General features: G+C 45.4%; 189 protein-coding genes, 1 rRNA gene and 2 riboswitches (1 of these 192 cut by a window edge). Of the genes, 96 read left to right on the forward strand and 94 right to left on the reverse strand.

The annotated features are described in order from the left end of the window. The 3 genes from rrf to fusA form a co-directional block, all read left to right on the forward strand. Positions 1 to 77, forward strand: a 5S ribosomal RNA gene (gene rrf / locus HGO26_RS22535); the annotation flags it as partial. A 697-nt stretch (positions 78 to 774) separates the two neighbouring features. Continuing rightward, positions 775 to 2229, forward strand: a complete 1455-nt coding sequence (locus HGO26_RS00005) for a diguanylate cyclase (protein WP_168822464.1) — start codon at positions 775 to 777, stop codon at positions 2227 to 2229. Positions 2230 to 2669: 440 nt separating this feature from the next. Then, positions 2670 to 4763, forward strand: coding sequence for an elongation factor G (gene fusA / locus HGO26_RS00010; protein ID WP_105251504.1), 2094 nt, complete (start codon positions 2670 to 2672; stop codon positions 4761 to 4763). Positions 4764 to 4915: 152 nt separating this feature from the next. On the opposite strand, the gene HGO26_RS00015 is transcribed toward fusA, so the two are convergent. Then, positions 4916 to 5803 (reverse strand): LysR family transcriptional regulator, encoded by an 888-nt coding sequence (locus HGO26_RS00015; protein ID WP_168822466.1) that lies wholly within the window; start codon positions 5801 to 5803, stop codon positions 4916 to 4918. 93 nt (positions 5804 to 5896) lie between these two features. Here HGO26_RS00015 and HGO26_RS00020 point away from each other — a divergent pair, with 93 nt between their 5' ends. Further along, entirely contained in the window at positions 5897 to 6049 is a 153-nt protein-coding gene (locus HGO26_RS00020; protein WP_081729124.1) for a hypothetical protein, read from the forward strand. Positions 6050 to 6317: 268 nt separating this feature from the next. Here the strand turns inward: HGO26_RS00020 and napB are convergent, their stop codons facing one another. The 11 genes from napB to HGO26_RS00075 form a co-directional block, all read right to left on the reverse strand. Next, positions 6318 to 6749: a nitrate reductase cytochrome c-type subunit NapB gene (gene napB, locus HGO26_RS00025; protein WP_113939717.1), complete on the reverse strand. Its 432-nt coding sequence runs from the start codon at positions 6747 to 6749 to the stop codon at positions 6318 to 6320. After that, on the reverse strand, positions 6746 to 9241 hold the full coding sequence (gene napA, locus HGO26_RS00030; protein WP_168822468.1) for a nitrate reductase catalytic subunit NapA: 2496 nt from the start codon (positions 9239 to 9241) through the stop codon (positions 6746 to 6748). Before napA ends, napB begins: the two co-directional genes overlap by 4 nt. Beyond that, positions 9238 to 9507 (reverse strand): chaperone NapD, encoded by a 270-nt coding sequence (locus HGO26_RS00035; protein WP_168822470.1) that lies wholly within the window; start codon positions 9505 to 9507, stop codon positions 9238 to 9240. The genes napA and HGO26_RS00035 overlap by 4 nt, the downstream gene beginning before the upstream one ends. Positions 9508 to 9760: 253 nt before the next feature. Beyond that, complete coding sequence (locus HGO26_RS00040) at positions 9761 to 11404, reverse strand: DUF7305 domain-containing protein (RefSeq protein WP_168822472.1); 1644 nt, start codon at positions 11402 to 11404, stop codon at positions 9761 to 9763. A gap of 18 nt (positions 11405 to 11422) precedes the next feature. Then, the gene (locus HGO26_RS00045; protein WP_168822474.1) at positions 11423 to 11992 is read right to left on the reverse strand and encodes a PilW family protein; all 570 of its coding nucleotides are present in this window, start codon (positions 11990 to 11992) and stop codon (positions 11423 to 11425) included. A 2-nt stretch (positions 11993 to 11994) separates the two neighbouring features. Beyond that, complete coding sequence (locus tag HGO26_RS00050) at positions 11995 to 12405, reverse strand: prepilin-type cleavage/methylation domain-containing protein (RefSeq protein ID WP_168822476.1); 411 nt, start codon at positions 12403 to 12405, stop codon at positions 11995 to 11997. Beyond that, positions 12402 to 12839, reverse strand: coding sequence for a GspH/FimT family pseudopilin (locus HGO26_RS00055; protein ID WP_168822478.1), 438 nt, complete (start codon positions 12837 to 12839; stop codon positions 12402 to 12404). The genes HGO26_RS00050 and HGO26_RS00055 overlap by 4 nt, the downstream gene beginning before the upstream one ends. Continuing rightward, positions 12840 to 13220 carry a type IV pilin protein gene (locus HGO26_RS00060; RefSeq protein ID WP_168822480.1) on the reverse strand — a complete coding sequence of 127 codons (381 nt, stop codon included), beginning with the start codon at positions 13218 to 13220 and terminating at the stop codon, positions 12840 to 12842. A gap of 317 nt (positions 13221 to 13537) precedes the next feature. Further along, positions 13538 to 14731 carry a lipocalin-like domain-containing protein gene (locus tag HGO26_RS00065; RefSeq protein WP_211085776.1) on the reverse strand — a complete coding sequence of 398 codons (1194 nt, stop codon included), beginning with the start codon at positions 14729 to 14731 and terminating at the stop codon, positions 13538 to 13540. Beyond that, the gene (locus HGO26_RS00070; protein ID WP_168822484.1) at positions 14731 to 17340 is read right to left on the reverse strand and encodes an ABC transporter permease; all 2610 of its coding nucleotides are present in this window, start codon (positions 17338 to 17340) and stop codon (positions 14731 to 14733) included. Before HGO26_RS00070 ends, HGO26_RS00065 begins: the two co-directional genes overlap by 1 nt. Continuing rightward, positions 17330 to 18004 carry an ABC transporter ATP-binding protein gene (locus HGO26_RS00075; RefSeq protein ID WP_168822486.1) on the reverse strand — a complete coding sequence of 225 codons (675 nt, stop codon included), beginning with the start codon at positions 18002 to 18004 and terminating at the stop codon, positions 17330 to 17332. The genes HGO26_RS00070 and HGO26_RS00075 overlap by 11 nt, the downstream gene beginning before the upstream one ends. 446 nt (positions 18005 to 18450) lie before the next feature. Continuing rightward, a riboswitch (glycine riboswitch) is annotated at positions 18451 to 18580 on the forward strand. Between the two features lie 250 nt (positions 18581 to 18830). On the opposite strand from HGO26_RS00075, the gene HGO26_RS00080 reads away from it, so the two are divergent. From HGO26_RS00080 to HGO26_RS00090, 3 genes are all read left to right on the forward strand, one after another. Continuing rightward, positions 18831 to 20189, forward strand: coding sequence for an alanine/glycine:cation symporter family protein (locus tag HGO26_RS00080; protein WP_105251512.1), 1359 nt, complete (start codon positions 18831 to 18833; stop codon positions 20187 to 20189). Positions 20190 to 20319: 130 nt separating this feature from the next. Beyond that, entirely contained in the window at positions 20320 to 25653 is a 5334-nt protein-coding gene (locus tag HGO26_RS00085) for a PAS domain S-box protein (protein WP_168822488.1), read from the forward strand. A gap of 48 nt (positions 25654 to 25701) precedes the next feature. Beyond that, positions 25702 to 26718 carry a response regulator gene (locus HGO26_RS00090; RefSeq protein ID WP_028759378.1) on the forward strand — a complete coding sequence of 339 codons (1017 nt, stop codon included), beginning with the start codon at positions 25702 to 25704 and terminating at the stop codon, positions 26716 to 26718. Between the two features lie 88 nt (positions 26719 to 26806). Here HGO26_RS00090 and ygfZ read toward each other — a convergent pair whose 3' ends face one another. Next, positions 26807 to 27769, reverse strand: coding sequence for a tRNA-modifying protein YgfZ (ygfZ, locus tag HGO26_RS00095; RefSeq protein WP_168822490.1), 963 nt, complete (start codon positions 27767 to 27769; stop codon positions 26807 to 26809). A 154-nt stretch (positions 27770 to 27923) separates the two neighbouring features. After that, on the reverse strand, positions 27924 to 29153 hold the full coding sequence (serA, locus tag HGO26_RS00100; protein WP_105251515.1) for a phosphoglycerate dehydrogenase: 1230 nt from the start codon (positions 29151 to 29153) through the stop codon (positions 27924 to 27926). A 154-nt stretch (positions 29154 to 29307) separates the two neighbouring features. Between serA and HGO26_RS00105 the strand changes: the two genes are divergently transcribed. Together HGO26_RS00105 and HGO26_RS00110 are read left to right on the forward strand one after the other, a co-directional pair. After that, on the forward strand, positions 29308 to 29916 hold the full coding sequence (locus HGO26_RS00105) for a DUF2238 domain-containing protein (protein ID WP_168822493.1): 609 nt from the start codon (positions 29308 to 29310) through the stop codon (positions 29914 to 29916). Between the two features lie 394 nt (positions 29917 to 30310). Continuing rightward, on the forward strand, positions 30311 to 30976 hold the full coding sequence (locus tag HGO26_RS00110) for a helix-turn-helix transcriptional regulator (RefSeq protein WP_014611267.1): 666 nt from the start codon (positions 30311 to 30313) through the stop codon (positions 30974 to 30976). Positions 30977 to 31160: 184 nt separating this feature from the next. Here HGO26_RS00110 and HGO26_RS00115 read toward each other — a convergent pair whose 3' ends face one another. From HGO26_RS00115 to sfsA, 10 genes are all read right to left on the reverse strand, one after another. Then, positions 31161 to 32666 (reverse strand): curlin, encoded by a 1506-nt coding sequence (locus HGO26_RS00115; protein ID WP_168822495.1) that lies wholly within the window; start codon positions 32664 to 32666, stop codon positions 31161 to 31163. A gap of 14 nt (positions 32667 to 32680) precedes the next feature. Then, entirely contained in the window at positions 32681 to 33100 is a 420-nt protein-coding gene (locus HGO26_RS00120) for a curlin (protein WP_105251518.1), read from the reverse strand. A 553-nt stretch (positions 33101 to 33653) separates the two neighbouring features. Next, on the reverse strand, positions 33654 to 34181 hold the full coding sequence (locus HGO26_RS00125) for a DUF4124 domain-containing protein (RefSeq protein ID WP_168822497.1): 528 nt from the start codon (positions 34179 to 34181) through the stop codon (positions 33654 to 33656). Between the two features lie 389 nt (positions 34182 to 34570). Then, positions 34571 to 35416: a pantoate--beta-alanine ligase gene (gene panC / locus HGO26_RS00130; RefSeq protein WP_168822499.1), complete on the reverse strand. Its 846-nt coding sequence runs from the start codon at positions 35414 to 35416 to the stop codon at positions 34571 to 34573. 24 nt (positions 35417 to 35440) lie between these two features. Further along, positions 35441 to 36238 carry a 3-methyl-2-oxobutanoate hydroxymethyltransferase gene (gene panB / locus HGO26_RS00135; RefSeq protein ID WP_028761774.1) on the reverse strand — a complete coding sequence of 266 codons (798 nt, stop codon included), beginning with the start codon at positions 36236 to 36238 and terminating at the stop codon, positions 35441 to 35443. Positions 36239 to 36294: 56 nt separating this feature from the next. Next, positions 36295 to 36783, reverse strand: a complete 489-nt coding sequence (folK, locus tag HGO26_RS00140; RefSeq protein WP_168822501.1) for a 2-amino-4-hydroxy-6-hydroxymethyldihydropteridine diphosphokinase — start codon at positions 36781 to 36783, stop codon at positions 36295 to 36297. Continuing rightward, positions 36783 to 38324 carry a polynucleotide adenylyltransferase PcnB gene (locus tag HGO26_RS00145; RefSeq protein WP_168822503.1) on the reverse strand — a complete coding sequence of 514 codons (1542 nt, stop codon included), beginning with the start codon at positions 38322 to 38324 and terminating at the stop codon, positions 36783 to 36785. The genes folK and HGO26_RS00145 overlap by 1 nt, the downstream gene beginning before the upstream one ends. Positions 38325 to 38343: 19 nt before the next feature. Further along, on the reverse strand, positions 38344 to 39258 hold the full coding sequence (gluQRS, locus tag HGO26_RS00150; RefSeq protein ID WP_168822505.1) for a tRNA glutamyl-Q(34) synthetase GluQRS: 915 nt from the start codon (positions 39256 to 39258) through the stop codon (positions 38344 to 38346). A gap of 169 nt (positions 39259 to 39427) precedes the next feature. Next, a complete protein-coding gene (gene dksA / locus HGO26_RS00155) occupies positions 39428 to 39871 on the reverse strand; it encodes an RNA polymerase-binding protein DksA (protein ID WP_006082967.1) in 444 nt (147 codons plus the stop codon). A 163-nt stretch (positions 39872 to 40034) separates the two neighbouring features. Next, on the reverse strand, positions 40035 to 40739 hold the full coding sequence (gene sfsA / locus HGO26_RS00160; RefSeq protein ID WP_168822507.1) for a DNA/RNA nuclease SfsA: 705 nt from the start codon (positions 40737 to 40739) through the stop codon (positions 40035 to 40037). A 201-nt stretch (positions 40740 to 40940) separates the two neighbouring features. Here sfsA and pepB point away from each other — a divergent pair, with 201 nt between their 5' ends. After that, positions 40941 to 42233 carry an aminopeptidase PepB gene (pepB, locus tag HGO26_RS00165; RefSeq protein ID WP_168822509.1) on the forward strand — a complete coding sequence of 431 codons (1293 nt, stop codon included), beginning with the start codon at positions 40941 to 40943 and terminating at the stop codon, positions 42231 to 42233. Between the two features lie 178 nt (positions 42234 to 42411). Then, positions 42412 to 42921, forward strand: a complete 510-nt coding sequence (locus HGO26_RS00170; protein ID WP_168822511.1) for a GNAT family N-acetyltransferase — start codon at positions 42412 to 42414, stop codon at positions 42919 to 42921. Positions 42922 to 43713: 792 nt separating this feature from the next. Here the strand turns inward: HGO26_RS00170 and HGO26_RS00175 are convergent. The 3 genes from HGO26_RS00175 to HGO26_RS00185 all read right to left on the reverse strand — a co-directional run bounded on the left by HGO26_RS00175 (position 43714) and on the right by HGO26_RS00185 (position 45964). Beyond that, a complete protein-coding gene (locus HGO26_RS00175) occupies positions 43714 to 44601 on the reverse strand; it encodes a phosphoribulokinase (RefSeq protein ID WP_011847692.1) in 888 nt (295 codons plus the stop codon). A 90-nt stretch (positions 44602 to 44691) separates the two neighbouring features. Then, positions 44692 to 44937: a YheU family protein gene (locus HGO26_RS00180; protein ID WP_168822513.1), complete on the reverse strand. Its 246-nt coding sequence runs from the start codon at positions 44935 to 44937 to the stop codon at positions 44692 to 44694. Then, entirely contained in the window at positions 44921 to 45964 is a 1044-nt protein-coding gene (locus HGO26_RS00185; protein ID WP_168822515.1) for a hydrolase, read from the reverse strand. Before HGO26_RS00185 ends, HGO26_RS00180 begins: the two co-directional genes overlap by 17 nt. A gap of 188 nt (positions 45965 to 46152) precedes the next feature. Between HGO26_RS00185 and HGO26_RS00190 the strand changes: the two genes are divergently transcribed. The 3 genes from HGO26_RS00190 (at position 46153) to HGO26_RS00200 (ending at position 48786) form a co-directional block, all read left to right on the forward strand. Beyond that, positions 46153 to 46659, forward strand: coding sequence for a TAT leader-containing periplasmic protein (locus HGO26_RS00190; RefSeq protein WP_105251529.1), 507 nt, complete (start codon positions 46153 to 46155; stop codon positions 46657 to 46659). Between the two features lie 69 nt (positions 46660 to 46728). Next, complete coding sequence (locus tag HGO26_RS00195) at positions 46729 to 48324, forward strand: GMC family oxidoreductase (protein WP_168822517.1); 1596 nt, start codon at positions 46729 to 46731, stop codon at positions 48322 to 48324. A 51-nt stretch (positions 48325 to 48375) separates the two neighbouring features. Next, on the forward strand, positions 48376 to 48786 hold the full coding sequence (locus HGO26_RS00200; RefSeq protein WP_168822519.1) for a GFA family protein: 411 nt from the start codon (positions 48376 to 48378) through the stop codon (positions 48784 to 48786). Positions 48787 to 48854: 68 nt separating this feature from the next. Here HGO26_RS00200 and HGO26_RS00205 read toward each other — a convergent pair whose 3' ends face one another. Continuing rightward, on the reverse strand, positions 48855 to 49316 hold the full coding sequence (locus HGO26_RS00205; protein WP_168822521.1) for a TIGR02444 family protein: 462 nt from the start codon (positions 49314 to 49316) through the stop codon (positions 48855 to 48857). Positions 49317 to 49370: 54 nt separating this feature from the next. Beyond that, positions 49371 to 51284 (reverse strand): ABC transporter ATP-binding protein, encoded by a 1914-nt coding sequence (locus tag HGO26_RS00210; protein WP_168822523.1) that lies wholly within the window; start codon positions 51282 to 51284, stop codon positions 49371 to 49373. A 253-nt stretch (positions 51285 to 51537) separates the two neighbouring features. Between HGO26_RS00210 and HGO26_RS00215 the strand changes: the two genes are divergently transcribed. The 7 genes from HGO26_RS00215 to HGO26_RS00240 all read left to right on the forward strand — a co-directional run bounded on the left by HGO26_RS00215 (position 51538) and on the right by HGO26_RS00240 (position 58035). After that, entirely contained in the window at positions 51538 to 51741 is a 204-nt protein-coding gene (locus HGO26_RS00215; protein ID WP_012088350.1) for a YheV family putative zinc ribbon protein, read from the forward strand. Between the two features lie 87 nt (positions 51742 to 51828). Next, positions 51829 to 51954, forward strand: coding sequence for a hypothetical protein (locus HGO26_RS22430; protein ID WP_282097965.1), 126 nt, complete (start codon positions 51829 to 51831; stop codon positions 51952 to 51954). Between the two features lie 191 nt (positions 51955 to 52145). Next, positions 52146 to 52664, forward strand: a complete 519-nt coding sequence (locus HGO26_RS00220; RefSeq protein ID WP_168822525.1) for a hypothetical protein — start codon at positions 52146 to 52148, stop codon at positions 52662 to 52664. A gap of 214 nt (positions 52665 to 52878) precedes the next feature. Beyond that, the gene (locus HGO26_RS00225) at positions 52879 to 53664 is read left to right on the forward strand and encodes a hypothetical protein (RefSeq protein ID WP_168822527.1); all 786 of its coding nucleotides are present in this window, start codon (positions 52879 to 52881) and stop codon (positions 53662 to 53664) included. 417 nt (positions 53665 to 54081) lie between these two features. Further along, the gene (locus tag HGO26_RS00230; RefSeq protein ID WP_168822529.1) at positions 54082 to 54969 is read left to right on the forward strand and encodes a pirin family protein; all 888 of its coding nucleotides are present in this window, start codon (positions 54082 to 54084) and stop codon (positions 54967 to 54969) included. Between the two features lie 327 nt (positions 54970 to 55296). After that, positions 55297 to 56673, forward strand: coding sequence for an ATP-dependent RNA helicase DbpA (gene dbpA / locus HGO26_RS00235; protein WP_168823046.1), 1377 nt, complete (start codon positions 55297 to 55299; stop codon positions 56671 to 56673). A gap of 288 nt (positions 56674 to 56961) precedes the next feature. Continuing rightward, a complete protein-coding gene (locus HGO26_RS00240; RefSeq protein WP_168822531.1) occupies positions 56962 to 58035 on the forward strand; it encodes a hypothetical protein in 1074 nt (357 codons plus the stop codon). 196 nt (positions 58036 to 58231) lie between these two features. Here the strand turns inward: HGO26_RS00240 and HGO26_RS00245 are convergent, their stop codons facing one another. Continuing rightward, positions 58232 to 59776 carry a DEAD/DEAH box helicase gene (locus tag HGO26_RS00245; protein WP_168822533.1) on the reverse strand — a complete coding sequence of 515 codons (1545 nt, stop codon included), beginning with the start codon at positions 59774 to 59776 and terminating at the stop codon, positions 58232 to 58234. A gap of 633 nt (positions 59777 to 60409) precedes the next feature. Here HGO26_RS00245 and HGO26_RS00250 point away from each other — a divergent pair. After that, the gene (locus tag HGO26_RS00250) at positions 60410 to 61456 is read left to right on the forward strand and encodes a DUF3626 domain-containing protein (protein WP_168822536.1); all 1047 of its coding nucleotides are present in this window, start codon (positions 60410 to 60412) and stop codon (positions 61454 to 61456) included. Between the two features lie 134 nt (positions 61457 to 61590). Here the strand turns inward: HGO26_RS00250 and HGO26_RS00255 are convergent, their stop codons facing one another. Continuing rightward, positions 61591 to 62109: a type II secretion system protein gene (locus HGO26_RS00255; protein WP_105251541.1), complete on the reverse strand. Its 519-nt coding sequence runs from the start codon at positions 62107 to 62109 to the stop codon at positions 61591 to 61593. Positions 62110 to 62388: 279 nt separating this feature from the next. Here HGO26_RS00255 and cydD point away from each other — a divergent pair, with 279 nt between their 5' ends. The 3 genes from cydD (at position 62389) to cyaB (ending at position 66765) form a co-directional block, all read left to right on the forward strand. Further along, a complete protein-coding gene (gene cydD / locus HGO26_RS00260) occupies positions 62389 to 64338 on the forward strand; it encodes a heme ABC transporter permease/ATP-binding protein CydD (RefSeq protein ID WP_168822538.1) in 1950 nt (649 codons plus the stop codon). Next, on the forward strand, positions 64335 to 66086 hold the full coding sequence (gene cydC / locus HGO26_RS00265) for a heme ABC transporter ATP-binding protein/permease CydC (RefSeq protein WP_168822540.1): 1752 nt from the start codon (positions 64335 to 64337) through the stop codon (positions 66084 to 66086). The genes cydD and cydC overlap by 4 nt, the downstream gene beginning before the upstream one ends. Before the next feature lie 91 nt (positions 66087 to 66177). Beyond that, positions 66178 to 66765 carry a class IV adenylate cyclase gene (cyaB, locus tag HGO26_RS00270; RefSeq protein WP_168822542.1) on the forward strand — a complete coding sequence of 196 codons (588 nt, stop codon included), beginning with the start codon at positions 66178 to 66180 and terminating at the stop codon, positions 66763 to 66765. Between the two features lie 318 nt (positions 66766 to 67083). Here cyaB and HGO26_RS00275 read toward each other — a convergent pair whose 3' ends face one another. Together HGO26_RS00275 and HGO26_RS00280 are read right to left on the reverse strand one after the other, a co-directional pair. Next, a complete protein-coding gene (locus HGO26_RS00275; RefSeq protein ID WP_006082937.1) occupies positions 67084 to 67260 on the reverse strand; it encodes a helix-turn-helix domain-containing protein in 177 nt (58 codons plus the stop codon). Positions 67261 to 67353: 93 nt separating this feature from the next. Then, positions 67354 to 68097: a DUF599 domain-containing protein gene (locus HGO26_RS00280; RefSeq protein ID WP_131524297.1), complete on the reverse strand. Its 744-nt coding sequence runs from the start codon at positions 68095 to 68097 to the stop codon at positions 67354 to 67356. 348 nt (positions 68098 to 68445) lie between these two features. On the opposite strand from HGO26_RS00280, the gene HGO26_RS00285 reads away from it, so the two are divergent. Genes HGO26_RS00285 through HGO26_RS00295 form a run of 3 tightly spaced genes read left to right on the forward strand, consistent with a single transcriptional unit; the run spans position 68446 to position 72483 of the window. Continuing rightward, positions 68446 to 69999 carry an OmpA family protein gene (locus HGO26_RS00285; RefSeq protein ID WP_168822544.1) on the forward strand — a complete coding sequence of 518 codons (1554 nt, stop codon included), beginning with the start codon at positions 68446 to 68448 and terminating at the stop codon, positions 69997 to 69999. Positions 70000 to 70021: 22 nt separating this feature from the next. Continuing rightward, positions 70022 to 71632 (forward strand): flotillin family protein, encoded by a 1611-nt coding sequence (locus tag HGO26_RS00290; protein ID WP_168822546.1) that lies wholly within the window; start codon positions 70022 to 70024, stop codon positions 71630 to 71632. Beyond that, positions 71629 to 72483 carry a hypothetical protein gene (locus HGO26_RS00295; RefSeq protein ID WP_168822548.1) on the forward strand — a complete coding sequence of 285 codons (855 nt, stop codon included), beginning with the start codon at positions 71629 to 71631 and terminating at the stop codon, positions 72481 to 72483. Before HGO26_RS00290 ends, HGO26_RS00295 begins: the two co-directional genes overlap by 4 nt. A gap of 144 nt (positions 72484 to 72627) precedes the next feature. On the opposite strand, the gene putA is transcribed toward HGO26_RS00295, so the two are convergent. The 4 genes from putA to HGO26_RS00315 all read right to left on the reverse strand — a co-directional run bounded on the left by putA (position 72628) and on the right by HGO26_RS00315 (position 78851). Next, entirely contained in the window at positions 72628 to 75822 is a 3195-nt protein-coding gene (gene putA / locus HGO26_RS00300; protein WP_211085777.1) for a bifunctional proline dehydrogenase/L-glutamate gamma-semialdehyde dehydrogenase PutA, read from the reverse strand. 256 nt (positions 75823 to 76078) lie between these two features. Further along, positions 76079 to 76630, reverse strand: coding sequence for a TIGR04211 family SH3 domain-containing protein (locus tag HGO26_RS00305; RefSeq protein WP_113939030.1), 552 nt, complete (start codon positions 76628 to 76630; stop codon positions 76079 to 76081). Between the two features lie 224 nt (positions 76631 to 76854). After that, positions 76855 to 78144 carry an inorganic phosphate transporter gene (locus HGO26_RS00310; RefSeq protein WP_211085778.1) on the reverse strand — a complete coding sequence of 430 codons (1290 nt, stop codon included), beginning with the start codon at positions 78142 to 78144 and terminating at the stop codon, positions 76855 to 76857. Between the two features lie 26 nt (positions 78145 to 78170). Continuing rightward, positions 78171 to 78851: a TIGR00153 family protein gene (locus HGO26_RS00315; protein WP_105251552.1), complete on the reverse strand. Its 681-nt coding sequence runs from the start codon at positions 78849 to 78851 to the stop codon at positions 78171 to 78173. Between the two features lie 231 nt (positions 78852 to 79082). Here HGO26_RS00315 and HGO26_RS00320 point away from each other — a divergent pair, with 231 nt between their 5' ends. Beyond that, on the forward strand, positions 79083 to 80579 hold the full coding sequence (locus tag HGO26_RS00320; RefSeq protein ID WP_168822558.1) for a CYTH domain-containing protein: 1497 nt from the start codon (positions 79083 to 79085) through the stop codon (positions 80577 to 80579). An 84-nt stretch (positions 80580 to 80663) separates the two neighbouring features. Here the strand turns inward: HGO26_RS00320 and HGO26_RS00325 are convergent, their stop codons facing one another. The 8 genes from HGO26_RS00325 to HGO26_RS00360 form a co-directional block, all read right to left on the reverse strand. Continuing rightward, the gene (locus HGO26_RS00325) at positions 80664 to 81488 is read right to left on the reverse strand and encodes an ion transporter (RefSeq protein ID WP_168822560.1); all 825 of its coding nucleotides are present in this window, start codon (positions 81486 to 81488) and stop codon (positions 80664 to 80666) included. Positions 81489 to 81643: 155 nt separating this feature from the next. Further along, a complete protein-coding gene (locus tag HGO26_RS00330) occupies positions 81644 to 81973 on the reverse strand; it encodes a hypothetical protein (RefSeq protein ID WP_028761837.1) in 330 nt (109 codons plus the stop codon). A 101-nt stretch (positions 81974 to 82074) separates the two neighbouring features. Next, a complete protein-coding gene (locus HGO26_RS00335) occupies positions 82075 to 82728 on the reverse strand; it encodes a hypothetical protein (RefSeq protein ID WP_028761836.1) in 654 nt (217 codons plus the stop codon). A gap of 165 nt (positions 82729 to 82893) precedes the next feature. After that, positions 82894 to 83583 (reverse strand): PspA/IM30 family protein, encoded by a 690-nt coding sequence (locus HGO26_RS00340; protein WP_028761835.1) that lies wholly within the window; start codon positions 83581 to 83583, stop codon positions 82894 to 82896. Positions 83584 to 83594: 11 nt separating this feature from the next. Further along, positions 83595 to 84008: a YjfI family protein gene (locus tag HGO26_RS00345; protein WP_105251554.1), complete on the reverse strand. Its 414-nt coding sequence runs from the start codon at positions 84006 to 84008 to the stop codon at positions 83595 to 83597. A 78-nt stretch (positions 84009 to 84086) separates the two neighbouring features. Continuing rightward, the gene (locus HGO26_RS00350; RefSeq protein WP_168822562.1) at positions 84087 to 85811 is read right to left on the reverse strand and encodes a polyamine aminopropyltransferase; all 1725 of its coding nucleotides are present in this window, start codon (positions 85809 to 85811) and stop codon (positions 84087 to 84089) included. A gap of 4 nt (positions 85812 to 85815) precedes the next feature. Next, positions 85816 to 86715 (reverse strand): DUF350 domain-containing protein, encoded by a 900-nt coding sequence (locus HGO26_RS00355; protein WP_113939026.1) that lies wholly within the window; start codon positions 86713 to 86715, stop codon positions 85816 to 85818. A 13-nt stretch (positions 86716 to 86728) separates the two neighbouring features. After that, positions 86729 to 87700 (reverse strand): hypothetical protein, encoded by a 972-nt coding sequence (locus HGO26_RS00360; RefSeq protein ID WP_168822564.1) that lies wholly within the window; start codon positions 87698 to 87700, stop codon positions 86729 to 86731. 238 nt (positions 87701 to 87938) lie between these two features. Between HGO26_RS00360 and glnE the strand changes: the two genes are divergently transcribed. Both glnE and HGO26_RS00370 read left to right on the forward strand, forming a co-directional pair. Next, entirely contained in the window at positions 87939 to 90794 is a 2856-nt protein-coding gene (gene glnE / locus HGO26_RS00365) for a bifunctional [glutamate--ammonia ligase]-adenylyl-L-tyrosine phosphorylase/[glutamate--ammonia-ligase] adenylyltransferase (RefSeq protein ID WP_168822565.1), read from the forward strand. 104 nt (positions 90795 to 90898) lie between these two features. Beyond that, on the forward strand, positions 90899 to 91870 hold the full coding sequence (locus HGO26_RS00370) for a GGDEF domain-containing protein (protein ID WP_168822567.1): 972 nt from the start codon (positions 90899 to 90901) through the stop codon (positions 91868 to 91870). Between the two features lie 76 nt (positions 91871 to 91946). Here HGO26_RS00370 and HGO26_RS00375 read toward each other — a convergent pair whose 3' ends face one another. After that, complete coding sequence (locus tag HGO26_RS00375) at positions 91947 to 92906, reverse strand: sodium-dependent bicarbonate transport family permease (protein WP_168822569.1); 960 nt, start codon at positions 92904 to 92906, stop codon at positions 91947 to 91949. Positions 92907 to 93044: 138 nt separating this feature from the next. Here HGO26_RS00375 and HGO26_RS00380 point away from each other — a divergent pair, with 138 nt between their 5' ends. After that, the gene (locus tag HGO26_RS00380; protein WP_168822570.1) at positions 93045 to 94043 is read left to right on the forward strand and encodes a LysR family transcriptional regulator; all 999 of its coding nucleotides are present in this window, start codon (positions 93045 to 93047) and stop codon (positions 94041 to 94043) included. Positions 94044 to 94166: 123 nt separating this feature from the next. On the opposite strand, the gene HGO26_RS00385 is transcribed toward HGO26_RS00380, so the two are convergent. Together HGO26_RS00385 and zapE are read right to left on the reverse strand one after the other, a co-directional pair. Then, a complete protein-coding gene (locus HGO26_RS00385) occupies positions 94167 to 95792 on the reverse strand; it encodes a methyl-accepting chemotaxis protein (protein ID WP_168822572.1) in 1626 nt (541 codons plus the stop codon). 582 nt (positions 95793 to 96374) lie between these two features. Beyond that, positions 96375 to 97661, reverse strand: coding sequence for a cell division protein ZapE (gene zapE, locus HGO26_RS00390; RefSeq protein ID WP_168822574.1), 1287 nt, complete (start codon positions 97659 to 97661; stop codon positions 96375 to 96377). Between the two features lie 281 nt (positions 97662 to 97942). Between zapE and HGO26_RS00395 the strand changes: the two genes are divergently transcribed. After that, entirely contained in the window at positions 97943 to 98740 is a 798-nt protein-coding gene (locus tag HGO26_RS00395; RefSeq protein WP_168823050.1) for a bactofilin family protein, read from the forward strand. 44 nt (positions 98741 to 98784) lie between these two features. Here HGO26_RS00395 and HGO26_RS00400 read toward each other — a convergent pair whose 3' ends face one another. Next, positions 98785 to 100350, reverse strand: a complete 1566-nt coding sequence (locus HGO26_RS00400; protein ID WP_168822576.1) for a M16 family metallopeptidase — start codon at positions 100348 to 100350, stop codon at positions 98785 to 98787. Next, positions 100347 to 101765, reverse strand: coding sequence for a M16 family metallopeptidase (locus tag HGO26_RS00405; RefSeq protein WP_168822578.1), 1419 nt, complete (start codon positions 101763 to 101765; stop codon positions 100347 to 100349). Before HGO26_RS00405 ends, HGO26_RS00400 begins: the two co-directional genes overlap by 4 nt. 216 nt (positions 101766 to 101981) lie before the next feature. Here HGO26_RS00405 and HGO26_RS00410 point away from each other — a divergent pair, with 216 nt between their 5' ends. Beyond that, on the forward strand, positions 101982 to 102809 hold the full coding sequence (locus HGO26_RS00410; protein ID WP_105251567.1) for an N-acetyl-ornithine deacetylase: 828 nt from the start codon (positions 101982 to 101984) through the stop codon (positions 102807 to 102809). A gap of 92 nt (positions 102810 to 102901) precedes the next feature. Here HGO26_RS00410 and HGO26_RS00415 read toward each other — a convergent pair whose 3' ends face one another. Then, positions 102902 to 103816 (reverse strand): L,D-transpeptidase family protein, encoded by a 915-nt coding sequence (locus HGO26_RS00415; RefSeq protein WP_168822579.1) that lies wholly within the window; start codon positions 103814 to 103816, stop codon positions 102902 to 102904. A gap of 875 nt (positions 103817 to 104691) precedes the next feature. Between HGO26_RS00415 and HGO26_RS00420 the strand changes: the two genes are divergently transcribed. Next, positions 104692 to 106422, forward strand: coding sequence for a potassium/proton antiporter (locus HGO26_RS00420; protein ID WP_105251569.1), 1731 nt, complete (start codon positions 104692 to 104694; stop codon positions 106420 to 106422). 91 nt (positions 106423 to 106513) lie between these two features. On the opposite strand, the gene HGO26_RS00425 is transcribed toward HGO26_RS00420, so the two are convergent. After that, on the reverse strand, positions 106514 to 107440 hold the full coding sequence (locus HGO26_RS00425) for an LpxL/LpxP family Kdo(2)-lipid IV(A) lauroyl/palmitoleoyl acyltransferase (RefSeq protein WP_168822581.1): 927 nt from the start codon (positions 107438 to 107440) through the stop codon (positions 106514 to 106516). A gap of 103 nt (positions 107441 to 107543) precedes the next feature. Between HGO26_RS00425 and hldE the strand changes: the two genes are divergently transcribed. The 4 genes from hldE to HGO26_RS00445 all read left to right on the forward strand — a co-directional run bounded on the left by hldE (position 107544) and on the right by HGO26_RS00445 (position 111182). Continuing rightward, complete coding sequence (hldE, locus tag HGO26_RS00430; RefSeq protein ID WP_028761811.1) at positions 107544 to 108974, forward strand: bifunctional D-glycero-beta-D-manno-heptose-7-phosphate kinase/D-glycero-beta-D-manno-heptose 1-phosphate adenylyltransferase HldE; 1431 nt, start codon at positions 107544 to 107546, stop codon at positions 108972 to 108974. Further along, positions 108971 to 109798 (forward strand): hypothetical protein, encoded by an 828-nt coding sequence (locus HGO26_RS00435; protein ID WP_168822583.1) that lies wholly within the window; start codon positions 108971 to 108973, stop codon positions 109796 to 109798. Before hldE ends, HGO26_RS00435 begins: the two co-directional genes overlap by 4 nt. Positions 109799 to 109949: 151 nt before the next feature. After that, positions 109950 to 110429 carry a TetR family transcriptional regulator gene (locus HGO26_RS00440; protein WP_006082899.1) on the forward strand — a complete coding sequence of 160 codons (480 nt, stop codon included), beginning with the start codon at positions 109950 to 109952 and terminating at the stop codon, positions 110427 to 110429. Between the two features lie 168 nt (positions 110430 to 110597). Next, positions 110598 to 111182, forward strand: a complete 585-nt coding sequence (locus HGO26_RS00445; RefSeq protein WP_168822585.1) for a hypothetical protein — start codon at positions 110598 to 110600, stop codon at positions 111180 to 111182. 197 nt (positions 111183 to 111379) lie between these two features. Here HGO26_RS00445 and HGO26_RS00450 read toward each other — a convergent pair whose 3' ends face one another. The 3 genes from HGO26_RS00450 to HGO26_RS00460 form a co-directional block, all read right to left on the reverse strand. Beyond that, complete coding sequence (locus HGO26_RS00450; protein WP_168822587.1) at positions 111380 to 111760, reverse strand: hypothetical protein; 381 nt, start codon at positions 111758 to 111760, stop codon at positions 111380 to 111382. A gap of 221 nt (positions 111761 to 111981) precedes the next feature. Then, a complete protein-coding gene (gene pntB, locus HGO26_RS00455) occupies positions 111982 to 113466 on the reverse strand; it encodes a Re/Si-specific NAD(P)(+) transhydrogenase subunit beta (protein ID WP_105251576.1) in 1485 nt (494 codons plus the stop codon). An 11-nt stretch (positions 113467 to 113477) separates the two neighbouring features. Beyond that, positions 113478 to 115004 carry a Re/Si-specific NAD(P)(+) transhydrogenase subunit alpha gene (locus HGO26_RS00460; RefSeq protein WP_105251577.1) on the reverse strand — a complete coding sequence of 509 codons (1527 nt, stop codon included), beginning with the start codon at positions 115002 to 115004 and terminating at the stop codon, positions 113478 to 113480. Between the two features lie 419 nt (positions 115005 to 115423). Here HGO26_RS00460 and HGO26_RS00465 point away from each other — a divergent pair, with 419 nt between their 5' ends. From HGO26_RS00465 to HGO26_RS00490, 5 genes are all read left to right on the forward strand, one after another. Then, positions 115424 to 117223 (forward strand): assimilatory sulfite reductase (NADPH) flavoprotein subunit, encoded by a 1800-nt coding sequence (locus HGO26_RS00465; RefSeq protein ID WP_168822589.1) that lies wholly within the window; start codon positions 115424 to 115426, stop codon positions 117221 to 117223. A 99-nt stretch (positions 117224 to 117322) separates the two neighbouring features. Then, entirely contained in the window at positions 117323 to 119020 is a 1698-nt protein-coding gene (gene cysI, locus HGO26_RS00470) for an assimilatory sulfite reductase (NADPH) hemoprotein subunit (RefSeq protein WP_168822599.1), read from the forward strand. Continuing rightward, positions 119013 to 119795, forward strand: coding sequence for a phosphoadenylyl-sulfate reductase (locus HGO26_RS00475; protein ID WP_168822601.1), 783 nt, complete (start codon positions 119013 to 119015; stop codon positions 119793 to 119795). Before cysI ends, HGO26_RS00475 begins: the two co-directional genes overlap by 8 nt. 764 nt (positions 119796 to 120559) lie before the next feature. Beyond that, entirely contained in the window at positions 120560 to 121345 is a 786-nt protein-coding gene (mtgA, locus tag HGO26_RS00485) for a monofunctional biosynthetic peptidoglycan transglycosylase (RefSeq protein WP_168822603.1), read from the forward strand. A 402-nt stretch (positions 121346 to 121747) separates the two neighbouring features. Next, positions 121748 to 123484 carry a hypothetical protein gene (locus HGO26_RS00490; protein WP_168822605.1) on the forward strand — a complete coding sequence of 579 codons (1737 nt, stop codon included), beginning with the start codon at positions 121748 to 121750 and terminating at the stop codon, positions 123482 to 123484. A gap of 61 nt (positions 123485 to 123545) precedes the next feature. Here HGO26_RS00490 and HGO26_RS00495 read toward each other — a convergent pair whose 3' ends face one another. Continuing rightward, positions 123546 to 125102, reverse strand: coding sequence for a S41 family peptidase (locus HGO26_RS00495; RefSeq protein ID WP_168822607.1), 1557 nt, complete (start codon positions 125100 to 125102; stop codon positions 123546 to 123548). Positions 125103 to 125335: 233 nt separating this feature from the next. Next, the gene (locus HGO26_RS00500) at positions 125336 to 126220 is read right to left on the reverse strand and encodes a phospholipase A (RefSeq protein ID WP_113939007.1); all 885 of its coding nucleotides are present in this window, start codon (positions 126218 to 126220) and stop codon (positions 125336 to 125338) included. A gap of 442 nt (positions 126221 to 126662) precedes the next feature. Between HGO26_RS00500 and cobA the strand changes: the two genes are divergently transcribed. The 5 genes from cobA (at position 126663) to cysC (ending at position 132440) form a co-directional block, all read left to right on the forward strand. Further along, positions 126663 to 127505, forward strand: a complete 843-nt coding sequence (cobA, locus tag HGO26_RS00505; protein ID WP_168822609.1) for a uroporphyrinogen-III C-methyltransferase — start codon at positions 126663 to 126665, stop codon at positions 127503 to 127505. Positions 127506 to 127596: 91 nt separating this feature from the next. After that, positions 127597 to 128505 (forward strand): sulfate adenylyltransferase subunit CysD, encoded by a 909-nt coding sequence (cysD, locus tag HGO26_RS00510; RefSeq protein ID WP_168822611.1) that lies wholly within the window; start codon positions 127597 to 127599, stop codon positions 128503 to 128505. Positions 128506 to 128587: 82 nt separating this feature from the next. Continuing rightward, complete coding sequence (cysN, locus tag HGO26_RS00515) at positions 128588 to 130030, forward strand: sulfate adenylyltransferase subunit CysN (protein WP_168823052.1); 1443 nt, start codon at positions 128588 to 128590, stop codon at positions 130028 to 130030. A gap of 3 nt (positions 130031 to 130033) precedes the next feature. Continuing rightward, positions 130034 to 131758, forward strand: coding sequence for an SLC13 family permease (locus HGO26_RS00520; protein WP_168822613.1), 1725 nt, complete (start codon positions 130034 to 130036; stop codon positions 131756 to 131758). 64 nt (positions 131759 to 131822) lie between these two features. Further along, a complete protein-coding gene (gene cysC / locus HGO26_RS00525) occupies positions 131823 to 132440 on the forward strand; it encodes an adenylyl-sulfate kinase (RefSeq protein WP_105251589.1) in 618 nt (205 codons plus the stop codon). Positions 132441 to 132542: 102 nt separating this feature from the next. Here the strand turns inward: cysC and HGO26_RS00530 are convergent, their stop codons facing one another. Both HGO26_RS00530 and HGO26_RS00535 read right to left on the reverse strand, forming a co-directional pair. Further along, positions 132543 to 133382 carry a TIGR03899 family protein gene (locus HGO26_RS00530; protein WP_028761753.1) on the reverse strand — a complete coding sequence of 280 codons (840 nt, stop codon included), beginning with the start codon at positions 133380 to 133382 and terminating at the stop codon, positions 132543 to 132545. 144 nt (positions 133383 to 133526) lie between these two features. Continuing rightward, on the reverse strand, positions 133527 to 134735 hold the full coding sequence (locus tag HGO26_RS00535) for an MFS transporter (RefSeq protein ID WP_168822615.1): 1209 nt from the start codon (positions 134733 to 134735) through the stop codon (positions 133527 to 133529). Positions 134736 to 135211: 476 nt separating this feature from the next. Here HGO26_RS00535 and hemG point away from each other — a divergent pair, with 476 nt between their 5' ends. Together hemG and HGO26_RS00545 are read left to right on the forward strand one after the other, a co-directional pair. Next, positions 135212 to 135733 carry a menaquinone-dependent protoporphyrinogen IX dehydrogenase gene (gene hemG / locus HGO26_RS00540; RefSeq protein ID WP_028761755.1) on the forward strand — a complete coding sequence of 174 codons (522 nt, stop codon included), beginning with the start codon at positions 135212 to 135214 and terminating at the stop codon, positions 135731 to 135733. Between the two features lie 107 nt (positions 135734 to 135840). Next, positions 135841 to 136365: a cytochrome b/b6 domain-containing protein gene (locus HGO26_RS00545; protein WP_168823054.1), complete on the forward strand. Its 525-nt coding sequence runs from the start codon at positions 135841 to 135843 to the stop codon at positions 136363 to 136365. 109 nt (positions 136366 to 136474) lie between these two features. On the opposite strand, the gene HGO26_RS00550 is transcribed toward HGO26_RS00545, so the two are convergent. From HGO26_RS00550 to nfsB, 3 genes are all read right to left on the reverse strand, one after another. Continuing rightward, a complete protein-coding gene (locus tag HGO26_RS00550; protein ID WP_168822617.1) occupies positions 136475 to 137230 on the reverse strand; it encodes a DsbA family protein in 756 nt (251 codons plus the stop codon). Between the two features lie 312 nt (positions 137231 to 137542). Then, positions 137543 to 138187, reverse strand: coding sequence for a DNA-J related domain-containing protein (locus HGO26_RS00555; RefSeq protein WP_131524261.1), 645 nt, complete (start codon positions 138185 to 138187; stop codon positions 137543 to 137545). A 333-nt stretch (positions 138188 to 138520) separates the two neighbouring features. After that, the gene (gene nfsB, locus HGO26_RS00560) at positions 138521 to 139174 is read right to left on the reverse strand and encodes an oxygen-insensitive NAD(P)H nitroreductase (protein WP_028761757.1); all 654 of its coding nucleotides are present in this window, start codon (positions 139172 to 139174) and stop codon (positions 138521 to 138523) included. Between the two features lie 474 nt (positions 139175 to 139648). Between nfsB and HGO26_RS00565 the strand changes: the two genes are divergently transcribed. Together HGO26_RS00565 and HGO26_RS00570 are read left to right on the forward strand one after the other, a co-directional pair. Further along, positions 139649 to 140512 carry a winged helix-turn-helix domain-containing protein gene (locus tag HGO26_RS00565; protein ID WP_168822620.1) on the forward strand — a complete coding sequence of 288 codons (864 nt, stop codon included), beginning with the start codon at positions 139649 to 139651 and terminating at the stop codon, positions 140510 to 140512. Continuing rightward, entirely contained in the window at positions 140512 to 141057 is a 546-nt protein-coding gene (locus HGO26_RS00570; protein ID WP_168822622.1) for a hypothetical protein, read from the forward strand. Before HGO26_RS00565 ends, HGO26_RS00570 begins: the two co-directional genes overlap by 1 nt. Positions 141058 to 141206: 149 nt before the next feature. Here the strand turns inward: HGO26_RS00570 and HGO26_RS00575 are convergent, their stop codons facing one another. The 4 genes from HGO26_RS00575 to HGO26_RS00590 form a co-directional block, all read right to left on the reverse strand. Continuing rightward, entirely contained in the window at positions 141207 to 142808 is a 1602-nt protein-coding gene (locus HGO26_RS00575) for an EAL domain-containing protein (RefSeq protein WP_168822624.1), read from the reverse strand. 274 nt (positions 142809 to 143082) lie between these two features. Continuing rightward, entirely contained in the window at positions 143083 to 144471 is a 1389-nt protein-coding gene (locus tag HGO26_RS00580; protein ID WP_168822626.1) for a response regulator, read from the reverse strand. Beyond that, entirely contained in the window at positions 144461 to 145243 is a 783-nt protein-coding gene (locus tag HGO26_RS00585; protein ID WP_168822628.1) for a GGDEF domain-containing protein, read from the reverse strand. Before HGO26_RS00585 ends, HGO26_RS00580 begins: the two co-directional genes overlap by 11 nt. Positions 145244 to 145299: 56 nt before the next feature. Beyond that, positions 145300 to 145938 (reverse strand): PDC sensor domain-containing protein, encoded by a 639-nt coding sequence (locus HGO26_RS00590; RefSeq protein WP_168822630.1) that lies wholly within the window; start codon positions 145936 to 145938, stop codon positions 145300 to 145302. Between the two features lie 1446 nt (positions 145939 to 147384). Between HGO26_RS00590 and HGO26_RS00600 the strand changes: the two genes are divergently transcribed. Further along, complete coding sequence (locus HGO26_RS00600; protein ID WP_168822632.1) at positions 147385 to 148122, forward strand: hypothetical protein; 738 nt, start codon at positions 147385 to 147387, stop codon at positions 148120 to 148122. 487 nt (positions 148123 to 148609) lie between these two features. On the opposite strand, the gene HGO26_RS00605 is transcribed toward HGO26_RS00600, so the two are convergent. The 3 genes from HGO26_RS00605 to HGO26_RS00615 are packed head-to-tail and all read right to left on the reverse strand — an operon-like array spanning position 148610 to position 150750. Next, entirely contained in the window at positions 148610 to 149335 is a 726-nt protein-coding gene (locus HGO26_RS00605; protein WP_168822634.1) for an ATP-binding cassette domain-containing protein, read from the reverse strand. Further along, positions 149328 to 150008: an amino acid ABC transporter permease gene (locus HGO26_RS00610; protein WP_006085903.1), complete on the reverse strand. Its 681-nt coding sequence runs from the start codon at positions 150006 to 150008 to the stop codon at positions 149328 to 149330. Before HGO26_RS00610 ends, HGO26_RS00605 begins: the two co-directional genes overlap by 8 nt. 7 nt (positions 150009 to 150015) lie before the next feature. After that, a complete protein-coding gene (locus HGO26_RS00615; protein WP_011847627.1) occupies positions 150016 to 150750 on the reverse strand; it encodes a basic amino acid ABC transporter substrate-binding protein in 735 nt (244 codons plus the stop codon). Positions 150751 to 151183: 433 nt separating this feature from the next. Here HGO26_RS00615 and HGO26_RS00620 point away from each other — a divergent pair, with 433 nt between their 5' ends. Beyond that, positions 151184 to 152002: a hypothetical protein gene (locus tag HGO26_RS00620; RefSeq protein ID WP_425596648.1), complete on the forward strand. Its 819-nt coding sequence runs from the start codon at positions 151184 to 151186 to the stop codon at positions 152000 to 152002. 8 nt (positions 152003 to 152010) lie between these two features. On the opposite strand, the gene HGO26_RS00625 is transcribed toward HGO26_RS00620, so the two are convergent. Continuing rightward, on the reverse strand, positions 152011 to 152901 hold the full coding sequence (locus HGO26_RS00625) for a LysR family transcriptional regulator (RefSeq protein WP_028761648.1): 891 nt from the start codon (positions 152899 to 152901) through the stop codon (positions 152011 to 152013). 122 nt (positions 152902 to 153023) lie between these two features. Here HGO26_RS00625 and HGO26_RS00630 point away from each other — a divergent pair, with 122 nt between their 5' ends. From HGO26_RS00630 to HGO26_RS00650, 5 genes are all read left to right on the forward strand, one after another. After that, entirely contained in the window at positions 153024 to 153458 is a 435-nt protein-coding gene (locus HGO26_RS00630; protein WP_028761649.1) for a CidA/LrgA family protein, read from the forward strand. 2 nt (positions 153459 to 153460) lie between these two features. Further along, complete coding sequence (locus HGO26_RS00635; RefSeq protein WP_168823056.1) at positions 153461 to 154180, forward strand: LrgB family protein; 720 nt, start codon at positions 153461 to 153463, stop codon at positions 154178 to 154180. Between the two features lie 175 nt (positions 154181 to 154355). Then, positions 154356 to 154847, forward strand: a complete 492-nt coding sequence (locus HGO26_RS00640) for a GNAT family N-acetyltransferase (protein WP_028761651.1) — start codon at positions 154356 to 154358, stop codon at positions 154845 to 154847. A gap of 396 nt (positions 154848 to 155243) precedes the next feature. Beyond that, the gene (pbpG, locus tag HGO26_RS00645; protein WP_105251600.1) at positions 155244 to 156212 is read left to right on the forward strand and encodes a D-alanyl-D-alanine endopeptidase; all 969 of its coding nucleotides are present in this window, start codon (positions 155244 to 155246) and stop codon (positions 156210 to 156212) included. A gap of 164 nt (positions 156213 to 156376) precedes the next feature. After that, entirely contained in the window at positions 156377 to 157282 is a 906-nt protein-coding gene (locus HGO26_RS00650) for a hypothetical protein (protein WP_247651436.1), read from the forward strand. A gap of 29 nt (positions 157283 to 157311) precedes the next feature. Here the strand turns inward: HGO26_RS00650 and HGO26_RS00655 are convergent, their stop codons facing one another. From HGO26_RS00655 to HGO26_RS00680, 6 genes are all read right to left on the reverse strand, one after another. Continuing rightward, positions 157312 to 158409: a calcium:cation antiporter gene (locus tag HGO26_RS00655; RefSeq protein WP_168822638.1), complete on the reverse strand. Its 1098-nt coding sequence runs from the start codon at positions 158407 to 158409 to the stop codon at positions 157312 to 157314. A gap of 142 nt (positions 158410 to 158551) precedes the next feature. Next, on the reverse strand, positions 158552 to 160864 hold the full coding sequence (locus tag HGO26_RS00660; protein WP_168822640.1) for a toxin-antitoxin system YwqK family antitoxin: 2313 nt from the start codon (positions 160862 to 160864) through the stop codon (positions 158552 to 158554). A 159-nt stretch (positions 160865 to 161023) separates the two neighbouring features. Further along, on the reverse strand, positions 161024 to 162754 hold the full coding sequence (locus HGO26_RS00665) for a toxin-antitoxin system YwqK family antitoxin (protein WP_168822642.1): 1731 nt from the start codon (positions 162752 to 162754) through the stop codon (positions 161024 to 161026). A 12-nt stretch (positions 162755 to 162766) separates the two neighbouring features. Further along, positions 162767 to 165064, reverse strand: coding sequence for a hypothetical protein (locus HGO26_RS00670; protein WP_168822644.1), 2298 nt, complete (start codon positions 165062 to 165064; stop codon positions 162767 to 162769). Positions 165065 to 165269: 205 nt separating this feature from the next. Further along, positions 165270 to 166478, reverse strand: a complete 1209-nt coding sequence (locus HGO26_RS00675) for a NupC/NupG family nucleoside CNT transporter (protein ID WP_105251603.1) — start codon at positions 166476 to 166478, stop codon at positions 165270 to 165272. Positions 166479 to 166787: 309 nt separating this feature from the next. Further along, complete coding sequence (locus tag HGO26_RS00680) at positions 166788 to 167735, reverse strand: LysR family transcriptional regulator (RefSeq protein ID WP_028761657.1); 948 nt, start codon at positions 167733 to 167735, stop codon at positions 166788 to 166790. Positions 167736 to 167960: 225 nt separating this feature from the next. Here HGO26_RS00680 and HGO26_RS00685 point away from each other — a divergent pair, with 225 nt between their 5' ends. Next, positions 167961 to 168941 carry a dienelactone hydrolase family protein gene (locus tag HGO26_RS00685; RefSeq protein WP_168822646.1) on the forward strand — a complete coding sequence of 327 codons (981 nt, stop codon included), beginning with the start codon at positions 167961 to 167963 and terminating at the stop codon, positions 168939 to 168941. A 107-nt stretch (positions 168942 to 169048) separates the two neighbouring features. Here the strand turns inward: HGO26_RS00685 and HGO26_RS00690 are convergent, their stop codons facing one another. Genes HGO26_RS00690 through HGO26_RS00700 form a run of 3 tightly spaced genes read right to left on the reverse strand, consistent with a single transcriptional unit; the run spans position 169049 to position 173765 of the window. Next, on the reverse strand, positions 169049 to 170338 hold the full coding sequence (locus tag HGO26_RS00690) for a cytochrome c (RefSeq protein WP_168822648.1): 1290 nt from the start codon (positions 170336 to 170338) through the stop codon (positions 169049 to 169051). Then, a complete protein-coding gene (locus HGO26_RS00695; RefSeq protein ID WP_006082848.1) occupies positions 170338 to 170871 on the reverse strand; it encodes a (2Fe-2S)-binding protein in 534 nt (177 codons plus the stop codon). The genes HGO26_RS00690 and HGO26_RS00695 overlap by 1 nt, the downstream gene beginning before the upstream one ends. Next, a complete protein-coding gene (locus tag HGO26_RS00700; protein WP_168822650.1) occupies positions 170868 to 173765 on the reverse strand; it encodes a xanthine dehydrogenase family protein molybdopterin-binding subunit in 2898 nt (965 codons plus the stop codon). Before HGO26_RS00700 ends, HGO26_RS00695 begins: the two co-directional genes overlap by 4 nt. A gap of 1209 nt (positions 173766 to 174974) precedes the next feature. Between HGO26_RS00700 and HGO26_RS00705 the strand changes: the two genes are divergently transcribed. From HGO26_RS00705 to HGO26_RS00720, 4 genes are all read left to right on the forward strand, one after another. Continuing rightward, the gene (locus HGO26_RS00705; protein WP_063883774.1) at positions 174975 to 175505 is read left to right on the forward strand and encodes a HEPN domain-containing protein; all 531 of its coding nucleotides are present in this window, start codon (positions 174975 to 174977) and stop codon (positions 175503 to 175505) included. Between the two features lie 20 nt (positions 175506 to 175525). Continuing rightward, entirely contained in the window at positions 175526 to 175945 is a 420-nt protein-coding gene (locus tag HGO26_RS00710) for a hypothetical protein (protein WP_168822652.1), read from the forward strand. Positions 175946 to 176028: 83 nt separating this feature from the next. After that, a complete protein-coding gene (locus tag HGO26_RS00715; RefSeq protein WP_168822655.1) occupies positions 176029 to 177036 on the forward strand; it encodes a hypothetical protein in 1008 nt (335 codons plus the stop codon). Then, on the forward strand, positions 177036 to 178433 hold the full coding sequence (locus HGO26_RS00720) for a hypothetical protein (RefSeq protein WP_168822657.1): 1398 nt from the start codon (positions 177036 to 177038) through the stop codon (positions 178431 to 178433). Before HGO26_RS00715 ends, HGO26_RS00720 begins: the two co-directional genes overlap by 1 nt. A 366-nt stretch (positions 178434 to 178799) precedes the next feature. On the opposite strand, the gene metH is transcribed toward HGO26_RS00720, so the two are convergent. After that, complete coding sequence (metH, locus tag HGO26_RS00725; protein ID WP_168822665.1) at positions 178800 to 182534, reverse strand: methionine synthase; 3735 nt, start codon at positions 182532 to 182534, stop codon at positions 178800 to 178802. Between the two features lie 269 nt (positions 182535 to 182803). Here metH and HGO26_RS00730 point away from each other — a divergent pair, with 269 nt between their 5' ends. From HGO26_RS00730 to HGO26_RS00775, 10 genes are all read left to right on the forward strand, one after another. Continuing rightward, complete coding sequence (locus tag HGO26_RS00730; RefSeq protein ID WP_168822668.1) at positions 182804 to 183529, forward strand: histidine phosphatase family protein; 726 nt, start codon at positions 182804 to 182806, stop codon at positions 183527 to 183529. 221 nt (positions 183530 to 183750) lie between these two features. Beyond that, positions 183751 to 183950, forward strand: a riboswitch (cobalamin riboswitch). 99 nt (positions 183951 to 184049) lie between these two features. Then, positions 184050 to 184931 carry an ATP-binding cassette domain-containing protein gene (locus tag HGO26_RS00735; protein ID WP_168822669.1) on the forward strand — a complete coding sequence of 294 codons (882 nt, stop codon included), beginning with the start codon at positions 184050 to 184052 and terminating at the stop codon, positions 184929 to 184931. Next, entirely contained in the window at positions 184928 to 186058 is a 1131-nt protein-coding gene (locus tag HGO26_RS00740; protein ID WP_105251612.1) for a FecCD family ABC transporter permease, read from the forward strand. The genes HGO26_RS00735 and HGO26_RS00740 overlap by 4 nt, the downstream gene beginning before the upstream one ends. 189 nt (positions 186059 to 186247) lie before the next feature. After that, positions 186248 to 187330, forward strand: a complete 1083-nt coding sequence (cobT, locus tag HGO26_RS00745) for a nicotinate-nucleotide--dimethylbenzimidazole phosphoribosyltransferase (protein ID WP_168822671.1) — start codon at positions 186248 to 186250, stop codon at positions 187328 to 187330. Between the two features lie 105 nt (positions 187331 to 187435). Then, positions 187436 to 188224, forward strand: a complete 789-nt coding sequence (locus HGO26_RS00750) for an adenosylcobinamide-GDP ribazoletransferase (protein WP_028759425.1) — start codon at positions 187436 to 187438, stop codon at positions 188222 to 188224. Next, positions 188221 to 188847 (forward strand): bifunctional adenosylcobinamide kinase/adenosylcobinamide-phosphate guanylyltransferase, encoded by a 627-nt coding sequence (gene cobU / locus HGO26_RS00755; RefSeq protein WP_168822674.1) that lies wholly within the window; start codon positions 188221 to 188223, stop codon positions 188845 to 188847. Before HGO26_RS00750 ends, cobU begins: the two co-directional genes overlap by 4 nt. Before the next feature lie 104 nt (positions 188848 to 188951). Then, on the forward strand, positions 188952 to 190586 hold the full coding sequence (locus HGO26_RS00760) for a cobyric acid synthase (RefSeq protein ID WP_168822676.1): 1635 nt from the start codon (positions 188952 to 188954) through the stop codon (positions 190584 to 190586). A gap of 44 nt (positions 190587 to 190630) precedes the next feature. Continuing rightward, a complete protein-coding gene (gene cobO, locus HGO26_RS00765; RefSeq protein ID WP_113941149.1) occupies positions 190631 to 191254 on the forward strand; it encodes a cob(I)yrinic acid a,c-diamide adenosyltransferase in 624 nt (207 codons plus the stop codon). Positions 191255 to 191439: 185 nt separating this feature from the next. Continuing rightward, the gene (locus HGO26_RS00770; RefSeq protein WP_168822678.1) at positions 191440 to 192474 is read left to right on the forward strand and encodes a DUF2235 domain-containing protein; all 1035 of its coding nucleotides are present in this window, start codon (positions 191440 to 191442) and stop codon (positions 192472 to 192474) included. Positions 192475 to 192550: 76 nt separating this feature from the next. Continuing rightward, complete coding sequence (locus HGO26_RS00775) at positions 192551 to 193378, forward strand: cobalamin-binding protein (RefSeq protein ID WP_113941151.1); 828 nt, start codon at positions 192551 to 192553, stop codon at positions 193376 to 193378. Between the two features lie 62 nt (positions 193379 to 193440). Here the strand turns inward: HGO26_RS00775 and HGO26_RS00780 are convergent, their stop codons facing one another. Beyond that, positions 193441 to 194832 (reverse strand): NAD-dependent succinate-semialdehyde dehydrogenase, encoded by a 1392-nt coding sequence (locus HGO26_RS00780; protein WP_168822680.1) that lies wholly within the window; start codon positions 194830 to 194832, stop codon positions 193441 to 193443. A 224-nt stretch (positions 194833 to 195056) separates the two neighbouring features. Next, positions 195057 to 196175: a glycerol dehydrogenase gene (locus HGO26_RS00785; protein WP_168822682.1), complete on the reverse strand. Its 1119-nt coding sequence runs from the start codon at positions 196173 to 196175 to the stop codon at positions 195057 to 195059. A gap of 471 nt (positions 196176 to 196646) precedes the next feature. On the opposite strand from HGO26_RS00785, the gene HGO26_RS00790 reads away from it, so the two are divergent. From HGO26_RS00790 to HGO26_RS00800, 3 genes are all read left to right on the forward strand, one after another. Further along, on the forward strand, positions 196647 to 197162 hold the full coding sequence (locus tag HGO26_RS00790; RefSeq protein WP_105251620.1) for a P-loop nucleotide/nucleoside kinase family protein: 516 nt from the start codon (positions 196647 to 196649) through the stop codon (positions 197160 to 197162). 29 nt (positions 197163 to 197191) lie between these two features. Continuing rightward, complete coding sequence (locus tag HGO26_RS00795) at positions 197192 to 197587, forward strand: GNAT family N-acetyltransferase (protein WP_168822685.1); 396 nt, start codon at positions 197192 to 197194, stop codon at positions 197585 to 197587. Between the two features lie 92 nt (positions 197588 to 197679). Then, a complete protein-coding gene (locus tag HGO26_RS00800; protein WP_113941155.1) occupies positions 197680 to 198063 on the forward strand; it encodes an MAPEG family protein in 384 nt (127 codons plus the stop codon). A gap of 9 nt (positions 198064 to 198072) precedes the next feature. On the opposite strand, the gene pdxR is transcribed toward HGO26_RS00800, so the two are convergent. Beyond that, a complete protein-coding gene (gene pdxR / locus HGO26_RS00805; protein ID WP_168822687.1) occupies positions 198073 to 199536 on the reverse strand; it encodes a MocR-like pyridoxine biosynthesis transcription factor PdxR in 1464 nt (487 codons plus the stop codon). A gap of 117 nt (positions 199537 to 199653) precedes the next feature. On the opposite strand from pdxR, the gene HGO26_RS00810 reads away from it, so the two are divergent. Further along, positions 199654 to 200112: a GNAT family N-acetyltransferase gene (locus tag HGO26_RS00810; protein WP_168822689.1), complete on the forward strand. Its 459-nt coding sequence runs from the start codon at positions 199654 to 199656 to the stop codon at positions 200110 to 200112. Between the two features lie 128 nt (positions 200113 to 200240). On the opposite strand, the gene HGO26_RS00815 is transcribed toward HGO26_RS00810, so the two are convergent. Further along, positions 200241 to 201308, reverse strand: coding sequence for a tartrate dehydrogenase (locus tag HGO26_RS00815; RefSeq protein WP_168822691.1), 1068 nt, complete (start codon positions 201306 to 201308; stop codon positions 200241 to 200243). A gap of 96 nt (positions 201309 to 201404) precedes the next feature. On the opposite strand from HGO26_RS00815, the gene HGO26_RS00820 reads away from it, so the two are divergent. Together HGO26_RS00820 and HGO26_RS00825 are read left to right on the forward strand one after the other, a co-directional pair. Beyond that, entirely contained in the window at positions 201405 to 202319 is a 915-nt protein-coding gene (locus HGO26_RS00820) for a LysR substrate-binding domain-containing protein (RefSeq protein ID WP_168822693.1), read from the forward strand. A 264-nt stretch (positions 202320 to 202583) separates the two neighbouring features. Then, positions 202584 to 203726 (forward strand): glucosaminidase domain-containing protein, encoded by a 1143-nt coding sequence (locus HGO26_RS00825; protein WP_247651437.1) that lies wholly within the window; start codon positions 202584 to 202586, stop codon positions 203724 to 203726. 203 nt (positions 203727 to 203929) lie between these two features. Here HGO26_RS00825 and HGO26_RS00830 read toward each other — a convergent pair whose 3' ends face one another. From HGO26_RS00830 to HGO26_RS00855, 5 genes are all read right to left on the reverse strand, one after another. Beyond that, positions 203930 to 205984 carry a toxin-antitoxin system YwqK family antitoxin gene (locus HGO26_RS00830; protein WP_168822694.1) on the reverse strand — a complete coding sequence of 685 codons (2055 nt, stop codon included), beginning with the start codon at positions 205982 to 205984 and terminating at the stop codon, positions 203930 to 203932. A 504-nt stretch (positions 205985 to 206488) separates the two neighbouring features. Then, positions 206489 to 207037 (reverse strand): glutamate racemase, encoded by a 549-nt coding sequence (locus HGO26_RS00835; RefSeq protein WP_247651438.1) that lies wholly within the window; start codon positions 207035 to 207037, stop codon positions 206489 to 206491. A gap of 843 nt (positions 207038 to 207880) precedes the next feature. After that, a complete protein-coding gene (locus HGO26_RS00840; protein ID WP_168822695.1) occupies positions 207881 to 208837 on the reverse strand; it encodes an FRG domain-containing protein in 957 nt (318 codons plus the stop codon). 736 nt (positions 208838 to 209573) lie between these two features. After that, positions 209574 to 210026 carry a hypothetical protein gene (locus tag HGO26_RS00850; RefSeq protein WP_028761683.1) on the reverse strand — a complete coding sequence of 151 codons (453 nt, stop codon included), beginning with the start codon at positions 210024 to 210026 and terminating at the stop codon, positions 209574 to 209576. A 299-nt stretch (positions 210027 to 210325) separates the two neighbouring features. Further along, complete coding sequence (locus tag HGO26_RS00855; protein ID WP_168822696.1) at positions 210326 to 211249, reverse strand: LysR family transcriptional regulator; 924 nt, start codon at positions 211247 to 211249, stop codon at positions 210326 to 210328. 118 nt (positions 211250 to 211367) lie between these two features. Here HGO26_RS00855 and HGO26_RS00860 point away from each other — a divergent pair, with 118 nt between their 5' ends. Further along, the gene (locus tag HGO26_RS00860; protein WP_168822697.1) at positions 211368 to 212057 is read left to right on the forward strand and encodes an SDR family oxidoreductase; all 690 of its coding nucleotides are present in this window, start codon (positions 211368 to 211370) and stop codon (positions 212055 to 212057) included. A 98-nt stretch (positions 212058 to 212155) separates the two neighbouring features. Then, complete coding sequence (locus tag HGO26_RS00865) at positions 212156 to 213343, forward strand: MFS transporter (RefSeq protein ID WP_168822698.1); 1188 nt, start codon at positions 212156 to 212158, stop codon at positions 213341 to 213343. Between the two features lie 383 nt (positions 213344 to 213726). Here HGO26_RS00865 and HGO26_RS00870 read toward each other — a convergent pair whose 3' ends face one another. Then, a complete protein-coding gene (locus HGO26_RS00870) occupies positions 213727 to 214773 on the reverse strand; it encodes a hypothetical protein (protein ID WP_168822699.1) in 1047 nt (348 codons plus the stop codon). A 131-nt stretch (positions 214774 to 214904) separates the two neighbouring features. After that, positions 214905 to 215936 (reverse strand): dihydroorotase, encoded by a 1032-nt coding sequence (pyrC, locus tag HGO26_RS00875; protein ID WP_168822700.1) that lies wholly within the window; start codon positions 215934 to 215936, stop codon positions 214905 to 214907. A gap of 355 nt (positions 215937 to 216291) precedes the next feature. On the opposite strand from pyrC, the gene HGO26_RS00880 reads away from it, so the two are divergent. From HGO26_RS00880 to HGO26_RS00925, 10 genes are all read left to right on the forward strand, one after another. Beyond that, positions 216292 to 217554, forward strand: a complete 1263-nt coding sequence (locus HGO26_RS00880; RefSeq protein ID WP_131523180.1) for an efflux RND transporter periplasmic adaptor subunit — start codon at positions 216292 to 216294, stop codon at positions 217552 to 217554. Positions 217555 to 217663: 109 nt separating this feature from the next. Next, entirely contained in the window at positions 217664 to 217927 is a 264-nt protein-coding gene (locus HGO26_RS00885; protein WP_028761690.1) for a hypothetical protein, read from the forward strand. 85 nt (positions 217928 to 218012) lie between these two features. Continuing rightward, the gene (locus HGO26_RS00890) at positions 218013 to 218762 is read left to right on the forward strand and encodes an ABC transporter ATP-binding protein (RefSeq protein ID WP_028761691.1); all 750 of its coding nucleotides are present in this window, start codon (positions 218013 to 218015) and stop codon (positions 218760 to 218762) included. Positions 218763 to 218773: 11 nt separating this feature from the next. Then, on the forward strand, positions 218774 to 220084 hold the full coding sequence (locus tag HGO26_RS00895; RefSeq protein WP_113941170.1) for an ABC transporter permease: 1311 nt from the start codon (positions 218774 to 218776) through the stop codon (positions 220082 to 220084). A 10-nt stretch (positions 220085 to 220094) separates the two neighbouring features. Next, positions 220095 to 221294 carry an FtsX-like permease family protein gene (locus tag HGO26_RS00900; protein ID WP_168822702.1) on the forward strand — a complete coding sequence of 400 codons (1200 nt, stop codon included), beginning with the start codon at positions 220095 to 220097 and terminating at the stop codon, positions 221292 to 221294. A 123-nt stretch (positions 221295 to 221417) separates the two neighbouring features. Next, the gene (locus HGO26_RS00905) at positions 221418 to 222896 is read left to right on the forward strand and encodes a sigma-54-dependent transcriptional regulator (protein ID WP_168822704.1); all 1479 of its coding nucleotides are present in this window, start codon (positions 221418 to 221420) and stop codon (positions 222894 to 222896) included. A 71-nt stretch (positions 222897 to 222967) separates the two neighbouring features. Next, positions 222968 to 224656 carry an ATP-binding protein gene (locus HGO26_RS00910; RefSeq protein WP_168822706.1) on the forward strand — a complete coding sequence of 563 codons (1689 nt, stop codon included), beginning with the start codon at positions 222968 to 222970 and terminating at the stop codon, positions 224654 to 224656. Positions 224657 to 224954: 298 nt separating this feature from the next. Further along, complete coding sequence (locus HGO26_RS00915; protein WP_131523186.1) at positions 224955 to 225365, forward strand: curli production assembly/transport protein CsgE; 411 nt, start codon at positions 224955 to 224957, stop codon at positions 225363 to 225365. A 10-nt stretch (positions 225366 to 225375) separates the two neighbouring features. Continuing rightward, on the forward strand, positions 225376 to 225771 hold the full coding sequence (locus HGO26_RS00920; RefSeq protein ID WP_106649655.1) for a curli assembly protein CsgF: 396 nt from the start codon (positions 225376 to 225378) through the stop codon (positions 225769 to 225771). After that, a complete protein-coding gene (locus tag HGO26_RS00925) occupies positions 225771 to 226577 on the forward strand; it encodes a CsgG/HfaB family protein (RefSeq protein ID WP_105251644.1) in 807 nt (268 codons plus the stop codon). The genes HGO26_RS00920 and HGO26_RS00925 overlap by 1 nt, the downstream gene beginning before the upstream one ends. Positions 226578 to 226724: 147 nt before the next feature. Here HGO26_RS00925 and HGO26_RS00930 read toward each other — a convergent pair whose 3' ends face one another. Then, positions 226725 to 227330 (reverse strand): TetR/AcrR family transcriptional regulator, encoded by a 606-nt coding sequence (locus HGO26_RS00930; RefSeq protein ID WP_168822708.1) that lies wholly within the window; start codon positions 227328 to 227330, stop codon positions 226725 to 226727. A gap of 17 nt (positions 227331 to 227347) precedes the next feature. Continuing rightward, the gene (locus tag HGO26_RS00935) at positions 227348 to 228772 is read right to left on the reverse strand and encodes a coniferyl aldehyde dehydrogenase (protein WP_168822710.1); all 1425 of its coding nucleotides are present in this window, start codon (positions 228770 to 228772) and stop codon (positions 227348 to 227350) included. Between the two features lie 226 nt (positions 228773 to 228998). Here HGO26_RS00935 and HGO26_RS00940 point away from each other — a divergent pair, with 226 nt between their 5' ends. From HGO26_RS00940 to HGO26_RS00950, 3 genes are all read left to right on the forward strand, one after another. Then, positions 228999 to 229382, forward strand: coding sequence for a SpoIIAA family protein (locus tag HGO26_RS00940; protein WP_028761699.1), 384 nt, complete (start codon positions 228999 to 229001; stop codon positions 229380 to 229382). A 108-nt stretch (positions 229383 to 229490) separates the two neighbouring features. Then, positions 229491 to 229922 carry a universal stress protein gene (locus HGO26_RS00945; RefSeq protein WP_028761700.1) on the forward strand — a complete coding sequence of 144 codons (432 nt, stop codon included), beginning with the start codon at positions 229491 to 229493 and terminating at the stop codon, positions 229920 to 229922. Positions 229923 to 230093: 171 nt separating this feature from the next. Continuing rightward, on the forward strand, positions 230094 to 230531 hold the full coding sequence (locus HGO26_RS00950; RefSeq protein ID WP_028761701.1) for a universal stress protein: 438 nt from the start codon (positions 230094 to 230096) through the stop codon (positions 230529 to 230531). Between the two features lie 15 nt (positions 230532 to 230546). Here the strand turns inward: HGO26_RS00950 and HGO26_RS00955 are convergent, their stop codons facing one another. Further along, positions 230547 to 230686, reverse strand: the 3' portion of a protein-coding gene (locus HGO26_RS00955) for a substrate-binding periplasmic protein (protein WP_168822712.1). 718 nt of this gene lie beyond the right edge of the window; the window shows 140 of its 858 coding nt (coding positions 719-858); its start codon lies off the right edge, out of view; it ends in the stop codon at positions 230547 to 230549.

A 230686-nucleotide genomic window follows, 5' to 3' on the forward strand; every position in this document is an offset into this window, starting at 1 on the left:
CCGAACTCAGAAGTGAAACGCAAACGCGCCGATGGTAGTGTGGGGTCTCCCCATGTGAGAGTAGGTCATCGCCAAGCGCCTAATTATCTCATTGAGATGTAACGAAGCCAGCTGAATAAGCTGGCTTTTTTGCGTCCGCAATTTGTTAAATCCAGCCTAGTGTCTATTTAATTAGTCAGTTTTCCTCCTATTTTCTCTCGATAATCCCTTTTTTACCTTCCACGATACGAATAATTTGCACCATTTGGCTTTATATCAATTCTATTAATATCCGCGACAACTGTTCTATCAGATTCAGTTCCGGAGAATAAGGCTGCAGTTTTATCTCAGATTATAAAATCTTCTGCCATCTTTGTTTGATGCCACCCGCACAGTCCATCATGATCGCGGTATAGCGGCCAAAGAACGTAGCTGTAGAAGTTAAGGCTCCTATAAGCGCAGTTTGCAAAAGGCGCTATGATGGCTTTGGATGGCGAGTAAGGGTGGTTATTTAGGATAGCCCTGATGATGAAACAAGCGATAAATATTGGCTTTTTAAAATGTGATACCAAACTCAGACGGAGTGAATTTAGGACTGAGTGAACTTAGCAACGTTCTTTCCCATCAACTGATCACCTTATGAAGATAAGTTTTGCTGATGTACGAAGGCGTTAAGACACAATGGACAAACGAGCGTTTCGTATAAGCAATGATGGGAATTGGTATTGTGTGGTTTTCACGTATACACTTTTTTTACATTCCCCATCTAGCATCAGCTTTTAGGTTGACATTTCAATGGAATTGCGTGGCTTATTGAGGTTATTGTCGCTATTGCTGTGTATGCCATTACTGGTGAATGCTGATCGTTTCATGGTGTCTAGTGCTAAACTTGCGGATCAAGATGTTAGCGCCAAGTCTGCTGTGATAGTCCGTTATTGCGTTGATCCTGATTGGTTGCCCTATGAAGGAATACGAGAAGGTAAGCATCTGGGGATTTCATCGGACTATATTCGTCATGTTGAGTCACATTCTTCCCTTAAGTTTCAGCTAGTGCCGACATCTTCTTGGACCGAAACTTTATCTTTTTTGCAAAGTGGTCAGTGCGATTTAACCCCTATGTTGAATAAAACGCTAATACGCGAGACTTATCTGCACTTCAGTGATGTCTATTTCCGCTCACCCAATGTGCTCGTTTCACTTAAAGAACAGCCTTTTCTGCAAGGATTGGAGAATATCAATACGCGTATTTTAGCCGTGCCAAAAGGTTATCGTTTAGCGGAGTATATTCAGCATTATTATCCTCAGATAGAAATGCTTACTGTTGCCAGTGAACCTGCGGGATTGCAGTCGGTTCTGGATAAACGTGCAGATCTGTTTGTTGGGTCAATGTTTTCGGTTAACGCTTACATTCAACAAATGGGATTTGATCATTTAAAAATTGCGGGTTGGGGCGGGCCGGAAGATGAGTTACGGATGGGGGTCGCTTATGGTCAAGAGTCATTGTTACCTGTGATAAATAAAGCCTTAAACACTGTGAGTGAGCAAGAGCGGATCACGATTTATCAGAAGTGGAATAATGTGACTGTGATAGATGAGACTAACTATTCGCTTGTGTATCAAATTATCTGCGCGACGTGTCTGTTGCTCCTAATATTGGGGGCGAAAACTTACTTTATGAGTCAATATAATCGAAGATTAACCGATAAGAATAAACAGTTGGAAACTTTACGCGAACAGCTTGAAGCGTCAAATGCCGAACTCGAATTTTTATCTACCCACGACCCCTTAACTAAATTGTATAACCGACATTACTTTAATCGCTTTTTTATTAATAACGAGCAGCATGATAAATCTGCTGGGGCAGGCATGTGCCTTGTAATGATTGATATCGACTACTTTAAAGAGATTAATGACACGCTAGGGCATAACGTCGGTGATCGGATCCTTGAGCAAGTGTCACAGGTATTACAGCACTGTGTGCGTGATTCTGATGTGGTCGCACGTTGGGGGGGCGAAGAATTTGTGATCCTCTGCCAACAGTCATCATTGCCATTAGTTGAAAGCTTGTGTGTGCGGATTGCGCAGAGGATTAACAATTATCAATTTACTGACAATGTTCACTTAACTTGTAGTTTTGGTGTCGCTAAGCTCGCAGAAAACGAACCTATACAATTGTGTTTTGAGCGGGCAGATCGAGCCCTTTATCGTGCTAAAGCACAAGGGCGTAATCAAATGTGCATCGACACGTAAGGGTTTACTCAAGACTGATTTGTGGTTATTTGGCTAAAAGACTGCGATTGAAGTGAGTCGCGGATGTGATCTCTATTTTGAAGATAGGTATAACATGATTGTTCTAGCATCCATGCTTGCAGGTTAATGTTTGATGTTTGTACTGACGATATGATAGAAATCCCTTAAAAATCGTCTTATTCCATTAAAAGGAGGTTTATTTAACGGTTTTTATTGATTGAGTGAAAAATAAGCTAAAGTGTTTTACTTATCTGTTTTAGTTCGTGTTTATGGCTATTTACCTAAATTATTACGCGACTTTATCGTGAAAAAGTACTCTAGCCATTTGCGCCGAGCAGGGTTCCAATTTACAATATGCGCCTAAAATAATCTGATGTGCGGTGTGTCGGTGTTTGTCGCATACTCCGTCTACTTCTTAAACTACTCATTAAAGTTGAATCATGACCGAATTATCCAAATACAGAAACATTGGTATCTTCGCTCACGTTGACGCGGGTAAAACCACGACCACCGAGCGTATCCTTAAGCTAACCGGTAAAATCCATAAAATCGGTGAAGTTCACGATGGTGAATCTACCACTGACTTCATGGTACAGGAAGCTGAGCGCGGTATTACTATTCAGTCCGCTGCTGTAAGTTGCTTCTGGAAAGATCACCGTTTCAACGTTATCGACACCCCAGGACACGTTGACTTCACCGTTGAAGTTTATCGTTCTCTGAAAGTGCTTGATGGCGGTATCGGTGTATTCTGTGGTTCAGGCGGTGTTGAGCCTCAATCAGAAACTAACTGGCGCTATGCGAACGAATCTGAAGTTGCGCGTATTATCTTCGTAAACAAGTTAGACCGTATGGGTGCTGACTTCTTACGCGTTGTTAAGCAAACTAAAGACGTATTAGCTGCAACTCCACTGGTTATGGTTCTGCCAATCGGTGTTGAAGACGAATTCACTGGTGTTGTTGACCTATTAACTCGTAAAGCATACGTGTGGGATGACTCTGGTATTCCAGAAAACTTCGAAGTATTAGACGTTCCTGCTGATATGGTTGACATGGTTGAAGAATACCGTGAAATGCTGATCGAAACTGCAGTTGAACAGGACGATGCAGTGATGGAAGCGTACATGGAAGGCGAAGAGCCATCTATCGAAGACATCAAGCGTTGTATTCGTACTGGTACTCGCAAACTGGCATTCTTCCCAACATACTGTGGTTCTGCGTTCAAGAACAAAGGTATGCAACTGGTTCTTGATGCTGTTGTTGATTATTTACCAGCACCAGACGAAGTTGATCCACAACCATTGACTGACGAAGAAGGCAACGAAACTGGCGAATTCGCTATCGTTTCTGCTGATGAGCCATTAAAAGCGTTAGCGTTCAAAATCATGGATGACCGTTTCGGTGCCCTGACTTTCGTACGTATCTATTCAGGCCGTCTGAAGAAGGGTGATACCATCCTGAACAGCGCGACTGGCAAAACTGAACGTATCGGCCGTATGTGTGAAATGTACGCTGATGACCGTATTGAAATTGAATCAGCTCAAGCTGGCGATATTATCGCTATCGTGGGTATGAAGAACGTTCAAACTGGTCACACTTTATGTGACGTGAAACACCCTGTTACCTTAGAAGCTATGGTGTTCCCAGAGCCAGTTATCTCTATCGCAGTAGCGCCAAAAGATAAAGGCGGTTCTGAGAAAATGGGTATCGCTATCGGTAAGATGATCGCTGAAGATCCATCATTCCGCGTAGAAACTGACGAAGATTCAGGTGAAACCATCCTTAAAGGTATGGGCGAACTTCACTTAGATATCAAAGTAGACATTCTGAAGCGTACTTATGGCGTTGAATTGATCGTAGGTGAGCCACAAGTTGCTTACCGTGAAACCATTACTCAAATGGTTGAAGATCAATACACTCACAAGAAACAATCAGGTGGTTCTGGTCAATTCGGTAAGATCGAATATATCATCCGCCCAGGTGAGCCAAACACTGGTTTCGTGTTCAAATCTTCAGTAGTTGGTGGTAGCGTTCCGAAGGAATTCTGGCCAGCAGTTGAGAAAGGTTTCGCGAGCATGATGAACACAGGTACTATCGCTGGCTTCCCAGTGTTAGACGTTGAGTTCGAATTAACTGACGGTGCATTCCACGCAGTTGACTCATCAGCAATCGCGTTCGAAATCGCTGCTAAAGGCGCTTTCCGTCAGTCTATCGCTAAAGCTAAACCACAACTTCTTGAGCCAATCATGAAAGTTGACGTGTTCAGCCCAGATGACAACGTGGGTGATGTGATCGGTGACTTAAACCGTCGTCGCGGCATGATCAAAGACCAAGTTGCTGGTGTAACAGGTGTTCGCGTTAAAGCTGACGTACCGTTATCAGAAATGTTCGGTTATATCGGTACTTTACGTACAATGACTTCTGGTCGTGGTCAGTTCTCTATGGAGTTCTCACACTACAGCCAATGTCCAGCTAGCGTAGCTGAGAAAGTTGTTGCTCAAGTTAAAGAACGTAAGGCTGCTGAAGCTAAGAAGTAATTCTTAACTTACCTTAGCTAATAAAAACCGCTGTCGGCCCCTAGGCTCGCAGCGGTTTTTTTATGGGAGAGATCCAACTGTAATCACCCGCTACGGCTGACGAAGTTTCGTATCTCGTTGTTTAAAATAATATTAGTTCTCGCTTTATTTTCTCAGCCTTCAGTTTTTTGTTTACTCAATTCGAGCAAGGCCTTGGCTGCCGGTGTTAAAGGTAAACTTTGGCGCCAAATAAGCGCCAGATCCCATGTCATTGCGGGCTGCATAGGTTTAAAGACCAGTTTACTGGTGCTTAATCGATTGCAGATAGGCTCAGGTAAAATAGCGACGCCCATATCGGCTTCGACCATGGCGGCAAGGAAATCCCACTGACCGCTGCGAAAGGCAATATTGAGTTGAACACCTGCTTTGCGACTGAGGCGATTAATCAGTTTAGCAAGGGAGAAGTCTTCGTTGTAGAGGATAAAAGGATAGGGTTGGAAGTCCTGCCATTTTAAGTGGTCTTTCTCGGCTAAGGGATGTCCTTCAGGCAGGCATGCGAGTAAAGGGTACTTAGTCAGGGGTTGGTTGACGAGTTCTGTCTCATGGGTCGTGGGTAGCGCGGTAAAGGCGATATCGAGACTGTTATTGAGCAATGCTTGTTCGCAGCCGAATCCACCGTACTCATACATGTGTAGTTCAACCCCCGGATAACGCTTACGATAGCTAGTGAGCAAACCAATAATAAGACTGCTCATCATAGGACATACACCCAGTCGCAACCGCCCCGATTTGAGACCGCTAAGGTTACTCATGTCCTCCTGCAATCTATGCCATTGGCCGAGGATTTCCCGTGCACTGTGCTCAAAGAGCTGACCAGCTTGAGTTAACTCAACCTTTTGGTTATTCCGGATCAGCAAGGTTTCACCAAGGCTTTCTTCAAGTCTCTGGATTATTTTGCTTAGTGTCGGCTGGGTGATAAAACATTTCTGCGCGGCGCGGGTAAAGTTTTCAGTTTCCACTAAGGTCAGAAAACACTGTAAGGTCTTGATTGGGATGTTCATGCTCAAATGGAATCCATATTATGGAATTTATTCATTTTACTAATGATAGCCTAAGTATTACTTTGACCTTGTTAACAAAACAGGGGAATACCGATGAAATCAAGTTCAAGTCTGTGGGTAGGTGCTTTGTGGCAGGCGGCTATGCCTGTGGCAAAAGATGTGCAAAACGCTAAAGCGGCGCAAGTAACTAAAACGGCTCCAGCGGGTGATTTGCATAAAGCAAAACAACAAGTAAACCCAGCCTAGGCTGGGTTTTTACTTTTCTGTGTTTTAGATTCTGCTCTTATTTTCATTTCCCTCTATTCTCACTTTGCCTTTTTAACTTCTGCTCAATCCCTTCCTTGGTGAAAGTACTGTTCAGCAACGGACGCTGAACCAGCGATAGACGTTTAGTCTTATATTTACTTGAATACTTATTACTGGCTCTAAGCTAACTCATTAGGATTGGATGCTTAAATAGCAAAAAAGCCACCCTAATCAATTCGAGTGGCTTGGCTTTGCAGGGGATGGAGATTTACTTGCCGGAGAACTGATTCTCGACGAGTGGTTGCTTGTTTTCGGCCTGAGCGACATGGCATTGAGTACAGGCATAGTTATGCCCGTTCACTGTGCCTTTATCATCAATCACGTGGGACTTAGCTACTGGCGTGGCTTTCATGCGTTTTGCCTTGTCCCAACTATGGCAGCTTAAACAGCCATTTTTATCTAAGGTGATCTTGTAATCGTCCTTATGTGGGATGAGCGGGGGTTGTTCGCTAAAACTGCGCTCAATGGCGGTGCCGCGACTAGGATAAATCGCCATGGCATCGGCTGGGCGAATGTCGGTGATCGCCATGTTTCCTGCGAGGGATTGAATATTAACTGGTGCTACGTTGGTGTCGGTTTGCTGACCTGAACAGCCGGTAATGGCGACGAGTAACGCAGTTAAGGTGAGTATTTTTCTCATTGGTTATTCTCCGCCTTGAAGACTTTCACTGGGCATTTTTTAAAGTCAGTTTCTTTTGACAGGGGATCGGTTGCATCCAATATCAGTTTGTTGACTAACTGGCGCGCATCGAAGAAAGGCATAAATACTACGCCGCGTGGCGGTTTGTTACGGCCTTTGGTTTCAACTCGGGTTTTCACTTCACCGCGCGGTGAGGCCACTATGACTTCGTCACCACGTTGTACGCCGCGAGCTTTCGCATCTTCTGGATGCATGAAAATTTGCGCGTCGGGGTAGGCACGGTAAAGCTCTGGTACGCGGGCTGTCATCGAGCCTGTGTGCCAATGCTCCAGCACGCGGCCAGTCGACATCCATAAATCGTATTCTTCATTCGGCTCTTCGGCGGCGGGCTCATAGGGCAGGGCGAAAATCACCGCTTTGCCATCTGGCTTGCCATAGAATTTAAAGCCTTCACCCGCTTTGACATAAGGATCGCTCCCCTCAACGAAACGACGCAGAGTTTCTTTGCCATTAACGACTGGCCAGCGTAGGCCGCGGGTTTCATGGTAACGGTCAAAGTCGGCTAAATCATGGCCATGGCCACGACCGAAAGCTGCATATTCTTCGAAAATACCTTTTTGCAGGTAGAAACCGAAGTGTTCGCTCTCATCGTTTAATTCGGCTTTGCAATCGGAAGTTGGGAACTTGTCGATCACGCCATTGGCAAATAACACTTCATATAAGGTTTTATCCGCGTATTCCGGTTGTTTGGCTATCAGTTCGGCTGGCCAGACTTCGGAGACTTTGAATCGTTTCGAAAATTCGACTAGTTGCCACAGATCTGAGGTTGCGCCTTCTGGAGCTTTTACTTGTTGATGCCACATATGAGTACGGCGCTCGGCGTTGCCGTAAGCTCCTTCTTTCTCGACCCACATTGCCGTTGGCAAAATTAAATCTGCCGCCATGGCTGTGATGGTTGGGTAGGGATCTGAAACTACGATAAAGTTTTCTGGATTACGGAAACCTGGATAGATTTCATCGTTGATGTTGGGGCCTGCCTGCATATTATTGGTACACATTGTCCAGTAGCAGTTGAGCTTGCCATCTTTGAGCATACGGCTCTGGAGTACGGCATGGTAGCCAGGTTTGGCGGGAATGGTCCCTTCTGGCACTTGCCATAGCTTTTCGGTAATGGCGCGGTGCTTGTCGTTAGTGACTTCCATATCGGCGGGTAAACGGTGGGCGAAAGTACCGACTTCACGTGCAGTACCGCAAGCCGAAGGTTGACCTGTTAATGAGAAAGGACTGTTACCCGGTGTGGCAATTTTGCCCGTGAGCAAATGGATGTTGTAAAGCATGTTGTTCGCCCACACGCCGCGAACGTGTTGGTTAATGCCCATGGTCCACAGACTCATGACTTTAACGTTAGGGTCGGCATAGGCTTTGGCTAAAATCTCCAGCTTCTCTGGCTCGACGCCACTCATCTTGGCGGCATATTCCAGCGTATAAGTGCTGACAAACTTGGCATACTCGTCAAAGCTAATGGGCGTGGATTTACCATTGCCTGGATTTTTGGCTTTTTTCTCTAATGGATGTTCTGGACGCAGGCCATAGCCGATATCATCTACCCCAAGGGCAAACTTAGTGTGTTTGGTAACAAAGTCGGTATTAACGGCTTTATTTTCAATAATGTAATTGGCGATATAGTTGAGGATCACTAAGTCCGACTGTGGGCGGAACACCATAGGGTTATCGGCCAAATCGAAGCTGCGATTCTCAAAGGTTGACAGCACATGCACTCGGCACGTTGGACTGCTTAAACGTCTATCGGATATTCGTGCCCACAGAATTGGGTGCATCTCCGCCATGTTTGCGCCCCAGAGCACAAACTGATCGGCGGCTTCTAAATCGTCATAACAACCCATGGGTTCATCGATACCGAAGGTGCGCATAAAGCCGCCTACGGCTGAGGCCATGCAGTGGCGCGCATTAGGATCTATATTGTTGGTAAGGAAGCCTGCTTTATGAAGTTTAGAGGCGGCATAACCTTCCCAAATAGTCCATTGGCCGGAGCCAAACATACCCACTGACGTCGGACCTTTGGTGGTGAGACTGTGTTTCCATTTCGCCGCCATAGTATCGAAGGCCACATCCCAGCTGACTGGGGTGAATTCACCTTCTTTATGATATTTGCCGTCTTTCATCCGCAGCAATGGCGTGGTTAATCTGTCCTTGCCGTACATGATTTTTGATAGGAAATAACCTTTAATACAGTTAAGGCCACGGTTGACAGGACTTTCAGGATCCCCCTTAGTGGCGACCACTTTGCCCGCTTGGGTGCCCACTAATACGCTACACCCCACACCGCAGAAACGGCAGGGAGCTTTATCCCACTTGATACTGTCAGCTTGTTCGGCGGCTTCGACCATCTTAATGGGAAGTGTGACGCCAACGGCCGTTGCAGCGGCAACCGCTGCGTTGGCCTTGAGAAACTCGCGGCGGCTTATGCTCATAATATTTCCTCACTCTCTTGTACTAAGGGTTCTACTTGGTGGTAAATCAAGCTGGCAGATAACACGCCGGACAGGGCATTGATGGCTTCAATATTGTCAAGAATCGCTCTTTGGCTACTCCCTTCTAGGGTGACAACCAATTTTCCTTCGGGTGTAATTGCATGAATATCGGTACCCACTAATGCGAGGATATTGGCTTCAACCTGCTGTAAGGCTTTAGGCGTGGCATGCACCACAAGGCTGGTGACGTGGTATTCCTGACTCATATGGGATGACCTGTAGTAGCGTAAACTCGGTTACTTAAGATTAAAAAGGAGGGTAACCGAGTGCTGATACTGGCGAGTCTAGACCTGATAAAAAATGTGGGTATACCTCACAAGAGGTATTGAAAGCGATAGTCGATCCGGATCAAAGTTTTGCGAGTGATCTAACTCCCAGTTTGATATTTAAGCTTTGAGATTATTGTAGATGAGAGGCTTTGTACTTGGCCGTATATGGGATACGGCCAATGGAGCAGGATTATAAGTATTGCCAACCTTTAAGCACTATCGCAGGCGGAATAGCATTTTCACTGCCCAAATCGGCTTCGCCTAGGGCATTGTCATAATGGATCTTGCCATTGCCCGTGGCGGTGATGGATTTACCTCTTACTGAGCCGAAGATTTCGGGACCACCGGGCAGATTGACTTTGGATTTAGGCGCATAAAGCGCGGCGTAAATCGGTACGCTTCCACTGACAGTCACATCTTTATTTGAACCCGAATAAATCGCTAACGGCGGTTTATTGCTGCTGGTTAGGGTTTGGCTTTTAATGCTATTACCGTTATTGGTGCCTGCCGTAAAGGAAATCTCACCATTCACAAATAGCGTTAGGCTTGAGCCTGGGGCGATATTTAGTTGGTTTGCGCCACTCATTTTAAAGTCACCATTGATTATCAGTGTGACATCCCCACCGCTGATGTTTAATACACCATCGCTACTCATGACTAAACTGTCGAGATTAAATACTGGGGTTTCAGAACCGAAGATATTCTCTGAACTTGAGGACAGGGCCGGAAACGCATTACTGTTACCTGAACTCGCAGTCGAGCCCGTTGGGGAAATGGTTACATTCTGGGTTGATGCAATTGTTCTTACGCCATTGTTGGGCATTTTAAACCCTCCCATTACGGCACCAATATCTAATGGATCACAGGACTTAGTGGGAACGGGAGATACATTGGGTGCTAGATTCACCGTTTGGCCAATGCTGCTATTTTGATGAAAGGTGCCATCGCCGCCATATTGAAGTGTCCCATTCACTTTGGCACCGGGAGCTGTTGATGCATTCTGATTGGCTTGCACTGAGCCTTCAACAGTCCCACTGTTCTTTAGCTCAAAATTATGACCTGCTGCGATATTTCCCCCGACAGTTCCTGTGCCTACGATGACATCTTTATTGCTTTGAATATTCCCCATTAAGGAAGATGAGCCTGTTAACGTAACATTTCCCGTCGCACTGACATCGCCGTAAATCGGTGAATTGCCCGACAGCGTCACATCAGCATTTGGTTCAACCGTTGTCACATTGCCTTTACCATGCTTATTGAGTTGGCTGCTGCCTTGAGCATTGTTGAAGCTATCGCCGTAGGCGCCTTTACGTGAGTCGTAACCATCGATTGTGCTACTGCCGGTAAGATTGAGGCTCTCGCAGGAAACGATGGCATCGTTAAAAATATTATTTCCCTTTGCGCCCTTTAGGGCAAAGAGAGCATTGAGTTTCGCTTGACCTTCTAAGTGTTGTCCAGTGCTGTTGACGCTGAGTTCGGCGCTCAGGGTCACGGCTTTTGTTAACGCATAGGCACTGCCGTCGATGCTGCCTGAGGCACTCTTTGGCAGGCTGTCATTTAAAGAGGCTGCCGTGCTTTGGGGCACTTTAATTAAAGTCGCTTTGAGGGTGTTATAGCTTTCATACATGCCTTGTTCGGCGGTGAGTTGTGCATTGACTTGCTTATGGAAGTTCCCGCTCAGCCGCTCTTGTACTAAGTTATCTCGCAGTGATGTCACGACCAACAAACTGGCTAATAGGCTGAAGACTAAGACGATAAGTAACACTGCCCCCTTTTGCTTATTGATACTGCCGCGAAGTGGCGAAGCGTAAGCAAATGAACGTTCCGTGTGCATGTCTGTGCTTCCTCGTGCCTATGGCACTTGTTGTGAATTAATGGCTTGTTGCCAAAGAGGTTTACGCAGTGCGATCTGTAAGCTAATACCCTGATCATATTGGGTCGGTAAAGCTAAGGGTTTCAAATTAATACTGACGAGTTCACCAGTTTGAGAGAAGTGAGCCGCTTCTAGCCCAGTGAGAAGCGTTTGTGCGCCATCACCATCGTCGCAGGATAAGTTAGGTGCTAAAAAGCTAAAGGTTTCGGTGTAATCAGCGGTTTTACTTTGGCCTAAACAGCTAATACTCGGTTGGCTTGCGGAGGCATGCGTGCTTAGGACGAGTTCGTTAGCCGATACAAGGGCGACATTATCCGCCTGTTTGATGCTTTTACTGAGTGTTAGCGTGGCGTACCTTAAGGCGTCAGCGGCATTTTCTAGACGTTTACTTTCCTCAACAGTAGTCTTAAGTGGCGCAAAGAAATTGATCACAGCGATCATGATGATTAGCCCTAATACCATGGCAATCATCAGTTCGGATAAGCTAAACCCCGTTTGTCTTGAGGTGAGTTTAATGTGTCTCCGTTGAGTGCGATGAGCTGAAATCACAGTTAAACCTTACACAGATGCGGAAAGCTGGCGTTAAGACTGACGCTATTATTGGTATCGACTCGACCATCTTGCCAAGTCACAGTAATTGCCATGTTGTCTTGATAAGTGGCGGGTAATACTAAGTCAAAGCCTGCGGGGAAATCTTGGCTTAAACTGGCTCTAAAATTGATATCTTCGAAGCGTGCGGGTTGCTTTTGCACTTCGCATAACCTTGGCCAAATCTGTTCAATGACATTTTGCGCTTGCACTGTGGCAACTGTGTATTGAAAGCTATTGGTGGCGTGTTGTAGCGATGATAACTGTGCTTTCGCCAGTGCAAGCAATGAGGTGACTGATACCACGAGTGAGACTAAAACTTCTGTCATGGTAAAGCCAAGGTGCGTTTTACCTATGTGATTGAAGGCTTTCATGCACAATCCTCACTTTGAAGTTGACTTTGGCCGCTCGGTAAAATGCATAAATTCATGTTTTCACCTTGACTGTTCGCCAATGAAATACTGGTTTTGGCGGTATTGCCTGTGGCACTGATGCTGATGCTAGTCAGTCCTGTTACATCAATTCCATGTGTCGGAGGCGTAAATACCTTCAATTCGTTATCGTCGCTATCTTTAATGACCCAAAGACCCGTTTCTGTTGCCGTGAGAGTAATTAAAGTACTGCGTTTTACCGCTTCACTGCGGGCAAATTTATAGCTAGAGGCCAATTCATTCGCAGCGGCTGTTAGCTGTTCACGTGCCATAACGTCGCGGTACGAAGGGAGGGCTAAGCTGCCTAAAATACCGATAATCGCGACGGTAACCATAAGCTCAACTAAGGTAAATCCTTGATTCCACGTGCTCGACATTTAATTTGTCCAACAATTGGCAGCGGGAGTTCGAACACCTTTCTGATTAATGCTTAAGGTGCCACAGCTATCCGATTGGCGGCTGGTTGGGACTGCCGAGAGGGAGAAACTTAACTTGTCGTCCGCCGGTGTGTAGCTAAAGGTGTAATAAGGACTGTTGGTTAAGGTTTGCGCAGTAGGATACTTACCTTGACGGGAATAATTGCGCTCTAGTGCTTGCACGCTCGTCATCAGATATTGCTGGGCATCGAAACGACGACCTTGCTTTAGGTATTCGGAAAAAGAAGGGATAGCGATAGCAGCGAGAATGCCAATAACTGCAACGACGATCATGAGTTCAATTAAGGTAAAACCTTTCTCTATGCGGATGATAGAACTCATTCACAACTCCATTTGTGTCGGTTGATGCGCATTGCAGTCACTCATAAACGTGAGAGTTAAACTGTTATTTGTACGTTATGACAGCGTTGTCATTTAAATTTATGATACTGTATTTGGGTTGACTTTAAAATGCAACAATTGGTTGATTATTAGTCTTGAACTCGATCGCAAATAGGGTGTTATTGTGGGCTTGGTCACGTATTGCGTGTTGCTATGTCTTTATACAACAGCAGCTTAAGATCATTCTCTGAATAACTATCTTGTTATGTTACTTCGCGCTGACTTAGCATTTCTGGTTATAAGAACTATGTTTGGGCTCAATAGCCCGTTAGCTCCATATAACCCGTACCTGTATGGCTGCCAGAGAGATGCACTGGGCCTTCCCAGTAGGGCGTTGATAATGGCATAGCGCTATTGGGATTGAGCGGGGTGATAGTGAGATCGATATTTTCGCTGGGGATTTTGACTTGCCAGCTAACGGGATAGTCGCCATTGACTGTGTGTTGCCATTTAAGAGGCGTCATCTGAATGTCATTGGGATTGTCAGTGGAATTGATGTTGCGCCCAGTGCCATCGGCAAACATTCTTCTGGCGCTATAAAATGCTGAGATAGGTGCATTCTTTGCGGACTCTGCCGGAGACTGATCCCGTAGCTGAAACAACATCAGCGTCGAGCCATCATTTAACCTGAGCGCGAACCAATCCCAGCCCTGTTGCGTTTTAGTGAGGAATTGCGAGCTCCATTCCCTGTCGAGCCAACCTTGGCCTGTGACTTGCTCCACTTTGCCATTGCGGTTGATTTCACCTGAAATTTCAATAAAGGGTTGGCTGTAATAGTAAGAGGCTACTTGGCCGTCGCGGCTTTTAAGGCTATAGCCGTTAACGCCTTGGTATTGCAGTGGCGCTTGGCTATTAAGCTGAAGTCGATAGCTAAAATCAGAATTCTCCACCGTTAAGGTCGCGGGAAAGAGTGCATTGGTTTCGCTCTGCCAGTGCCAGTTATCGAGGCGGATTTGATAAGGATCTAATTTCACCTCGGCAAACTCGCTATGGCGGCGCGACCACTTTTCGTGAGCCAGATGAGTTTGACTCGAGGTTAATGCGCTGTGGGCCAAGTAAAGCTGCTGAGTCTCCCACGTGGATTCATTTTTGGGCGTTGCATCTGTTACTTGCAGAGTTGTTTCTTGCGGAGCAGGGGGTTTAAGGGCGACTCTAAACTGAGTCCACTGAGCGCCGAGTTGCTCACCTGTTTCTGTCGTTAAATTCGCGGTCAGATACCACCATTCCTGGCGAAAGCCATTGTGCGCCAAGTGATCCCGCGGAAATTCAAATCTATAGCCGGGAACAACAGGCGTAAAAGCTAAATCATCTTGATTAGTAGAGGTTTTCCCCACCACATTGGCCATGGATTTGGACTGAGTGTTTTGCGTCGATGGCGTTTTATCACAGCCGCCGATAAGCATTAACCCAACTACTGCCCATACAATACTGTTTAGATTGAGTGTTTTCATCACAGTGTCTCCTGTTGCAGACTGGCGACCAGTGGTTTGCGGGTTTGCCAATACAGCGGTAAGAGTACGGCTAAGGTGCAGGTGGTTAAGGCAATCAGTATTGCATGGCCGTAAGCTTGCCAATCCCAAATCATTTTTATCGTCCAGCCAAAGGCTTGCAAGGTGATCTTATTAATAAGCAGGTAACCTAATAGCGCGCCCGTTGGCATAGCGAGCAGGCAAGTGATCAGCACCACAATCAGCATCTGCATAAACACCATGCCGCGCAGAGCATTACGACTGACGCCGAGGGAATACAGCCGTGCCAGTGGCGCTTGCCTTGCCTGAGTCAACATTAAGCAGGCACTAAAGAGGCCAATCGCGGCGACAATCAAGGTTAAACTATTCAGCACTAAGGTAATGGAAAAAGTGCGTTTAAACATAGCGATAGCTTGGGTTTTAATCTTAGTTTGGCTGTAGATTTGTGCTTGGGATAAACCTAACTCAGTCGCCAGTTGGACTTGTAGTTGATCAAGCTGCGCTTCACTTATCCTACTGCCTTGCTCTTTACCGTGAAAACTCGCCGCTAAACTGACTGGCAGTACAGGTAACTGGGCCCGTTGCCAAAGTGGCTGGCTGATAATGACCTCGTTTCGGGTATTGCCGTGGTCATAATAAATGCCGCCAATAATGGCTTTGCTGTTTCCTGTTTTCTCGAGCACATCCAATGACACAGTATCACCAAGCTGTAATTGGTATTTGATGGCAAGAGGTTCGCTCACCAATACAACGGGTGCATTAAAGTAGGATTGCCACAATGTGGGCAGGCTTTCTTTAAGCGCACTGGTGTGCCGAGTCGAAAATTCATCGCGGCTGAGTAGGCTCACCGGAATCGTCTGCTCGCTCGGATTATCCGTCGAAACTGGCAGTGAAAGCAGGGCTTCAATTTGCCACTGCTGATAAAGACCGCTGACTCTAGGATCGTGCATCAATTGGGTTTGAATCGTGTCGATACGCTGGCTCGGTGGGCGGATATAGAGATCGGCATGCAAGCGAGTTTCTAGCCAAGTTCGCAGGGTTTGCTCGAAGCTTCCAACGAGGGTGTTCATTGACACATTGGCACTGAGCGCCAGTAAGATCGCCATCATAGCTAGGGAAAGCGGTGCAATAAGCTCACGGGTTTCGGCGAGTAGATATTGCCATAATCCAGGACGTGCCAAGGGCATTAACGCACTGACGCCCCAATGCAATAATTGTGGCAACAATAAGGGAATAGCAATAGCGACGATACCGAGCAACACTAAGCTGATGTTATAGCTTTGGCTGAAGGGAAACAGCAGAGCCGCTAAGGTCAATAAGCCACAGGCTAAGGCAAATTGAATGCTATGGGTTTTGCGGTGTGCCTGCATTTGCTGATAACGATTCGCCCCTTGTGCAAGCGCTTGGCGCGTAAGATCTAAATACAAGGGCAAGCAAGCTGCAAGCGCGGCAATTAAGGTGAGGACAATTGCCTCAAAAAGCCAAGTCCATTGCCAAATACCGGGGAGCAAGTGGGCGCCATACATTTGCTCTAAGGTCATGGCGACCATAGGTTGCAGCCAGTGGCTGAGTTGCAAACCACTGATAAAGCCCAGACTTGAGCCTATGACAACTAACAAAATTAATTCGAACATCAGTGCCGTCATCAAGGCGCGGCGCTCTATTCCCTGTTGTAATAACTGTACTAACAGTTTTTGCCGTTTCATTAGGCTGTAGCGCACACCGTTGTAGGCGATAAAGAGGCCGACAACGAAGGCTAACATGCTCATAGCATTAAGATTAAGATGAAAACTGCGGGTCAGCGCTATCAGCGCTTGACCTTGATCTTGCTGGCTAAAGCTGGCCTTTTGCGGCGTAATCCCTAAAGCGTCGAGTTGGGATTTTAGTTTAGGTAGGTTTTCTCGCTCACTGAACATGGCGATATAGCTCAATCTGCCTTGCATGTTTAGTAATCGCTGGGCGAGGGACATATCGGCCAATATGGCGCTGCCGAGACCAAAACTGTCATCAATTGCAATGACATCTAAGGTGCTATTTTCTAAAACAAGTTTACCTTCTGGTGCCACTTTGGCTGCTAGGCTGCGGCTCATGATTACTGTGGCTGCGCCGCTGAGGAGATCGGCAAGCGGTAAGTCATTCATCTGTGGTGAGGTGGCTGATTGTGTGTCAGTCGAGGCGTTACTTCTCGATTTTTGTAGTGTTAATGCAGCGATCAAATCGCTGCCTTCCAGTTGCCAGAACTGACCGTTTTTACCGGAGATTTTGCCACTCACGACAGCGAGACTCTGACTTAATCCGGCTCGTCTCAAGGCGAAATAGACGGATTCATCTAAAGTGTTTTGTCCAAGGGGCGGAGTGAGTAGCACATCGGCGCGTTGACTCAGTAACTCAGTCGCCTCGCTATAGCTGCGCACGGCATTGTCGTTGGTTGCCTTGACTCCAATGAGCAGAGTCACAGCTAAGGCGATACCGAGCAGAATGGCACCTGCTTGTATGGGCGCATGGCGATAATGGGCGATAAAAACCTTTAGGCTGAGCCACGTCAGCCTAAGCCCCGAGGGAGTCGCCTTAGTGAGCAGTTTATTGTTCATAGATAGCGACTGCACCTTGGGATAAATGCCAACGTTTTTGCATGAAGGCGGCGCATTCTTCGCTGTGGGTGACCATCAAGATACTAGTTTGGCTTTCCCGTGCCAGTTCACACAGTAGTGCCATCACTTGTTTGCCTGACACATCATCTAAGTTACCCGTAGGTTCGTCGGCCAGTAGCAAGGTCGGTTTATGGGCTAAGGCGCGGGCGATGGCGACGCGTTGTTGTTGACCGCCTGACAGGGCTTCAACTTGGCGGTGAAGTAATGGCAAGAGCCCTAGTTTTTCAACCAGATAGTCACACCAAGGCGACCATGGCTGCGCGGTTAAACTTAAGGAGAAGGCGATATTGTCTTTCACGTTGAGTGGCGTGAGTAAGTTAAATTGCTGAAACACGACACCTAAGGAATTACGTCTGAAACGGCTCCAATCTTTGTCTTGCCAAGTTGAGGTGGACGCTTGTTCTAGCAAGATTTCACCCGAGTCTGGCGTTTCAAAGCCGGCAATCAGGTTGAGTAAGGTGCTTTTGCCGCTGCCGCTGGGACCTGTAAGCGCCACGGTTTCACCTCTGTGGATTTGTAGATTGACCGCTTGCAGCACTTGATGATATTGCTCACCATCGCGAAAGCCTTTGGTGACTTGGTTAAGCTTAGCGACGTCGGCCATTGAGCAACTCCTTTATATCCATTGGCGGCGGGTGTGGTAGCAGTGTTTCAAACTGCGGCTGCAACTTACTTAGTGGCCGCAATTTAGCATTGCCATTCTATGTTCAAGGTAAAGCATTTTCTATTCAGATAGATACTGATTTTTCTTGTAATAGGATCATCCACGGAGTAACAAAACATAAATCGTCATTTGGTGTAAAAATAGTCAACTGGATTAAATCCTCCGCGAACTGTGAGCAAACGGCTTGAGCTGACGCCGCATTTGTTGCATTCTGTGCGTCCTGTTAGCTTGGGAGTAAATCTCAATCTAGCAATCCGTTCGGATGAAGGTAGCAGGAGAGTGGGGAATTGACCCCACACCGACGAGGCAACTTTGGTTTTACAGAAGCGAGTCTTCTTATGAAAACAAAGCACTCTTTCAGGTGCCGATAGGCGTGGACTGTTACTGGACGAGCCTCTGGAGAGACTACCAGTTGCACTCATTGTGCAATCAGGTGGCGCCGAAGGCGAAAGTGTCGTGGTGTTATTGTATAACCTGCGACGCGAAACGCTCAGGCAAAAGGACAGAGGAGAGGATGACTGCACAGTCCCTGTCGTTTGTCGTCGTGGGCTATTTTTACTCTTTTGCTTGAGATGGAGCACTTTTGCTCTTATTGAAAGCACTCGTGTAGAGCTCTCGCTTGCTACGCTTTTAGCGTTCAGCTTAGGCGATTCTCGGCCGAGATTAGGTCAAAATAGCTCGCTATAGCGTCCGACTGCGGCGCGTCACAGCCATTTCTTTTCCTCCTCCGTTTATTAATTTTGTTGTTTAATATTCGAGGAATATCATGAGTTTTCAAGCTTTACTTGCCAGTATTAATGGCATCGTCTGGGGCCCAATTACCCTTTGTTTGCTAGTGGGTACAGGGGTTTACCTCACTGTACGTCTCAAGCTTATCCAAGTATTTCGTCTGCCGATGGCGATGGGATTGTTGTTTAAACCTGCCAAAGGTCATGGGGATTTATCTTCCTTTGCCGCGCTTTGTACTGCGCTGTCCGCCACTATCGGTACCGGTAATATTGTCGGCGTGGCGACGGCAATAAAAATGGGCGGGCCAGGGGCGTTATTTTGGATGTGGCTGGCGGCATTTTTTGGCATGGCGACAAAATATGCTGAATGTATGTTGGCGGTAAAGTACCGTACCACCGATGCTCGTGGGCAGATTGCGGGTGGCCCTATGTATTATATCGAGCGCGGCCTTGGTCTACCTTGGATGGCGAAATTGTTCGCTCTCTTTGGGGTTGGTGTGGCCTTTTTCGGTATCGGTACTTTTGCACAGGTTAACGCCATCAGCGATGCGCTGACGATTGCCTTTGAGGTGCCGACTTGGTTGACTGCGACTGTGTTGACTGTGTTAGTTGCCGCAGTCACTTTGGGTGGCGTAAAGCGCATTTCAAATGTGGCGCAAAAACTTGTGCCTGCGATGTCGATTGGTTATGTGTTGGCCTGCGTGTGGATCTTAGTCGGTTTCTCCGAGCAGATTTTACCCGCCTTAGCTTTAGTGATTGAATCTGCCTTTACGCCACTCTCAGCTGCGGGGGGATTTTTAGGGGCGACAGTCGCGCAGGCGATTCAAATCGGTATTGCCCGCGGTGTGTTCTCGAACGAATCTGGATTAGGTAGTGCACCCATTGCCGCCGCTGCCGCTAAGACCAATGAACCCGTTGAGCAAGGTCTCGTCAGCATGACGGGTACTTTCTTCGATACCATTATCATTTGCACTATGACGGGGTTAGTGCTGATCATCACTGGGGTATGGAGTGGTGAGACGGCAGGTGCCGCGATGACGAGTGCTGCTTTTGCTCTGGGAGGTTCAGCGCTTGTGGGTCAGTATTTGGTGACGATTGCGCTAGTGTGTTTTGCGTTTACCACGATTTTGGGCTGGCATTATTATGGTGAACGCTGTTGGTATTACTTAGTCGGTGAGCGCGGGTTACGCATGTATCAAGTGGTGTTTTTGGTACTGATTGCGGGTGGTGCTTTTATCAAACTTGATGTGATTTGGTTGTTGGCCGATACGGTTAATGGTTTGATGGCTATCCCTAACTTGATCGCCATTGTGGGCTTGAGGCATATCATTATCGCCGAAACCCAAAGCTATTTTGCTCGTATCTTACCTAATCAAACCTTAGAGACGGCTTATTAGTGTTTTTAAAACAATAAATTACTTCACATTATTTTAACTTTGACATTGTCGCCACTAAATTCTTCGTTTACTTTATAAGTGCTATTTTTAAATGCAGTGCTTATAAAATCGGGGGCTTTAGGGCGACACCATGGAAAAAAGTAAACTTCGTACTTTTCGCAGTAGGATTTTATCCCACATAGCCTTGCCTCTCATTTTAATTATGGCGAGTGTCTATGGTGTAAACGCTTGGTTTAGTTATATCTCCTCAGAGAATCGGCTTTACCATAGCCTGACACAAGAGGCGAGTCATTCGGCTTCTCGTCTGCAGTTTCTGCTCGAGCATGCGGAGGCCAACACCCAAGGTCTTGCTGATTTTATTGGTTTTTTGTCAAGTAAAGAAGACATGAATGACACTGAGAGTGTTAAAAGTGTCTTGATGAATCGAGTCAAACGTAATCCTGATTTTTTTGGCTCCGCAGTCGCATTTAAACCGAACACCTTTCCTAATCGCAAGCTCTTTTCTCCCTATGTTTACCGCGACACCAGTGGCAGCGACGATCTCCATTATCTCGATATTGGCGCTGAAGGCTACGACTATACCGATGGCACTTGGGATTGGTGGAGCAAGGCTATCAATCAAGCGAACGGTTATTGGTCAAAGGCATACTTTGATGAGGGGGCGGGGAATATTCTGATGGTGACCTATTCGGCTCCTTTTGGTGCGGTAGGTAATTATTTTGGGGTTGCGACGGTTGATTTAGCCTTAGATGGATTGCCAAAACAATTGGGGATTGCACCAAATCGTCTGGTGGTTTTAGACGACCAAGGGCGGCTTATTTATCATATAGATAAAGAAAAAGTGCTGGCAACGACTTCAGCCCAGTGGCTCGATAAGAATAAAGATAAAAATGCCGATTTTTGGACGCTACAGGATAAAAGGCTTGATGGTCAAGCAAGGTTTGTTGATAACCAAGATGTTGTTTATCTTGCGAGTATTGCGACTGTCCCTCAATTAAAGTGGCGTGTGATTGTATTCGCGCCAGAACAAGATTTATTCAACTCCCTACTTGATGATCTAGCATCTATTATCCTCAATTTAAGTTTATTAACCCTCTTATTATTGCTGACTTGTTATCTGGCGGCGAAACGATTAACTCGGCCGTTAGAGCTACTCGAGTCGGGTATCTTGTCCTTTGGACAGGGTAAAGCTCAGCAGCTCATTGTACCTAAAGGTGCCGTGAGTGAAATAGTGACGCTGAGTACTACCTTCAATCAAATGGCGGAATTACTCGCAGAACGTGAACAAGCCATTCTTGATTCCCGTGGCAACCGCTTTGCGCGCCTAATTGATGGTATGAGCGATAAATCTTTCTACTGTTCCCTCGAACCCAATGGTCAACTCGCCCAGGTTAGTGAGGGGGTAACTAAGGTGTTGGGGATTACCCCTGATTTGCTCAAGCGCAAATATCAAAGGCTCTTCTCGGCTAATCCCCTCAATGAGAAGAACTGGGAATATACCGATTTAGCCTTAAAGGGCCAAAATGTGCCTTCGCACCAAGTGGAAATGCTGGATGAAAAAGGGCATTTAAGAAGACTCGATGTGTTTATGCAGCCGTTATTATCAGATACGGGTGAATTAATGTCTGTGGAGATGTTATTTACCGATGTTACTGAGCAGTTTTCAGCGGCAGTCTGGTCAAATGCCGTACTAGAAGCCGCTCCAGAGGCCATGCTCATCGTCGACGAATTGGGGAAAATCGTCTTTACTAACAGTCGCTGTCAGCAGCTCTTTGGATACGAAACGGGCGCTATGTTGGGTTTGCAGGTTGAGGCGTTATTGCCGCAAGAGTTAGGAAACGGGCATGTACTTGAGCGGCAAACATTCCTGCGCGAAGGCCGCGATAGAGGCATGGCAAATGCCCGTCATGTACGGGCGTTAAAAGCCGATGGTAATGAATTTATTGCGGAAATAGCGCTGAGTATTCTTCCCCCTGCCTTTGATGGACAAAGGCAAGTGGCGGCTTCAATACGCGATATGACACAAAAACTGGCCGTTGAGCAGAAGATCCGTGATAGCGAACAGCGTTTTCGTGGCTTAGTGACTAATATTCCCGGCGCCGTTTATCGGACTCGCATCGGGGATGTATGGTTCATGGAATATATCAGTGACAATATTGCTGAGATTACGGGTTATGCAGCGAGTCAGTTTATTGAAAATCGCCAACGTACCTTTGCTTCGCTGATTTTAGAGGAGGACAGGCCTACATGTCATTTGCATATTGATAGAGCGCTCGCGCAGCAAGAAACCTTTGAAGTGGAATATCGTATTCGCCACCGCGATGGCAGTATTCGCTGGGTACATGAGAAAGGTAAGGCAAGTTATACCGAAGAGGGCGTTCCACTTTGGTTCGACGGCAGTATTGATGACATCACAGAGAGTAAGCTTGCTATAGGACAGCTAGAGGCTTCGCGTCTGCAATTGACCAATATTACAGAGTCTATTCCTTGTACCGTGTACCAATTGTTATGGCACTCGCCTACTGATCGCAGATTTACCTTTCTCTCTGGTGCGGCAATGAAAATGCTGGGGCTGCATCGCGATGATCTAATTAGTAATTTTGACACCATAGCTGAGCGGATTTTTGATGACGAAAGGCCGGATGTCGTGCAGGCACTTTCAGGTAAGAGTGAAGATAGGTTTCAATGGATCCGCGAGTTTCGTTATCGCCATCCCAATGGCAGCATTCGTTGGATGGAGGCGGGTGCGAGCGGCCATGTAGAAGAAGATGGCGCCATTACTTGGAATGGGTATGTAATGGACATCACCCAACGCAAGAGCATAGAACAAGAGTTAGCCCTCAGTGAAGCGCACTTTAAGGCACTGTTCGATGGTGCGACCATTGGTATCGTCAATGTGGATGTTAAAGGCGTTATCTTAGATTGTAATGACCAATTCTGTGCCGATATGGCGCGGTCACGGGAGAGTTTACGCAATACCGCAATTTTTGAGGTCCTTAGCGCGCAAGATAAGCTTATTGCCAAGGCGCAATTTAAGGAATTGGTCGGTGGCAAAATTGACCATTATCGTGGCGAGAGAAGCTTTATTCGTCCTTCTGGTGCGCCTTTATGGATGACGGTCAATGTGTCGGCACTGTTAGATGCCCAAGGACAATTTGAATCGGCTGTGATCAGCATGGTCGATATGACAGAGCTTAAATTGCTCTCCGATGAACTGTTACTTGCCAAAGAGCAAGCCGATGCCGCCAGTAAAGCCAAAGGTGACTTCTTGGCGAATATGTCCCACGAAATACGCACCCCAATGAATGCCATTATCGGCATGTCCCAGCTGTGCTTACAGACCGAATTAGATAAAAAACAGAAGAATTATGTGGAGAAGATTGAGCGGGCATCGCAGTCTTTACTGTCTATTATCAATGACATTTTGGATTTCTCTAAGATTGAAGCGGGTAAGCTCGACATAGATTCAGTGCCATTTCAGCTCGATACTATGCTGGAAGATCTCAGCGATATGTTTTCTGAGAAAGCCGCCCACAAGCAGATTGAATTGTTATTTGCAGTCGCCCCTAACGTGCCGCGTTATTTATATGGTGATTCGCTACGCTTAGGCCAAGTGTTGATTAACTTGATGAATAACGCCATTAAGTTCACCGAGCGGGGTGAAGTATTACTGTCGTTAAATCTTGTTGAACAGCAAGATGATGATGTCGTGCTGCGTTTTAGCGTGCGTGACAGCGGCATAGGCTTAACTGAGCAGCAGCAAGCAAAATTATTTAAATCCTTTACCCAAGCGGATACTTCAACCACCCGTAAATACGGTGGTACAGGCTTAGGCTTGGCTATTTGTAAGCAACTCGTTGAACTCATGGGGGGCCATATTGGTGTCGAAAGTCAATTTGGTCATGGCAGCACCTTCTATTTCACCGTGAAGTTACAAATTTCCGAGGGGCAAAAATTAGTGCTTGAGCAAGAGCTTGAGGGCATGTCTGTGCTGGTGGTAGATGATAACGCGACCGCCAGAGACATAATGCGTACAACGCTCGAAAGTATGGGTTTTAGAGTCGATACGGTTCGTTCAGGTGAAGAAGCAATAAGCCGCTGCTTACTGCAGACCTATGAAGTGGCATTAATCGATTGGAAAATGCCCAATATGGACGGGTTAGAAACCGCCCGTCAGATCCAACTACAGGCTAAGTCTCAGCCTAAGATCTTGATGGTATCCGCCCATGCTAATCATGAATTTATCACTCAAATTGAGCAATTAGCACTGGCGGGGTACATCAGTAAACCCATCAGCGCCTCACGCATGCTCGATGGCATAATGAATGCGATTGGCCGTGAAGGCATATTGCCAGTCAGACGCCGCACTGAAGAGCTGGCTCCGCAGTTATTATTACCACTTCAAGGGAAGCGTATCTTATTAGTGGAAGATAACGAGATGAATCTTGAAGTCGCCAGCGAGTTTTTAGAGCAAGTGGGGATTATTTTATCCATAGCGACCAATGGCCAAATCGCCTTAGATAAGCTATCCCAACAGCATTTCGATCTAGTGTTAATGGACTGCCAAATGCCGGTGATGGATGGTTATCAAGCCACTAAAGCGATAAGGAAAAGGCCTGAGTTGGCAAATTTACCTGTCGTTGCTATGACTGCGAATGCGATGGCTGGTGATAGAGATATGTGTCTTCGGGCTGGGATGAATGACCATATTGCCAAGCCCATAGAAGTGAATGTGCTTTATCAAACCCTATTGAAATACCTCGGATCTTCTTCTGGAATTTCTGCAGCGATAAGGGCAGAAGCCTCAACTCAGTTAACTTCGTCCAGCGCACAGGGTGAAGTCAGCAATGGCGCTGATCAAACGGTATTGCTCAAGTGGCCAGAACACCCTGAGTTGGATATCGATAGAGGTTTGCAACTGGTACAGCATTCGACGCGTCTTTATCAACGAATCTTTGATCGTTTCGTGAGCAGTCAACGTAATGTCGTGGAGCAGGTTCGCAAAGCCATCGCGGCGAATCAAGTCGAAGATGCCGTGCGTATCGCCCACACCCTTAAAGGCTTAGCGGGCAATTTAAGTTCGGCAAAATTGGTGGAATTAGCGCGTTTGCTTGAGTTGCATTTAACAGAGAAAGCGCCCTATGAAGATGAATTAGTTCAAATTCAACCGCTAGTGGCCTCTATCTGCGATGCGATTGAACAGGCTAAGCCTGTGATAGTGAATCAAGCCGAGCCCCAAGCGGTGGACTTGCTATCAGATGAGGACTTGAGAGCCGCATTACGGGTCTTACGTCAGAATCTAGATGAAGCCGATGCCAGTGCTGTGGCAAAAATTGATGCGTTAAAGCCGAAGGTGAGTAGTGCAATGTGGCAAACATTAAGCCCCGCTTTATCTATGATTAACCAGTATCAGTTTGATGAGGCAATCGACTTAATTGACGATGTGATTTCACAGTTAGGATAGAAAGCGGTAGCGCGAATTTATAATGCGTGACATTGAGTGGAGTTGTTAATGGAAAAAGCAACAATATTAGTCGTCGATGACACACCTGAGAATATCGATATTTTGATCGGTATTCTAGGTGATGATTACAAAGTCAAAGTGGCGATCGATGGGCCAAGGGCATTAGCGTTAGTGACAAAATCGCGGCCTGACTTGATTCTACTCGATGTCATGATGCCAGGTATGAATGGCTATGAAGTCTGCAAGCTGCTAAAGCAAGAGCCGCTGACCAGTCATATTCCGGTGATCTTCGTGACCGCCTTATCTGAAATTGCTGATGAAGCCCAAGGTTTTGCATTGGGCGCGGTGGATTACATTACTAAACCTGTAAGTGCGCCTGTCGTTAAAGCGCGGGTTAAAACGCATCTTGCGCTCTATGATCAAAAACGTCTACTCGAACAACAAGTTAAAGTTCGTACTCACGAATTAGAAGAAACCCGCTTCGAGATTATCCGTCGTCTTGGTCGTGCCGCTGAATACAAAGACAACGAGACAGGTCTACATGTTGTGCGCATGAGCCATTACGCCCGCATATTAGCGATAAAGCTCGGCTTACCGACGACCTTTTGTGACTTGATTTTTAATGCGGCGCCTATGCACGATATTGGTAAAATCGGTACGCCCGATGCTGTGCTGAAAAAGCCAGGGAAACTTGATGCGCAGGAATGGGAAATTATGCAGCAGCACGCTGCCATAGGTGCAGAAATTATTGGTGAACATAGCGATCCGTTATTGCAAATGGCCCGTCGTATCGCCTTAACTCACCATGAGAAGTGGGATGGTTCAGGTTACCCCAATGGCTTGGTTGGCGAAGAAATCCCCCTTGAAGGGCGTATCACCGCGATTGCGGATGTGTTCGATGCGCTGACTTCGCAACGGCCTTATAAGCAGGCTTGGACGATTGAAGCGACTATGGAGCTATTTGAAAATCAAGCGGGAAAACATTTCGATCCTAAGCTGGTGGAGGAGTTCAAGCAAATCCTGCCAGAAGCAATTGCCATTCGAGATACTTATTTAGAAAATTGATGCTCGAAGTGCATTGACTAAGATAAAGGCGCCATTGGCGCCTTTATTCTGCTTCAATATTTTATACTAATCATATTAAATCAAAGTATTACGCTTCATCTAATGAGTAGGGCAGTGCTTGGATCGTTAAATGTGATTGTTCATCGTCGGCAAAACGCAGCTGAGTATCATTAGCCGTGTCATTAGGAAGTACGGCGGTTAACAAGACTTGATTGCCACGCTGCACAAACTCAATGATTTGGCCACCACGGCGAAAACTGTCTTCCATCGCGATTTCGAGGCCTGATGCTAGGGTGATTTGAAGACTAGTGTGACCGCGCAAAATATACAGGGCGCGTTTATTACCACCGCGATATTTCATGCGCGCTATGGTTTCTTGCCCCATGTAACAGCCCTTATTGAAGCTGATACCGTTAACCGCTTGTAGATTACACATCTGCGGTACGTACTGGCTGGCATGGCTGGCGGCAAGGTTGGGGTAACCTGCTGCAATCTCTAACGCTTGCCATGCACTGGCGTCAAATACACTCAGTTCCGATTGCGCAACTAAAGCTGCTGCGGCATCTGGTGTTAATACTAAAATAAAACGTTCAGCGTCTTTTAAAATCGCACCATTTTCAATGAGTGTGAGCTCTTGCTGAATGTCACCAAAATGTTTGTTCACGAATTGGCTTGCCTGTTCACCGGCAACCCCGAGCAGAGTCCACTCAGCGGATGCATTGCTTAGGGTGGCTTTACTAAAAACGGCATATTTTTGTAACTGGGGTAAATCGACTTCGATGGCATCCTTTGGCATCAACATAAAGAGTGCATCTTGAATGGCAAAGGTTCTGAAACTGGCCAGCATTTTACCTTTAGGATCGCAATGCGCGCCCCAGCGCCATTGATCTGTGGCCAATGAGCTGATATCTGTGGTCACTTGGCCATGGATAAAACTGCGGCCTTGTTCTCCAACGACTTTGATGAGGCCCAAATGAGATAAGTTGGCAAGCATAAGTGGAGGCAAGGTAGCGTCCAGATCCCAATGGGGCGTAGAAACTGAAATAGTCATAGCGAGATCCTGAAAATAAAGACGATGTGAGAGGCTAGATTGTAACGGAATTCCAGTTGGCTCAAAAGCATAAGGCGCACATATCTGTGAATGATCTGTGCGCCTTATTATGTGTGCTTTAGTCGATAGGCTTAAAGCGAGTGGAGTTTAAAGTTTAAAACAGCACGCGGGTACGCAATGTACCTTCAATGGCTTTGAGTTCAACTAAGGCTTCTTCCGCTTGAGTTGTGTCGACTTCCATCACGACATAACCAATTTCTGCGGTGGTCTGCAAATATTGGGCGGCGATGTTGATGCCTTTTTCCGAGAAGGCTTGGTTAATCTTGATCAACACGCCCGGACGGTTTTGGTGAATATGCAGCAATCGCGAGGTGCCTTTATGGGTTGGTAATGACACTTCAGGGAAGTTAACTGCAGAAACGGTTGAGCCGTTGTCTGAGTATTTAGCGAGCTTACCTGCGACTTCGATACCAATGTTTTCTTGTGCTTCGGCCGTGCTACCGCCGACATGCGGCGTGAGTAGAACATTGTCTAAACCGCGTAGGGGACTGATAAATTCATCGTCATTCGATTGTGGTTCAACGGGGAACACATCGATTGCGGCACCAGCGAGGTGACGTTCTTTTAACGCAACGGTTAAAGCTTCAATATCGACTACAGTACCGCGTGATGCGTTGATAAAGATGCTGCCCTTTTTCATTGCTGCAAACTCGGCAGCGCCTATCATGTCTTTTGTTTGTGGAGTTTCAGGGACATGTAAGCTTACTACATCAGCTTGTGCTAATAGGAGTTCTAACGAATGGACTTGTTGTGCGTTACCTAGTGGCAGTTTGTCTTCGATATCGAAGAACACGACACGCATACCTAAGGTTTCCGCCAGAATGCCAAGCTGAGTACCAATATGGCCGTAACCAATCACACCTAAGGTTTTACCACGCACTTCATAGCTGCCCGCTGCGGTTTTCATCCAGCCGCCACGGTGAGCGATAGCGTTGCGTTCAGGGATACCCCGCATCAACATAATGATTTCGCCAATCACGAGTTCTGCAACACTGCGCGTGTTTGAGAAGGGGGCGTTAAATACTGGGATACCAAGGGATTCGGCGGTGGCAAGGTCAACTTGGTTGGTTCCAATACAGAAACATCCAATCGCGATTAACTTCTCGGCACGTTTCAGCACCTCAGCAGTTAATTGGGTACGCGAACGAAGTCCCACAAAATGCGCATCTTTAATGGACTCAAGTAAGGCTTCATCGCTTAAGGAAGCTTTGTGGTATTCGATATTGGTGTATCCCGCACGTTCAAATACATCGACCGCAGATTGGTGGACGCCTTCCAACAGCAGGATCTTGATCTTATCCTTGTCCAGCGAATGTTTCGCCATGATATGGGTACCCTCTAATTAATAGAAATGTTTCTTATGATATGCTCACAACCTTCACCCACCAAAGTAGCACTTTTTTTGCTCAGTGTGGAGGGCTAGATGGCTAAAGTTAATATTCTAAATTTAGAACAATATCGCATAAGAGGAAGAAACATTGAATAACAAAATCGCATGGTGCGGTATTTACCTCTCAGTTTTGGTGTGGTCGGCGATAAAACCCGCAGATCCTTTCACGTGGTGGCTCGAAGCCTTGCCTGCATTGATTGCTGTACCGATTTTATTCTTTACTCGCAAACGTTTTCCACTGACACCTTTAGTGTATTTTCTCGTCTTAATACACTGCTGTGTGTTGTTTGTAGGCGCTCATTATACTTACGCTGAAGTGCCGTTATTCGACATGATTGCCGATTGGATGGGTTCAGAACGTAATAATTACGATAAAGTAGGTCATTTTGCGCAAGGTTTTATCCCAGCCATGCTCGCCCGTGAAATTATGTTGCGTAATCAAGCTGTCAAACCTGGGGCTTGGTGCGCGTTTCTTGCCACTTGTTTTGTGCTCGCTTTTTCGGCGTTTTATGAACTGATCGAATGGTGGGTTGCCGTGGCAACTGGCGAAGGGGCTGAAGCCTTTTTAGGTACTCAAGGCTATGTATGGGATACCCAATCTGACATGTTTCTTGCCCTCATTGGTGCAATTGTCGCGTTAGCTTTACTGTCTCGTTTTCAAGATAAACAAATCGCGAGACTCAAGCAGAGGATTTAGCGGCTAAAAGTGGGTGATGCTCTCTGTTCGAGTTGTAAGACTTTCTTCTCTGAAATATATGGTGTGAGTGTGATGACATTGAGTTGTCATACTTTAGTGTTGTTATTGTGTTTTCTTTGTGTTGCAACTTTGGATTGATAACGTCATAGTTGGAAAGTATTAGGTGCTGGGCGTTGGCCAAGTAAAACGGTATTTTTGACTGTTATTCCATTTTATTGTGGTGAGTTAGTCGAACCTACTAGCATTAAACAGGGAATAGTACATTTGGGTGATGTTTTTCAATCGTTAACTAGTCAGAATTAACTAGGTTAATGGAATGTTGAAAAATCTAACTAAAAAGACGAGTCAAACATACCATTTTGCAATAGAGAATACTTTTCAGGGAGGAGAGTCATTGAGCACAATTAATGAATTGGTTTTTTTACACCAAATGGCCGCGCCATGTCATTTAGCGTTACTCGCTGAATCCATTGGTTTGAAAACGCGTATAGTAAAGCATGCGGCTGAACTGGATTTAGACAAGAGTCGCCGTAGTTTTTATCTGATCACCCAAAAAGGTTCAGCATTAGATAACAAAGGGATACCTCTGTTAGCTTCGCGATTAGTGTCACATTTTCCTGTGGCGCTGTATCAAGTTGAGCGTGACTCCTTAGACCAAGAATCTGCAATGTTACTCGGCATTCGAGGTATTTTATTTGCCGATCAACGTATGGATCTGATGTTAACGGGTTTACGTAAAATGGTGGCAGAGGAACTTTGGTACGATAGAACTTTACTAAGCAAAATGTTCCGCCGTGTTGTACAAAAGTTAGAAGGTAATAATGAAATGCCCTCTGATACTGTAGCTATGCTGCAGATGCTGACATCCCGTGAACGCACTATCATTCAATTCGTATCGAGTGGTGCGAGAAATAAAGAAATCGCTCATAGGTTATGTATCAGCGAACATACAGTGAAGGCACATATTTCTTCTATTTTCCGCAAGACCCAGTCTCGTAATCGGGTTGAGCTTTTACGTTGGGCGCAAACCTATCAAACTCACTTTGAGCTGTGCAGTTAGTCAGTTAAAGATATTGGTCGTTAGCTTTTCGCTGTGAGTGGTTAATGTTAATGATTACTAGCATATCAACATAGAAAAGCGGGAATGTTTATTTAAACATTCCCGCTTTTTGTTTAACACCCTTTTTATAAACCACCACCAAAGAGTTTAGCTGTGGTGGTTTAACAGTATTGACTAGTATTGACTAGTATTGCACTACAGTGGCAACGTTCATATTGCCTGATTGGTTCACGTTGATGCTGTTGTTAGTGCCCGCTTGAGAACCTAACACTAAGTTGTCATTACCCGTTTGAGTGATTGACAGGCTGTTATTGTCACCGCTAACGCCAAATGAATTTGAAGCAAATGAAGTGTCGTTATCGCCGCCTACCCAGTTACCGTTACCTGATTGAGTAATTTGCGCGGTGTTTTCATCACCTTCAATAATCAGGTCAATAACGTTAAGATCGCCACTTTGAAGTGCGCTGACATCGGCATTGTTGTTGCCAGCAACAGAAATCAATGTTTCGTTCTCAGCGCCATCTTGCTCAACATCAACTTCGTTATCGCTACCCACGGCATCTACATAAGCAAAGTTCTCATCGCCTTCTTGGCTAACTTCAATACTGTTATCTTCACCATCAGCGAAGGCAATGATTTCGTTGTTATCGCCTTTAGAGGATAAATCGAAGTCATTATCTGTACCGTATGCACCAAAGGTTGCGAAGTTCGCATCGCCTTTTTGTTTCAAGTCAACGTCGTTGCTATCGCCCCATACTTGGAACTCTGCACCGTTGACATCGCCTTTTTGAGTGATAGTAATATCGTTATCATCACCTTGGATATCGGCCACTAAAGTATCACCGATAGTGTTGCCGCTGCCATTTTGGGTAATATCGACACTGTTGTCATCACCCGTAGTCATAGCAAGATAAGCCGTGTTGCCGGTACCTTTTTGATCCATTGAAATATCGTTTTTGCTGCCCGCCAGTGCGTAAACGAAGCCTACATGGTTATCACCCTTTTGGACCATGTCTACTTTGTTGTTGTCGCCTGCAATACCCTTAGCCGCGCCAAAGTTGTTGTTACCCGCTTGATTAACAGAAACGTCGTTGTTGTTACCCACGTTAGCGGTTAAGTCGAGAGCGATTAAACCCGCTTGGTTGTTGTCACCGATTTGTGTGATTTTACCGTCGTTGTTGCTGCCTTCAACGCGAAAAACTGCAAAGTTAGCATCGCCTTCTTGCTCAACAAACACGCTGTTTTCAGCGCCAGTGATTTCAACTTGGCTTTCGTTGACTTCGCCTAATTGGTTAACGAATACAGTGTTATCGTTGCCAGTAACATCGCTACTGCTTTGGTTAAAGAAACCATCTTGCGACACATTTACATTGTTGTTGTCACCTACAACATTTGCACTTGCCACATGCCAGTCAACTTGTTGCGTTATTTGGACCTTGTTATCATCACCCGTTGAATTAATAGCCGCTTCATGCCACACACCGTCTTGGATGACGGTTGCGGTTTGATCTGTACCTGTTTGCACAACCGCAGCAGCGTTAAGGCCACCCGTTTGTGAGACTAAAGTGTCTTGGGCTTGGCCTGACTGTACTACGCTAATTTCGCTCACTGTACTGGCAGCAAAAGCTTGACCGCTTAAACCTGTTGCAATGGCCAAAGCAATAAGTGATTTTTTAGCTTGTGATTTCATGTGACGCTCCCTGTTTAATATTGAGTTATTGAGATTGCAGCACCGTCCGCAATCTGTTGAATCGAAAAGTTGCCGCTTCCTAGTTGGTTCAGTTGCACGAGATTGTCATTGCCAATTTGTGTCACTGAAGCCGTATTTTGACTGCCGACTTGCAGTAGTTGGACTTCATTGTTTGAACCAATCTGTGTGATTAGCGCATCGTTATCATTGCCCACTTGTGTTACATCGGCCTTGTTATCGCTGCCTGACTGGAACAGTAATCCTTGGTTGGCAGTGCCTTGTTGAACCAGCTCGATAAGGTTATCGCGACCGGAACGTTCCAGTAATGCCTGAAGGGTTACGGGTAACTCGTTGACATTCAGCTCTTGTGCTGAAGTCATACAACTACAGAGCAAGATCAGCGGCACCAAAAAGCGTATAGAGGTATTTGGCACGGGTGACTCCTTGCATCAAATATCTTGGGCTGCTTAAAGCAACTTGCATCCCAAATTCAGACCTGAAGATACGAGTCCCGTTAATATGTCGCAATTGGCCAAACGGGTATTTATTCTAGAAAGGATTAACGGAAGGTAAATGATGGCTGTATTAATATCGTATTGATTAAATAGATTTTATATGTTTATTGACGTGTTTTTATTTAAGGGGTCTAGTCTAGTTGTCCTAGTAGTTAAGTCGTATTTGTTGTGAAGAGAGTATTTAATTTTTAAACAATGCAATAACAAGTGAAGGGAAATACATCGACTATCGCGTTCGCATTTTCTTGATAAAAAAGCACGCGTTTGTGCCAGCGAGAAACTGCTGAGGAGTTTAATTAACTGTAGCAACCTATGTCATTTACCCTGTTTGTAACAACAGGCTTCTTGTCCTTGCAGTAATGAATCCTAGGTTAAACAAAGGGACATTGCTGTGAGCGGAAGATTAACCATTATTATGATTAAATTCCTTAATGAGGTCGAGAGAAGATTAATACTACTGTTTTATGCGAGATCAGTGCTTTTCTGGTTTTTTTAACTCTTCATGGAATGCTTCGGTACTGATTTGGCTTTTACGGTCTTCCAGTTGTTGCATCGCACTGTTATTACTCACAGTTAACGCATTGAAGCGAGTATTGATATCGTCCATTTCGTTAATGTATTCAGGATCGGTTTTCTCTTTATTTTGCCAATAACGCTTACGTTCTAATTTCTGCAATTCACTGGCGCGCAGAATTTCAAAATAGCTATTTTCCTGCTTAAGACGATATATCTCGCCGTCGAGTAACTGCAACAATTTTTCTTTAGAAATGGTTCGGCTATTCAGTAGAGTGTGTAAAGGATCGACAGGAATGTCCCTTTTATCAGAGTCTACTTCAGTCGTTATCCCTAACTGGTATTCGATTTTATGTTGGCTAAATTCCTGCGGACAAGCGGTTTGGCTAAAGACAATTTTGTCATCTTTACGGCATTTATAAATAGTATTTGCCTGTATTGCAGTGGGCAAAATAACACAAATTAGGGTGAGTATCAGTCTTGCCATGAGGCCACAAATCCTTTGTACACTTGCATAGCTATTATGATTTAATTGTTTGATTAAGCATGATAAATAATGATTATGACGTTTACATTATTATGCCTTTATAACCGTTTTTATTAGGCTTAACCGGCTGTTAAGCCCAATAAATTAAAGGATTAGCCATGCATCATTAGAAGGTCAAATTCACTCGTCAATGTCTGCCGCTAATCATTTACCTTAAATTAACATCTGCATCATACTATGGCGTAAATTTAGGGATAAAACCAGTTTTTTGACGCTTCAAATTTTTGGCGCTGAGATTGATTCTAAAGAAGAAAATCGCTTCTGGTCGATCATTAGGTAAATAAAAAGGAGCGACTGCTCCTTTTTATTTATTGATAACGCTTAAGAGATTAGCGATCGAACCTTAAGTTATCGATAAGTCGCGCTTTACCTATATAGGCGGCGGCCAAAATGACTAAGGTTTGGTCTTGGCTCTGCGCTTTTTCAAGCGTGTGAGCATGACGAATTTCCAGATAATCCGGCGTAAAGCCCGCCGCCATTAAACTGATTTTCGCTTGCTCGGTGACAGCATCAACACTCTGACCTTGTTTGATCCCTGCAGCCATAGCATCTATTGCCTGTTTTAACGCTGGTGCCGCGGCTTTTTCTGCGGCAGTGAGATAACCATTGCGCGAACTCATGGCTAAACCTGAGTCCTCACGTATGGTATCAACACCGATAATCTCAATCGGTAATGACAAGTCTTCAACCATAGTTTCAATGACTAATAGCTGTTGATAGTCTTTATTGCCAAAGAGTGCCACATCGGGCTGTACTATGTTGAATAGTTTACAGACGATTGTCGCAACGCCACGAAAATGCCCCGGACGGCTAGCGCCGCAGAGCAGATCTGAAATACCTGGCACTTCAACATAGGTTTGTTGCGCTAAGCCCTTGGGATACATCACGGCTGGCGTTGGGGTAAACAGCAACTCAGCGCCAGCGGCGGTGAGGGCTTCGCTGTCGGCGGCGAGTGTGCGTGGGTAGGCATCGAGATCTTCGTTCTGACCAAATTGCATTGGATTGACGAAAATCGATACCACCACATGATCACAACGTTTAGCCGCTTCTTTCACTAAGGTGATGTGTCCCCGATGGAGATTGCCCATGGTCGGCACGAAGGCGACAGTTTCGCCCTTGGCACGCCATGCACGCACTTGAGTGCGAATATCATCAATATGGGCGCTAGTGATCATTGAGCCTTACCTTGCATAAATCTGTTATTTGTTAAAAGTGTGTTCTTCGCCAGGAAAGGTTCCTTGGGCAACTTCGTCGATATAAGCACGTACCGCAGAACGAATTTCACCGGTTTGTTTTAGGTAGTTTTTCGAGAAACGTGGAATGTAACCACTTGAAATACCTAACACATCATGCATCACCAATATTTGGCCGTCGGTCGATGCGCCTGCGCCAATCCCAATGACAGGAATCGTTAAGGCTTGAGTGATCGCCGCTGCGAGTGGTGCCGGAATGCATTCCACTACGAGTAGTTGAGCCCCTGCGGCTTCTAAAGCCTTAGCTTCGTCGAGGATGCGCTGGGCATTTTCGGCATCGCGGCCTTGCACTTTAAAACCACCAAACACATGAACCGACTGAGGCGTTAAGCCTAAGTGGGCACATACAGGAATACCGCGTTCGGTGAGCTTAGTGACGGTTTCGAGTAACCAGTGGCCGCCTTCGACTTTGACCATGTTCGCGCCAGCTTGCATTAACTCAGTGGCGTTGACCATGGCTTGTTCTGGCGTGGCGTAACTCATAAAGGGCATATCGGCGATCAGCAGCGCACGTTCGATACCGCGACGAACACAGCGAGTATGGTAAGCGATTTCTGCTGTAGTGACGGGCAGGGTATCGTCATGGCCTTGGAGAACCATTCCCAAAGAATCGCCGACCAGCAGCACATCGACACCTTCGCTATCGAACGCGCTGGCAAAACTGGCATCATAGGCTGTCAGTGCCGTGAATTTTCTACCTTCCTGTTTGTATTTCAACAGGGTTGAGCTAGTAATTTTAGACATATGGATGATCTTCAAACCAAATAGAAGTGGTGTTATAAGCTAACTGAGGACGGACTTCAATGATCAATGCCCAGTTGTTGTAACTCGGCCAACATTTTTGTATCGATAAGACTGTCGATGGCAGTGTTGCAAGGCAGAATCAGATCCGGTGCAATTGCGGCTAAAGGCACGAGCACAAAGCTGCGCGTTTTCATGCCGTAGTGGGGCACTTTGAGTCTAGGAATGTCAATGTTCTCATTACCATACAAGAGTAAATCGAGATCTAAGGTTCTCGGCCCCCAACGCTCTAGGCGGACTCGTCCTTGCGTGTTTTCAATATGCTGCAGTGCATCGAGTAAGGCTAATGGCATGAGATCAGTATCGAAACTCGCCACCGCGTTAATATAATCGGGTTGCACGACATCGCCCATGGGCGTCGAATGGTAATAGGGAGAAACGACGAGACTATTGCCTAAGGCTAAGGCGGACAATGCCATCACGGCATTGTCCAATTGCGCCTTGGGATCTTCAAGATTTGCGCCTAATGCGACGTAGACGCGGGGCATTATTCAGCCGTTTTAACTTTAGGTGTGCCACTCGCTTTAGGTGCGCTCGTCGGCGCTGAACCATCGGCATTCGGTGCACGAGGACGGCGACGACGTTGGGTGGCATTACGGTTGCGGTTTGGCGATTTACTGCCGCTACGTGCTATAGCTAAACGTTCTGTTTCATCGGCTTCGACAAATTGTTGCCACCAAGCGGCACTTTTAGCGACATTACCCGCTTCGACTTCGCCCCTGAGTAAGAGTAAATCGTATGCGGCTCTAAACTTAGGATGCTCCATCAGTTTAAAGGCGCGGGTGCCTTGGCTACGATCAAAGCGTAACTGCAACTGCCAAATGTCTTTTGCCGGCGTACTAAAACGGCGCGGAATACTAATGGTTTGGCATTGCTGCTCCATCACATCGCCCATGGCGGCAAAGAAGGCATCGTATAACGTCAGGCCACTTTCAACCGCGATATCTTCGGCGCGTTGACGCAGTGGATACCAGAGAAGCGCAGCATAGAAGAATGAAGGTGTGACCGGCTTATCTTCGTTAACTCTTTGATCTGTGCTCTTCATGATGGCTTGCACCATTTTCATGGTCGTACCTTTAGGATCATCTTTCAGCAGTGCTGCCACTTGCGGAAACAGCGGTACGAATAGCTTGTATTCTTGCATCAGTTCGAAGTTGGCTAAGGCTTTACCTGCAAAGAAGAGTTTTAACACTTCTTCGTACATACGCGCTGCCGGAATATCTTTGAGCAGCGGCGCTAATTGTTTAATCGGCGCGGCTGTCACGGTTTCGATACCCATGTTGAGTTTAGTGGCGAAACGCACTGCCCTTAACATACGCACCGGATCTTCACGGTAACGGGTTTCTGGATCGCCAATGAGTCTCAGTGTGCCCGCTTTGAGATCGGCCATACCGCCGCCATAGCTGCGAATCGAGTAATCGCTGATATCGTAATAGAGGGCATTGACGGTAAAGTCGCGGCGCTCGGCATCTTCATCGATTTCGCCATAGACGTTATCGCGCAGCAAACGCCCTTCGGCATTGGCTTTAGAGACTTTCTCATTACTCTCGCCGTGGTGACCACGGAAGGTTGCGACTTCAATCACATCGCGGCCGAAAACAATGTGCGCTAAGCGGAAACGGCGACCGACAACACGGCAATTACGGAATAATTTTTTGATTTCTTCCGGTGTTGCATTGGTCACTATGTCGAAATCTTTCGGTTCAATCCCTAAGAGTAAATCGCGTACACCGCCGCCGACTAAATAGGCTTTAAAGCCAGATTTATTCAGTCTGTATAATACCTTAAGGGCATTCTCGCTGATTTGTTTGCGCGAGATGGTATGGGCATCTCTTGGTACTAACTCTAAACTCAAAGCACCGGAACTTTGTTCAGGTGTTGTTGGTTCAATCTGAGCTGGAGTCGGAGCGGTCGTTTTAGGCGCGTCTTCAAATAGCTGTTTGCAGAATTGGCTGATACGGCGAAAAATGGGACACCTCGAAATATGATCTGTTATTTGATTAAAAATCTGGCGGCTATCATATACCAAATGCGGCCTAATGAGTATATCAGGGCTCGATCAGTATCTCAGATTGTTGCGGTATAGTGGATAATTGAAACTGATCCACGGCTTGAGCGAGCATTTGCGCCACAGAGCCGCGGGTTTCGACGGGGGGTTGGCCTAAAAATGTCAGTGCCGCATTGAGGCTCGCCTGTGGATTAAGTGTATCAATTGCCTGTGCATGATTCTGTTTTGAGAGCTTAAAGCCTTTACTTATGCAGGCGAGTGGCAAGTGCAGCCATTGCGGTGTGGCTAAACCAAAGCTTTGATACAAACTCAGTTGGCGACAACTGGCCTCGATTAAGTCGCAGCCTCGCACCACTTCGGTGATCCCTTGATAAGCATCGTCGAGTACCACGGCCAATTGATAGGCGTACAGACCATCACTGCGTTTGATGATGAAATCCTCTGCGGCAAAATGGCTATCAACGCAAATATGGCCCATTAGATTATCATCAAATTCTTGCACTTGCGCCGTGTTGACGATTCGCACCGCACCCGACCTAACAAGATTTGCAGACTGGGTTTGTGGCAATCGGTGGCAGCGGCCATCGTAGACGCCGCCCATGGCTTGAATTTGCTTGCGACTACATTGGCAGAAATAGGCTTTATCTTGGGCGAGTAGCGAGTCAATTTGCGCTTGATAAGCCGCTGTGCGCTGGCTTTGATACAGAGGCACATCATCCCACTCCAATCCATAGGCTTCTAAGGTGCGTAAGATATCATCGGCGGCACCTTTGACTTCCCGCGGTGGGTCTATATCTTCGATGCGGATCAGCCATTTACCCTGTTGCGAGCGGGCGCGCAGATAGCTGCCAAGGGCGGCGATAAGCGAGCCAAAGTGCAAGGCACCCGAAGGCGAAGGCGCAAAGCGGCCGACATAGGGCTGGCTGGATAAATCGGAATGTAATGGCTTTGACATAACAACTAGATGGCGTTTTAAAGTCGCGACGATAAAAGTGGATGTATTTTAGAGGGATGCCAAGAGAAAAGCGAATCGGGGTAAATTGGAGTTAGCTTGGCTTAAGCTCGTCGAGTTTACGAGTTGCTAGAAACAAATAGGCGGGGAAATCCCCGCCCAGTATGCTTGATTAACCAGCCATTTGTTTCTCTTTGATCTCTGCAAGCGTTTTACAGTCGATGCATTGATCGGCTGTTGGACGCGCTTCGAGACGGCGGATGCCGATTTCGATACCGCAAGAATCACAGAAGCCGAAATCGTCTTCTTCAATTTTTTGCAGTGTTTTTTCGATTTTTTTGATCAGCTTACGTTCTCTATCGCGAGCACGAAGTTCGAGGCTGAACTCTTCTTCTTGTGCTGCACGGTCAACAGGATCGGGAAAGTTTGCGGCTTCGTCCTGCATGTGGCTAAGAGTACGGTCGACCTCTTCACGCAACTGATTGCGCCAAGCTTCAAGAATTGTCTTGAAGTGACCCAGTTGCTTAGCGTTCATATACTCCTCACCCGGCTTTTCCTGGTAAGGATTTACACCTGCGATAGCGAGTACGCCAAGTTTTTTGGTGCCTTCAGGCATAACGCATCTCCTGTAATCATTTGCGTTTGTAGGGCGTCCTTAAGAACGGCCGCTATCTATAGCAGAATCTTCACATCGAGGCAAACTTTTCATTCTGCTTTGATTGAATTTTTTGACTATGTTCGCTAATTCAAATGAAATCAAATTTAACTCAGCCTTAACATCATACTCGTACATCGCAGGCTTGGGCTAGGTGAATCTCTGTAGGGGAGATTTTACAGCGATAGGCTAGCACTTCAACGCCGGCTAACACAGCCATTTTCAGTAACTTAGCATATTCAGGGTCGATATGTGCTGCGGGGGCAACACTGAATATTTCACTATGCTGCACCACAAATAGCAATACGGCTCTATGGCCTTGGCTCACCATGTGCATCAATTCACGTAAATGTTTTTGACCGCGTAGGCTTACAGCATCGGGAAAATAACCTTGGCCATCTTCGAGCAAAGTACAACTTTTGACTTCTATATAACAGGCGGGTTTTTGAGCACCCTGTAGCAGGATATCGATGCGACTATTTTCATCACCGTATTTAACTTCACGGCTGAGGCTATCATAACCCTTGAGTTCCTTGATGATACCTTTATTGATGGCTTCTTCGGCTAAGGTGTTCGCCTGACCCGAGTGGATACCGATTAAGCCTGCATCTGGCGTGGTCATCAGTTCCCATGTATGGGCGTACTTACGTTTAGGGTTATCAGAGGTAGAAAACCATACTGTTTCACCGGGATACAGGCAATTACGCATAGAACCCGTATTGGGGCAATGTAGGGTGATCTCACTGCCGTCGCTTAACTGCACATCGGCCAGAAAACGTTTATAGCGGCGCAGTAAAATGCCCTGTTGTAGTGGCGGTGTAAATTCCATAGGTAGACCTATCTCGGCTGTTCTAGGTCGCAAAGCCTAGCAAATTTCGCAAATGTTTACAGATTTTACCTGAGTAACTTCAGCCAATCGCTTTGCGTCATCGCCTGCTAGCAGTAAACTGCCGCCATAAAGTTTGTTCTGATTGCTGATTGATTGTTCTGATTAATTATTCTAAAACGAATCGAAAAATAAGGATCCCTAATGAGTGAACTAAAAGTAACTGAATTGATGAAAGTGCAATTAACCAAAGAAGCACCCGCCGCGCACTGGGGCAAGGCTGATGTGACTTATACTGCCGACGGTGCGCAAATTCATTTAGCGGGTGGCGATGAGCTGCGTCAAATTCAAATGGCGGCCCGTAAACTGCGCAATCAAGGTATTAGCTGTGTGGAATTAGCTGGGCAGTTTTGGGACCTCAATAGCCAGTGGGTGTTTGCCCAAGGTTTCGCGACGGCAAAACCAGGCTATCAAATCCATTGGTGTGGTGATGAGTCTGTGCAAGCAGAATTGCAACGTCGACTCGATGTGGCAACCTTTGCCCGTCAACTCATCAACGATACGCCTGAAAACCTGTCGCCAGTGAAGCTTGCCCAACAAGCGGCAAAATGGTTGGCTGACGTTGGTGGCGACAAGGTGAGTTATCGGATTATCGAAGGCGAAGCGCTGCTTGAAGAACAGTGGATTGGTATCCATGCCGTTGGTCGCGGCAGTGAGCGTCCACCGGCAATGTTAGAGTTAGACTTCAACCCATTAGCCGCCGATGCACCCGTGTCTGTGGCGCTTGTGGGTAAAGGGATTACCTTTGATTCTGGCGGCTACAGCATCAAAGCTTCTGAAGGCATGTTAGGCATGAAATGCGATATGGGCGGCGCGGCGACTGTGACTGCTGCACTTGGTTTAGCGATCAAGTCTGGCCTCAACAAACGCGTTAAACTCTTCTTATGCTGCGCTGAAAACTTGATCAGCGGCCGCGCCTATAAGTTAGGTGATATTTTGACCTACAAAAATGGTGTAACAGTTGAAGTGGTGAACACGGATGCGGAAGGACGTCTAGTGTTGGCCGATGGCCTACAAGCTGCTTCTGCTACAGGCGCACCTTTTATTATCGATGCAGCGACCCTTACAGGCGCCGCTGTGATGGCGGTGGGTTCTAACTACAACGCGATTTTCTCGCCACAGACGGATGTGTTGCAACTGGCCCAGCAAAAAGCCACGAGTGTTGCCGAGCGTGTATGGCCGCTGCCGCTGGATCCTTGGCACAAAGAAATGTGTCCATCTGCCTATGCTGACACAGCCAACAGCCGCGCAATGAAAGGCGGCGGTGCCGGTGGGGCTTCTAATGCGGCTGGTTTCCTATGGCGCTTTGTTTCACCTGAAGCTAAATGGTTACACGTTGATTTAGCGGGCGCTTTTGAAGATTCTGCTTCTGCTATGTGGGGCGCGGGTGCAACGACCCACGGCGTATTGACCATTAGTGAATTGATCAAAGGCTAAACCTAGCGCTAAGACTAAGTCAGATATGTTAGCTAAGATCCATTAAGGTTCTGTAGCTTTGATTAAACCGCCTACGGGCGGTTTTTTATTGGTTGAAAGATTAGAACACTCGGTTTACTTGGCGTTTTAGCGGCTTCATGGCATGTTATGGCTGAGCAATTTTTAATTGGAAAACATGATGATAACTATACGAAAAGCGACGAAACCGGATGCTCAGGCCTGCTGGGATATCCGCAATGCAGCCATCAATAAAGGCTGCGCCGGATTTTATGATGTGGGCGATCTGATTATTTGGACCGAAGGCGAACTGACCGAGCAATTTAGTCGTATCGTCGATGCACATTTTTATGTGGCAGAGTTGTCCTCTGACGAGTTGGCGCTTAAGACTGTGGTTGGCACTGCTATGTTGGATGAACCCTATGCCCAGTTAGAAGCCTTGTTTGTTTCCCCCGATGCTATGGGGTTAGGAGTTGGTAAAGTGCTGCTGCAATTTATTGAAACTATGGCTTTTAATCAGGGGATTGCCCAGCTCAGATTAGAATCAACTTTAAATGCGGTGGATTTCTATCGCCACTGTGGTTTTGGTGGTGAGGGTTTAGAGGAGGAATCTATCTACTGTTCGCCCAGAGGAATAGCCTTAGAGTGTATGGTGATGTATAAAAATCTAGGGCGGTCTTTGGCCTGCTAGGGCGCAGTAAAAAACGCTGCTGCTAGAATCTAGGGCGTTGCTTTGCAACTGCTAGAACGCCGCGTTGCGGCTACGGATAACGGCACGCAGCAAACTGCTACAGAACGTCACTTTTTGACTTACGATTTATGCAACGGACTTTGCTCTTACGGTGAGCGCAGCGTTCTGTGAGTGAGTTTACGAATGTTCTATTTTCCTAGAATCTAAAGCCTAGAACCTATTTTCTGAGATGTTGTTGACATACTCAAGGAAATCGACAGATCAAGTATGGATGTGGAATTAACTTTGAAGATTTAGAGTTTAAGATAAGGTTGCTGACATATTCGAGGGAATCAACAGATCAAGCATAGATGTGGAATTCATTCTTCATAAAAGGTTGCTGACATACTCAAGGAAATCAACAGATCAAGTATGGATGTGGAATTAACTCTGAAGACTTAAAGTTACGTTAAAAGGTTGCTGACATACTCAAGGGAATCAAGAGATCAAGCATAGATGTGGAATTCATTCTTCATATAAGGTTGCTGACATACTCAAGGAAATCGACAAATCAAGTATGGATGTGGAATTAACTTATAGTTTCGTTAAAAAGGTTGCTGACATACTCAAGGAAATCAACAGATCAAGATGGGGGAATTAACTCCCAAGAGTATGCCAACTATCGTTCTTTCGCCTGAAATCCCGATGCCGACAAGATTAGCGCTAGTGGCTTAAATAAAACTTAATCCATTGCAAAAAAAAGACTTTATTTCCTTAGCCTTTAGTCAAACTTACCCGTAAATCCTCAAGGTTTCAGTTCGCCTCTGGGGTATTAAGTTGCTGACGTTTTTCCATCAAATCTTTAATCAAAGGCGTTAGGATCAGCTCCATCGCCAGCGACATTTTGCCGCCGGGGACGACGAGTGTGTTGACCCGTGACATAAATGAACCTTGGATCATATTGAGGTAATAGGGGAAGTCGACATTATTGATACCGCGGAAGCGGATCACCACAAAGCTCTCATCTAAGCTCGGAATATCTTTGGCACTAAATGGGTTAGAAGTATCGACCGTCGGTACTCGCTGAAAGTTAATGTGAGTGCGGGAGAACTGCGGCGTCATGTGCTTAATATAATCATCCATACTGCGCACAATCGAGCCCATGACTTTTTCACGGCTGTGACCACGTTCCGAAGTATCGCGGATAATTTTTTGGATCCACTCTAAGTTGACTATGGGGACCATGCCGATCAGCAAGTCCACATGCTGGGCGACATTGGCATCACCAGTAACTACGCCGCCATGTAAGCCTTCGTAGTAGAGCATATCGGTATTTTCAGGTAGTGGTCGCCATTGAGTAAAAGTGCCGGGCATCTGGTTAAAAGGCACTGCCTCATCGAAGGTGTGTAAATAGCTGCGGGTTTCACCTTGGCCTGTGGTGCTGTAATCGCGAAAGCATTGTTCTAAACGAGCAAAGTTATTAGCCTCTGGGCCAAAATAGCTAAGATTGCGGTTTTCAGCTTGGGATTTGCGGATCATGACTTCCATTTCGGCGCGGGTAAAATGATGAAAACTGTCGCCTTCGACAAAGGCGGCGTTGATCCCGAGTTGGCGAAAAATATGGCTAAAGGCGGTGGTCGTCGTGGTGGTTCCCGCGCCTGATGAGCCTGTAACTGCAATAATGGGATGTTTTGCTGACATTTTTTCTACCTAGCTAGGAACCAAAAGAGCCGCTTATGGGGAAGCGATAAAAACGCGAGTACTATTTATACGGTACAGAGATAGGACTGGTCAATCTTGCTGCTGTGCTATTTGATCCGCCGAGCGTATCGCGAAGGACTCATCGTCCTCACTGTACTCTAATTTCAGCTTACCTTGTTTAAGTGCTTGTTGACATTGGACTATCGTCTGCATCAGTTCCTGTTCATCGAGACTGGCAAAGCTGCCATCCTCCACTTGACCTAAGAGATATTCGCGGATCACATTGGCGAGCGTTTCCTTGGGGAGTTGTAACAGGGTTTCATAGGGAATGAGCATCGGTGTTTCCTTGGGTAATATTGTCGCCGTTGATTGGGTCTGCAGTAAGCGAGTGAACACTTTGATCGCCTAGTAAAAAATGTAAAATCCGTCGCTCAAGGTAGAAGCGCGGTTTCCAAGGTGTACCGCCTTCAATAAAGCCGACATGGCCGCCATAGGGATGCAGTTCGTATTCCACATAGCCCGACAATTGACTTGATTGGGGGATCACTTCATCGGTCATAAAGGGATCGTCCTTGGCATGGATGATAAGCGTCGGTTTAGTAATGCGGCTGACAAAGGGTAAGCCACTAGCACGCGTATAGTAATCGTCGACGCCGTCAAAGCCGTGTAATGGCGCTGTGACTTTATCGTCAAAATCATAGAAGGTATTTAAACGGTCGACCTGCAACTGGCTTAGCGGCATAGAGATGGCTAAGTCGGGATCATTCAGTTTATGGCTTATCTTCTGTTGCAACTGTTTGATTAAATAACTTTGATACACCTTTGAAAAGCCATTTTCCAAGCGTTTAGCACAGGCTGACAATTGCAGCGGCGCAGAGACAACCACAGCGCGGGCTAATAAACTATCATCCTGATATTCGCCTTGATACTTAGTCAGCACATTGCCGCCTAAACTGTAACCTACGGCTAATAAGGGCGATTGCGGATACGCGCTTTTCAGTGTCGATAGACTAAACTGTAAATCGTCCGTATCGCCACTGTGATAACTGCGGGCGAGGCGATTGGCCTCACCCGAACAACTTCTGTGATGGTGCACGACGGCAGCGAGTTGCTGTTCTTTACAGGCTTGCAGTATCCGCCGCGCATAATGGGACTGAGCACTTCCTTCTAAGCCGTGGATGATCACCACGATCGGTTTGCCAGACTGTGGAACATCCTGCCAATCTAAATCGATAAAATCGCCATCGGGTAACTCTAAGCGCTGCCGCTGTAATGCTGGTTTGGCCACTTTAGTTAATACGGGTAAAATCGTTTGTATATGGGGACTCTTGGCCCACCAAGGTGGCATAAAGGAATTTGGCATAGATGTTTATCTTGGTATCGGCTATTGCTGAAAATTAAAACGTGTGTTTAATTTATACCCAAACCAACTCAAAATGCTGAAATTCGTATTTTGAGGTCGCTTGGGTATAAACTCGCGGCCATTGTAGCACAATTGTTTTTTATGCTGATATTTAGGCCGACATTTAGGTTGATAATTAGGAGATAGAGATGAAGCGACGAACCTTTATAATGGGTGCGTTTGCCGGTACGGCTGCGTTAGCCTTAGGGGTTAATCTCTATTCTCCTGAGTTTAGTTTGCCCGAGGATAGCGAAGGTAAAGATTATCGTTTGTTGTTTAGCGTGCTTTTGCCTGTGATGCTCGACGGCGCCTTGCCTGATGTGGCCATCCATAAGTTAGCGGCGCAAAACCGCACTTTAGATGCCATCAAACAGTCGATTGCTGTGTTACCCGATGAGCAGCAGACCGAATTGTTTGAGCTGCTCGATATGCTCGAAAATCGTCTTGGTTTACTGGTACTCACCTCGAGCATGACGCCGCTATTGATGCGCTCTCCCGCCGAGTTAACTGATATGTTAGAAACCTGGCGCCACAGTTATTTTGCTTTGTTACAAACGGCTTATCTCGGATTGCGGGAATTAGTGATGGCAAGTTACTACGCTTGTCCTGAGCACTGGAGCCGCCTGCATTATGCCAAGCCTGAGCTGTTCAAATAGCGAGTCCATTTTTAACCTAATTAAACGCCGAATAATAAGCATTTTACCCGCGACAGTGGAGCACTCAAGTTGGCAATCATAGATCCTATAGTGAATGGTTTAAACTCTGGTTGGTTGCACACTGATGCGAGCCAATTGCAAGAAAACCAGCAGTTTGAAGCTGATGTGATTATTGTCGGCACAGGTGCTGGCGGCGGTGTGGCGGCTGAAATCCTCACCCAAGCAGGGCTGAGCGTGATCATGATTGAGGCGGGACCGCTAAAATCCTCCAGCGATTTTAATATGGAAGAGCGGGTCGCTTACCCCAACTTGTATCAACAAGCTGCGGCGATGAAAACCGCCGACAAGGCGATTGGGATTTTTCAAGGTCGCGCAGTCGGTGGTTCAACCACAGTTAACTGGACCACTTCTATTCGCACGCCGACCGAGGCGTTAGCCTTTTGGGCGCAACATAAATCGGTTGTTGGGCTTAATCGCGAGAGTTTAGATCCTTGGTTTGAGCAAATGGAACAACGGCTCAACATTCATGAATGGAATTATGAGCCTAATCGCAATAATGCCGCCCTGAAGCAAGGTTGTATCAATCTTGGCTGGGAATACACAGTCATTAAACGCAATGTGGCGGGTTGCTGGAATACCGGCTATTGCGGCATGGGTTGTCCGGTCAATGCGAAGCAATCTATGTTAGTGACCACGATTCCCTCGGCACTTGAGAAAGGCGCGCAGCTGATCAGTCGCGCTAAAGTGACTAAGATTGAGCACCATAATGGCCAAGTGTTTGCGTTAAAGGCGCAGGCGTTGGATGTGAATTTACGACCCACTGACGTTGAGCTGTTATTTAAGGCTAAACATTATATTTTGAGTGCGGGCGCTATCCATACGCCGACGATTTTGATGCGCTCGCAAGTGCCCGATCCCCACCAACTTTTGGGTAAACGCACCTTTTTACATCCTACTTTGTTATCCGGCGGCGTATTTGCCGATTCGATCAATGGCCATAGCGGTGCGCCGCAATCTATCTATTCCGATGAATTTGTGTGGAACAATGGCGCCGATGGTGAGCTGGGTTATAAACTCGAAGTGCCGCCGGTGCATCCGATTTTAATTGCCTCTAAAACCTTAGGATATGGTACAAGTCATGCTGAGTTAATGTCACAATTCAATCAGTTGCAAGTGACTATCGCTTTGATCCGCGATGGCTATCATCCCGACAGTCAAGGCGGTGAAGTACACTTAACGGATAAGGGTTTTGCTTTAGATTATCCGCTGACCGATGCCTTTTGGCGGGCCGCGAGACGCGCTTTTGCCAGCATGGCGGAGTTACAATTCTCGGCGGGCGCCTTAAAAGTGTTGCCGATCAGCGATGGTATGCCTTACTTGTCCTCGTGGAAAGACGCCAAAGAGAGCATTGCGCAGATGTCACTCGCGCCACTGCGCACTATCGTCGCATCGGCGCACGTAATGGGTGGTTGTCCCTTCGGCGAAGATGAAAAGCTTTCTATGGTCAACAGTTATGGTCAGTCGCACTATTTAGAGAATTTATCTGTAATGGATGGGTCTATCTTCCCGACCAGCCTTGGCGCTAACCCGCAGTTATCGATTTATGGCATCACGGCACGTAATGCCACCGCACTCGCACAGAAGCTTACTGACGGTAAAGCCTGATGTTATCTTATCAAAATGCAGCTTAGCTTGATAAAGCTTGATGGGGTGTGAATGTCTGAAAACATATTACGGGAAGGTGGTTGCTTATGCGGGGCGATTCGTTATCAGGTTGAAGGTGAACCCTTTGATGCGGATTATTGCCACTGCCGTTCATGCCAAAAAAGCACGGGATCTGCATTTGGGGCTTGGATGGATTTTAAACTCAGCCAAGTGATTTGGCTTAAAGGTCAGGTGACTGAGTTCGCATCGTCCGAGTTTATTCGCCGTGGATTTTGTGATAAATGCGGTACATCGTTAACTTACCGACATACTCAATATCCCGATTATTCGACCTTGAGCATAGCGAGTCTGGACGATGCTAACCAAGTTCAGCCTAAGTACCATATTTATACTGAGAGCCAGTTGAACTGGTTGGTGATCAAGGATGACTGTGAACGCTATCCGCAAGGCCGCAGCTGTTAGCGGCTCACGTCAATTTGATTGAGTTTGAGCTAACATGGTTGAGCTTGTTCTAACTTGATTAACTTAGGTCAGGGCGCAATGAGGCCGATTTCGTTGGCGTCAATGTCACTGAGTCCAAACAGGCTTAAGTAGCTCACTAGATTCGTTGATTGGCCACTTGGGCTGAGTTCATTGAGTTTATTCAAGATGGTTCGTTGCGCTTTACGTTCCATCATCAGCTCAACGGCGAGCATCTGCTGATACTCTTGCTCATTCAGGCTGGACTTAGCGAGTTTACGTAATTTGCGATAGGGCATGAGAAACCTTTCATCCCATTCACCCACAGCATTCATCAGTGCTTGCCATTGGTCTGGGCTGTATTGCTGCGGCCCAGACACATCCATAGTGATATCTAAATATTGTGCCAGTAGCAGTAGATTGACGTTCACTTGACAGCTATTTTGCAATTCGAGACAGAGCGCTTTGTTTTGCGCATAGCTCATATCACACCATTGCCAGAGTTGACTGTCGAACTGGGTTAAAACCGCCATACTATTTCCTTGTATTGCCGCTGCTACTGACTTTTATGTAAAAGAACGCTGGAGTTATTGTTGCTCCATGACCTCTTGCTCCATTGCATCTATCTCTTCTTGCAACTCGAGCCATTGCATTTCACTGTCTTCTAAGGTTTGCGTCAAGCTCGTTCGCTCGGTTAATACCGAGGTTAGCTTGGCTTTGTTATCTTGATCATACAATTCGCTATCGGCCAGCAAGTGTTCTAGCTCGGCGAGGCGTTCGCTCAGCTTTTGTTGCTCGGTTTCTAACTTAGTTTGTTTGCGCTTGAGCGGCGATACCTTTTGGCGGATCTCGGCCTCGAGGCGTTTTTGCTGTTTTTTATCGGCGGCAGGTTTGATCTCGTCGCTGGTGCTGTTTTGATTCGAGTTGGCTTTCGCCGCATCGAGCAACCATTGGTGATAATCGTCTAAGTCACCGTCGAAGGCACGTACTTCACCTTGATCCACCAGATAATAATCACTACAGGTTAAACGCAGTAAATGCCTATCATGCGAGACGACAACCATAGCGCCTTCAAAGGTTTGCAATGCCATTGTCAGGGCGTGGCGCATCTCTAAGTCTAAATGGTTGGTGGGTTCATCGAGCAGCAATAGGTTAGGGCGTTGCCAAACTAATAGCGCTAACACTAAACGGGCTTTCTCGCCGCCAGAAAAGGGGCGCACAGGTGAAAGCGCCATATCGCCGTTAAAACCAAAACCGCCTAAGAAGTTGCGTAGCTCTTGCTCTCTGGCATTGGGTGCCAGACGTACTAAATGCTGCATCGGCGTATCGTCGAGGCGCAAAAATTCGATTTGATGCTGGGCAAAGTAACCGATATTGACGCCAGGGTTAGGTTCATACAAACCTGTCAGTGGTGACAATTGGCCCGATAACAGTTTGATGAGCGTCGACTTACCCGCGCCGTTACGGCCGAGTAAACCAATGCGCGCACCTGGTACTAAGTTTAAATGCACCTTGCTAAGGATTGGCTTATCGCTATAACCGATCGCGACTTGCTCCATCTTAATCAGCGGATTGGGTAGGGCTTCTGGAGCACGAAACTCCATATAAAAGGGGCTATCGGCTTGAGACGGCAACAACTCAGTCATGCGCTCTAGTGCCTTTAAGCGGCTCTGCGCTTGTTTGGCTTTACTTGCCTTGTAACGGAAACGGTCAACGAAGGACTGCATGTGTGCACGTTCTTTTTGTTGGCGTTCAAAGGCAACCTGTTGTTGCGACATACGTTCGGCACGAATGCGCTCAAAGGCACTGTAATTGCCTTTGTAGAAATTGAGTTTTTGATTTTCAACGTGGACGATTTCATCAACGATTTCATCGATAAAGTCCCTATCATGGCTGATTAAAATCAGCGTGCCTTGATAGGACTTAATCCAACCTTCGAGCCAGTACATGGTATCTAAGTCTAAGTGGTTGGTCGGTTCGTCGAGGAGCAATAAGTCAGAGCGGCACAGCAGCGCTTGGGCTAAGTTGAGGCGCATACGCCAACCACCCGAAAAGCTTTTTACTGGATTGCTTTGCTCGGCTTCACTAAAACCCAAACCCGCTAACAATGAACCCGCGCGCGAATGAATCGCATAACCACCGATAGCGTCGATTTTGCCGTGTAAGAGTGCGATGGCATTGCCGTCGTTATCTTCTTGGGCCTTGTGTAATAAGGCTTCTAATTGACGATATTCGCTATCGCCATCGATCACATATTCCAGTGCCGAGACGTCGAGCGCAGGGGTTTCTTGGGCCACAGTGGCAATTTGCCAGCCAGAAGGCAGACTAAATTCACCTTTATCTAGGCTTAAGTGACCTAAAATTAATGCGAGCAGTGAGGATTTGCCTGTGCCGTTAGCACCGACTAAACCGACCTTATGGCCGGGATAAATCGTGAGAGAGGTCTCATCTAGCAGGGTTTTGCTGCCACGGATTAATTGCGCTTGGTTGATGCTGATCATTGACTACAACTTGGTTAGAACGTGAATTCGTCAGGGCACAGATAATAGCGTACAACCCAGTTTCAAACCACAGCCTGACCCGATAACTCGGACAATTATTCGACTTTTCAGGATGATCTTTAGCGAATCGCATCACATCGGCTTAAGGCCTCATACTTTCAGGTAACACTGGCATTCAATCATCAGTGTGGCAAAATAGCGCCAATTTCTTCGGCCGAGTCCCTTGGCCCTGCTATCTGGTCCTTTATCTATTATGACAAACACTAAAATCAAAAAGCGTTTCGTAGCCGGTGCTAAGTGCCCCAAATGCAGCGCCAAAGACAGCATTTTACTCTACAAAGAAAACGGCATCGAAACCGTTGAATGCACAGAGTGTGATTACCGTGAACAGCAAACCGATGAAAAGGTGACAGAAAAAGCCACCGGCGCAGTGATCGGCGTGTTTAAACCGGATTAGGTTGAAGATTCAATTCAATTGGATTGCTTCGGCTGAGGACGCCTGTCCTATACCTTATTTTTCCGTTTGTAGCTTTGCGAGTAAAAGGTGCGCAAATCATTAACCACTCGCATTCCAGTGACACGCCGTGAATATATCCCTATAGGCTCGACGGCGGCATCCATGCCGCCAACGGTCACTTCCATGCTAGTGCTTAATTCGATTTATCTCTGAGTACACCTGTTTCGAACTGTAATCACGGTCTTTTGATAATAATCAGTCGGTAACGTCATCGCTAATTAACATCATAAATACGTTTGGCAATGGCGTGATAAGTGTTGTAGGTTATATGAACATAGGTAGCTTGAATTCTTTGTTGTCCCAGCTTACGGCGCTAGGTTTCTCTAAATAGATGGCGAATCTAAATGAATGTTTATGAATGTGAAGAACAGCTAGTTTCTCAAAGAAGAGGAAAATGGTCTGAATCCGGCGTACCTCATAAAGGATGGACTTGTGTTCACATTGAAGACTTAGAAGAACCTGATATTACTTGTGAAATGTGTGAATCTCAGAATGTTAGGTATGTTCATCATATGCAGCATCTGAACTATCCGATTATTCTTAAAGTTGGTTGTGTATGTGCCGGTCATTTGGAAGGTAATTTGAGTGCAGCCTCGAACAGGGAAAGAGTGGCGAGAAACTGGGCAAGTCGCAAAAAACGCTGGTTAACAAGAAAATGGAAGTTATCATATAAAGGTAATCCGCGTTTAAATATAGAAGGTTTTTGGGTAACTGTGTATAACAAAGAGGATAAATGGGGAGCTACGGTAAGTTCGAAAAATAGTAGTTTTTCAAAATATTTATATCGTAAATTTGACACTGAAAATGAGGCTAAATTAGCTGCATTTGATTTATTTACTTTAGCTTTAGCTACAAGATCTTAACTTGCTGTATGCGGACGAGATGCAGTTGTCGCTGGTGAGTAACCCGTAGGTTTATTAATGTTGTAAGAAACAATGTAAGAAACAGAGACTCCCAACCTTAATATTATATTGTTGATCTAAAATGGATAGCCAGATTTTTAATTTATGCGCTGCAAACAGCGCAGCGCATAAATACTAAGACGTTAGATAGCCATCGTAAGTATTGGAGTTGTAAATGGATAACAATGAAAGTCTTAACTATTTTATGAGGCTATTAACGGAAAGGCATAATAATTTAAAGAAAACCAATGATGCTCTTTTTGATGCTTTAATTGGTGAAAATAAAGACACGAAAGAGAAAACTTGCCAAGCTAATCTAGATGCTGCAAATAATTTATCTATGTCTCTTGCTACAGCAGATCGTCCAGACTGGCTGAAAATAACTTTACAGTGGTGCAAGTGGTACATCGATAATCTGAAAAGAGATGACGCAAACAAATATCTTTTTAGTAATATATCGCCAGTTAGAAATGATCTATTGCAACATAAATGGTCTTTATCTAAGGAGAAAGATGATGCTGACTTTCATTTTGATGAAATGTACGAAAGATTTAAAAAAGAAAGTAAGCTTCCTGAGTTTTTTGATGCCTTAATAAGTACTTTAGAGAAAATGATTGCTAGCGGTGAAATTGATAGCATTAAAACAATCAATAGTATTAAGCAACTATTATCACTTTTAAGGCAGAATAAGTCTGGTTCCTATTTTTCTGTAATGGCAAGTTGGGAATTTATGGGCGGCTTTATAAAGAATACTCTATGGGAATCTCTAGATTCACTCCCAGTGGTAAAGCAGCTCAAAAAAGGTTTTGAAAAGACTGTGAGTGAAATGGATATAGAGCTTGAAGAATTACACAACTCTATTGCTCAGGAAATGAAGAACAAATACAACACTACCGTTAATTCGTTAACTTACAAGAAGCAAGCTGAAAACATTCTTGAGCATAAAAAGGATATAGCCTAGTCGAGTAATTGGCTCTCCATCAAGCGCCTAAACTAAAGGAAGCACAACAGCAGGCTTGCACTCCTAAGTCGCTAATTTTAGACTGCTATTTTGCGTCGGTTAGGCAAGCGTTACCCATAGAAATCTTAATCCGAAACTCACTAATTCGAGCTAACGATCTAACTCGAAAATGTCCAAAAGCGTGCTGCGTAAGGCTTTTTAATCGACAGGTTACGCTAATGCTATGACAAACCTGTGTGAGTGGATATCAACAGCCTACCGTTCTATTTTTTCGAATGTTTAGGCCGTGATTTCGCGTTATTCTTTTGTAAACTTCCTTGTTATTCTGCCTTCATCAGCAAAGCGTTTGCGTCTTGTGTTAGCCGTACGGTCTTGGCGTTTCACGTATCGCTTTGCTCAACCGATAGGAGAGCAGCAATGAAAGTATTAAGTCAGTTTTCCGCCAAAGCCGCGATGGATGGCGATGGGGTCAATATTCGCCGTGTCGCCGATTTTGTGACGACTAAATTTGATCCTTTCTTGATGATCGACGAAATAAAATCCGATGATGAACAAGATTTTATTGGTGGCTTCCCCGCACATCCTCATCGCGGGATGGAGACCTTCACTTACATTCGTAAGGGCGGTTTTGAGCACCGTGACCAAATGGGTAATGTGAAGGCGATTCGTGCCGGCGATGTGCAGTGGATGAGTACCGGGTTCGGTGTAGTGCATTCTGAAATGCCACTTGCCGATGCTGTCGATGGTCTGCATGGATTCCAAATTTGGGTCAATATGCCCGCCAAAGACAAGTTGCGTCCAGCGAAGTATCAAGATACCGCGGGTAGCGCGAGCGTTGAAGTGACCAATAACACTGGCGCTAGCTTAAAAGCCTTAGCGGGTGATTGGGGCTTTAAAGAGCAACCGCTTATTAGTGCGACCATCCAAGGATTAGCGGGCGAAGCAGCCATTGCCGATCTGAGCCTAGCACCAAATGCTGAGGCCACGCTTGATTTGTCTCAACACGAGTTTGTCGCCTTGTACTTGTACCAAGGTGACTTATATAAAAGCGATTCGAGTAAAGGTGAAGATTCACAGTGGTCATCTGCTTCAAATCAACATCATCAGGGCGAGTTTTTAGTGATCGATAGCCAAAGTGTGCTTAAGCTTAAAGCCGATGAGCGCGGCGCTGGGATGCTACTGTTTGCGGGTAAACCTATCCGTGAAAAAATCGTCCAGATGGGTCCCTTTGTGATGAACACCCAAGCGGAGATTCAGCAGGCGATTCGCGATTACCAAGCAGGGCGTTTCGGCCAGATCGCGTAATTTGTTAAATCTGCCGCACTGAGCTAATTCTAAATCCAAGCCTAAGCCCTGTATTCCTGCAGGGCTTTTTTGTTGCTGTTTACGCCTGCTATGTCTATTGCTTAAGGACTTGAGGCAAAAGCTGCGCTTTGTTGCTACAATAGCCGTGCTTTTGGGTTGAGCGAGCCTAGCGCTTAAATCTAAACTCAAGCTAGCCCAAAGTTAACCTGAATCTTGATAGACCAGTTAAATCGATAAGTAACGCAATTTCAGTAACCTAGCAGCCGCTTCGTTACCCACCACAGGATATTCACCTTGAGCAACTCTGATACTAAGCCTAATCCATCAATGGCTTTTTCGACTCTTAAGCTAAAACCCGAACTGCTTGAGAACCTTTCTTCTATGGGCTACAACGAGATGACGCCAATTCAGGCGCAAAGTTTGCCACCCATTTTAGCGGGGCAGGATGTGATAGGTCAGGGTAAAACTGGCTCGGGTAAAACGGCCGCCTTCGGCTTAGGATTACTGAACAAGTTAGACGTTAAACGCTTTCGCATTCAAACCTTAGTGTTATGCCCAACCCGCGAGTTGGCCGACCAAGTGGCGCAGGAAATCCGTACCCTTGCCCGTGGTATTCATAACGTTAAAGTACTGACACTTTGCGGCGGTGTGCCTATGGGGCCACAGGTTGGTTCGCTGGAACACGGTGCACACATTATTGTGGGTACGCCGGGTCGTATCGTCGATCACTTAGATCGCAATCGCTTAGATTTAAGCAATCTCAACATGTTAGTGCTCGATGAAGCCGATCGCATGTTAGAAATGGGCTTCCAACCCGCTCTAGATGCGATTATCGAACAAGCGCCACGTGAGCGTCAGACGCTGCTATTCAGCGCGACGTTCCCTGAGCAAATTCAATCAATTGCCAAGCAAATCATGTATGACCCAAGCATGGTTAAAGTTGAAGGTAATCACGATAGCTTAAGCATAGCCCAACATTTTTATCACTTAGATGATGACAAGGCGCGTATGCAAGCGCTGCAATTATTGTTGTTAGAACATAAGCCTGAAAGCGCTGTGGTGTTTTGTAACACAAAACGCGAAACCCAAAAAGTGGCCGATGAGCTTGAAGGTTTAGGCTTTAGCGTATTGGCTTTGCACGGCGATTTAGAGCAAAGAGATAGGGACGAAACCCTGCTGCAATTTGCTAATAAGAGTGCCTGTGTATTAGTGGCGACCGACGTTGCCGCCCGTGGTTTAGATATCGATGCGCTGGATGCCGTGTTCAACTATCACGTCGCCTATGACACCGAAGTGCATATTCACCGTATCGGTCGTACTGGCCGCGCGGGCTGTAAAGGCGCCGCTTATACCTTCTATAACGACCAAGACGGTTATAAAATTGCCTTGTTAGAAGAGTATTTAGAGCGCGAAATCACCAGCGAATCACTGCCATCTGAAAGCCTGCTCGGCAACACGCCTGCAGCGCCAACCATGATCACTCTGCAGATCGATGGTGGTAAGAAGGAAAAACTGCGTCCAGGGGATATCTTAGGCGCGCTGACGGGCGAAAACGGTATCGAAGGCTCACAGGTGGGTAAAATCCAAGTGACAGATTACCGCGCCTATGTGGCCGTTAATCGTAAGGTTGCCAAGAAAGCACTGAACAAAATTACTGGCGGCCGGATCAAAGGAAAATCTTACCGCGCTTGGCCAATGAAGTAAGTTTGGCCTAGCTTGAGTTGAATCGTACCTCGATTTAATTCGCTCTATTTTTAAAGGGAATAAACTCAGGTTTATTCCCTTTTTTGTTGGGTTTTATCACCGCCGTTACTGTGCCTTTTGTCCACGTCACCGCTAATCTTATTGGGCGATTAAGTAACACTTTGTATTTGTCTGCTTAATTGATATGTCCCTCAGCTTGCCTGTGTTAGAAGTGATTCTGAGTAAAAAATAAATGAGCAGATAAACGGCTTTGTCAGGTGATAAGGCGTGCATCGGTTTGGAGTATTTATGTTTCGATGGACTATTTTACTAAGCATCTTTTTGAGCGCAGCGAGCGCTGCATCAATTCTGCCAGAGCCGCAACCGGAGTCTAAGTCAGAGTCGCAACCGTTACAGCACTTCATCTACATTAACCATCGTGAGGCCAACGGAGAAAACATTCGTGCCGACAAGGCGCTGCGCGATCCCCGTTTTGGCGGTGCGCAGATTGTTTATACTTGGCGCAGTTTAGAGCCTAAGCAGGACGAATATGATTTCAGCGCGATTAGGGCCGATATTGCATATCTCGATTCGATAGGCAAAAAATTGTGGATCCAGCTGCAAGAGAAATCCTTTACGCCCAGAGTCAATGTGCCGCGTTATTTGCTCGATGATCCTATTTATCAAGGCGGTGTGTTGAAGCAAAGCATGTTGAGTGCACCAGAGCGTGATCCCAATAAACCGGTGACGGATGACGAATACGGCTGGTCTGCCAAAATGTGGGAGCCTTCAGTGCGTGCGCGTTATCAGCAATTGGTGCGTCAGCTAGGCCAAGAGTTTGATGGGAAAATTGCGGGCATTAACTTTAGTGAAAGCTCAATTGATGTGGGGACTGAAAACGCCGATGGAACGACTACCTTCCCCAGTGATTTTAATCCTAAAGCCTATATCGATGCGATTGGCGAGAATATGCAGGTATTAGCTGAGTCATTTCAGCATTCAACCGCTATGGTGTATTTGAACTTTTTGCCAGACGAATGGCTGCCATGGAATGACAAAGGTTATATGCGAGGCTTATTTGCGCAAGCCAAATCGCTCAACATGGGTGTGGGTGGCCCAGATCTGATGCCTTACCGTAAAAGTCATATGGCACAAAGTTATGCCTTTATTAAAGAGTACCCAGCGACACTGGTGAAAGGTATGGCGGTGCAAGACGGTAATTTGCGGCAGATTAATCCTAAAACGGGTAAAAAGAATACTGTGCCTGAGCTGTTGAATTTTGCACAAAACTACCTAGGCTTAGACTACATTTTTTGGGTTGAAGATGAACCTTATTTTACGGATGAAGTCCTGCAGCAGTTGCCAGATACAAAGGCGAATTAATTTAGGTTGCCGTTTTAGGCTGTTTTTAAGGCAGTGATTGTTCAAGCCGATTATTGTTCAAAGCGTAGATAACGAGCTAAGCATCGATAAAGACAAACTAAGACAAACAAAAACGCCCAATTCCATGCGGAGTTGGGCGTTTCTGTTTAGGGCTTAATACGGCTAAATCGCTAAGCAAGTTCGCTTAGCTTTTGCATTAATCCTGTGAATGTCTTGGACGACTCGCACCATTATTTGGGCGACGGGTGTTTTTCTTTGGGCCATTGGCGTAAGGATTCTCACCCGCTTGGCCACGATTCTCGCCAGCACCTGAACGGCTTTCAGTTGGACGACTAGCGCCTGCGCTATTGGCTCGGCCATCGTTTGAACGTGGTGGACGAGGTTTGGCATCACTGCGGGGGGCGCTACTGGCTTCACCGCTGTGTCTTGGATTCTTGTCGTTTGGCTTGTGACCGCGCGCGACGTCACCGCTGCGTTGACCGTCTTTATGCTCGGCGCTTCTTGGAGCTCCATCGCGTGAGCTAGGTTGGTTTGAGCTGCGGGTATTTCTACGACTTGGTACTGATTTACCGCTACTTTTCCCACCGCCACCTAAACGTGATTCTGGCAATTCATGGTTAAAGCCTTCAACCATTTCTCGGTCTAATACGCGATTGATTAAACGCTCGATATCGTTCAGCAGTTTGATTTCTTCGTTACTTACCAGTGACACGGCTTGACCCGATGCGCCAGCGCGGCCAGTACGGCCGATACGATGCACATAATCTTCTGGCACGTTCGGTAAGTCGAAGTTAACCACTTGTGGTAATTGGTCTATGTCTAAACCGCGGGCGGCGATATCGGTCGCAACCAGTACGCGAGCTTGACCATTTTTAAAGTCGGCCAAGGCTTTAGTACGGGCGGTTTGGCTCTTGTTACCGTGGATAGCGGCGGCTTTGATACCTGCCTCTTCAAGGCTTTTCGCCAGACGGTTAGCACCATGTTTAGTGCGCGAGAATACCAACACTTGTTGCCAATCGTTTTGCTTGATGAGTTGGATCAAGAGTGCCGATTTTTGGCTCTTATCAACTGGGCAAACCCATTGTTTTACAGTGGTCGCCGCCGCGTTACGTGGCGTGACCGAAATTTCGACTGGATCATTGACTAGGCCTTTTGCCAGCTCACGAATTTCATCGGAGAAGGTGGCTGAGAACATCAGGTTTTGACGTTGCTTAGGTAAAATGGCCAAAATCTTACGGATATCGCGGATAAAGCCCATGTCGAGCATGCGGTCGGCTTCATCTAACACTAAGATCTCAAGCTGGCTGAATTTCACCGCTTTTTGATTATATAGATCCATCAATCGACCAGGCGTCGCGACTAATACGTCGACACCGTGGCGCAATTTCGCGATTTGTGGATTGATAGGCACGCCACCAAATATCACCGCTGAGCGCAGTGGTAAATTCTTACCATAGGTTTCAACACTTTCTGCAACCTGAGCTGCCAATTCGCGTGTCGGAGTTAACACTAATGCGCGCACTTGGCCTGCTTGGGCACGGTTACCTTTACTCAGGAGTTCGAGCATAGGTAGGGTGAAACCTGCTGTTTTACCTGTTCCTGTTTGGGCGGCCGCCATCACATCTTTGCCTTGAAGCACAGCGGGAATTGCTTGAGCTTGGATTGGCGAAGGTGTGTCGTAGCCTTGTTCGGCAACGGCTTTAAGTATCGGGGCCGATAAGCCCAGGGAGGTAAAACTCATAGATTGGTCTCTTGTGGCAACACTGTGCTGCATTTATGGTCAATAGCCAGGTCTGCTGGCGGGCGTGCAGCTTACAGGATCAGGGCTTTAAGTGCCATCTAATAAAGGTTTTTGGGCTGGGTTTCATTCATATTGGCACATAAATCGCTTGTCGGCGGCTTTCACTCGGCCTCGCTTATCTTTTAGGCGCAAGTTTAGATGGCAGAGTTTGAGGTTATGGAAGTTAATTGATTTCAAGGTACAAGATGACTATTAGGCTTATTTCATAATATCAATTGAAGTCATAGGCATTTTTTATCTAGAGTTAGAATGAGTTAGCGGTAGATCACGCTACAATAATGAGAGTGGTATAAACTAAAGTCGATTGGAGTAGAATTAATTAATGACGCAATTGGTTTCGCTATCTGTTCAGTTCGTGATTGATGTTATTCGCTGAATTTTTAACAATGAACCGAGCGAAAGAATTATTGAGTGTTTTCACGATCACGTTTAACTGAGTCATTCATGTTTAACTTAGTCATTTAGATGGAGTGGCTTAAGAGCAGTTCTCTGCATGCTTGCGATTTATCTCACGTTTATTTTAGGATGAGGCATTGTGGGAACGGTTAAACGCCTCTCATTTATAGGTGGATTATGACAGCGATACAGCATATTGAACGCCTTGCACGAGGACGCAGTGAACAAGCCGTCGCTGTGATTAAAAATGTGCAGCAGATGTCAAATATCCCCATGCATGAGATGCAACTCGCGCTTAAACAATTGCTCAACTGTGGCCGAATTGCGCTGCATTTTCACCCCGATAGAATCGATAGCCGTGGTATGACTGTTGCCGAAGGTTTACTGCGCGATGGTCAATACCGCAGCCAGTTTGAGACCCATATTTCCAATGGTCAGTTGTCACCTGAGTTAGGTGGCCCACGTGATCATTGGGAAAATCAGCTTTTTGGTGATGTATACAAGGGCACTAAATCTCGGCCTAAATACGGTGCACTCGATCTGGGCATGTGGCAGGACGGTCCCGCTCCACGTTTTGGTAGCTGTTATTTTCTGACTCATACGAGTGCGATGGCGCGCTCAACCTTTAGTTATCTCGACTCGTACCGAAATCCGAAAGAGAAGGGCACGCTGTCATGTTTCGATGATATTTTAGCGGCGCTGCTGACTGAGAGTTTTGAGCGTCACTATGCCTTAGGCAAAGCCGATTTTAAGCCGCTGAATGTGATCCATTACTTGGGGCATCAGCTCAATGCTTCCTTGCTGTCACGTTTCGAGCGGCCGCTATCGAATAATCTTGACCATTATATTGAGGCGCAGATCCACGGTGATGTTTCCCTCGATGAAGATATCGCCATGCTGGTGGCGGACCCCAGTTTTAAGGGTACTGATATTGGCGCAAGCTTAAGTAAAATTTGCGATAAATATGATATCGAGCTGCAATATCATGGTGGCTTTAGCCTGCATACGGCGCAGATCCCCAGTGATTTCCGTGGGCCAACTATGCCATCGCTGGCTAATCGGATTGCCATAGAAGACAGAGTCGATGCCTATGCCATAGGCGTGGCGGCGCGGGATTTATACCATTCGCCCCAGCATTGGCGTGACCGCGGTAATCGTGCGCAAGTCGCCCATGAACTTAAGTTGCTCTGGCATGTGCTAGTGAAATACGGTGGAGTGCAATAAGCGCGAACTCTTTAAAAATGCTTAATTGTAAACGTAAGCATTAACAACAAAATGAGTTTAGAGCGCAAATAAAACAGCGAGACAACCTCAGGTTAACTCGCTGTTTTATATGGATATTTTATCGTCAAGGTCGCCTAGCAACCAGTGTCGACTTTTTTATAAGTGGGAACGCCCGTTGTCTCCCATTTATAGTCGATATAGCAATTTGTCGCTTCGACTTGCGCTTCTGTGGGCGTGGCAAGGTTCAGTTTTTGCTTTGGCGTGGCGATAACTTCATAGGTACCGTTGGTGGTGTAAATTCGATAGGACCACTCATTCACATTTAGCCCTGCCGCTTTAAAAATTTCTGGCGGAGTCGTGTAAGCCGTACTTGGCGTTATACCGCTGGTACTGGCAGCCCAAGGCTGATAGTTTTCACCACGGATTTCGTCGTAAACGACTCTATTCGTGGTGCCGCTATTAGCAATTTCCGACTTTGATTTGAATAGGGTCACGGCGGATTTCATCGAAGCCAGTGCACCTGAGAGCTGACTCTTATAGGCATCTGATTGTAAATTAATGAATTTAGGCGCAGCTACTACGGCTAATACGCCAAGAATAATAATAACTACAACGAGTTCAATCAGGGTGAAACCAGCATTTTTATTTGGCATAGATAGAGGACATTTAATACAAAGAGCTTCATGCTACCTAAGTTTTTAAAATCAGGCTAGTACTCGGTAAAGTTCCGTTAACTCCTAGATTTATTTATCTTTAGCTCGTTTTTGTGAGTCCGCTAGCAAAAGTCTGTGATAGGGTTTCATCTGTTGTAGATGCCTGCGATACTGCGTCCCTATCGGAACTTTTTAGCTGTTGCAAGCCCCTTAAACTGAGTTGTTATCGATAGTCGATCCCCGCTACGAGTCGCTTAATTGTTTTCTTGTTGGAGCACCATGGATAAGTCGTTAGAAAAATCCCTTCTTGTTTGGCTTAAAGCCCAGAAAAAAGCCTGTGGCCTGTTCCTTAAATTGTCGTTATGGCTTGGGATGATAAGCGCCGTCGCTATGGTGGCGCAGGCTTATATTATCGCGACGATTCTGGATGGCGTGATCATAGGGCAAGTTATACCGCTAACTGACAATGCCCAAACGGTCAGTTCCAGCGTGAGTATTGATACCTATACACCTCATTTTATTGCGCTAATTGCCTTGATGTTACTGCGTGCCTTGCTGGCTTATGGGCGTGAACGCGCCAGTTTTGAGGCGGGTAAGCGTCTACGTGGCCATATTCGCGCGGCAGTGATGGACAAGTTGACTAAGCTAGGTCCGGCATTTATTAAAGGTAAACCCGCAGGGAGTTGGGCAAGCATAGTCTTAGAGCAAGTCGAAGATTTACAAGATTTTTATGCCAGATACCTTCCGCAAATTAGCCTTGCTGGTTTTATTCCCTTACTCATTTTAGCAGCGGTATTCCCGATTAACTGGGCGGCAGGCTTAATCCTGTTACTCACAGCGCCATTAATCCCTATGTTTATGATCTTAGTTGGCATGGGCGCTGCTGATGCTAATCGCAAGAACTTCAGTGCGCTTGCAAGATTGAGCGGCCATTTTATGGATAGATTAAAAGGCTTAAGCACGTTGAAACTCTTCCACCGTGGTGATGCCGAGCTTAAGGTGATCGCTACTGCTTCGGAGGAGTTTCGTAGCCGCACTATGTCGGTGCTACGCATGGCATTTTTAAGCTCGGCAGTCTTAGAGTTTTTTGCCGCGGTATCGATTGCAGTATTGGCGGTTTACTTTGGTTTCAGTTACTTAGGTCACTTAGATTTTGGCTATTATGGCGCCCATGCCAATATTAGTTCAAGTACAGATCCTGACATGGGCGGTATTCCTTTCAGCTTATTTACTGGGCTATTTATTCTGATTTTAGCTCCTGAGTTTTATCAACCGCTGCGCGACATGGGGACTCATTACCATGCTAAGGCGCAGGCTATAGGCGCGGCAGAAGCTTTGATTACCTTGCTCGAACTTCCTGAACCTGAATTTGCCGGCCACGTCCGTATCAATAGCATAGAGACGCTGAGTGCCGACAATCTTGAGGTGTTCAGTGTTGATGGTACGCGTTTACTTGGCCCGCTGAGTTTTGAGTTAAAAGAGGGTGAACGCTTAGCTTTAGTTGGTCCGAGCGGAGCGGGTAAAACCAGTTTACTCAACGCCTTATTGGGATTTTTACCCTACAAGGGCCATTTGTTGATTAATGGCCATGAGTTATCCGCATTAGACTTAGCCCATTGGCGACAGCACTTAGCTTGGCTTGGACAGGAACCGCAGTTATTTCACGGCACAGTGCGGGATAACGTTGCCTTAGCCGACCCAACTCTGCCCGACAGTCAAATTTGGCACTTGCTGGCAGAGGCCAATATTAGCGAGTTCGTTAAGGCGCAGCCATTGGGTTTAGATGCCCCAGTCGGTGAACAATCCTCCGGTTTATCCGTTGGCCAAGCTCAACGTATTGCTTTAGCAAGGGCGCTTGGGCAGCAGGCGAGTTTGTTTGTCCTTGATGAACCCACAGCCAGTTTAGATAGCCAGAGTGAGCAGGCGGTGAGTTTTGCGCTGAATCGCGCCATGGCGGGTAAAATGTGCATTATGGTGACCCACAGATTAGATCAGTTAGATCAAATGGATACTATTCTTGTGCTTGATAAAGGCTTGATAGTACAGCGGGGCGACTTTACCACTTTGTCTGACACACACGGCTTATTCCAAACTTTACTGCGTGAAAATGTTGAGTCCGTGGCGGATATTGAACTTGTACCGTTATCGGCAAGCGCAAGTGAGACGCAGCTTGATAGTGACGCTCCACTCGACATTGCCGCCGAGTCTACTAAAGGAGATGCCCAATGAAAGTGCTGATCCCCTTTATTCGATTGTTCTCGCGCCAGTGGCTAATGATGTCCGTGGGCTTGCTGCTGACCATTATTACTTTGATGGCTGGCATAGGTTTACTGTCACTTTCGGGCTGGTTTCTTTCCGCTACCGCGGTCGCGGGTTTGACAATAGTCACGGCACAGTCCTTTAACTTTTTCACTCCCGCTGGCGGGGTACGTTTCTTATCAATTGCCCGAACCGCTAGTCGTTATGGCGAGCGTTTAGCGACCCATGAGGCGACCTTTAAGTTGCTGACTGAACTTCGTGTTTGGGCGTGGCGTAAACTCTTGCCGCTAAGTGCTAAAAATCTGCAGGGGCTACGCCGTGGCGACATGCTCAATCGCTTGGTTGCCGATATCGATACCCTAGATCACCTTTACCTGCGACTGCTCACGCCTATGGCAGCATCCCTTCTGATGACGGGGCTCTTGTATCTGTTTCTTGCTTGGTTCGATGCCAAACTTGCCCTGAGTCTTTGCTTATTCTTAGTCGCTGTTTGGCTGGTGATGCCACTGCTATTTTATCGCCTTGGACACGCGCCAAGCCGAACTATGCTCGAGACCAAGCGTCATTATCGGGTGCAGTTGTTGGATATGTTGCAAGGCCAAGCCGAACTTAGCCTATTTGGCGCGAACGACAGATTCAGGCAGAAACTGAATGATGCTGAAATTGCACTTTTTCGTAGCCAAAGCGCGATGGCCAATATCACTGCTCTCAGCCAAGCCATGTTGATCCTCTCCACGGGCTCAGCCTTGATCATGATGCTTTATTTAGCCGCTCAAGGTGTGGGTGATGCCGTGCCGCCGGGGCCCATGTTTGCACTTATGGTGTTTGCGACTATGGCCTGCGTCGAGATGATGATGCCGATCGCGGGCGCGTTTCAGCATTTGTCAGGCTGCGTATTGGCCGCAACGCGAATTAATGAAATCACCGAACAAAAGGCCGATATTCAATTTGCTGTCGATACTGGCCTGAGGGCAAAATCTGGCGCATTACAGATTGAAGATATCCACTTTGGTTATCGAGACGATCAAAACGTGCTGCAAGGTTTGTCCCTTGAGATAAAAGCGGGGCAAAAAGTCGCGTTACTTGGGCCAACGGGTTGCGGTAAGTCGAGCTTATTGACGCTGATTACCCGAGAATGGCAAGCGCAGCAAGGGCACATCAAGCTCGATGGTCATGCACTTTCAGAGTACAGCGAGCGCGGTCTTAGGGATGCGATTACTGTGATTAGTCAACGCATCTATTTGTTTGCAGGTACTTTGCGGGAAAACTTAGTATTAGCCTTACCTGTTATCGAGGGCGAGAAACGCACGGCCCACGACGCACGCTTGATTGATGTGTTACAGCGGGTTGGACTTGGCGCTTTACTCACGGGTGATAAGCCGCTGGATATGTGGATTGGTGAAGGTGGACGTCAGCTTTCGGGTGGTGAGCAGCGCCGAATTGGTGTTGCTAGGGCGCTGCTGCGTGATGCGCCGCTGTTATTGCTCGATGAGCCAACAGAAGGGCTAGATAAACGCACCGAGCGGGAAATTTTAAGTTTACTGTTTGAATTTGCTCAGGATAAAACCTTGCTGATGATTAGCCATCGTTTAACGGCTATGGCGAAGATGGATCAAATTCATTTACTCGGTCAGGGGAAGATTATTGCGTCTGGTACTCACCAGAGCTTAATTGAAGACAGTGCAGAGTATCAGGCCTTGTACCAAAGACTCGCTTAAGGTTTTGGATTTAATCTTTTGGAATTAAGACGTTGGCGCTCAATATTATAAATAGCGATATATTTTACCCATTAAAAGCGGATATGAATCTATGAACCCTGCGATGCCGGAAGCATTAGCCCCACAAATTAATGCCCATTTTAATGGTAAGTTTGAGGTCGAGCTTAAATACCACTTACTGGATCGCCACGCTTTTTTCGCTGCCTTACAAATGAGAAATCCCGAGGTCATGCTCGAAGATAACCTTGAGCATGACTGTTACTTTGATCTGCCATCACAGTCACTTAAAGGTGAGCACAAGAGCTTGTGTATCCGTGAGATGCAGCCATCGGGGATAATGCTGTGGATAGTGAAAGGGCCAGAAAAAGACCGCTGTGAAGCCGTTAATATCACTGAAGCAACAAAAGCAAAAAGTATGCTGCAGACCTTAGGTTATGAATGCGTACTGGAAATTAAAAAGCGCCGCAGTATCTATTTTCTGGGTGAATTTCATCTAACAATCGATCATATCGAAGGTTTAGGGGATTTTGCTGAACTCGCGATTATGACCAATGATGAAACCCTGTTGCCTAAGTATGAAGTTCAATTGCAACAACTCGCCGTTGACTTAGGCCTAAGTGAAGTGCAGCGGGAGTGGTTATCCTATCGGCAGTTGCAGCAGGCTTTAAATAATAAGTAATGGTTCAATCTTTTGGATTAACAGCTTGAGGCTTAATAGCTTAAAGTTTCATCGCTTAAGTTTTATGGTTTACACCGCTAGATTTTGCCTAACCAATCCTTCGCAACAAACCGCTATGGCTAAGTTCAAATCCCTTTGAGCTTCACTGTCCATATCGCATTCACCGTTTGTTTTAACTCGCTATCGACGACTTAAACTTAAGCAGCGTACTTTAATTCGAGTATCACATTTCAATTCAAACCACCTTTACAAATTCAAATTCAAACGGCTTACATACTGATTATTCAGTTTTATTTGCCGTTAGTTACTTGATGCGTTTTAGCCTAAGCGTTGCGAAAAGGCGAGGTAGCGTTTAACTTCCGCTTCGGGGAATTTTAATTCGTCACCATCTTGAACACTTGAGAGTAAATTCTCCCGAGCGAAGCGTTTGATGGTCGCAGGTGTTTTATCTAGCATTTTGCACACTTCATCTAAGGTTAATAAGTTATCGCTCATGGCACTCTCCCAGTAATTCAATAGAAACACGACCCAAAGAGTATAGAACAATAATTCCAATCAAGATGACGCCAGCGGCCTAAACCGCCAAGGCTATGATTCTATTTTGTGGTTGCGGGCGGTTTCCCGCACTTGGCTCTCTATTTGGAGATGGCCTTTCGCTGCCGTGATCGCCAGAACGGCACGGGACTTGAATTCGCGGCGATATAAGGTTGCGACCACAAATAAGCTGGCCGAGATAAAGAGTATAGGGTGTACAAACCAGCACAATACCGCCATTGAAAAGTAATAGGCACGTAAACCATAGTTATAGGAGTGTGCCGCTTGATCTTGCACTGTCGCCATTTGTCTTGCATAAGCTTTGAGATTGTCATTTGAGCCATCGGTGTCCAGAGGACCCGCGCCTATCATCACGTTCACAAAGCCGTATTGGCGCATTGACCAAGTAAACTGGAAGAAGGCCATCACAAAAATGCCGACTAACAGAGCTAACTTGACTTGCACCAGCGCATGATTCGGTGGCGTAGCGAAGGGAATCGTCGCAATAACACTTTCTAGTCGTTCAACTTGTGCAAATAAGGTCAGTACACCCGCAAGCACAAACAGCGTGGTCGAGGCAAAAAAGGCAATATTTCGCTCAAGGTTGGCCAGTAGCGCCGCATCCCCCACACGCACGCCGCGGGTCATCACCTCAAGCATCCAGTAAATTCTATGCTTATGCAGACCACGGGCAATACAGTCGGTATCTCTCGCCTTGCTACGGGCAAAGGCGGTATAGCCAGCCCAAGAAACGATAAACCACACCAATGCAGAAATATCTAACAACGAAAATGTCATAGCCACCTTAGTAAAATGTAATATGGGGAGAAAGAGAGAGATTAGTCATGTGTAGATTATGAGGTCTATGAAAGATTTGGTGCAACTGAGAAACGATTCCCAGTAATGATTTTTTTGCATAGTGATTGTGACTTCACATTAGGATAAAACTGTTTTATGACAACTCCTGTGTCAGTCGCTTAAATATCTTCGATATAAAGTTGCTCACAAATTTCAGCCTTAATTAATATTTTGGTTACATCAGTATCAACTTTAGATTGACTTTTTAGGGCTAATTCCTTCTAATCCTTAACTTAATTTATTGCATCTAAAATTCAATTTTGAATTTTTAAAAAGTTAGGGATGACTATGAAGTCAAATTTGAAATCCATATCGCTCGCAGTTGCTGGCGTATTAGCGCTTAGCAGTTGTGCCATCACTCAATCTGTTGAAGATAATAAAGAAACTGTTATTGGTTGTGCTATTGGTACTGGTTTAGGTGTATTGATTGGGAATTATTTAGGTGGCAATGAAGGTATGCTTTATGGCGGTGCTGCTGGTGCTGCGATTGGTTGTACCGTTGGTTATGATTTTCAGCAAAAACGCGAAGCATTAGAACAGTTAGCGAAAACAGAAAATCTTGATATTCAATTTACTTCAATCAGCGCTTCAAAAGCATCAGATGAACAACAAAGTAGCTTACTGATCAGTTCAACCGAACAAACCATGTCGAAGGAAGATTCAGAAAAGTACGCTAATTATCAAGTTGTGGGTATGGCTGCGACAGTTTCGAGTAATAGTGAAGTGATGTTTGCTTCTGGAGCTTCAGAGGCGACGCCACAAGCTAAACAAAAATTTCAAAAACTCGCCGCTATCTATAAAGACTCTAAACAAAACATTTTGATTACAGGTCATACAGATGCCAGTGGTGCTGAATCGTTAAATCAAGAGCTTAGCGAAGCGAGAGCGCGTTATGTGGCAACCCTCTTTAATCAAGCTGGCATTCCGACTGAGCGATTATTCTTCCAAGGAGCAGGGGAGTCACAGCCTGTTGCAGCTAATAGTGATGACGCTGGCAAAGCAAAAAATCGTCGAGTAGAAATTATTGAAATTGACGGTAAACCGGATCAATTACTGGCCTATTCATACAAACAGAAGGCAAATTTGAGTTATTTATCCCGCCGATCGCAGGATAAAGTGGCAGCAGCCAAGCCTACGACTCAAGTGGAAAAGCAGCCTACAACTCAGCCAAATAAACCGAGCACTTCACCAGCTCAAATACAAATGACGGAGTCGGAAATCGTCAAGTTACTTGAGCCAGTGAAACTGCAAAAAGCCTTGGTAGATTTTGGCGGTAAGAAAATGCTCGACCCATCGACAAACTTTACCCAGTTAGTGGGTGCTAAAAAAGAGAGCGGTTTTGCATTATTTAGCAAGGCGTATGCATCTGAAGTCTCTAGCCTAAATTGCGCCGTTGAGGGACCGAGAGTCACGGGGGACGTGAAGAGTTTAGCCACAGGTGAGAGCTATAATCGTAAGGATTACAACACAGCAGATTATTTACCGGGTATGAATGGTACTGCTTGGGGTTATAAAGTGAATGGCCATTATATTGGTTTGACCCCTGTTGCTGTAATTAAGGACAGTGGCACGGCTGTTTCTGCGCCTAAAGTGAATATTTGGAAGAATTACAAAGGTTCAAGTAAAGATGATCCAAATTATCAGCTTACGAGCCATGTAGAGACTTATTATGGTGATAAAGGCTTGTTATATCGTGTTTTTACAACGGACAAAGACTCTCCTGTGCGCTGTATAGATGTGGTGATGCCAATCGATCGTTCAGCGACCGCGATTGCTGGCAAGTTGTACTACGAGAAGAATAAAACGGTTTATGAAGCCGATTTTGAACCCAAATTGTTATAAGCAATGTGCTTAGGAGCGGTAAATGGATTTTGTGTCTATGTTATTTAATGAGTATCGCACGTTAGTGTCGCTGTTACTTTCGTTGATGGTATTAGTGGTCATTATTACGGTTTGGTGGGATAAGGTCAGTTTCTGGTGGCTTAATACATGGTATGCCTTTCCGGTAATCGGTAAGGAGAGTCGCTTAGCGAAAGATTATGAAACCCAAGTTAAGATTTACGATAAGGATTGGTTGAATACTGAAGTCGCACTATGTACTGATTTTGCGGCTCATTATGAGAAAGTGAATAAGGACGAGGAGCTTTTCAGTAAAAGCCAAGACTATTTAGGTAAAGTGACTGAAAATGGTCGTAACAACTTACATATTTTGGGGTGGATATTGATTGCCGCCTTAGTGTTTGTTGAAGCAATGGGATTTAGTTACGTTCTTTCAGGTTTCACGATTCCCGGAGCATCGGAAAAACTACAGCAGCAAGGTGCTGTGGGTATCGCCTTCATCATCTCGGTTTTACTGGTAGGTTTAACTCACTTTACTGGACATGAGCTGCATGCTAACTCGCTCATTAAAAAGGCCAAGGTCTGGTGGAAAAATGCTAAAAACCGCGACAAATCGACGCCAGAACTGGCACCTAATACTCGTATTAATTTAGATAAAACCTTTGAGGATGATAATGAGCCTCAATATAAGCAACTCATTAATCGGATCTCTACTAACGCAGAGGTTAAGCCCCGTTATTTTATCACCACGGTTACAGCTATTGCGATCCTAGTGATTGCAGTATTGGCAACCTATGTGCGTGGTCAAGTGCTTGAAAAAATGCATATTGATGAAGTCAATATTCAGCAAACGAGTGGATTGTATCAAGAACAAGACCCCTATGCTGAAGCACCTCCAGCACTCTTACTCGATGAGTCTAAAAGTGCAGGTGATAAAGCAAAGGATGACGTGTGGGATCGTGAACAGAAAGGCGGTTGGGGAACTTTTATTTTTCTTGCTTTCTTATTCATCCTATTACAGATTTTCGGTATTTTGATTGGTTTTAAAACCGGATTTGCTGGCAAACATTCTAAAGATGCGCGCAAAGAAATTGGCAACTTTAAAAGTGAGCGTGAGTTTAAGACGCATTATTCTCGTTTAAAGCAGCAAGTCGCGCGCGTGGCCCAGAAGCGCCTAACTAACTTGCAGCAAAGAATGAATCAAAAAGCTGAAACTAATTGCCAAGATCCTAAGGTGCTAGAGGTGTTAGAGGCCTGTGGTGAGCGTTCATTCCTGATGTATATGGAAGATTTAGGTAATGCCGAAAATCGATATGATCAATCGGTACGTTTACGTGAGCATCAAACATTAGCCAGCCATCAGGCGATGAAAAGTGCCGCTGTGGTGGCAACGTCTCATGTTGTTGAGGTAGAAACTTCCGAAGCACCAGAGGCGATGGAAGCAAGATTGAAAGCCGAGTTTGTTGCTGAAGCGAATGCTAAAAAGGCTGTAGAGGCCGAAACGCCAGAACAAGCTGAACAACGTATTCGACAAGAGCTGCTTGCTGAAATAACTCAGCAAAAAAAGGTTGTTGAAACGGAAGAACAGATGCGCGATCGTTTACGCAAAGAGATACTTGGAGAGTTAAGTTCATGACAGGAATGACAAAGCTTGCTAAGTTGGTGGTTACTGGCTTGTTTGGCACTTTAGCTATTTCTATGTGTTTGCCTGCGATGGCCGCTGAGAGAAATGATATTAAAAGTTGCTACGAGTTTGCCAAAATTGATCCACTAACAGCAAAGACAGTTTCTGGCCGACATTTGTTTGTGGCGATCGATGGTACTTTTTCTCCGGACATAAATATTAAACAGTTAGTTCATGAGAAAGTGCATCTCTTCCTACAAGCTGGGGATAAAATCACTATCATTAGCTTTAGTGCTTATGTAAAAGATTTTTATACCGATGTTTTGTTTAGTGGCAGGCTGGATACTGATATTGCTGACAGGGATGACGTATCGAAGAAAAATCTAATGGCTTTTGATAATTGCATGAATAAGCAGGCTCAGTTCGTTAGAAGTAAAATTGATGCCCATATAAAACATGCTTTTAAACCTAATGATGTGGATTTGCCTAAAACTGAAATCCTCAGTAATTTATCTCAGGTTATTGCGCCGCAAGTGGCTGCCGATACCGAAGGACGCCGAGTATTGTTACTTGTGTCCGATATGGTTGAAAATTCAGATGTGACCAGCTTTTACAGTAAAAACACCTTAAAAGTTATCGAACCTGAGCAAGAAATGCTAAAAATACAAAAAGCGAACATGCTGAGTGATTTTAAGCAGGCAGATATTTACGTATTAGGTGCGGGTTGGGTTCCTGCTACATCAAAAGGATTTAGAGGCGGTCAAGTAATGTTGCCGTTGAAACAGTTTTGGCAGCAGTATTTTGAGTCCTCCCATGCTGAACTTAAAGGTTTTGGTCAACCCGTATTAATGACGGATATGTAATGACTGGGATTTTAATTAAGTTGTTACGTCATAGATAAGTACCGTTTTAGACTCTAATAAAAAAGCCAGACTCAGTCTGGCTTTTTTATTGTTATCGCGATGGCTAAAGATGCATCGCGATATTCTAAAGCAAGTTCAGTGTACTTATTCTTCGCTATCACCGAGTGACAGTAGGGTCGCATTACCACCAATAGCTGTGATGTTGTTGGTGCGAGTCTTTTCAGTCACAAAACGGGTTAAGTAGTGTGGGCCACCGGCTTTAGGACCTGTGCCTGACAGACCTTGACCGCCGAAAGGCTGTACGCCCACCACAGCACCGATTTGGTTACGGTTAATGTAGACGTTACCCACGTTCACTTTGTCGGCAACTTCCAAGGCATGGCCTTCGTTACGGCTATGGATACCTAAGGTTAAGCCAAAGCCTGTGCTGTTGATCTCATCGATCACTTTGCCAAGATCGGCGGCTTTATAACGGATCACGTGCAGGATTGGGCCAAAGTGCTCTTTCTCCAGCACTTTAATTGAATTTATTTCAACCGCAGTGGGCGACACGAAGTGACCGTTCTCAGTGCCAGCAGGCAGCGGCATTTGCTTGATAAGCTTACCGACTTGCTTGATATGATCGATATGCGCATCTAAGTTGGCTTTGGCGGTGGCGTCAATCACTGGGCCTACGTCGGTTTTGATTGAACTTGGGTTGCCAATCACTAATTCATCCATGGCGCCTTGCAGGACTTCGATCACGCGATCGGCAATGTCTTCTTGGAGGAAGAGCACGCGCAGCGCAGAGCAGCGTTGACCTGCGCTGGTGAATGACGATGAAACCACATCGTTAACCACTTGCTCAGGTTGAGAGGTAGAGTCCACTACCATGGCATTTTGGCCACCGGTTTCGGCGATTAATGGAATAATCGCGCCATCACGGTTGGCCAGTGTACGGTTAATCAGTTTTGCCGTGCCAGTTGAACCGGTAAAGCACACACCACCGATACGTTCATCGGCCGTAATTGCGCTACCCACTGTCGCACCAGTACCTGGTAGGAATTGCAGCACCTCGACAGGAATACCCGCTTGATGAGCGAGTTGCACCGCACGGTAACCAATAATCGAGGTTTGCTCCGCGGGTTTTGCGATGACTGTATTACCTGCAGCTAATGCCGCAGACACTTGGCCGAGGAAGATGGCCAATGGGAAGTTCCATGGGCTGATACACACGAATACGCCGCGGCCTTGGAGGAACAGTTCGTTCAGTTCACCCGTTGGGCCTGGAAGCAGTTCAGGTTTTGCCATCATCTTCTTGGCTTGTACTGCGTAGTAACGACAGAAATCAACGGCTTCACGTACTTCGTCGATACCGTCTTGAATGCTCTTGCCCGCTTCACGGGTACAAAGAGCGATCAATTCTTCGCGGTTTTCTTCTAATAAATCGGCTAACTTTTGTAGTGCAGAGGCACGGGTTTCTACTGGCGTGCGTGCCCAAGAGGTAAATGCCGCTTCGGCAGATGCGACGGCGGCTTCGATTGCAGCTTTGTCGGCGAAGGCGACTTGACCTACGGTTTGGGTAGTGTCGTATGGGCTAACAACCGTTTTATGTTCGCCAGTTAAGGTTTTACCGTTCACCAGAGGGCCAGCTTGCCATTGGGTATTTTTAAACTGTTCTAGTGCCGCGAAAAATGGCTCAGATTCGGAAATGATGTTCATATTGAGTCCCTTGGAATTTTTGCGCTCGCTACCGAAAATATCGGCAGGTAAAACGATTCTGTTGTTAGCCAGGGTTTTGTAACCCGTCAGTGTTGTTAGCGGATGTACCACTAATGACTCGATGGGGGTTTTAGGATCCACCAGTTTGTGGACGAACGAAGTATTCGCGCCGTTTTCCAGCAGACGACGGACTAAATAGGGCAGTAGATCTTTATGGGCACCGATGGGGGCATAAATACGTACCGCTTTAGCACCGGCTTCAGCCAGAATAGTGTCGTACAGCTCTTGTCCCATGCCGTGTAAGCGTTGGAACTCATGGTTACGATCGCCCGCCATATCGGAAATTGCCGCAACGGTTTGCGCATTGTGGCTAGCAAATTGTGGGTAGATAGCACCGCGAGTCGCATCCGATAACAAGTAACGGGCGCAGGCGAGGTAAGAAACGTCAGTACCGGCTTTGCGAGTGTAGAGTGGATAAGCGGCTTCGCCAGCTTGTTGCGCCCACTTAAGTTCGCTATCCCAATAGGCACCTTTTACCAGACGCACTGGGATTTCATCCCCTTGTTCTTTCGCTAGACGTGTTAACCAAACCAGTACGGGCAGGGCACGCTTAGAGTAGGCTTGTACTACTATACCGAGTAATCCCCAGCCTTTAGTTGCTTCAGAATTAAACAGTTTTTGGAACAGTTTTAGTGATAACTCGAGGCGATCGACTTCTTCAGCATCGATAGATATACCGATATTTAAGCCACGTGCCAGCTTAATCAGGCGAATCACTGTGTCGTACAGTTCAGTCAAGACGCGGTCTTCATTGGCCACTTCGTAACGTGGGTGCAATGCCGATAACTTGATGGAGATTGTTGGGCGCGGTGATTCATTTTCGTTATAGCTTTGAGCACCGAGCTCAGTGATCGCATTGGCGTAATCGGTATAGTATTTCTCGGCATCTTTGCGAGTTAACGCCGCTTCGCCCAGCATGTCGTAGGAATGGGTATAACCTAACTTACGTTTGTCTTCACTGTTCTTTAGGGCTTCTTTCATGTTGCGGCCCAGTACGAACTGCTTACCCATGATCTTCATCGCTGCCATCATGGCTTGACGGATCACGGGTTCACCGAGGCGATTCACTAAGCGGCTCAGCAAGTTGCTTGGGGTGCCATCGAGTTTTTTATCGAGTTTAACGATTTTACCTGTGAGCATTAAGCCCCAGGTCGATGCGTTAACCAGCACTGAGTCACTCTTGCTCATGTGCTCATCCCACTTAGCGCCTGAAAGCTTATCTTCAATCAGCGCATCGGCAGTGGCCGCATCAGGAATTCGCAGTAAAGCTTCGGCTAAACACATCAGGATAATGCCTTCCTGTGTTTCTAAGCTGTACTGTTGCAGGAAGGCATCTATGCCGACCATCAAACCTTTTTTATCGAATTGACGAACCTTATTGACCAGTTCGTGGGCACGACGAGTGACGCGCTCTATGGCTTCATCACTTGAGGGAACTAGTTTGATCAGCTCTGACAAGTATTGTTCTTCATCGACAATGTAGTTGTCGCTGACTGCTTTGAACAGTTCGTCGAGATTGGCAGAATCGTAGCGGCCTGCCAGCACTTCACTCGCTTTGAACATAGTTATCGCTTCCATCTTGGCCGTTATTGGGGCGCTATTGTTGAAACAAATTGGGAGGCGCCAAACGCATTTGATATTTTGTATACAATATGAAGGTTTGCGCGCGCAGATTATACAACCAAAATGTGACGGACAACACTATAGCGTGAAAGATTGTGAAGCTTGTTTGATTAGCTTGTTAATAAGTCGATGTAACGCTTGATTGACAAAAAAGCCAGTGTTTGAAAACACTGGCTTTTGGAAGGTAAATTAAGACTTTTGTGTGTCAGACTCACATCCAACGTTTTTTATTGCGACGTTGTGGTCTAGGTAAATACACTAAAATAATGCCTAGGATTAAGCCCATGCCTGCGATTAATCCACCTTGGCGCCAAAGTTCAAAACGCTCGTCTTGAGCTGTGCGATCTACCGCATTTTTCAGTTGATCACGTTCTTGAGTCGTTTTAGCTAGGTTGGTTTCTAACTCGCTTAGTTTAGCCTTTAATTCGAGCAGTTCGTCGGCATGATTATCCGTTGAACTTGATACTTCTGCTAACTTAGCTTTGGCCTGTGCGAGTTCAGTTGTTAACGCAGGGACTTGCTCACGGAAACTTTGAGTCGAACTGATCAAGTTAGTTTGTACCCAACCTTCACGGCCTTTATGATCGATTATTTTGGAATAATCACCTTGAGTTTCGTTGAGCAGTGTCACAGGTTGACCAGCCTCAATTGATCCAACAATTCGAAACTCAGTACCAGGGCCACCTAAAAGATAAAGAAACACGTTATCCGAGATGTAGCGGGATTGGCCTTCGGCCAGCAGGTTGGAAGACAGCAAGATCATTCCTACCAGAGTCAGGAGTCTAAACACTTTTGTATTCTCATCAACGAAATAGTCTGCACATGCTAGGGATTTGAGGCCTGTAATGCAAGAGGGAAGTCATAGACTTCCCTCAACTTTACGGCATCCATGCTATGACCATTCCAATTTAATTCAATCTTTCCTACGACCTTCTAGTCCTAGGCGCTAATACTGCTTAATGTCAGCAACACATTTAGCGAGACTTCTTAATTAAAAATACCTTTAATCATATAGAAGAAGATGATTGATAGGCCAGCACCTGCTGGTAGGGTCACAACCCAAGATACGACGATATTACGTACCACACCAATGTTAATCGCTGCGATACCACGGGCCATACCTACACCTAATACCGCACCTACTAAGGTTTGTGTGGTAGAAATAGGTAAACCAGTGCTAGAAGCAATAACTACAGTTGTTGCCGCGGCTAATTCTGCCGCAAAACCACGACTTGGCGTCAAGTGAGTGATGTTTTTTCCGATAGTTTGCATAACGCGCTGACCAAAAATCGCCAGACCCATCACAATACCTACGGCACCCAAAGGTAAAATCCACCAGACTAGAGGTGATTTCGCTGCAATCTCACCACCGCTATTGACGACAGAAACAACCGCCGCTAATGGACCAATCGCATTTGCTACATCGTTTGAACCATGGGCAAAAGCCATACAACAAGCCGTCATAACCATCAGGATCGCAAACACTTTTTCAACGTTTTTGAACTGGGTTTGACGATCTGCTTTATCACTCATTTGTAAGCGTGAAATGGCGATTTTACCTAAGATACCAACTGCAGCGGCAATAGCACCAGCGAGTAGGTAAGATTCGGTAATCGAGAAATGCAGACCAACGTGGGATAAGCCTTTCATAATCGTCATTAATGACATGATGAAACCAGCAAATGCCATATAGAAAGGTACGAAACGCTTAGCATTACTCAATGGGTCGTCAGTGTTGAAAATGAGTTTTTGAGTGCTTTGGAAGAGGATGAATGCCATAAAGCCCGAAATAGCAGGGGTTACGATCCAAGAGCCTACAATCCCGCCCACTTTATCCCATGAGACTGAATCTGCGCCAACACCCACGGCTGCGAAACCAATAATGGCACCGACGATGGAGTGAGTCGTTGATACTGGCCAGCCAAGAGCCGATGCGACGACAAGCCAAATACCTGCCGCCAACAATGATCCTATCATGCCGTAAACCAGCAATTCAGGAGTCGCAGTGAAATAGCTAGAATCAATAATACCGCTACGAATGGTATTGGTAACTTCGCCCCCAGCTAAAAATGCACCGGAAAACTCAAAGATCATTGCGATAATAATCGCTTGTTTAATTGTAATTGCGTTTGAACCTACAGAGGTTCCCATCGCATTGGCGACGTCATTCGCCCCAATACCCCATGCCATGAGAAAACCAAATGCAGCCGCAATGGCAATAAGCCACGGGCCATTGGTGACTAAGACGTTAGCCACCTCAATACCTGCATCAACCATATTGATACCTTGATAACCTTAATTTGTTAAACGCGAGCCAGCATAAGCTCAAGACGCGAACCGACGCGTTCGGCAAGATCTGCAAGACCACCGACCCATTCAATCGTTTTGTAGAGGAACATCACATCGACAGGATTCAATTCAGATTCCATAGCGAATAACTGACGGCGTAACTGAATTTGTAGATCGTCAGTATCTTCTTCGATGATATCGAGTTCGTTGATCATTTTTGCCACTAAGTCGACTTCACGGCCACGGAAACCTGTTTCTAACAGATCTTCGAGTTCATTAATGACTTGTTTTGCTAGTGCTACCGCATCGATACAGCGTTGTAGATAAGCAATAAATGGGACTTGCATGACCTGAGGGATTAACAGCTGACGGCCGATAACACGACCGGAAATATCTTTGGCTTTGTTGGCTATCTTGTCTTGTTGAGTTAAAAGTTCCAATAAATCTGTACGTTCTACTGGCATAAATAAACCGCTTGGCAGAGTCAGACGGATTTCACGCTTTAGTGAATCTGCTTGCTTCTCGGCTAAACTAATTTGCTTACGTAATTGAACTGCACTGTCCCAGTTGCCTGTGATAGTGGCTTCGAAAAAGGGGACGAGTAACGATGCGCAATCGTGTACTTTGTCCATGTGCTCTTGAAGAGGCTTAATTGGCGATTTTGCAAACACGCCCAAAATAGAGTTTACTGGCATTGCCGTTTACCTATTTAGATTGTTCCATTATTGGAAAAAGCGGGCGCATGTTAACCTATGCGTCCGCGTATTGAAACTGTGTTTTTTCAGAAAAAACGACAGGTTTATTCTAACGGGTTATATACCAACTGCAAAACCAAATCCTACGGGATTTTTATGACACATTTGTGACATTATGAACTAAAGATGACGCATCGATGAATATTTGATGACAAAGTGAGCGGTTACGCAATGAATGCTGAGATTGAATTAAAACTGTTTTTCCTGCCGATATATCAAGAATCCCTGATAAATAAGTTAGATAGTCTCGATAATGCCGTACCTCAAGGTCAACGTCGTTTGGCGAATGGTTACTTCGACACCCCTGACTTGCAATTACGTCAGTGGGACATGGGATTGCGGGTGCGCGGTTACGATGCGCACCGAGAGCAGACCATAAAAACCGCAGGACAAGTCGTGGGCGGCATTCATTCGCGGCCCGAATACAATGTGACTATCCAATCCGATAGCCCAGACTTAAGTCTATTTCCTATCAGCATTTGGCCCGCTGATGCCGATTTAGCAGCTACTCAAGCTCAGTTGACTTGTATATTTCACACCGATTTTTATCGTCGCGCTTGGCATGTTCAGATTGATAACAGCGTGGTCGAAGTGGCGTTAGACATAGGTGAAATCACCGCAAATGGCCAGCAAGAAGCCCTGTGTGAGCTCGAGTTTGAACTCCTCAGTGGCGATACTGAGGCGCTACTTAAGCTAGCGATGCAAGTGGCGAGTGTGGTGCCAGTGCGTTTAGGTAAGGCCAGTAAAGCGCAGCGGGGCTATCGATTGGCGGGCAAGGCTAAGCCGCTCGATTTAAAAGCATTGGAATTTCTGCCACTGGCCGAGTCACACGATTCTTCTTCACAGGATTTAAGTGCAAACTGCCTAATCCTGCTTGAAACCGCCCTTGAGCGCTGGCAATTATTAGAGAGCATGATCGCAGAGGAAAGTGACCCTGAAGCCTGTGTGGCACTATGGTGGCGGATGCGCGCCTGTATTCGTTTGCTGCGAATGACCTTAAATCAGTTCGAATTATTGAATGTGACACTGTCTAGCCAATTTATGCTGATTGAAAAGCAGCTCGATTTTATTGAGCAGGCACAGGCGTTGACCGCCTTGCTTGGTAGCCAAAAAGGCTTATTTGCTAAACTTGGCCAACATGCCCAAGTTAAGGCGCGACTTCTGGCGCAACTGACAGAGATTAATCTGACGGAACGTTTACTATCCCTATGGCAACAGACCGAATATGGTCAATTACAGCTGGCTATTGTTGAACTGTTGCTAAAGATCAGTGCTGGTGAAGTGGACATCACCCATCAGCCTAGCTTACGCCAGCATGCCGATCGTGCTCAGCAAGCTTCTTGGATGGCGATAATTGAGGTCATGCCACTTAATAGCGTCATGACAGCGGCGAATTATCTACAAGTGGCCACAGTGTTGGATGCGAGCATTCTTGTGGGTCATGCCTACGGCAGTTTATATGAGGCGAAATCACGGGACGCATTTCGTGCACCTTGGCAAGATCTCGCGCTTGGGATTAAAACTTTGGCTTGTTATCGCGCCTTACAGGATGCGAGTCGGGAGTTAGATATCAATTTAGCTGAGTGGCTGGAAGACAAGCAGCAGAGTTTGTTGTTTGCTATGGAATCGACACGCCGTAACGCGATGCAACAGCAGGTCTACTGGTAGTATTACTTTTTTATCGCTGATAAACGGAAAAGGCTCAATCTAATATAGATTGAGCCTTTTCATTAGTCCGTTTTCGCAACAAAGTCAGCTATTTTTTGTTTCGATAGCCTGCTTAAGTTCTGCAATTTGAGCCAGCATTTTCGCTTGATTTTGTTCTATTTTTTGTTGGTTCTCTTCCATTCTCGCTAAGGCTAATTCAAGCTCTGATTTGATTTCGGCTTTATGCGCATCTTGGCGTTCTTGACGTTCAGATTCATCTGGCGCGACAAATACCGACGCCATATAACCTGAAATCACACCAAAAAAACTCACACCGCTGACAATGACCACACCACCTATGATGTGGCCTGCTGTGCTTACAGGATAATAATCGCCGTAGCCGACGGTAGAGATAGTGACTAATGCCCACCAAATCGCTTGCTCAGCGGTCTGGATATTGGCGCCTTCGGTGCCGCTTTCGACAATGAGCATAATGACGGAAGCTAATGTCAGAATCGTCACCATAGCAACCAGTAGACTAGCTAAGGTGGCTTGTTTACGTTGTTTTACCAGTGGGAGCAGCAGTGAGCGACTCATGCGGATCAGGCGTATTACCCGTAGGATTTGAAAAAGCCGTGCCATACGTAGGGCTTCAATCGCCGGAATACTGGCAATAAAATCAATCCAATGGTGTTTAATGAAAAAGCGTTTATCGCGAGCACGGATCAACCCAACAAAGAAGTTGATCATAAAAATCATACAAATACTGGTATCGACAAAGAAGAGCAAGCGGTAGGTTTCGCTATCTAGGTGGCCGAAGGTCATGACAAGTACTATGATCACCGACAGCAAGGACAATAGCATCATCGCCATTTCGAATGGGGAAGGAGTGCCAAGGGTGCGAAGCGACCATGGGTTTTTATCTGTCATGCCAAACATGATCCCTGTTAAGTGCGGCGAATATCACTACTAAAGTAAAAGATTTTAGGCTGTGAGTAAATTGACTGAGTTAATAAAAGGGCTATAAATCGATTAATCGCGCCAGCCAATGGTAAGAAGGGTTGGCGCTTGAGCTCAGCGTTGCTTTAGGTTTCATCAACAAAGTGGACTAAATCGTCGAGTACACGACGTTTAATTTCTAGCTGTGAATCGGCACTTAAACCATATTTCTCTGCCAGTTGCACATAGTCATCTGCATTGAGTGACACGGTAAGACGCGGACGCGTTGGCCGTTTCGATACGCTAAGACCTAAAATAGTGCGAATTTGATCAGAAGGGCTAACGCCTGCATCTAACGCGGCTTTACGAATAGAGTATTGAAATTTTTCATCGAGATCGAAGGCAACCTGTGTCGCCTTAGCGGCTTGTTGGTTCTTTAACCATTGCTCGGGCAGAGGGTGTTTGGTTTTACTCATGGCGTATTACCTATTGCTATCAACCGTTTCTAGCGCTTATCTGTGAGATTGTATTGGGATTATTGATAAAGTGCGAGCACGCACTTTATCTTATTTTCGTGTTATTTCGCCGGCCAGTATTCCCGAATATCCGTTAGCGGGCGATATAGGGTCAAGACAACATCGGTATCACCCCCTTCGTAGACTTCCACTTCGACGGCGCAGCTTTCATTGTCATCAAGTAATAAATAGTACTCAAAGGGCTCACCTGTGGCGCCATTGGCATCCTGTGGCGGCTTTTGGCCACGATAATCCTGACGATGGAAATAGCCAAAAGCGGCAAAAGTCACTTGGTGGTATTGTTTTCCAAGCCATTGTTCAAGTTGTTCAGCTAAGTCGGCCGGTAATACTTGCGTAGTTAACTCGGCATGACCCGGTTCCTCGAACAGGGCGCTGAATTGCTCGAGATCGAATAATTGCTCCACTTGGGCGCGGGAAACCTTAATCGAAAAGGCGAGATAGGTTTCGTCGTCTTCTTCAATGCTCAAAAAGAGAGTATCGCTACCATGTCCCTTGAGTAACCACTCGGAGTGTTGTTTACGTTCAGACTCGTAAGTATGTACGGCTTCGACTCTTAATTGTTGACCACGGAGTTGTGGTGGCAGGGCAAAACTATCATCGATTGAGATCATGTCGCCGACATTGAGCTGGGACGGGTGATTGAGCTCGCGCTGTGGCGGGGCTTTCTTACCAAAAATACTATTGAAAAATCCCATAGTGACTCCTGCTGACTATGCTCGCGTGCGGCCTCATATTGATTGGCTGCGGATATTCACGGGCAATAGTGGTCATTTTTATTTAATGAGGATGAAACAAAAAAAATGCCGAGGTCAGTAGGGGGTGATGATCCCACTGAGACTCGGCATTCGGTCAATCATTGCTTAGCTTTTACGTGCTTTGATTCGATCTAGCACTGCATTTGCGTTTGACTTTTGCTCACCAATACCCGCTTCGGCTAGTTTGGCTTGCAACGACTTATCACTGTTTTCATCGGCTAAGGTTTCAGCCGCTTTTAAACGGTCGTCAAATTGTTGCTGACGTGCCTTGATACGTTCTAGTGAATCTTTAGCGTTCAGCAGCTTAGAGTTGCTAGACGCGAACGAGTCAGTAATGGTTGCCGTCGCTTTTTGTACGCTTTCAGTGGTTTTAACCATGCTCAACTGACGTTGATAATCAGACAGTTGGCGTTCGGTTTTCTTCACTAAGTCTTTCAAGCGTGCAGCATGGGCGCTAAAGCTATCGTTGGCGCTTTGTTGCTCAGACAACTCTTGGTCTAACTGAGCAATCTTTTCAGCAATTTCAATCGCTAATGCTTCATTGCCTTTGTCTAATGCTTGAGTCGCATAACCTTCGTGTTCTGCAATCGAACGTTTCAGACGGTCGATTTCACGGCTGGCTTGCATTTCTTTTGCCATGACATCGGTCAGTTCACGTTTAGCATTGGTTAAATGCTTTTCTGCATCACGGATTTCCTGTTCGAAAATACGGGTTGAGTTTGCGTCAACGATGCTTTGGCCAACTTCGGTGGCACCACCGCGAAACGCTGTTAAAATTTTATTCAGAATGCCCATTTTGTGGCTCCTTATTTCAGATAGTCGACCAATTCATCAATAACTTCTAAACAGTTATCAGATAAAACTGCTAATTCTTGCTCGATTTCGAGCATGCTAGATTGTAGTGATAGCGCACCGTAAACCACGTATTTGTCATCAATTTTTGCAAAAGCTGACAAGGGCATTGGAATGTTGAGCTCTAGCATGGTTTCAAACATTTCACTGCGACGTTCTTGATTTACTTCGTTCTCGCCCCACAGGTAGCTGATGCAAAGTACTTGGTTGTCCGTTACCGATACAAATACCGGGATTTCTTCACGGCCGACCACATTCACTTGCAACACTTCGACTTCACCATCGATTGGATAACAATCAAATTGAAAGCCAGTTTGGCTGTTGTTGCCAAGACTGTTGAGGTGATTGGCAATGGTATGGATATTCATATTTGTCCTTATTGACATATTATGTCTGTGTTCAAAGATAGCACCGAGACATAATATGTCAAGTACTATCTCATCCTATTAAAAAAGATCCAGTCCTTGATTCTCGGACCAATCTTGCAAATGGTAGTGATACAGCTGCAATGAACCCAATTCATTGGGTTTTATGTTGGCGGCATCTTGATAAAAATTGGCTGGAAACTCAAAGGCGCCATCCACTAAACCTAAAGTGAGCCAGTCATCTTTGATGGGCAACTCAGTTAACTTCGCTAATCTGTGTTGTGCATCGAGTCCGCCTAATGTTGCAATACTCCAGCCCCATTCGCCAAAACTGGGCACATTATGATGGTACTGCTTGACGTCAAATCCCGCCAATGCCAAGGTTTTTGCTACCGAAATAAAGGCCTTAGGGGCATGGTAAGGCGATGTTGACTGTACAGTCAGAGCGCCATCACTGCTTATAAGTTCCTTTAATTTACGGTAGAAATAGTCCGAATAGAGCTTATTAAGATCGGGATGGCTCGGATCGGGCAAGTCTACGATAATCGCATCGTATTTCACGCCTGTGGCAATCAGTTTATCGACACCATTAAATGCATCGTCGTTGATCACTGTGACACGGGGATCGTTCAGTGCGTTGTCATTGAGCGCCAACATAGCGCGACTGAGACTATCGGGCATATCTGTATCGGGCGATTTAAATAATTGCACTAGGCCTACATCGAGATCGAGCAGCGTGACTTGTTCAGGTTCCCAGCGCAGTACTTGTTTTAGACCGAGTCCATCACCGCCGCCAATGATCAGCACCTTGTTGTGACGGGCACTGGCCGCGAGCGTAGGATGAACGAGAAACGTATGGTAGATGTGCTCGTCTATGCTAGAAAATTGTAAGCGACCATTGATGTATAAAGCATAAACGGGCGGCAGACCGTTACCGCGCAACCGCTCGGTGAAGGTCAGCTGTTGGAAACGTGTCGCCTTGGCGTAAACCACTTTGTCTTTATAGAGCAAATTATTGAATTCTTGCTCCCAGCGTGGGCCGTGGATTGCTAATACGAGTAAGACACCAGTCACGATAAAATGCCCACTCAAAAGCAGTTTAGGGCGGCGGATTTTAGGCCAGAATCGCCAAATAAACACAAAACCTGCCAATAGATTGAAACTGGCGGTTAAGGCGGCGGCGAGTTGGATATCGATGGCGAGCATAAAGCCAACCCAAATGGCGGCACCTATGCCTGCGCCTATGTAATCAGCTCCGTAAATGGTGCCCGCGTTATGCAGTAAATGCTCGTCGGAAAGGGATTGGCGAACCCTCGCAATCAGCGGGATTTCCATACCAATCATCAGGCCCAATAACACACCCCACACATAGGGTAAGTATTCGCTGAGTTTTTGCAGCGAGCCTATCATGCCACCTTCGGGCAGTTGATCTGGCGGTAAACCTAAGGTGTTAGCAATGATCAATGGCAGTTGTTGACCAAAACCAATCACCGCTGCTGTGATTAAAATGGCGAGTGAGCCACAGAGTGCAACTGTGAGTTCTAAAATCACAAAACCGGTAAAGGCATCACGGATCTTACGGGCGGCGAAGGCACCTAGCCCCATGGAGACAATCATTAAGCCTATCATGGTGTAAATGGCGGCTTCTAATGCGCCTAAAATGCGGCCTGCATAGTGGGATAAAAGATATTCGTAGATCAGGCCGCAACCTGCTAATACGGCCATAATGCCCAATAAGAGAACATCGTCGAACCAACCTAGGCGGCTAGGTTTAGCCGCCGAGGGAGTTAAGCTAATTTCTTGCATTCGATTAAGCCATCAGTGCCGTAAGAATAAGTGCGATAGCGATACTGATCGCCATTTCTACTGCGGCAATACCGATATTGTGTTGTCTTTCCACTTCATCGGCTAAATCGATACGGGCCAATACCAGTTTCTTCACGACGAACAGCAGTAAGGAGAGCGCGATCAGCATAATGACTGAGAACACTAACCAACCGATCACGTTAGTCACATAAGCCGTTGGATTATAAATAATAAAGTGACTGGCGGCATTAAAGCTCAGTGCCATAGCAATCATATAACCCGCATGGCGTAGCGCTAACGCTGTATGACCTTGGGCTAAGGCTTGCTGCATAGATGAGTCTTGGTTGCGGCTTGCGAAACGGTTTTCACGCCAGCGCGTGAGTAGCACTAACATCAACTGCGAAATCGCAAAGGCGCTGAAGATGGCAATGAAGGTATCGACCGTTAAATCTTCTGCCCACAGCAAAACGGAGCGAATGATAATGGCGGTAGCAATAGCAACGCTAGCATCGACGATAGCGACGGACACATTACCTTTGATGATTTGCTCGTTCTTATCAAACTCATTTAGCGCTATTTTATCGTGGAGAAAACGTCCGAGTTTAATCAGTACTAAACCGAATAAACCATAGCAGCTCATGCCAATCGCTTCGGTAAGATAAGAGTGTGCCGCAGCGCCTGTGATAGCGCCTGTAAGCACTATGCCTAGGGCGGCAACTGCGCCAGCGGTACTTATGCCAAAGGCAAAGTTATCCCGCTCTGCCAGCTCCTTACTGCTATTGACCTTTACACTCCAACCTTGCAAATAACGCATTAGCGTTAGCAAAATTACGGCTATGGTGAGATCGATAGCCAGAATGATGGCTAGCTCTGGTGTGATACCGAAATCCTGAAATAATGTCATTGGAAATCCTTAGTTACTTGCCCCGGCGCACACTGCGGGTCGTGCGATTGCTGGAATTGCGGAAACTGCTGTCTTTAGCATAGTTAGATCGAAACTTACTGTTCGAACTCTTGCTCGCACTTGTCGTGCTGGCCTTAGGTGCGCTGGTACTTTCACGGGATAACGCCGTGCCACCAGTTCGCGGCTTAGCATAAGGGCTGTCAAAGCGCTTGCCTTGTGAGTCGAAACGTTTTTTCGTTTGTTCGAAGGTCTTATTTTGCGCATCCGCTTGTTTGGGTGAGGTATAGCGATAACGACCTACGTCATTGTAATAGCTATAACCTCGGTTACCCGACCAACGATCGTAGGAAACTGGGCGATTGAAGACATTCGAAAACATCGAATACATGCCATACCAAGCCCAAAACGAAGTGCCGCTCGAGTCGGTTTGCCAGTTACCGTAAGAGGGATTGCCGACCAGTTGACTACCAGGGCCGAAATCTTCACCGCCATTGGCTAATGTTGCGGCCTCACGGCTAATCGCATTTACGCGAGCTAGTTTGCCGTCGGACATATCGGCGACCACGTTGACGGGATCAGACAACATATCGTTAAACAGACTGGGATCTGCGGCTTGATAAAGATTTTCTGCTTCGGCCAGCTGTTGATCGAGATCAGCAAAGTTACTCGCCACTTTCGATTCATCTAAACGACGTTTTAGCGAGGTATACATGGGACCTTGGGTACCAGAATCCTTTGCTAATTCATCGAGTAAGGGTGCTAAATCGGGTTTCTGTTGCTTTAGCAGTGTCGTGTATTGGTTTAAGAGATTAGCGTTACGCAACTGGCCGTCATCGATCATCGTCGTGAGCGTAGCGAGACGTTGCTGTGTGAGTTGTTGATACTTCGCGATTTTATCCGGTCTGTCATCGCCACAACCCGTCAGCGATAGCGAAACGGCTAAAAAAAGTATCGATGTGAGAACACGGGTTAGCATTCCTGCCATGTTTTCTCCAAAAGGTAATGAAATAAAACTCAAATACTTGCAGGCAATAATAATCCGCTTGCCCAATATGCCTGCCGCGCAGGTTATAGTACCCTTAAATGCCACAGATAAAAGTGTAAACCTTTATTTGTGTGTTACATCAGGTAGCTGCAAGTCTCGTCGAACATAACATGATGTGGCGTCAATCTATATCATTTACGACATAATATGTCGATAGCTAAATTTGTTAGGGATTATTATGACCATGCAAAAAGGCAGTAATAAGTCATTGTCTATTCTTATTAATCAAACCGCTGAACGCAATTGGCTGCGATTAGAGGAAGCATGGTCCGAAGGACTTGCGCAATTAACGCCTGCTCAGCAGCAAGAACTCAAAACGGTTTTGGGACTCAGTGATTATGTGGCGGCTCAACTATGCCGACATCCCGAGTGGATCGCTATGCTGTTTGCGGGCGATTTAAGCCTGATTGATCGTAAAAACTTTGATGTTGATTTACATGAAGAACTGGCTAGCACGACCACTGAGGAGATGGCTAAAACCACCCTGCGACGGTTTCGTAACTATCAAATGGTGCGTTTAGCTTGGCGTGACTTTTTAGACTATGCCAGTTTAGAGGAATCCTTGCTTGATCTGTCGGCGCTAGCCGAAGCGTTAGTAATCTGCGCCCGCGATTGGCTCTATAAAGATATGTGCGCTCAATATGGCACGCCGATGGACAAAGAAGGGAATCCGCAACCGCTACTGATTTTAGGCATGGGCAAGTTAGGCGGCCGCGAGCTTAATTTCTCCTCCGATATCGATTTGATTTTCACGTTTCCTGAGCATGGCGAAACCGTCGGCGGTCGTCGCAGTTTAGATAATCAACAATTCTTTATCCGCATGGGGCAAAGGCTAGTGAACTTGCTCGATCAAGTCACAGTCGATGGTTTCGTGTTCCGCGTGGATATGCGTTTGCGCCCCTACGGTGAAAGTGGCCCCTTGGTGGTGAGTTTTAGTGGTCTTGAGGATTATTACCAAGAACAAGGGCGAGATTGGGAGCGTTATGCCATGGTCAAGGCGCGTGCGCTCGGGCCTTGGAACCATTTCTCCGATGAACTACACAGCCTCCTGAGACCCTTTGTGTATCGCCGTTATATCGACTTTTCGGCAATTGAATCCCTGCGGAAAATGAAGCAACTCATCGCGCAAGAAGTGCGGCGCCGTCATTTGACCGACAATATTAAACTCGGTGCAGGCGGTATTCGTGAGGTCGAGTTCGTGGTGCAAAGTTTTCAATTGATCCGTGGCGGCCGTGAGCCTGCGTTGCGTCAGCAGAGTTTATTCGGTGCTATCGATACGCTTTACAGCTTAGGGCAGTTTGAATATTTGGCGGTGGATGAGCTTAAACACAGTTATTTACTGCTGCGCCGGGTTGAGAATCTGCTGCAAGCCATTGACGATAAACAAACCCAAACCTTACCGAATAATCCATTGGATTGGGCTCGATTGTGCCATGTACTCGATATGGCTAATGAGGTTGATTTACGCACTCATATTGAAGCGGCAATGAGCAAAATCCATCGTCATTTTAAAGCCACAGTGGGCGGCGAAGAGGGCGAAGAAAAAGCTGAACATTGGACGACGCAGCTGTGGAACATGCAAGACCTTGATGATGGGATCGCGTTGTTGGCCGAACAGCAAATTGATGATGACAAGCTGTGCCCTATGCTCAGCAGTTGGCGCGAAACAGTGACTAAGCGTTCGATTGGTCCACGCGGGCGAGAAACCTTAGATAAATTAATGCCAAGATTATTGGAAGAATTGATTAATCAACAGAGTCCATCGTCAGCTTTTGAGCCCGTGTCTAAGGTGCTGGAGCAGATTTTAACTCGCACCACTTACCTTGAGCTTTTGTGTGAAAACCCTGGTGCGCGGCAGCAGTTAGTGAGCTTGTGTTGCGCCAGTCCTTGGATTGCCGCGCAGTTGGCTAAATTCCCCATGTTGCTCGATGAGCTTATCGATCCGTCGCAGCTCTATGACACGACCTCCATCGACGATTATCCGAGCGAGCTGCGTCAGTACATGATGCGCGTGCCCGAGGATGATATGGAGCAGCAAATGGAAGCGCTGCGACAATTTAAGCTTTCACAACAACTTAAAATCGCCGCAGCCGATGTCACGGGTGTTTTACCCGTGATGCAAGTGAGCGATCACTTAACTTTTTTAGCCGAAGCTATTATCGAACAAGTGGTGATGCAGGCGTGGCAACAGGTTTCAGTGCGCCACGGCGTGCCAGCATACCTTGAGGGCAGTGACACAGGCTTTGCCGTTGTCGGTTATGGCAAGCTCGGCGGGATTGAATTGGGTTACGGCTCCGATCTCGATTTAGTTTTCTTGTGTGAAAATAAAACAGAGAACGGCCTGACCAATGGTGATCGCCCGATTGAAGTTGGTCATTTTTACCTCAAACTCGCCCAGCGCATTCTGCATTTATTCTCGACTCGCACCACTTCGGGGGAGTTGTATGAAGTGGATATGCGCCTGCGTCCTTCTGGCGCCTCGGGTTTGATGGTCAGTGAGATTGAGCGTTTTGGCGAATACCAAGCTAATGAGGCGTGGACTTGGGAACATCAAGCTTTAGTTCGCTCGCGTTTTGTTTTTGGCGACAATAGTTTAGCGGTTAAATTCAGTCATATTCGCGCTTCAGTATTGGAAAAGCCCCGTGATAAAGCTGAGCTGCAAAAAGCGGTACGTGAGATGCGTCAGAAGATGCGCGATCACTTGCTTAAAGTCAGTGATGGCATGTTTGATTTAAAGCAGAGTCCAGGCGGGATTGCCGATATTGAGTTTATTGCCCAGTACTTAGTGCTGGCTAATGCTCACGAGTATCCAGAGCTAACGATTTGGTCTGACAATGTGCGGATTTTTGGTGTGTTAGCTGAGCTTGAACTTTTGCCAATGATGAGTGCCCAGCATTTAACTCAGACATATTGCTTACTACGGGATGAAAATCATCGACTGACTCTGCAACAAAAGGCGGGGCAGTTACCAGTGTCAGAGGTAGAAGACCATGCTGAGCGGGTGTTAAACATTTATCGTGCTGTGCTCGAATAGTGCAGTCTTTAAGGGGATTAAGGCTGATACGAATTTCAGCCTTAACACCGCAAGAATACACCATTTAGGCTAGAGTTTAATGAGAGCAGTTAGCTGAGAGTGCCATGCAATTACCTACAATTCCTGAAAACGAGCTGCAACGCTTGGCTACGTTACGGGCACTTAATGTGCTCGACACCGATGCCGAGGAACGTTTCGATCGTATTACTCGGCTTACGCGCAGAATTTTCTCCTTGCCCATCTGTGTTGTGACCTTAGTAGATGCCGATCGGCAATGGTTTAAATCCCGTCAAGGATTGGAGGTGACTGAAACACCTCGGGAAATTTCATTTTGTGGACATGCGATCAATCATGACGGCATTTTCATCGTGAACGACGCCCTCAAAGATCCCCGCTTTAGTGACAATCCTCTGGTGACTGAGCAGCCGCATATTCGCTTTTACGCCGGCTATCCCCTCACCATTCACGAGCAATATCGGGTGGGTACTTTGTGTTTAATCGGTACTGAACCGCGGGATTTTACGGCTGAAGACATTGAAACCTTAACGGATTTAGGACAAATGGTAGAGGCTGAATTACTCTCTATCGCGCAAAATACCTTAGATCCCTTGACGGCTATTTCGAATCGACGTGGTTTTGAATTACTGGCCCATCAGTCACTGGCGAGTTGTCGACGTACCGAATCTGAGGCGGCCTTAGTATTCTTCGATCTCGACTTTTTTAAGGAAGTGAATGACAGCTTTGGTCACCTAAAGGGCGATCAGGTGTTATATGATTTTGCCCATATCTTAATGACCGCTTTTAGGGAGTCGGATGTGATCGCAAGGCTTGGCGGCGATGAGTTTGTGGTGCTGCTAAGTTTTGTGCATAGCGATACAGTCAATCGGGTTATCGAGCGTTTTAAGCAGTTACTGGAGCAATATAATCAACAGCATCCTAAGCAACATAGATTGGCGACCAGCATAGGTATCGCCCATTGGACACCGGATTCAGATATGAGCTTAGAGGATCTGTTAGATTCCGCCGATAAAGCTATGTATCAGAATAAAGCTACACATCATAGTGATGCATCTTAAATTGTTTACGCTTATGCCAATGAAAAGGTGGCAATAATGTCTCCCTTTTCATTGGACTTTATTCGGCGAAGAAGTACTAAGCTGTAATGAGCGTTACCCAATGTTGATATAAGGGTAAGCCAATTAGCACGTTAACCGGAAATGTGATCCCGAGTGAGGCTAGCATAGCCAGCCCTATATTGGCTTCGGGGATTGCGGCACGAATGGCAGCTGGCGCTGCGATATAAGATGCGCTGGCACTTAATGCCGCTAACACTAAAATGCTGCCTGAAGGTAAGTCCAGCCAAACACCTACACCAATACCACACCAAGCCAATACAAAGGGCGCTACGGCGGCAAACATTAATAACCGCCATTGTTTAAGTGGTAGCGGCAAACAAACTTTGGCCGTTACTAAGCCCATTTCCAGTAAAAATAATGCCAGTAAAGTTTTGAATCCGCCTAGTAGCACAGGTGTAAGCGGCGCAAGTCCCGTTGGGCCGTAAAGCCAACCTATCACCACACCGCCAAGGAGTAAGACAACGCCACGACTGGTTAAGGCTTCGTGCAACACGCTCGATTGTGATTCATTCTTAGATGATGTTTCAATTGCTTTTTTGGCACTTAAGTATCTGTGTAACCAGAGCATTACGACAATAGCAGGTAGTTCCAGCAGCACGAGATACAGGGTCGTTTCTGGCCTTAAGATCAGCCCAGATTTTTCAACCATAGCCATCACCACCGCAAAGGTTCCCGCACTGACGGAGCCGTAATGGGCGGCAATACTAATTGCATCGGTATGGCCAATGCGAACCAGCCGGGTTAGTACAGGGTATAAGGCCAAGGGGATAATCAAACCTAAGGCAACAACTGCTAACAGCTCAGTGATCACTAAGTTTTGAGTGTGACCGTGGAGCGCCATTCCGCCCTTTAAACCTAAGGTAAGCATTAACAGTATGGATAGGGTTTCGTAGATCGCGGGTGGGACTTTAAGATCTGACTTCACAAGGCCAGCTAACAGGCCTAAGGCGAAAAATGCAATGACAATATCGGGCATGGGTATCTCATTAAGTTTGACTTTTAAGCGGTGTAAAACGCGCTTGCTTGTCGAGTGATCCTGATGGCTGGTGATTTTGGACCTAATTAGTTATATTGAAAAATAAATTGTTTACCACCTAGGTATAGATAATTGTCTATGGATAAGCGTTCGTCATCGACTCAGCTTAAATTGCGGCATTTGAGTTTTCGGTTACTGCAGGTGTATGTGCAAGTGGTGCGGTTAGGTAATATTTCCGCAGCGGCGAGGGCATTGCATTTAACTCAACCCACAGTGTCATTACAGCTTAAAAAACTGGCCGATGTGTTGGGCGAGCCATTACTCGAGAGTCGTGATGGCCGCATGTTACCGACCTTGATTGGTAATGAGTTGTACCGCGCAGCCTGCGATACCTTGAGTCGTTTTGAGGATTTCGATGCTTTTATGCAGCAGGCTAAAGGTGGCAGTGTCGGTCACATTAATATCGGTATTGTCACTACCGCAAAATACGTGTTACCACGGATTTTAGGGGCATTTTATCGGCAGTTTCCACAGGTTAAAGTGACCTTAAACATTGGTAACCGTGCCCATGTATTAGGCAGATTTGAACGTCAAGAAGATGATTTATACCTGTTCAGTCATCCTCCAAGTGGCGATAACGTGTTATCTGCACGCATCATTAAAAATCCGCTGCAACTGATTGCACCAAAGGAGCATTGGGCTGTGGGTCGTGAACAAGTGAATTTTAACGAGCTTAAAAATGAGCGTTTTATCGTTCGCGAACCGGGATCAGCCACCCGCTTAATGTTCGAGTCTTGGTGCAGCGGCCAAGGCATCACGCTCGGTGACACTATGCAAATCGAGAGTAATGAGGCGATACGCTTGAGCGTCGCGTCGGGCTTAGGTTTGTCGGTGATTTCGGCGCATACCTTGCAAGAAGGGCTCGAAAAACCTGCAATTCTAACTGTTACGGGTTTTCCGCTCGAAAGTAACTGGTATCTAGTTGGCCGTAAAGATCGCCGTTTGCCCTATGCCGCCATGCAACTGGTGGACTTTATGGCGGCGCATTTGGTCGAGTGTATCGAGCCAGAATGGGTTGCCACTGATATCAGTGAACTGGCTATGCACTTTAATCATGCACCGCAAACTCGGTCCTAGCACTCTTGAGTCTCGCTTGTATTATGGAAGCTTTATTAAACTAGATCATAGCGTTATGCATTGAGGGTAACTGTTGAACACATCTTGCGCCATTACCCTCAGATTCCATTATAAAGCGATACTCTAGACTTTAAATCGCGTCAGTAGATTGTTCAGTTCAACGGCGAGTCTTGAGAGTTCATGTGCCGAGGCACTGGTTTGCTGTGCCCCCGCAGCACTTTGGCTGGCAAGATCACTAATATTCACAATGTTTTTATCGACCTCACGTGCGACTTTCGCTTGCTCTTCGGCGGCGCTTGCGATGACCATGTTGCTGTTATTCATCGTACTGATTTGACGATTTATCGTGTTTAATGCATCCCCTGCCAATCTTGCGACTGAGAGTGCCTGTTCAGCCTTTTGACCGCTGTGCTGCATCGACTGCACAGCCGTTTCGGTGCCGTGCTGGATTTTGTTAATCATGTCTTCAATTTCACGGGTCGAGGACTGAGTGCGATGGGCTAGGGCACGAACTTCATCAGCAACAACCGCAAAACCACGGCCTGTATCGCCCGCTCGCGCCGCTTCAATGGCTGCGTTTAGGGCCAGTAAATTCGTTTGCTCAGCAATGGCGCGGATCACATCGAGAACTTTACCTATATCCCTCGCTTGAATCGCTAAGGTTTGAACAACCTGTGAACTTTGCGTCACATCCTGATTCATGTCGATAATGGCTGCGACAGTCTGATCTACCTGTTTTTTACCTAATTCGGTACTGCGGGCGGTTTCTTCAGAGGCTTCTGAAGCGAGCACCGCCGTATTGGCTACTTCATCCACTGCCGAACTCATTTCGGTAATCGCAGTTGCCGCTTGCTGTATTTCATCATTTTGTTGCTGTATGCCGCGGGAAGCATCTTCAGTGACTGAATTGAGTTCTTCGGCGGCGGAGGCGAGCTGGCTAGAGGAGTTTGCTATATGGGATAAAGTGTCGCGCAGATTTTGCTGCATTTCAGCTAATGATTGCATCAGTTGACTGGTTTCATCTTTACCCTCTGTGCTGATTTTCTGCGTTAAATCCCCCCTTGCGACTGCCACTGAAATGCCTACAGCTTCCTTCATTGGCTGCACGATACTGCGAGTTAAAAATATTGCCACTACAAATGCAGCGATTAAGGAGCCCACTATCATAATGCTGTTTAGCCATTTACTCTCGTCGTAGGCTTGTGCAGTTATTTGACCTTGTTCCTTTGCATATTCAGTATTCAAGCTGCCAATGCTAATGAGCGTCTTTGTCATTTTTTCGGCTTGCACTATCATGACATCATCCATGATCCGTTTAGCTTCGGCTGCATCATTCGCCTGTAGCTTGCTGATCATCTCATCTTGATGCTTTAAATACAGATCAAGGCTGCCACTAAATTCTTGATAGAGCTCCTGCTCACCTGGCAGGCTAATTAAAGGCTCATAGTTTTTTTGATCCGTTTTAATACTCTGGCGGATTTGCCTTAATGTATCGAGTCCTTTGTTAAGTTCTGCTGCCGAATTTGCTAATAACAGGCGAAATGTAAACACCCTAGCGCGCATCACATTGAGGTTGATGCTCGACAGACTGACCAGCGTAGGTAGGGTATTATCTTCAATTTCTTCTGCAGTGGATCGCATGGATGACATTGTCTGTAATGACATGATTCCTTGAAGTAGCAACACAAGAGCAAGTAATCCAAACGCAGCAATTAATCGTGAGCCAATCTTAAATTGTCGTAACCACATAAGTTAATCGTCCCTGTATTTAAAAGAGTTCCGTTTAAGGCTGTTCTTAATATTTTCTAGCGAATACTTCGAACTAAGTGTCATGGCGCTTATTCAGAATCATGAGTCTTTAGTTGATTGCATAAACTATAGATTATATTTTTGAGCTTTTATGTTGCAGGTTGTAAATTTGATCGATTTAAACCTATAGGCTGTAAATTAGAACAATTGAAACTAAGTTACACCGTACCTTAAAACTCAAGGTTAGCAACAGCTAGAAGCAAATTGAACGTAATGAGTCATTTGGTTGTGTGGATTGAATCGATTATGGAGGATGGGTTTTATATTTTATGTATTTGATTTTTAATTATTATAATAGTTTTTACTGTACTAGTTTGTCTATGATTGCAGATTTTCAATTTAGGTACTTATTCATCTTTCTAGGCTTGTATCTGCAAATAGCGTATTTGACTTGTTATATTCTTAATACATGAATTATCTTGTCACTAATTGTTCCTCGAATTTTTATCGTGATGGTTAACTTCTCGCTTATCAATATTAGGCTTTTGGTCTAACTCAACAGAGCGATAAATCGCTAATGTTTTACGGCCATTCACTTCGACTCATTGCTATTAATCGACTGTAGGTGCGGTGGAATTCAAAACTGAGTGCGCCACCTTGATAGAGTTCACTCAGTGGCACGTCGCAGCTGAGATATAAGCTGACATTTTGATCATATAACTCATCAATTAAGCTGATAAAACGCCGTGCTGGGTCGTCGTTGGCCGCATAGGAGAGTTTGCGCTCGCCCGTGGCTGCAGCTTGGTTATCACCTGTACCGTCCTCTGTACCGCGGGCACGGATCCAGCTTTTTACTTCGCCGCCTAATTTGGGAACGCCGCTCACCATTAAGATCTTAAATCGGCTGGCGATTTCGATATAATCGAGTTGAGATCTCGGGCCGTCACACAGGGCATGAAAGTCGAACCAAGCGACTGAGTTGCCTGTTGGTGCTATAGCGGCGCGGATCACTGGAATTTCACGGTTGCAGATGGTGAGGCTAGCATTACTCATTCTGCTATCACTAATGCCAATAGCGCTCATACTGAGTGTATTTGGCGTTAACCTATTCACTAGCTTATCAAAAATCTGCTCAAAATCGAGTGTTCCGGTAATGCCGATATTGCGGGAAATCGAGGCGTTCACTTCAGCGCTATCAATGCCAATCTCGTTGTTTAATGAAGCATTGATGGCGTGCATCCTATGGTCTTGGTTGCCATTGAGATGCAGCATTTGAGTGTGTGTTTGCAGCAGTTGGATGCAAGGTAAAAATCTGTGCCTAGCTAGGCCGTTCTCATATAAGCGCTCAATAGGAATATTTGAGGTGGCGACCAGCACCACACCTTGTTTGAATAGGCATTCAAAGAGCCCAGCGAGTATCATGGCATCGCCAATGTCCGAGACAAAAAACTCATCGAAACACAGCACCTTGCACTCTTTTGCGAGATTTTTAGCTATGAGAGTTAACGGATCTCGTTTACCCGAATGTTCGCGTAATGCTTGGTGTATCCGTGCCATAAATCGGTGAAAATGTAGTCTTAACTTGCCTTCACTCGGCAAACAATCGAAAAACAAATCCATCAGAAACGTTTTGCCCCGACCCACATCGCCCCACAGATACAGACCTTTGATTGCTTGTTTGTTGATAAGGGGAAAGTGTGCTGAATGTGGCCGTAGCATCAACTGCTTAAATAGTACATCGAGCGCCAACACCGCCTGTTGCTGCGCGGGATCCTCAATGAGATCTATGCACACCTTGGCGCGATACGCTTCAAGTGGTGTCACGATTGGGGCTATCGATTGCGAGCTAGCGGAGTTTGAATGTGCCATGTCGGGGTCTCGTTGGCGGTTTGTTTTCGGTGTTTGCTGCTAGTGTGTTCTTTAGCTTTGTTTTAGCGCGATATCAGTACTCACCTTTTTGAGGCATCCTGTTACTCATATTCAGGTACTCGGGAGCCATATGGCAAGATGCGCAGGGTAACATAGTCGCTGACGTGACTTAAGTCCCGCTCTGAGGCTTAGGTTAAATACTAAGCGAAACCAGTGCTTTATTCTCGAGGACTTTTACCATAACATCTTTGTCACAAAAATAATGATATGGAATGAATCCTATGGCGAGTAAGGGCAATGGCATTACGGTTATCAGTGCACAAACCTTGATTGAGGGCGACATTCAGTTAGAGAGCGCGGCATTCATTGCGGGTAAATTGCAGGGCAAGATTAGATCAGCAGGACAAATTAAGATCGAACTTGGCGGCGAGATCTCTGGTGAAGTCAGTTGTCATGAGCTGCGGGTTTGTGGCGTATTTCGCGGAAGAGTCTGTTGTAATAAGTTGATTATTACCAGTTCTGGTGTGGTTGACGGTGAAGTCGCCAGTCATCAGATGGAGATTTACGAAGGCGGGCAGTTTATGGGTCAGCGTATTAAAGGTCCTGAACTTGATGCCTTGCCGGACATACTACAAGCACTCGCGCCAATAGCTCAACGCTCGGATGCGCATTTATATGCCAGTGAAAGCACTTTACTAAGAGGTGAACATCTGGCGATTCGCCCTTGGCTGTATGTTGCTGTGGCAACTGTCGTCATAGCGTTAGGTTTTAGTTTTGGACCCGAGCAATTGCGTGAGTGGTTACCGAATCTTAGTGACAGCCCGCTGAAAACTGAGGTGTCTCCGGCAATCGAGGGGCTTAAGGCAGTAAATGGTATGGCTCCTGATCAACCTGCTACGCCAAATAGCGCGAATGCCGACAATATGGCGGTATTACCGGCAGCGGATCCTGATCCGCAGATCATGCAGCAGGATTCGGCGATGGAAGATTTACAACAAATGGAACAAGGCCATGAACAGATGACGCAGGGTGATAATGGCGCACCGCCTGCCAGCGACAATGCGACCAATAAGCTTTAATCTGTCGATCGCGCATTTGAATCTTTTAGAAGGATTATTTGGCTTTAGTTGTCAGTTAGGCCAACCTTGACCCTTTCAAACAGCCACTCTGGTAGCTTAGTTTTTAAGTCAGGAAGAATTCGATCAACATCGCCCCGCAAAATAATCAATGGATTACCACTAAAAGCCGCGTTTGCTAACTGTTGTAGCCTTTCGGGCGTTAGAGCCTGTAATCCTGCATTTAGCTGCTGAACTTCAATTTGAGTTAATCCTGTCGCGACTTGGTGGATATATTGGTTTTCACGTTGAATGCTGTTGTCTTGGCTGAGCAAATCTTCACCGATCAAATAGGTTTTAAGTGCATCGATTTCACCTTGGCTAACACCTTGCGTCTTAACGAGTGTTAGGTGATCTACTATCCCCACCACAAACGCGCCCGTGTGTTCTATGGCTGTACTGCCATAAAACTTGATGCTGCTGGAGAGCGGTGCATTGGCGCACTGGCCGTAGATGCCATAGGTGAGGCCGCGTTTTTCCCGTAAATCATAGTAGAGTCTGCCCGAAAAACTGCGGCCCATGAGTGCGGATAAACTGCGACAGCTTAAGGCGACTTCCTGTGGGTTCAGTTGCTGCTGAGTTGATGCATCACTTAGGACATGATCTATGGCATAACCTAGGCGGACTTGGGTTTGCACGCTGCCCGGCGCATCAATAAGGTAAATCCTCTTGATTTGCTGAGGCTTTACTGTCTCTGCTTTATCCGCTTTCCACACTGAATTAGGCAATATTGGCCACAGTTTAAGGCTAGCTTGAAGGTCAAATTTAGCTTTATTTGCCAAAGAGTTGGGTAGAAAAAGATGCCACTGTGCTTGTGTTACCGCCTGCTGTTGGATTTGTTGTAGTTGCCTTAGGCTGAGTGAATCGAACAATGCATTATTATTGATCACTCTATTGTAGGGATGTTCAGGGCCGAGCAGTTTATCGCGCCACACTTTATCTATCTCGGCGCCACTAAAGGCGTTTAAGTGTTTATTGAGCTTGAGTTGACGGCGAATATTGTCGACATCGACGGGGGCGGTTGTCGCATCAACAAAGGCATCTGGCTGCCAAAATTGCAGTAGTAAGCCGTAGATATGGTTAACATCGTCGGGGCAAGTGAGGCTTAAATTAATGCTGTGCAAGCTGACACGCATATTGAAAGTCTCAAGACAGGGATCTGCGCGGCTAATGGCAAGTGCGCGGGCCTTTTCTTGAAAGGCAATCTGTAAAATATCAGGATTATTGAAGGGAACTTGCGGGCTCACTGCCGCTAAACTGACCCTGTTGCTCACACTGTTATTAATTTGAACTGAGGCAAGGTGATGTAACTGATAGGGTAAATCCAATTCGGTATGGACTTCATCGGTAAAAATTTCATCCGTTACGGGGATAATGACGCCGCTTTTGGGTAAATGATTGTTCAAAGAGCTAGGCAAAGAATGGGCTAAAGAGTTTGGCGTTTCAAAATGGGCCAAACTCGGCGGTTCGCTCGGCGTGAAGACGATTTGCGTCTGCTGGCAGGCGTTTAGTGATAAAGCCACAGCGCAGAACATTAAGCCTTGTAGCTGCTTTGACATTGTCTGAGTCGTCATAATACCGCATCCTCTAAACTGTCACTCATATCGTTAGGCAGCCATTCCAGTAGCGTTTTACCCCAGCGAATATACCAAGGTGGCAGTAGGTCGACTCGGACATAATCTTGGTTGAAATACCGTTTTGCGACGCTTTGGATATCGTCGGCCGTGACTGCGTTGATCCGTTGCCACTGCGCTGTAAAGGGATGGTCTTTATCTTGAGCCGATGTTGCGGAAAGCTTGATGGCTAAGGCCTGCGTGTCATCCAGTTGTTGTAATTGATTGTTTAACCACACTTGTTTAAGTGTGCAAAGACTTGCTTCATCCAGAGCATCTTGCTGCGTTTGTGCCACAAGTCCCAACACTTTTTGCACTAAGGCATCGAGTGAGGTCCGTGCCCGTGGAACCAGGACGATATTCGCTATGCCATGATTTTCTAACTCAAAGGGCAGGGAGTAGCTGAGCATTTGTTCGGGATTATGCAGACTGAGTTTAGCGAGTGCACTGGCGGTGTTTTGAAATAAATAACCTTCTAGCAGCCGAATTGCCGCAGCATCGGGGTGATCTTTACCTACGGTATGCCAAGCGAGCAGTAATCCGGGCCAAGGTCCGCGCTCATCCACTAACTCAGCATGTACTTGTTTAGGTTGGATTGTTAACTCAGAAAATTCAGGTTCAGCAATCGTTGGCCTAGACCAAGCCGCAAAATCTTGCTCAATCCATTGTCGGGTTTGTGGGCTTAGTTTGCCGACAAGGGAAAGCTGCATCGCATCGGGACGATAATAAGCACGGTGAAAGGCCGTTAGGTTTTCTGGCGTGGCTTGCAAGATATCTTCGCGACTGCCAATAATACCGTGACCGTAAGGAGTACCTTTTACTTGCTCGAGTAAAAACGTCATCGCGCTGCGGATATAGGGCTGATTATCTATGGTTTGTGCCATTTCCTGCAGTACGGTTTCCTGCTGATTTTTAACCGTAGTGGCGTTAAGGCTAGGGCGGATAAAGCGCTCGGCTTCGAGATATAAGCCCAGTTCTAATGCTTGGTTTGGCAGCGTCACATAGTAGTTGGTGTAGTCAAAATGCGTGCTGGCATTAAAACGTGCACCTAAAGCACTGAACTGCTGAGCATAGGTATCGCCGGGGGCATTTTCACTCCCTTTAAACAACATGTGCTCAAACAGATGGGCGTAACCGCTCTGACCTTGGGCTTCGTTGCGGGCGCCTAAATTAAATTGGCTGGCGACTGTGACTGTCTGTTTATCTGCCATGGGCAGTAATCGCACTGTTAGGCCATTTTGTAGCGTATAGGTCTCTATATTCGCTTCGAGCGCATATAAGGCTTGCGCATCTTGCTCGGCGCGGCATTGGGCCTGTAGCGTATGACTGAAAACACTGGCCGAAATGGCGATAAAAAAGGTGATTTGAGTGTTCATAAGTGCGTCCTGCCGAGCTTATTTTTTAATTCGTTAAATGTCTTACTCAAGCTGGATACCATTAACGACAGGCAATTGATACATTCGCAGGTATCGATACAGATTGCACCACTGTCGACGACTGCTCGGATTTCATCGAAATCAGTTGAATAGCATTCAGTTTTTGAAAAGAACTGCTATGATGGCACAGTTCTTTTTCTGGCATAAGTACAAGATATGGTAAGCAGATCTCCGTTCGAATCCTTTCAGTGGAAAAGCGATATTTTTAACTGTGAAAGCACTGATATTGATAATTTCTATCTGCTGCTTGAGCAGGAAATGACCCGTTTGGGCATGGTTGAGAAAACATTGGGTGAAGTGGGTAAATACGATGTTAGCTTGTATCAGTCACCGGCCGCTAAGTCAGGCTTACCTTCTTTATTGATCAGCACAGGATTTCATGGCGAAGAATCTGCAGGCCCATGGGGTTTGTTGCATTTTTTGAGTGAAGCTTCAGCAGACCTATTTGAACGGGTGAACTTGAGTTTATTGCCTCTCGTCAATCCTACTGGATTCAGTCGTGGTCATAGATTTAATAAATACGGCGAAAATCCAAATCGTGGTTTTGTATTTGAGAACGGTAAACCTAAAGCGAATGAACATACATCGGTTGAAGGTAAGCTATTGTTAGAGCACGCACAGTTACTGCTTGCTGCGAGCCGAGACGGTATTTTAACTTGCCATGAAGATGTCTTGAGTCGTGAAGCCTATGTGTATTCTTTTGAGCCAAGCCAAGTGCCTGGACGTTTTAGTCTCGATCTGCGCGATACTTTAGGTGGTTATTTCCCGATTGCGGTAGACGGTGAGATTGATGGGTGTCCTGTTAAGGATGGTTTGATCTTCAATCATTTTGATACGTCTTTTGAAGCTTGTTTAGTACGAAGTGGTGCTCGTGTCGGTGCTTGTACTGAAACGCCTGCGTTGCAAAACTTCGATCAACGCGTATTAGCAAACAGTGCTGCTATGACTCACTTCTTGGCCCTGTGTGCACCTTTATGTGATTGATATTTTAGTCTATTACGTTAGTGAATAGCCTGACATGACAAAAAAATACCCGCAGATTGCGGGTATTTTTTTAGGTGATATTCGCCAGTGAATTATTGATTAATTCGCATTGGCACACCAGTACGTTCATCGAGTAGCTTCTTGATCACAGAAGAATCAGTGTCAGCTTTAGCGATAAACTTAGCGATCTCTTTTGGCAGTGATATCGCAACGGGCTCATTTGATTCAAACTCCGCCACAGTGCGAGACAATGGTTGATGCACGGCTAAGTAGCGTTTACCGTCTGGCTCTTCGGTTGCTTTAATCGGCTGGTTCACGAATTGTACGCGGGTGCCCACTGGGACATTCTTGAACAAGTGCTCGATATCTTCATGGCGTAAACGCACACAACCTTGGCTCACACGTAAACCGATACCGAAACTCGCGTTAGTACCGTGAATCGCATACAAGTTGCCGATATACAGTGCATACAGTCCCATAGGGTTGTCTGGACCCGCTGGCCATACTGCTGGCAGGATTTCACCCTTAGCAGCATATTCTTTACGAATGCGCGGTGTGGGTGTCCAAGTTGGATTCGCACGCTTGCGTTGTACAGTGGTCACCCAGTTTTCTGGTGTGTCTTTACCAATTTGGCCAATACCAATAGGCAACACTTCAACAGTCTTTTTGCCTTTTGGATAGTAATACAAACGCATTTCAGCCACGTTGATCACTATGCCTTCACGGGGAGCGTTTGGCAGGATCAATTGCAATGGAATGATCAGTTGGCTACCTGGTTTTGGCAGAAATGGATCCACACCTGGGTTAGCTTCGAGTAAGTTACTGAGACCAAGCTGGTATTTGGCTGCGATATCTTCGAGAGTGTGTTTACCCTCTGGAACCGTATAATACTGGTTCTCGCCAATTAGCCTGCTTTGGGCGGCTGGTAAAGGATATTCCGTTGCTAAAGCGGACAGACTAGGGAAAACCAAAGTCAATAATAAAGCTGTGGTGCGAAGCATACTCATAAGCGGATACTACGATTCCTGTTAATAAAAAAGCGTGTTTAACGCAGCTTTCTCTCTTAAAACGAGAGCGGCAATTTGATGAGCAAAATGCACTGGCGCGCGAAGCTCGCATCCTTCCTTATTTTGGACATTATTTCAACTGAAATATGATCAGTACGGCGTATTTATCGCTTAAATTTTTGTTTTAACGGTTTTCCTTGGCAGCGTCAATTGTCAGTATTTAGTCTTATCGTTAAAACCTGCTGTACTCAATTGTCTTGTGTATGCCTTCCTGCTTGATGAAAAAATTAACCAATCTAAAACGCGTCTGTTTGAATGGCGAGCATGTATGGCGTTACTGGAACTGAATTGATTTATTTTGGAAAACAGTGTGTGGTCCTTTTCTCACAAGGCTATTGCTCATCGGATAAAGTGAATTTAAATCATCTCATTGGCAAATAAATGGAGTTAAAACAATTAGCTTAAGGATAATGTTCAAATATTCACCCTTTACACGACATTATTTTATCTGGCACTAAATTGGCTATGATACCGTTAGTTTATACAGGTTTGTGAGCTGAGTTTTGCTTGAATGATTTGAGTTTACGTTCAGTTTGTTATTTTTAACTATTTGATATTCATTTATTTTAATGCTCATTAAGTCGTGTGGTGATGTTCTGCTATCCTTTAGGTTTTACGTTAGCCTTTATCTAAAGGTTAATAGAAAGTTGGTTTTATGACATTTTTTATGTAGATGATTGAAATTTAATATTTAACGCTCCAATAATTCGATATTTTTGTGCTAATATAAAATCATAAAATTGTGAGTTGAGTCATTTTTAACCTCGGTGATTTGTCTATCGTTTAACTAAACAACCTGTATTAAGGAGGCGTTTGTGGATGCAGATTCCATCAATAGTTTTTTTCTGATTGGCGCCTTGCTTACAGCAGTGAGTGTTTTACTTAGTCCTATGTCTTCCCGTTTGGGCATCCCTATTTTATTGATTTTCCTCGCTGTGGGTATTTTGGCTGGCGAAGATGGCCTTGGTGGAATCCAGTTTGATGATTATTCAACTTCCTATTTAGTCAGTAACTTAGCCTTAGCGATTATTTTACTCGATGGCGGTATGCGCACCCGCGTTGCCAGTTTTAGGGTGGCGCTATGGCCTGCATTATCGTTGGCGACCTTTGGCGTTGCCATTACGACCAGTATCACCGGCATGATGGCCGCATGGTTGTTCGACTTGCATTGGTTGCAAGGTTTGCTGGTGGGCGCGATTGTGGGCTCGACCGATGCCGCTGCGGTATTTTCCCTGCTTAAAGGGCGTAGCCTTAATGAGCGGGTTGGTGCGACCTTAGAAATTGAGTCCGGCAGTAATGATCCCATGGCGGTATTCTTAACCGTAACCTTGATTGCCATTCTTGCCAATGTCGACAGTGAGTTGTCCTTCAGCTTTATGCTTATTAGCTTTATAAAGCAATTTGGTCTGGGGATCTGTTTAGGTTTGGGCGGCGGCTGGATGCTGTGGAAGCTCGTCAATTTAAGCAAGTTAGCTGATGGTCTGTACTCTATTTTAGTTTTAAGCGGTGGTCTGATTATTTATGCTGCGTCCAACAAACTGGGTGGTAGCGGTATTCTGTCGATTTACTTAGTGGGTCTGTTCCTCGGCAATAAGCCAACCCGTGGCCGTCATGCGATTTTGAACGTACTGGATGGTATGACTTGGGTCAGTCAAATCGGCATGTTCCTCGTATTAGGGTTATTGCTTACCCCTTCAGATTTAGTCGATATCATGATCCCAGGTTTTGCTCTGGCATTCGGAATGATTTTATTTGCTCGCCCTGTCGCCGTATGGATCAGTCTATTGCCATTTAAGAGCTTTAGCAGTCGCGACCGCTGGTTTATTTCTTGGGTGGGGTTACGCGGCGCTGTGCCTATCATCTTAGCAGTATTCCCTATGATGGCGGGCTTACCGGGTGCTCAGTTGTACTTCAACTTAGCCTTCTTCGTTGTATTAGTGTCGTTGCTGGTTCAAGGTGCATCTTTGACCACAGCAGCGCGTTTAGCTAAGGTGGAACTGCCCCCAAAGCCGTTACCCGTTTCGCGCTCGGGAGTTGAAATTTACCCGAGCAGCGAATGGGAAGTGTTTGTCTATCGTTTGAGTGAAAGTAAGTGGTGTATTGGTGAGCCGCTAAAGCGCTTGGCTATGCCAGATGGGACACGGATTGCGGCGGTATTTAGGGATGACACTTTGCTGCATCCATCGGGTAGCACTCGTCTCGAGGCGGGCGATATACTCTGTGTGCTGGGTCAGGAGAAAAGTTTAGAAGCCTTGAGTAACCTCTTTAGCCAAGCGCCAGAAAATAAAGAAGTACAACGATTCTTCGGTGATTTCTTTATTGAAACAGACGTTAAGCTTGCGGATCTCGCGCCTATTTATGGTTTGAGTTTAGATAATCTCGCTGATGATATGACAGTCGCAGACCTTGTGGTATCTCAGCTTGGTGCTAATCCTGTACTTGGGGATCAGTTCCACTGGCAGTCGTTGCATTGGGTGGTGGCGGGGCTGTATGAAGGTAAAGTCACTAACGTAGGTATTCGTTTACCGACTGAGAATGCGCTCTAATCCTATGTGCTAGATGGTCCTTACTATCGAAAGTTACCATAAAAAATGCCAGCTTATTTGCTGGCATTTTTGTATTCAAAGCTAATTGAGCTTATTGATATAAAGATTTGTCCGTTGGGTCGGGACGGGTCTTAAAGCGGCGATGTAACCACATATATTGGGCGCGGTTTTTATCTATGATGGATTCAATAATCTTGTTACCGCGAATCGCGTCGGCTAATTCATCTTCGCCGGGAAAATTATCCAGCGGTGGCATCACTTCAATTCGATAGCCTTTATCATCTGTAGTACGTTCCACAAAAAAAGGCAGGACTTTGGCTTTGCCGAGTTTAGCTAACGTGGTGGCACCGGTAATCGTTGCCGCATCTGGCATGGCATAAAATGGGATAAATACCGCACTGGAACGGCCAAAGTCTTGATCGGCCGTGTACCAAATCACATCGGGATTGCGTAGGCAGCGTATCATTTGGCGCAAGTCGCGTTTAGAAACGAGACCTTTATTCGAGCGTAAACGGCCTTTGACCTGCAGGTATTCCATCACAGGATTATTGTGTGGGCGATAAACCCCCACGCCGGGTTGGAATTGGCCGAAGATACGTGCGCCCATTTCCAGCGGCAAACAATGCACGGCAAAGAGAATAACTCCGTGGCCAGCATTTAACGTGTCTTGTACGTGTTCTTCGCCTTTGATACTCATGTGCTGCTGCACTTTTTCATCGGGCCACCACCATGCATTGATGGTATCGAAAATGGCTTTGCCCGTTTCTTCAAAGTTACGCGTGAGTAAATCTTCTCGCTGTGCTTCCGTCATTTCAGGGAAACAGAGGGTCAAGTTACGGCGCGCTGTGTGGGTGCGGCCAGCTGCGAATTTCATCACTAAGCGACCCAATCCCTTACCCAGCGTCATCTGCCAAGGAAGCGGTAGAAGTTGAGTTAAACGCATCAAAAATACGCCAAACCACATGGGCCAATGCTTAGGATGATATAAAGAAGATGAAAACTCGGCTTTCTCGACCACAAAAATACTCACTACTTTTGAAAATTACTGCTCATTCTAACTCAATTTTTGCTGAAAATTAGGTACAATCACGGTTTAATTTCTGCATAAAGATAAGAGCACTATGAAGGTTTCTCTGCCAGCATTTGAAAAAGCCAGAGTGTTAGTCGTCGGCGATGTGATGTTAGACCGCTATTGGGTTGGCCCTACGGGACGTATCTCCCCTGAAGCCCCCGTACCTGTGGTGAAGATTAATCAAGTCGAAGACAGACCCGGCGGCGCGGCCAACGTGGCGCTCAATATCGCGACCTTAGGAGGGCAAGTCCAACTTGCCGGGCTCGTCGGCCAAGATGATACTGCCCATGCCCTAACGCTCGGTGTGCAAACTTTAGGGGTTGAACCCCAATGGTTAAGTATTGCTGATAAACCAACCATCACTAAGTTGCGGGTGTTATCACGAAATCAGCAGCTTATCCGCCTCGATTTCGAAGAAGCCTTCGACAAGGCCGATAGCGTGCGTTTATTGAAACAATCCGAGGCCTTACTCGATTCTGTCGATGTTGTGGTGTTGTCCGACTATGCAAAGGGCGCTATCGATCAGCCGCGAGATTTTATTGCATTAGCGCGTTCGAAAGGTGTGATGGTATTAGTCGATCCTAAGGGCAGTGACTTTGGTCGTTATCATGGCGCGTCGCTAATTACCCCAAATATGAGCGAGTTTGAAGCAGTTGTTGGCACTGTGACCTCTGAAGCCGACCTGCTGGAAAAAGCCCGTGGCTTACTCAAGCAACATCATTTTGATGCCATTTTAGTCACCCGCTCTGAAAAGGGCATGACCTTAGTGACCGCTAATGCGCCTGAGTTGCACATTCCTACCGTTGCCCGTGAAGTCTATGATGTGACGGGTGCTGGCGATACTGTGATTTCAGCCTTAGCAACCTCATTAGCCGCGGGCGCCGATTTACCGCAGGCTTGCGCAATTGCGAACACCGCCGCTGGCGTTGTGGTAGGTAAACTTGGCACTTCTACCGTGAGCCGCATTGAGCTTATTGAAGCCCTAGCTTTGCACCATGGAGAATCGGGTTTTGGGGTGGTGAGTGAAGATCAACTGGCCTACGCCTTAGAGCAAGCCAAACTACGCGGTGAACGTGTGGTGATGACTAATGGTTGCTTTGATATTTTACATGCGGGCCACGTGAGCTATCTTAAACAGGCGAAAGCTTTGGGCGATCGTTTGATCGTCGCGGTAAATGATGATGCCTCGGTTAAACGCCTCAAGGGTGAAGGCCGTCCAGTTAATCAGGTTGATCGTCGTATGGCTGTGCTCGCTGGCTTAGCTTCTGTCGATTGGGTTGTGCCTTTTAGTGAAGATACGCCGCAGCGCATCATTACTCGATTGCTGCCAAATCTACTGGTTAAAGGCGGCGACTATAAGCTTGAAGATATCGCGGGTGGCGCTGAAGTGATTGCCGCAGGTGGCCAAGTGCAAGTGCTGGGCTTTGAGGATGGCATATCAACGACAGCGATTATACAAAATATCATGGCGAATCAGTGAGCTTAGTCGCTCTGGCATTCGCATCTAGCCTGACTTGGACGCCCATTGCCGATAAGCAGGCTTTGATTTGCCCTTTACCAGAGCTTGGCACTTGCTTGGCATTATTGCCAGAGCAAGTGTTGGCGCAGCTTCCTGCAACACTCGAACAATTTAGGCTTGATTTAGGCCGCAGAAGTGCCATGGTCATACCCGTCGATGACAATAAGATTGCGGGCCTAGTCTTAGTGAATGAGCAGCGGACACCGCAAGTACAGTTAGCCAGTGTCGATATGGTGACCTACCAATTACCTTTGCTTGAACAGCCGCAATTAACCCTATGGCATGAGCTCGGTCATTTGGAGAACCTTGCTCTGCAAGGCTCTGTGTTACCGACTCACTTGAGTGCATATCAACATGAATGGCTAGCTGACATTTATTTGGTTTGGCGTATCGCACGGGAGAAAAATGATTTTGCCTTGGCGTGGCAGCAATACCACAGACGCAATCTTGATGCATTAACAAGCCCGCAATACTTGTCGCATTGGAGTTCGCCAATGTTGATACAAGTGTTGCATCGATACGATGTTGCTCAAGTGGCTAAATTTGCCGAATATCGGGACTTTTTAACGAATTTTTACCCTAAAGCCGAGCAATTAGAGCCGAGATTATTAGGTGAGTATTCGAGCTTAATGCAACGCACTTTTGGCGCGAGTGTATTGCAACCCCTTCCTGAATATCTATTTTGGCGAAAAGCTGATCTTGGACACTATCTCCAACCGACGTTCGTTTTACTCATGGGCGAAGAAAAAGCACATAACTGGTTGGTACAAAATTCAATGTTATGAATGTGTTAATTAAATCGGTGGTGAAGCCTGTTTTAAACTGAACCCTAGCTGAACAAAAGTGAAATACGCTGGTTACGGCCCAGTGAACAGCAGTAATCCCTGAGCGGCTTTGGTAAGCTTTCCCCCTAAAAATAAGAGGGGAGACATTACTATGGCTAAGCGCTCGCGAGTACAAACTGAGCAAACCATAAATCAAATTATGGATGAAGCGTTAAGACAAATTTTGACTATCGGCTTTGAGACTATGTCTTATACTACGTTATCTGAAGCAACGGGTATTAGTCGCACAGGTATTAGTCACCATTTTCCACGCAAAAGCGATTTTCTTGTTCGTTTAGATAGTCGTATCGGCAATCTATTTGTTGCTGCGCTGGATTTTTCTAGCCAAGAGGCATTGGAAACATCCTGGATGCAGGCAATGCAGGAAGAGCATTACCGCGCAGTATTAAGACTGTTCTTTAGTCTTTGTGGTGGTGCGAATAATGAAATTACCCTCTTTAGAGCGGTGAGTACAGCGCGTCAGCAAGCGATTGCTGAGTTAGGCTTAGCGGGCGATCGCACGATCAACCATTTATTAGGCCGTACAGCTGTGATGTTGCTATCCAATTTTGATGTGGCAAAAGCAGCATAATAGACTGACCAATGAATATAAAAATGGAGCCTAATGGCTCCTTTTTTGTGGGTAAAAATCGTGATTTGTACTGAGGTAAGTCATACCCCAATAGTGTAGGATGACCACTCAATAATGATTTAAGTTAGTGATATTGCCTTGTACTCTTGATTTGACAGGATAAAACATATGGACATGACACCCATCTCTAATGAGGCAGATATGCCTAAACGCACCATTAAGCTTGATAACACTGAGCTTATCAAAACCAGTTTTTGGGTGAGTCAGATTTTTATAATCATTGCGACTGTTGTTGGCGTGTATTTAGCCGCGCAAGAAGGGTTGTCACAGGCAATTAAATTTGATGCCCTGAGCAATATGCAGAATAACTATCATCTGCGTCATGCCCTATATGACGAAGTGAGTGACAATGTTGAAATCTTGAGTCATTACGCTGACACAGTTGAGACTATGAGTAGTAATAGTTTAGTGAAAATGCATCCGCAGATGGGATTATTTGTCTGGGATAACATGCGCTATTCTGCTAATGCGCTAGAAACACCGAGTGATATTTTGTCTGATATTCGTCGTTTGTATTTAGAGTCTGAGAAGATCATTAGCAATATTGAAACCCGTCACTATAGCGTTTCTTACGGTAAGGATCAGTTGCAAAATGTATTGAGTAAAATCAAAGAAGATACTTTGCCAAAACTCAAAACGAATTATGAAACCCTGTCAAAAGAGCTTAAAGATAACGATATTGCCGTCGACTAACGTATCTTGGCTTAGCTCCCCCCCAAACATCAGGGGTCATTCTTATCCCTGATGTTTGAATCCATTGATGAATTCAGTGTTGCTGACAACACCTTTGCCTGATCAGCTTTAGTCCCCCATTATTTTATGGCACTTAAGTTAATGATGAATCTAGCCAGCTTTTATTCGTCTGCATTTGTCATCAAAACCTTGTTGAGTTAGCTTAATTCCTGTCGATAGGCTTGAGTTAATTTTTGCTGTTGTAGATAGATGCGAATCGCCAAGAAGGTTAATGCGGCAGCAATCACGGCACTGATTGCGTGGTGTAAGACTAAGTGACTTATCAGGAATGTGGGCAAGTCTTCAAAGCTGTCGATAAGGAAAAGCTTAGTGATTAAGCCGATATAGACGAGAAGATGCAGAGCCGCACCAGTGATAAAGAGTCGTTTAAATTTATCAATCAGTTTGATATCTAAATTGATATTAAACCATCGACAAAACAGGTACCCACTCAGGCCGATGGTAATCGATATCCAGCCAAGCCCGAGTAATGAGGTTTTGATTAACACGGCAGACAGGATAAACAGCCCAAGCAACATTTATTATTTCCTTAAACCAGCTTTAGATTTAACTTACTGTTTTAGCTTACATTAAGCATATCAGCATTGTAGGCAGATAAGCCTCGCATCATATTGGCGTAGAGACTAGCTTAATAGGCTTAAAAAAATGTGAAAAGAAAGGGAGCCAGTGGCTCCCTTCATTTCTTTAGAATAGTGTTTATCGCCTAAGCGATTTCTACTCTGTTGATATTAAATCAAACTCAAAGTGCCTTTAAAATGGCTTCAACACTGGCCTTAGCATCCCCAAACAGCATTTGGGTATTTTCTTTGAAGAACAGTGGGTTTTGCACGCCGGCATAACCTGTGTTCATCGAACGTTTAAAGCCAATCACGTTTTGCGCTTTCCACACTTCCAGCACTGGCATACCTGCGATTGGACTGCCTGGATCTTCCATTGCCGCGGGGTTAACCGTGTCGTTGGCGCCGATAACGAGCACGACATCTGTGTCTTTAAAGTCTTCGTTGATTTCGTCCATTTCGAGCACGATATCGTAGGGGACTTTCGCTTCAGCGAGCAGTACGTTCATATGGCCTGGTAATCGACCAGCAACTGGATGGATACCAAAACGTACTTTCACGCCGCGATCACGTAGTTTTTGAGTGATTTCCGCAACAGGATATTGCGCCTGCGCCACTGCCATACCGTAACCCGGAGTGATGATGACTGAAGTGGCATTTTTCAGCATATCCGCCACATCTTCGGCGTTGGTTTCACGGTATTCACCCATTTCTTCATCGGCAGTCGAGGCCACACCATCTGTGCCAAAGCCGCCCGCGATAACTGAAATAAATGAGCGATTCATGGCCTTACACATGATGTAAGACAGAATAGCACCCGATGAACCCACTAACGCGCCGACCACAATCAAGAGGTCGTTCGACAACATAAAGCCTGCCGCTGCCGCTGCCCAACCTGAGTAGGAGTTCAGCATAGACACAACCACTGGCATATCCGCGCCGCCAATGGATGCCACTAAATGCCAGCCAAAGGCGAAGGCAATCAAGGTCATCAACAGCAGTGCTGGCATAGTGCCGCCTGTCTGTACGAAGTATACCAACAGGGCGAAAGACACTAGCACTGCGACTAGGTTTAGCTTGTGGCGATGTGGCAGCATCAGAGGTTTAGATGAAATCAGTCCGCGTAACTTACAAAAGGCAACGATAGAACCCGTAAAGGTCACCGCACCGATGAAGATCCCGAGGAAGACTTCGACCAAGTGAATGTTAAGCATAGCGCCAGTGAGGTGCTCTTTGCTGGCGGTCTTCACCGCTTCACTTAGCGCATCTTGTACTGCGGCGAGGGTCGTATTGATATCACCACCGACAGCCACCACGACTTGTGATACTTCCTGTGGGTGTAAGTCGATAAAGCTGTTGAAACCCACTAATACCGCGGCCATACCCACAAAGCTGTGCAATATAGCAACCAGTTCAGGCATTTCAGTCATTTCGACTTTTAGTGCTAAACGGATACCAATCGCGCCGCCAATCACCATAGCGATTAAGATCCACGCAATTCCGTTAGTATCGGGGTTGAAAATGGTAGCCAGTAGGGCGATTGCCATACCTAAGATACCGAATAAATTGCCGTGTTTTGCCGTCTCTTGCTTCGACAGTCCCGCGAGACTGAAGATGAAGAGAATGGCGGCAATAATGTAAGCTGCTGTTACCAGTCCTTGAGACACGTTAAACCCCCTTAATCCTTACGGAACATCTTCAGCATGCGCTGAGTGACGGTAAAGCCACCGAAGATGTTAATACTGGCGATCAGCACGGCGATAAACGCCAGTACAGTGACCAAAGTTGAACCCTGACCGATTTGCAGTAGGGCGCCGACCACGATAATGCCAGAAATCGCGTTAGTGACTGACATTAGAGGCGTATGCAGTGAGTGGGATACGTTCCATACCACGTAATAGCCAACAACGCAGGACAGCAAGAATACTGTGAAATGCGACAGGAACTCTGGTGGTGCTACCGATGCCACGGCAGCAAATCCTGCAACGCCTAAGGCGGCGAGCACGTATTTGAGCTTAGATGGTGCCTTCGGAGTGGTATTTTTCGGCTCGATTTTCGCCGCTGGTTTTGCTGGCGCCGCAGAAACAGAAATCGGTGGTGGCGGGAAGGTCACTTCACCTTCTTTAATCACTGTCATATTGCGCATGACTACATCATCAAAGTTGATGCTGGCTGTGCCGTCCTTTTCTTTACACATTAACTTCATCAGGTTGACTAAGTTAGTGCCGTAAAGCTGTGAGGATTGCGCCGGTAGACGACCGGGAAGGTCGGTATAACCAATCACTTTTACGCCGTTAGGAGTAACAAACAGCTCACCCGATTGCGTGTATTCGCAGTTACCACCCGTCGCAGCGGCTAAATCGACGATCACTGAGCCGCTCTTCATGCTATCAACCATGGCTTTGGTGATGAGCTTAGGCGCTGGACGACCAGGGATTAGCGCTGTGGTGATGATGATATCGACTTCTTTGGCTTGTTCGGCAAACAGTGCCATTTCGGCGGCAATAAATTCATCCGACATGGTTTTAGCATAACCGTCCGATGAACCACCTTCCTCGTTACCAAAATCCAGTTTAAGGAATTGGCCGCCCATAGATTCGATTTGCTCGGCCACTTCTAAGCGGGTATCGAAGGCGCGCACTATGGCGCCAAGCGAACCAGCAGTACCAATGGCGGCAAGGCCAGCTACACCAGCACCAATGACTAACACTTTGGCGGGCGGTACTTTACCAGCAGCGGTAATTTGGCCAGTAAAGAAACGGCCAAATTGATGTGCGGCTTCAACAACGGCGCGATATCCACCAATGTTTGCCATAGAGGAGAGGGCATCAAGTGACTGGGCGCGGGAGATGCGTGGCACCATGTCCATTGCCATCACGTTGATCTTACGTTTAGATAACTTCGCAACCAGCTCAGGGTTTTGTGCGGGCCAAATAAAGCTGACGATAGTCGCCCCGTCTTTGATTTGTTCAATTTCGGCGTCGCTTGGCGCATTGACCTTAAAGATCAGATCGGCTTGCCAAACGTTTGTTGTCACCTTCGCGCCTGCAGCTTCAAAGGCTGCATCATCGAAACTTGACAGTTGACCCGCATTGGCCTCAATAACAACTTCAAAGCCGAGTTTTTTAAGCTGCTCAACGGTGGCTGGGGTCGCGGCGACCCTAGTTTCACCGGCGAGACTTTCTCTCGGTATTCCAATCTGCATGACTACTCCCTGATGGTTTATATAATCGTTCCGCCTGCTGTTCTTCCTTCATCGTACTCAACTGCAAAATCTGTCGTCACCAGCGTTTATTCGGCGGGTGATTCGAGTCAGTTAGGGCATTCAATCTAGGATGGACACTTTTTGTTTTTAAAACAAACTATTCTGTGGGCAACAGAAATTATTGTTCGACAGGCTCATGACCATTGTGGCAATACTTTAGCTTGGCACAAGTGCATATTTCTCAAGCAGGCCGTTTCTGCACTGGTCGGATCAAAAACTTTTAACCAGTGCACACTTTTGTAGCTTAAATTTTGCACTTTGTATATTCCAAAATGGAATTAAAAATCCTATTTTATTCTTTTTTGCTTTTCTTAAACCGCGATAAGCTTGTGGACATTACACTGTCATAGGGCCGTCTCATGTTGTTAAAAGAACTTTCATCGCTGGCTTCGCCATTGTCTCAAGGACAAGTCGAGAAGCTAAAACAACTCACTTCTGAGTTAAGTGCTGTGCAATTGGCCTGGGTGAGTGGCTATCTTGCTGCCACAGCTAATGCGGGCCAATTAGCGCCCGTCGCACAGGCGCAAACGGCTCAAACTGTGACGATTCTCTATGGCAGCCAAACGGGTAATGGCCGTGGTGTCGCCAAAGCGCTCGCCGATAAGGCGCAGGCGCAAGGTTATGCGGTCAATTTGGCTTCAATGGGCGAATACAATGTTCGCCAATTAAAGCAAGAAGCTGTGCTTTTATTAGTGGTCAGCACCCATGGTGAAGGTGAAGCGCCGGATGATGCGATTGAATTACACAAGTTTTTAGCATCGAAACGTGCCCCTAAGTTAGACAATCTACATTACTCTGTGCTTGCGCTGGGGGATTCTAGCTATGAATTTTTCTGCCAAACCGGTAAAGACTTCGATGCCCGCCTAGCAGCACTCGGTGCTAAATCACTGTTACCTTTAATTGAATGTGATGTGGATTATGAAGCAGCCGCTGGCCAGTGGCACGCCGATGTATTAGAGGCCGTTAAGCCGCTAATCGAAACCTCGTCCGCCAGTGTGGTATCCATCGGCACCGCTAAAGCGATTGGCGAAAGTGAATTTACTAAGCAAAACCCCTATAGCGCCGAAGTGCTTGTAAGCCAGAAAATTACCGGCCGTGGATCAGACAGAGATGTGCGCCATGTTGAAATCGACCTTGGCGACTCAGGCTTAACCTATCAAGCGGGTGATGCCCTTGGTGTGTGGTTTAGTAATAACGAAGTCTTAGTCGATGAAGTCTTAGCGGGTTTGTCATTAGCCGCCGATGAGTTAGTGACCCTTGGTACTGAATCCTTGTCCCTTAAGCAAGCTTTGGTTGATAAGAAAGAACTGACTCAGTTATACCCTGGATTAGTCAAAGCATGGGCCGAATTGAGCGGCAGCGCAGAACTGCTGGCATTGAGCGAAGATAAAGAACAAGTGCGCCACTTTATCCTTAAGCATCAATTTGCCGATTTAGTTACTCAGTATCCATTATCAAATAACTCAGTAACCTTAAATGCAGCAACACTGCTTGAGCTACTGCGTCCATTAACGCCAAGACTTTACTCTATCGCCTCAAGTCAAAGCGAAGTTGAAACAGAAGTCCACTTAACTGTGGCCTTAGTGGAAGATGAGCGCCACGGCTCAGCACGTTTTGGCGGCGCGTCACACTTCTTAGCGTCTGCGCAGGAAGGCACGCAAGTTAAGGTTTATGTTGAGTCGAACAAGCATTTCCGTTTACCTGAAAATCCAGAAACACCGGTGATCATGGTGGGTCCTGGTACTGGTGTTGCACCCTTCCGTGCCTTTATGCAGGAGCGCGTAGCACAAGGGATCCAAGGTGATAGCTGGTTATTCTTCGGCAATCCTCACTTTGAGCAGGATTTCTTGTATCAAACTGAGTGGCAACAGTATTTGAAAAATGGCGATCTCAGCCGTATCGACGTGGCGTTCTCACGCGATCAAGCCCATAAGATTTATGTGCAGCACCGCATTAAAGAGCAAGGCCAAGCCCTGTGGCAATGGTTGCAAAATGGCGCGCATCTTTATATTTGTGGTGATGCTGAACGTATGGCCAAAGATGTTCACCAAGCCTTGATTGAGGTGGCAGTCGAAGTCGGTGGTTTGAATACCGAAGCTGCCGAAGCCTATTTTGAAAGCCTGCGCAGCGATAAACGTTACCAAAAAGACGTGTATTAATCTCAACCGTTGCACAGATAAGAAACGCATAAGCATAGCCAAAGCTGCACACGTGATGACCTGTGCAGCCAGCGAACCCAATTTTAAGAGGCAGTTGCCATGAGTGAGCAAAAGTTAGCGTTAAACGAATACCTAAAGACCGACAGTGATTACCTGCGCGGGACCATCAAAGAAGGTTTAGATTCTTCCGTGACTGGCAGTTTCAGTGACGGCGATCAGCAGCTGATCAAATTTCATGGCTTCTATCAGCAGGATGACCGCGATTTACGTAACGAACGTAAAGAGCAAAAACTCGAACCTTTATATAGTTTTATGTTGCGCGCCCGTGTACCTGGCGGTATTTGTTCTCCGCAGCAATGGTTAGGCGTGGACAAAATTGCCTCGACGCTCACCAGCTCGAACAGCATTCGTTTGACGACCCGTCAAACCTTCCAATACCACGGTATTCCTAAGCGTAACTTGAAGACCATTATTCAAGACTTAGATCGCGAAGCGCTGGATTCGATTGCTGCCTGTGGTGACGTTAACCGAAACGTCATGTGTAACCCCAATCCGGTGGAATCGAAACTGCACGAGCAGGCCTATGCAGTGGCGAAACAACTGTCTGATCATCTATTACCCCACACTCGCGCCTACGCCGAAATTTGGTTAGATGAAGAAAAGTTACTCTCGACCGAAGATGAAACCGTCGAACCTGTGTATGGCAAAACCTATCTGCCACGTAAGTTCAAAATGGCGGTTGCGGTTCCTCCAGATAACGATGTTGACGTTTACACCAACGATTTAGGCTTTATTGCTGTTGCCGAAAATGGCGAGCTAGTTGGCTTTAACTTAACGGCTGGCGGCGGCATGGGCTCGACCCACGGCGAAGTGGAAACCTTTCCACGCCTAGCAGACGACTTTGGTTTTATCAAAACTGAAGACGTGATGAAGTTTGCCGAAGCTGTGATGACTGTGCAACGTGACTGGGGCAATCGCTCTAATCGTAAGCGCTCGCGCCTTAAATACACAATCGTTGACCACGGCTATGAGAAATTTAAAGCCGAAGTTGAAGTACGTGCTGGGGTGAAGTTTGAACCTAAGCGTGATGTAGTGATTGGCGATCGCGGCGATCGTTATGGTTGGGTCGAAGGCGTTGACGGTAAGTGGCATTTAACCTTATTTATCGAAAGCGGTCGTATTAAGGATTTACCGGGCCAAACCCTGCAAACGGGGTTGCGTGAAATTGCTAAGATCCACAAGGGCGATTTCCGCATGACCTCGAATCAAAACATGATCATCGCAGGTGTAGCGGCAGAAGATAAAGCCACGATTGAAGGTTTAGCCCGTAAACATGGTCTGCTGGGCCAAGTGTTGACGCAAACCCGCGGTCACTCGATTGCCTGTGTGGCGTTGCCGACATGTCCATTAGCGATGGCAGAAGCCGAGCGTTATTTCCCTGAGTTTATCGATCATATCGATGCGCTGCAGGCAAAACACGGCATTAGCGAGCAAGCGATTGTGGTGCGGATGACGGGTTGTCCAAATGGTTGTGCCCGCCCATTTGCCGCTGAAATTGGCCTTGTGGGTAAAGCGCCGGGCCGTTATAACTTGTACTTAGGTGCAAGTTTTGAAGGGACTCGTTTGAACAAAATGCATAAAGAAAATATCCAAGAGGCGGACATTCTCGCCGAATTGGATACCCTGTTTGGCCGCTATGCCGTAGAGCGTGATGCAGGCGAAACCTTTGGTAACTTCACCGTCCGCGTGGGCGTAGTGAAGGCGGTGATCGATGCCGCTAAGGATTTTCATGGCTGATCTTGAGCAAAAAACCAGTGATAAAGTGCCGACTGTGGTCAGCGCTGCCGAACTCAAGGCATTATTGAGTGCGCCTAAGGCAGAGCAAGGGATAGAACTTGAACGTATTAATCAGTTCTTAGGTGGATTAAGCGCGCAAGAGCGAGTGCTATGGGGCTTAACTTATTTGCCCGGTAATCATGCGCTGTCCTCAAGCTTTGGGATCCAAGCCGCTGTAATGCTGCATATGATGAGTCAGGCACAGGCGAATATTCCGGTTATTCTCACGGATACGGGTTATTTATTCCCTGAGACTTATCAGTTTATCGACGAGCTGACAGATCGTTTATCACTGAATTTAAAAGTGTACCAAGCAGTGATGACATCGGCATGGCAAGAGGCGCGCTTTGGCCAGTTGTGGGAGCAAGGGGTAAACGGACTAGAGCAATACAACCGGTTAAACAAAGTTGAGCCTATGCAACGCGCTTTAGCCGAGCTTGAGGTAGGCACTTGGTTTGCAGGGCTGAGACGCAGCCAAGCCAGTACCCGTGAGGCGTTGCCGATACTGGCGATTCATGGCACGCGCTTTAAGTTACTGCCTATTATCGAGTGGTCGAATAAAGATGTGCACCTCTATCTGACTCAATTTGACTTGCCGTACCATCCACTTTGGGACCAAGGATATGTTTCTGTGGGAGATACCCATTCGAGTAAACCACTCGAATTAGGCATGACAGAGGAAGAAACTCGCTTTAATGGCCTACAACGTGAGTGTGGTTTGCACTACGATATCTAGTCATTTTATTGATTTTAAATATTAAACGCCTCAACTTAGTTTGGGGCGTTTTTTTTATCATTTTAAGGTAGGTGGGGTTTGGGGTGAATTTAATACTCTGGATTGCCGAGGAAGTTAAGTGATGTCATTTAAGCGTCATTTAACTAAGATAGATTGATATTCATAGAGTTAGTTTGCATTCATTTTTAAATGCTAAAAATGTTGTACATTTTTACTCACAGAGTTATGCACATTGGTTAAGCCTGCGCTATATTTTGAAGTTCCCGTAGATGGTTTTGAAGCGTTTTACTACGTTAATTGACATGATTCATGTCTTTTATGAGGTTAAGTTGTTGTATATCGGTATTTATGGGCTGGGTTTGCTGTGTATCGATATGGCTTAATTGGATGCAGTGAAAGTGTTGAAAACCTGACTCGCACCTGCGAGTATCAAGCAGTTTGATTGACTTGCTAGCTCTCGTTAATCAGCCATCATTACCTCGGTCAGCTGTCGTCAAAGCTGCCGAGGTCAAGTTAAGTCGACCCCAGTTAATCTCTAATAGTGATTTGTTCTTGTTATGGTTATTTCTCAACCTATCTTTGATTATCGAGTAAGATATCCTTGGTGTTTCCTTTACTCTCGTAGCATGATCAGCTTGCAACTCGCGTAAAGCTTTAGAATATTTTCTGTAAGCCTAGGTTGCCCCAAAGAATCCTTGCAATGGGATGGCTTGACTGGATAGATGAGAAACAAGAAATGAGAGTGTGTGGATGAGATGGTATAAATGACGGCCCCTTTATATGCGATGCGAGATCATGTCAGGCGTCCAAGTGTTCATAAGTCGAGTGACCCAGCACCTCAGAGACGAAAGCGTGGTTTTCGTCGTTTATTGTCTTGGTTATTTAAGGGATTAGTTTGGGCATTTATTTGCTCAATTTTATTAGTGATCCTACTACGATTCGTCGATCCTCCTATGTGGACTTGGCGTATCGAACGTGCCTTATTTCCACCTTCTCCTATCGGTGAGATCAGGCATCAATGGCGCGATTTAGCGCAAATTTCTCCCGAATTACAATTGGCTGTGATTGCTGCGGAAGATCAACGTTTTGTTGAGCATACTGGATTCGATTTAGCCGCGATAAGTTCGGCGCTGAAATACAATCAAAAAGGCACCAAAGTCCGCGGGGCAAGTACCTTAAGTCAGCAGGCGGCGAAAAACCTTTTTATGTGGTCGAGTCGCAGTTTCTTTCGTAAGGGATTGGAAGCTTGGTTTACGTTATTGATGGAGTTGACTTGGGATAAGTCGCGTATTCTTGAAGTGTATTTAAATATTGTAGAATTTGGTCCAGGCATTTATGGCGCCGAAGCGGCATCAAAGCATTATTTTGGAAAGTCAGCGGCAAAACTCACCCAATACGAGGCTTCATTACTCGCAGCCATTTTACCCAATCCTTGGCGCTATAAGGTGTCTCCACCGTCATCCTATGTGCAGCAGCGCTCAGCTTGGATCCGTAAGCAAATGCGCCAGCTAGGTGACGTCACGCTTAAAAAAGTTCATGAAGCACGATGACGCTCTGGTGAGGTAGTTTGAGTGAGATGAGCTTAATTTGTCATTGGGTTCTTTGCTTAATCGTCGATGACTTTGAGATGTTTTATTACCGAATTGAAATAAGATTGGAATCATGTTGAATAAACGTTAATTCTAATGCGTTTTTAATGCTGCGAACTCCTATCCTGTTCGCTTCTGTGTCGGTTTAATGTTAAATTATCGGGAAAATTTTATACCTTAGTTTCGCTTAGCCTAAGCATTTTAAACTGGGTTTGTATTGCGTAGGGCTGAGTCGTTGTGTTTTCTGATTTTGCATTATCTGCATAAGGGATATGTAAGAGCGGATAAATATTTAAATACCTAAGGTGAGTTCTTTAGGTATTGTTTTCATAAAATTGAATGTCATTAAATGGAGTTTCTTAAATGAAAAAGATTGTGATTGCCGCGGCAATTATTGCAGCAGGTGCTGGTGGTTATTGGTATATGCAGAATGGCGCGGGTTCTAGTGCCTCTGCTAATCCTTTGCTCGACTATGTGCCTGCCGATACGCCGATATTTTCGGGCCAGTTAAAACCCTTCCCGTTAAAAGCGTATTTACAGTCTATTTCTGGAAATTATCAGCAATATCCAAGTAATACGCTTGATGAACTCGGTGTGCAGGATAGCCCTATGGGCAAGTTCTTCGTTAGCATTTATCAGCAGTATATGGATGGGATGAAAGATCCTGCCTTACTGTTAAAAACCTTCGGTTTCCCCGATGAAGTTAAACCTTATATTTATACTTTAGGTGCTTTGCCAGTATTAAAGATTGATGTTAATCAGGCCGAAGCATTTTGGGCTGTATTAGATAAAGCCGAAAAAGACAGTGGTGTAACCCACGAAATGCGTAAAGTGGGCGATGTTGATTATCGCGCTTATGCACTATCGGATGAAAGCTCAGCAGAGAAAGCTGAACTGCTATTTGCCCAGAAAGATGGCATATTAACGATGACTTTCAGCACCTCTATTACCGAGCCTGAGTTATTAGAAATGGCATTTGGTATTAAGAAGGCGCCGCAGTCATTAGCCGCTTCTGGCATATTAGAAGATATTATTAAGACCCATGGTTTTAAAGATGACAGTATTAGCTTTATTAACCATGTGGAAATTGTAAAGGCATTGACCTCTGCAGATAGCAATATGCTAGCTAAGCAACTGAATCAATTTTTTGCTGATGAAAGTGCAGGTGAAGATCCATTAGCTCAAATCAGAACACCAGAATGTCGTACCGAACTGACTGCGATTGCCGCTAACTGGCCGCGTACCGTTGCTGGTTTAACGGCGTTTTCTGTGACGGAAAAAGAAAGCCATATGGCGGCTTCATTTGTTGTCGAAACGAAGAATCAACCTATTCTTGCGGCAATGCAAAAGATGCGTGGTTTTATTCCATCGCATCTGGCGGATATCGACAGCACTATCTTCTCCATGGGAATAGGCTTAGATATCAATGAAATTACCCCTTCATTAACGGCTATTTGGGATGATCTGCAAAAGCCACAACTGACCTGTGCACCATTGGCAGAGTTGCAGGCTGAGTTGAGCCAACAGAGCCCAGCTATGCTAGGCATGTTTACTGGCATGGCTAACGGTGTGAAAGGCATGAGCGTTTCATTGCTCGATTTTAAAATGAGCACACAAGATCAAGAGCCTAAGTTAGAAAGTTTAGATGCTTTAGTCAGCCTCAGCGCCGAAAACCCATCCATGTTGTTTAATATGGTGAAACCTTTCGCCCCTATGCTGGCTGAAGTGCAATTAGCCGATAACGGCGATGCTACTGATTTATCTCCAATATTGATGTTGCCTCCAGAGTTAGGTGTTAAGCCAATGCTGGCGATTAAAGGTCAACATTTAGTGGTGTATAGCGGTGATAAAGGCTTGGCCTTAGCTAACAAATTAGCAGGCGAGAAACTGTCAGCGAATGGCATGTACAGCTTATCTGCTGATTACGGCAAGATGTTTACGCCAGTGCTAACACTGTTAGAAATGAGCGGTGAGCCGATCCCTGAAGAAATGCAAATGCTTAAAGATTACAACATGCGAGTTCAAATGAGCTTCGATGTGAATAAGCAAGGCTTGGTCATAGGTTCAGTCGCCAATTCTAAAGCGACTGAAAAGAAGTAATGCGTTAGTAAACTCATATTTGTTTGAAATGAGCCAGCAGATTGCTGGCTCTTTTTTTGGCTTAATTTAGCTTAGCTTGAGCCAACTTAGTGTGCTGTGCTGGCAGAACAAGTTGCGCTTTGGGCTTGGCGGAGCGCATTAAACTAACGAGCCCTTGCCATTGAATATCACTGTTCTGAGGGAGCAAAATATCCGGTTCAGTCCCGATACCGGACAGGAGTCGCCCCTGTGCATCATAGGTTAACGAACTGCTGAATCTTATGTTTAATCCACTGTTTGGCAGTTTGAAATGATACTGACGTGCAAAGTCGCCTGAGGTTTTTTCACCAATCAAATTTGCCCTAGACCAAGATTTAGTACGATAGGCAATCCACTCGCATTCTTGGCGACAATGGGGACTCACGAGTAGCGCTAAGCGATTTCGCCCTTCAGGAGCCACCGCAGGCTTAGTGCGAACATACCAAGGGCTGAATTTCTCTTTATCGACAGAGGGTAAGTTACGGGTGAGAGATTTGAGCCTAGGAGGACTGTACTCTAACGCATCCAGAGGCATAAAATTGAGCGGCTGTAGATAATCATTTCTCAGCTCTGGTGAGCGGCGATAGTGCGCAAATCCCATCACGTTAAGTGCTAAAGTGTTATTTAAATCCGTATCTTGATATCGCGACAGCATAGTCAATAATTTTGGACTAAAGCCACTGGAATCACGTAAATCAATGATCAGTAAGGGATGTGTCATGCCTTTGAGCAGTTCTTGCTGTTGTTCTTTATCTAATTCAAAGGCGTAGAGATCGCTGATCTTAAGCTTGACCGTCGTATTGTTGACCGTCTCTAATTGATTTGGCATGTCTTGAAATTCGGTGCGCTCAAATTGAGATAATTGGTTAATAAATTCGAGCACATTAATATCTTGAGTCTCGTCTTTTTCACTGATAGTTGCTAATTGAGTTTGTGGGTTATGGCTTGGCAGGGCGAGAGTCACCTGCTGGCTTTGTTGGTCATCATTAATTAGCGTAATGACCACATAGGGCTTTATGCTGAGTCCTAAGTCTTCGCGCAGTAGGTTAAGTTTTTTCAGCCAAGGTAACTGCATTTCTTGGCTCTGTTTTGCCGGCTCAGGTAAGTAGGCTTGGCTGGTCGCTACCCATTTGCTCATAGGTAAACCATCGATATGAGTGATAAAGGGGAAGTCGTTGTTGACTGGATTATTATCGTTATCCAAGGCTAACCATTGGTCGTTGACTGGCCTTAGCGTTAACGGGAGATCGCCGCTTTGATCATCGAAGTTATGCACTTGAGCGCCTGGATCTTTGAGGGTATTGAGTAATTTAGTGACTTCAGCAGCAAAGCGATCATTGGGAGTAATATCTTGATACTGTTCAACAATAAGGCTAGCCATAAATTTAAGCTGCGGGTTGGCTTTGTCGGCCGTTAAGGCATAAAACGCTGAGTGTTGCTCGATTTGATCCAATAAGGCATAGAGATCTTGGCGTACCTCTTGTGCATTCAGCACTGGTGCAGCGCTATCTTTTGGCACAGCGAAAAACGCGAGCTTAAGTAAGCTCGCGAAAATAATGACACTGAGTAGCATGACTATGCTGCGGTAGCTAAAACTCATATTCCTCCATGATGTTAAGGCGCTGCTTCAGGGCACAAAAAGGTGTGCGACTATCGGCTTAAATGCCATTCGGATCAATGTAAATCGTCCTGCTGAGCCCTAAACTCAGGTCCATCTGAGCAATTTAGCAGCAGGTTTGGTAGATTAGCAGCAAATTATGGTCGATTTTTGTACTTAGTCACTTTATATACCCAAACAATCTTAAACAGCGGGATCAAGTGGGTATATCTTTCTTATAGAATATCGTTGAGTGAAATTCCGATACCAATACGTTGATTGTGATAGTTGTAATCGATTAGGCTTTCGCCATAACCATTAAAGTATTGAGTATAAAAGCGTAAGTTGCCGACGATAGGATGACTCCAAGTCAGTTCTGCTGAGCCTCTGTCGATATCTTCTAGATTCGTTTTAACGGTTAAAGTGAATCTATGTTCATCAATACCATAAACGCCAATAAACTCTGCTTTACCTATATAGTCATCAATATTCGGGTTATCGTCGCCGCTGGCTTTATATGGATCTGTTTTTTCATCTTCAGGAATACGCCACCACACTTTGGTGGAGAAGGCGAGTGGGCCTGCATCAAAAATCATAGTGGCATAGAGGCGATTCCAACTGCGGGAAAGTGGCCCTGCTTTACCATTCGATTGATGTACGGCACCAAACCCCCAAAAGGAATTGGTCACACTGCCAATTTTCCAATCGTTATTAAACAGCATAAAGACTTCAGGCTCGTGATTGGTTTCCCTAAAAGGTGATGAAGTGTCTTTGTTATAAACCTGCCAATAGGATTGATTGGTGTAAGCAAAAAATAAATGGCCATTATCACCAAACACATTGTACCAAATAGGAAATTTAAAACTGATTTGGAACTTAGCCTCAAACTCATCTAATGAATAGGGGTTGAGTATTGCATCTTCGGTGAAAGGTGCCATGTTGGGATCTGGGCTGTAGGTGACTGGTAAAAGGTAATTCACTTTATGTGGCGTAATCACAAAAGGTAGATCCGCCGTGGCAAGTTCATCTTTTACTCTTCCTTTTACTAATGATTCTTCGGCATTTATGTCCGTACAGGCTAATAGCCCTGCCAATGCAATACCTGAGTAAAGTGGTTTCATCTGCCCTCCTTGATGTGTTTATTTATTTGTCAGTCGTACTCAACAAAGATAGTTATTTCCAGCTTAACATTAGAAAGTGAATTTATGCTTATGGAAAAATCCTGTGTCACTTAATGACAAATCTTGTAGTCAGCCATTTTTAGTCCCATAGAGACATGTTTAGGTAGAATTTTTGGCAATAACATAGTGCCAAAATTATGCACTTAGCGGACAGAAATTAATTTGATGCAATTAGCTTAATCTTATTAAGTCACTTTTATTTCAATAGGTTAACCTGAATTTAGTGCATTTTTGATTTTGAAACCTAAGGTTTTCCCCACTTTAAGTGAGTGATCCCTCATTCTTTTATATCTAAATGATATAAAAACTAATTATTATCTATTTATTATGGAATATAAGACGCGCTATATTTCTACAGACTAAAGTGATCTTGGGGATTCTGATGGAAATTTTCTCTTTACCGGGCCAAGCGGCCAAAGGCAAAGTCTGGCTGGTGGGTGCCGGCCCCGGCGACGTTGAGTTATTGACGTTAAAGGCATGGCGTATCCTTAAAACCGCTGATGCAGTGCTATACGACGCTTTAGTCAGCCAAGATATCCTCGATCTTATTCCCAAAGACGCTGAGAAGATTGCCGTAGGTAAACGTGCGGGCAAGCATAGCGCCGCACAGGACGAGATTAATCAGTTACTCGTCACTAAAGCCTACACTCGTAAAAATGTGGTGCGCCTTAAAGGTGGCGATCCTTTTATTTTCGGTCGCGGGGGTGAAGAGTTACAAACCTTAGTTGAAGCTGGGGTTGAGTTTGAAGTCGTTCCCGGCATTACCGCTGCCAGCGGCACGTCAGCCTATGCGGGAATTCCCCTAACCCACAGAGACCATGCCCAAGGCGTCACTTTTATCACTGGCCATTGTCAGTTAGAGAGTCGCCCTATGGATTGGCAAGGTTATGCTAATCCTAACAATACCTTAGTCGTGTATATGGGGATTCTGAACGCAGGCATTATTCGCCAAGGTCTAGTCGATGCGGGCCGAAGCCCTGAAACACCCGTGGCGATAGTGTCAAAGGCAACCACTAAAGAGCAACGTCGTTTTATCGGCCGTTTAGGTGAGCTTGAACAGCTTGCCGCCGATCCAGAATTACAAATGCCAGCTTTGATGATCATAGGTGAAGTCGTCACGCTGAGTGACACCTTGCATTGGTTCAAACCTGAAGCGATTGAATCGACTCAGGTCAGCGATGAACAGACTCAATCGGTTAGAGTCTCGGGCGCGTCGATAAATTAAGCCGCAAACAGTTAAAGCTATTAAGCAGTTAAACAAATTAAGCAAATCCATGCTGTGGTAACACGGCGAATTTAAGGTAACGGAGAATAGTATGGCCGGGCGTGAACTAAGCCACTTACAACAACTGGAAGCTGAGAGCATCCAGATCATTCGTGAAGTTGCAGCCGAATTCGATAATCCTGTGATGTTGTATTCCATCGGGAAAGATTCTTCCGTTATGTTGCATTTAGCACGTAAAGCCTTTTATCCAGGCAAGATCCCATTCCCGCTACTGCATGTCGATACAGGTTGGAAATTCAAAGAGATGATCGCGTTTCGTGATGCGCAGGCAAAGAAATTTGGCTTCGAGTTACTGACGCACATCAACCCAGAAGGGTTGGCGCAGGGGATTAACCCCTTCGACCATGGCAGTGCGAAACACACTGACATCATGAAAACCCAAGGTTTAAAGCAAGCACTTAACCAATATGGTTTCGATGCGGCTTTTGGTGGGGCTCGCCGCGATGAAGAAAAATCCCGCGCCAAAGAGCGCGTGTATTCCTTCCGCGACCGTCACCACAGATGGGACCCTAAAAACCAACGTCCAGAATTATGGCGTACCTATAACGGCGCAGTAAACAAGGGCGAAAGTATTCGCGTGTTCCCATTATCTAACTGGACTGAGCTGGATATTTGGCAATATATTTATCAAGAAAACATTGAGTTAGTGCCTTTGTACTTTGCTGCTAAACGTCAAGTGGTTGAGCGCGGTGGTCAGTTAATCATGGCCGATGACGAGCGGATGAAGTTAGCCGAGGGCGAGCAGATTAAAGAAGAAGTGGTGCGTTTTAGAACCTTAGGGTGCTACCCACTCACAGCCGCCATGTATTCTGAGGCCGACAGTCTAGAAAAGATTATTGAAGAAATGCTGTTAACCCGTTCGAGCGAACGTCAGGGCCGATTGATCGACTCAGATCAAAGTGCCTCTATGGAGCAGAAGAAGCGTCAAGGCTACTTCTAATCTCTACAGGGTTAACCCTATTTCGCGAAGGTGGCGCTAATCAGCGCGACTTTCAGCCAAGCAGATCAAGAGTGAGAATATGATGGACAAAGCGGTCAATAAAACCAATCTCATGGCGGCAGAAATTACCCTCCATGGTGTGAAAGAATATCTAGCCCTGCAGCAGCACAAAGGCTTACTGCGCTTTTTAACCTGTGGCAGTGTGGATGACGGCAAAAGTACCTTAATCGGCCGCCTGTTACACGACAGCGCCCAGATCTATGAAGATCAATTAGCGAGCCTCAAGAGCGACAGCGCCAAGATGGGCACCACAGGTGAAGCCATTGACTTCGCCTTGCTGGTGGATGGCCTACAAGCTGAGCGCGAGCAGGGCATCACTATCGATGTGGCTTATCGTTATTTTTCAAGTGATAAGCGTAAGTTCATCATCGCCGATACGCCAGGGCATGAGCAGTACACTCGCAACATGGCAACGGGTGCATCAACCTGTGATTTAGCGGTGATTTTAGTCGATGCCCGCTACGGCGTGCAGACTCAGACTAAGCGCCATGCGTTTATCGCGTCATTACTGGGTATTCGTCACTTTGTTGTTGCTGTGAATAAGATGGATTTGCTCGGGTTTGACGAGCAAGTATTCAACCGTATTCGTGCCGATTTTACGGATTTTGTTAAAGATTTCGGTAATCTCGATATCCACTTTGTGCCGTTATCGGCGCTTAATGGTGACAACGTGGTTGAGCGCAGCACCCAAAGCCCTTGGTATCAAGGCGGTACACTGCTTGAACTGCTAGAAACCATTGATACTCAACGTGAACTCAGCTCATTGCCTGTGCGTTTCCCTGTGCAATATGTGTCGCGCCCTCACTTAGATTTTCGCGGTTTTGCGGGCACGTTAGCCTCTGGCATCATCAATGTCGGTGACGAGTTAGTCGCTTTGCCATCGGGCAAACGCAGCAAGGTTGAACGTATTGTGACCTTCGATGGTGACATACAAGAAGCGGTTGCTGGCCAAGCTGTGACTATCACGCTGGAAGATGAAATTGATATTTCCCGTGGCGATTTACTGGCAAGACCGGATTCTGCACCTGCCGTCGCTAACGTGATCAGCGCTGACATAGTGTGGATGGATGAAAAGCCATTACAACTCGGTCAGTTATACGACATCAAAGTGGCCGGTAAGAAGACGCAAGCCTCTGTGACTGCTATCGATTATGTGGTTGACGTTAATACCTTAGCGCGCAGTGCGACGGACACGCTTGGGTTAAACGCGATTGCGCGTGTGACCTTAGAACTGACCGAAGACATAGTGTTTGATGCATATTCGTTAGTGCGTGATACGGGCGGAATGATTTTAATCGACCGCCTGAGTAATGCGACGGTTGCCGCGGTTATGGTGGTGTCGGGTCAACATGTTAACAAGCAAACAGCGTCACAATTTAGTGCCTTTGAAGTCGAGTTTAATGCCTTAGTGCGTAAACACTTCCCCCATTGGCAAGCGATAGATATCACTAAGCTTGGAGCTTAATTTGTGAGTGACTTGTGGCTATTAGCGATTATTTTGATAGGGCTTGTGGCTGGCTTAATTAGCGGCCGTATCAATCCAGCGGTATTGTTTTTATTTGCATTTTTGCTCTGTTATTTGCTTGGCATGGTTGCGCTCGATACCGCATTAACAAGCTTTACCAATATTGGCTTAGTCACGCTGGTCCTCTTGGTGTTGGCCGCGACGGCGTTAGAAAAAACGTCCCTGCTGGGAAAGTTGAGTCAAGTCATAGGCAATAGTTCTTTGCCTATGACAATGGCAAAGCTCGGTTTTTCGACGGCTTTACTGTCGTCATTTACCAATAACACTGCAGTTGTGGCATCACTGATTGGTGTTGTGCGCCGCAATCAAGCACACGCGCCAGCTAAGTTATTATTGCCGTTAAATTATGCGGCAATTTTAGGTGGCACACTGACCCTGATTGGTACCTCGACCAACTTGATTGTGAACTCCTTTGTAGAAAACGCCGGCTTACCCGCCTTAGGGTTCTTCGAGTTTACACCAGTTGCAGTGGTGATCGTCGTCGCAGGCATCTTGTTACTGACCTTACTGGCGAACATTCTGCCCGACAGACGGGAAGAATCAGGTGAAGAAGCGCTGCCATATTTGCTCGAAGCCCATGTGGCGAAAGGTTCGTCCTTGGTCGGTCGCAGTGTGGTGGATAATAAACTTAGGGCGCTGAAAAAGTTATATCTGGTTGAATTAGAACGCAGTGGCATTTGTATTTGCCCTGTGCCGCCCCAGTTAGTGTTGCAAGCGGACGACGTGCTGCGCTTTAGTGGCGCGGTGGAATCGGTTGAGTTATTGCACCAATTCGATGGTTTAGATTGGTTTGGTAAACATCAAGCCAAAGGACAAAATTTAGTTGAAGCTGTACTCGCACCGTCATCCAGTTTAGTGGGCAGTTCGTTGAAAGCATCGCGTTTTCGTGAACAGTTTGATGCGGCTGTGATGGCCATTCGCCGCGGAAATCATCCGCTGAAAGGCGGACTCGGTGACATTATTCTGCAACCCGGTGATGTGTTGTTATTGACACCAGGTGATGGTTTTAGCAATAGCGCAAAGCTGAGTTCAGAGTTTGCAGCGATCAGTGGCTTAGATTTGAATGTGCGTCTAGACAGTCGTCGTGGTCGTTGGGTATTGCTGGGCTTTGCGGCAACGATCATCCTAAGTGTCACTGGCATATTACCCTTGGCTAAAGGTTTAGTGATATTGCTGCTCAGTTATTTTACCATAGGCGCAGTCACACTGGCTGAGCTTAAACGCCGTTTCCCATTGGAATTAGTGGTGATCGTGGGGAGTGCATTAGGGCTTGCCAACTTGATGATGAGTACAGGCCTTGCGAACAGTTTAGCCCAAGGATTACTCTCAGTTATTAACGGTTATGGGGTATTTGGCGCTTTTGTCGGCGTGTATTTAATGACTTTATTGCTGACTGAACTGGTGACCAATAACGCAGCGGCGGCGCTGGCGTTCCCTATCGCTTACGCGATTGCGCTTAATTACGGTGTCGATGCAAGGCCCTTTATTATGGCCGTTGTCTTTGGTGCCAGTGCGAGCTTTATTTCACCCTACGGCTATCAGACCAATTTGATGGTATTTAATGCGGGTAATTATCGCTTCAGTGACTTTGTCCGCCTTGGATTGCCGTTATCTGTGCTGTATTCCCTGATAGTGATATTTATGGTGCCGATCATCTTTCCATTTTAGTGATTAGCTTGAGTTTATTGCCCTTATGTTAGCGGTTAGTCAACATGGGGATTGAGGAGTTTTTATGACAAATATCGTGTGGCATCAACATCCTGTAGACCAAGCCGCCAGAGCCGAGCAGAAAGGCCAAAACCCAGTACTACTTTGGTTTACCGGACTTTCTGGCGCGGGCAAGTCAACATTGGCGGGTGCACTAGAGCGGGCGTTATTTGAGGCGGGATTCCACACTTATTTGCTCGATGGCGATAATGTGCGCCATGGCCTGTGTAAAGATTTAGGGTTTACGGTTGAAGACCGTGATGAGAATCTGCGTCGTGTGGGTGAAGTGGCTAAATTGATGGTGGATGCGGGGCTTGTGGTGTTATCGGCCTTTATTTCCCCGACCCGTGAAGAACGTGATGGTATTCGTGCCCGTTTTCCTGCGGGGCAGTTTATTGAAGTGCATGTAGCTACGCCTTTGAGTGTGTGCGAGCAGCGTGACCCTAAGGGGTTATATGTGAAAGCGCGTAGTGGCGAAATTAGCAATTTCACTGGTATTTCATCACCTTATGAAGCACCATTAGCCGCCGAATTAACCATAGATACCAGCAAAGGCGATTTAGTGACTCAAGTGCGTGCATTAATCGATTATTTAACGGCGATCAATGTAATTAATGCCGATAAGGCAAAAGCGCTAGCTTAATATTTAGCCCTTATCTTGCTTAAAAGGAGCCTTTAGGCTCCTTTGTTATTTCTGGGTTTTACTGCTTATACCATTGATTCATAATTTTTTATGGCGTGATAATTATTCTATTTTAAAGTCTTTAGCAAATAAGAGCTGTAGAGCCTTCAAGTATTCTTGATCTGGCTTAGGCTGTACTAGTTGGGCCAGTTCATCACCAATCGGTGTTAAGCGATAATAGCTAAAAAGCAGATTACCGCTCTTGGGCGTAAGCTTCATTTGTATGCCTTGCAGGGCAAATTGAATCGGTGTTTTGTTATTGAGTAGGCCGGTTTCGAACTCACTGCTGTGAAGTATTCCCGCATCGACTAAGGTCAAAATACTGGAATAAGGCAGCCCAAACTGGGATAAGCCTAAATTGACTGAGGTGGTTTTACGGAAATACTGGCCAATCCCACCTGACAAGCGGTAGCCACTGATGAGTTTTAGGCGCTGCTCGTTATTTACCTTCGCCGCCATGCCAAGGGCTTTTTCAAGAATTTGTGCTTCCCTGTGAGTCAGTTGCTTGAGCAGCGCTAGGGTACGTAGACTGAAGTTGCCCGGATTGACTATCTCGCTCGACAATATCCGAGCCCATAAATCTTGCATCTTACGGTTATGGATTTGTTCCGCCATCAAGAAAAATTGATGGCTCCAATCGGGATCAAGATCGACCCCAGTGACATCTGAGTGGGTATAACTGAGGGCTAAGGCAAAAATGGTTTCCACATTGGCCTGATATTCGCTCGATAACTTGCGTGCTCTATGTTGAGCTCGCTCGGCTATTGAGGCGTTCGCAGGGCGATATTCTTGCTCACTGGCGAGCCCTAATTGGCGACCAAGTAGCAGGGCTTTTTTGCGAGCGGATACCTCGGATGCTGACTCGCCTTCTTCTGCCAACAGTAAAATATCTGAATCCTTCATCGCGTTATTTATCCTTGAGCCTGCACTGTGGTTGAGGTGTGGGCTTAGTGAACTCTTACATTCGGTTGTAGCTCACTTTAGATGATCATCTCTTTAGTTTGAGCATCTCGTTAAGCCAATTCTTTGGTTCGTTATTATGCCGTTTTATTTAACGACTTTAGCGATTGATTTCGCACTTTTAGTTGGCCAAGACCATAAGGTTTCATTACCCGGTTCAGGATGGCGCGGAACATTCAGCGCTAGTATTAACGAACATACGGCAAAGCCCGCCCCTATGTAAAATACAAAGGCGGGATCGGTTAACCATAATAAGCCCAAAAGCACAGGAATAATCACAGCCGCTATGTGGTTTATGGTGAAACTGACTGACATAGTGGCGGCAATGTCTTTGCTGTCGGCGATTTTTTGAAAATAGGTTTTCATCGCAATTGCCATCGCAAACAGTAAATGATCGATGACGTAGAGTGCTGCCGCCATATGGGCTTGTTCGACTAGGGCATAGCTGATAAAGACTAAGATGAGTCCAATATATTCCACAGTAAGCGCATTACGCTCACCAATACGTCCAATCAAACGACCAATAGCAGGCGCAAACAGTAGATTAACGGCGTAGTTGATTAAGAACAGCGCAGTGATTTCACTGACGCTATAACCAAACTTTTCAACCATCATAAAGCCCGCAAATACCATAAAGATTTGCCGCCTCGCACCTGAAAAAAAGGTGAGCAGGTAATAGAGCCAATAGCGTTTACGCAGTATGATTTTTTTGTGTTGTATTTCCGTTGTCTCAAACTTGGGGTAATACCATGTTATGGTTAGCACAATGATGAGACCTAATACGCCTATAATCAAATACATATGCAGGTAGTCCAGCTTCAACCAAGTCATTACTAGCCAAATGCTGGCATAACCGACTAAAGCGGCCGCCGAACGCCACGCCAGTGCTTTCCCCATAAATCCAGCCGCGTCTTTTTTATCGACCCATTGCAGCGTTAGCGATTGGTTGATGGTTTCAAAATAGTGAAACCCGACAGACATCAACACAGTCGTTAGATACAGGCCTATGACCTGAGGAAAGAAACCTGTTACCGCTACGCCGATACATAAAATGGCGAGCGAGAGCAGGGCGAAGGCTTGTTCTCGAATGAGCAGCAGCACAAAAATTGCCGTAAAAGCCAAGAAGCCGGGGATTTCGCGCAGGCTTTGTAACATGCCGATTTCAGCACCAGTGAATTGGGCTTTCTCAATCACGAAGTTGTTGAGCAATGCCTGCCAAACGGCAAACACGAGTGACATAACAAAGGTCATCCACAGCAAGAGTGCTTTAGGATCTTTTGCTTGAATAGCTTTCATGGATAAGGGACTCAGGCGATAAGTGTTCAAATGCTAATGCTTTTTTCTTAGGTTGGCTATATAAGGTGTGACTTATCCCTTTCAATTTTGTAACAATGTTTAGGCGAATTAACTCCCTAGGTTACAAAGACGCTAAAGCGAGAATATACCTAAGGCGTTATTTTTGTGAGGCAGTTAAAACTACCGCATATACTTGGGGTGTTTGGCGCTAAGCCCGTGATCTATTTCATGTAAATTGGCGGGTAAATCACCTAGTATGAAATATCTTAATTGTCATTTTACTTTTGCATACCAAGTTAAATTCCACTGGAATGCCAATGACTCTGAGTGTCCATTGCTACTTTTAGCGCATTTAGTCTGAGCGTTGTGATGTCATTTGATATGCCAAACGGGCATAGAGAGTCGAAATTAAGTCGCCTACACCGTCTTTTCTAGGCCGCTTATTGTTATTTTGCTTGGGATTAATCGAGGCTAAATTGAAAAGAATTCTTATCATTTACTCTAGTGTTCACGGCCAGACCCAAAAGATTGCTAAAAAGCTCGCACAGCAGTTAATGGCTTTGGGTAATGAAGTGGTTACTGCCGATATCAAGGCCGCTCCAGTGCTCACTGAGTTCGACAAAATCATCATAGGCGCCAGTATTCGCCATGGTAAACATAACCCAAGTTTGTACGAGTTTATTGAAAAGCATCAAGCCGTATTGACGGATAAGGTCAGTGGTTTTTTCTCTGTCAGCTTAGTGGCACGTAAACCCGAGAAAAACACCCCAGAGACCAATCCTTACATGCAGGCATTTTTAAGTAAAACCACTTGGCGGCCACAATTGCTGCGCGTTTTTGGGGGTAACTTGAATTACCAAGGCTATAACGCTTTAGATAGAAATATTATCCGTTTCATCATGTGGTTAACAAAAGGACCTACGGACCCTGTTACCAATGTTGAATACACGGATTGGCAGAAAGTGACTGAGTTTGGTGAGCAGATCCACAGCGCTTAAGCTTGATATCAAATTTCGGTGCTTCATTTAGCCCTATTCTATTCGCGCCCTTAAAGCTGTGTGCATGCCTTAGTCACAAGGGCAAAGGAGCATTAAATATGATCAGTATGATGACTAAACTTCGCTCCTTATGCCGAGTCATTATGGCGCAACTGCATGTGTGGATTGTCGTGTTGACTATTTTACTCGTGTGTTCCAGTCCGTGGATTTTTATGGGCCGACGGATACCCGATAACGCCAGTTTTTGGGATTATTTGCATGTATATTTAGGTTTAGCGTGCACTGTGCTTGGGATTCTTTTTTTACTCAGCAATACCTTGCGTGGCAAGTGGCACCAATACTTTGGCTGGTTGGCGGGCGATTGGGTACAGTTAAAGCAAGATATTGTTGGACTTGCTAAAGGCAAATTCCCCGTCGCTGGTGGTAAAGGGCTGTTTAGTGCCATAGAAGGTATTGGCATGCTGTTGCTGGTGGCTACAGGGATTACGGGCCTAGTTTGGTTAATCGTCCAAGGGACGCCAACAGCACTGGCATGGCGTGGTTATCATCAAGTCTTTGCGCAGGCTTTTATTGGTTTCTTGATCCTACATCTCGTCTTGGCTGCGAGCCATATTCTTGATTTTATTCGGTAATAAACTTCAGAACCCATATTGAGCGATTATAACAATCACTTGGATTGAACACGCATAAAAATGGCCTCCTAATTTGGAGGCCATTTTTTATTTCAACAATTGTTTTGAATTAGCTAAGACGTTGCTGACGGGTCACACCAATTGCGGCGGCGAAGATTAGAAATAACCAGCTTAGACTGCCACCCGATGAGGTTTTAGCGGGGGCGGCATCTTTCTCAACAGCAAGGTAGTTAATTAACCCAATTAACTCATCTAAGGTTTTGATGCTATTTAAATTTACCGCATATTTATCGTTCACGATAAAGGCGGGTACGCTGTCGATTTTGAATTCATTCTGCTGGGTGCGCCACAGGGAAAGCTTTTCATTAGTGCTTTTGCTATCGGCTAATTCATCGTATTTAGCAGCATCGACACCAAATTGGGCGAAGACTTTTTTGATGTCATCACGGCTGTTAATTTGCGGCTCGTGCTGATGGCCAGGTGCACTGTGATCGTGGCCGTTTGCGCCCTCTGCACCTTGGATTGCGGTAAACATGGCATGGGTTAAGGCGTCTTTGTTATCAACGCTTTGGATCACGGCTAATGAACGCATCACTTCGGTGCCAATGTCGCTATTCATAAAGTCGACATGCTTATTGTCGAAACTTATCTGTTTGTTGAGGTTTGCCTTGATATCAGGCAAATAGTTGGTTTCCATATTGAAGCAGTTATGGCAATAAAATGAATAGAATTCAGTGAGTTTTGGTTCGCTGCTAGGCGCTTTGGTCGAGATTTGAGTGTAATGTGTGCCTTCAACAAAATTGGCGGCAAAGGTGCTCAATGGTGCAATCGCTAAGGTTACAGCCAAGGCTAATTGTTTAATCATAGTTTCCTCAAATTCGGTGGGATTGAATTCACAATGTCAGTCGTTGTTATCGTTGACATTCAACGGTCAACATAATAGATAGAGTGAGCTTCAACCTAGGAGTTAAGCTAGCCAAAATGCCAGCGTTGACACATAGGTTCAGGTTAAGTGGAAAGGCTTAATTATGACTGAATTGGCATAAAGCTAGTAGGCTAAATCTGTGATCTCAATGGAAGTTTTACCTTAGATTTGGCAGGACTGTAGGCAGGATCGCATCGCTAAGTCGGTGCATGTTGATTAAAGCCCAGTTCTGCATCATCACTGACTCAATTCTTACGCAATATCCCTAAGCGACTGCCAAGCTTCGCACACCTCGCGAAAACGCGCCGCATCGCCATCGGGTCTGTCTGGGTGCCATTTAAGTGCTAAACGACGCCATTGCTTGCGGATATCACGGGCGGTAGCACTCTCGTCTAATTCGAAAACTCGCAGCGCGTTACCTTTGTTCATCAGATTGATATTTAAGCCTATATAGCTCTTATAATTGCTCCAGAATGCTTCAAGTAATTCTCGTACTACGTTTTCGCTGGTGTCGTAGTTATTCCAATCGAGGTAATACTCACGCAGGGAAGTATCTTGCATTATCAGCAGGTTAACGTTTGATGGTACTAAGCGGAAGATTTGAATTTCCATGGCTTTGACTTGCAGCCATTGCTTGGGCAGTAATATTTCCTGCAGCTCAAACAGGGCGTTCATCAGCAGGAAGTTACGTTTGAATAAATCGTTACCCGGATTTTCATCAAGCTGGTGGATCAGCCCTTGGGTTTGTAATTCAGTGGCTAAGTGATGGATTTTCCAACTTTGATTTGAAGCTTGTAAAACCGTAAGCAACGGCCAAATCAGTGGGTTATCGCCCTTAGTGTTTGCAACTCGAATCGATTGAGATTCTTCAGTGAGTGAGGGTTTGGCAAATAACATACTGACTGTCCCATCCTAAATTGTGAGTGTTACCAATGCGCCGATAAAACCGCTGTGCTGCAACAAAGATGACTCGAAAGGCGACGATAAATGATCATTCACTAAGTTGAGCCGCAAACTATGCCACAGAGCCAAAGTGTAGGCAAAGATGAATTTTAGAGCAATACCGTGATGGTTTACTCCTACTTTAGATGGTTTCTCGGCGTAAATAAGCCGTTAACAGCAGTGAGGTTTTAGTGAAAGGCAGTTAAGAGATGGATAGTTTTAGACATGATGCCCTTGTTTATATCACATAAAATCAAGGGCATGATTATTTTCACATAGAGTGAAGGACTAGATCTCGGTGAAGATCACTTCTTGATCTAAGCGAGACTTAGGCAATTTAGCGTTGAAATCATTTTCTGAGTGATAACCCAAGGCGACAACCACGCAGGCACATAGACCTTGTTCTCTTAAGCCTAGGACTTGATTCATTTTAGTGGCATCAAAACCTTCGATCGGACACGCATCAATATCTAATACACTTGCACCGAGCATTAAAGTGCCAAGCGCTAAGTAGACTTGTTTTTCCATCCAATGCTGGGCATCTTTCAGCTCAAATTTATGCATATTAGCGAAGAAAGAACGGCCATTATGTTGGCCTTGCTTGGCTTCTTCATTAGCAAAGCGGCCATCCTTCGCTTCTTGCTCGAGCACTTGCAGTAAGTGTGCTTCATCTAGTTGAGCACGAGCACAGAGTACGAGTACATGGGAAGCATCGAGAATTTTTTGGGTATTAAACGCATAGTTTTCGGTCGCTTGGGCAACTAACGCTTTACCTTCCGCCGTACTCGCTAACACAAAATGCCAAGGCTGTGAGTTAGTCGATGATGGGCTGTACTGCAATAAGGTTTTGATTTCTGCTATTTTATCCGCAGGAATCGTCTTAGTTGGATCAAAGGCCTTAGTGGTGTAGCGCTTTTTGGCGAAGAAACTTAAATCACTCATGTAACGGCTCCAAATCATTAAGGAATACAAATTCAATGGCAGCATTTTAAGCAGGTTTAACTAAAAAACAATGTGATCAAGGCAGGTATTAGTTTCAAAAAAAATTTGAAACTGGGTGTCGGTTTAACATTGAAACTGGTTAGGGGGGGCAAGATAGCTTCATTGGATGATTGGAGTCATCCTAAGCTCCAGAAAGTAAGCCGGTATTTATCGCTTAAAGGCTGACTAAAATGACATTATGATACTGTTTTAATTTGGTAGTAGAGTAATCTTTTGTTGTCAATGATATATTTATAAATATTAGATGTAAGCATGTGAGTTTTAAATTGCGGCAGTTTAAAACTGCATTTTTATGAAATTAATAATATAAAACTTCGAAAGAAACTAAAATACTTGTTTGAAAAAATACGAATGGTATATAATTATATAAGTGTAATTTTACTGGGTAATTAAGCTGGCATCATGATAGTTTTCTTGGAAAAGCAAGGCAGTGATTGTTTTTTAATTGTTGGTGGTAAAAAATATAAATGTGCTTTATCAGAAATGATGATAATAGAAAGGCTATACTATAAAAAAGGTTGTGTAATTTCAAAATCTGATCTAGCCAATATAGGGTGGCCTGGTAGAGTTGTATCGTCTAACTCTGTTCCTGTTGCAATCGCAAATTTACGTAAAATAATAAGGGAACAACATAAAAGTGAAGTTATTATTACTGATAAAGGTGGATATTTTTTTGCTTTAAATTCAGATGTTACCCTTGTGAATGAAGAGTTGAATGACGTATTATTTACACATGAGATATCGAATAAAATAGAGGTTGGTAACAAAAATGAACAATTGGAAATAAATGTAGATAGGAAATTTAATAAATATACTTCTGCGGTAAAGGGTTTTTTTAGGTGGCGGATAATCTTAAATTTTAGGAAGAGATATATTGTAGTTGCTTTGTTATTAGTAGCAAATTTATTGTTACTCCAAAAGTATAATGACGTGAAAGTTAATTCTAAACCTGTTTTTGAAATTTATAAAAGTAGTGGTGATAAACAGTATATTATAGTTAGTGGTATGGGAGATTATGCAAAAATAAAGAAGATTTTATTAGAGCATGAGTTTAAGGAATACAGAAGTGGCTTGTTGAGTTTAAATGAAATTGTAGAGATATTAAACTTTGATAAATTATTTAGTTCAGTTTCGATAATAAAATTTTTAAATTTTAGAGACTCCGGAAAAAAATATATTCTAGAATGCTTAGATTTTCAAAAAAGAGAACATTCATCAAGGGTAATTAGCAATCAAGATGAATTGTTATATACGTTGGATTTTAAAGGTTGCAGATAATGAAGTTAATTATTTATTTATTTATTTTTTTAAATTTTTGTATTTTCACTTATATGTCTACAGAAATTTATTTAACCAGTATATCCTCTGATACTGGTATAGTAGAGTTGTATGAAAATGTACCGACCGGAACGTTTCAAAGGATAGAAAATAGTTATAATTTGGAAGGGACTAAAACAACAATAACTACAACATTGACACTTATGGATAAACATAATTACTATTATTCAATCCAAAAAATCCAAGATGAAACATATGGACAATTCCAAGTCATTGTTACAGGGAGTTATTTTTACTCAAAGGAAAACCACACTATACATGTAAAAACAAAGAGAGTTGATTTTGATAAATTGAAAAATGATGAGTATTATGAGCAGATTGTTCTAAACAATCCGCAGTCACCAATTATTAAACAATTAACAAAAGCTATGTTTGGTGATTATGAGTTATACACTGAAGGGGTTTTTTCTGTGCTAAATTTAAATTATTATTTCTGCTATGCTGATTTTAAATTCAATTCTATTCGCTGCTTTAAAGATATCTAGTACTCTATTTTATGCTTATTGATGGAGTATAACTAGTCTTTGATTGAACGTTAGTTACATTAACATGTACTTGACGTTGATGGTAATGTTTATTTACCAAGATATAAATTAATATCAACTAATAATATATAATATAAATTTTTTAATAGCTACTTTTCCTGTAATTCATCAATGAAAAAATTGAATGTCTCCGCTTTTCCCCAGAGCCAACCTTGCTGATAAATCACACCAAGCTCCCTTAACATGTTGCAGTCATGATTATTTTCGACACCTTCTGCAACAATTTTTAATTTAAGTTTAGAGCATAGTTCAACTAAGCTGCGTACAATATTTTGGTTTGAAATGTTATTTGATATGTTATTTATGAAAATCCTGTCAATTTTTAAAACATCAAAATAATCATTTTGTAAGTAAGAGTAAGATGAGAATCCAGTACCAAAGTCATCTATTGCTATTAATATTCCAAGTTCCTTTATGGAAATCAAAGTTTCAACCATTTCATTTGTAAATATAATGTTTTCAAATTCAGTTATTTCTAAAGTTAGTTCTATGTTGCTTAAATTGTGTAAAAATGATTTACAATCCTTAATGATGTTTTTATCGCCTAAATATGCTGGCGGTATGTTTATGTTGATTTTAAAATCTTTAGGGATTGTATCTATATTATCAATTAATAGAGTTTTTACCTCTCTTAATATATATTGACTAAATTGAACCGATAGTCCACATTTATCAATTAGTGGAATAAACTCGCCTGGCATCACTATGCCTTTTCCAGTTTTGTTCCATCTCATCAATATTTCACCGCCGATAGTTTCTCCATTTTCCGAAAAAACAATTTTTTGTATAAATGGTACAAATTCATGATTAATCATACCCTTAATAAGTAAGTATCTATCAATTAAATGCTTGTCAATTTTTTTTGTAATTAGAATTAAAAAACAAAATAATATTAAGAAAGGAAGACTATACTCTTTTAAGAAAAAGTAAATTTCGTTAGTTGGATTGTAAATTTTAAGCGTGGCTTCTAATTTTTCATTAGGTTTAAATTTTATTTCATTTGTTATTTTTACATTTTCTTTACTGTTAAAATCTTTATTGCCTATTATTTCGTTTATTATTGTTACATTGTTTTTGCTTTTAAAATCATTATTACCTATTATTTCAATTTCATTTTTAGTATCGCTGATAGTTAAGGAGTATCTGTATGGATTATCTTTGGAAATAGTTTCAAAATTTAAAATATTTTGAAGGTTATAGGTTTCTGCAATAGCTATAATATAGGAGTTTTTATACCTCTCTTTAAACACCAAAATGGGTTTTTCTGGTGTTAATAATGATTTTGATACCGAGAATCCACTACGGAAGCTTAGTAAAGCATTTATTGTATCCATGTCTTTTGAGACGTAAGACATGGATGAGCATACGTTTAAATTCTCACCAGTTTTGATAATGCTTAGGCTTCTGATTGTTGGGTTTTCCAAAACTGTTAAATCTAATAGATTAGTCATTTCATCGTTGCAACTAGCAGCTGAAGTCGTATCAATTTTTTTACGGATCACACTATTCATTTCTGTCTGTATTTCATTTATTTCATTTATTTCAATGTTCAGCATTTTCACAATTTGATCTAATTTTTCTTGTTTATTAATGGAGTAACTTAATAAAAAAAAGGAAATAAATAACAAAATGCAAAAGGTGTTAAATATTAAAAAGTAATATTTTTCTGGGATTTTTGAAATTATTTTCATTATGCTAAATTCTTATATTGTAATAAATTAATATTGGATATGGCTTTTTTATAAATTGATTCGTATTCCCTGGATATTCTTTGGCTGGATGGCATTATGTTAATAACGCAATTATGACAGTTTTCTATAATTTGAAAAACTGAAGATTGACTCATGCCATGAGGCCATGTATCAATAAGTAATTCCACTATTTTAAATGAAATCTCATGAAGGAATGGATTTCTTTCATGAATTCTAATCAATAATAATAGAGCTTTTTGTTTGTTTTTATTTTTTATAAAATAATTGCTTGTATGTAATAGGTTAAAAATTTTTTTATATTTTCTTGATGATTTTTTTTTAAGTTATTTAATATGGATTTTTGACTTTGATTAATAAAAAACTTTTCGTCTTCTATTGAGGTTGTATCAATTGATTTACAAGTATATTTAAAGTTTTTCTGGAAGTATTCTTCGAAAAATAATAAACTGCACAATAGGCATATGTGATAATTTGTCATAAAATCAGTATGTTCTATTGTGTTTAATGTGTTTAAAAAGTGTGGTATCGCAACTGAAAGATTTCCTTTCATTATACTTAAATGTATTATTAAAATCTCTACGCTATTTTTTTCAAGTTCAGTGCTGGATTCACTAATTAATTCATTTAATAAATTATTGTTTATAAATAAATTTTTCTCAAAATTTATTTTGTTATTGCACAGTTGACTCATCCTGAATAGCTTTAGTCTTATTGCATTTACTTTTGAATAAAAATCTTCTCTAAAAGTGTTTTTAATGCACTCTCTATATAATGAATATTTACTTTCTGCGCTGTAAAAATCCCCTGCAGCTATACATAGATTAGTAAGGACTAATTCTCTTGCGGCGTTACCGGGAGTTAGCTGAGATGCTAAAGTAAGGTATTTAATTGCAGCAGGTATATCCTCTCTGCAAATTTCTAATTTACTAGAAATATTAAGTAAGGGTATACTGGTTTCATTTTGAGAGTTTTTTATATTAGTTAAATAATTCTCTGCTTCATCATAGTTACCATGTTCAATATAGGTATTGCATAAGGCTGCATTAGCCCATTCATCTTTATCTTTGTCACTAAGCTCTTTATAAAAATCTATAGCAAGGCTATAGTTTTTTTGCATTCGCAAAAAACGTCCAGTAAATTGATTTACAACTGTCATATTCATATTTTTCTGAATTAATTCTTTACATAATGTTATTCCATTTGAAATATCTTGATTAATTTCTGCCTCATAGAGTGATTTATATTTATCTTTTTTTTCTAAAGCAGTTTTAATTCTGGCTTGTAGTTGTTTTTTACTAAATGGTTTTAAAATATAATCATCAGGTCGAAATTCTATTATTGACCTAACAACAAAAGATGATGAATCGCCTGTAATCATAATGAAAATTGAGTCGAAATTAAGTAATTTGTTGTGTCTAATATCATCCAGAATTTGTTTACCATTTAATCCTGAACCTAAATTGTAATCACATAGGACAATTTTAAACTTGTTTAATTTTAGAAGGTTTAATGCACTTTTACTTTCTTTGGCCCACATTATATTATTTTCTTTAACTCCCATTTCTCTAAGCATGCCTTTCAATGCATAGATAACGGTTTGGGAATCATCGACTATAAGGATTTTATGGTTTTTAATATTCATTGTGATAACTTTTTTTTGACATTTTATTTAAATAAAGCATTTTGTCTGCAGCTATTAATAATTCTTCGAAATTATTGTAATAAGCACTATCGGCTACACCAAAAGAGATTGAAAGTGAATATGGTAATGTAGCTGATTTTTTTGAAACACAATCCTGCAATTTAATGGCAATTTCATGGGCATTTATTTCATTGCAAACACTTAGGACTGCTAAAAACTCATCACCTCCTATTCTTATCAATAAATCGTTTTTCCTAAAACAATGTTTCATTGAATAAGCTATAGACTTTAAAGCTTTATCTCCTTCACTATGGCCATAATTATCATTGATTATTTTGAAATCATCGGCATCTATTAACACAATAGAATGTTGTTCTTTTATTGTAAAATTAAATGTATCGCTGTCATATATATGTTTGTTGTATAAGTTGGTTAGTTTATCAGTAACAGCCATGCTTTCTACTGTTTTTTTTCTTTTAAAAGTTTTTATAACAAATGGAATTGTTATAATAAATGTCACGCCGAAAAATAAAAGCAAACTAAGAGAGACAGTAAAACGCCTAAGCAATGCTTTAATTTTATTTACGGAAATTAATATGTGAAAGTTCTCATTGATTTCTGTTTTGTACTCGACGATTACATCAATTCCAAAATTATTTATTTGGTTGGTTGTTTTTTCAATAAAATAATCTATATATGATTTTTTTAGTGGTTTTTGAACTATTTTTAGTGTTGTTATGTTTTCTGATTTTTTGTTATCTTCTACTTCCATAGAGTATGTAGATAAGTACTTTTCAATGTTAAAATCAACTAATAAATAAACGTTATTTACATTTTCTTCTTTTTTATAGATTTTTTTTGTTTAATCGGTACCGAAATTGTAATTACATGTTTATTTGTGTAAGGGTCTATGTAAACTGGTGAGATTGATGCTTCTCCTTCTAATTTAGCTTTTTTAAAGCAAACATCAACAATTTCGCACCAATCATTTGAATAAATCCTTGCTATTTCAGCTTCTTTAATGAACTTTTCATCTAATTTATTAAAGGTATAGATTATTTCATTGTCATAAAAACTTAAATAATACAGAGATTCATTTTGTTCTGAAATTTTAATTGGTAAAGATTCGATGTGATTGATAATCTCTTTCTGAGAGGTTGTTATTATTGTTTCTTTAGACTTTAAAATGCTTCCATTATAATCCGTTTTATTTTCATATTGTTTGGGTATTTCAAGTGCTAGTTCTATGTTCTGCTTTTGAAGTTCTATTTTTTGTAATGTTAATTTTAAGTCAGTTGCAATCATATCAAGCATATATGGATATTTTTCAAATTGATTTGCTACTGATAAATATGCTTCCTGCGCTAACATGTATAATATTTTTTGGCATAGAAATAAATATAGTACTGCTACAAGGGCAAGTTTTAGGTTTATCTTTGCAGTAGTTGTTAGCGTATTCTTTAACATCACAATTATCTCTCTCTTTTTCCATTCCCACTGATTTCGGTTGAAGATTGCTTTGCGTGGCATGTATACCGTATGCGTATTTTTATAAGTCAATCTTAGACTAATATAATAATTTCAATGGTAAATTATCAATATTATCAATGGTAATCTAAGGAAGTCTAAGAATTAACTAAGAAAGTCTAATGGTTAATCTTTTTTATGACTGCCATTTTATGTTGTCCCGCCTCGTGTTAGTTAGTAATAAATAATAATAAATAATAATAAATGACTTTTATTTTTACTTTTTCTGACAGTGATTTTTTTAAGTTGTTGTTTTTTTGGGTTTAAATTGTTTGCATGGGCGTAAGTGTAGGGCCTGATCTGTTATCATATCGTTTTCGACTTATGCCTTTTTCTTTATTGTTTTTAACTATATAATAATTTATTTTTGTAATTTAAATATATAAATTTTGGGGTTGTATATAATTTGTGTCTTAATTTTTTTTGGTGGTATTGTGTGGTCTGTATATTAACTATTGGTTATTCTTTTTTAATTTATTAGCCATTTAATTATTAGGTTTTATGTTCTGTGTGTTGGGTTTTTTTGGATTTTTTCATATTTTTGATTGAGGTTCTTTTTTTATTGGGGGTTGTTAGTTACCGTTTACATGATTTATTGAGGTTGATGAATATGGTTGAGTTATTTTTATTGTTAGATAGTTAACTATTCTAACAATAGGTTTGTGGGAGTTGTTTATATCTTCAAGTGGCTATTTTTTAGCGAAAAAATAGCTGCCCAGCTTTAAAGGGAAATAGATACCTAGCTTTAATGGTGCGTAGTTAACCTCCGTCTATAGCTTAGGTTAAGCATTAAACAAGGAGGTTTGTATGCCACGTCCTCGTAGAACTCTGATAAGTCTTGAAGACACACCTTATTACCATCGTGGTTGAAGGCAAACCAAAAGTGCATTATGTTGTTGGTTTAAATGGATGGCTTGATTTATTATTCGCTAACGCGGATCCGCTTATACCCAACGTTATGTGTAAGGGAATCTTAATGATCGAAAGACCCAAAGTAATAAACCTCACAGAAGCCAGAACGATTCGCAAAGTCCATTGCGGAGAGTGTAACTGGGAGCAGGAAATAGCTGCTATCACTGAAGCTGAGATAAAATGTTGCCCCTGGTGCGGCTGGAGCGATCTGGAAATAAGTACTTTAAAAGCAGAAGGTGGCTTCCAAGAAATAGAATGTCAAAAGCACGGTAGAGTTACGGTTCTACTACCTAGCTCCAATATTGATCCACTAGACTTCATGAACAACTTATTTTGTCCATTCTGTGAGTAACACATAACAATACAAACCAGCCTGATGGCTTTTTCGTTCCTTGTTTTACTACGCTACCGCAAAACAATCCACTACAAAGCAGCTGTTTGCAGCTTATGCGTTAAGATAGATCGGATATATAAATGGAAAAAGCATTAATAGATATTAGGTATTACGCTAGCGACTCCCTATATGAGACAGGTAAGAGTCTACCTTCGAGTTGTTCTAGATTTTTCAAATTTCCTAAGCTGCTTCATTACTGGGGTGCTCGTATAGCCACAATACTTGGTGAAAATGGATTATCCCTCGGAGAATTCGATCACCTATATGTAAACTACACAAATGCTATTCCAGAAGGCACGATGGTTTTTTCCGATAGAACACCAGAAAAGTGGCTTAGGTATATAGACTGTGGTGTAAATTTTGAGAAATTAAAATCATTAAATGAGTCCGAACTTGAACAATTTGTAATTCGCAGTACCTTTGAGTGTCTTGAGCACCTTTGTAAGTTGAGCATAGAAAAAACCGAAAAAATCAAGCTTGCTTCAAACGAGGTGGAAAGATTTGGTTCTGCGGTCGAGCTTCCGGTTAAGGCAAAACATACTAAGTCATATTCGGTTTTGGTTTCATATAAATTGCGCCCAAATGGCGAAGCATCTCATGGGCTTGTAAAATACATTAACCACAAAACAGGTGCTACTTTCACTAAAAGGTTTGTTGATCTTAAGGGACCATCGGATATATTTCCTCTGGTCGGTACAATTTCAGTGAAAGATGGAAAAGTCCTGATCAAGCCGAGGGCATCATTTAAAGCTAGCCTTTACACAAATTCATATCAGATTCCAATGGAGATTGATTTAAGTGAAGCGGCAAGCGCATAACAAGGCGCTGCTAGGGACAAATCTGCGCTGTGCTTCGGTTTGTTCTAGAGCGCGGCGTTAATCCATAGAAAATTTAATCCGAAAATCATAGATTAGAGCAAGAATTCTAACCCATTTATGTCTACTAGCTTTTTACGTATATATAGCAAAACTGGTAGTTAAAATTGGTATTGGGGCACCAGTGACCGTTGGCGACATGGATGTCGCCGTCGAGCCTATAAGGACATATTCACGGCGTGTCGCTGGAGACACAATGACAATAAACTCCCTGAACAGATAAACGGCTATTTAGCTTTTGTTCAATACCTATTAATTCAAAGGCATAATTTTTATGGTGTTGTGAAAGATGATTGTATCCTGATTTGTCTAATTTAGTCTTTGTCATAAACGTTGAATGTTGGGATCCTAATTTGAATCCTTCACTCACTGCACGTACTTATAAAGGTCACGACAGTGAGCGTGAGTGACAGGACTTAAGCCGCTTAAGCTAGCGCAATACTTTGCTTAAAAACGCTTGGGTACGGACTTCTTTCGGGTGGCTAAATAGTTCATCGGGTGGACTAGATTCGACTACATAACCGCCGTCCATAAAGATCACCCGATCGGATACATCTCGCGCAAAGCCCATTTCGTGGGTGACAATGACCATGGTCATGCCCTTTAGCGCTAAGTCTTTCATCACGTCTAATACATCACCGACCATTTCGGGATCGAGTGCCGATGTTGGCTCATCGAACAGCATCAAGTCTGGTTCCATGGCCAATGCGCGGGCAATGGCGACCCTTTGTTTTTGGCCGCCTGATAAACTGGCGGGGTAGGCATTGGCTTTGTCACTTAAACCAACCTGTGCCAGTAGGTCGAGGGCTTTGGTCTCGGCTTGATCTGGCGTCATTAGTTTTAGACTAATGGGCGCTAAGGTGATGTTTTGGATGACGGTTTTATGGGGGAACAGGTTAAAGTTTTGAAACACCATGCCCACTTTTTGCCGCAGTTTATCTACGCAGGCGTTTGGCGCCGTGATCAATTGACCTTCAATCTCGATATCGCCTTGGCTTGGCTGCTCTAACAGATTGATACAGCGCAAAAAGGTACTCTTGCCACTGCCGCTTGGACCGATCACGCTCACCACTTCGCCCTGATGAATATGCTCGCTAATACCCTTGAGCACTTGGTTATCGCCGAAGTTTTTATGCAGGTTGGTTATTTTAATCACTTTGTTTCAACCTCTTTTCAAATTTCGACAGCACAAACGTGAAGCTGTAGGTCAGGAATAGGTAAATAAGGGCGCAGGTAAATAAGGGCACACTGTCCTCGAAGGTACGGCTACGGATGATTTCACCGGCGCGCATAAGGTCAACACCACCGATAAAGCCAATGACGGCGGTTTCCTTGAGGAGCACGATAAATTCATTACCAAGTGCGGGCAGAATATTCTTAATCGCTTGGGGCAGAATAATCGACTTCATGGTCATTGCTTGGGACAAGCCAAGTGAACGGGCCGCTTCGGTTTGACCTTTATCAACGGCTTGAATCCCTGCGCGGATTATTTCAGAAATATACGCGCCGCTATTGAGACCAAAAGCGATAATGGCGGCAGTGATCTTATCGACATCTAAGGCAGAAAGCACGATGAAGTAAAGGATCACTAATTGCACAACTACTGGGGTGCCACGGATCACGCCGACATAAAGATTGGCGGGGAAGCGGATATACCACTTAGACGACATCTTCATAAAGGTGGTGCCAATGCCTAACACTGCGCCTAATAACATGGCGAAGAAAGTGACGATTAATGTCACTTTCAAACCATTTAATATCAGCAGTATGCCTATCATGCCATCTTCGCCAATCGGGCTAAACAGCGAGGTATTAATTGCGTCTATCATGCTGATATCACTTTATATGGGCAGAAACGAGCGTCTGATATTGGCCGTCAGCTTTCATGTTAGCCAGTGTTTTATTGATGCTCGCCAGCAGTTCAGGCTGCTCTTTCGACACGGCGAAACCATAAAACTCAGCAGGAAAATCCAGTTTAATCATCTTTAATTCAGGATTTTTAGCCAGATAGTTAGCGGCAGGTTCGCTGTCGAATAACACTAAATCTACCTTTGAATTTTTAAGCTCCATAATGGCTTCGAAACCCGTATTAAAGGCGGTGATATTTTGGGTGTATTTCTTCGACATGATGTCAGCGGTTGTGCCTAACTGCACCGCAAAGTGTTTGCCTTTAATATCTTCAAGCGTATGAATGCTATCGTTATCTTTGTTGACTAGTACGACTTGAGTCGCTTCGTAGTAAGGCTCAGAGAAGTTTACGTTGGCCTGACGTTCAGCGGTTATCGTCATGCCTGAGGCGATAAAATCAATCTTGCCTGAGTTGAGTGCGACGATCAGTGAATCGAACTTCATGTTTTCGACTTTCAGCGTCTTGCCCGCATCTTTAGCGATTTGCTTGGCCAGATCGATATCAAAGCCTTTGATTTCATCGCCACTTTGGCCGCCAACATATTCAAAAGGAGGGAAGGCGGCATTGGTGCCAACGACTAACACGTCATCGCTTTTTCCGCATCCAGCTAACAACAAGGTGGCAGTTAAGGTCAGGCCGCCTAATAACATGGACTTTTTCATTTAAGACTCTCTTGTTCGATTTCACTATCAGTGTGGCGACTATAGGCAGATGAGCATTAAGTGTCAATAATTATGCTGTTAATTTGATTAAAAATTCATTTCTGTTTTGCGGTTTTCAGTCGCAAGATTGAGGGGCGCTGCTTTCCTGTACAAATTTGTGTGTAAGTTGTTTTTTCTGGGTTGAATTATTGTGCTTTGGTCTATAACTATTGTTACTGTTAGGTTTTTGGCTATCTATACTTCTGTGGTGTTTATTAGCGGCTTCTCAATGAGAGTGTCATAATTTGAACTATCGGCTATTATTCTTTGATTAAATTGGCTAGTTTAGCCGCTCTTTAACGGCAACCTTAGTTGGTGTTATTCCTATTTTATGCAGTTTAATCCTCTGGCTGATTTGATTATCAAGCTAGAAACGATGTTTCAGGAGTTAAAAGTGAACTATCTCAACTCAGCATTAGTGTGTTTAGCCCTGTGCTTATCGGGTGCACTGCAGGCCGAAGAGCAAACTCAGTGGCATTACAGCTTAGGCAGCCATGATTTTGTGGTCGAGGATTCTCACACCTTAGGGGTGAATGCGAGTCTATTGTTAGAACATAAAACCCAAAACGATATTTTGCTGACGGCGGCGCTGGATGCCTATATAGACGTAGATGTCGATAAACTCGACCCTGACCACATCCCTGTGTGGTTTAAGTCTGCCTATGCCGCGAGCGGTGAACTTTATCGTGTTAATCCCGCGTTTTCATTCGGTTGGCAGTTCGATTTACAGGGAAAGCGTAATACCGTTAGCTCGGTTGAGAAACAAGCTAAGGTATTTCCTGGGCTGACAGCTAACTTTGATGGGCAAGCATTACAGGCCCAGTTCAAGGCGGGTGCGGGTTATTACTATCTCGAAATCGATGATGATGTGCCTAGAACTCGAGGTTACGATCGTGGCGATTTTGGGAATGGTACGTTTGCTTATACCTTTATGGGAAGTGTAGGGGCTAATGTGACGCCTAAGCTACATATGCAAGTGGCCGCACAAACCTGGCAAGACGAAGACCAATGGTTAGAGAATCAATATCGCTTTGAGCTGAGTTACCAAACCGATTTTTGGCGGCCTGACAGCCTGCTCGTGCTGAGCGCCGAACACACGCAATACAATTTAGACCACTATGCCAAAGTCGATGTTAACTCGGCTGAGTATTTGCCTATTCTGCCATGGGATAGCGATACGCTAGTGCGTTTAAGCTTAGTGGTTCCTTGGTAAGAATAGGGTTATTTATGGGTTAAGTGCTTCTCGACTAAGGCGATCATGGCTTGAGCCGCGAAGGATAAAACTTGGTCTTTGCGCCAAAAGAGCGATAGCTCCCAGCGCAGCTCGTCACTCGCCAGCGGGATATTTACGACGCCGGGCACGCTGTAGCGCCGCGCGATGGAGCGCGGCAATACCATAACCCCTGTGCCCGCGGCGACTAAGGCAATCCCGAAATCGGCTTGGCTAACGCGGGTGATGTTTTTAGGGACAAATCCGGCGTGTCGGCAGGCATTGAGCACTAATTGATAGAGAGTGTATTCGGTTTCGAACATCACCTGAGGGTCGGCACTAAGATCGCTAAACGATAATATCTGTCGGGTGGATAACGGATTTTCCTTAGGCAGTACCACTACCATAGGATCGTTAAACACGCGTATGCCGTCATAGCCCTCATCAAAATCAATAATCCCAGTGGCTAGTTCAATTTCGCCCTTTTGGATTGCCGCGGTTTGCTCTACACCGCCACGGACGAGTAAGTGCATCTCTATCTGCGGATATTGCTGGCGATATTTGGCAATAATCGGGGCAAAAATTTCGGCACTCCCTAGAGGAGCCAATCCGAGATTGAGTTCGCCCGCGGTTAAACTGCGTTGGGCTGTGAGTTCAGCGAGCATGCGTTGTCGGCCAGCGAGTAACTCTTTGCCATGTCGATAAACAACTTCGCCCGCGGGCGTGAGTTTGACTTGGGTGCCGCGTTTACCGCGTTCGAGTAAGATGAGGTCGAGCTCCTCTTCCAATTGGCGTACGGCTTTTGATAGTGCAGGTTGGGTGAGATGGACTTTTTCGCTGGCTTTACCGAAGCCTCCAGCATCGACGATTTCGATAAAATAGCGGATAACTTTGAGGTCCATTAAGGTTCACCTTTAAATGTATTCTTAAAATTCATGCATTACATTCTTAATATTCATTTTTTTTATCAAATAGGCAAGCCTAGAATAGCCCTATAGAAAACTTTGTTCTAACCGAGAAAATCATGTCATTCCCACAAGCCGCAATACGTCAGTGTCGACATTGGGCTTTGTTATTAAGCCAAATCGGCCTCTTCTGTTTACTGTCCTTCGCATGTCACTGGTTCGCCACTTGGGCACATTCTCCTATTCCAGGGAGTGTGATTGGCTTAGGCATACTCTTATTTTTATTAGGTTTTAAACTCATTCCTGAAAATGCAGTACAACTGGGTGCCGCTTGGTTGATTGGTGAGTTATTGCTGTTTTTCATCCCGCCAGTGATATCCGTTATTAAGTACGAAGGTTTGTTTGAGCAATACGGCACCAATATATTGTTCACTTTAGTGATGGGCAGTGTGTGTGTGATGTTTGGTACTGGCTTTGTGGTCGATAGAGTGTTTCGTTTTGAGCGCCAACTGAACATCAAAAAGCAGGCCCGTCGCCACGCTAAGGCGGCTTAATGATGACTGACTCAAAAGTGATGGATTTTGTGTTGTCGCAGACGGGATTAGCCTTATTCAGCTTATTGCTGACGGTATTTTGTTACTTCGGTGCCAAGCGTCTCTATAAGTACCATAGAGTCTGGTGGTTAGCGCCCATAGTGTTAGCGCCAATAGTGATTACCTTATTGGTGTTTAATCTTAAGATCCCGCTGCCAACCTATTTTGAATACACCCATTGGTTAATGGCCATGTTAGCGCCCGCGACTATCGCCTTTGCTTTGCCGATTTATCGTGAGCGTAACTTGATCCGTCAGTATCCGCTGACGATAGGGTTAGGTGTAACGGCGGGATTGTTTTTGGGGATGATGTCTTCTTGGCTGTTGGTAAAGTTTGTGCCCTTGCCGGTGGAATTGTCTAAGAGTTTGCTGGTACGTTCGGTGTCGACGCCCTTTGCGATGGAGGCGACTAGTGCCTTTGGCGGCGTGCCTGAGTTGACGGCCATGATGGTGTTAATCACAGGCGTCATTGGCATCTTGGTGTGCGATCCCTTATTTAAATTTATGCGTATTCGTACTTCGTTAGGTAAAGGTGTTGCTCTAGGGGCATCTGCCCATGGTGCGGGCGCCGCAAAAGCCAATGAAATCGGCAAGCAAGAGGGCGTTATCGCCAGTTTGACTATGATTTTTATTGGTATCGCTATGGTGTTAGGCGCACCCGTTTTTGCATTGATTTTTATCTAGGCTTTGAATGCTATCGTGTGAGTTTTATGGCTTGAATTTACACACCTCAATTTCGGCAAATTTGCCTCTTCGAGCGCTAACTCCTTCTCGGTTATGCGCTTTTTTTTTGAGCTTACCTTCATAAAATGTGGCATGCTGTACCAAGTTGAAATACATAGTATTAATGGTGATACCTATGTCTAGTAAGTCAGACAAACAACCAAACACACAATACAGCGTGAGTTTACGCCCGATTATTGAAAGTGATCTTGAAGCTATTTTTGTGCATCAAAGCGATCCCATTGCTAACCAGCTTGCTCAATTTCCTCCTCGGGATCGAGAAGCGTTTTTTAAACATTGGCATCAAAATATTCTGGGACAAGTGAATGTATTACCAAGGGCGATAGTGGTTGATGGCAAGTTTGTGGGCAATATTGGGCATTGGCAAAGTGATGGACAAGCGCTGATAGGGTATTGGATTGACCGTGAATATTGGGGCAAAGGTATCGCGACACAGACCTTAGCGCAATTTTTGCCTTTAGTCAGTTTAAGACCCCTTTTTGCCCATGTGGCTAAACATAATTTAGCTTCACAGCGAGTGCTGCTCAGACACGGTTTTGTGCTGACAGACCAACTGATACAAGAGAGCGAAGATACTGAAGCCTTACTCGAATTTGTCTTACGCTAGCGGATAAGATGCTATAACGCGACATTTTATGGCGTATGTTAACGCTTTCATTCGCCTAAAATGACGTATTTAGATGCTTGAAATCACTGTTGTACAGGGACTTTTGTTAAAAGTGCAAAAAGTCGCCCATTATTTTCATTTCAAATTATTCTACTGAAAAAAATCTCTTTCTAAGATTTTGTCTCTACTGCAATTGAAAGGTCTAGAGCTAGATGCTTCATTGCTCTGGATTGGTGACAGGTTAAGCTGGTTTTACATAAAAAAATTGAGAAGAAAGTGCTGATCTTACTGATAAAAGTCTAATTGCATTCTATTTCTTTCACTGTAGAACTCCTATACTTAGCCAAAACCTGTGCCATAGCACAATCGATCCCTTATCTATTCAGTGAAATCTATATGAAGATCCGTTTTCTGCTCAGTAGTTTTATTCTTGCGTGCAGCAGTCTCACCGTTGCCACGACAGCGCATTCAGCCGATTCGGCCTCTGTCGCATATAAAAGCACCAAAACTCAATCGACAGCAAAAACGAAGCAAGCACCATTAAAGCAAGAAATTGCAGGACGTAGTGCGATAGTCGTGGACTTAAAAACCAATGAAGTGCTTTATTCCAATAATCCTAATGCAGTAATGTCAATTGCATCTGTCACTAAGTTGATGACAGCTATGGTGGTGCTGGATGCAAAGTTACCTATGGAGCAAAAGCTTGCGGTAAACATCCGTGATACCAAAGAAATGAAAGGTGTTTATTCTCGAGTTCGTATCGGCAGTGAAATCAGCCGTAAAGAAATGTTATTACTGACCTTAATGTCATCAGAAAACCGTGCCGCTGCAAGTCTTGCACATCATTATCCCGGTGGCCATAAAGCTTTTATTAAGGCGATGAATGCCAAAGCAAAAGCGCTGGGAATGAAAAATACCCGCTATGTTGAACCTACAGGTTTATCCTATAAAAACGTTTCGAGTGCCAGTGATCTGATTGTATTACTCAAGGCCAGTGAAAAGTATCCTATGCTAGGCCAGCTGAGCTCGACCGAGAAGAAGACGGTTACCTTTGCCAACCCAAGATACAGTTTAGATTTTCGTAATACCAATCGTTTGGTTTATAAAGATAACTGGGATATTCATCTAACCAAAACAGGCTTTACGAATGCAGCAGGGCACTGCCTTGTGATGCGTACTGAAATGGCAAAACGCCAAGTGGCATTTGTCGTGCTCGATGCTTACGGCAAATATACTCATATTGCGGATGCTAACCGTTTACGTAACTGGTTAGAGACTGGCAAAGTCACTCCTATTCCTGCTGAAGCTAAGCAATACAAGAAACAACGTAGCCAGCAGCAATTAGCTAAGTTGAGTGAGACCTAGTTTCTCGGTTGCAGCTTTATAAAAGTACAAACATAAAGGCCAGATGAGCAATCAATCTGGCCTTTATGTTTTAACGCTTTGAGTTTCTACTCAATTTTGGTAAATTTATGATGGATTTGAGCGTACCATAGTCGTTATTTTATGTTCTCAAGGATGACATTCGTGTGGATGTATTTTTAAAAAAAATTCAACTTATCTATTTTCCCTTCTTATTTCTCAGCCTGTTATTTGTTTCTGGTTACAGTTTTGTCCATTGGCTGTTGTTGGTTAACCTTGAGTTTTTTAGCCTAGATGAAGATATCGTTAATTTGTGGCTGCCGCAGATACTGTCTTGGGTATTGTCGATCATTTATATCCGACCTAGGCTAAAACGACTCAAGTTTGTTAAAGATAATTCGCGCTTTTTCTATTTATTGATCGCGGTGCAATTAATGGCTGTTCCTTGCATCGTTGCGCAGGAATATCTCAAGACTACCACGGGGAAGTTAACGCAATTAGCATCGATACAAGAATTATATCTCCATGAAAATACTCAGTATTATCAGTTACAACAATCTTATATTGATAAGACGCAAATTGGTTTGCAGCGAAGCCTAGAGGTTACAGGTAAACATAGTAGTCACTTAAATATGGCGCTGTATATCGCTATGCCGATTTTTGCAGAGCGTGCAGACAGTTGGCATGCTAATGCCCTCGCTTGGTATGGTAAAGTTTATCAGCAGGAGATCAGTAATCGACTTGAACCCAATGAGAAAGAAGCGCAATTCAAAGCGTTTTTGGCTAAATCCCTAAATGAGTTCAATGAGTTGGACCCCCAGAGTTTTGTTTACCTTGAACTATTAGCCCCATCCTCTCTTCGTTCAGAGTTGCTCAGCGCCGCACAAAAAAGTCCGCTTTATCAAGCTGAACATCAAACGATTTTTATGCCCAAATTTGAACCATTTGAGGCTCGTAATGGCCATAAGTTAGTGTGGATTTTTATCTGGTTTGTTGTTGGCGCTTTAGTTTGGTTTGTACTCTTACTGCGGGTCAATCTGGATGAGAAAAGCGTAAAGCCGAGACGCAAATAAATCACGCTCGGCCTTGGATTTAATAAAGTTTAGGCATGTTCAAACATTAAGAACAAGTAAACGATAAACAAGACTATATGAGTCGCGCCGTGCAATGCATTGGTGCGACCGCTGCTAAAGCTTACCTTACAGACCATTAAACTGGTGATTAACAGCACCATGTCGGCGGGTGACAGGCCTAAATGGACTTCTTGATCTATCACGCTGCCAATAATTAATACCGCGGGGACTGTGAGTGCAATCGTCGCGAGCACTGAGCCAAAATACAGATTCATCGCCCGCTGTAATTGATTGTTTAACGCGGCCTTAAAGCCACCCACAGCTTCGGGAGATAAAATCAAGCAGGCCACAATAAAGCCCCCTAATGCCTGTGGAGCGCCTAGGGTTGCTACGCTGTAATTGATGGGCATAGCTAAGGTTTTTGCCAACAAAATGACCACGAGTAAGTAGCCAATTAATAGAATTGTATGGTAAGCATTACTGCGTAGTATGCCGTGGTGTTCCTCATGGTCTTCATGATCGGCATCGACAAAGAAATGGCTGTGGCTCTTCGTCTGTACCACTAAAAAGACGCCATAGAGCAGAATCGAAATAATGATCAGCATCCAAGACATGGCTTTAGACATGCCGCCAATAGTGCCACCTTCGGTAAAATTGGGCAGTACTAAACAGAGTAGGGCGAGGGGAATAATCGCCACGAGATAGGATTTTACGCCATCTAAATTGAAATGCTGGGTATGGTAACGCCAGCCGCCAAGTAATAATGTAAAGCCCACTAAGCCATTGATGATCAACATGACTACGGCGAACATAGTGTCGCGCGCCATGACAGGGTTGGGTTCTCCGGTCAGCATCACGGAGGAGATCATCACCACTTCGAGTGAAATGACCGATAAAGTTAAGATTAAGGTGCCATAGGGATCGCCAAGCTTAATCGCTAGTGCATCTGAGTGGCGTACCACAGAGAAAATAGCCCAAGTCACTACACCCAATAGGGCGAGTGAAACGGGAATATAGGTCGAGAGGGTGGTGCCATCGGCGAGTAAGCTATCGCCACCGGTTTTAAAGAATACTAAGGTCAGTATTCCCAGTAGCAGGGCTAACTCGTCTTTCATAAATGTCTTCATAGGCAATTTGTCCTAAACGAAAAAAAGGCCGTTAGTATAGACACTGGTTATGGCACACTTTGCATGAAACTTCCTTTAGATTTGGAGTTAAGGATAAATGTTTGAACTAGATCGCTTTTTAATCTAAAACCCCATTTTTAAGCTAGCCATGGTGTTCTGTTTTAATCAGCTTGCCGAGTTGATCATAATGATTCCAATCCCCTGATTCTCGATCGCTGAGATAACTGCCTTCAGTGCGTTTTTCACCATTAGGCCAAAAACTTTGCCATAGACCTTCCTTGCGATCCCTAAGATAAGTGCCTTGTTCGGCTAACTTGCCATTGTTGTGGTAATAGCTGGCATCGCCTTCTTTTTGGCCTTTCACCCAAGTTTCAACGAGTTCTGGCTTACCGTTCTGGTGATATTGCTTAACTTGACCATCAAGCGACCCCTTAGCATAAATTGCCTCTAATTTGAGTTGGCCGTTACTGTAATATTCTTTCGTTTGGCCATGGCTTTGACCGTCTAAAAACTCAGTGCTAGCAGCTTGCATCCCATCCTCAAACCAGCTTTCCCACAATCCAGTTTGATTACCTTTATCCATAGCACCGCTAAGTTTTAGTTGGCCATTGTTGGGATAGTACTCGGCATACGGGCCTGTTTTGTCATTTTTATCATAGGTTTCTGAGCGGTAAACCACTTGCTTAAAGCTGTAAAACTCTCGAATTCCATGGCGCTTGTTTTCCTGCCAATGGCTTTTTTGCTGGATATTCCCCTCGGGGATTGTGCCATAGGTAGGGTCTTTTTCTTCGTAGCGATAATCTGTCCATAGACCGGTTTTTTGGTCGTCCAGATACTCCCCTGTCACACGGCGGCGTCCGTGGTAATACTCTGTATAGTTACCATTAAGTTTGCCATTGGCGAAGGTTTGCTCCCGTTGTTTCAGGCCTTCGCTGTACTGTATCCATAGGCCTTCTTTATTGCCGTTTTGATATGTGCCTTCTTCATTGGGATCACCATTGGCATACCAGCGGGCGAAATGGCCATCAAGAGGGTAACGACTGGCATTGTCTTTTTTATCCCGTGCGTAGTGAGATACTTCCCGAGGTTTACCGTTATCGTAAAATGACTCATATTTTCCGACCCATTGGCCATCGATACGTTCGCCGCGCTCACTCACTGTGCCGTCGTCAAAATAGGTTTCTGATTTCCCTGTTGGTTTACCTTCAACGTATTGATCTAGCGTCCGCAGCTTGCCATTGTTGTGGTAACGGCGTGATTCACCGTGACGCTGCCCTTGTCGCCATTGCTCGGAGGATTGCAGCTTGCCAGCGTGATAGCGCTCAAATTGGCCATCCTTAATTCCCATGTCGTAGTGGCTTTTTTCGAGCAGATGACCTTCGGCATCATAACGCTCCGATGGTCCATGAAGCGGGTATTGGCCATTGTCAGCCTGCTTTGAGTCTTGGTAGTTACGTAATTCTTTAAGTTGGCCGTTGTTGTGGAAATATTTTTGCGTACCGGCGAGTTGATCCTGTTTATAGTTGAGAGCACTAGTGAGAATGCCCTCGGCATTAAAATATTGCTGTGGCCCGTCTAATGCACCATTAACATACTGTTCTTCAACTTGTAATTTACCTGCATCATTAAATTGCTGGCATTTCCCTTGGCGTTGCCCAGCGCTATATTGGCAGCGGCTGGCGAGTTCACCATTGGGGTAAAATGTCCGTTCTTCACCCTCGAGCAGATTGAGATTAAACTGGCTGCTGCTCGATTTAGTCCCGTCATCGAAAAAGGTTTCCCATGCTCCTTGGCGACGGCCTTCGGCATCGAAGCGGCCCGTCACTGTGGCTTGTCCATTGGGATTTTGTTCTAAATAAGAACCTGAGAGTTGGTTGTTCGCATAGCTCTGGCTTTGGGACAAGGTGCCGTTTTCATAGAAACTTTCCCATTTCCCGTGGCGCAGGTTATCGAGGTAGCTTTCTTGGGCTTGCAGTTTGCCACTGTTATAGAAACGTTTTACTTGCTCCTTTTTACCGTCTTGATAGCGCGTCGTTTGGCTGAGATGGCCGCTGCTGTTGTATTCCTTCCATTCGCCCGTGGGCACGCCTTTGGCAAATTGCTGTTCCTCAGTAACTGCGCCGCTCAAATCGAACATATGCCAAGTGCCATCTTGATAACCCTGCTGATAGTTTCCTTCGACTAGCTTGCTGTTATTGGTATGAAATACTTGCCATTTACCATTAGGGATCCCCTCGGAAAACTGCCCTAAGGTATAGCCTTGGTTATCGCGCACTATTGCGATATCGCCATTTAAGGGCATTCCAGTGGCGAGATTGTAATAGCTGGGAATTCCGTCCTGTTGGCGGATTTCGACCATCATGGAGGAGAGATTTTGCGCTGCTTGTACATGGACACTGGTTAAGCTGGCTCCCGCAATCGCGAGGCTGATAAAGCTAAATGGCGTATTGAACATGCTGATTCCTTGCTCTGTTCTGGGTCTTAAGGCCGCGCGGTTTGCAGCCTATACAAGAATCCTAATTTTTTGCTGTTGAGTTTATTTATCGGGCTGTGCACTTATATACAGTGCACAGCGCCAAGGGTTAAGTTAATCGATTAAGCGAATATGCTTAGGCTAAAACATCGGGAAACCAGGGTCACTTGTGACCACAGGCGGCGGTGTTTCCTGATTTAAAAACTGCCCATGATTGTAGCTATTAATCACTTCAATCCAGCCATGCTCCTCAAACTCGTATTGCTTACCATGAAGCCTGCCCTGCTCATCATAATTCGCGATTTCGAGCACATAGTCCTCTGATGAGCGCAGTTCCCAATGGCCGACTTGTTTGCCTTGGTCGAAACGTCCATACCAATAGCGTCTTTCAGGATTGGGTATTGGGCGGAAACCGTACTCACCATCGGTAAATATCCAATCGCCATCCTGTTGACCATTGCGGTACTCGCCTTTTTCATACAATTGACCATTGTTGGCGTAACGTTGCACTAATCCATCGGGATTGCCATGGTTAAAATTTATTAATTCAAGCAGTTGCCCTGAACTTGTCTCATTACGAAACTCACCATGGAGTTCACCTTTGTCATCATAGCTAAAGGTGAGGCTGGTATCCTCTTGCTGCTTCTTCCATTTGCCTGAGGGCTTGTCATTGGAATATTGACCTTGCTCGGCCACCCAACGCTTACCGGTTTTATGGTCGATTTTCACCATTTCATAGGGGCCTTCACGCTTGCCCTCGTTAAAATACTCGCGGGAAACGGTGTTTACATCAGTTTGGTCGAAGGATTTAATATGTAAGCCAGTCAATTTTTTATCGAGTTCCTCGCGACGACTCACTAACTCGCCTTGCTGGTAGTCTTCGCTGAGTGACCAGTTTTTGAGTATGTCGTTTTCTGTGCTCTCAATCAGTTGGCCCTTGCTAAAGCGCTGCTGCTTACGATAAACCCAGCGATTACCTTGGTATTTGCTGTCGGTGGTTTTTTTTATTTGCCCTTGCTCATCGTATTCGATGGATTGGAGGGCATCCCCTTTGTCGTTAGTCACTTCCTTTAATTTGATCTGACCATTTTCATAATAAGTCAGTTGCTCACCGACCTGATAATCAGCTTGATATTGGTAGTGACGCTCGACTTTGCCATTGTCAAAATATTCAAAATAGTCACCTTGCCTTTTGTCTTTAACGTACTCTTGGGTCGATATGACTTGCCCATTCAGGCCCCAAGTTGTCTCTGTGCCATGCAATAGGCCATCAACGCGATGTGTTTCGCGGTTGAGTTTGCCAAGATTAAAATATTGGCTCACACAGGTCGGGTCATTGCAGATTTTTGCGGTGACTTCGCCCTCAGGACTAAAATGTTCGCTGATGCCGACTTCTTTGCCTTTTTGAAAGTTCACTTTGTAACGGATATTGCCGCCATTCCAATAAGCTGTTTCGAGGCCTTGTTTCACACCATTTTCATAGTGTGATTCAACATACAATTGGCCGGTGGCAATGTATTTTTTAAGCAAGCCATGAAGTTGGCCTTGCCCATTGCGAAAGCCTTGCTCGTACGGCTTGCCATCCTCAAAGTAACATTGATAAGCACCGCGGAATTGTTCGCTGGTGAGGGTTTTGCCAATTTTGTTATCGGCGAGGGCACTGGCGCAAAAAAGCATATCTTTGTTTTTGTAATAAACCTCAGCCTTATAATTGCCGTCGATCACTTCGGTCGATTGTTTTAGATAGTATTGAGCCTGTTTTTCATCTTTGACAACCTTCCAATGGGCATCGAGTAACACTTTTTGTGCATTGGCATGGGGGCTGATAAGTACGAGTGCTCCAAGGAGCAGTTTTACTGTAAATAGACGCATAACCGCTCCTTTTTATGGCAAAGGTTTAAAGGTGAATTCATAGGGGATGTCGACGGGGTCTTTAGAGATCGTCATATAACTCATCTTCGCTGCGGGGCCTGCGACACTTAAATAGCGACCATCGATCAGCACCTCGTTAATCCGCAGCTCAGTATTTTCGGGGAGTCGAATGGTTAACAGATTGCCTTGGGCATCTTCGACCTTAAAGTAATTTTTAAGATCGCTACTCGGCTCATTGCCATATCCGGTTTGCGTCAGCCAAGACTGTAAATCGATTAACCAAGGGCGGTCAGTCACGGGCAGTTCTAAAGGCTGCCAATGGATATCACCTTGGCAACGGATCTTGCCCTTGATCTGTTTATCGTAGAAGAACTGCCGCACGTGATCCGGAGTTATCAAAATATAGGCGGCACCGTTGGGGGCATTGGGATCAAACTGCCAAGTGACGGGGTTTTTACCCTCATTAAAACCTTGCTCTATTTCAGGTTTACAGGCGGTCGCCAAGGCGGCTGACATGGGAATATACAGATTATGACCATTATCAGTGACTGGTTTTATCTCTTGGATAGCACTGATTTCAGCTTTTGATGACTCAAGATCCTGATAGATGAAGCTATCAAGGCTTGAATTGCCAAACTCGCTTAGGGGATTGGCCAGATTTTGGTTGTAGTTGGTAAAGGTCATAAAGCGGATGTTCTTGGTTTGGCTTAACTCCGGCTGTGGCTGGTTCTCTACGATTGCAACGGTTTTAGGGATCTCATCTAGCTTAAGTAGCAGGGCGCGGGTGCTAAGGTGATGAGGATCATCGACACCGATTAATTCCCCCAGCAGTTCCTTATCCGTCACCGTTAACCATTGGGGATAATCACCATCGCGACGGGCTTCGGCCATCTTTCCTTTAAATTGCTGAAAAGGAAGGTTAATGTTTTTAGTCTTACTCTGCTTTGTCACGACTTTAAATAGCTTTGCCTCGGCGTCGAGCACCTGAATCGTGAGGCTCGCATCGCCAAAGGTATAGGGAGTGGCGACCAGTTCATCCCACGATTTTTCGACTATCTTATTGCTTTCGGGGATAAGGGTCAGCTTGGCGGTGATATGGTCTATCTGTTTGAGTTTATTGGCGGTGTTGTCCCAGCCTGTGGCGATAAGATCTACCGAAGACTCAATCGAGCGGTTGAAATTCATCGCCACACCTCTGCTGTGCTGCCAGAAGTGAATGTCTATCGGATTTCCGCTGGCATCAAAGGCGGCTAAGTCTTCATAATGCACATTAGCAACCACATATCGCGGGTTTATATTATGCACAAAGCGCAATTGCAGCACTTCTGGAGTGTCAGCGCCCCATGGGCCAATATTATCAAGAATACCTTGCTGATCAGGTAATAAGGATTTTATAAAGTCCTTATCATGGGCTTTATATTCCCGAGGAACATCGCTGATGGAGTACAGCTCTTTTTGCAGATCATCTATATCACGCTCGGCATCGTAGTTAGCGTCGGCATGCCAAAGCATGCTCATAATATAAGGGCTATCCTTGGGCGCCATGGCGATGCGGCGGGTGAGAGTACTGCCTTGCTGCACTTCCTGTTGAAAAAACGCCATGCTCTCTAACCAGCCGGTTTTGCGGTTAAGCTCGAACTTTCCATAGGCCTTAAAGTTGTCTTTCTCACCTTGTACTACTGCAAATAACTTATCTTCGGTCACTTGCTCAACCGTCCAAGTTAGGCGTGCATCCATGGGGGCGCTGATGCTATAACCGACCCTAGGCTCAAGTGCTACAGGCAAGGTTGGAGCTTGTTTAAACAAGCTATTAAGATTCACCCAGTGGTCAAATAATTCCTTGATATCTTTTTGATCCATCTTGGCAATGGGAGTCAGTTGGCGGACTTCACCATTGTTAAATTCCACATTAAAGCCATCTTTAACCAACTGAAAGATTTCATTAGAGTTACCTTTAGGGTCGATATTACTCACCGGAATCGGCATACCATAATCGCTAATTTGCAGCATATTAGGTTGGATAAAAAAACGGGCGTTATGGGTTAATGGCGTTGTTAAGTTGGCCGCCTTGCCCTCTGCGTCTTGTACTTGGTAATCCAGCAGTAATCGTGCCTGCAGCACTTTGCGGGTTTCAAAGCCATCATTGAGGTTTATGGTGGAGATAATCTGATATTCACGCTCTGTGGGTATGTTGGTATTAACTGAATTGGAGGGGGACGTTGAGTTATCGCAGGCGGCGAGCACTAAGGCTATGCCTAGTGCTGTTATACCGATTGCGGCGTTAACTGCCTTGTATTTCACTATGGCCATTCGTACTCCTTTGGCTACGCATGTTATTGAAATGTAAACTCATTAATCTTTTTCTGGCGACATTATACACAAAAAATATCTGAGGCATAAAAGAAAACCCAAACCAAGCTTGCTTGATTTGGGTTTGTGTTGATCGCGGTTTTGCTGCGCGCGAGTGGCTAACTCAATGGTGAGATGAGTGCCTAAAAAAGCCCAAGCTGATGGATTACAGCGAGAGGATCACGCTGGCAATTGCCGCACTCATGAGGTTGGCAAATACACCAGCGGCAATGGCGCGAAAACCATTACGGGCGATAAATTCGCGGCGCTCTGGCACCATGCTACCTAGTCCACCGATCAAAATTGCCATAGTGGAAATATTAGCGAAACCACACAGGGCGAAAGTCACAACGGCCTGAGAATGGGCGCTCAGTTGGTCTTCGACTTTCATTAACTGAATAAAGGCCACAAATTCATTCACCACGATTTTTTGGCCAATGAGTGAGCCTGCAGTAATGGCCTCATGCCAAGGAATACCCAGCAGCCACGCCATAGGGGCGAACAGATAACCGAGTAAAAATTCGAAGCTTAACTGGTAACCGAACCATTCACCCACAGCGCCTAACATGCCATTCAGTAGGGCGATAACACTGACAAAGGCCAGTAGAGTGGCACCAATCCCGACAGAAATCCGCATGCCAGACATAGCGCCATCGGCTAAGGCTTCAACCACATTGGTGGCGCGTGGCAGTTCGACTGAGGTGATTTCATCGGCACTATTTTTGTCATTGTCGCTAGGCGGCATGAGGATTTTTGCCATCAACAGACCCGCAGGTGCCGACATAAAGGCGGCGGCGATCAAATAGTTAAGATCGACACCTAAAGCGGCATATCCCACTAAGGTGCCGCCCGCGACTGAGGCTAAACCACAGCTCATGACCGCGAAGAATTGCGAATCGCTCATGTGCTTTAAATAAGGTTTGATCACCAGCGGCGCTTCAATCATGCCGACAAAGATGTTCGCCGTGGCAGATAAAGACTCGGCGCGGCCCGTGCCCAGTAAACGCTGCAGACCGCCACCAATAATGTTGATCACCTTAGGCATTAGACCAATATGGTACAGGGCTGAAATCAGCGCCGAGAAGAAGATGATGATACCTAAAACATTGATTGCAAATACGAAGCCGACTTTACCCGTGGCGAGATCGCCAAACAGAAAGCCAATCCCTTCGTTGCCGTAGGCTATCACGCTCGACACGCCCGCCGTAACGGATTGCAATACGGCCTTACCCGCGGGGACGTAGAGCACTAACAGGGCAAATATAATTTGTAAGCCTAGGGCTAAAATCACAGTGCGGTAGGGAATATTCTTGCGGTTCACTGACAGTAACCAAGCAAAAAACAAGATACTAATCATGCCTAATATCGCGGTCATAAGGGGTTATTCTTTTGAGTTAAGGAAGAAGCCGCGCATTGTAGGCCGAGTCGCAGTAAGGGCAAGTCGAGGGCGTTACTGGGCTGTTACGATAAAATAGTCGAAAATAGCAACAGTTTAAGTTGCTGTTTATGCAGGAGAATAAAAGCTATTTTAGCTACTGTTGCCCAGAGGAAATAATATTTGTGCCTGTGGCAATAATCGAAATCACGCCACAGACGACTTTAGGCTGGTGCAGTAGTCAGTGCTGGTTTGAAATGCAGCTTAAGTGACTGTTGCTTAAATGACAGTAGCTTAAGTGACTGCAGTTTAAGTGACTGTCTTACCTAACCAAGGTTTGAGCTTTTTATCCCAGTAGGGCGGGTGGCCGATATGGGACTTTAAACACTCGATTATCACCTTGTACTTAGTCGGTAAATGGCGCCGCCTCGGGTAAACCACATAGACGGGCATCTGTTGCAGTGGTTTCCAATCGGGTAAGAGCTGGATCAGTTTTCCGCTTTGAAACTCATCACTGAGTAAATACGTGGCCACATAGCCTATGCCGCGCCCGGCAATCACCGCATTGCGCACGGCTTCGGCTAAATCGACACGGTAATTCCCCGCCACATGCACGGTTTGTTCTAGGTCATCCTTAGCAAAACTCCAGCGATCATAATTACGGCTCTTGCTTTGATAGATAACGCAATTATGTTGCGCTAACGCCTGTGGATGGTGTGGCACGCCATGCTTGAGTAAATAATCGGGAGAGGCGACCACCACAAAGTTAGTCTCGGCAAGGTGCTGGGCGATATAACCTTCGTTCAGCTGTTCATGGTTAGTGATCCACAGATCCAGGCCTTCTTCTAGCATGTCGGCTTTATGGTCGAACAGGCTTAGCTCAAATCGCAATTCGGGGTATTTTTGCTGCAACACTTCCAGTGCGGGGATGATGTGTAAGGTGCCGAAGGACTGGGAGGAACCGAGACGAATCGTACCGCTAATGTCATCGCGGGCATCTAGCATAATCGCATCGGCATTTTGCGTCGCTTCAAACACTTGCTCACAGTAATGGGCAAACTGTTGGCCCGCGTCGGTTAGCACTAAGGTGCGAGTGGTCCGCTGGACTAATAGCAAGTTCAGCTCGGCTTCCAGTGCGCCAAGCTGCTTGCTGACATAGGAAGTCGAGGTTTTTAACTTGGCCGCCGCTTGGGTAAAACTACCACTGGTCACCAGAGTGTGGAATATCACCATCTGGCTAGCTCTATGTTGTATCACGCTAGGCCCTCTAGAATTTAAATCGCTATTTTAAGCTAGCCTTGCCCTAACCGACAGCCGTTTGTGCCGATCGTGTGCTATTTCAAAACAAACTTACCAAATGGCACACGTTAAAGTCAGTTGCCCTAAGTGCGATTCTTACTTTACTCTTGAGTTAAATCTTAACACCCACAAGCTAGGGAAGACGTGTTACCTGTGGTTAGCTTGTTCAATGGAGGAATAACGATGACACAACAAGACAAGCAAGCCTTAGCAGAAACAAGTCAGATACATGCCCAGAAAGTACAACCGATACCGCAGGAAGCCTTTGACTGGTATGACGAATATGCCCATGGCATTATCGATCGCCGTGAGTTTATGGGGCGGCTCGCAGGGCTGGTGGCGCTAGGTTTCACCATGACGATGCTCACGGGCGCACTCATGCCGAACTATGCCCTCGCTGAGCAAGTCTCCTTTAACGATCCCAGCATTCAAGCCAGCTATGTTAAGTTTCCTTCGCCAAATGGTTACGGTGAAGGGCGCGGCTACTTAGTCATGCCCGATGAGTTATTGCTCGCGGGCAGTGCCGCAGGTGAGCCGAAAACCTTAGATCCCACTAAAAAAGCCGCAGTGGTATTAGTGGTGCACGAGAACCGTGGCCTTAATCCCTATATCGAAGATGTGGCTCGCCGATTAGCCGCGCAGGGGTATATTGCCTTCGCCCCCGATGCGCTTTATTCCCTCGGTGGTTATCCGGGTAATGATGATGCGGGCCGCGCCATGCAAAGCAGTTTAGACAGAGCCAAAATCGAGCAAGACTTTATTGCCGCAGCGCAGTTTTTAAAAGCCCACCCCCAAAGCAATGGCAAACTCGGTGCCGTGGGTTTTTGTTTTGGTGGCTATATCGTCAATATGCTGGCCGCCACGATTCCCGATGAACTCAATGCAGGTGTACCTTTCTATGGCACACCCGCCGCTGCAGAACTGCGTAGCCGAGTAAAGGGGCCACTTATGTTACAATTTGCTGGGCTCGATCAGCGGGTAAACGACACTTGGGCCGAGTACGAAACTCAGCTAAAAGCCAACAAAGCCGATTATGTCGCTTATCTTTACCCTAATGTGAATCACGGTTTCCATAACGACTCCACTGGCCGATACGATAAAGCCACCGCCGAACTCGCTTGGGCGCGCAGCTTAGCCTTCTTCGATACTCGACTGCGTGGTTAGTGAGAATAAACGCCGTTGACTGACAGATTTTCGTGCTCTAAATCATTCAAGCAAAAGCCGACTCTAGAGTCGGCTTTTATTTTAAATCTCCCACATACCTATGTGGGTTAGTCGTGCTCGAGGATCACTTCTTTTAAGCTTTGGATGGTTTTTACATCGAGATTACCAGCTTGTGTGCTCCAGGTGAGTCTTAGGTAATTGGCTAAGTCTTTAATCTGCTCGTCGCTTAACTCATCAGCATATCCCGGCATAGCATAAAAGCTGGTGGTAGCGTTGTAATGCTGGCTCTGAATACCTTTTAGTATCACGGCGACGATATTGTGTGGACTCGCTTTATCTAAGGTGGCGTTTCCTGCCATCGCGGGGGCGACATTAGGACGACCTTCACCATTTTGACCATGACAACCGGCGCAGTAACCTTTGTAGAGCGTATAGCCTGGCAGTTCAGGTTTATGGCCGTTAAAGGTGAGGGCTTGTGGTGTAATATCTTCATCGGTATCAAGCAGATAGCTGCTAACCGCGCGCATATCATCATCGGTCAAGTGGCTAAAGCTGTGATATACCACGGGATACATGCCGCCAAAGACAGTGCCTTTACGGGAGTAGCCTTCGGTAAACAGCGACTTAAGATCCTCATGGGTCCAGTTCTGCCTGTTAAGCTCGGCGGGGCGAATGTCCGATGCCTCTAGCCCTTCGATAATCGCGCCCTCAAAGTGCTTGTCCTGCTCCATGGCAAACAGCGTGTCTCTTGGGGTGTGGCATTCACCGCAGTGCCCTAGGGCATTGACTAAGTAATTGCCGCGGTTCCAATGTTCGCTTTTTTCCTTGCTCGGGGTAAATTCCTTAGCATCGTGTGCGACTAAGTTCCAAGCTTTTAGGCCAAAACGCAGGTTAAACGGAAAGTAAACATCATTGTCACGATTGGCTTGTTTGATGGGTTTAGTACTCATCAAATAGGCATAAATCGCCTGAGTGTCTGCGTCCGTGAGCAGGCTGTAGGAAGTGTAAGGCATAGCAGGATAGAGGTTGCCGTTGACGCCAACACCGTGGTGCATGGCATCAAAAAACTCCTCGTAACTGTATTTGCCAATACCGGTTTCTTTGTCTGAGGTGATATTGGTCGAGTACACAGCGCCAAAGGGCGTTTCGAACGGCAAACCGCCCGCGAGTTCACGCCCGCCCACCGCAGTATGGCAGGCCACACAGTCGCCTATCTTCATCAGATACGCGCCGCGTGCGATGTCGTTATTCGTATTGCCGCCTTCATCGGCAACGCTGCTGGAACAGGCGAGTAAACCTAGCCCTAAACTCAGGAGTAGATTGTGACTCAACAGATTTTTTATCCTACTAATGTACGAGAAATTGCGCTGGAAATAGCGCAGATTGGCTGATGTCATCACAGGGTTAGCCCCTTAGTTTTGAGGATCAGATCTTTGACCGCCGCATAGTATTTTACGTAGCCAGTACAGCGGCATACGTGTTCACTCAAGGCATCTTCAACGACTTTTTCAACTTGATCTTTAGCGATAGGTTGTCGCTCTAATCGCTCAAGTAGTGCAGTCGATTCGTTGACAAAGCCCGAGGTACACCAACCACATTGAAACGAGAAGTGCTCTAAAAAAGCTTCTTGCACTGGGCTCAGGGCGGTGATTTCGCCAAGGGAGTTTTGTCTAGCATGACCTTCGACAGTGCGGACGCGTTTACCATTAAAACGCTCTACACCATTGATGCAGGTACGCACCACTTCACTCATGCCTTGCTCGTCGTCGACGATCACTGTACAGGCGTGGCATACGCCTGCGCCGCAACCAAACTTAGTGCCTGTGAGGTTCAAGTATTCATGTAGAAACTCAATCATCATCACACCATCGGCGACTTCAATCGGGCCTACGGCTTGGTTATTAATGGTCAGTTTAATAGACTGGCTCATGCCATGGCCTCCTTAATTTTTTTCGCTGTCATAGGTAAATCGTAAAAGCGGACATGGGTTGCTTGATACACGGCTTCAATCAGCGCCGCGACCACAGGGATCATCACCACTTCGGCGATACCACGGCTGGGATCGTTATCAGATAACTGCGGCAATATGGTATGACGTTGATCCCACACGCCCACATGCCGCGCTAACGGCACCTGATAGCGATTGAGGTTCCACGTACCATTGCCGGCGCCTGCTTCAAATGGCGGTAAGCCTTCATGCAGTGCATGGCCAATTCCCATCGCAAGGCCACCTTGAATTTGCCCTTCGACCAACTCTTTCACGATCACTTTGCCCGCTTCTAACCAAGTATGAGAACTCAGTAGCGTGACTTCGCCATTGCCTTCGTTTACGGCCACTTCAACCAAAGTGGCGCAGGGGGCGTAGTAAGTCACCATGGCATTGTTCAGTTCGGCCTTGGGATAACTCATGGCTTGACGATCGATCAAGTGATAGCTATTAGACTTCATGCTGGCTTGGCGCGCTTTGATACTCATAGTCGTGTCGGAAGTGGCCGCAAACGTCGCGTTCCCTTCGCCGTATTGCAGCGCCAGCGCATCCAAGGCTAAACGTTCTTTAGTGCCAAGAATGTCGAAATCGGCCTCGGCCCAAGCCCAGCGATTAAAGGCATGGCCCATCACGCCGACCACTAAGCCCATGTCGTGGGCGCGTTTCGCGAGAATATCGATCGACAGCGGCGGAAAGCCCAAGGCGGTTAACTTGCCATCGACCCAGCGACCATCGCGGGCGTTATGCAAATTAGTCGAGCCCATTGGGGTGTTAAAATACAACTCGTTCCAAATCGATACCGCCGCAGGCCACAGGCCGTGACGGTAGATCACGTCGGCGGCGATACGGGTGACATGGCTTTGATAATAGGCCGACATAGATGCCGACGATGCCATGGCTTTAACCGGTGTCCAGCGTGGATTGGCTGCCATTTCATCTTGGCGTTGCTGCGAAATAATATAAGGATTATCGGTTTGCACTAATTGCATCGCATCCCAAATATCCACTTCGGCGAGTTTTACCTCATCGGCAAAGTTGCCGAGGGCATCGCTGACCACCACAGCTTGGGAGGTTTGCGTGCCAGTGCCCATTTCGATAAAGCCGATTTCCAGGGTGATTTTACCGTCTTTCGCTAGGCGAACCGCCGCACTTGGCGCGGCGGCGCCCGTACCATAATCTTTGGTGGCGATACCAAAACCGACGCCGTAACGCATCCCTGGATGTTTGGCCTCATAGTCCTTTTTATTCACCGCGCGGTTTTGCCACACGGGAGCTTGCTCGGCCATCTCGAGCATTTCGCGGTAACGTAAAGTGCCGTTAGGAATCGCGCCTTGAGTATTGCGCTGGCCAGACTCCATCACGTTGGCGGCGCGCAGTTTAAAGGGATCAACCTTCAGCTCATCGGCTATCTCGTGGATCATGCATTCCATCGCCGTCATCGATTGCAGCGTGCCATAACCGCGCATCGAACCTGCATCTGGGTTACGCGACGCATAGGCGGTGGCGATAATATCGTTGCGCGGCGTGTAATAAATGCTTTGCATCGCTGTTGCGCCAACCGAGGTCACAGACGGGGTAAAGTTGACTCGTCCGCCGCCATCGACTGTCATCTGCGAAGTTAAGGCTTGGATTTTTAAGGTCGATTTATCCACCGCTAAGCGGCTTTTCATGATGAACGGATGACGCTTAAGGCCAGACTGGAATTGTTCGAATCTGTCATTGGCGAGTCGGATTGGTCCCTTGGCATAAACGGCCGCGATCACGCCGTAATAAGGAAATATCGAATGGTCTTTCGCGCCAAATCCACCGCCGATATAGGGCGAGTGCACCACAAGATGTTTTACCTTGCCTGCCAGTGGGCTAGATAACAGCATGTGCACTGCCATCTCTTGAAAGTCCTGCGGCGACTGCGAGGTAATCACAGTATGAAAGGTTTGGCTAGTTGCATCATACCAGCCGTTAAAGGCTTCGGGTTCCATCATCATAGGATCGATGATCTGGGTGCGATATTCCCGCTCTAACACTTGCCATTGTTGATTGGCTTGGGCGCTAGCAATCTGCTTATCTATCTCACCCGCATAATAAAGCCCGCGCTCAGACACTGTCCCTTTGGCATTCGGATTACCTAACCATTCTGGCTTGCGATCTTTTACGCTAGGGAAAAACAGCCCATCGTGGAGCGGGCTATATAAATCTTCCCGTGCGCCATTTTCACCTTCCACTCGAATAAGGCGCCAGCTGGCGTACGGGTCTTTCGAGTCCGACACAAACGGCGTTTGCTCACCAAAGCGCAGTAAGGTTTGGTCAAATTGCAGCAAGGACTTAGCTTGCTTAAAGGCGGGGAAACTGTCGAACAACAATATCGCCACCGCATGACCTAAGTAGTCGGCGGTTTGCCCCTCGGCTAGTAACATGTTGTCACCGTAAAAATCGGGCAGCTTGATTTTATCACGGGCCAGATCGGCGGCGGTTATCACTTTATAGGGCTTAGCCGACGCGGGCAGGTGGTCGAGGGAAAAGCCTTGATAAACATGGGATGCATCGGCAGCGCGTAGAATAAAAGCGTAACCTTGCTGCTTGGGCCAGCCCTCCATGTCCATAGCACGGTAATCACGGCCATAGACCTTTTGGCCTGTGACCTTAGCTATGCCGTCGTTACGAAACTTAGGTTTGGATTGACCATTAACCTGAGTTTGCCATTGGGCTGCCAGTTCAGGTGAGACAATCGCCGCATTAGCGCGACTCATTTCCCACAACAAAGGGGCCGAATATACGGCAACCCCGCCAATCACACATTGCTTGATAAAGGTCCGGCGTGACGTATTAGATGGTTCCATATCTCAACCTCAGTTGTGCTTACGTGTAATATCAGCCGCGCTGCATGGTATCGCCCGATATAAGCTTGTTGTCGATCGACTTTTTATTGATTGTTGCGACATAGCTTTGATAAACACTGAATGTAAATTTACATTAGCCACGTTAGCATGTAGGGCCGAAAATGCAAATTTAGGCGGTTAATCGTTGCAGTTTTGACCAAGCTAAATCAGAGTGTAAAACCCGTGTTATCAGGCTTCTACAGTGATGTTCGTACTGTGATTCAACTCAGTTACGTTTTGGCTGAATTTTGTTCAGCACCCTTTGCGCTGAGCCCTTGAGCAATGAGCTCAATTGGGGCTTATTCGCATGTCGAAATATGGCCATTTGCCAAAACAAGACCGCCCGTCACGGCAAGACTTCATTGCCACTGCAAGATCAAGAGATAGTGTTATTTGATGGCGATTGGTTTAGTCACATGCATTCATATCAACATTGTTAAATCAGTGCTTGCTTAATTACTTGATTTGTAATGCTAAAGTTATAGACAAGTGTACGCTATGTCGCTATCTTAGGTTTTTAACAAGGATGAGCTTTAATCGCGTACCCGCGATTCGAGTCACTTGCATCAGGACGATGTGTCTTTTCTCTTTCTTAGATACCCAACTCCTCCTGCAAATTCGTGAATATGCTTTGGCACTTATTTTCTTGTTGCCATAGTGCTTATTGGCATTGTACTCAATATTCAGCAGTGGACGTTTTGAGCTGGTGCGACCTTGTTTTGATTGATGGCTTGGCTGACGGATGTTGGCGAAGTGCGGTAGCAATGGGGAAGCTTTGTCGGTTCACAATTTGCCGTTTCACAAATTAGTGAACTGGTAATTTTGCGGCCTAGCGGCCGAGGTGAATCAAGGTCGTGGGTCTTCAACCCACACCCGACCAAGGAGGACTGCTCGTCCTATCCTCCTTGGATGCTCCAAGACGCCCCTAGCGAAGTTACATGCATTAGTTACTGGCCTAGCGCTTATTCGAAAATCACTAACGCTTCCGATGGTACATCCTGTACCCCGAAAGCTAGCTCGGCATCCATGCCTCGCTCACGTGATTTTCTTCAACGCCCGTCGGCAACTTCGCAGGGTATTGGTGTAACTCTTGGCATTAGTGTTTATTCAAAAAACTTTATTAAAATTCAGATTGTTACTTGTATGGCTACTATTTGGCTAAGGAATAAAATGTCTGTTGCTCTAAATACATTTAAGCGTGCAATCAATGATGCAAGAGCTTTGATCGAATGCTACGACGAACTAAATGTAAAACAGGAATCACAAGCATTGGGTGCATTAAAAAGAGCCGCTTTGATCATGACTATGACGGCTTGGGAAACCTATGTAGAAGATGTTGCTACAGAACTTTTCAACAACAAGTTTGGTGCACTAAAAGGGTGTCAAATTGGAAACTTTATGGAGCAGCAGTTTTCTACCCGCTTGAAAATGTTTCATAACCCAGACTCCGCTAAAACGAAGCAAATTTTTGAAGAGTTTTTCGGGATTGATGTTACAGAGCATTGGAAATGGCCGAATTACATCCCTAAACAAGCGAGAGAAACCCTTAATACTTGGCTAAGAAAGCGTGGAGATGCGGTTCATCGTGCGCAGGTTGAAATAGGAACACCTCAAATTATTAAGCGTGATGAAGTGGATAAGTGTATTCGGTTTATTACTGAATTAGTGACAGCAACAGATAAAGCATTAGGTTCAGTTTAGTTAGGGTTATGTGAGCTGCAATGAAACTAATACTACAAATTACCTTAGGTATCTTGCTAGCGAGTTTAGTCACTTTGTTGGTGCGAATTGGCTATTTGAGTTATGTCGAATACCGCCTGACACAAGGGCTTAATGAGTTTGCTATGCAACAAAAGCAAACGGAACTTGCTCGCCAGAAGGCAGCGAAAGATCGCCAGCTTGCTGAGTATCAGGTTCAGCAAGAGTTACAGCAAAATGCGGCTGAAAAATCCAGATTAGCCAAGCAAAACGAGGCCACTCGAATACGCAAAGCCGAAGCATGGCGCAAGTATTATCTAGTCCCCGAAGACTGTAAAAACTTTAAGTCCGACGAACACATGGTTAACTGCATCAATCACAAAGCCGATGCAAAAGCAGAATTTGATAGGGCGTACGATTCACGGGAATTAGTACTACCATAGTTAAGTAATGAGCATTGAAAATACAATTCATCTAGGGCGTTTTTTTAACTCAACCTATTTTTTATCTATAAAGGAATGTATAAATGACTGGCTTGCCAACAACGTTTGAACTGAAGTCTTTTGAAATAGATCTATCTAAACCTGCACCAACGCCCTCCACAGTTGCTGTTACATCGGAAGCAGATTTTGTATTTTTTGTTAGAGAGCTTGCTCGAAAAGTCAACTCTTCTAATTCAACAAGAAATTTCACTTTTAAGGACTCATCTAAAGTTAAAGATTCTATTGAAAAAATACTGAGTGCTGGATTTCTTCAAGTAGACGTATCTGATATTGCTAAATATTTATATGATGCTGAAACCACCTTTTCAAGTAGATATAAGATTTCTGATATAAAACAAGGCAATTTATTGATTTCTAGATTTAAAATTGAAAGTGATGATTTGTTGTTAATTGCAAAAGTTGATTTTGAATCATTTTTTGCAAAGAAATCATTTAAAAAAGAGGAAGGGTTACCAACTGAGAAAGGATTACTTAAGGCTGCGTTGTTTAAACTTGATAATGGAAAGCTTCCATTGTTATTTAAAATCGCAGATTCCAACTCATCTATATCCAAGTTTTGGTCAAATGAGTTCTTGAATTCATCACCATATAAATCTGATAGTGAAAATACATTAAATGCATTTTCTATGATTATTAAGTCGGTAAATAAAGTTTTAAAGAACTCAACTGTCGATAAAATTGCGCTGGCTAATAGTGTTATAACATATTTTACAACTAGGAGTGATTTTGATGCTGGAACTTTTATAAATGATGCAATTGGGAATTATAAATGTGAAGGAGATGTAGCCATAGCTGATGTAGTGTCTGAAATTGAAACCGTACTAAAGTCAAATAAGTTTGATGGGATTTTCTCAATAATATCTTCTGAAATAAAAGCAAAAATGAAGAAAACTTACAAGTTGGAGGATGATATTAGTATTGTTACCAATCAGGGAACAAAAGGTAGGATATATTCTAAAGATTTAGGTGGTAAAAAGTATGTTTTAATTCAATCCAATACGGGTTATGACCAGTTTCCAGAGCTAAAATAATGCATGCATGTCAATTCGAAGACTTTTATACTTATAAGGTTACATTTGATTTTTCCTCTAAAATTAGTCTTGAAGATATATTTTCTTCAAGTCTTTTTATAAGTGATTTGGCTGGTGTAAATATTAACTACGAGCTATATATTGATGGCGAAATTTCTTTTGAAAGTCAGTGTTTACATGAATATAAAAAGCAGTGTTTTGACAGTGTTGATGATGAGGATTGTTGTAAAGTATCATTAGTTATTGATAAAAGTAATTCTCCAGGTTTTGTCATAATTGAAAAGAATGTATTTAGTGATTATTTAATGGCAAAGAATTATATTGATTCTGCAACTTTGTTTTTTTCTGAAGTTATGAATCATGAATATAAACTTTTTATTCGTGATGGTAATATATTGAAACTTGTTGAGTTAGAACGTCCTCGCCCGATGAAACCTACTCCAACTATGGTTAGTAAATCAGCATTGCTTTTTGAGTTTTTTTCATGTGGTGGCGATCCAGATTTAATGTTTGATTGGTCTAGAATGTTTGATGATAGATTTAGAAATTATTTGAAAGAAGTATCATCATTATTGATGCTATCTCATCTCTGCTCTGATTTTGATGTCGTCAGAAAATGTTTTGTTTTTTCAGGCTATAAAGAAGTCGAAATATTTTTCGACAATGTTCTAAATGGTGAGGAACAACAGGATATATTGCAGACAGTGTATCAATGGGTTTATTCAGGGCAGGAAGATGCAGTTAAATTAGGAATATTAAGTAATGTTATATCTTTGTTTTCAGCTTCTGCCGATACAAGCTTATTTGATCAAAATTTAAAAAGAACTCTTTTTTCAAATTATAAAATATATTTGAAGGGTAATATTGAGAGGTATATTGAGGTTAAGAATAAAGTTTCTGAATTTGTTTTTGATTTGTCAAATAAAATTATTGAACATACAGATAACTTTAGAGGGGAGGTGAAAAAATCTGTTTTTGCTGTGTATAGCTTTTTCTTTATGTCTGTTGTTTTTACTGGTATTGACAAGGGTAAGTTGTCAAATATTTTTAATTTTGAAGTTTCAATTTTGACAATGTTGTTTCTTGTTGCGGCAATATTCTATATTCACGTATCAAAATCTGAATTGAATAGGAAAATAGATTTCGCTGAGGAACAGTTGAGTGACCTTAAATTTAGGTATAGTACGGTTCTTGACTTAGCTGAACTTGAAGAAGTATTTCAAAGAAATATTGTTTCCCAGGTTAGATTGAAATTTAATGAAGATGGGATATATTTTTTTGGTTTGGTCTTATGTTTTTCACTGATATTTTTTGTATTTGTTGGCTTGTTGTTGAATATCGGTTTGGAAGTCTTTGTTGGGAGGGTTTTGTCATTATCATCTGATTTATTTTATTAAATAAGCATGGTAACGAGGGCTGGTGTAGTGCTTCAATGCGAAAAGTTAACTCTAATGCCACAGAAGTTCACCGATCCCCTGCGAAGTTGTCGAAATACGCAGATAAAAATGCCGTGGCGACATCATGGATGATGGCGCAGGCTCGGGGGCACATGGATGTGCCATCTGAGCCGTTAGGCGATTTTTATTGGAGTATGAGACAGGTAACTAATGCATGTAACTTCGCTAGGGGCGGCAAGGGGAGATGCAAGAGGGGGATTGCTGTTGATCCCCTTCTTGCCCTGGTGTGGAATGGAATTCCACGACCTTTTCGGTCGCAAGACCGATCTTAGATCTCAAACCGCGTTAGCGTAATCTAAACCCCGATTACTCGGGATCATAATCTAACACTGGCGCCAGCCACTTCTCCGTTTCGGCAATGCTCATTCCTTTGCGCTTCGCGTAATCTTCCACTTGATCACGGCCGATATTACTCACGCCAAAGTAGCGGGATTTCGGGTGAGCGAAATACCAGCCCGATACTGCCGCTGTGGGGAACATGGCGTAGCTTTCGGTGATGTTCAAGTCGATGGTTTCATCGGGCTTGAGCAAGTCCCATAGCAAGCCTTTTTCTGTGTGGTCAGGGCAAGCTGGGTAACCCGGTGCGGGGCGTATGCCTTTGTATTTCTCGCGGATTAAGGCTTCGTTACTTAACTGCTCGTCGGCCGCATAACCCCAAAACTCTTTACGTACCCGTTCGTGCATCCGCTCGGCAAAGGCTTCGGCTAAACGGTCGGCTAAGCATTTGAGCATGATGGCGTTGTAGTCGTCGTGGTTGGCTTCAAAACGTGCCACATGTTCGTCTATGCCATGGCCAGTGGTCACCGCAAAGCCGCCCATGTAATCGGCGACGCCTGAGTCTTTTGGCGCAACAAAGTCGGATAGGCAGAAGTTGTCGTTGCCGACACGCTCAAGCTGCATCCGCAGGTGATGTGTGGTCATTTCAACTGTGGTACGCGACTCATCGGTATAGAGTTCAATGTCGTCGTAATTGACGGTATTGGCTGGGAATAAGCCGATAACCGCTTTCGCCGTGAGCCACTTTTCTTCGATGATTTGCTTGAGCATGGCCTGACCATCGGCGAACAGCTTTTGCGCCTCGACGCCGACGACTTTATCGGTGAGGATTTCAGGGTAATGGCCGTGCAGTTCCCACGAGCGGAAAAACGGTGTCCAGTCGATACGCTCGACTAAGTCTTCTAACGGATAATTATCAAATACTTGGCGACCGAGCACATTTGGCGTGAACGGGGTGTAGTTGGCCCAATCGTGTTGGCAGCGGTTTTCACGGGCGGCTTCGAGTGACACTATTTCTTTGCGTTTAGCTTGGGATAGGCGCTTAGTGCGCATGTCGTCGTATTCAGCATAGGTTTCGTCTATGGTCGCTTGGCGTGTCTCGTTGTTGATGAGCTTACTCACCATAGGTACAGCGCGGGACGCATCGGCGATATAAATGGCGCCATGGGGATAATGGGGCGCAATCTTCACCGCTGTGTGGATTTTTGAGCAAGTGGCGCCGCCGATAATCGCCGGAATGGTTAAGCCTTCGCGGTGGAAGGTTTTCACGTTATGCACCATCTCGTCCAGACTCGGCGTGATGAGGCCCGACATGCCGATGATATCGATATTGTGTTCTTTCACGGCGTCGAGAATTCGCTCCACCGACACCATCACACCTAAATCGAATACCTCAAAACCGTTACAGGCGAGCACCACGCCGACGATATTCTTGCCGATATCGTGCACGTCGCCTTTTACCGTCACCATCAAAATCTTGCCGTTAGATTGGCCTTCGACCTTTTCTAGCTCGATATAAGGGTTTAAGTAAGCCACGGCTTTTTTCATTACCCGCGCCGATTTCACCACCTGCGGCAGGAACATCTTGCCCGAGCCGAATAAGTCACCGACTACGTTCATGCCGTCCATCAAGGCGCCTTCAATCACATCCAGTGGACGTTTCGCTTCTTGGCGAGCGGCTTCGGTATCTTCATCGATAAATTCGGTAATGCCTTTGACGAGCGCATGGGATAAGCGTTGACTCACTGGCCAGCTGCGCCATTCTAAATCTTCTTTCTTACCGACCTGTGCGCTATCACCGCGGAATTTCTCTGCAATTTCAAGTAACTGCTCGGTATTGCTTGAGCCTTCAACTGGGCAGGGCAAGTTAAGCACCACGTTTTCGACCCGCACTTTAAGTTCAGGGTCGATATCGTCGTAAATGGCTAATTGGCCCGCGTTGACAATGCCCATGTCCATGCCGACTTTGATGGCGTGGTACAGGAATACCGCGTGAATCGCCTCGCGCACTGGGTTGTTACCGCGGAAAGAGAACGACACGTTCGACACGCCGCCCGAAATCATTGCGTGGGGTAGGGTGGCTTTAATCGCTTTAATGGCATCAATAAAATCGACGGCATAGTTGTCGTGTTCATCGATACCCGTGGCGATGGCGAAAATGTTCGGGTCGAAGATGATGTCTTCGGGCGGAAAGCCAACTTTGTCGACCAGCACCCGATAGGCGCGGGTACAGATTTCGATTTTACGCGCCTTAGTATCGGCCTGACCTTGTTCGTCGAATGCCATGATAATGGCCGCCGCGCCGTAGCGTTTCACTAAGGTGGCTTGCTCGATAAACTTGGCTTCGCCTTCTTTAAGGGAAATCGAGTTAACTATGCCCTTGCCTTGAATACATTTGAGGCCAGCTTCGATCACTTCCCATTTAGAGGAGTCGATCATAATAGGTACGCGGCTGATGTCGGGCTCAGAGGCAATCAAGTTTAAAAACTTGTGCATGATCTCGGCGCCATCGAGCATGCCTTCGTCCATGTTGATGTCGATGATCTGTGCGCCGCTTTCGACCTGCTCGCGGGCGACATCGAGCGCCTGCTCAAACTTGCCTTCTTTGATCAGCTTTAAAAACTTAGCCGAGCCTGTGACGTTGGTGCGCTCACCCACGTTAACGAACAGGGATTGGGCATCGATAGTCAGTGGTTCCAAACCGGCTAAGCGGCAAGCTACCGGAATGTCTGGCAAAATACGTGGATCGTGACGGCTCACTGCTTCGCGGATCACACGGATATGTTCAGGCGTACTACCACAGCAACCACCGATAATATTGAGCATGCCTTCGCGCGCCCAATCTTCGATCACATTCGCCATGTCTTCTGGGGTTTCATCGTAACCGCCAAACTCGTTCGGCAGGCCTGCATTCGGATGCGCCGACACATAACACTCACTGATGCGGGATAATTCTTCCACATAGGGGCGCAATTCTTTTGGCCCAAGTGCACAGTTAAGACCGATAGATAAGGGCTTGATATGGCGAAGGGAATTGTAAAAGGCTTCGGTTGTTTGGCCAGTCAGTGTGCGGCCAGAGGCATCGGTAATGGTGCCCGAAATCATGATAGGCAGTCTGTCTTTAGAATGCTGACCGAATAAGTCATCAAATACCGATTCAATCGCAAACAGCGCGGCTTTGGCGTTTAAGGTATCGAATATGGTCTCGACCATAATGATATCCGCGCCGCCTTCAATCAGCGCCTTAGTGGATTCTTTGTAAGCAGTCACTAACTCATCGAAGCTGACGTTGCGATAGCCTGGGTCGTTCACATCAGGGCTAATCGAACACGTACGGTTAGTGGGGCCTAACACACCGGCGACGTAGCGTGGAATGCCTGTGGCAGCAAAGGCTTCATCACAGGCTTCACGGGCGAGGCGAGCGCCGACTAAGTTAATTTCGGCGGACAGCGACTGCATGTCGTAATCGGCCATGGCGATGGTGGTGGCGTTAAAAGTATTGGTTTCAATGATGTCTGCACCGGCATTTAAGTAGTCGGTGTGAATTTGTTTGATGATGTGAGGCTGTGACAAGACCAAGAGGTCGTTGTTACCTTTGACATCCGTATGCCAATCTTTAAAGCGTTCGCCGCGATAGTCCTCTTCTTCCAGTTTGTAGCCTTGGATCATAGTGCCCATGGCACCGTCTAAGATCAGAATGCGCTCTGCAAGCTGTTTGCGAATGTCTGCTAATATTTGGCTGGCTTTGGTTGAGGGTATCGTCATAAATAATTACCTTAAATACAGCTAAGTTAAGTCCAAAAATCGGCCATTGTTATGCTAAGTGCATTTTATTGTCGTCAGCCGACATTTTTTGAATACTTGTTCTTAAAAATTTGTTTTGGACATTTAAACGTATAGACGTCCATAATACGCGACTTATGATTGTTAGGGCAAGATGAAAGTCAAAGGCATTAGGAGCGAGAATCGAGAATCAAGAATTTAGGCCCTTGGCTTGAGTTCCTAGCATCTAGTCCCTAACTAAAAAGGCATATATGAAACAAGTTCGGTTGTTATTGTTGCGCCACGGTGAGTGTGAAGGCGGCGCCATTTTGCGGGGTCGTGTGGATGTGCCTTTGAGTAAAAAGGGTTGGCAACAAATGTCGGCAGCAGTTGAGTCACAGGCCAGCGTGTGTAGTGCGATTTACAGCTCGACTTCACGCCGCTGCGCCGATTTTGCCCACGCTTTTGCCGCCGAGTTGCATTCGACGGCGGCACTGATATCTGAGTCAAGGCCATTGCAGGCGCAGTGTTTGTCGGGTTTACAGGAAATTGATTTTGGTGATTGGGATGGTTGTCGGCTCGATGAACTGTATCAACAAGAGGGCGAACGCTTAGCTGCGTATTGGCAAGACCCTTGGCAAACTCCGCCGCCTAATGGTGAAACTATGGCAAGTTTCGAGTCGAGGGTGAATGGGACGATTGACCAGATACTCGCCGCCGAGTTTGAACGATTGACCCTTGACTCACATAAAATGGGTAATGAAAACAGTGTTATTAATGAAACCACTGACAATATGCCAGCCACTCAAGTGTGGGTCGTGAGCCACGGCGGGGTGATCCGTCACTTAATGGCACGTGCCTTAGGGGTTGAACGGGCGGTGGGGTTTTATAGTCAACTCGATTTACCCGTGGCGGCCGTGGTGAGCATTAATGTGCTGCAAGATGAACAGGGTGCCTGCTATTGGCGTTTAGATTGGCCGAGTGGACGCAGGTGTTGAGGCCTTATTTCACGACCTAGGCGCTATGGTGTAGGCGTGATCGTTTGGCGAGAATAAGCTGACATGAAAATATTCTGATTTAAACAGCATTGCCTAATGGGATAGATGTAGGATAATGCTTTTCCCTGACGTTTGAACGAGATAGCGTATTACATGCGCAATGAGTGATAACGTCGCAGAAATAGGTGTTGGGAATAGACTCTCTTTGTTCGAATCGCTCCGTTGTTTTAATTAATAGTGGCGTTGTTAACAAAGAGCATATCAACCCAAACATAATAGGGAATCGGGGAGCTGCTCGTCAGTCAGCCCGAACTGTGCCCGCAACTGTGAGTAGTTTAAAGAAGCGCCTAGATTCTAGATTCTAGAGCCTAGCTCCTTCTTTTCTACGAGTCAGGAGACCTGCCTATTTCTGTTATCGCTGCGTGCAGCCTTAGTTCTCGAGCGGGTGACTCGAGGGAGCAGATGACAATATGCACAACCTTTTTTATACAGGTTTGGACTCGATAGGAGCGCCGCTTAGGTGAAACTTTCCGCAATCCAAACTAATAGCCCCGTGAATGACAGTGACACTAACCCATCATTGAGCCCGTCAGTCGCGCTCAATGTGAGTCATTTGAGCTGGTGTATCGATGGCAAAACTATTCTTTCCGATATTAACTTTACGCTGCCAACGGGGCAGATGCTGGGGCTGATTGGCCCTAACGGTGCGGGCAAGTCTAGCTTGCTGCGCTGTTTGTATCGGTTTGTTCGCCCAACTCAGGGCAACATTACCCTTTTTGATCAAGATATTGAGCGCTTGTCGCCCAAGGCGTTTGCCTGTCGCGTCGCCGTAGTACAGCAGGATACACCGCACTATTTTGACCTCACCACAGAGCAATTGGTCAGCATGGGCTTAACGCCCCACAAGGGCATGTTCGATACCAATTCGAGCTGTGATATTGAGCGTATTGCTAAGGCTTTAGAGAAAGTAGGCTTGAGCCATAAGATGCACCAACAATATGAGCACTTATCTGGCGGTGAAAAGCAACGCGCCTTGATTGCCCGCGCCATAGTGCAGCAGCCGCAACTTTTAATCCTCGATGAGCCAACGAATCACCTCGATGTGCGCTATCAAATTCAAATCCTCGAATTGGTGCGTAGTCTTGGCATTAGCGTGATTGCCTCTATTCATGATCTTAATTTAGCCAGTGCCCTGTGCGACAGTTTGTTGTTGATCCATAACGGGGAAGTCAGCGCTATGGGGACGCCAACCGAAGTATTAACCGAGGCGCGAATTGGCGATGTGTTTGGCGTGTGTGCTCAGGTATCGCCCCATCCACAACATAAAAAGCCCTTAATCAGCTATTTTTATGGTTACCACCATGTAGATCATGGCCTGAACGAGCGAGGCGAGGGTGGATGACTCAGGGGAGTAAACAATATTTCATCTCATATTTGGGGCGTATCGTGACACCGTTGACGAGACAACAACTGATGCTGCTCGTATTAGGTATCATCACTTTGATAACGCCTATTGCCGCGACGAGTTTTGGTGCGGCGAACATCAGTTTTACGGATGTTATTCAAGTATTTATCAATAAGGCGACGAACCTCACTCAAGCCAATGGCATGACTGAGCGCATTGTGATGGAGCTCAGGTTGCCGCGCATTTTACTGGCTTTTGTGGCGGGGGCGGGTTTGTCACTGGCGGGCAGTGTGTTGCAAACCGTGACTCGCAATCCGCTCGCCGATCCCTATTTGTTTGGCATTAGCTCTGGCGCGTCCTTTGGTGCTGTGGTGATGTTGACCTTATTCACTGGCTCTGGATTTTTTGATAATGCGGGCATGGCGGCACATTCTGGGCTTTTTAGCGGTTCGGGCGCCTTGTCGGGTTTGCTTTGGTTTAGCTTGCCCTTGGGCGCTTTTATTGGCGCCAGTTTGTCGGTGCTAATAGTGCTGGCTTTGTCTGGGCTTGGACTCAATAGCCAAGTGGAGCGCATGCTGCTCTCTGGTGTGGCGACCTCCTTTATGTTCGGCGCATTAACGAGTCTGTTGTTGTATTTCGCCAGTCCGCAGGCGACAGCCTCTGTGCTGTTTTGGAGTTTAGGCAGTTTCGCTAAGGCCAGTTGGTCCTTGTTAGTACTACCGACACTGGTGATTGGTGCGAGTTTATTCATTATTTTAGGCATGAAACGGCAGATCATGGCGTTGCAGGCGGGGGATGAAACGGCGCATACCTTAGGGGTGAATGTGCCTAAGCTGCGGCTCAATATGTTGCTGCTCTGCTCCTTGATTACCGCTATTTTGGTGGCTACCTGTGGCGGTATCGGTTTTGTCGGGTTAATGATCCCCCACACAGTACGCATGCTGTTTCCTGGTCGTCAGCCGATTTTATTAACGGCGCTGGTGGGCGGATTATTTATGGTGTGGATTGATGTATTAGCGCGCTGTTTATTGGGGAATCAAGAGTTGCCCGTGGGCATTATCACAGCCGCCATAGGTAGCATGTTCTTTTTGCTGATTTTGCGTAAGCGTAGAGTCATGCCGTAGGCACCTATTCAGGACGTAAACCCAGAGTTAAGTCGTCATCCTAGAGTCATGTCGTAAGTGCAGACTGACGGGATAATCAGTATTTCTGTTGATATCCCACCCGCGATTGGAAATGCACAATTGGACATGTTCGTCATAAACGCGGGATGCGTTGTGGTTATTTAATGTAGATTACAAAGTGGAGTGTGGATGTCTCAGTCAGCCGTGTCTTTTCAAATAAGCCCTGTGAGTAAAGCGCAGGATCTGGTGATTCTGCAGAAAATAGATCTTAAGACTAAGCCGCCCGGCGCCTTAGGTCAGCTCGAATCCTTAGCCTTGCAGATTGCCCGCGTGCAAACGACTGATTTGCAAAAAACGGAGCAGCCACAAACGGATGTGCTCAAAATAGTCCATCCAACCATGTTAGTGTTTGCGGGGGATCATGGCATTGCCGCAGAAGGCGTGTCGATTGCCCCTAGCGAAGTGACTCACCAAATGGTGCAAAACTTTGCCCATGGCGGCGCGGCGATTAACGTTTTTTGTCGGCAGGTGGGCTTTAAGCTCGAAGTGATCGATTGCGGTATTTTAACGCCAGTTGAAGGGGTTGAAGGCATTATTGATCAACGTCTTGGTGCTGGAACGGGTGCAATCCATTTAGAGCCCGCGATGACGTTGGAAACCGTCGATAAAGGCTTTGCTATGGCGCGCGATTTGATTGAACGTCACCATCAAGCGGGTTGTAACTTAGTCGCCTTTGGCGAAATGGGCATAGGCAATACCTCCTCTGCTGCGGCCATTATGGCGGCGATCATGCAGCTGGATGTGATTGATTGTGTCGGTCGTGGTACGGGCATTAATAGCGAAACCTTAGAACGTAAATTGATGCTGATTGAGCTCGCGTTATTGCTGCATCAAAGCGCCTTAACTGGGCCTAAGTCAGTGTTAGCTTGCCTAGGAGGCTTTGAAATTGTGCAGATGACGGGGGCTATGTTAGCTGCCGCTGAACGTAAAATGCTGGTGGTCGTGGACGGTTTTATCGCGACAGCGGCGGCATTAGTCGCGGTGCAAATCGCCCCCAATGTGCGTGATTATTTGATTTTTGCCCATCAATCCGATGAGCAAGGTCATCTGCGAATGTTAGAATTTTTGCAGGCTAAACCTTTATTATCCCTAGGGCTGAGATTAGGCGAAGGTACGGGGGCGGCCTTGGCATTGCCGCTTATTCAAGCCTCAGTAAATTTTTACAATCAAATGGCGAGTTTTAGTGATGCGGGGATTGAGGCTGTTGTATGATGTGCTCTGCTAAGTCGCTTATTTTACTTATTTAAAATAATAGCCTTTAGCCAACCGTTTTAATTTTAAACCTTGCAGCAAGTGTGAATTCACTAAGGATGCTTTATGTCAGAACGCGAAAGCTGGCACAAAGAGATAGATTTATTTTTAGTTGCCATGGGCTATTTTACCCGCATTCCTATGCCTAAGTGGGTCGAAGTCGATAGCGATAAGTTGAATAAGGCCAGCCGTTATTTCGGTCTCGTCGGTCTTCTGGTCGGCTTGTTAAGCGCCATAGTGTTTTGGCTGACGCAGAACTGGCTCCCCGCCGGCGTTTCTGTTCTTTTAGCTATGTTGGTTGGCGTCTTGCTCACGGGCGGATTCCATGAGGATGGCCTCGCCGATACCTTCGACGGTTTTGGCGGGGGTTGGACGGCTGAAGACAAGCTGCGGATCATGAAAGACTCGCGCCTTGGCAGTTATGGCGCACTGGCGCTGATGTTGGCCCTGCTGCTGAAATGGCAGTTGCTAGTCGAGTTGGCCCTGTACGATCCTGTCGTTGCGGGTTCAGCACTTATCGTCGCGCACACAGTGAGCCGTGTGGTATCAGCCAGTATCATTTTTAGCGAAAAGTATGTCCGCGATGACGAGACCAGTAAGTCTAAGCCGCTATCGCAACATCAAGGCATTAATGAGCTGCTTATCCTGATCGCCAGCGGCGTATTAGTGCTGTTATTCCTCAAGGGGTTAGCGGCATTGTCATTGCTATTGGTGATGATAGGACTGCGCCGTTTGATCATAGTGATCTTTAGACGCCAGATTGGCGGTTACACGGGTGATACCTTAGGCGCGGCGCAGCAAATATCTGAAATCGTGTGTTATTTTGTATTGCTTGTTGTGGGTAACATACTGTGATCCACCTCGTCCTAGGCGGCGCCCGTAGCGGTAAGAGTCGCTACGGCGAAGCCTTAGTGCGTCAGTACACTGCGCTTGGCTTCGATGCTTGCTATGTGGCGACGGCGCAGGCGCTAGATGATGAAATGGCGACACGTATCGCCAAGCATCAAGCGGGACGAGCGGACGATGGTATCGAATGGCAATTGTTTGAAGAGTCGCTCGCCCTCACTGCACTGCTAAAACGGTTAGCAAAACCTGGGCGAGTGATTTTAGTAGACTGTTTAACCCTTTGGCTAACGAATCAATTACTTGCATCGAACCTTAACATCGATGATGAACCCGCGCCGACTGAGTGGAATGCGACTGACTTTGCCACTTCCACCTTTGCCGTTTCAACCTCTGACGATAAAGCTCATGCGAGTTGGCAGGCCGAGAAAACCGCTTTTGTGGATTCCCTCGTCGAGCTTGAGGGAGTGGTGATTTTGATCAGTAACGAAGTCGGTTCTGGCATAGTGCCCTTAGGTGAGTTGAGCCGACAATTTGTCGATGAAGCGGGCTGGTTAAATCAAGCCGTGGCGACCTTAGCGGACAATGTCACCTTAGTGGTCGCTGGTTTACCCTTAGCATTGAAACCACTTTAGACTTTGGGCTCAGTCCACGTTTTAAGCTTAAGTTGCATACTTAAGTGATTTTTGACTGAGCTGTTATGTTAATGACTGCAAACTAGAATAAGCCTTTTAAACCTATGTCCTCTCCAAACACAGACAACACAGCCTGTGCTAATGCACTCGATACCGCTGACACTCTTGCAGTTAATACGCCAGCAATTAATACGCTTGCGGTTAATTCACCTCGGCGCGCGGCAGTCTTGATGGTGCAGGGCACAACATCGGATGCGGGCAAGAGCACCTTAGTCGCAGGCATTTGTCGTTTGCTCGCTCGTCAGGGGATTAAGGTTGCGCCCTTTAAGCCGCAAAATATGGCGCTCAATAGCGCTGTCACTATTGATGGCGGCGAGATTGGCCGCGCACAGGCCTTACAAGCCGTGGCCTGTTATCTTGAGCCCCATACCGATTTTAATCCCATACTGCTTAAACCAAGCTCGGACACGGGCGCGCAAATTATCGTTCATGGCAAAGCCCTGACAACACTCGAAGCCTCGGCCTTTTTTGGACCTAAATCTAAGGATTACAAGGCAATGGCGCTTGGCGCTGTGCTGGAATCCTTCGAGCGATTAAGCGGTCAGTATCAAACCATAGTGGTTGAAGGCGCGGGTAGTCCGGCGGAGATCAATCTGCGTGAAGGTGATATTGCCAACATGGGATTTGCCGAAGCTGTGGATTGCCCTGTGATCATCATTGCCGATATCGACAAGGGCGGCGTATTTGCCCATTTGGTCGGGACCTTGGCCTTGTTATCAGAATCCGAACAGGCGCGGGTAAAGGGCTTTGTGATCAACCGTTTCCGTGGTGATATTAGCCTGTTGCAATCAGGGCTCGATTGGCTTGAAGCTTATACTCAAAAGCCTGTTTTAGGCGTGTTGCCTTATCTGCATGATTTGCATCTCGATGCCGAAGATGCGCTGATAAGTTCGCCGACCAAAGGCGCTAACAGCCGCTTAAAAGTGCGGGTATTAGTGTACCCAAGGATCAGTAATCACACGGATTTTGATCCGCTGCGGTTGCATCCCGATATCGATTTTGACTATGTGTCATTGCAAACTCAAGCCGCGAGTCACACCACTCATTTGCCCGCCGCCGATGTATTGATCTTGCCCGGCAGTAAGAATGTGCGCGCCGATTTGGCCTTTTTACGCCAGCAAGGTTGGGATAAAGATATTGCCACACACCTGCGTTACGGCGGCAAAGTGCTTGGTATTTGCGGCGGTTACCAAATGCTAGGCCAAAGCATTGCCGATCCCTTAGGTATTGAAGACAGTGCGGGTGATACCGCTGGACTTGGCTACCTGCCGCTGAGCACAGAACTCAAAGCCGAAAAACAGTTACGGCGAGTGAGAGGTGAGCTAACGTTACTTGGGGAAAAGGTTGCTGTGAAGGGCTATGAAATCCACTGCGGTGAATCAAGCTATCTTATCCCTAGGCTTGAACAAACGAATGCGCCCTTGCAGTTAATCCCTGAATCCACCTCTGTGAGCTTTGCTGATGGCCTGCAAAGCGATGACGGGCAAATCCTTGGCACTTATTTACATGGGCTGTTTGATAGCCCTGATGCGTGTCAGTTGATTTTGCGCTGGGCGGGATTAAACGATGCTAAGGCGATAGATATCAATCAAATACGTGAGCAGCAACTCGATCGTTTAGCCGATGTGTTAGCCGAGCATTTAGACATGCAAAAATTACAGCCAATTTTAGAAGCATAAGTTTTAGAAGCAGACATTTTTAGCAGCAGAGTGAAGAGAAGACCATGACAGCACAGAACGACAACGAACAAGCGCAAATCAAGGCCGAACGCCACAAGGCTCGCCAACAGAAAGTGAAAGCCGGTGTGGATGCTAAAATTGCCGCTGCCCAAGAGGAGAAGGGGATTCTGCTAGTGTTAACCGGTAACGGTAAAGGCAAATCGACCTCAGGTTTTGGCACAGTGGCCCGCGCCGTCGGTCACGGTAAAAAAGCCGCGGTAGTGCAATTTATCAAAGGCACTTGGGAGTGCGGTGAGCGCAATTTACTCGAAGGTGCAGGGGTTGAGTTTCATGTAATGGGCACAGGTTTTACATGGGAAACCCAAGATAAAGAAAAGGATACCGCCGCAGCAGTACTCGCTTGGGAAGCCGCCGAAAAGCTGCTGCAAGATGAGAGCATAGATTGCGTGATGCTCGATGAACTCACCTATATGGTGAGCTATCACTATTTAGATGTAGAACGTGTGCTTAGCGCACTTAAAAATCGTCCACCCATGCAGCATGTGATTATCACTGGCCGTGCTTGCCACCGTGCCATCATCGAGCTTGCAGATACGGTCAGCGAAGTGCAGCCGATTAAACACGCCTTCGAAGCGGGTATCAAGGCACAGCAAGGTTTTGACTACTAATCGAACCTTGTAAAAGTCGGCGCATAAGTGACGCAGCATTGTTGGTTGCAATGTTAAGTAAGACGCGCGAATGGCTTTAGCACAGGCATAAAATGCGCTAAGTTTGAGGACTAGTAACTGCCTATTAGTGACTATGGGTTAGCTTCTAGCCGTTCAGTGTTCAAAGCGTTCTCAAGGATGATCCTATGAATAAGCGTATCGTGATTTGTGCCGATGGGACTTGGAATCGGCCCGAGAAAGATCTTAAGGTCGATTTCCCCACCAATGTGCTGCGCCTCGCGCGTGCTATCAGCCCGATAGCGGCTGATGGCAAACCCCAGCAGGTATTTTATGATTGGGGCGTGGGTTCCTATTACGATCAAGCCATTGGCGGTGCGACAGGGCGCGGTTTACATAAAAACATCATGGATGGGTATCGCTATATAGTGCAAAACTATTCCCCTGGCGATGAGATTTATCTCTTTGGCTTTAGCCGCGGTGCTTACACTGTGCGTTGCTTGTGTGGCTTGATTAATAACTGCGGCATACTTAAACGTCCCGATGCGGCGTTGATTCAACAAGCTTTCGACCACTATAAAAAAAGCAGTGCACCCTTTGCGCCTGATGGTGAAAAATCCCTCGAATTTAGAGCGAGATACAGTCATGAATCTCGGGAAATCAAGTTTGTTGGCGTGTGGGATACCGTGGGTGCTATGGGGATCCCTATCTCGTTTTTAGGCTTGTTCGAAGATAAAGACGAGTTTTACGACACTAAAATTGGCCGCAATGTGCGCGTTGCTCGTCATGCCTTAGCCATAGATGAACACCGTAGTGATTTTGAGCCGACCATTTGGCAACTACGCGACAATATGGACATGCAGCAAGTGTGGTTTGCGGGTGCCCATAGCAATATTGGCGGCAGTTATAAACCCGATAAAGACGGTTCATTGTTGTCGGATATTGCACTGTTGTGGATGATATCCGAGGCGCAGAAATTTAATTTAAGTCTAGAGCCACACTTAGCCGCGAGTGTGCATCCAAATCCGCTCGCGACCTTACATGACTCGAGACGCAGTTTTTATCGGATAAAACAGGAATATTTGCGACCACTCGACCCTGAGCAAGTCCCAGTACTTTTGCATCATTCGGTGAAGACCCGCTGGGATCAAGATCCTCAGTATCGCCCGAAGAATCTACAAACTTATATCGAACACTATGGCTGGCCAGAGCAGCTAGTTTAACTCTATAACCCCAAGTGACCTGAAGCTACTACGCCTGCATCTTCAGGCGGTTTGGGGATAAATACTAAGGCATATCATGATTAAGCGACACTTAGCTGGACTCGTTTTTGGGCTCAGTCTGTTTCTCCCTCATAGCGTATTGGCCGAGCCCGCTAAACGCATTATTGCGCTCTCGCCCCATGCGGTGGAAATGCTTTACGCCATAGGTGCGGGCGATACGATTGTGGCCGCAACCGATTATGCGGATTATCCCGAGGCGGCAAAAAATATCCCGCGTATTGGGGGTTACTACGGCATTCAAATGGAGCGGGTGATGGAGCTTAATCCCGATCTGATTGTGGTGTGGGATTCGGGTAATAAAGCCGAAGATATCAACCAGCTTAGGACGTTAGGATTTAACCTTTATGGTAGCGATCCTAAAACCTTAGAAGGCGTCGCCAAGGAGCTTGAAGAGTTAGGCCAACTTACGGGGCATGTTGAAGAAGCAAGCAAGGCTGCGGCCGCTTATCGCGCTGAGCTTATCCGATTGCGGGTTGAAAATGCTAAAAAATCAGAGCCTAAAGTGTTTTATCAACTCTGGTCGACACCTTTGATGACAGTCTCTAAAAACAGTTGGATCCAACAGATCATCAGTGTGTGCCATGGCCAAAATGTGTTTTACGATGCCGCCAGTGATTATCCGCAAGTCAGTTTAGAAAACGTCTTGCTGACCTTGCCCGAGGTGATTTTACAGAGTGAAGAAGAAGGTAATGTGAAAGGGGTTGATTGGCGCCAATGGCCAGAAATTCCTGCTGTGAAGAAACAGCATATTTATCAACTCAATGCCGATTTATTACATCGCGCGACGCCCAGAGCTTTACTTGGCGTTCAAGCCTTATGTGATGCCTTGGATAAAGCACGTTAAATAAAACGCCTGACAGATTATTCCGTCAGGCGTTTAGTCAGATGTTGCTATTTTCTAAGCGTTTAGAAAGGCGCGTTGATGTCGACCACATTAATCAGTTTGTGGTTTACAAACTCTTTCAATCCTAAATCAATCAACTCGCGGCCATAACCTGAGCGGCGCACGCCACCAAAGGGTAAGTCGGCCTTGACCATAGTTGGATGATTGACAAACATCATGCCTGTGGAAACCTGCTTAGCGACCGCCAGCCCGCGTTGGGTGTCGGCGGTAAACACTGAGCCACCCAATCCAAAGGGCGAGTCATTGGCGATGGCAATCGCTGCTTGCTCATCCTTCACTCTGTGGATGCTGGACACTGGGCCAAAGAATTCCCAATAGTAGGCTGGGTTATCTGGCGTCAGGTTTGTCAGTATTGTTGGCTGCACAAAGGCGCCTTGCTGCGGCACTTTAGGACCCACTTCGGTCGCGGTTGCGCCGTGTTTTACGGCATCACGGATCTTCTGCTTCAACTCATCGGCTGCGCCTTGGGAAGACAGTGGCGCCAGCGTAGTGGCCGAGTCCATAGGATCGCCCGCTTTTAACGCTTCAATCCCCTTGATATAGCCCTTCATAAATTCATCGTAAATGGCTTCAACTAAGATCATCCGCTTAGATGATGTACAGACCTGTCCCGCGTTCCAGTGACGGCCAAACACAGCCCAGTCGATGGTTTTAGGCAGATCGGCATCTTCAAGTACGATAAAGGCATCTGCGCCACCCAGTTCTAGGGTGGACTTTTTCAGTGCCTTACCCGCCAGAGCGGCAATGATCGATCCCGCATCTTCTGATCCCGTGAGCGCAACACCATGCACTTTGGGCGAATTGATGATCTGTTCTATCTGCTCTCGGGTGGCATACAGATTTTGGAATGCACCAGAGGGCAGTCCGGCATCGCGCATTAAGCCTTCAAAGGCCGCAGCGCACTGGGGCACATTGGATGCATGTTTGAGTAGTAAGGTATTTCCGGCGGCAAGCTGCGGCGCTAAGATGCGCGCAATTTGGTAGTAGGGAAAGTTCCAAGGTTCGATAGCCAATAATACGCCCAGCGGTTCGTTAACCAGTATCGCTTCACCTTCGGCGGGATCGGCAACCGGCAGTTTTTGCGATGCCAGCAGTCGCTCGGCATGTTCGGCGTAGTATTCGAAAATTTGCGCCGACAGTTCGACTTCAGCTTCGGCTTCTGCTGTGACTTTGCCCATTTCTAAGGTCAGTAGATTGGCGTATTTGGACTTGTTGTCTCTGAGGATCTTCGCTGCCTTAGACAGTATTGCGGCCTTGTCGGCAAAGGGAGTGGTTCGCCAGTTTAAAAATGCCTGATGGGCGGATTCTATCGCCTGTGTGACTTCGGTATCTGTTGCATTTGGAAATTCTTTAATGAGCTTTCCCGTAAAGGGATTGGTTGTTGCATAAGCCATATGTGCCTCCAAGCGTTTAACAAATAGAGCGTAAATGCCAGCTTTGGCATCGAGGGTGGAAATGTCTTGTTTGTTGTGGGCTCCCTTACCATTGATATGTGGCAAGGAAGCCTAGGATGAACGGTCAACTTGCGTGGCAGTAGGAACTATCTCAACAGCATTAATCAATTAAATCAAATGTATAGTTGATTTCTACCTACGATGTACACGTCATATTGTTACGGTTAACAAGCTTCAGCTGTTTTATAGCGTTCAGCCATGGCATTGGCGGCTATCATGGCTTGATAGACATCATCTGCGGTTAATTTCATCGGCATATTGCCCATAGTATCGCCCTCAGCACAGGCTATCTCAGCCACTTTGCGCCATTCGGTCTCGATAAAGGTTTTCAGCCCTAAATCTGCGAGTGTGAGCGGCAGTCCCGCCGTTTTGATGATGCGGATAACGTTATCGATTTCGGCTTTTGGGGCATTTTCGAGCACGAGCTGAGTTAGCAGCCCAAAGACGACTTTCTCGCCGTGCTGAGCTTTATGTAAGTCCGCCACCGCTGACATACCATTGTTTACGGCATGGGCGGCGGCTAATCCGCCCGCTTCTGCACCAACACCACTGAGATAGATGGTGGCTTCAATGGTTTGCTCTAGCGCAGGTGTGACTATTTTGTTTTTAACGGCGTCCATAGCAGCTTCAACATTTTCAGTTAGTAACTGATAGCAAAGTTGGGCCAATCCCAGCCCTGTGCGGGAAGGCTTTTTCAGGACTAGGTTGACGCCATCAGATTGATAGCAGGCACGAGCTTCAAAATAGGTTGCCAGTGCATCGCCTATGCCTGCCGCAAAAAATCGGGCCGGAGCCGCGGCGATAATAGCAGTGTCGGCAACGACAGCATCTGGGTTCTGTGGCAGAAACAGATAGCGTTCAAACTCACCTGTTTCGGAGTAGATCACTGCAAGTGCAGTACAGGGCGCATCGGTTGAAGCAATTGTGGGGTACAAGATGACAGGCCGTTTTTGATAGAAAGCGACGGCTTTGGCGGCATCTAAGGTTTTTCCACCGCCAACTCCAACAATAACGTTGGTATGATGCTGTTCTGCCAGCGCGCCTAAGCGCTTTATCTCGGCTTCGCTGCACTCATAGTTGAATTTTTCGAGGTGGCTGCTGATCCCATTTTGATCTAGCCCTGCGACCGCTTCATTCTTCACGCGGCTGAGGATAAATTCATCGCAGATGATAAAAGCATTGTCACCAAAGTCCTTAACATAATCATGCATTTGAGCTAATAGGCCCTTGCCGATAATGAATTTTTTAGGGGAAGTGACGGTACGTGGAACGACAGTGCTCATAGAGCCTCCTTTGCACTTATGACGGTTATCCTTTCATTCTTACCCTAGCATACGCCTAAATTAATGTCATAGCATGAATGGTGGTAATGTTTTTATTGCTAAGCGTAAATTACTACTTTAGTGCTTAATTGTTAGATTAATAATGTGGTTTATTGTTTTATTCTTCGAGTTAAATGCTTTGGTTTCTCCCTGATTTAAGGCAAGGATAGGGCTGAGAGGGCGAGGTGATCTAAGCGGGCGAAGAGATGTAATATCTCAAAAAAAGCTAACGGTGGAATGCGTAAATAGCGGTAAACGTCTGCTGTCTAAACACAGGATAGTCATTAATGTAATGGGATTTTATTACCTTAAACTCGTCCCAAGTCTTGCTCGGTGTTCATGCTTTATGTGATGCTCTGTACAGTCGTTCATTGGTGTCATAGCGAGTGAAATCGTCGGCTGAGATAAAAGACCAGTAATCAAGGAGTGAAGATGACACAGCAGAATGCGTTAGGACAATTGGTCAGTAAAGGTACGTTAATATTCTTTTGTGGCAAAATGGGCTCAGGTAAATCAACCTTATCGCGACAACTTTCTGAGGCCGAAAACTGTATTTTAATCTCGGAAGACGCATGGCTGGCGGCGCTATACCCCGATGAAATTAAAGATTTTGATACTTACTTGAGCTATTCCGCTCGCCTTAAGCCTTTGCTTAAAAAGCATGTGCAGGAACTGCTCTGTTCGGGTGTTTCTGTGGTCATGGATTTTCCCGCGAATACTATCAATCAGCGCCTGTGGTTTCGAAGCATTTTTACTGATTGCGCCGCCCATAAACTTATTTATCTTAATCACAGCGATGCGCTTTGTTTGAGTCAACTCGATAAACGCAGACAAAGCCACCCTGAGCGCGCCATGTTCGATACTGAGGCGATGTTCTGGCATGTGAGTGGTTATTTTCAGCCGCCGACTCTGGATGAAGGCTTTGAGCTTGAGGTGATAGAAAGATAAGTTCGTGAATAAAAACAATAGGAAATATCATGTACCAAGTGCTTGAAGGCGTTGTTTCTGCCAATGATTTTGTTCGCCTACGACAGATTTCAGGCTTAAGCCCTAGACCATTGGAGGGTGCCATTAAGGCCTTGCCAAGGAGTTTATATGGCGTGCAAATAAAGCTCGCTGAGCAGACTGTGGGTATGGGGCGTGTGGTTGGTGACGGCGCGCTCAACTTCGAAATTGTCGATATTGCAGTGGATCCTGAGCATCAAGGTAAGGGATTAGGGCGGCTTATTATGCAGCACATCATGGCTTATTTAGATCGTGAGGCTTTTAAGGGCGCGTATATTACCCTGATGGCGGATGTGCCTGAACTCTATGAAAAGTTTGGCTTTAAATTTAGTCGTCCCGCAAGTGAAGGCATGTATATGGTGAAATAACGCCGCTAACCAATACACTTGTAACTTAGGCACTTATAGCTGTAGAACTCAAACAGTAGAACTTAAAACAACAATCAAAGGAAGATTACCCCATGAATACCTTACTTATTTGCTTATTTGTCGCCATGTTATTGCCATATCTTGCGAAAGGTCCAGTGGCTTGGGCGATGGCAAAGGCGGGTGGTTACGATAATAATCATCCCCGTGCTCAGCAAGCACAGCTAACCGGTTTTGGCGCTCGCGCTTTAGCGGGACATCAAAATGCCTTTGAATCATTGCTGGTGTTTGGCCTAGCCGTATTAGTGGTGATTGCTACCGGCAAAGTAAATCCCACCACTGAGTGGCTCGCAATCGTCCATGTCGGCGCCCGCTTTGTGTATCACATCCTCTATCTTGCCAACAAAGGCACCTTAAGATCCCTCACATGGTTTGTTGCTATCTTCAGTGCTTTCGGGATTTTCTTTCAGGCTTTTTAAGCTTGGATATTAAAGGATCTGCGCCAGTTTTTTGATACTTTCCCGCAGATCATCAGGCGTATGAGCGGCATAGCCCAGTAAGATAGCTTGCCTTGGATAGGGCGCTTGGCAATATCGAGACAAAGGCTGTGCCCCCAAACGTATTTGGCGGCATTTGTTGAGCACTTCCTCTTCGGTCAAGTCGCCCTTCAGCCAACACATGAGGTGAATACCTGAGTCAGAGGTTTGAACGGACAATTTGTCGGGCAGATACTGCTCAATTGCCGCGATTAACGCCGTTTGGCGCGCTAAGCAGGCTTTTCGCACTCGGCGAACATGCCGCGCATAATGTCCTTCGGCGATAAACAGCGCTAATGTTGCTTGCTCTAGGTGAGCCGTGTGCGTATCGGCGTAATGCTTTGCTAGCTGGAAAGCCTGTATCAATTTAGGGGGCACCACCAAAAAGCCGAGTCGTAATTCGGGTAGCAGCATCTTGGAAAAGGTGCCAGCGTAGATCACCCTTTGATGTTTATCGAGCCCCTGTAATGCCTGTATCGGACGGGCGCTATAACGAAACTCGCTATTATAGTCATCTTCTAAAATCCATTTACTCTGCTCAGCGGCCCAATCGAGTAAGGCCAATCGTCGTGGCAGACTTAGCATACCGCCGAGGGGAAATTGGTGTGAGGGCGCGGTAAAAGCTAGTTTCACTGAGGGCCACCGCTGGATCGCATCGGCAATATTTGTGCCCTCATCATCAACTCTCACAGGACGAACTCGCATAGTTTGCGAGAGAAAAGCGCCTAAAGCCCCGTCATACCCAGGTTCATCAAGCCAGACTTCATCTCCCTGTTGGAGTAGTACCTGCGCTGTGAGGTTAATGGCCTGCTGAGTTCCATTGACTATGATGATCTGCTCAGGTGTGCAATTGAGGCCGCGGGTCGAACGCGCATAGTCACTTATCGCCTCACGCAGCGGCAAATACCCCTCGCTATGGTTTGATTTACCTAAGGTTTTACGCGATTGCCGCCAAACTCGGCCTAACAGCCGCCCCCAAAGTTGGTGCGGGAAAAGATCAATACATCCGACGCCAATATTAAACATGCTATGGCTGTGGTCCGTATTCCCCTTCGCTTTCAGTCGCGCCATTTCTATTAACTGTGGATTAATTTCTAAATTGGAATCAAAGGCTTGAGCGCTTTCTCTGGCACGGTTTGGAATATCGATCAATTCATCGGGAATGGTATCTGACACATAAGTGCCCGATCCCGGTTTAGTCAGCAGATAGCCTTCATCAATCAGGCGCTCAAACCCTTGCAGTACTGAGTTACGTGAAATCTGCATGGTTTCCGACAAGGCTCTGCTGGATGGGATCTTCATTCTCGGATGTAAACGTCCATCAAGAATGGCCTCTCTAAACGCATGATAAAGCTGATCTTTGAGGATGCCGTCTTTGAGTTGCAAGTGAGGGAAATTGGATTGAGGTTTTTTCATTTGCTAACTGGTACTGTAAAAAATACAAAAAGTGTACCTTATGCGGTACCACAATTGAATCTAGAATCTTGCTTCAGTAAAACTGAGACCATTTACTTAATTTCAAGGAGTGCGCTAATGTCCAGCCAATCACTAACAGTAACCATTGATATGGTTAAAGAAACAGACTATTCACTCTGGTTACCACACTGGCGTGATTACCAGACTTTTTACAAAGTGGCGTTATCAGAAGCGACCACCCAAGCCACGTGGCGCCGATTCTTCGATGACCAAGAACCTATTTATTGCGCCGTCGCAAGAGAGGGCCAAAACTTACTCGGTTTTGTACACTATGTTTTTCATCGTTCTACTTGGGCCGAAACGGATTATTGTTATCTTGAAGACTTGTTTGTTGCCCCAACGGCAAGGGGTCAACATGTTGGAAAACAATTGATTGAGTTTGTAAAGCAAGCGGCCATTGAACACAAGTGCGCGCGCCTGTACTGGCATACACAGGAAACAAATTTAACCGCGCAAAAACTCTATAACTGGATTGGTGAAAAACCGGGAGTCATTGAGTACAGAATGCCGCTGTAAGGAGAGGCCTTTAATAAATGCATTAACTGGTCAGCTTATTAATGCGTTTATTATCAGGTGCTTGATAGTTTCAAATTCTTTCAATCCTAATGCTAAAGGGCTTTTAGCATTAGGTTTTAATGCACGTTTTAATTGCGACTAATCGCAGCGATCACCGCATCGGTCAGCTCCCGAGTATTCGCCGTTCCGCCCATATCGCGGGTTAAAGACTGCTTATCTTTCAATACGTTTTCTATCGCGCTGAGTATCAGGTTGTGCATTGCGCCATAACCTAAATGTTGCATCATCATAGCGCCTGCCCAAATTGTCCCTAAAGGATTGGCAATACCTTGGCCTGCAATATCCGGCGCCGAACCATGAACTGGCTCAAACATCGACGGAAATTCCTTGCTTGGATTGATGTTCGCCGAAGGGGCAATGGCGATAGTGCCAGTGCACGCAGGGCCAAGATCAGACAGGATATCGCCAAACAAATTTGAGCCAACAACCACGTCAAAATGCTCGGGTTTCAGCACGAAATTTGCCGTCAGAATATCGATATGATATTGGTCGACCTTAACATTGGGATACTGTTTTGCCATTTCCATGACGCGACTATCCCAATAGGGCATAGAGTGAAATATGCCATTGGATTTGGTCGCCGAGGTTAAGTGCTTTGCTTTGCAGCTTTGGGCTAAATCGAAGGCATATTTTAAGATGCGGTCTGTTCCACGACGGGTAAAAATGCTTTGCTGGGAGACTATTTCATGTTCAGTGCCTTCATATTGAATGCCGCCGACGGCGGAATATTCGCCTTCCACGTTTTCACGTACTACATAAAAATCGATATCGCCGGGCTTTTTGCCCGCGAGTGGGCAGGGCACGCCTTCAAATAACCGAATAGGCCTAAGGTTCACGTATTGCTCAAAGGCTCTGCGGATCGGTAGTAGCAATCCCCAGAGTGAAATATGGTCGGGAACTCCTGGAAATCCAACAGCGCCTAAGTAGATGGCATCAAAGGATTTTAGTTGCTCAAGTCCATCCTCTGGCATCATGCGACCGGTTTTATGGTAGGTTTCACAGGACCAGTCGAAATAGGTCCACTCAAACGTCACACCTAAGATTTTTCCTGTGGCTTCGAGTGTGCGTATCCCTTCGGGGATCACTTCTGTACCTATGCCATCTCCGGCAATTACGGCGATTTTTACCTTAGACATCTTCGACTCCAATAGGGGATTCTGTATTTTTTGTATGTTATTCCATATTCGTATCGTGTATGAATAGGCTAAATGTTTTGTTAAGAATTACGAATCGTGAGTCAACTGCCACCACTTGAAGATTTACGGGTCTTTGTTATCGCCGCAACAAGCGGGGGATTTACAGCCGCTGCGGAGCAATTATCTTTTTCTCCAGCGTATGTGAGTAAACGCATTGGCCTATTAGAAAAAGCGCTCGGAGTACGCTTGTTTCTGCGCTCTGCCAGAAGTGTCAGTCTCACCTTAGAGGGTAAGATTGCCTTGGAATGGTCCGAACGTTTGCTCGATACCATGGATCAAATGAGCCTTGAAATTAGCTTAGAGCAGCAAGTGCCACGGGGGCGATTACGTATCGCAACTAGCACAGGATTTGGCTGCCACTGTATTGCACCGATTATTTCAGACCTCGTGTTCCACTATCCCGAATTAGAAGTTGATTTAGAGTTGCTCGACCGCCCGGTCGATCTGGTCTCTGAAGGTTTTGATCTGGAGATCCGTGTCGGTGGCGAATTGCCACCACAAATGATTGCTAAGCGTCTTGCGAGTAATTATCGGGTATTGGCGGCATCGCCGACCTATATCGACACGTATGGCATGCCTAGCAATCTCGGGGCATTAGCCGAGCATAAGTGCATAGGGATCCGCGAGCGCGATCAAAACCATAGAGTGTGGCGATTGGAAAGTGCGGCTGGCATAGCCTCGGTTGATTTAGCGGCTTCCTTGATGACCAACAATGGCACCGTCGCTAAGCAGTGGTGTCTTAAAGGCCACGGTATTATGTTGCGCTCCATCTGGGATTTACAGCAAGATTTCTTAAGTGGCACATTAGTCAGAGTACTCCCCGAGTATCATCAATCCGCTGAAATTCATGTAATTTATGCTTCACGATTAGAAACGTCTGCCAAACTTCGCACCTGCGTCGCCTATCTTGAAGAGGCTTTACCTCGTTTTGCTGGCACTGGAATAAGTTGATTTTATTTCGCCAATCTCTATTGGCGAGTGAACGCTCGCTATTTTCATATTGAGTTTAAATAAATCAAGGTGTTGGATTTAATTGCTGATATTGGGTCAAGAGGCGGCCAAGAAGGCGCTCGTCCTATTCTCCTTAATAAAATGATCGTAATAGGCCATTTTGTATATCTATTAAGCAAACTGTCAGGTTTTTACTGTTACCTTACGCCCCCGATGTATTGGCTAATCCCATTGCTACCGTTTTACCTCAGTTAAAGAGATACCATGTTTATAAAGTTTAAGCTTCCCGTTGCTATGCTCGCACTCATTGCTTTGTCTGTTTTATGCTCTTCGGTGTATGTGCAAGAAACGCGAGTGACTAAGCTGATTTCGAATAGGCTGCCAGTTGATACTCTTGGTTTTCAGTCACAGACGGCTTCCAATCCTTTAGTTGCCAGTCAGAGTGCTCAGCATCATATGCAGAGTTTGCCAAAACTGATGACGACTTCCCTGGTGCAAGCGAATCAAGGTGCTGTTGCCAATCCAACGGTTGCTGAACATTTCTCATCCCCCAAAATACTTGAGCAGTCATCCTTCGACAATCCTGAGTCTAAACAACTGAGCCTGAATATCAGTTCTCTCGATGAACTCATGGGCTTGTTTGACTCGCTTGATTACACGCCAGAAAGTTTTCGTGATGGTAATAAATCGGTCCCTAGATTGACCTTTGATGCCGTGGGAGAGGGCTGGAGTTCAGTGTCAAGCCAACTCCCGGTGAAGCAAAAGAAAATGGTGTTTCTTAGGATGATTGCCCCTTTAGTCTTATTGGCGAATGAGAAAATTTTACAAGAAAGACAGGTCATTATGTCTGCCTCCCTCGATGATATTGCGTTATTAGCCTTAGGGGTAAAGTACAAAGTAATAAGCAGTGAAGATAAACCGCTGTTAGAAGCCCAAAGACAAATGCTACTTGAAAGGGTGGATATCCTGCCACCATCGTTAGTGTTAGCTCAAGCGGCAAAAGAAAGCGGTTGGGGCACATCGCGATTTGCCCGTGAAGGTAATGCATTATTTGGGCAGTGGGATTTCAAGGGTAATGGTATGGAACCTAGGCAGAAGCGCCAAGGTTTAGGCAATTATGGTTTAGCACGATTCGATACACCATTTGCTTCGGTGGAAGGGTATTTGTTGAATTTGAATACCCATAATGCTTATCAGAAGATGCGAGATTTTCGTGCCCAATCAAGACAAGCTAATCAAGCTGTGACAGGCTCTGCACTCGCAGGGACGTTAGACCGATATTCGGAGCGTGGTCACGCCTATGTTGAGGCGATTCGTCAGATGATCCGTACTAATAAGCTATATTTGGTGGATGATATTTATTTAAGTGATGACGCACCATTACACCTATTAACAAGAACAAACTAAGTGATTGGTAAAATAACCATTTTCACTTAGCCTGAATAAAGCGCACTTTAATTAGGCTTATATAAGTCAATTTAATCAAGGGCAACCGCATTACCCTATATCCCAATTTTAAACTTTGCCTTTTTGCTGGTAATTGTCTTCAAGGTCTTGAGTTAACCATTAGGATAAAAGGATAAGCAGTGCCTGATGTTCGATATTAATGTTTACCTTTCTGCAATCGCATAACTGCCATCTGTGTTATAGCGGATGGTAAACCCCTTTTTGTCACCATCGTGGTAATACTTCAGGGACAGTAATCGATCCTTGTTATCGATTTCATATGTCCAGCCACGTTGCTCATTGTCGCTGTAATTGGACATTGAATAACCGCCATCCTTCTTGTAGCGGATGCTGATTTGACTGTCTTGCCCCTGTTCATTATTTTGCAGCTTTTGGACATGTCCCTCTTCATCGAATTCATATTCTTTGATGAGGTTGCCATGATGATAATCAGAAAATTTGTATAATTTTCCTTTACTATCATAATAATATTGTTTCCCATGCTTAATCGATGGTGTATTTCTAAAAGGGGGATTCAGTATGTCCTTACAGTCATTGCTATAGGGATTTTCTCGCATTATGCATTCGTCTTGAGAGGGCTTGACGGGCAGGGTTTCGTCATATTCATAATGACTTAACTCCATAAGCCGGTGATTATGGTTAGGATCAAATATCGCCTGCATGCCATGGTATTCACCTTTGCGATAGTGCCTAATGCCGTTGGCAACATCCTGTGCTGAGTACCAAATACTCTGGCCATCGAGCAGTCCCTGCTTATAATGCTTATTGGCAAAGAGCACATTTTCATCGCTGATTAGTTTTTCTTCACCTTCGCGTAATCCATTGAGATAAGTCACTTCGATCCGTGATTTCTTGTCAGTTTTAAATACCCAAGGGCCAGTGCGCTTGCCATCAAGGTAAGCCCCGTTACCCACATAGTTGCGGTATTCGCCAAGCGAGACTTTATCTACCCAAGGGCCTTGTTTAATGCCGTTTTGATAGTGACCTTTATTGCCATTGCTCTCAAGCCATTCACCGTCTTTGACACCATTGCGATAAATGCCTTTTTCAGACAATCGCTTATCCCCTGTGTCTGCGCCGTATTCGGGCTCATAGATTTCATAGGGACCATCGAGTACTCCTTGGTTGTAATGGGCAAAACCGTAGTTATCTGCCTCATCGAACATGGACTGTGCAATCCATTTACCTTGCTTTTTACCGTCAAGATATTCACCTTCCCAATAGCTTGCTTGGCCGTCAGCCTCCATCCATTTACCGACTTTTTTGCCTTGTTTGTACTGACCATTCAACATGATATTGGCATTACGGTTATCGTAGGCGATATAGGGGCCATCGAGCACACCTTGGGCATAATGACTTTCAAGCGCAAGTCCAGCCCAAGATCCACCGAGATTCATATAATCATAAGCTGGGCCCGTTTTTGGGATCTCACCCTCACCGCTGTTTAGCCAGTCCACATCATCGGCTTCAAAGACAACGCTCACCAACACAAAACTGCCCTGTTGTTCGCGATAATCATTGCGATAAAAGTGGGTCACTAAACTGTATTGATGCCCGCGGCCTTGGGCATCTTTATCTTTGCGGGTGAGGGGGTAACGTAATTTATATTCGTCCGCGGTTTTCACATCGGCGGGTAAACCTTTAGCATTGCGATAGCCGATTAAGGTTGGTTTGAGCTTGGTTGAACCATCGATAATCGCTTTAATGGCGGGATCTTCTATCGCCTCAACATCATAGGTCATGCGATATTGCTGCGGCGGAATTTGGTTTAACACTTTGCGGGTGTCGCTGACGGTAAATGACGATAACGTCGGGGCGACTTCATCCAGCACAACTTGAAGGCGTGGCAGCTTAGTGAGTTTTGAATCCTCAAAACCATAACCCCGTAAATGCTGACCATCAGCATCTTTAAGCATGACCACGACTTCTTTGTCGCCACCTTTATCAAAGTCATAGTAAAAAACGGCCACAATTTCAGCCGCACCATAATCATCAAGATGTACGCCGGGCGCATCGCCGTCGGACATTTCGCTCCACACTTGATTGTCTTTTTGGTGAAAATTAAGCCATTGGCCATTCGGTAAATCGACAGTGGGATGGACGGCTTTGCCCGCAGCGCTTGCCGCAGGAATAACTGTTAAAGAGTATAACAACACCATGCCCGCTGCAGTGAATAAACTGCGAATCGAAAGTTCCATTTAACTACACCTTTTATACCGATAACTTGCGCCTCATGCGCACCAGTAAACGGGCCGAATTTTATGCGAAGACAAGCACTTCAGGAAGTAGCTGATACAAAAAAGGCCGCAATAGCGGCCTGTTAAGATCTAACATTTAACAATCAGCGATGCGATATAGCATTTATTTCGCGGGTGTCTTTTAGGGTAATCATTTAGATTTCTTTGAAAACGGGTTTTAAAAGAAAATGAGCTAAAAATATTACAATAACAGCTGCTTAAATTTAATTGGGCACTGAAGCAGTGCTTCAATTTTGCTTTGTTTCGCTTGTTCTGAATCTACATTCCCTGTGGTGTAAAACGTTATTTCTGGATCGAGTATCGGGCTACATGTTTGGTGCTCGATTTTCAACAATGAGTGCGTTCGATTAGCAATGGCTAATCCAGAATCAATGACGGTAACCTGGTGGGGAAGGGCATTTTTGATTTCTGCATGGATAAGTGGAAAGTGAGTACAAGCCAGCACTAATACATCGGTATTAAATGCATCGGGTTTGCTAAAATACGCTGAATTTCCTGAGTTACAATGTCGGGATCAAACCCATTGCCGAGAAGTTTTTGCTCTGAGGCGAGAACCAGCACTTCAGAGTCTTCTACTAAAACCTTACATTCTGTGGCGAAATTCGTGATCAGCATCTTCACATAAGCTGAGTTCACTGTGGTGTGAGTGCCAAGTACCATCACTACCTTTGATTTTGATAACGAAGCGGCAGGTTTTATCGCAGGGACAACGCCGACAATAGGTATATTGAGTTCAGCGCGAAGTAAGTCTAGCGCAATGGTACTCGCTGTATTGCAGGCGATAACGATGATATCGGGTTGAGTCAGTGAGCTTGCTTTGGATATAACGTCTAAAATTCGCTTTTTTAGTATATCGTGTGGCTTTTTTCCGTAAGGGAAAAAGCCAGCGTCAGAGACGTAACTCAGCCGTATGTTGGGGATTCTCTTTTTTATTTCGGCCGCGACAGTCAGTCCACCTGAACCTGAATCAAAAACTAATATTGAGCTATCCATTGCACCTACCTTCACATAATCAACACATTTCATTTTGCCATAGACACAGGAGTGTTAGTCGAATTGGCATACGGCTTCAAGAGGCGCATTTTGCTCTTTCAGCCTATTTTGATCAATGAGGATATGTTTGGTTAAGACTTTTTCGTAAACAAAAAATCTTTTAGTGAGTTAATACAATCTACCGCAGCGTGAGATCATGAATACTCAGTTTTGTCCGCAGTTTAGTTTGGATGCCAACTTAATCCTTCGTGCGTTTGTAAATATAGGTGTAGCTTTAATTCCGCATATCCATTAAGCACTATCATTCCAGTGACACGCCGACTTTGGTTTTAAAATAGTCGTCCATGTATGCTCGAGCATGGAATCTGCTGTATAGGACATACTAATGTCGCGATCACATGTATGTGAATAAGTGACCATGCCACGGACGGTCACTTCCATGATGGTGCTTAATTTGGGTTAATCCCTGTGTATGTCTGATAGTTGATTTGATGTATTTCTAAAATCTAAATCAAAGTCGTGGGGCTTCACCCCACACCCGACCAAGGAGGACTGCTCGTCCTATCCTCCTTGGATGCTCCATGACGCCCCTAACGGAGTTGAAAGCCCCTTGTGCTCATTGCCAAATTTGCTATCGCTTTCGAAGGATGCGTCCCTGCACCTGCGAAAGCTAGCCAGCCATCCATGGCTGGACTCACGCAATTTGCCTATTCGCCCTGCGGCAACTCCGAGGGGATAGTGTATTCCTCAGACTCTGGTGTTATTGGTACATTATTAAGGCATAAAAGCTCTATAAGTTCAGTTTCTTAATTTAGAACGTTGTAAAGTGTTATTTAGCTAGAATTACCACCTTTGTTCAAACAGTGAATAGCTTTTAATATGTTTCGTTTGATATTCAAGTTCAGGAAATAAAGTTGCTTCGTATATTCCGCAATATTTAAGTTCATTTAATATATCTTCCTTGAGCTTAGCTGGGATAATGAAGGAATGTGAAAATTTATCAAATTCATCGTTAACTTTAACATATTGTTGGTTATACAATATTTTACCTGTATGGCAGGTAAAGCAACCTTGTTGTGTGACTAATCGTTTGTTAAGGCGTTTTGGTGTGTACATGAATCCAGCATGTTTTATCTGTTCATGGGCTCCTCCATTGATTGCTTTACAAATCAAATCAACCCCTTTGTCAGATAGCTGGCCATGATATTTCTTTTCTAATTCTAAAAAATCATCAAAACGTAATCCATTAAAGAGAATCTGGTTATTTAAGAATTCAAGATGATCTTCGCGGATGGAAGATGCGACCTGTTTAAAAATATTATCAAAGTCATCTGCATCATTATATTCTATTAATTTGGTGAGAAATATTTTACCAAAATCAAAGTTGTAATAATCGAAATCAAATATATCGTCTACAAAATCGGGTAAAAAAAAGAGTTTACCATCAAGGTTATTTTCTGTTGAGCACGCAAAATAAAGAGCAACTAATACATTTTCCGTCCAATCGAGAAGTCTTGTCGGTAAGCCATAGTGTTGGGCATAAGTAAGAAGCTCTAAAACATCGGTATGACGTTCTCTTGCTTCTGGATGCATCCTTACAAACTCATCGATGAGCATGTTCTCATCATAGTATTTTCCGTCTATTGGCCTAAATAAACTAGGTACAAGATTGTGGCGGGCGTTAGATTGTCCCCTAAACCACCATTTCTTAGAGTTATTTGAAGTTTCTGTCTTTGCTAATTTAATGGCATCAGCCACACACGATATTACTTGCTGGTTTTCTGTATCCGAGTTCGGCAATTTGCAACTCCATTTGTAGTGGTATATTAAACTTGGCTATTTAATAAGAAAGACTATGAATTTACTCATAGAACTCGACAACCTAGCTTTGCAAAAAGACGGTTCTGGTGCAACTCCTTTTGATTATTAAGATGAGTTGTAATCACCTTGCACTACAGGAATACGCTATTCTCTACGAAGTTGTTGAAATATATTGATAAAAATTACGTGGCGACATCATGGATGATGGCGTAGGCTCGGGGGCACATTCTGAGCCGTTAGGTGATTTTTATTGTAGTATGAGACTGGTTACTAAGGTGTTTACGGAGATATGAGTCATTTAGCTACAGACTACTCAAGTGTTGACGAAATTAAGCACTTGCATGTAAGTGACCGTTGGCGGCATGGATGCCGTCGTCGAGCCCTCAGGGATGAGTTTATGGCGTGTCACTGGAATGAAAGTGATTAATTCTATGCATACAAAATAAAGAACTAATCACTCTCTTAAAGAGGGAGTTGCTGTTAATTCCCTCTTGGTTGGCTCTTGATTTAACATCAGAGGTCAAGCTCACACGACTTTGACTTTTTTAAAATTATAAAAAAAAACCAATCAGTTGGTTGCAAAACTCCACATGGCTTGAATCAATTCATCATTAACCTCAAACACCATCACTTCAAAGAGATAATCTTTAATCTCACTAATGCGTTTGCCCAACAACGATGGCTCAGCACATCGTTGTTAGACATCTACTGAATGTTACTTCGCGGTAATTGAGCCTTGAGTTCCTGCATCAGTATCAATCCACGAGCTGTCTTTATTCATGCTTGCATCAGGATAAATGGTGAACTCCACCATGCCTTGTTTGAATTTGATTGCGCCATCACTATGGCTCGATTTTACGTGTTTACCATTAACCCAAACCTGATTTTTATCATCGATTTGAATGTTGGCAACCGTCGCGCCTGAGCTGGCGGTTGCAAGCCATTGTCGGGCATTGGGAATGATTACCTTAGCGTCATCTGCGGTTTGGGACATGGCGCTTGCCTTAGCATTTTCCTCTTTGGTTTTGTGGATATCGCAGCCTTGGGCTTCTGACATTTGGGTGCAGCCAGAGCGCTCGAGTAACTTGCGATATTCGTCGTTAATGGCGTAGCTATTTGCCGATATTAATAGTGCAATGCTTGCTGTGATGATGATTTTAGTGTTCATGAGTTCCCTCGTTAGTATCAAGTTGTTAATCGCTCATTGCTAGTTTGCAGTGTGAGCTGATGGTTAATTGTAGAGGGTGCTTAGCAATTTTCTATTGGGCAAAAGTACATTTAATTCTATGCCGGGTTTAGCCGTAATGACCTTACCGCTATTGCTGTTTACATTGCGGGGCATAAGCCATGCGCTGTTTACACGCAATCCTTGCGAGGTGATGCGTTAAAATACAGTTGATCACATCGATAAAATACTTTGCGTCTATTGGTTGATGCAGTTGCCCCCGTTTGCTCCATGTTTAGCGATTAATGCTCCAGCTGCTTTTCAAATTGTTCGAACAGAAAATCTAAGAATAATCGCAGTCGTTTGGGCTGATATTGGCGGCTGATGTATACCACGTTGAGGTCGGCACTTGAGACTGTGGTCGAGCTATTAAAGTTTTTCATGTAGCCATTTAAAACTGTCACTAAGCGTTGCTGATTAATGTCATTTTGCACATCGAGCAGTGATTTTAACGCGATCCCCGCGCCTTCTAATGCCCAGCAACGGATCACTTCGCCATCATCAGAAAACCGTTTTGGGGTGACAGTGACTGAGTTGCGGCCTTCTTGGTCTTGAAAGTGCCAAGTTTTGAGCTCTTCATTACTGCGCAGCATAGCGAGGCAATCATGATGGCTGAGGTCTTGCGGTTTAACGGGAGTGCCTTTACGCGCAAGGTATTCCGGGGATGCGCACAGCACCCGTCGACTTGGTGCGAGCCGCCTTAAAATCAGATTGCTGTCAGTTAAATCACCGTAGCGAATAACGACATCTATGCCCGATTCGGCAATATTAGACAAATTATCATTGAGATACAGATAGGGAACGATATCGGGGTAGCGGTCGGTGAAGGCGGACAAAATCGGCAGTATATATTGTTTGCCTATATCTTTTGGCGCAGCAATTTTTAAGGTGCCTTTGACCTCTTTTACCCCATTCTGCAGCAAATTTTCGGTTTCTTTTACATTTTCGATAATCCCCAAGCATGCTTGGTGATACAGGGCCCCAGAGTCTGTGAGTGACAGATGTCGAGTACTTCGATTGAGCAGCTTAACCCCGTAGCGTTCTTCAAGTGCTTGTAAGCGCGCCGTGACGGTTGCTGGAGAAAGTCCGAGCTCGCGACCCGCCGCTGCCAACCCTTGATGTTTCACTATGCTGATAAACAGCGCCATATCTGAAAATTTATCCATTTTCACTTCTATTGTTTGTCTGGGCTGAATAATGAATTCATATATTAATCAATTATCAAAATATGTCGAATGAATATACTGGCTCTACTAACCAATCAGCAGTACAGAGAGTAGTCACATGAGCAGCCATATCAGTAATCAGATTAGCAATCAGAGCAATAGCGATAAAGCTGTGGTTGTCATCATCGGCGGAACATCAGGAATAGGGGCTGCGCTTGCTAGGCAGCTAACGGCAGACAACCAGATTGTCCATGTCGCCAGTCGTCAAACAGGCGTAGATGTGGCGGACGAACAATCGGTAAATCGATTTTTTGAATCCATTGGTGCGTTCGATCACTTAGTGATCACCGCGGGTTCTTCTGCGCCAGCTGGCAAGGTCGTTGATGTCGATATTCAACAAGCTAAAGCGGCTTTTGACACTAAGTTTTGGGGTTCAATCAATGCTACAAAACAGGCGGTTCGTTACATTAAACAAGGTGGTTCTATCACACTAACCACTGGGATGCTGTCACGAAAAGTGGTCGCTAATACCTATGTTAAAAGCACAATGAACGCCGCCTTAGAAGCCTTTACTAAGGTGCTCGCTAAAGAGCTTGCCCCCATTAGAGTCAACGCCGTTAGCCCTGGATTAACAAGAACCGGGTCAATGCCAGCGCAAACGGCGATGTACGAACAAGCCAAAACCACATTGCCTGTGGCAAAAGTGGGTGAGCCGAGTGATATCGCTATGGCCTATTACCTTGCCATTAACAACAGCTTTATGACTGGCGCCATTATCGATGTTGATGGTGGCGCGCTGATTAACTAATGCGCTGAATAAATAGTGCTTTTACCCATGATTGCACCGAGCTGATAACACATCGCCGGTATGTTCCCTACACAAAATTTAAAATAAGCGAGATTACAATGAACAAGGAAAAAATGCCGTTACAAGTGTGGATACTAACGCTAGCAGCGTTTGCAATTGGCACCGCAGAGTTTGTGATTGCTGGTATCCTGCCACAAATTGCCACGTCTTTGTCTATTAGTGAAGGTCAGGCAGGGTATTTGATCAGCGCCTATGCATTGGCAATTGTGTTTGGTGGTCCTATCCTCACGATTTACTTGGCGCGGTTCAATAAAAAAACCGTACTGACCAGCTTAATGGTGCTGTTTATCTTGGGTAATTTGCTGTCGGCATTTGCCCCCAATTACACCTTGCTGATGATTAGCCGAGTGATTACTGGCTTAGTTCAAGGCCCATTTTATGGCATAGGTGCCGTAGTGGCGACCAGTTTGGTATCTGAAAAAATGGCCGGACGTGCTGTGGGTCAGATGTTTGCGGGTTTAACCTTAGCTAACGTATTGGGTGTACCAGGTGGCACTTGGATTGGCTTGCAATTTGGTTGGCAAACCACCTTTATCACAGTCGCGATATTGGGCGTTATCTCAATCGCGTCTATCTTCAAGTTTATTAATGCGACCGGCCATGGTGAAGCTAAAAATGTTTCGGCTCAGCTGCGAGCGTTTAAAAACCCTATGTTGTTGATTAGTCTTGCTATCACAGTGTTTGCTTGGTCCGGTTTTATGACTGTTTACGGTTATATTGCGCCAATTGCGATGCACATTACGGGTTTTAGTGAACATGCAGTAACGTGGATTTTAGTTATCGTCGGCTTAGGTTTGATATTGGGTAACACTTTAGGTGGGCGTTCATCGGATAAAAACCTGCAGAAATCGTCGATGTTTTGGGCGATAGCCATGATAGTGTCGCTGCTACTGGTTGGTTTCGCGCTGGACAGCAAAGTGATGTTTGTGATTGCCGTTTTTGTCTTTGGTATCGCTTCGTTTGCTAATGTTCCTGCGATGCAGTTACGGGTAATGAATCACGGTGGTGAAGGCCAAGAGTTGGCAGCAACCGCTAATATTTCAGCCTTTAACCTAGCTAATGCGTTCGGTGGATTTTTAGGGGGGATGGTGCTGGATAGCCAGATGGGCGCAGGCATGATCCCTTATGCAGCAGTGATTGTCCCTGTGCTTGGCTTAGTGTTTATTTCGATGGTAAACAAACGTGAGACACGTGCCGCGAATGCTGTAGCTGTGCCTAGTATTTAAATGTGGTAGAAGGTCTGATTACTTCTGATATAGGCTGCCATTTATTTTAGCTAAAATGCTCAATGTAACTCATTGAGCATTTTGTATTTTAGGCTCAAATGTAGCTGACCTTTGTGATTCTGCAAGATTGATTCATCTATCGTCTATCTTGCTTAATTTATATTCGGACTAGACACACTTTTAAATTCCACTTAATAACTGGCCATGTTAAGCATCAGAAATATGCCAACTCCCGGCGAAGCTACTAATCAATACCTGTAACTTCGCTAGGGTGAGTGCTGTGTAGCAGTGTTACGAACGAGAGTCAGGGATGGCGAACTGGCAGTTAGGCATCATCGCCATGACTGCTTTCTTTCCCTCTAGTATTTTCTCAGTTAAGTACACTATTCCAATAGCTTAAGTTGTGTTTGTCCCCATTGGGTGGCATAGGGCATCGTTTCTTGCGGGCTGAGGACAAACTCATTTTCACAGCCATCGCCGCGGGGCGTTTCCCAGAATTTGATCCCCTTTGGCTCAAGGGTGAGCTGGTAATATCCTGAGCCGTCTGATGTGGGGCATTCTGCGTCCGGTGCTTTGCCAGCAAACAATTTGTCCCTTAATGCAGGGGGTAAAGGATGACTCATACCCTCGAGCATGCTTTGTGGTTGAGTATCGGCGAGAAACCATTGCCATGGGTGGAAAGGTTTGCCGTCGGTAAGGGAGAAACTCACAAATTCTTGGCTGATACCATTGGCGCCATAACCTGCCGCCCAGCGATATAGGCGCACACTGAGCCAATGCTGATTAATAAAAATCGGTTCGGCAAAGGTTTCGTCAGTCACAAAACTGCCCATTTGTGCCAGCATTCTGCGGCGAGTATCAAAGGTTTGTGCTAGTTGGGCTTCATCGGTGAGCTTATGTTCAAGCCATTGATTAATTGCCAAGATACCCGTTTGTGGGCCTTTAAATTCGATACCCACATCTGTGCCAAAAGTCAGCGGGCGATACTCAATATTTTCGTAGCTTTGCCATTTACCTCGGCTGAGTTTTGGCGTGGTTTCTAGCGGTAGATTGTAAGCATCGGCACCACAATCCTCGACCTTATCTGGGCTGATTTCTCGCTCAAGTTGCACTGGTAATGATTTACTCGCGGTATCTTTAAACCAATGGCCGCTCAGTTTTTGTGGCGTGACACTATCAAACTGCCAATTTCCTGTATTGCCTTCTTCTTTCCACAGTTCATCTTGCTGCTCGAGTCTTATCGGCGTTAAGTAGCGTTGATAGTAATAACTGCCTGTTCCATATTGATTAAAACAAACTCTGACCTTGCTTTTACCTAACTGTCCCTGCCAGATCCCTGTGAGTTCATTGGCCGCAAAGGTCGGCAAAGAGATCGCGGCGGTCAGCAACAGGCTTGAAGATAAAACGGAGAATAACATCCTTGTGGGCATACTGATTTTCTCTTAAAAGGTGATAAGTAAGGGCCGTATTCTAAGCGCAGGATACTGACCGATTGTGGATTAAAAATCAAAATCTGATAAAAAAGTCGCCCGTAGGCGACTTGATGTTAAAGACTTAAGGCTTATTTAACTTGCCAATCAATGGCCTCTCCAGCACGAATAGGCACTACGTTAGTATCGCCAAGCGGGTAAGTTGCAGGGACATCCCATGACTTTTTGACCAGCGTGATGGTATCGGTATTACGTGGCAGGTGGTAAAAGTCTGGGCCGTTAAAGCTTGCGAACGCTTCGAGTTTATCCAGCGCATTGACCGACTCAAATGCTTCGGCGTACAGCTCAATGGCGGCATGAGCAGTGTAGGAGCCCGCGCAGCCACAGGCCGCTTCTTTCTTATCCTTGGCGTGTGGCGCTGAATCTGTACCTAGGAAAAACTTCTTGCTGCCGCTTGCCGCTGCACCTAACAACGCCTGCTGGTGGGTGTTGCGTTTTAAAATTGGCAGGCAGTAAAAATGCGGACGAATACCGCCAGCCAGCATGTGGTTACGGTTATACAGCAAATGGTGGGCCGTGATAGTCGCGGCCACATTGTCTGAGGCTTGAGTGACAAAATCGACTGCATCTTTGGTGGTGATATGTTCAAGCACGATTTTAAGTGCAGGGAAATCGGCGACAATTTTACTTAGGATATTTTCAATAAAGACACGCTCGCGGTCGAAAATATCAATAGCTGAATCTGTGACTTCACCGTGGACTAAAAACAGCATACCGACTTCTTGCATGGCTTGGAGTACGGGATAGATGTTTTTAACATCGGTTACGCCGGAATCAGAGTTAGTCGTCGCGCCCGCTGGGTAGAGTTTAGCGGCAACAATTTTACCCGAAGCTTTAGCTTTGCGGATTTCATCTGGGCTGGTTTTGTCGGTTAAATACAACACCATCAAAGGTTCGAATTGTGAGCCCGCGGGTACTTGCGCTTTAATGCGATCGTAATAGGCCAGTGCGGTTTCAGTATCGATAGCGGGGGGCACTAAGTTTGGCATCACGATGGCGCGGCCCATATAGCGGCTGATATCGCGCACTGTATCTTTAAGCTGGGCGGCGTCTCTTAAATGAATATGCCAGTCGTCTGGGCGAGTGATTGTTATTGTAGTCATAGGGTTTGGTCTTTTGATCGTTTTTGCTGCGAGGGTGGCGGGATCTTATGTGGCAAGGATTTTACTGTAAAGGGAAACTCGGCTGTTTTGGTTAATAAATCTTGATTCTAGACCCTAGAATCTAGGAACTGCTTTTTTTCAATCGGACACTTTTCATTTCTCTGCTGCGGACACTTTTAAATAAAAGCGCCAGTGTCCGCGGACACTTTTATCTGCAATTTTTTTGTTAACGTTTTGAAATAATATGATTTTACTTTTTTGGCATAGGCTTTGCTATCTCTAGGGTAGAGATTTCCAATAGTGTCCGTTGATGCGTTCCGGCACTGATGATTACAACAGGGAAGCGAGTAAAGCCATGATTAAAGATACTAGCGGCCAAGATACAGTACTTGTGCCATCGACCTCTAAACGTCTTAAGTTACCGCTGATCATTGGCGGTTGCGCCTTATTAGTCAGCGCCTTAGTGTGGGCAAGTTTAGGCTCTGATAGTGTTAGCAAATCCCTTAGCCGCAGCGATATCACTACCGCAAAACTCTTTGTTGGAACGTTAACCCGCGATGTGGCGACCACAGGTAAAATCGTGGCGGCCAATGCGCCTATTTTGTATAGCACAGAGGAAGGTACTGTGACCCTGCTCAGCAATCCTGGCGATACTGTTAATAAGGGCGATGTGGTCGCCAAACTCGATAGTCCAAGACTCACAAATCAGCTAGAGCAAGCCAAGTCCCTATTAGCGGGCATGGAGAGTGCATTAGAGCGCGCTAAGTTGGATGCAAGACGCGATCAATTACAAGCTTATCAAACCTTAGATATCGCAACGGTCGATCTTGAAGCGGCGGATAGGGAAAGCCGACGCGGAGAGGAGCTGATTCAAAGTCAGCTTATTGGCCAGATTGATTATGAAAAGGGCAAAGATGATTTACACAAAGCCAAGCTGAAGTTTAAGCATGCCGAACAAGAAGTTGCGTTAACGAAAGATACGTTAACCTTTGAAATTAAAAATAAAGCCCTAGAAGTTGAGCGTCAAACTCTCGCGGTGCGTGAATTAGAACGCCAAGTCGATGCCTTGAATATTGTCGCACCTGTTAACGGTATTATCGGTAACTGGATTACCGAGCAGAAAACCCGTCTTAGCGCTAACCAACCGATTTTAACCGTCGTGGATTTAAGCGCCTATGAGGCTGAGTTAGCCGTGCCTGAATCCTATGCGGACGATCTGGGTTTAGGCATGGAAGTCGAGTTGAGTTTTGGCAGTATTAAGTTAATGGGTAAGTTATCGTCAATTTCCCCAGAAGTGCGTAACCGTGAAGTGACCGCTAGGGTGCAATTTGACCAAAGCGACAGCCTAACACTGCGCCAGAATCAACGCATCTCGGCCCGAGTGTTATTAGAGCACAGACCCAATGTTCTTATGGTAAAACGCGGCGCCTTTATGACCAGCGGTGGGGGTAATGTGGCTTATCAAATCGAGGGCGATTTAGCCAGTCGTCGTGAGGTTAAGCTCGGTAGTACTAGCCTGAGCCAAGTCGAAGTGCTTGATGGTGGCAAAGCCGGAGATGAGTGGGTTATTTCAAGTGTCGACCCCTTTAATCACGCCGAACAGGTCAGAATTCATTGATGACCGATATTCGTAAATTATTAAACAACCAATCTGATGAATTTAACAGCGCAGTGATCAAGGTGAATGACGAAACCTGCTGCGACATGGATAAGAATAGGAGCCGGATATGCGTGATAAACAATTTGATATCAGCGTGTTGATGTCATCCAAAATGTTTGGAGTACTAGCCTTATTATTACTGGTGGTTGCGGTGGAACTAAGTATCGGTGAGGCCAATAGCTGGTTTTTCCTCGGACTCAATTTGTTGGAATGGAGCAATCCTTTGGATGAGTTTCGCCAAGTGGGTGAGGTTTCCACCGAAACTGCCAACCTTATGCTGGGCGCTTTTATGTGGTTTTTAGAGTGTGTTGTTGAGCCATTCTTTGGCTGATTACGGTCGTACATGAGTCGATGCCTAAGGTGTAGACGCAGAGTCTAGGCGCAAAAATAGATTTGATTATTTAAAGGAAATTAACATGTTATCAATGAAGAATGTGAGCAAGGTTTTTAAAACGGATTTAGTAGAAACCCACGCCCTGCGCGATTTTAACCTCGAGGTGAACGAAGGCGAATTTGTCGCTGTCACAGGTCCTTCTGGCTCGGGTAAAACCACCTTTTTAAATATTGCAGGTTTACTCGAAGGTTTTACCCACGGTGACTATTTTCTCGATGGGATTAACGTGTCTAACTTGAGCGATAACAAGAGCGCCACTATCCGGAATGAAAAAATTGGCTTTATTTTCCAAGGTTTTAACTTAATTCCCGATCTTAACTTAGCTGAGAATATTGAAGTGCCGCTGCGCTATCGTGGTTTTAATGCCAAGGAGCGTCAACGTCGTGTACAAGAGGCATTAGAGCAAGTGGGCTTAGCTTCACGACTTAAACATTTACCTACTCAGTTGTCGGGTGGACAACAACAAAGGGTGGCGATTGCTCGTGCTTTAGCGGGTGAGCCACGTTTCCTACTCGCCGACGAACCTACGGGAAACCTCGACAGCCTAATGGCACGTCAAGTGATGGAATTACTCGAAAATATCAATCAAGCGGGCACGACCATTATTATGGTGACGCACGATCCTGAACTCGCTCGCCGCGCCCAACGCAACATTCAAATTGTCGATGGTCAAGTGTGTGACTTTACTATGTATCATCAAGGTCATCGACATGTCAGTGACATCACTGCAGCGACTGATATCGACAAACTTGTCGCCAACGCCGACCGTTAAGGATATGCATTATGTTCTTTTATTATGTTGATTTAGCTTGGCGCAGCATTAAGAAAACCCCAGTGCTGTCGCTGTTGATGGTGTTGGCGATTTCGATTGGTATTGGTATCACGATTACTACGTTAAACGTGTACAAGATGATGTCATTTAATCCCGCGGGTGAACGCTCTGATGAGTTAAATGCGGTACAGCTTTGGAGCCAAGGCCCTGATTCTTGGGATGAGTTAAACTCGTTAGTGACTTACCAAGACGCGATGAATCTGCGCAACAATACCTTACCTAAACGCCAAGCTGCGATGTTTCGCACTGGGATGGCAGTGCAGACGGAGGATGCCAATTTTGCGCCTATTTTAGAAAGCATTCGGGTGACGGACAGTGACTTTTTCAAGCTGTTTGACGTGCCATTTTTGTACGGTAATGCGTGGGATAAATCCGTCGACACTGAGCCTGCTTATCAAGTGGTGATTAACGATAAACTCAATCAAAAGTTATTTGCGGGTCAAAACAGTGTTGGCAAAGTTATCTATCTTAATCGTAAACCTTATCAAGTGGTTGGGGTGATTGATGCTTGGGATCCTAAGCCTAAATATTATGATCCCACTAACGGTGCCTTCAACGACACGGAACAAATTTTTGTACCGTTTTCGCTGACACCTATCGAAGAGTTTGATGTATGGGGTAACACGTCAGGTTGGAAGTTTGAGACGATGAATAGTTACAGCGATCGCCTTAACTCTGAAAAAGTGTGGTTGCTGTATTGGGTTGAGTTGCCAAATAAAGACGCAGTAGCCAGTTACCGTTCTTGGCTCAGCAATTATGTGGCGGAGCAAAAAGCCCTAGGCCGTTTTACGGATAATAAATCTGCCGCTGACTCAGTCAAAGTATCCGATGTGGCAACTTGGCTTGAATACAATCATGTGGTGCCCGAAGACAATAAAATCTTGGTTGGCTTGAGTGCGCTTTTTTTAAGTGTTTGTTTAGTCAATATATTAGGTTTAATGCTGACAAAGTTCCTCAAGCGAGCCCCCGAGGTGGGAGTGCGCCGCGCAATCGGTGCTAGCCGTGGCCAAATCTTCGCTCAATATATGGTGGAAGTGGGCATGATTGGCTTATTCGGTGGTTTGCTGGGACTCGCTTGGGCCTACGCTTCGCTTTATGGGTTATCGGCCCAGTTTGAGGTCGCGAAGGGGTTAACCCATTTATCGGCGAGTATGTGGATTATCACCCCAAGTATTGCGGTAGGCACAGCCTTGTTGGCTGGCTTGTATCCCGCATGGGTGGTGTGTCGCACTAAACCTAGCGTTTATCTAAAAAGCCAGTAAGGGACTCATTATGTTGCATATTAAACCTATTCTCAGCAGTTTATTGCGCAGTAAAAGCGGTCCAGTCTTACTGCTTATTCAGATTATCTTGTCTGTGGCAATTGTGGCGAATGCGAGCTTTATTATTCAAGAGCGTTTAGCCCTGATGCAGCGTGATTCGGGGATTAAAGAGTCAGAAGTCTTGACCTTTAGCTTGTTCAACTTCGATCCATTGATTGATAAAACCGCGCAAAACAAAATTGATCAGCAAATTTTGCGGGGGCTAGCCAATGTGATTGATGCGACTTCAACCAATATGTTGCCGTTAAGCGGTGGCGGCTGGTCGAGCACGTTAAATCTGGGCCCCGACCCAGATAGCGCTAAATCGACACCGCAATTTGCCATGTATTTAGGGACAGATCACACCATTGAGACCTTAGGCATTAAGCTGATTGAGGGGCGTAACTTTTACCCCCATGAACTTAAGGATAACCTCGATAGCCCTAGCCGATTAGCGATCATCTCCAGTGTGTTAGCCAAAGCCATTTGGCCTGATGAATCCGCACTTGGCAAAGTGTTGTACGAGGGCAAGGATGCACAGATCACTGTAATTGGCGTAGTCGAAAAACTACAAGGCGCGTGGATTGACAGTTCTAGCCTTGAAAATAGTGTGATTCAAAATGTGGATTATGGCAGCAGTTCTTACATGGTACGGGCCAAACCTGAGTTTCACGCCGAGCTTAAAGACGCGATAAAAAAAGCGCTGCTGGCAGAGAATCCAAACCGAGTACTCGATGGCTTTAAGTCAATCGAGGCCTTAAAAGATAGTTCATACCGCGATCATAAATTGATGATTACTGTGTTAACTATGATGGTGGTGTTGTTATTGCTTATCACCTCGCTCGGTTTAACGGGCATGGTGATGTTTAATATCCAGCGCCGCACTAAGCAGATAGGTACCCGCCGCGCATTGGGTGCTAAAAAGCGCGATATTATCAGTTACTTCCTTGTGGAGAACTATTTGATTTGCTTAGCGGGAGGCGTGCTGGGCGGCTTGTTAGCGATACAGTTAGGCCAACAGTTAATGAAAATCTATAGCTTGCCTATGTTGGACTTAAGCTACCCACTAATTACTGTGGCAGGTTTGTTTATTGTCACCACGTTAGCGGTTTACTTGCCAGCGCGTAAGGCGGCAAATATTTCGCCAGCAACCGCAACTCGCAGCGTATAGCGGAATATTTGATGTCACTCAAGGTGCGATAAAAGCTCGACAAAAGTGCGATAACAATAGGATGTTATTGCACTTTTTGTTACTTTACGGTTAACAGTTTTACTTAGGACAACACTCACACTTATGGATACTATCCTTATCGTCGATGACAATCATGCCATCTGCCAAGCCCTAGGTTTGATGCTAGAACTCAATGATTATCGGGTGCTGATTTGTCACAGCCCAGAGGACGCCCTTGGGTTATTGACGACTCAAGATGTGGATTTAGTGATTCAAGATATGAACTTTACTCGGGATACCACCTCGGGTGAGGAAGGTCGGCAGTTGTTTTATGCCCTGCGCGAACGCCAAGGGGATTTGCCGATTATTTTGATGACGGCGTGGACGCAACTCGAAACGGCAGTTGAATTAGTCAAAGCGGGCGCTGCCGATTATATGGGCAAACCTTGGGATGACGCTAAGCTACTCAATAGCATCACTAATCTGATTGCGCTTTATAAACTCTCCCGTGCTAACCACCGCTTGGAGCGAGTGAATCATCAACGCCAAGTGGCGATCGCCGATGCGGATCTCTGCGGTATTGTCTTTGGCAGCGGTGCTATGCAGCGTTGCATTGATTTAGCCTTGCAACTGGCACGCTCCGATGTGTCGGTCTTGATCACTGGCCCCAATGGCGCGGGTAAAGACAAGCTTGCCGATATTCTCCATGCCAATTCTCCCTTAAAAAACAAACCTTTTATTAAGGTTAATGTCGGCGCCTTGCCGATGGATTTATTAGAGGCCGAGCTGTTTGGTGCCGAGGCGGGCGCTTTTACTGGCGCGACTAAAGCACGTATGGGCCGTTTCGAAGCGGCCGACGGCGGCACGCTGTTTTTAGATGAAATTGGCAATTTACCTTTGTCTGGCCAAGTGAAATTATTGCGGGTGCTACAAACCGGCGAATTTGAACGCTTAGGAAGCCATAAAACCCAGAAAGTAAAAGTGCGGGTGATCAGTGCGACCAATGCGGATCTGGCCCAAGATATCGCCGAAGGGCGATTCCGTGAGGATTTGTTTTACCGCTTAAACGTGATTGAACTGGCATTGCCACCGCTGAATCAACGCATCGACGATATTTTACCTTTAGTGCAGCATTTTATTGGCAGCGATTTTAGCTTGAGTAAACCTGCGTTGCAGGCGTTATTACAGCACCGCTGGCCGGGAAATGTGCGCGAGCTTGAAAACGCCTGTAAGCGGGCCGTATTGTTGGCGCAAAGCCATGTGTTGACTGAAGCTGACTTTGGTTTGGCACCTGTTGCGAGTGTTATAAAATCTGCTTCCAGTGTTTCGGCTGTATCTGAGTCGCGGCTATCTGGCTTGAGACAGTCTGATCCTCTGCCTGTTTATTCGCCCGCTTCCATCCCCGTAAGTACCGCGTTTTATCATGAGTCTGTTCGTGCCCAAGTGTCGGATGCCAATGAGGCGATAGATGTGAGCCGAGAAGATATCGAAGCGGCGCTAAAACAGCATCATGGCGTAATTGCTCGGGTGGCAAAAGCGCTTGGACTCAGTCGCCAAGCGTTGTATCGGCGGATGGACAAGTTTGGTTTAGATAAGTCATAGGCCAAGCGCAGATGCTAGGTCCCAAGTCCCAGCTTCTAGGCGAGAGAAAGGCTATTGATTAAGGAATCTGAGTGTTAATTCGAACTAAAATTATCATTTTTTCAATGGCTTGCTGCGCCTTTGGCGTCTTGCTGAGTTTTGCCTTGGTGAAGTATATCTCGCCCTATGCTTCGTCTGTTGCTACGTCTAACACGATTGAAATCCCTGATGTGAATGTGCAACTCGATTTTGCGGAGCTTGAGAAAACGGTCGCTTCCATCGAACTCGCCCTTAACAATAGTGAGCAATTGCAGGAGGCTGCGGCGATGCAAGCGCACCAGAGGGCCGAGCAGATTAAGGCCGAGCTGCAAAAGCTTGAACAACTTAAACAAGAGCAGTTACAAATAAAACTCTTCAAGTTAGAACAACTTAAAGAAGGGCTGTTTAATTCTATTCCTCATGTGGTTGAGCCTTTACGTGTAGAACCGCTATCCATTTTACCGCCCAAAGCACCTGTATCTCCTGCGGTATCCGCTGAGATAGCGAAGGGAGAGCGTGTCTCTCGTTTGACCTTAGGTGAAGGTTTGATCGTGTTATTTCTCGCTTGTGTTGTCTGTGGTTTAGGTATTGCTTGGTTGACTCGACATCTCGGCCGCAGTTTAGATTCCCTTGAAGTCGGCTTGCTAAATTTTAGTGATAATGACTTTAGTGTGAGTATTCCTGAACATGGCGAAGGTCAGCTCAAAACCTTAGCGCAGTTATTTAACCATAGCGCTGCTAAATTACGCCAAGAAAGGCAGTACATTTACCAGCGGGAGTTATTACTGGATAAGGTGATTCAAAGTTCTCCCAATGTGATGTTGTTACTGGACGATCATCAGCGGCTCATTTACGCCAATGATGCGGCGCGTCACCTATTCCATAAAAAGGGCAGAATGGAAGGCTTGAGCTTAGATGAATTGCTGGTGGATTTGCCCGAAGTATTGGCCTTAGCGCTTAAACATGAAAAGAACGGACTCTTCGCCATGGGTGAAGATGATGTGGAAACTTGGTATTTAAGTCGTGGTCATTTTTTATTGAATAACCAACAGCATAACTTAATTTTGCTCAAGCAGATGACCCGCGAGCTCAATCGTCAAGAGGTGGCAGTGTGGAAGAAAGTGATCCGCATTATTAGCCATGAACTCAATAACTCAGTGGCGCCCATCGCCTCTATGGTGAACTCGGGGCGGTTACTGACTAAAGATCTGGATAATCCAAAACTTAAGCTGATTTTCGATACTATCGAGAATCGCACCAGTCATCTAAGCCAGTTTATCTTTAACTATGCCCGTTTTGCTAAGTTGCCGCTCCCGCAACGGCGTCAGGTGAATTGGACGCAATTTACTGCCCAGTTGACTCAGCATTATCCCTTTAAACTCATTCATGAGTTACCTGAGGTTGATGGTTTTTTCGATCAAGGACAGATGGAGCAAGTGCTCCTCAATTTACTTAAAAACGCCCATGAATCTGGCTCAAACCCCGAGGATGTCACTCTATCGATTCGGTATCAAACCTTAGTGGATGGTGGAGGTTTTAGTATTGTGATTGAGGATCGCGGCGCAGGTATGTCTGGTGAAGTATTAGAACAGGCGCTACTGCCGTTTTACTCAACAAAACAATCGGGTACAGGCTTAGGTTTACCTTTGTGCCGTGAAATTATCGAAGCCCACGATGGCAGTATTAGCATGCATAATCGCAGTGACGGTGGCCTGTTGGTTCGACTATGGTTGCCACAATAATGCTAGCGTTTTGAATAAACACCGTAATGCGACTCTTAAGTCGCATTTTTATTGCTTATCTTATCCGCTTGTTTAAAGCATAACTCCTATCCTCAACTGCCTCTTGGCGTATTAGCCAAATGGGCTATTTTTGCCTTTTTACCTTAGCTCTTCGGGCTAATTTGCCCCCCAGCGTAATGACGGGAGATCTTTAACCCTGTTAACCTGTTTTACCGAAAATTTGCGTTAAAACTCACCTTGTTCTAACAGAGGTTAGCGCGGTTTTTAAGGTTCGATTAAAAAGGTTAAGGAGGGATAAGTGAAACAGTTAAAACAGCGTCTGCTTACTTACGTTTTATGTCCATTCCTGCTGCTGGCTTCCCCTATCACTATTGCCGATAACGACATTGAAATTAGTGGCTTAGTAATAGATAGAACCTTGACTCGGTTTGGTAAGGACTTTGGCTTTTACTACTCAAGCTATTGGCGCGAACTGCCCTTTACCCAAGGCTTTAACGTCACTCTATATGAGACAGTGTTTCCACAGGCTGGAACCGTTTTAACCTTAGAGGTAAACGGGACTCGGATTTACACCACCCATTTTGGTCGTCGTGCAAATCCGATTAAAGAGAGCGCAGAGCAGGCGATTTTGCTTACGATTGATTATTTAGCGCAAGTCAGAGCCAATGCAATAACAGGTGATTTTTCAGGAACATCGGACGACTTTTAGGATAATAATAATGACATACAGGACGTTACTTGCTCTTGTCACGCTATGTGTGGCAAGCAGTGGCCAAGCCACTGAATTGATTTATACGCCAGTGAATCCCAGTTTTGGCGGCAATCCACAAAATGGGGCTTTTCTATTAAATAAAGCCCAAGCCCAGAATGACAATAAATCTACCTCGACCGAGAAGGACTTTGTCACCCGTTTTAAAGAATCCCTAGAGCGTAATATCATTAACTCAATCACCCGCGGTGTTGCTGATGGTGAAATTACCGATGGTGTTTACGATACAGGTGATTTTCGGATTGAAGTGGCTTCAACGGGAAATGGCGTGATGCTAACTATTACTAATACTGAAACCGGTGAAGTCACTGTGATTGAAATGCCGACATTCGGAGGAGTCAACTAATGGCCCGTCTAGTGTTAGTGAGTTTATTACTGTTAAGTGTGTCGGCCTGTAGCCTGATCTCCAAACCCGATTTAAATATCACGGCTGCCGAGGTTAACCCCTTGAGTGAGGTGATGCGAGGGCTGCAAACTCAACCAGGACCTAAGTTTCCTATCCCTGTGGCCGTGTATTCCTTTCGCGATCAAACTGGCCAATATAAGCCGCAGGCTAACGTGAGTTCGTTTTCGACCGCGGTTACTCAGGGCGCAACATCGATGTTGATGCAGACTTTGCTCGACTCTAAATGGTTTACACCCGTTGAGCGTGAAGGGCTACAAAATTTGCTTACCGAGCGTAAGATCAGCAATAAACAGAGCGGTACTAAGGGCGATGAAGTGCCTGTATTATCCACCGCCAGATTGTTACTCGAAGGCGGGGTGATTAGTTATGAGACCAACACTAGCACAGGTGGTAGCGGTGTCGAATACTACGGCATTGGCGCCTCTGAAATGTACCGTGAAGATCTGGTGACCATTTATCTACGCGCCGTGGATGTACACACAGGTAAAGTCATGATGTCGGTCTCAACCAGCAAACGAGTCTTGTCCCAAGAAATGCGTGCGGGTTTGTTCCGTTACACGAGTTTAAATCGATTAGCCGAGGCTGAAGTCGGTTTTACTACCAATGAGCCAGTGCAATTTTGCGTATTACAAGCCATTGAATTGGCGGTCGCTGAGCTGATTGATAAGGGTATCAAACAAGGTTACTGGAGCCCAACTCAAGTGGCGCAGCCAGCAGAAAAAGCCCAGGAGTTGAGTCAGGGCTAGGTGCTTGAAAGTCGGTATTAGATGCTAGAGCAAAGCAGGCTTCTGCTTTAGCACTTAGTTGCGATAGCGAAAAAGAAAACCGAGCCAGTTAAGCTGACTCGGTTTTTTATTGCAGTTATTACAGCAGTCAGTTGATATTAGGCTATTTTAGTCCGCTTGCATGGCCTTCCAAAACAGTTCAAAACTGGCATCGCGGTATGTTCTATCTGTCCCCAAGTGCGGGTTATCGATAAAGAATCGGGTTGCAGCTAGATATTGGCCGTGGCAGTTTTCTAGCATCAATTCGACTGGATAATGGGCGATTAGCCCCATCATTTGTCCCTGCTTAATGAGTTCGCTAATAAAGCCTAAGATGCTATTCATCGCTTGATCGCGCACCTTAGCTGCAATCATGGGTGACATTGAATATTGCTGAAAAAACAGTTGTTTGACAGGGTTATCCAGCGACCAATCTATCGCACTTTGCCATAGTTGTAGGGCATTGTGTTTAAGATCGCTGCCCTTATGGGTGTTTAACAGTAAGGCATCGGCAAATTCTTGTTTTATGTTAAGAAACAAAGATTCCATCAAGGCTTCCTTAGAAGGGAAGTGATGGAACAAGGTGCCCGTTGCTACACCTGCTTGTTTCGCAATCGAGGCGGTAGACGTGCCATGAAATCCTTGGCTGACAAAGAGCGCTAAAGCAGTATCGAGAATAGCTTGGCGTTTATCAGTCATGGTTTTAATGGGTTGTGCTGTTGATGGTTTATTCAAGATTTATCCCCCAATGACTAGCGCAAAAATAGCTTCATTAAGATGCGCTGGATAAAAGTGCCGTAGGGCGGGTGAACAAATTTGCCTGTGTTGAATCGGCCACGGCTGAGTACCGTTTTAGCGTGGCTGAAGGTCAAAAAGCCTTCCTTGCCATGGTAATGCCCCATGCCCGACGGGCCTATTCCGCCGAAGGGCGCATCGTCGGCGGCGACATGAAACACGGTTTCATTGATACAAACACCGCCAGAATGGGTCTGCTGGAGGATCTTTTGCTGAGTTGGCTCATCGAAACTCATCACATAAAGCGCTAAGGGTCTGGCTCTGTGGTTGATGTACTGAATCGCTTCATCTAAGGAGTCGTAGCCAATGATCGGCAGTAATGGACCAAAGATTTCCTCTTGCATCAATAGCATGTCTTCACTGGTGTGAGTTATCAACTGAGTTGCGAGTTTACGATGTTGGCTATCTATGGCTTCGTCAGTTGCTGAAATAACACGGGCACCTTTTGCTTTGGCGTCTTCGAGCACTGTCATCAAGCGGTCAAACTGACGTGTATTAATGATGCTGCCATAGTCCTTATTGTGGTTAATGGTGCCGTACATGGCCTTAAACTTAGCTTGGTAGGCGGCGATAAAGTCATCCACCTTGGCTTTAGGGCAAAGCACATAATCAGGTGCGACGCAGATTTGTCCGGCATTCAAACACTTACCGTAAATCATTCGTTCTACTGCTATCTCAAGCGGCATATCGGGGGCGATAATCACAGGCGATTTACCACCCAATTCGAGTGTTACTGGGGTGAGGTTATTCGCAGCGGCGCGCATCACATGGCGGCCGACTGTGGTCGAGCCTGTAAAGAGTAAATGATCGAAGGGCAGGGCAGAAAATTGGGCAGCAATGTCCGCCTCACCTTCAACAACCGCCACGTGGGATTCATCGAAGACTTGTGCCAATAACTGTTTGATCACTTGGTTGGTCGCTGGGGTAAATTCTGACATTTTGAGCATGGCATGATTACCCGCGGCAATAGCAGTCACTAGCGGGCCAATTGACAGCATGACGGGGAAATTCCACGGCACGATAATACCGATCACCCCCAAAGGTTGATAATGCACTGTGACTTTGGCGGGTGCGAGTAAGATGCCCGCATGGCGAGCGCTGGGCTTGAGCCATTTTTTGAGGTTTTTCAAGCTGTAATTGATGTTGTTGATGACAGGCATAATGTCTGAGATCAGGCTGTCATCAATCGATCTATGGCCGTAGTCTTGGCTTAAGGCTTCGACTAAGGGTGTTTGAAATTGCAGTATGGCCGCCTTAAGTCGAGTTAATTGCTCCACTCGCGTAGCGTAATTAGGATTCGGCGCCGCTAAATAACTGCTGCGTTGGCGTTGGAGCAACTGAGTCAGTGGCGAAGTATTAAGGTGTTCGGTGGCCATATTCATAGTGGTTGCTCCAAGGGAAATGGTAGGCTGAGTCTTATTCGGTACTTTATTTAAGTAATCGTCTCGATTGAGTCTTTTATTAAATCAGTACCGACTGATTAGTCGGTTTATCATAGCTTGCTTAGTGAGATGGTGCAAGGTATCTGGTGAATTTTTGAGCAAGATCACGGCTTGTTGTGGCGTTAGCTTTTACACTAAATCAAGGGTTGTTACATAAGGAGTATGTATGGCATTGTTAAAGCACGGAATTTCGATTGGTATTGAGCGTTATGGTGATGATGATTTTTTCGTTACCTTTAAAGCTATCGGTACCTTAACTCATCAAGACTACGAAATGATGGTGCCTGTGTTGGAGTCTGCATTAGCTGGGGTGAAAGATCCTGATATATTCGCCTTGGTAGATGTCACCGAGTTGGAAGGCTTGGAACTACAGGCTGCTTGGGACGATCTCAAACTTGGGGTGAAGCATATTCGTCATTTCGAGAAAATAGCCATCGTCGGTAAGACGACTTTGCAGGAAGTGTTGGCTAAATTGGCAAACTGGTTTACGCCTGCTGAGGTAAGGTTTTTTGTTGATAATGGCGATGCTGTTGCTTGGCTGAGAGACTAAGGTTGTGAGATGAAGTTTGTGGTCTGCCAATGCGCTAAATCGGGCGTTATAGCAGCACAGTAAAGATTCACCCAGCAATCCATTCGCGCCATAGAAGGAGTACAAATTATGCGTACAGGTCAAATACTCTGGCCCACAGATTTTTCGGAAACTGCGGCCCATGCACTGAGTTATGCCATTGAAATGGCTAATCTATACCATGTAGGGCTAAAAATCTTACATGTGGTTGAACAGCCGATCGGTGATGAAAACTTTATGATTCTATCTATTACCCCTGAAGAGCTTGCTAAAAGCATGGAGGAAGCGGCGGCAACTAAAATGCGAGCACTGTTGGATGGATTGAATACTGAGCTTCCCATCACTACCTTGATCCGCCGTGGCGATCCTGTCTATCAAATTTTAGAAGAGGCCAACAGTAAAGACATTGGCATGGTAGTAATTGCTAGCCATGGCCGAACTGGGATTTCGCATTTTTTACACACCAATGTCTCAGAAGCGGTGGCGAATGGTGCAGCTTGTCCTGTGCTTGTGGTTAAGTAACTGGCTTTGACTCTATAAATCCAAAGGGCGCTTATAGCGTCCTTTCTTTTTGATTGATAAAGAATAATTAATTGAAATGGGTACGCAAGAAGCATAGCAAACTGCTATAAAATAGTGGTATTTTGGCCTTAATAATTAGCTTAATTAAAAACTCAAATGATGGATAAGCTTATGCGTACTCAAGAAGTGTTATGCCCTACGGATTTTTCATCCACTGCGGCCCATGCGTTAAAATATGCGGTTGAAATGGCAAATGTTTATCAAGTCGATATTCGGTTGTTGCATGTGACTAGCCCTGCCCGTGGCGCCCATTGTTATGGTATTGCGGTCGATATTCCCGCTACATTGGAAAATGAACTCAAAGCTTTCGTTGATGCAAAAATGCAAAGTTTGCAGCAGGAAATGCAGCAGAACCTTACCGAAGGGCTCAATATTAAGTTAGTCGTGCGCCATGGTGATGCTATTGATGAGATTTTAGCGGAAGCCGTTGATGTGGGCATGGTGGTTATCGCTAGTCATGGTAGCAGCGGTTTAGCTGACTTTTTAAAACCCCACGTTACACAGGATATTGTTAAGTATGCTAAGTGCCCTGTGTTGGTGGTGAAATAACACTATGAGCTAAGTTTAGTAGGAATCATTTTTGATCATTTTAGGTTCTGTTAACTTAGTCGACGCCTCGGCTTCATTGTCAAATGACATCAGGCGTCGATACTTTTCCTGCAGAGCCACTAAGCTACCATCTTGGGTAATTTGTTTGAGTCCCG

The organism is Shewanella oncorhynchi, assembly GCF_012584455.1.
GTDB lineage: Bacteria > Pseudomonadota > Gammaproteobacteria > Enterobacterales > Shewanellaceae > Shewanella > Shewanella oncorhynchi.

Bases quoted from the DNA above. Each gene is read 5' to 3' on its own strand.
- HGO26_RS00005 (WP_168822464.1), top strand. From the start codon at position 775: ATGGAATTGCGTGGCTTATTGAGGTTATTGTCGCTATTGCTGTGTATG.
- fusA (WP_105251504.1), top strand. From the start codon at position 2,670: ATGACCGAATTATCCAAATACAGAAACATTGGTATCTTCGCTCACGTT.
- HGO26_RS00015 (WP_168822466.1), bottom strand. From the start codon at position 5,803: ATGAACATCCCAATCAAGACCTTACAGTGTTTTCTGACCTTAGTGGAA.
- HGO26_RS00020 (WP_081729124.1), top strand. From the start codon at position 5,897: ATGAAATCAAGTTCAAGTCTGTGGGTAGGTGCTTTGTGGCAGGCGGCT.
- napB (WP_113939717.1), bottom strand. From the start codon at position 6,749: ATGAGAAAAATACTCACCTTAACTGCGTTACTCGTCGCCATTACCGGC.
- napA (WP_168822468.1), bottom strand. From the start codon at position 9,241: ATGAGCATAAGCCGCCGCGAGTTTCTCAAGGCCAACGCAGCGGTTGCC.
- HGO26_RS00035 (WP_168822470.1), bottom strand. From the start codon at position 9,507: ATGAGTCAGGAATACCACGTCACCAGCCTTGTGGTGCATGCCACGCCT.
- HGO26_RS00040 (WP_168822472.1), bottom strand. From the start codon at position 11,404: ATGCACACGGAACGTTCATTTGCTTACGCTTCGCCACTTCGCGGCAGT.
- HGO26_RS00050 (WP_168822476.1), bottom strand. From the start codon at position 12,405: ATGAAAGCCTTCAATCACATAGGTAAAACGCACCTTGGCTTTACCATG.
- HGO26_RS00055 (WP_168822478.1), bottom strand. From the start codon at position 12,839: ATGTCGAGCACGTGGAATCAAGGATTTACCTTAGTTGAGCTTATGGTT.
- HGO26_RS00060 (WP_168822480.1), bottom strand. From the start codon at position 13,220: ATGAGTTCTATCATCCGCATAGAGAAAGGTTTTACCTTAATTGAACTC.
- HGO26_RS00065 (WP_211085776.1), bottom strand. From the start codon at position 14,731: ATGAAAACACTCAATCTAAACAGTATTGTATGGGCAGTAGTTGGGTTA.
- HGO26_RS00070 (WP_168822484.1), bottom strand. From the start codon at position 17,340: ATGAACAATAAACTGCTCACTAAGGCGACTCCCTCGGGGCTTAGGCTG.
- HGO26_RS00075 (WP_168822486.1), bottom strand. From the start codon at position 18,004: ATGGCCGACGTCGCTAAGCTTAACCAAGTCACCAAAGGCTTTCGCGAT.
- HGO26_RS00080 (WP_105251512.1), top strand. From the start codon at position 18,831: ATGAGTTTTCAAGCTTTACTTGCCAGTATTAATGGCATCGTCTGGGGC.
- HGO26_RS00085 (WP_168822488.1), top strand. From the start codon at position 20,320: ATGGAAAAAAGTAAACTTCGTACTTTTCGCAGTAGGATTTTATCCCAC.
- HGO26_RS00090 (WP_028759378.1), top strand. From the start codon at position 25,702: ATGGAAAAAGCAACAATATTAGTCGTCGATGACACACCTGAGAATATC.
- ygfZ (WP_168822490.1), bottom strand. From the start codon at position 27,769: ATGACTATTTCAGTTTCTACGCCCCATTGGGATCTGGACGCTACCTTG.
- serA (WP_105251515.1), bottom strand. From the start codon at position 29,153: ATGGCGAAACATTCGCTGGACAAGGATAAGATCAAGATCCTGCTGTTG.
- HGO26_RS00115 (WP_168822495.1), bottom strand. From the start codon at position 32,666: ATGAAATCACAAGCTAAAAAATCACTTATTGCTTTGGCCATTGCAACA.
- HGO26_RS00125 (WP_168822497.1), bottom strand. From the start codon at position 34,181: ATGGCAAGACTGATACTCACCCTAATTTGTGTTATTTTGCCCACTGCA.
- panC (WP_168822499.1), bottom strand. From the start codon at position 35,416: ATGATCACTAGCGCCCATATTGATGATATTCGCACTCAAGTGCGTGCA.
- panB (WP_028761774.1), bottom strand. From the start codon at position 36,238: ATGTCTAAAATTACTAGCTCAACCCTGTTGAAATACAAACAGGAAGGT.
- folK (WP_168822501.1), bottom strand. From the start codon at position 36,783: ATGCCCCGCGTCTACGTCGCATTAGGCGCAAATCTTGAAGATCCCAAG.
- gluQRS (WP_168822505.1), bottom strand. From the start codon at position 39,258: ATGTCAAAGCCATTACATTCCGATTTATCCAGCCAGCCCTATGTCGGC.
- dksA (WP_006082967.1), bottom strand. From the start codon at position 39,871: ATGCCTGAAGGCACCAAAAAACTTGGCGTACTCGCTATCGCAGGTGTA.
- sfsA (WP_168822507.1), bottom strand. From the start codon at position 40,739: ATGGAATTTACACCGCCACTACAACAGGGCATTTTACTGCGCCGCTAT.
- pepB (WP_168822509.1), top strand. From the start codon at position 40,941: ATGAGTGAACTAAAAGTAACTGAATTGATGAAAGTGCAATTAACCAAA.
- HGO26_RS00170 (WP_168822511.1), top strand. From the start codon at position 42,412: ATGATAACTATACGAAAAGCGACGAAACCGGATGCTCAGGCCTGCTGG.
- HGO26_RS00175 (WP_011847692.1), bottom strand. From the start codon at position 44,601: ATGTCAGCAAAACATCCCATTATTGCAGTTACAGGCTCATCAGGCGCG.
- HGO26_RS00180 (WP_168822513.1), bottom strand. From the start codon at position 44,937: ATGCTCATTCCCTATGAAACCCTGTTACAACTCCCCAAGGAAACGCTC.
- HGO26_RS00185 (WP_168822515.1), bottom strand. From the start codon at position 45,964: ATGCCAAATTCCTTTATGCCACCTTGGTGGGCCAAGAGTCCCCATATA.
- HGO26_RS00190 (WP_105251529.1), top strand. From the start codon at position 46,153: ATGAAGCGACGAACCTTTATAATGGGTGCGTTTGCCGGTACGGCTGCG.
- HGO26_RS00200 (WP_168822519.1), top strand. From the start codon at position 48,376: ATGTCTGAAAACATATTACGGGAAGGTGGTTGCTTATGCGGGGCGATT.
- HGO26_RS00205 (WP_168822521.1), bottom strand. From the start codon at position 49,316: ATGGCGGTTTTAACCCAGTTCGACAGTCAACTCTGGCAATGGTGTGAT.
- HGO26_RS00210 (WP_168822523.1), bottom strand. From the start codon at position 51,284: ATGATCAGCATCAACCAAGCGCAATTAATCCGTGGCAGCAAAACCCTG.
- HGO26_RS00215 (WP_012088350.1), top strand. From the start codon at position 51,538: ATGACAAACACTAAAATCAAAAAGCGTTTCGTAGCCGGTGCTAAGTGC.
- HGO26_RS00220 (WP_168822525.1), top strand. From the start codon at position 52,146: ATGAATGTTTATGAATGTGAAGAACAGCTAGTTTCTCAAAGAAGAGGA.
- HGO26_RS00225 (WP_168822527.1), top strand. From the start codon at position 52,879: ATGGATAACAATGAAAGTCTTAACTATTTTATGAGGCTATTAACGGAA.
- HGO26_RS00230 (WP_168822529.1), top strand. From the start codon at position 54,082: ATGAAAGTATTAAGTCAGTTTTCCGCCAAAGCCGCGATGGATGGCGAT.
- dbpA (WP_168823046.1), top strand. From the start codon at position 55,297: ATGGCTTTTTCGACTCTTAAGCTAAAACCCGAACTGCTTGAGAACCTT.
- HGO26_RS00240 (WP_168822531.1), top strand. From the start codon at position 56,962: ATGTTTCGATGGACTATTTTACTAAGCATCTTTTTGAGCGCAGCGAGC.
- HGO26_RS00245 (WP_168822533.1), bottom strand. From the start codon at position 59,776: ATGAGTTTTACCTCCCTGGGCTTATCGGCCCCGATACTTAAAGCCGTT.
- HGO26_RS00250 (WP_168822536.1), top strand. From the start codon at position 60,410: ATGACAGCGATACAGCATATTGAACGCCTTGCACGAGGACGCAGTGAA.
- HGO26_RS00255 (WP_105251541.1), bottom strand. From the start codon at position 62,109: ATGCCAAATAAAAATGCTGGTTTCACCCTGATTGAACTCGTTGTAGTT.
- cydD (WP_168822538.1), top strand. From the start codon at position 62,389: ATGGATAAGTCGTTAGAAAAATCCCTTCTTGTTTGGCTTAAAGCCCAG.
- cydC (WP_168822540.1), top strand. From the start codon at position 64,335: ATGAAAGTGCTGATCCCCTTTATTCGATTGTTCTCGCGCCAGTGGCTA.
- cyaB (WP_168822542.1), top strand. From the start codon at position 66,178: ATGAACCCTGCGATGCCGGAAGCATTAGCCCCACAAATTAATGCCCAT.
- HGO26_RS00275 (WP_006082937.1), bottom strand. From the start codon at position 67,260: ATGAGCGATAACTTATTAACCTTAGATGAAGTGTGCAAAATGCTAGAT.
- HGO26_RS00280 (WP_131524297.1), bottom strand. From the start codon at position 68,097: ATGACATTTTCGTTGTTAGATATTTCTGCATTGGTGTGGTTTATCGTT.
- HGO26_RS00285 (WP_168822544.1), top strand. From the start codon at position 68,446: ATGAAGTCAAATTTGAAATCCATATCGCTCGCAGTTGCTGGCGTATTA.
- HGO26_RS00290 (WP_168822546.1), top strand. From the start codon at position 70,022: ATGGATTTTGTGTCTATGTTATTTAATGAGTATCGCACGTTAGTGTCG.
- HGO26_RS00295 (WP_168822548.1), top strand. From the start codon at position 71,629: ATGACAGGAATGACAAAGCTTGCTAAGTTGGTGGTTACTGGCTTGTTT.
- putA (WP_211085777.1), bottom strand. From the start codon at position 75,822: ATGGAAGCGATAACTATGTTCAAAGCGAGTGAAGTGCTGGCAGGCCGC.
- HGO26_RS00305 (WP_113939030.1), bottom strand. From the start codon at position 76,630: ATGATCTTGCTGTCTTCCAACCTGCTGGCCGAAGGCCAATCCCGCTAC.
- HGO26_RS00310 (WP_211085778.1), bottom strand. From the start codon at position 78,144: ATGGTTGATGCAGGTATTGAGGTGGCTAACGTCTTAGTCACCAATGGC.
- HGO26_RS00315 (WP_105251552.1), bottom strand. From the start codon at position 78,851: ATGCCAGTAAACTCTATTTTGGGCGTGTTTGCAAAATCGCCAATTAAG.
- HGO26_RS00320 (WP_168822558.1), top strand. From the start codon at position 79,083: ATGAATGCTGAGATTGAATTAAAACTGTTTTTCCTGCCGATATATCAA.
- HGO26_RS00325 (WP_168822560.1), bottom strand. From the start codon at position 81,488: ATGACAGATAAAAACCCATGGTCGCTTCGCACCCTTGGCACTCCTTCC.
- HGO26_RS00330 (WP_028761837.1), bottom strand. From the start codon at position 81,973: ATGAGTAAAACCAAACACCCTCTGCCCGAGCAATGGTTAAAGAACCAA.
- HGO26_RS00335 (WP_028761836.1), bottom strand. From the start codon at position 82,728: ATGGGATTTTTCAATAGTATTTTTGGTAAGAAAGCCCCGCCACAGCGC.
- HGO26_RS00340 (WP_028761835.1), bottom strand. From the start codon at position 83,583: ATGGGCATTCTGAATAAAATTTTAACAGCGTTTCGCGGTGGTGCCACC.
- HGO26_RS00345 (WP_105251554.1), bottom strand. From the start codon at position 84,008: ATGAATATCCATACCATTGCCAATCACCTCAACAGTCTTGGCAACAAC.
- HGO26_RS00350 (WP_168822562.1), bottom strand. From the start codon at position 85,811: ATGCAAGAAATTAGCTTAACTCCCTCGGCGGCTAAACCTAGCCGCCTA.
- HGO26_RS00355 (WP_113939026.1), bottom strand. From the start codon at position 86,715: ATGACATTATTTCAGGATTTCGGTATCACACCAGAGCTAGCCATCATT.
- HGO26_RS00360 (WP_168822564.1), bottom strand. From the start codon at position 87,700: ATGGCAGGAATGCTAACCCGTGTTCTCACATCGATACTTTTTTTAGCC.
- glnE (WP_168822565.1), top strand. From the start codon at position 87,939: ATGACCATGCAAAAAGGCAGTAATAAGTCATTGTCTATTCTTATTAAT.
- HGO26_RS00370 (WP_168822567.1), top strand. From the start codon at position 90,899: ATGCAATTACCTACAATTCCTGAAAACGAGCTGCAACGCTTGGCTACG.
- HGO26_RS00375 (WP_168822569.1), bottom strand. From the start codon at position 92,906: ATGCCCGATATTGTCATTGCATTTTTCGCCTTAGGCCTGTTAGCTGGC.
- HGO26_RS00380 (WP_168822570.1), top strand. From the start codon at position 93,045: ATGGATAAGCGTTCGTCATCGACTCAGCTTAAATTGCGGCATTTGAGT.
- HGO26_RS00385 (WP_168822572.1), bottom strand. From the start codon at position 95,792: ATGTGGTTACGACAATTTAAGATTGGCTCACGATTAATTGCTGCGTTT.
- zapE (WP_168822574.1), bottom strand. From the start codon at position 97,661: ATGGCACATTCAAACTCCGCTAGCTCGCAATCGATAGCCCCAATCGTG.
- HGO26_RS00395 (WP_168823050.1), top strand. From the start codon at position 97,943: ATGGCGAGTAAGGGCAATGGCATTACGGTTATCAGTGCACAAACCTTG.
- HGO26_RS00400 (WP_168822576.1), bottom strand. From the start codon at position 100,350: ATGACGACTCAGACAATGTCAAAGCAGCTACAAGGCTTAATGTTCTGC.
- HGO26_RS00405 (WP_168822578.1), bottom strand. From the start codon at position 101,765: ATGAACACTCAAATCACCTTTTTTATCGCCATTTCGGCCAGTGTTTTC.
- HGO26_RS00410 (WP_105251567.1), top strand. From the start codon at position 101,982: ATGGTAAGCAGATCTCCGTTCGAATCCTTTCAGTGGAAAAGCGATATT.
- HGO26_RS00415 (WP_168822579.1), bottom strand. From the start codon at position 103,816: ATGAGTATGCTTCGCACCACAGCTTTATTATTGACTTTGGTTTTCCCT.
- hldE (WP_028761811.1), top strand. From the start codon at position 107,544: ATGAAGGTTTCTCTGCCAGCATTTGAAAAAGCCAGAGTGTTAGTCGTC.
- HGO26_RS00440 (WP_006082899.1), top strand. From the start codon at position 109,950: ATGGCTAAGCGCTCGCGAGTACAAACTGAGCAAACCATAAATCAAATT.
- HGO26_RS00445 (WP_168822585.1), top strand. From the start codon at position 110,598: ATGGACATGACACCCATCTCTAATGAGGCAGATATGCCTAAACGCACC.
- HGO26_RS00450 (WP_168822587.1), bottom strand. From the start codon at position 111,760: ATGTTGCTTGGGCTGTTTATCCTGTCTGCCGTGTTAATCAAAACCTCA.
- HGO26_RS00460 (WP_105251577.1), bottom strand. From the start codon at position 115,004: ATGCAGATTGGAATACCGAGAGAAAGTCTCGCCGGTGAAACTAGGGTC.
- HGO26_RS00465 (WP_168822589.1), top strand. From the start codon at position 115,424: ATGTTGTTAAAAGAACTTTCATCGCTGGCTTCGCCATTGTCTCAAGGA.
- cysI (WP_168822599.1), top strand. From the start codon at position 117,323: ATGAGTGAGCAAAAGTTAGCGTTAAACGAATACCTAAAGACCGACAGT.
- HGO26_RS00475 (WP_168822601.1), top strand. From the start codon at position 119,013: ATGGCTGATCTTGAGCAAAAAACCAGTGATAAAGTGCCGACTGTGGTC.
- mtgA (WP_168822603.1), top strand. From the start codon at position 120,560: ATGACGGCCCCTTTATATGCGATGCGAGATCATGTCAGGCGTCCAAGT.
- HGO26_RS00490 (WP_168822605.1), top strand. From the start codon at position 121,748: ATGAAAAAGATTGTGATTGCCGCGGCAATTATTGCAGCAGGTGCTGGT.
- HGO26_RS00495 (WP_168822607.1), bottom strand. From the start codon at position 125,102: ATGAGTTTTAGCTACCGCAGCATAGTCATGCTACTCAGTGTCATTATT.
- HGO26_RS00500 (WP_113939007.1), bottom strand. From the start codon at position 126,220: ATGAAACCACTTTACTCAGGTATTGCATTGGCAGGGCTATTAGCCTGT.
- cobA (WP_168822609.1), top strand. From the start codon at position 126,663: ATGGAAATTTTCTCTTTACCGGGCCAAGCGGCCAAAGGCAAAGTCTGG.
- cysD (WP_168822611.1), top strand. From the start codon at position 127,597: ATGGCCGGGCGTGAACTAAGCCACTTACAACAACTGGAAGCTGAGAGC.
- cysN (WP_168823052.1), top strand. From the start codon at position 128,588: ATGGACAAAGCGGTCAATAAAACCAATCTCATGGCGGCAGAAATTACC.
- cysC (WP_105251589.1), top strand. From the start codon at position 131,823: ATGACAAATATCGTGTGGCATCAACATCCTGTAGACCAAGCCGCCAGA.
- HGO26_RS00530 (WP_028761753.1), bottom strand. From the start codon at position 133,382: ATGAAGGATTCAGATATTTTACTGTTGGCAGAAGAAGGCGAGTCAGCA.
- HGO26_RS00535 (WP_168822615.1), bottom strand. From the start codon at position 134,735: ATGAAAGCTATTCAAGCAAAAGATCCTAAAGCACTCTTGCTGTGGATG.
- HGO26_RS00545 (WP_168823054.1), top strand. From the start codon at position 135,841: ATGATGACTAAACTTCGCTCCTTATGCCGAGTCATTATGGCGCAACTG.
- HGO26_RS00550 (WP_168822617.1), bottom strand. From the start codon at position 137,230: ATGATTAAACAATTAGCCTTGGCTGTAACCTTAGCGATTGCACCATTG.
- HGO26_RS00555 (WP_131524261.1), bottom strand. From the start codon at position 138,187: ATGTTATTTGCCAAACCCTCACTCACTGAAGAATCTCAATCGATTCGA.
- nfsB (WP_028761757.1), bottom strand. From the start codon at position 139,174: ATGAGTGATTTAAGTTTCTTCGCCAAAAAGCGCTACACCACTAAGGCC.
- HGO26_RS00570 (WP_168822622.1), top strand. From the start codon at position 140,512: ATGAAGTTAATTATTTATTTATTTATTTTTTTAAATTTTTGTATTTTC.
- HGO26_RS00575 (WP_168822624.1), bottom strand. From the start codon at position 142,808: ATGAAAATAATTTCAAAAATCCCAGAAAAATATTACTTTTTAATATTT.
- HGO26_RS00580 (WP_168822626.1), bottom strand. From the start codon at position 144,471: ATGAATATTAAAAACCATAAAATCCTTATAGTCGATGATTCCCAAACC.
- HGO26_RS00585 (WP_168822628.1), bottom strand. From the start codon at position 145,243: ATGGAAGTAGAAGATAACAAAAAATCAGAAAACATAACAACACTAAAA.
- HGO26_RS00590 (WP_168822630.1), bottom strand. From the start codon at position 145,938: ATGTTAAAGAATACGCTAACAACTACTGCAAAGATAAACCTAAAACTT.
- HGO26_RS00600 (WP_168822632.1), top strand. From the start codon at position 147,385: ATGGAAAAAGCATTAATAGATATTAGGTATTACGCTAGCGACTCCCTA.
- HGO26_RS00610 (WP_006085903.1), bottom strand. From the start codon at position 150,008: ATGATAGACGCAATTAATACCTCGCTGTTTAGCCCGATTGGCGAAGAT.
- HGO26_RS00615 (WP_011847627.1), bottom strand. From the start codon at position 150,750: ATGAAAAAGTCCATGTTATTAGGCGGCCTGACCTTAACTGCCACCTTG.
- HGO26_RS00625 (WP_028761648.1), bottom strand. From the start codon at position 152,901: ATGGACCTCAAAGTTATCCGCTATTTTATCGAAATCGTCGATGCTGGA.
- HGO26_RS00630 (WP_028761649.1), top strand. From the start codon at position 153,024: ATGTCATTCCCACAAGCCGCAATACGTCAGTGTCGACATTGGGCTTTG.
- HGO26_RS00635 (WP_168823056.1), top strand. From the start codon at position 153,461: ATGACTGACTCAAAAGTGATGGATTTTGTGTTGTCGCAGACGGGATTA.
- HGO26_RS00640 (WP_028761651.1), top strand. From the start codon at position 154,356: ATGTCTAGTAAGTCAGACAAACAACCAAACACACAATACAGCGTGAGT.
- pbpG (WP_105251600.1), top strand. From the start codon at position 155,244: ATGAAGATCCGTTTTCTGCTCAGTAGTTTTATTCTTGCGTGCAGCAGT.
- HGO26_RS00655 (WP_168822638.1), bottom strand. From the start codon at position 158,409: ATGAAGACATTTATGAAAGACGAGTTAGCCCTGCTACTGGGAATACTG.
- HGO26_RS00660 (WP_168822640.1), bottom strand. From the start codon at position 160,864: ATGTTCAATACGCCATTTAGCTTTATCAGCCTCGCGATTGCGGGAGCC.
- HGO26_RS00665 (WP_168822642.1), bottom strand. From the start codon at position 162,754: ATGCGTCTATTTACAGTAAAACTGCTCCTTGGAGCACTCGTACTTATC.
- HGO26_RS00670 (WP_168822644.1), bottom strand. From the start codon at position 165,064: ATGGCCATAGTGAAATACAAGGCAGTTAACGCCGCAATCGGTATAACA.
- HGO26_RS00675 (WP_105251603.1), bottom strand. From the start codon at position 166,478: ATGACCGCGATATTAGGCATGATTAGTATCTTGTTTTTTGCTTGGTTA.
- HGO26_RS00685 (WP_168822646.1), top strand. From the start codon at position 167,961: ATGACACAACAAGACAAGCAAGCCTTAGCAGAAACAAGTCAGATACAT.
- HGO26_RS00690 (WP_168822648.1), bottom strand. From the start codon at position 170,338: ATGACATCAGCCAATCTGCGCTATTTCCAGCGCAATTTCTCGTACATT.
- HGO26_RS00695 (WP_006082848.1), bottom strand. From the start codon at position 170,871: ATGAGCCAGTCTATTAAACTGACCATTAATAACCAAGCCGTAGGCCCG.
- HGO26_RS00700 (WP_168822650.1), bottom strand. From the start codon at position 173,765: ATGGAACCATCTAATACGTCACGCCGGACCTTTATCAAGCAATGTGTG.
- HGO26_RS00705 (WP_063883774.1), top strand. From the start codon at position 174,975: ATGTCTGTTGCTCTAAATACATTTAAGCGTGCAATCAATGATGCAAGA.
- HGO26_RS00710 (WP_168822652.1), top strand. From the start codon at position 175,526: ATGAAACTAATACTACAAATTACCTTAGGTATCTTGCTAGCGAGTTTA.
- HGO26_RS00715 (WP_168822655.1), top strand. From the start codon at position 176,029: ATGACTGGCTTGCCAACAACGTTTGAACTGAAGTCTTTTGAAATAGAT.
- HGO26_RS00720 (WP_168822657.1), top strand. From the start codon at position 177,036: ATGCATGCATGTCAATTCGAAGACTTTTATACTTATAAGGTTACATTT.
- metH (WP_168822665.1), bottom strand. From the start codon at position 182,534: ATGACGATACCCTCAACCAAAGCCAGCCAAATATTAGCAGACATTCGC.
- HGO26_RS00730 (WP_168822668.1), top strand. From the start codon at position 182,804: ATGAAACAAGTTCGGTTGTTATTGTTGCGCCACGGTGAGTGTGAAGGC.
- HGO26_RS00740 (WP_105251612.1), top strand. From the start codon at position 184,928: ATGACTCAGGGGAGTAAACAATATTTCATCTCATATTTGGGGCGTATC.
- cobT (WP_168822671.1), top strand. From the start codon at position 186,248: ATGTCTCAGTCAGCCGTGTCTTTTCAAATAAGCCCTGTGAGTAAAGCG.
- HGO26_RS00750 (WP_028759425.1), top strand. From the start codon at position 187,436: ATGTCAGAACGCGAAAGCTGGCACAAAGAGATAGATTTATTTTTAGTT.
- HGO26_RS00760 (WP_168822676.1), top strand. From the start codon at position 188,952: ATGTCCTCTCCAAACACAGACAACACAGCCTGTGCTAATGCACTCGAT.
- cobO (WP_113941149.1), top strand. From the start codon at position 190,631: ATGACAGCACAGAACGACAACGAACAAGCGCAAATCAAGGCCGAACGC.
- HGO26_RS00770 (WP_168822678.1), top strand. From the start codon at position 191,440: ATGAATAAGCGTATCGTGATTTGTGCCGATGGGACTTGGAATCGGCCC.
- HGO26_RS00775 (WP_113941151.1), top strand. From the start codon at position 192,551: ATGATTAAGCGACACTTAGCTGGACTCGTTTTTGGGCTCAGTCTGTTT.
- HGO26_RS00780 (WP_168822680.1), bottom strand. From the start codon at position 194,832: ATGGCTTATGCAACAACCAATCCCTTTACGGGAAAGCTCATTAAAGAA.
- HGO26_RS00785 (WP_168822682.1), bottom strand. From the start codon at position 196,175: ATGAGCACTGTCGTTCCACGTACCGTCACTTCCCCTAAAAAATTCATT.
- HGO26_RS00790 (WP_105251620.1), top strand. From the start codon at position 196,647: ATGACACAGCAGAATGCGTTAGGACAATTGGTCAGTAAAGGTACGTTA.
- HGO26_RS00795 (WP_168822685.1), top strand. From the start codon at position 197,192: ATGTACCAAGTGCTTGAAGGCGTTGTTTCTGCCAATGATTTTGTTCGC.
- HGO26_RS00800 (WP_113941155.1), top strand. From the start codon at position 197,680: ATGAATACCTTACTTATTTGCTTATTTGTCGCCATGTTATTGCCATAT.
- pdxR (WP_168822687.1), bottom strand. From the start codon at position 199,536: ATGAAAAAACCTCAATCCAATTTCCCTCACTTGCAACTCAAAGACGGC.
- HGO26_RS00810 (WP_168822689.1), top strand. From the start codon at position 199,654: ATGTCCAGCCAATCACTAACAGTAACCATTGATATGGTTAAAGAAACA.
- HGO26_RS00815 (WP_168822691.1), bottom strand. From the start codon at position 201,308: ATGTCTAAGGTAAAAATCGCCGTAATTGCCGGAGATGGCATAGGTACA.
- HGO26_RS00825 (WP_247651437.1), top strand. From the start codon at position 202,584: ATGTTTATAAAGTTTAAGCTTCCCGTTGCTATGCTCGCACTCATTGCT.
- HGO26_RS00830 (WP_168822694.1), bottom strand. From the start codon at position 205,984: ATGGAACTTTCGATTCGCAGTTTATTCACTGCAGCGGGCATGGTGTTG.
- HGO26_RS00835 (WP_247651438.1), bottom strand. From the start codon at position 207,037: ATGGATAGCTCAATATTAGTTTTTGATTCAGGTTCAGGTGGACTGACT.
- HGO26_RS00850 (WP_028761683.1), bottom strand. From the start codon at position 210,026: ATGAACACTAAAATCATCATCACAGCAAGCATTGCACTATTAATATCG.
- HGO26_RS00855 (WP_168822696.1), bottom strand. From the start codon at position 211,249: ATGGATAAATTTTCAGATATGGCGCTGTTTATCAGCATAGTGAAACAT.
- HGO26_RS00860 (WP_168822697.1), top strand. From the start codon at position 211,368: ATGAGCAGCCATATCAGTAATCAGATTAGCAATCAGAGCAATAGCGAT.
- HGO26_RS00865 (WP_168822698.1), top strand. From the start codon at position 212,156: ATGAACAAGGAAAAAATGCCGTTACAAGTGTGGATACTAACGCTAGCA.
- HGO26_RS00870 (WP_168822699.1), bottom strand. From the start codon at position 214,773: ATGCCCACAAGGATGTTATTCTCCGTTTTATCTTCAAGCCTGTTGCTG.
- pyrC (WP_168822700.1), bottom strand. From the start codon at position 215,936: ATGACTACAATAACAATCACTCGCCCAGACGACTGGCATATTCATTTA.
- HGO26_RS00880 (WP_131523180.1), top strand. From the start codon at position 216,292: ATGATTAAAGATACTAGCGGCCAAGATACAGTACTTGTGCCATCGACC.
- HGO26_RS00885 (WP_028761690.1), top strand. From the start codon at position 217,664: ATGCGTGATAAACAATTTGATATCAGCGTGTTGATGTCATCCAAAATG.
- HGO26_RS00890 (WP_028761691.1), top strand. From the start codon at position 218,013: ATGTTATCAATGAAGAATGTGAGCAAGGTTTTTAAAACGGATTTAGTA.
- HGO26_RS00895 (WP_113941170.1), top strand. From the start codon at position 218,774: ATGTTCTTTTATTATGTTGATTTAGCTTGGCGCAGCATTAAGAAAACC.
- HGO26_RS00900 (WP_168822702.1), top strand. From the start codon at position 220,095: ATGTTGCATATTAAACCTATTCTCAGCAGTTTATTGCGCAGTAAAAGC.
- HGO26_RS00905 (WP_168822704.1), top strand. From the start codon at position 221,418: ATGGATACTATCCTTATCGTCGATGACAATCATGCCATCTGCCAAGCC.
- HGO26_RS00920 (WP_106649655.1), top strand. From the start codon at position 225,376: ATGACATACAGGACGTTACTTGCTCTTGTCACGCTATGTGTGGCAAGC.
- HGO26_RS00925 (WP_105251644.1), top strand. From the start codon at position 225,771: ATGGCCCGTCTAGTGTTAGTGAGTTTATTACTGTTAAGTGTGTCGGCC.
- HGO26_RS00935 (WP_168822710.1), bottom strand. From the start codon at position 228,772: ATGAATATGGCCACCGAACACCTTAATACTTCGCCACTGACTCAGTTG.
- HGO26_RS00940 (WP_028761699.1), top strand. From the start codon at position 228,999: ATGGCATTGTTAAAGCACGGAATTTCGATTGGTATTGAGCGTTATGGT.
- HGO26_RS00945 (WP_028761700.1), top strand. From the start codon at position 229,491: ATGCGTACAGGTCAAATACTCTGGCCCACAGATTTTTCGGAAACTGCG.
- HGO26_RS00950 (WP_028761701.1), top strand. From the start codon at position 230,094: ATGCGTACTCAAGAAGTGTTATGCCCTACGGATTTTTCATCCACTGCG.